Consider the following 230686-nt stretch of genomic DNA (forward strand, 5'->3'; position numbering starts at 1 on the left):
ACTCAGCGTGATGAATGGGATTCTTCTCATTTCAGTAGCCGAACCACAGTTTGGATGGTTTAAAAACCAGATTCTTTTTCTTCAATTCGCTTTTGGTGGCAGTTGCATGGTGTTCGGGGTCCCCATCTGCCGCACGCTTTGATTAAAAGAGTGCAACGCAGGATTGGCGGGGGATTTCGGCCATCGGCTGTCCAAATCCCGCAGCAGCTCACGGTCTTTGTGAGCTGCCAGGTTGAGTTTCGATGGCTGCCCGGCAAGCCGAGCAACGCAGGGAACAAGCGGAAGCTGGGGTGCACTTTCTTTTGGTTACTTGTTCTTTGTGCAAGCAAAGAAAAGTAACTCTCTGAAAAAGCGAAAAGAAACATCACCACCAACCAAAACCGCGTGGGCGACCATGCCAACCCTACAACAACCAATCTAAAGAATAACCTTTTATGGCAATCTCACAATGCATCGATGCCGACCAACGCAGGAATACGGTTCAAATTAATGAAAAAAATAGCTGCCCAAACCGATCCCCACAAAAAACAAACCCGGACATTGCTATCCGGGTTGATTGTGTGATCAACAAGAAAACCAAAACTTAAAGCGTCGGTGTTTTAATCCGCTCCGTTAAATGCGGGGCAATCACTTGCAGCATTTGCCCAAACACTTTGGGGTTGGCGGCGACAATATTACCGGTACGCAACCAGCTTTCGTTGCCTTCAAAGTCACCGACAATACCGCCAGCCTCTTGCACCAGCAAGGCACCCGCAGCGATATCCCATGGTGAGAGATTGATTTCGAAGAAGCCGTCGCTAAACCCTGCTGCGACATAGGCGAGGTCGAGCGCGGCAGAACCAGGACGACGCAAGCCTGAAGTTTTTTTCGCCATATCACGGAAAATGTTGATATAGGTTTCGAGGTAGCTGAAATCTTTGAACGGGAAGCCGGTAGAAAGCAAGGCGTCTTGTAACTTGGCGCGTTGGGTAACGCGAATACGGCGGTTATTTAAAAACGCGCCGCTGCCTCTGGTGGCGGTAAACAAGTCGTTACGCACGGGGTCGTAAATCACGGCTTGCGTTAATACGCCTTTTTCTTGCAAGGCGATTGAAATGCAGTAAGCCGGAAAGCCATGCAGGAAGTTGGTGGTGCCATCGAGCGGGTCAATAATCCAGATACTATCGGCTTCGCTGTTAGATTTGCCGCTTTCTTCGCCATAAAAACCGTGGTTAGGATAAGCATCTTTCAGCACATTGATAATGGCTTGCTCGGCGCCACGATCCACTTCACTGACAAAGTCGTTGGTATCTTTTTGTTCAATCTTTAAAGCGCCAATATCGAGTGCCGCGCGGTTGATGATTTTGCCCGCTTCACGCGCGGCTTTAATGGCAACATTTAAGGTAGGATGCATGCTGTGTAATCGAGGCTCAACTGATAAAATAGCATTTTAACGTTTTATCAAGCGTTCACAAAATGAATTACTTGTTTTGTGATGTGCTGCAGACCTCTCATGACCTCACTTTTCGATAATATCCGCGTTGTCCTCTGCCAAACCAGCCATCCTGGCAATATTGGATCGACCGCACGCGCCATGAAAACCATGGGCTTAAACCGCCTGTATCTGGTGCGACCCAAACACTTTCCAGACGCCGAGGCAACCTCGCTGGCGGTGAATGCCGCGGGCGTGCTGGAAACCGCGGTGGTGACAGACACGCTGGAAGAAGCGCTGGCAGACTGTCAGTTTGTGATTGGCGTCACCGGCAAAGAGCGCTCGCTATCGCAACAAGTCATGACAGTGCGCGAAGCGGCGCAAGAGGTGAAATCGGTCGCCAGCCACAGTGAGGTGGCGCTGGTATTTGGCACCGAGATGAGCGGTCTCAGCAATGCCGAGGCTGACCGCTGCCATGTGTTGGCAACGATTCCGGCTAATCCGGAATATACGTCGCTTAATTTGGCGCAAGCGGTGCAAATCATGAGCTATGAAACACGCATGGCGATCACCACCGGCGAACTGCATTACCAGGAAAAACCCTCAGAACTGGCCACTCAAGAAGACCTGGAGCGTTTTTATGAACACATGCGCGAGGTGCTGGAGCACATTGGTTATATCAATCCACGCGCACCGAAAAAACTGTTCGAGCGTTTGCGCCGCTTGTATGGCCGCACCCGCTTAGAGAAAGAAGAAGTCAATTTGCTGCGTGGGATTTTGACGCTGACCGTTAACCCAAAAAAACATAGCAAATATTAAGCACGCGCATGCCGGCTTTTAGACGCGCGCCAGACTTAATGGCATAATGCGCCCATGTTTAAGCACCTCATAGAAGATATTTCGATTGTGTTTGACCGCGACCCGGCGGCACGAACCCATTTCGAGATTTTGACCACTTACCCTGGAGTGCATGCCCTGATTGTGCACCGCTTTAGCCATTGGTTATGGAGTCATCGCCTGTATTGGCTGGGCCGCGCCCTCTCCCACTTTGGGCGCTGGATCACCGGCATCGAAATTCACCCTGGCGCAACCATTGGCCGCCGCGTATTTATTGATCATGGCATGGGTGTTGTCGTCGGTGAAACTGCGATTATTGGCGACGATTGCACGCTGTATCATGGGGTGACTTTGGGTGGCACCAGCTGGAACAAAGGAAAACGCCATCCGACACTGGAGTCTGGCGTCGTGATTGGCGCAGGGGCTAAAGTGCTAGGCCCGATCACCATCGGTAAAAACGCCAAAATAGGCTCCAACGCCGTGGTGGTCAAAGACGTGCCTGAAGGCGCCACTGCTGTCGGCATTCCGGCCCGCATTCTGGAGGAAGAAAAAGCCAAGCAACGGCAAGATGCCGCACAAAAAATGGGCTTTAACGCGTATGCCGTCGGCAATGATGAGAACGACCCCATGATCAAGGCGATTAATAGTCTGTTGGACCATGCCCATAAACAAGAGATCGAGATTGCAGAACTCAAACTGCAATTAGCCAAACTGAGCGACACTGAAACCGACAGCAATGTTGGCGAAGCTTTTGCCAAAAAACCCGAATAATCATCTATTCTGCAGGTGCACTTCAAGCCGCAACACTTCTTTTTACGTAGACAGAACTTTTCAAGCACAATAATTGACTAAAACAGTAGGTTATTATATGATTCACCTCTGTTTTAAAAGGTCAGTTCAAGATGCGATTAACTACTAAAGGACGTTTTGCAGTCACCGCAATGCTAGACATTGCGCTGTACGAAGCGGACAAGCCCGTGACATTGGCGGGCATTAGCGAACGCCAAAGTATTTCGTTGTCCTATCTTGAACAATTATTCAGTCGCTTGCGCAAGCAAGGCTTGGTTTCCAGCGTACGCGGACCAGGCGGTGGCTACCGTATTGCCAAAGCGCACAATGAAATCTCAGTCTCCGACATCATTACCGCGGTGGATGAGCAAATTGATGCCACCCAATGCGGTGGCAACGAGAACTGCCATGATGAAGGCCGCTGCATGACCCATGAATTGTGGGCCTCATTAAATAATAAAATTCTTGATTACTTATCCGGTGTCAGCTTGGCAGACATGGTGGATATGCAGCGTAAAAAAGGCGCAGGCACCGTTGTGTTCTCGCCAAGGAAATGTGGTTCTGAAGCAACCATTGCCGCTTAACATTTGGCCATGACAGAAAAAACAGTTTTTTTTGATCATAACAGCACCACCGCGCTAAAACCGCAGGTATTGGAAGCGATGTTGCCTTGGCTGACCCAGGCAACAGGCAACCCGACCAGTCGCCATGTTTATGGACGGAATGCGCGTGATGCGATGGAACTAGCCAGAAAGCAGATTGCAGAATGTGTGGGCGTGCAGGCGTCACAAGTGGTGTTTACGTCTGGCGGCACCGAAGCCAATAACTTCGCGGTCAAAGGCATCACCAACAACCTGAGCCCAACACAGTTGCTGATCAGCAGCATTGAGCATCCATGCGTGACACGCCCGGCACAAGTTTTGGCCTGGCAAGATTGGAAAGTAGCGCAAATTGGCGTCAACAGCCAGGGCGTGATTGACCTGGCGCAAGCAGCACAAGCGCTGAGCACGCGCACCGGCCTCGTCTCTGCCATGCTGGCAAACAACGAAACTGGTGCCATACAGCCGGTGGCTGAGCTAGCCAAACTGACCAAAGCACATGGTGCGCTACTGCATACGGATGCAGTACAGGCATTTGGTAAAATCGACGTCGATATGAGCGCGCTAGGTGTGCAGGCGATGACGATTTCCAGCCATAAAATTGGCGGCCCGATTGGCGTCGGCGCATTGATTGTAGACAAGCGTGTGGATATTGCGCCCTTGTTACATGGTGGCGGTCAAGAGCGCGGGTTGCGCAGTGGCACGGAAAATGTGGCAGGCATTATTGGTTTTGCCAAAGCTTGCCAACTCGCCATGCAATCAATGGCTAGCCGTCATACCACCGTTAAACAGTTGCGTGACCAATTAGAAAGCGGTTTAAACACGTTGGGCGCCGTGATTTTTGCACAGCAGACGGAACGTTTGCCCAATACCAGTTTTTTTGCCATGCCTCACATTGAGGGCGAAACGTTAGTCACCGCGCTGGACAAAGCAGGGTTTGCAGTGGCCAGCGGTTCTGCCTGTTCCAGTGATAGCACAGAGCCTAGCCATGTATTGCTAGCCATGGGGATCACGCCAGATTTAGCGCGTGGCGCTGTGCGTGTGAGCTTGAGCGATAGTAATAGCAGTGAACAAATCACCCAGTTTTTAGCAGCGTTGCAGCAGCAAGTGCAGCGTCTGAAAGGATTTAGTGCCGTTGCGGCATAAGACTTTAATTGAAAGAGCATGAGACATGTCTGAAAGAAAGCCGATTTATCTGGATTACTCTGCGACCACACCGGTAGACCCACGCGTGGCGCAAAAAATGATTCCTTACCTGACCGAAGACTTTGGTAACCCGGCTTCGCGTAGCCACCCTTATGGCTGGACAGCAGAGCACGCGGTAGAAAATGCGCGTGAAGAAGTCGCCAAACTGGTGAACGCCGACCCGCGCGAAATCGTCTGGACCTCAGGCGCCACGGAGTCTAATAACCTCGCCATTAAAGGTGCCGCGCACTTTTACGCTGGCAGCAAAGGCAAACACATCATTACCGCGGCGACCGAGCATAAAGCGGTGCTGGACACTGTGCGCGAGTTGGAGCGTGAGGGCTACGAAGCCACTTATCTGCAACCAGAAGCTGATGGCCTGATAGATCTGGAAAAATTCAAAGCCGCGATTCGCCCGGATACCGTGCTGGCCTCCATTATGATGGTCAATAACGAAATCGGCGTAATTCAGGATATTGAAGCGCTGGGCAACGTTTGCCGCGCAAACAATATTATTTTCCACGTCGATGCTGCACAAGCCACGGGTAAGGTCGTGATTGATCTGGAGCAACTGCCAGTCGACTTGATGAGTTTCTCCGCGCACAAAACCTATGGTCCTAAAGGCATCGGTGCTTTGTATGTGCGTCGTAAACCACGTATTCGTATTGAAGCGCAAATGCACGGCGGCGGTCATGAGCGCGGCATGCGTTCCGGCACGCTGGCCACCCACCAGATTGCAGGCATGGGCGAAGCTTTCCGCATCGCACGCGAAGAAATGGCCAGCGAAAACGAGCGTATCCGCATGCTGCGTGACCGTTTGTTGAACGGCCTGCTGCAGATTGAAGAAACCTATGTGAATGGCGACCTTGATCAGCGCGTGCCGCACAACCTCAACGTCAGTTTTAACTATGTTGAAGGCGAGTCACTGATCATGGCGATTAAAGATATTGCGGTCTCTTCTGGTTCTGCCTGTACCTCTGCCAGCCTGGAACCAAGCTATGTCTTGCGCGCACTGGGCCGCTCAGACGAATTGGCACATAGCTCAATCCGCTTCAGCATTGGCCGCTTCACCACTGAGGCCGATGTCGATTACACGATTGACCTGTTAAAGAGCAAAATTGGAAAATTGCGTGAACTGTCCCCATTATGGGAGATGTTCAAGGATGGGATTGATCTGTCCAAAGTCGAATGGGCGGAGCATTAAAGTGATCTTTCATCGCCTGGCGGCGTTGTCCGAGTGCTTGTTTAGATGAACTAAACGGCGCAATCCTTCGCCTTGCCAGACAATGAAATCTGCAATTTTTACGAATTAAGTAATATTTTTTTAGAATTAAAAAGCGGCACAATCCTGTTGGTCGCGATTTAATTGATAGGAGCAACAACATGGCTTACTCAGATAAAGTATTAGATCACTACGAAAATCCACGTAACGTGGGTTCTCTGGACAAAAGCGACCCGAATGTAGGTACCGGCATGGTCGGCGCGCCTGCTTGCGGTGACGTGATGAAACTGCAAATCAAGGTGAATGATGCTGGCGTGATTGAAGATGCCAAATTCAAAACCTATGGCTGCGGCTCTGCGATTGCATCGAGCTCACTGGTGACTGAATGGTTAAAAGGTAAAACACTGGACCAGGCGCAAGAAATCAAGAACTCGGCCATTGCTGAAGAGTTGGCGTTGCCACCGGTCAAAATTCACTGCTCAGTATTGGCAGAAGATGCGATTAAATCTGCGATTGCTGACTTGAAATCTAAACAAGGTCACTAAGATGGCGATTACCCTGACTGAAACAGCCGCCAGCCGTGTAGAGAAATTTCTGGCCAACCGTGGCAAAGGCCTCGGTTTACGCCTGGGCGTGAAAACGACCGGCTGTTCAGGCATGGCCTACACGCTGGAATTTGTAGACGAATTGCATGCGGAAGATGTCGCGTTTGAAAGCCATGGCATCAAGGTCATTGTTGACCCGAAAAGCCTGGTCTATATCGATGGCACCGAACTGGACTTTACCAAAGAAGGCTTGAACGAGGGCTTTAAGTTCAACAACCCGAATGTGAAGGACGAGTGCGGCTGCGGCGAGTCGTTTACCGTTTAATGGTTGGCGCCCCTGTACGCTAAATATTGGCGTGCAGTAGCCGCCCTGACACTATGCAAAACTATTTCGCTCTCTTTCAGCTGCCGCAACAGTTCGCGCTAGACATGACCCTGCTGGATACCCAGTACCGTAAGTTACAAGCCGAAGTACACCCGGACAAATTTGTGAATGCGTCGCCAGCCGAGCGTCTGCAATCCATGCAAATGGCCACACAAGTGAACGAGGCTTACCAAGTACTCAAGCAACCAACATCACGCGCACGCTACCTGTTGCAACTGCAAGGCATTCACACCGATGAAGAAAATAACACGGCCATGCCCGGTGATTTTTTAATGGCGCAAATGGAATGGCGTGAAGCCATGGATGACGCCAGAGTTACCAAGGATATTCCTGCGCTGGATGCCTTGCTCACAGAGATGCGAGCTCAAGCCAAAGTATTACAGCAGCAAGTCGCCAATGAGATTGTGGCCGCCCCGACGCAAGCAGCCCTCACGGTCCGCAAATTGCGGTTTATTGATAAAGTGAGTGAAGATGTGAATCAACTGATCGCTCAGTTGGAAGAGTAGAGTTTCATGGCGCTATTACAAATCTCAGAACCCGGACAATCGCCTGCCCCGCATCAGCACAAGCTGGCAGTGGGCATAGACTTAGGCACCACCAACTCGCTGGTGGCCACAGTACGCAGCGGCATGAGTACCGTATTGCATGACGAGCATGGTCACGCTCTGCTGCCTTCTGTCGTGCGTTACCTGCAAGACGCCGTCATTGTCGGTCACGAAGCACAAGCGGCACAAAGCCTGGATCCGGTAAACACCATCGTCTCGGTCAAACGCTTTATGGGCCGGGCCTTGCACGACATTACCGATAGAGCGCATATCCCCTATCATTTTGTTGAAAATGAGAGCTCGCAAGGCATCCTCGAAATCAAAACACGGGCTGGGTTAAAAAGCCCGGTCGAGATTTCTGCCGAGATTTTAAAAACCCTGAAAACACGTGCTGAAAAAGCCTTGGGGGGCGAACTCACCGGCGCCGTGATCACCGTGCCCGCCTACTTTGACGACGCACAACGCCAGGCCACCAAAGACGCAGCACGTCTGGCTGGTTTGCATGTGTTGCGCCTGCTTAACGAACCCACAGCGGCCGCCGTCGCCTATGGCCTCGATAATGCGGCCGAAGGCGTGTATGTGATCTATGACCTAGGCGGCGGCACCTTTGATATTTCTATTTTGCGTCTGAGCAAAGGTGTATTTGAAGTGTTGGCCACCAATGGCGACTCTGCCTTGGGTGGCGATGACTTTGACCATCGCATTTTTTGCTGGGTGCTCGATCAGGTGCGCAGTAAAACCACAGAGTTCAAGCCACTCAGCGAAGAAGATACGCGCTTGCTGCTGACCAAAGCACGCCAAGCTAAAGAATGGCTGACCGACAATCATGAAGCCAATATCGTCTGCAAATTAAGCAATGGCGCCCTGGTCGATGAAACCCTGTCGGTGGCACAGTTTGTCAGCTTGACTGAGCACCTGGTGATTAAAACCTTGAGCCCAACACGTAAAGCCATGCGCGATGCCGGCTTAAGCATAGACGAGATTAAAGGCGTGGTACTGGTTGGTGGCGCCACGCGCATGCCGCATATCCGCCACGCCGTGCAGGCATTCTTCGAGCAAGAGCCGCTGACTAACCTAGACCCTGACAAAGTGGTTGCCCTTGGTGCCGCTATCCAGGCCAACGTGCTGGCAGGCAACCGCAGCGACGATGAATTACTGTTACTCGACATCACCCCGCTCTCGCTCGGCCTGGAAACCATGGGCGGATTGGTAGAAAAAGTCATTCCGCGCAATTCGACTTTACCGATTGCACGCGCGCAGGACTTTACCACCTACAAAGACGGCCAAACTGCCATGGCGATTCATGTTGTGCAAGGTGAGCGCGAGCTGGTCAGCGACTGTCGCTCATTGGCGCGGTTTGAACTGCGTGGCATTCCGCCGATGGCAGCGGGTGCCGCCCGTATTCGTGTGACGTTTCAAGTCGATGCTGATGGCCTGTTATCGGTCAGTGCACGTGAGCAGACCAATGGCGTAGAAGCCAACATCACGGTGAAACCGTCTTATGGCTTAAACGAAGACCAGATCACCAACATGCTCAAAGACTCGTTTGGCGCGGCCGAAAGCGATAAAGCGGCGCGCATGCTGCGCGAAGCGGTGGTCGATGCACAACGCCTGATGGAAGCCATTCAAGCCGCATTGGCTGAAGATGGCGACACCTTACTGAATGCGGACGAGCGCCAACAGATCGAAAGCCATATCGATGCCCTCCTGGCTTTATGCCAAGGCACAGATAGCCATGCGGTCAAACAGGCAAGCGATGCACTCAACCATGCCACAGAAGACTTTGCCGCCAAGCGCATGGATGCCTCGGTACAAAAAGCCCTTGCCGGCAAAAACCTGGATTCACTGGAACTATAAACATGCCAAAAATTACTGTACTGCCACACACTGAACTCTGCCCGCAAGGCGCAGTCATTGAGGCTGAAGCAGGCACTACAATCTGTGATGCCTTGCTCAAGCACGATATTGATATTGATAATGCCTGTGGCGGTGTTTGCGCCTGCACCACTTGCCATGTGGTTGTGCGTGAAGGCTTTAAAACTCTGAATGAGATTGACGAGGATGAAGACGATATGCTGGATCGCGCCTGGGGCTTAACGCCGCAGTCTCGCTTGTCTTGCCAGGCGATCTTGCAAGCGACTGACGTCACAGTGGAGATTCCCAAATACAGCATTAATCTGGCCAAAGAAGGCCATCATTAAGCCAATCAGCCCAATAAAAAAGCCGATGCATGCATCGGCTTTTTTATTGGCGCAACACTTAGCCGATAAACGTGTTTTCCATGAAATTCACTTTACCGGTTGAAATATCGTAGATGGCGCCCACGATACCAATCTGCTTGGTGTGTAACATATCATCAATAATGTCGCTGCAACGAATAATGGTTTCAATCTGATACTTCACATTTAAGGCGCAAATTTTCTCCACAAAATCACTGTTTTTAGAGTTACGCTGCGCTGGGTCATTGATGGTTTTTTCATGCCGGATAGACGGTTTGATTAAGTTGATAATCTCGCCAATATGGCCATCTTTAAAGTCGTCACAAGCCGCTTTAACCGCGCCGCAAGAACTATGCCCCATTACCACAATCAGTTTGCTGCCTAAATACTTGCTGCCAAACTCCAGGCTACCAATCGCTTTGTCAGAGGCAATATTGCCAGCCAAGCGCACACTGAAGACATCGCCTAAGGCCTGATCAAACAACAATTCAACCGGCGCGCGCGAGTCACTACAACTTAAAAATGACGAGAATGGATGCTGCTTATCTTTGGTAATTTGAATCAGGCTCTTGAAGTCTTTATCCTGTTCGAGATCGCTCATGAAACGGTGATTGCCTTCAATCAAAATATCCAGAGCTTCACGCGCCGTCATTTTGTCGCGGTCCAATAATGGGTGCTTGTACATAGTATGTATCCTCTACTCGATGATTGTTATGTCTGGCTTGTAGCCAGACTTTTTACTTAATGCCCAAGCATATGCTTGGGTGGGTTGAAATCAATGGTTTCTACATCAATATTTTTCAATTTGGCGTGTTGCTGATAACCGTGAATAAATTCGACGACATCATAAGCGATTGATTTACTATGGGTGCAGTCAATCACCACTTTACTATTGGGGGGAATCGCTTCCAATACTTCCAGGATGCTGGCCTTGTTAAAAAAGGAGACTTCTTCCGCCAGCACCAGTTCATACACCTCTTTGCCTTCTTTGGTAGAACGTGTTTGCTTGATGTAGTGCGAATTGCGGTAGCTGTGATGCAAGGTGAAAAAGATCGCCACCACCAGCCCCAGGCCGATGCCCGTTAACAAATCAGTCAATACGATCGCAATAATCGTCACCATAAACGGCACAAACTGCTCCCAGCCTAACTGATACATCTGTTTGAACAGTTTAGGTTTTGCCAGCTTGTAACCCACCATAATCAGGATAGTCGCCAGGCTGGCCAAAGGAATCAGATTGAGGAAGCTGGCGATGGTAATGGCACTGAGCAGCAACCAGAAGCCATGCAAAATGGCTGACAATTTGGTTTGTGCACCAAAAGTGACGTTAGCACTACTGCGCACAATCACCTGTGTAATCGGCAGCCCCCCAATCAGGCCAGAGACAATATTACCCAAGCCTTGTGCCTTGAGTTCTTTATTGGTTGGCGTCACGCGCTTGTGTGTATCAAGCTTGTCTGTCGCCTCCACGCAGAGTAGGGTTTCCAGGCTGGCGACTATCGCCATCACCAAGGCGGTTTTAATCACGATGGGCTGCGTCACTTGGCTAAAATCAGGATGGGTAAAGAAGCTGGCAAATTCTCCCAGGCTACTCGCTACTGGCAAACGCACAATTTGATCCGCGCTTAATGAAAAATTTAACCAGCCGCGCATAAAGGCCACATTAAACAAAATACCGACCAACACCACCACAATCGGCCCTTGCAGTAACTGGAAAATCCGGTGTTTCTTGGTCAGCACGGTATCCCACAAAATCAGAAGCGCAAAAGACACCGCAGCAATCAAGACTGCGCCGGGCGTTAACAAGTCCCAGGCCTGCAGAATATCGCTAAAAGTATCGTGCCCGGCAAACGCATCAAACGACTCATCGCCCTCGTAGTCGGCATCATAACCAAAGGCATGGGGAATCTGTTTGAGGATAATCAGCAACCCTATCCCTGTCAGCATGCCGGTAATGACTGAAGAAGGCACAAAATAAGCAATAAAGCCTGCTTTGAACTGTCCCAGCAAAAACTGGAATACACCCGCCAGCACTACCGCCGCTAAAAAGACTTCATAAGAACCTAAGTTGGCAATCGCGGCCATCACAATCACAGCCAAACCAGCAGCCGGGCCACTTACGCCGAGTTGAGAACCACTCGCCAGGCCAACGACAATCCCGCCAACAATGCCGGCAATCACGCCAGAAAATAGCGGCGCACCAGACGCCAGCGCGATGCCCAAACAAAGGGGTAATGCGACAAAGAACACGACAATAGAGGCTGGCAAGTCTCGGTTGACGTGTTTAAACAGGTCTGTTGTAGCAGACCCCTGCACAGAGGTTGACATGGTGTATATCCTTCACAAACATAATTTTTATATTGTTAATTTTTTATTGATTTACAACACACAAAACCCCGCAACAATGCGGGGTTTTGGTTCAAAGCAAAGTCAGCCAAGACTAGTCAGCAACACTTCCGGTGTAAGGACGCTTGCCAATAAAATTCAAGCGCATTTGCTGATGTTTATCGAAGCCTTTTTCAGGCTTGTCAGTCACAATCCCCGCACCCACCCATTTTTCATCAGGGTTTTGCTTAGCGACTGGCGCTTTGGCATAAGGACGCTTACCTAAAAAATTGTGTTCATGCATCTGCTTCACTGTCGCAGCTTCTTGATCAATAGACTCGTCGGCCTGCGCTTGAGCCATTAAACCAAATGCGATCAATACTGCCAATAATAATTTGCTCATTTTTCGCTCCTACATAATTTGTTTGTGTATACACCTGTCAATGGTGTGAAGTGATTATGTCGCAACAAGCTTACGCAACACTGACTAGAACGCGCGCTTGCCCAGTGAATGCAGCTTCAAAGTTTGCTGTGGAGTTGTTTGGTCCACTCGCAGTGTCGCACCCACCCAAGCTTGCTCAGAATCCGCTTTAGCAACCACTGGCTGCTGGTATGCACGCTGACCCAAAAATTGCACATGATGTGTATTCTTAACCGTTTCGCCTGTCACTGTTTCAGTGGCTTGCGCTGGCAAACTCAGGCTCAAACCCAAAATTATGGCAGTAGTGATAGTGATATTACGCATGGTATTTCTCCTTTAAATCGTCATTCAGACGGGTTGTTTGGTGGTGTGAATCTGATTGCATTCACGATGGATTGCATTTTGCCCGTGTATTGTCATCAATAAATCTACCGATATAGGTAGTTCGGTATATACTTAACGGCATATGCCGAACGACAGCCCCACCCCCACAGAAAGCGCCTTTGCCTTACGCAGCGCGCTTAAACAAACCCAAGTGCAAATCGCACATGACAGGCTATTTGAGCGTTTTGGACAGAAATTGTTCAGCCACGGCTGGTCAGAAGACCTCATGCAATGGCTGCTGGATGAAGTGTGCATGCAATTTGGTGCGCCTCACGGATTGATTAGCCAACAACATGCCGGGGCACTAAAAATACTAGCCCAGCGCGGCAAAACCTTTCCGATTGGTGCGCGCGTGCCTATGCTGGGTGCACTGGCACAATGGCTCAAAGAGCCCATACATTTTGAGGTGCATACGCAATTTGTGCCTAGCCTGTGGACGTTACCAGCCAATACAGATCACACCACATGGCATTGTTATCACCTGCCGATTGCCTGCCAGCAGCGTGCTGTTGGTTTATTGGGGTTAATCACTGGCAACCCCTTAAGCGCCGCCAGTTTACAAGTACTACACAGTGTGTGCGGCGTGCTGGGGTTTGCCTTGCAAGGCCAGGCGCAAGCCAATAGCGTGATTGACGACAGCTATCTGCAAAAACTCACACCACGTGAGCGTGAAGTATTTGCCCTGCTGCCTTCCGGGCCCAGTAACGCTGCACTGGCGCAAAAGCTGGGCATTTCACCCGGCACGGTTAAAATCCATATTGAACGCATTTTAAGCAAACTGGACTTAAACGACCGCACCCAAGCGGCGGTCAAGGCCGTTGAGGCCGGTTTTAAGAGTGACGGACTATGAGCCTAAGCATGCTTAAACCCATGGTACAGCTCACCAGCCGCCTGAATCATTTGTGGCAGGATTTATCACTGACTACCAAAGGCATCGTCCTCAATGCCTTGCCACTCACCGTATTGCTCGCGTCATTGGCACTGATTTTTGAGAGTGAGCAACAAGCGGCCTTGCTCGAAAGACGCGTGCAAAACGCGCTGCAAATCCAGCAGGATATTCAAACCCTGCAAACCCTGCTGCTAGAAGCCTCTACAGGTGTGCGCGACTTTTTACTCACAGGCAACCGCCAGTTTCTGGCCGGTTATGAAAGCGCCAAGCAAAGCATGCCGCAACTGTTGCGCTCGCTGGAGCACAACCTCGATGACCGCTCACAGCAACACTTATTACAAGTCATTCATCCACTGGTGAACAAAAACCTCGATGACCTGGCGATACTCGCGAGCCATAGTGAAGACGAAGCAGATGAGGCGCTGATTGGTAAATTCAGCTCGCAGGGCGATGCCTTAAACCGTTTGCGAGCGCATCTTAACCAGATGAGCCAGCGCGAATCCGCCATTGTGGACCAGGATAAAAAAGAAGTGATTTACGAGCGCAAACGCAATTTGCGTATCACCCTGATGGCGGTGATTGCAGGCGTCGTCGGTTCCTTAATCGGTGTCTGGCTGTTTACCCAAACCATTGTCGCCCGCGTTAAAACCATCCGGGATAGCGCTATACATCTGGTGAAAGGGGAGCCGCTGGCGCTACCCAGCATTAGCCGCGATGAACTGGGCGAACTCACCAGCGAACTGGAGCATGCCTCGCAATTGCTGACCCAAAGCGCACAAGAAGCCCATTTGGCCAGGGTAGATGCCGAAGAAGCCAGTGCGGCCAAAAGTAACTTTCTATCACGCACCAGCCACGAGTTGCGAACCCCGCTCAATGCGATTTTAGGCTTTGCGCAGATCCTCGAAAATGACTTGCCAGAGGGTCGGCAAAAAGACAGTGCCACGCTGATTCATAACGCGGGCCAACACTTACTCAAGCTAATTAATGAAGTGCTAGATATTTCACGCATTGAAAGCGGCGATATCAGCATGTCTATGGAGGTGATTGCCCTAAACCACTTGCTCGAAGAGGCTTATCACTACTTGAAGCCGCTGGAAAAAGTGCGCGACATCAGCATAGAAACGCATTTTGAACCTGATCTGAAGGTGCGTGCAGACCGTCAGCGCCTGCTACAAGTAATTTTAAACCTCTTGGCCAATGCACTGAAATACGGCCCGGAAAATACCACGGTCACCGTGAGCGCTTATCGCCAGCATGGGCAAATCCGCGTCGATGTACGTGACCAAGGGCAAGGGATTCCAGCCGCATTACGCTCACGTTTATTCACCCCATTTGACCGCCTGGGGGCAGAGCGCACGGTGACAGAAGGCACTGGTTTAGGCCTGGTGCTCAGCAAACAACTGATGGACGCCATGGGTGGCCAGATTGGCGTGGCTGAAGATCAAAGCCTGTTCTGGATCAGCCTGCCGGAAACCGAACAGCCAACTCAGCAGGTGCCGCCGCCAGTCGACACCCATCCTGCGCCTAATGCACTCCCCGCCGCGACCGCGCACCGCTCAGCCAAACGGCATATTTTGTATGTGGAAGACAACCACAGCAATCAGGCATTGATAGAAGCGATTATGAGCAAGCACCGTCATCTCAAGTTGCATCTGGCCGCCAGCCTGCAAGAGAGCATGGTTTGGCTACGTGATATGCAACCAGACTTGCTGCTACTGGACCTCAACCTGCCCGATGGCTCTGGGGAGTCACTGATTCAGCATATCCAGTCCAGCCGCCAGGATTTACAGGCAGTTCCTATTGTGATCTTAAGTGCAGACGCCCTGCCGGACACCATGCAGCGCCTCAATGCGCTCGGCATCACGCATTACTTTACCAAGCCGCTTAATGTGGCGGCTTTTAACCAGTTATTATTAAAACTCCTGCCCGAGACGCCATGAATATTGAACAATTACGTGCCTCTAAAATCCTCATTATTGACGATGCCGAAGCCAATTTACGCCTGCTTGAAGAGCTATTGACCAAAGAGGGATTTGAGCAGGTGATTAGCACGACAGACTCGACCAAGACCATGGACCTGGTGAATGCTTTTCAGCCTGACCTGATTTTGCTCGATTTAATGATGCCAGTGCTGGATGGTTTTGCCGTGCTTGATCAACTCTCGCACCATGTCGGGCCGCATGACTTTTTGCCGGTGCTGGTGCTCACCGCTGACGCCACCATTGCCACGCGGCGCAAAGCGCTGGCGTTGGGTGCCAAAGACTTCTTAACCAAACCGTTTGACCACATGGAAGCCATGCTCAGGGTATGGAACCTGCTCGAAACGCGCTGGTTGTTTAATCAACTCAAAACGCATCAGCCCAACCTGCACTTGCCCAGCATGCATGAAAGTTAAAGTCATGATCAGGTAAAATTAAGCATGAATTAAGCCGCGCCGGGTATCGTGAATACTCAACACCAAAGGAGAACACGATGCTTAAAGCCTCAAACCAACCCGTTAAGCTGCTGATGATTGCCATGTTTTTAGGCGCAATGGCCAGTCAAACGGCACTGGCAGACGATGACGATGATGACGTACAAAAGATGTCTGAAAAAGCCAAAGCGTTTGGCCTGATTTCGCATGCAGAAGCACAGGCCAAAGCGCTGTCAGCCAAACCCGGCGTAGTGAAAGAAGTTGAACTGGAACGCAGAAAGTTCAAATCTGGCTGGGACTACGAGGTTGAAATTGTCGATAGCAATGGCGCCGAATGGGAAGTATATATTGATGCGAAAACCGGCAAGGTAAATAGCATCAACCGCGACTGGTTTTAAACACCTGACTCTGGTGCTGGCTCAAGCTGGCACCAGAGTGATTTGCACCTGCAAACCACCCAAACGCGCAGAAGGCGTGAGCGTAATCTGACCGTGGTAATGCTGCACAATATCCTGCACAATCGCCAGGCCCAGGCCACTGCCGGGTTTGGATTCATCCATACGCATGCCGCGCTGCAGCAGCGTTTCTAATGCTGGCACGTCACTGCCAGGGCCGTCATCTTCAATCACCAGCTGAATGGTGTCTTGCACAGAGAGATGCAGTTGCACCTGGCCGTGGCACCATTTAAAAGCGTTATCCAGCACATTGCCCAATAACTCCAGCAGGTCTTCACGGTCTATCATGACGCGTGGCTGTCCATCGTGCTGCCAGGCAAAGGCGACTGTTTTTTCACTGTAAATCTTTTGCAACACAGCCACCAGTTTGGGGAGCTCCAACGCCAGGTCGGTCTGCTGGCTGGTATACACATCACCCATCAGCCGCGCCCGTTTTAATTCACGCTCTACGTCCTGATAAATCTCCTGGCTACAGCTTTGCACCATGCGCCTTAATTCGCTATCGTCTGTGGTTGACTCGCTGCCAGACAATAACTGCAACTGCGCCAAGCGGGTTTTGAGCCCATGTGCCAGATTGCCGATGGCCAGCCGTGAGCGACGGGTTTTCTGGCTGGCACTTTTCAGGATACGGTTAAATTCATTTATGAGCGGCATCACCTCTGCCGGGCCGTTGGCATTGATCTGCTGTAACTCGCCACTGCCGACTTTTGCCAGGTTTTCCTTGATCTGCTGCAAAGGCAATAATGTATTCACCACAATCCAGCGCTGTAAGGCCAGCAACGCCAACAGCCCGAGCAAGGAAAACACGCCATACAACCAGTGAAACAGGCGCAGGCTTTGCTGTAACTCAACCAGGCTTTCTGCAATGTAAATGGTAATGGTGCGCTGCTGTTTACGGTAAGCATGCCCCAATTGCAGCAAAGGTTGCGATTCGGGGCCGGTGATATGGCTGACCCGCTCCTCACCGACCTTGAGCGCACTGACTGGGATGTCGACATCCCACCATGAGCGCGACTGTATTTTTTGCGCACCGCCCTTGCCTGCATTGTCGAGCAGCACAATAAAATAACTGCCTGAAAATGGCCGCTGGTAATTCGTCGTGATCAGTCGCGGCTCCAGCGTTAATTCCCCGCGCGCATTCACCGACACGCCCGCCAGCAGGCCCTCGGCCTCTTGTTGCATGCGCGCCGTCATTTGCGACTGGATTAAATGGTCGATCGTAAACGTGACTACAGCCCATTGCAGGGTCAGCAAACCCACCAGGCTCAGTGTCAGGCCCAGTGATAACTGTCTGCGTAGCGATTTCATTGATTCTCAGCCACGAACAAATAGCCCTGGCCACGCTTGGTCTGGATACGGTTGGCACCCACTTTTTGCCGCAGGCGATTGATATACACTTCAATCACATTGCTGTCTTTGTCTGCATCGTAGGCATAGACATGGTCTGTGAGCTCGGTTTTAGAAAAAATTCGTCCCGGGTGTAACATCAGATAGCGCAACAACCTGAACTCGGTGCCGGTCAACACATAGGCAGTGTCGCCCTGCCAGACGGTTTGCGTTTGCTCGTCCAGGCGTAAATCTGCCACCACCAGCGCATGATTCACCACCGCCACGCTACGTTTGTGCACGGCACTGATGCGTGCTAACAACTCCGGCAGATGAAAAGGCTTGGTCACATAATCATCCGCGCCTTGGTTAAATGCCTCCACCTTTTCTTGCCAGCTACTGCGCGCGGTTAACACAATTACCGGCATGCTAATTGGCTGTATACGCCACTCAGCCAGCACCTCCAGACCAGGCTTGCCCGGCAACCCTAAATCTAAAATCGCCAGGTCATAAGGCTCCAGTGTGCCCTGGATACTGGCCTCAACGCCCTCTTGCAGCCAGTCACAGGCATACCCTGCCGCTTTAAGTGCTTGCTGCGTCTGCGCACCCAGCACCACGTCATCTTCTACCAGCAGCAAGCGCATTTTAATATCCTATCGCCCAGCATCATTAGTCGTCTTGCTCCATTTTGAGCAACTGCCCGCTCTTGGCATCCAGCTTCAACTCCCACACCTGGCTGGCGGCATCCAGAATATCCACTTCATAAACATAACGCCCATGCTTCTTCTCGAGCTCAACCTCGAGGATTTCGCCGGGTTTATAACTTTTGGCTTTTTGAGAGATTTTTTCCAGACTCAAAATATCGCCTTTGGCCGATAAGCGGCTGGCGCTGCTAGCGCTCTCACCTGAGTCTGCGCGTGGCAGGTAAACCAGCACCAGCAATACCGCAAGCAGCGCTAACAGCACTACCCACATGCGACGTTGCGTCCAAAACATCACGTCAACTCTCCCGAAAACCACTCAAATAGCACAAAGTTTAACAGTATTCATCTTAAACCAAGCTGAATTACAGTCAGCCAAAGGCTAAGATTAATTGCTCAGGGATACTTTAAAAAACGCACAACCGCTACAATATAAGATTGAGCTTTTATAACCAGCGTTTGCCGACATGCTTTTCTTATCCCATACCTCTACTGCCAGACTACCGACTCAGTTTGGTGCGTTTGATGTCCACGTATTTACTGACAGCCGCAATGGCCTGGAGCATGTCGCCTTGACCTGCGGTGAAGTACAAGGCAAGCAAGACCCGCTGGTGAGAGTGCACTCAGAATGTTTAACTGGCGATGTGTTTGGCTCTACGCGTTGCGATTGCGGTGAGCAACTGCATCACGCACAACGCCTGATCCAGCAAAGCGGCCAGGGCTTGATTCTGTATCTCAAAAACCATGAAGGCCGCGGCATCGGCCTCACTAATAAAATGCGCGCTTATGCCCTGCAAGACCAGGGTATGGATACGGTTGAAGCCAACGTCGCGCTGGGCTTGCCGGTGGATGCACGCACTTATGAAGCGGCGGCTGATATGCTGGGGTATTTTGACATTAGCAGCATCCGCTTGCTGTCAAACAACCAGGACAAGCGCACCGCCCTGCAAGCCTTGGGCATCAGCGTGCATCAACAAGTGCCACTGCTCACCACGCCTACTGCAGACAATCTCAAATACCTGCAAACCAAGTCGGTCAAGCTTGGGCACTTAATTCCGGACTTGTGATTTTCTGCCTATCGCCTCATAAATAAAGGTTATAAGCCATTCACCAAATGTTATAACCCCATTCTTGCGTCAGGTTTATACTGCTTTTTCCAATAATCATAAGCAGGAGAGCGACGAGATGAAGCAAGAAACCCTATCCATTCATGGCGGCTATAGCCCTGACCCTACGACCAAGGCGGTCGCGGTGCCTGTGTATCAAACCACTTCTTACGCGTTTGATAACACCCAGCATGGCGCAGACCTGTTTGACCTCAAGGTACAGGGCAATATTTACACCCGCATCATGAACCCGACCACCGCCGTGCTTGAAGAGCGACTGGCGCAACTCGAAGGTGGCATCGGCGCATTGGCGCTGGCCTCTGGCATGGCGGCAATTACCTATGCCATTCAAACCATTGCCGAAGCAGGCGACAATATTGTGTCGGTTTCGACGCTGTATGGCGGCACCTATAATTTATTTGCCCACACCTTGCCTAAGCAAGGCATAGAAGTGCGGTTTTTTGATTATCGCGACCCGGCCTCGCTGGAAAAGCTTATCGATAGCCGTACCAAACTGGTGTTTGCTGAAACCATAGGCAACCCGCTGGGCAATGTGGTGGATCTGGCCACCATCAGCGCTGCTGCGCACAAACATGGCGTGCCGGTGATTGTGGACAACACGGTCGCCACGCCGATTTTGGCCAAGCCATTTGAGCATGGCGTGGATATTGTGGTGCACTCGCTCACCAAATACATCGGTGGCCATGGCAACTCCATTGGCGGCATCATCGTCGATAGCGGAAAATTCCCATGGGGCGAACATGCAGACAGGTTCCCTAGCCTGAATACCCCTGACCCGAGTTATCACGGCGTGAATTATGTAGAAGCGCTGGGCGCTGCGGCCTATATTGCACGTGCACGCGTGGTACCGTTGCGCAACACAGGCGCCGCTCTCAGTCCATTTAACAGCTTTTTGATCCTACAAGGGCTGGAAACGCTGGCGTTACGTATCGAGCGGCATAGCGCCAACGCGCTGGCGGTGGCGAGTTACCTCGCACAGCACCCTAAAGTCAAATGGGTCAAATATGCCGGGCTGGCAGATCATCCTGATCATGCCCTGGTGAAAAAATACCTTAAAGGCCAAGCCTCAGGCATCTTGTCCTTTGGCGTGCAGGATGGGCTGCAAGGCGGCACACGCTTTATTGATGCATTGCAGCTATTCACGCGACTGGTGAATATTGGAGATGCCAAAAGCCTGGCCTGCCACCCGGCCACCACCACGCATAGGCAACTCAACGCCGAAGAACTGGCGCGTGCGGGCGTGAGCGAAGACATGGTGCGGCTGTCTGTCGGCATCGAGCATATTGATGATCTGATTGCAGACCTCGAACAGGCGCTGGCCAAAGTCTAACTCATCGCTGGCATATGTGTGGCAATGCAGGCCGCTTGTGCTGGCCTGCATGCATCGCCAAACTAGCGAATGATGTCACCAAATGACGCTGTCGCGTCTAAAATCATCCCCTTTAGCACTGATGGGAACACATAGATGAAATCTTTGCCCTTACGCATCACAGGCCTGCTGTTCTCAGGCCTGGTCTCTAATGCACAGGCAGGCGAAGCTTACCTCGGCCAGTTTCGTTATCAATATGATGGCGGCAGCGTTTACCGGGTAACAGTCAAGGACGCTCAGTCAATGTCTTGGTTATGTATTGAGGGCGATGAAAAAGGTGCACATGGCATCGAAACGCCTCAGCACTTTACGGTCGCCGACAAAGTTTACTTTGCCAGTTGGGTAGAAAAAACCGGCATCAACGTGACGCAAGTCATCAACCTCCATACCATGAAGGTCTATTCCACCATCACAGATGGCAAACAACGCTTTGTGATTTCAGGCAATATCGTGCGCGAACAATAATCAGGCACGCATCATCACGCGGTTACGGCCTGCATGTTTGGCCTGATACAGCGCTTTGTCTGCCTCCGCGATCACGGACTCATAGTCAATGTTGCCTTTGGCCAGTGCGCCACCAATGCTGACGGTAAGCGCGAGACGCTCACCGTTAGGCGCCAGAATCTGCGCTTGTGCCACTTTGTGGCGAATCTCTTCTGCCACCTTGGTGGCGGTGGCCGCATCTGCCTCGACCAGAATCAATAACATTTCCTCGCCACCATAGCGAAACACAAAGTCAGACGGTCTGACCGACTCTGTCATCAAGGCAGCCACTTTCTGCAAGGCCATATCACCCGCAGCATGACCATGGCGGTCATTGACGCTTTTAAAATGATCCAGGTCGAGAATCAGCACCGCAAAGCCGATGGCGCCTGCACGCTTTTGCAAGGCGATTTCGCGCGAAAGCACGGTATGGATAAAACGCCGGTTCAACAAGCGGGTCAGGCTGTCACGCGCATTATCCAGTTCAATATGTGCATCAAAAATTTCATTGATAACAAACTTGATTTTCACCAGGTCCTGCTGAATCAACTGAAACTGGCTACCTATCGCGGCGCGGTCGTCGTATTGCGTGGTTTCGAGCTTGGGTAAAATTTGCTGGTCTATTTTGGCGATGCACTCGGCAATGTTTTGCAACTTGGGCGTGCGCTCAAACATCAGGCTGGCTTTGTGCAAAAACCACATGCCAAACTCAGACTTGGCCAACCTTGGCAGGCCAATATCAGACGGGCTGTAAAACCAGGCCAGAATATTGCGCTCCCACTCGGTTAAAAATGCCCGCTGCCGCTCTCTTTCCATGGCGATATTGCTGCCGATCACCGCCAGGCGATACGACTCGTCCAGCCGGGTCTGGTCAGAAATAGACTGCATGTAGCCTTGGTTGCGAATCTCATACGATAAGCCAATGAGCTGATTCACATACATCACTGATTGCAGTTTTTGCTCATCGGTCCATGGCTGCATCAGGATATGTCGCAAAATACAGGCATTGATCATGCGCAGACTTTTAGACACAGAATGCGCCGGGTAGCCGACTCTAGACAATTTCATGCCCAGCGCATGCTGCGCTTGCACAAAGTGGCTGACATCCGAAAACTGCATGCTAAACAGTTGATACGCCCACTCTTCAAACACCGCCGTCCATTGGGTGCGCATCTCTTCGGTATTGAGCACCTTGCTTAATACCGGGTCTGTGCTTAAATAGTGGCGGTAGCCAGTGAGTAACTCCTGCATATGGTCGCCGATCAAGGCATACACTTGCTGAATCACCGCCGGCGGCGTGCTGGTTATGATGGCTTGCCATTCATCGGTGACTAGTATGTGTGCATATTCTGGAGGATTATCAGTTTCAGGGGTGTGTTCGTCGTACGTCATCGCTATACCATTGTTTTTTCATAGACACCCCAAGCGCTCGCTTTTATTAGCAAGTATCATGGAGTGACAAGACATGATAACGTTATTCTGTTTATGTCATTAAATATTGATTTAATTTAATAGTTGATAACAAAAAAGGCGAGCACATGAGCTCGCCTTTGTCTAAAACCAGTGTGCTAATGACTGAGTCGTTGTTTAAAACACACGCAGTTGCGTCGGCTTTAAATACACCGTTTCGCCTTGTTTAAAATTCAACTGGTTAAACTGTTCACGCCCCAGCTCCACATCCACATATTGCGCATTGTCTGTGCGCTTGATCTCAAGGCGGACCAGCGAACCGACAGAATGCACATAGGTTAGCGCCCCTGCGATGCTATTGGCTGCAGCCTCACGGCTGACGGCGATTTCATAAGGGCGCACAAAGCCTTTGCCTTGCGGTGTTTCAAACGCGTTCACATTACCCAAAAACTCATACACAAAGGGCGTCGCGGGCTGATCATACACCGCCTGAGGTGAACCCACCTGCTCCACCTGGCCGTGGTTCATGACCACAATGGTGTCTGCCACTTCCAGCGCTTCTTCCTGGTCATGCGTCACAAACACACTGGTCACATGCAACTCATCGTGCAAGCGACGCAGCCAGCGGCGCAGGTCTTTACGCACCTTGGCATCCAGGGCGCCAAAGGGCTCATCCAGCAATAATACTTTAGGCTCTACCGCCAGCGCACGCGCCAAGGCGATACGCTGACGCTGGCCACCAGATAATTGCGGTGGATAACGGTCTGCCAGCCAGTCTAACTGCACCAGTTTGAGCAAATCATGCACGCGTTTTTTAATCTCAGCATCTGACGGCCGGGTTTCTTTTGGGCGCACGCGCAGGCCAAACGCCACGTTTTCAAACACGGTCATATGGCGGAACAACGCATAGTGCTGAAACACAAAGCCGACCTGGCGCTCACGCACATCGCGGTGCGTGGTGTCTACGCCATCAAACAATACCTGGCCGCTATCGGGCGACTCTAAGCCAGCAATAATGCGCAACAAAGTAGTCTTGCCGCAACCTGAGGGCCCGAGCAAAGCCACCAACTCGCCAGACGGCACTTGCAGGTTAATATCACGCAACGCGCTAAATTGGCCAAAGCCTTTGTTAATCTGTTGAATGGTAATACTCATATTAAGCCGTCACTTCCTTTTCAATATTGGCGGCATCACGCGAGGCCTGCCATTCGACATATGTTTTTAAGACCAGGGTTACCAGCGCCAGCAGCGTTAGCAATGAAGCAACGGCAAACGCAGCGGCATAGTTATATTCGTTATACAAAATCTCGACATGCAGCGGCATAGTATTGGTCAGCCCGCGGATATGGCCAGACACCACAGACACCGCACCAAACTCGCCCATGGCGCGTGCATTGGTCAAAATCACGCCATAAATCAGGCCCCACTTCACATTAGGCAAAGTCACGTGCCACAGCATCTTCCAACCAGACGCGCCTAATACCAACGCGGCCTCTTCCTCTTCTTTGCCTTGCGCCTGCATGAGCGGAATCAGCTCGCGCGCCACAAACGGAAAGGTCACAAAAATGGTCGCCAGCACAATGCCAGGCACAGCAAACACCACTTTAAAATCATGATCAATCAACCACTCGCCAAACCAGCCTTGCAGGCCAAAAATCAGCACAAAAATTAAACCGGCAATCACTGGTGACACGGCAAACGGCAAGTCAATCAAGGTGATTAAAAAGCTTTTGCCCTTGAAATCGAACCTGGTAATCGCCCAGGCGGCCGCCACGCCAAACACCAGGTTAAGTGGCACTGAAATGAATGAAGCAATCAGCGTCAGCTTCATCGCCGACAAAGCATCTGCTTCGGTAATCGCAGCCAGATAGACGCCCCAGCCTTTGCGCAAGGCTTCAGTAAACACCGCGGCCAGCGGAATCAGTAAAAACAGCCCCAAAAAAGCGAGTGCCAGGCCGATCAGGCCCCAACGCACCCAAGCCGGTTCAGACGTCGCGCGTTTGAAAGCGACCTTACCCTGATATTGTTGAAATTGTGTGGGTTGCATAAATTTTCTATTCGATTAAATATTGAGCGAGCGCAGCCAATTTATTTATTGCCATGGCGGTGATTGCTCCACCACTGCAACAGGTTAATCAGCAACAACAAGACAAACGAAATCACCAGCATCACCACCGCAATCGCAGTCGCTCCGGCATAATCGTATTGTTCCAGCTTGGTAATAATCATTAGCGGGGTGATCTCGGAAATCATCGGCATATTGCCCGCAATAAAAATGACCGAGCCGTACTCACCGACAGCGCGGGCAAAAGCCAGCGAAAAACCAGTGAGCAAGGCAGGCCAGATGGCGGGCAAAATAATTTTGTAAAAGGTTTGCCAGCGGTTAGCCCCGAGGCTGGCGGCGGCCTCTTCAGCCTCTGCACTGAAGTCCTCCAGCACTGGCTGCACCGTGCGCACCACAAATGGCAGGCCAATAAACGTCAGCGCGACCACTACGCCCAGCGGCGTAAAGGCGACTTTAATGCCATACGGCTCCAGCCATTGCCCTAACCAGCCATTGGGTGCATAAATCGCGGTCAACGCAATACCCGCCACCGCGGTCGGCAATGCAAAGGGTAAATCCACCAGGGCATCGAGGACTTTTTTACCAAAAAACTGGTAGCGCACCAGCACCCAGGCGGTAAGCAAACCAAACACCAGGTTAATCACCGCGGCGAGAAATGAGGCGCCAAAAGTCAGTTTATAGGTGGCGACGACCCGCGGGGTCGTCACCACGGCCCAAAACTCATGCCAACTGAGTTCAGTCGTGCGTAAAAAAACAGCGGCGAGTGGGATGAGGACAATCAGGCTTAAATAAACCAGCGTCACCCCTAATGACAACCCGAAGCCGGGCAGTAAATGTTTCTTTTTTTGTGATGCCATGTTGTGTGGTAACCAGTGTAAACAGGCGCTAATGTAGCTGGATTCTTTTAAATTTTAAAAGAATAAATAATCATTAATTTATAAGCGCCTGTTATATTAAAAAAATGATTAGGCTACTTTGGGTGCGCGATGCGGATATTGGGCGTTAATGACTTTGGCCACCACCGGTGCCGCCAGCAAGTTACCCTGCAAAATAGTGGCCCCTGAGGCAATCGCAATATCCAGTTGCTGCTGTGTTTCTATGCCCAGAATCACCGGCGTACTGCCGAGGTCTTGCACCATGGCTACCAGCCCTTTCAGGGCTTTAGCCAACATAGGCTGTTGCGCTGCCTGGTGAATCACCGACACATCAAACTTGATGTAATCATGATGCGCACTCCACAAGCGGTACAACTTGCTCTGATGGCCGCCGACGTGGTCAAACGCAATCTGGTAGCCCAGTGCACGGTAGTTTTCAATGGCGGAAATCAGGTGCTTGTCCTGCTCAATCAGGGACTCATTAATCTCCAGCACCACGCGATGCGTAGGCACCGAGTATTTATGCAAAATCTGCTCAAATACCTTGCCGTGTGCACTGACTTCCAGCAGCAATTTAGGATGCACATTTAAAAACAGCAAGCCGTTTTCCTGGTGAATCGCACGGTAGTTCAATACATGCTGCGAGCGGCATACGCGGTCAAACTGCACCAGCTTGCCGGATTGTTCAGCATAGGTGAAGGCAAACTCTGGCGTGCTGCCCAGCGTGCCGAATAAAGACGGACGAATCAGCGCTTCGTAGCCGTAGATATCGCCTTGTTTGGCATCATAAATGGGCTGAAAAGCGGTTTTGAGGTGCACACCAATAAAGGTGCTCTCATACTCGCCCGAACTGGCTTCCAGCAGCCCTAACTCCTCGAGGTCCAGCGACAGTGCCTGCTTTAACTCGGCACGCAGCTGTATCACGTGTTCTGGCTCCTGATTTGGTTGACGTTGCGTCATGGTGACTCTCCTGCAAAACTGCTTTTTAATGCGACGAAATCTGCTTACTTCTGGTAAATCTGGTCAAAAATGCCGCCATCACTAAAGTGCGTATTTTCGGCCTCGTTCCAGCTGCCAAACACCTGTTTGACAGTAAACGTGTGTAACTTTTTAAAGCTCGGTTGCGCCACCTCACTCACTTGCGGACGCAAATAATGCTTGGCCGCCAAGGCTTGTCCTTGTGGAGAAAAGTGAAACTCAAGATAAGCCTGCGCCACTTTACGGGTGCCTTTTTTATCCACCACTTTATCCACCAGTGATACAGGGTTTTCGGCCAGTACCGTCACAGACGGATACACCACCTCATATTTGTCTTCACCCAGCTCTTTTTGCAGCAGATAAACCTCATTTTCAAACGTGACCAGCACATCGCCAATCTCACGTTGCGCAAAGGTGGTGGTGGCGCCACGTCCGCCAGTATCCAGCACTGGCACATGTTTAAACAACTCCGTCACAAACTGGCGCGCTTTGGTGGCATCACCACCCTTTTGCGTCACATAGCCCCAGGCTGCCAGATAACTATATTTACCGTTACCCGAGGTTTTAGGGTTAGGGATCACCGAGGTCACGCCTGGGCGCACCAAGTCATCCCAGTCTTTGACTTGCTTGGGGTTGCCTTTACGCACCAGAAAAACGGTTGGGGACGCGCTAGGCACGCTGTTGTTGGGCAAACGCGTTTGCCAGTTGGCCGGAATCAGTTTGCCTTTTTGCGCCAGGATATCAATGTCTGTACTGCGGTTCATGGTAATCACGTCCGCGGGCAAGCCATCGACCACTGAGCGCGCCTGCTTGGTCGAGCCGCCGTGTGACTGATTAATCGTCACCGTTTCGCCGGTTTTTTCTTTCCAGTACTGCACAAAAGCCGGGTTAAAGTCTTTGTAAAACTCGCGGGTGACATCATAAGAGGCATTTAATAACTCGGCAGCGTGCAGTGACACACTGCTCATTAAGATGGCCAGCAGGGTGCTACGCAAAACAAACGGCATATACAATATCCTTATGATGATCAAACTGGTGTGCACTATAACGATAAACTTATATTTTTAAAAAGAATAAAAAATAATATATTTATAATATATGAATATATAAAATCCACAGTGATCATCAGCCGTGATCGGCCTGCAGTCAACGCCGTTTTAAGAAGCAAAACATATAAACAAATAATTAACGATTCTAGTGTTAGGCCTATTCAAGGCAGGCGGATTCTTTTATAGTTTAAAAAGATTAACGCTGACCAGACATCTGGAAGCCAGTCACCCTCATTGGGCGACTGGCTTTTTTTTCGTGTGTACACAGCATAGATGCCATATAAACAGGATTGGATAGCCGATGGAAGAGATCGCGATTGAACACATCGTGCAGCAACTGGCGAGCATACGCGAAAGCGCGCTACAGCAGCGGCAGCGCTTGGCGCAACCGCCAAAACTGCCTGCCCGCAAGGCGTTGGGCAAGCTGGTGGACTGGCTAGCCGCATCGCTGTTTCCTAACCGCCTGGGCGACCCGGATATTCAGGCACATGCGATCAACTTTTATGTCGGCACCACGCTGGATAAAGCCTTGCGTGAGTTGCAGCAGCAAATTCGCCTGGAGCTGGCCTTTAAGGCGCCTGGCACCCCGGCCAGCCAATTTAATAGCCAAGCGCATATCCTTACCCACACTTTTGCCGAGCAGTTGCCACATATCCGCCTGCAACTGGATACCGATTTAGACGCCGCCTACCAGGGCGACCCAGCCGCAGACAGTGTCGATGAAATCCTGGTCAGCTACCCCGGTATCCTGGCGTTGATTCATTACCGCATCGCCCATGTGTTGCATGGCCTGGGCTTGACCATTATTGCGCGTTTGATCACTGAGATTGCCCATTCACAGACTGGCATCGACATTCATCCGGGCGCGCAGATCGGCGATTACTTTTTTATCGACCATGGCACGGGGGTTGTGATTGGCGAAACTGCCATCATTGGCAACCATGTGCGTCTTTACCAGGCGGTGACGCTCGGGGCTAAAAACTTTCCTAAAGATGCCAATGGTCACATGGTGAAGAAGTTTGAACGCCATCCAATTTTAGAAGATGGCGTGGTGGTGTACGCTGGGGCAACTATTCTGGGCCGTATCACCATCGGCAAGCATTCCATTATTGGCGGTAATGTCTGGGTCACGCGTAGCGTGCCCGCCAATAGTCACGTCACACAAGCGCACTCGGACGCGAAACCGATTCCAGTCGCGGCTTGATTTTTAATCACCCTACTTTCAGTCACTACCGATTCGTTAGTTTAATAAGGAGAATAATAGTATGTCAGAACAACCAACCCAGAGCGCCTTGGGCGACGTCGCCGCACGAACGCTTGCCAATGCCACCAAATCGGTGCCCATGCTCAGCACCATCAGCCCACGCTGGCTGGTGCATTTGCTCAATTGGGTGCCAGTCGAAGCTGGTATTTATCGTGTCAACAAAGCCAAAGACCCGAATGCGATTACCGTCGATTGCTCAAACAAAGACGAAAAAGAACTGCCAGCCACCTTTGTTGACTACGAAGAATGGGGCCGTGAGTATGTGTTGAATGCCGTCAACACTGTGGTCGATGTACACACGCGTGTGTCTGACCTCTACAGCAGCCCGCATAATCAGATTAAAGAGCAACTGCGCCTGACCATTGAAGTGGTGAAAGAGCGTCAGGAAAGCGAACTGATCAATAACAAAGAATATGGGCTGCTGAATAATGTCGCCAAGTCACAAACCGTGAAAACGCGTAACGGCTTCCCGACCCCAGATGACCTGGATGAATTGCTGACCAAAGTGTGGAAAGAGCCTGCGTTCTTTTTAGCGCACCCAAAAGCGATTGCGGCTTTTGGCCGTGAGTGCACCCGTCGTGGTGTGCCACCACCGACCGTGTCATTGTTCGGTTCACAGTTCCTCACTTGGCGCGGCATTCCACTGATTCCTAGTGACAAATTGCCTATCGTCAACGGCAAATCCAAAATCCTGTTGTTACGCGTGGGCGAAAGCAAACAAGGCGTGATTGGCTTGTATCAACCGAACTTGCCTGGTCAACAAACCATGGGCCTATCCGTACGTTTTATGGGCATCAACCATAAAGCGATTGCGTCTTACCTGGTCTCGCTGTATTGCTCACTGGCGGTACTGACCGAAGATGCGATTGCCGTACTGGAAGATGTCGGAGTTGACCATTACTATGACTACAAGTAATTCAATCGACCTGACTTTCACTGATGGCGGAAGCTTTGAGCCTGAGGCCATTTTGGCCTCGTTGCCGGGCGAGCATCCGAAGATGACGGCTGCGCTAGGCGTGGGACGCGAACTGGAGAATACGGGCGTGCTGGATACGGCGACCCTGACGCAAATAGTGAACGACCTTTACGCCGAGGGCTTTCCGGCCACCGCGCCGTTTGCGGCGGCAGACTTTGCGCAATCACTTTCCAGCGCGCGCACACCACAACCGTCGTTGCCCGCCACAGACTCATTGACCACCAAACTGGGCAATGTGGGCGGCAACTCGATCGGCGCAGCTTCGCCAAGCTATGTGCAATCGCAAGGTCAACCTGTCACGCAAGAAGCACAGGCGCAACAGCTTACCTATGCGCCAGGCGTCGAAGCGCTGGGTAGCGATCCACTGCATAACCACCCTGCACACCTGAATGTCTTGCAGCCAGAAGCCGCTTTTTTGGCACCTGCAGCCTTTGCTGGGCTTGGCATAGAGATTCCTTACCAGCAGGAACTGGATCGCTGGCTGGGCACAGGCGTAAGCCAACCGCCGTCATCAGCCGCAGCAACGCCAGCGGCCAATACTTCATCCGCAGGCAGTGCGCAATCGTTTTATTTTTTGCAAGCTGAGCCAGCCGTCATCGGCAGCCTACCTGCTTCTGCGCACCCGGCGTTTGATGTGCACGCCGTGCGCCGCGACTTTCCGATTCTCAACGAGCGCGTCAATGGCCGTCAGTTGGTATGGTTTGATAATGCAGCCACCACGCATAAACCGCAGGTGGTGATTGATCGCATCAGTTACTTCTACCAGCACGAAAACTCCAATATTCACCGCGCCGCCCATGCGCTGGCAGCACGGGCGACCGATGCTTATGAAGATGCGCGTGAAACCGTGCGCCGCTTTATCAATGCACCGTCGGTGAATAACGTGATTTTTGTGCGTGGCACCACAGAAGCGATTAACCTGGTGGCCAAAACCTGGGGCAAAAAACACCTGGGCGCTGGTGACGAGATTGTGGTGTCTCACCTCGAACATCACGCGAACATCGTGCCCTGGCAGCAGCTTTGCCAGGAAACAGGCGCGGTGATCAAGGTGATTCCGGTCGACGACAGCGGGCAGATTTTGCTGGAGGAATACCAAAAACTGCTCACAGCCAAAACCAAGCTGGTGTCTTTCACGCAAGTCTCTAACGCCTTGGGCACGGTCACACCGGCGCAGGAAATGATTGCCATGGCACACCGTGCTGGCGCCAAGGTCTTGCTGGACGGCGCGCAATCGGTCTCGCACCTGCGTACCGATGTACAAACGCTGGATGCAGACTTTTTTGTCTTCTCAGGCCATAAAATCTTTGGTCCGACTGGCATAGGCGCGCTGTATGGCAAAGCCGACGTGTTGCAAGACATGCCTGCCTGGCAAGGTGGCGGCAATATGATCCAGGATGTGACGTTTGAAAAAACGGTCTATCACGCCGCGCCCGCCAAGTTTGAAGCAGGCACGGGCAATATTGCTGATGCGGTGGGATTGGGCGCAGCACTGAAATACGTTGAACGCTTGGGCATTGAGAACATCGCCGCCTACGAGCATGCCTTGCTTGAATATGCTACCGCCGCCATGTGCCAGATCCCTAACTTGCGCCTGATAGGCACGGCCAAGCACAAGGCCAGCGTGCTGTCGTTTGCCCTCAAGGGCTATCAGAGTGAAGAAGTCGGCGCTGCGCTCAATGAAGAAGGCATTGCGGTGCGCTCTGGCCACCATTGCGCGCAACCAATTTTGCGCCGCTTTGGAGTAGAAACCACCGTGCGTCCTTCATTGGCGTTTTATAACACCTATGAAGAAATTGACCGCATGATTGCGGTGTTGCAGCGGCTGGCGTCTTACCACGCTTAACGCGGTTCATCCTCGCAGCCATTCACCAAGGTGGTGAATGGCTGTTTTTTTGCCGCAGCCCGCCAAACTTTTTCTGTTGTGACATTCTGTCCAACCCTCTGTAAAATCCCCTGTACCAACCCAGCGGTTGCGACCCTTTACCCACAGAATATTGACCGATGAAATTTGATCCGCGCAATAATAAATTCACCGCTATTTTTACCAGAGAGATGCTCGAGGCCACGCTGCCTTCGGTGCTGCTGATCTGCCTGGCACTCTTTTTTGCCTACAAATTTATAGACCCGGCGCCGCCGCGTAACATTGTGATTGCCACCGGTGAAGCCGATTTAAATTACAACGCGTTTGCTGCCATCTACGGCGTCTATCTGCAAAAAGAAGGCATCACCCTCGAGAGGCGTAAAACCTCTGGTGACAATGAAAATCTGCGTTTATTAAAAGACCCGGAATCCGATGTCGATATTGCGTTTATCCAGGATGGCGTCGCTCACAGTGAAGGCGCAGGTTCACTACTATCGCTGGGCAGCTTGTATTACCAGCCGGTGTGGATTTTTTGCCGCTGCAAAGACAGCACCACGCATTTATCTGCGCTCAAAGGCAAGCGCATTGCTATTGGCTATGCGGGCGATGGCACGCACAGCCTGGTCAGCACGCTGCTCAATGAAAGCGGCATTGGTGCCAGCAATACCAAACTTGTCGAGATTGGCGGTGAAGAAGCGGCCACGGCCTTACGGCAAGGCAAACTGGATGCCGCCCTGTTTGTCGATGTCGCCAATTCGGGCATGATTCATGAGATGGTGACTGACAAACGCCTGCATTTGCTGAGCCTGGACACCGCAGAGGCTTTTTCACGCAAATTTGCTTTTATGCATCATCTGGTGCTACCCGAAGGGGCAATGGACCTCGCCAGAAACATCCCTGGCCATGATGTGCACCTGGTGGCACCAACGGCCACGCTGGTGGTGAAAGAAAGCATGCATCCAGCACTCGCCTACCTGATGATGAAAGTGATTGCCGAGGTACATGGCGGTCCTAGCCTGTTTAATACCAAGGGCGAGTTTCCATCGGCCAAGGATACCGACTTCCCGCTGAGTACGCAGGCGCTTAATTTTTATAAATCCGGCTTGCCGATTATTGATAAATACCTGCCGTTTTGGGCGGCAACATTTGTCAACCGCACCTTGATCGTGATTTTGCCATTGCTGGCATTACTGATCCCGCTGACCAAGATTATTCCGATGGTGTATGTATGGCTGGTGAAACGCAAACTGTTCCGTTATTACGGCGAGTTGCGCTTTCTCGATACGCAGTTACAGGAAATCAAGAGCGCAGAAGACGTGCAGCAATGCCTGGATACACTGAATGACATTGAAGCCAAGGTGGTGAATGTGAAACTGCCGGTGCCGTTTTCACAATATGCTTATGAACTGCGCGCACATATTGAGCTGGTCAGGTCCAAACTTAATCATCACAAGTTTCAAACCACTTAAGCATGCATGCCAGGCGGCCTAATTATGCTGGCCTGGCGTTCACCCACTGTTGCAAGGCATGCTCTGGCATCGGCTTGGCATACAAATAGCCTTGTACCAGATCACAACCCAGGCTTTTGAGGTATTCGGCTTGCGCCTCGGTTTCTACGCCTTCGGCGACGATTTGGTAATGCAGGTTTTTGCCGAGCACCACAATGGCACTGGTCACCGCCTCTGAGCGCTCTTTGCCTGGCACATCATTGACAAAAGAACGGTCTACTTTTAAATAATCGCCGGGAATATCGCGCAAATAAGCCAGGCAGGAATAGCCGGTGCCAAAATCATCAATGGCCAGCTTCACACCCAATTGTTTGAGTGCCTGTAAGCTATCGGTGCCTTTACAGTCAGAGTGGATCAATGCGCTCTCTGTCAGCTCGATCACCAGGCGATCAGCGGACAAGCCGGTGTCACGCAGCACTTGCAACACATAATCGGTAAAACCTGGCGAGCGTAACTGCATGGGCGATACGTTGACCGAGACTTTCACCTTACTCAGTGCACCTGTTTGCCAGGATGCCACTTGCTGACAAGCTGCTTTTAACACCCAGGCGCCCATCGGCACAATCAGGCCGGTCAACTCGGCCACGCCAATAAACTTGGCCGGCGACACCACCCCTTGTTGCGGATGCTGCCAACGGATCAATGCCTCAACGCCGACCAGTTCACCCGTCATAAAGTTCAGTTGTGGTTGGTAAACCAGGTAAAACTCCTGATGCGCAATCGCCGCCTCTAACTCGCTGGCAAAGGCCAAGTCTTCAGGTGGTAATACCTGCTCATGCGTCACCCCTTTACGGTAATAGGTAAACGTCATAATGCTGACCACACAAATCAGCGACAGCGTGATAATCAAGGGCGTCAAACGGTAGTCGTGTTTAAAATAAACACCGAAGCCACCCAAGAAAATGGCACACAAAAACAGCAAGCTGACAATCCAGCGCAGGTGCTTGCCGGACTCGTCCATCAATAACAAATAGCTGATGGAGGTTTGAGAGACCTGCTTGGCGAGCAAGGCAGAAGCGCTCAACAACCCAGCCAAGCAAGACAGCATGGAAAGCTGGCCATAGGCGTCTGGGATGCCGTAAGCGCGGGCCAATAAACCAGTGACAGGCATGAGCAAGGCCACAATGAGCACGGCCTGGCTGGCGCGGTTACATTGAAAGTGGCAGAGCAAAAAACCGGCGACCACCAGCAAGGACATGCTGACATCAGTCGCAATCTGGCCAGCGCTGACGACTTGTGAAAAGCTGTTGAGGGAGACGATATGCGTAAAAGACGCGTGACTGCTTAGCAGCCAATACGCTTGTAACAGATAGCCGACTAACACGCCACCAATCAGCCAGCCGACCAGGGGATGCGCACGCTTGGCGTCATGGATGACAGATAAACTCACGCCGACAAACATAAGATAGCTCAAGCTTTGCAAGACACTGAGTTCGAAAGTGTGATGCAAGTCGGTCAACGGAAAACCAAGCAGCACGCTGGCAATGCTGGCCACTGCCAGCCAAGGAGAGTACTTCTGTAACGTTCTGAGGAACCGATGCCGCATGTACTGGCATTGCGTTGTACATTCCTGACCAGTTACAACTGACCAGTCAATGCTGGATACTGACATGTTGCCCCCTGTCTCAATCTCATATTATTGCCCGCGTTAGCAGGCAGTTTGGTTTTACTATAGGTGCAAATAGATTGAAACCAACATAAAATAAAGCAGGCTTTTATCTTCCTTTCAATGAAATTAAATTGATACTCATGGATGATTCGCTATGAAATAGCGGGATTGAATCAATGAGTGAACAGGTCAGCAACGTGTGCAACCCTTGACCCTTGATTAACTGTTTGGAGACTCGGCGCTAGCCAGTGTGCTGGCGACCCACTGCTCAAGTGCTTGCGCGGCCAGTGGTCTGGCAAACAAGAAGCCTTGCGCGATATCACAACCAATGCCTTTAAGAAAATGGGCCTGGGCTTCGGTTTCAATGCCTTCGGCAATAATGCGGTAGTCCAGGCTCTTGCCCAGGCTGACAATGGCTTGAATCACCGCCTCGGCCTTGTTATGGCCTGGCAGTTCCATCACAAATGAACGATCGACTTTCAAGTAGTCGCCAGGAATATCGCGCAGGTAAGACAAGCAAGAATAGCCAGTGCCAAAATCGTCAATCGCCAGTTTGATGCCCGCCTGCTTCAAGCGATGCATGATGCGGGCATTTTCGCCATCGTCCTGCACAAAAGCGCTTTCAGTGAGCTCGACCACCAGCCGCTGCGGTGGCAAGCCGCTTTCCGCCAGTATCTGCAAAATATCCTCCACTAGCGTGCCCGATTTCAATTGCAGCGCCGAGACATTCACGGCGACTTCCATCTGCCCTAGCACGGGGTGATGATTCCACTGCGCGGCCTGCGTGCAAGCGGTGCGCATGACCCATTTACCTAAGGGCACAATCAGGCCAGTGAGTTCGGCCACGCGAATAAATTTTTCAGGCGAAATCACGCCTTTTTCTGGATGCTGCCAACGCACCAAGGCCTCGACGCCTTTTAATTTGCTAGTATTAAAATCAACTTGTGGTTGATACACCATAAAAAACTGGTGACTATCCAACGCTGCTTCAAGTTGGCTGGCAAAGTCCATATCCGTAGCGGGGAGCACTTGGTCATTACTTTGGCCTTTACGGTAATAAGTCACCGTCATCGTATAGACAATCGCCAGAATCGCCACCACCACCAACGCTGGCAATGCACGTATATTGTCTTCAAACTCAACGCCAGCCCTGGCTATCATAATGGCAAAAAAACTCAAAAATACAATACTGAAACGTATCTGCTTGCCGTTATCGTCCATCAATAATAAATAACTCATGGGCGGATGCGAGGCATGCCTAGCCAATAGGCCAAAAGCGCATAACAAACCACTCAAGGTCGCCAAGGGTGGCATCAGGCCATAAGGGCGCGCAATGCCACATAAAAAACCCAGCAGTGGAATCAATGGAATCATCACCGCGACACACAAGATCGCCTGACTAGTGGCTAGCCAGCCAGATCGCTGCAAGAGATAGGAAATGGCAATCAAGCAAGCCAATAAAGCGCCTGAGGCATATTCCACCAGTCTGGAATCTTGTTGCACCTGTATGTCATTTGCAATGCGCAGCAAATGTGCGGTGTCGTTAAAATCGGCAGCATATGGCGAGAGTTGCACCATAAACAAACTGATGGTGACCAGCGACATCGTTAGCATCGCCAGATTGGTGCGGCCGTTTTCGAGCAGCAGGTTGTAGCTGACCAGAATAAAGGTGAGGTACGTCAGTAATTGTGCCAGCCAGACATTGTTATCGACATCGAGCAGATAATGCGGAAAACCCAGCAAACCGCACACCATGCTGGCCATGGCCAAAAAATGGGTATTGTCTTGTACCTTACGCACAAGACGATGCCGCATAAACTGCCGTTGCGTTATATTTTCACTGAGTGGCGCTGCCAGCTCGCCAATCCCGGTTTGACTCATCATTTACCCTTTAACCGCTATCACTACATTATTCTGAGCCGTCGGCACAAAAACATATTCGAGTCAGGGTATTAAACCTTAACTCTCAAAAGTGTTATCGGTTAAATAAATGGATAAATTTAGAGCTATTTTAAAATAATTTAATAATTTGTCTGCAGCGGGTCAGGCCGCTTCCAGCACACGCTGCATGCCATCGGCGCTATTACGTGTATACACGACTTTTAGGCCACGCTTGTGCGCCACATGCTTGATACGGTACATCATGGAATGATTGAGCCAGCCGGTGACTAACACAATCACATTGACGTTTGCCGGTAGCTCCCGCTTGACATCACCGGGCTTTCTGCCTGTCCAGTGATCAATTTTATCGATCCCCTGCGCTTGCAGTACCTGCTTGATGCCTTCAATACGGTCACCACCAATCACTAATGCTTTTGACATGAAACACTCTCCTTTTGTAGAGAAAGAAAAAGGCATTGGGTAAATGCCTTTTTCTGTTGATCAAATCTTACTTCTGGTAAATCTCGTCAAACACACCACCATCGGCAAAATGCGTTTTTTGTGCTTTTTGCCAACCACCAAACGTGTCGTCAATTTTGATCAAATTGACCTTTGGAAACTGTTTCTCGTACTTTTTAGCCACAGATTCCAAGGTTGGACGATAGTAATTCTTCGCTGCGATTTCCTGGCCTTCTTCGCTATACAAATACTCCAGGTAAGCTTTTGCAACCGCTTCAGTGCCATGTCGCTTGGCATTTTTATCAACGACTGTCACCGGCGGCTCAGCCAAAATCGACAACGAAGGCACCACGATATCAAACTTGTCCGGGCCCAACTCTTTCTGCGCCAGAAAAGCCTCGTTTTCCCAGGCCAGCAACACATCGCCAATACCGCGCTCGACAAACGTCGTGGTTGAGCCACGCGCACCGCTATCCAGCACCGGCACGTTTTTAAACAGCTTTTTCAAGAAGTCTTTGGCTTTGGCATCATCATTATTGTTCTGCTTGAGTGCATAAGCATAAGCCGCCAGGTAGTTCCAGCGTGCACCACCCGAGGTTTTCGGGTTAGGTGTGATCACCGACGTGCCCGGTTTGACCAGATCGTTCCAGTCCTTGATGTTTTTCGGGTTGCCTTTGCGCACCAGAAACACAATGGTAGACGTATAAGGTGAGCTGTTATGCGGCAGGCGCTTTTGCCAGTCTGGCCCGAACAAACGCCCTTTGCTACCCACTTCGTCAATGTCGTAAGACAACGCCAGCGTCACCACATCAGCCTGCAAACCATCAATGACCGAACGCGCCTGTTTGCCAGAACCACCGTGTGATTGTTTAATCACCACATTGTCACCCGTTTTGCCTTTCCAGTATTTGGCAAATGCGTCGTTGTAGTCTTGATACAACTCACGCGTTGGGTCGTAAGACACGTTGAGCAGGTTGACATCAGCCGCCCCTGACAACAACGGAAAGGCCAAAGTGAGTGCCAGTAAAGCATGTTTCAAACTATGATTGAATGTCATCATATTTCCTTGTCGTTAGAAGCCGTATAAAGTCAGCTCGGTATAAAAGAAGTTGGATGTATCGGAGCGATTCGCTTGCCCAGCAACCAAACGTGATGTTGTTTTCACGAAGTCGCCTGCCCAGAAATGTGCATAACCCAGATTCAAAGCAGCATATTGGTTTATTGGAAAACGCACTCTTAAATCAAACTCTTTACCTAAATCCCTGCCAGCATTACCCGTGACATCCTGCAAATTGTTACCTGCGGCCCAACGGTCTGTTGAGCTATCCAGGCGATACCAGCTAAAGCCCGTATCTACTTTCACGTTATCCAAAAATGGCACTTTAGGATCAAACTCTGCGCGTATTTTGGCGGCACGAATATTGTTCATTTGAATATAGTCGTTGTTAGACCAAGGGCGTGCAAAGCCAAACAAACGATCAAAACCCTGATTATCAGAAGTATCTGTGGCAGTGGTGCCGGAGACTTTGTCGCCACTGGCTACGCCATAAGACCCACTGAAACGAGGCTTCCATGAATGCTTGTTAAAGGTATAACCAAGCTCTGCGGTATAGGCATAAGCATCGTGATCAACATTGATATAGCGGCCTGTGGCCAAGTTTCCGAGGTAGCGTTGAACCTCGCCCCATTGCTTGCTGTAGCTGGCGTCATAGTCCCATTGTGTCCCTGGAACCACACCATAGACACGCACACCACCGGTATTAATTTCGCGATCAACCTGTGCTTGTGTCTGTCGCAATGCACTATAAACACTGCGGTCACTATAGGCTGTGCCGTTACCGTCATACTCAACCCGATTACCATTCTGCTTCAGGTAAAAATAGTATGGTTGAATCGTCACGTATTCAGACCAGCCGCGCCAGTCACCCACCAGGCCATAAAACTTCTGGGCATGATCCACTTGGTCCAACTGGTTAGCGAAACGCTGCACCGGCTGTACCGCAAAGGCTTCCAACTGCCAGTCGTTTTTCTTTTCACCAATATTGGCGCGAATCCCCTGGAAGGTGTTGGTCGTGTTGCGCCATTCGTTACGGGCAATCAAGCGACGATCCAGATCTTCCCAAGCCAGGCGACCACCACGTACCCAGAATGGACGGTTATTGCCCAAGTCATCTTTACCAAAAATGCTTTCTTTGAAATACAGCTCCAGATAGGCCTGCAAAAAGTCAGCATGGTCGATATCTTTTGGGTCATTAGATAAACGGCGATCCGTGCTATCGTTGTAATCACTATGGTTACGACGAGAATCCTGCACTTCAACCGCAAAACGGAATGGGTCCAGAATATTCTTCAAACCCAGGTAAGCGCGTGAACGCAATAAGAGTGGATCATCAATGTTTTCTTGTGCACGGCGAAAATCGTTTTGACGGCTCTCATAACGTGCGCGATATTCAAAACCGATATCCAGCCAGTCAATATCCGCAAAACTGTCGTAGTCTTTTAACCACGTTTTGTTCAATTGTTTTACATAGCGTGGTGGCTCGGTTTCTTTTTGTGTACCGTAGCTGCGACGCTCAACGTAGTAACCATTGGCTGCTTTTGCAGCCGCTTTTTCTTCAGCTTTGATTTCTTCAAGGCGCGCTTTGACTTTCTTCTGTTGTTCAGCATCCTCTACTTGCGTCTCTGCCAGCTGCACCTCTTCTGCTGCCGATGCAACGCCATTACCCAGCCACCACACACTTGCGGTTGCCAGTGCAAGACTTATTTTCTTTAACTGCATGTAATTCTCCCGTAATTTAATGACTTCCAGCAGTCTGGTAAGCGCTCAGTAAAATATTCACTACTTTTTAGGTTTTACTTGATGATCAAAGCGGACTTTTTCGCGCCGCTCAATTTGCGTCACCCGCCCATCATGTACCGTAATTTCAATCGAACCATAACCGGTATCCTGTTGCACTGCCGCAATGGCTGCTGCCACGATCGCCAGCACAGCTTCGTCGGTTTGTATTTCTGGTTTGTTTAAGACTGTAGACATGATGCCCCTCACTGCATTGAATGAACGGCATTATTTCAGACTATTTATATTTTAAAAAATAATTATTCGTTATTTTTATATTACTTTTAACTATATAAAGACTAAAAAAAATCCCGCAAGACTGCGGGACTTTAATTTGGGTTTTAATACGTTTGTTGTTAGAAGTTGTACTGCACTTGTACACGCAAAGCGTCTGCTGTAAAGCTTTGGTAATCAAGGGTACCAGCACGGTTACCCGTCACCAGGTTATTACGCTTCATGTGATGGTATTCCGCCATGATTTCGACCTCAGGCGCAAGTTGCCATTCCAGGCCCAATTCCCAATCATTCACATGGTTCTCAGGCGCATTGGTTTCTGCCTTATTGTAACCATCAAAGTATTGCCATTTGATAAATGGAATCAACGTACCATTGGTCTCTAAGAATTGGAAATTGTCGATTTTGTACATTGCTTGTACATAACCACCCTGCAGACTTTTCTCTTCAATTCTGTTTTGCGCGGCATCCATACCAGGTGTAGTACCCCAGTTCCACTCAGCTTGCAAACCAAATGGTTGTGGATACATCACAAAACTCACACCAACGCGTTGGTCTTTAAAGCCTTTAGCATCTGCGGTTGCGATGGTAGGCGTACGTGTTGCGCCAGTGTTTGCAGATGAACTCACGTTAGCATTACCGTTGAAATTGTAACGACCTGTCGTTGGCGCATAGTCACCATGGTAACCTTGGATGCTGGCTTCATAAATCTGACCAGATTGCGTTTTCCAAGGATAAGTAGCACGTGCCACCACATGGTAATTATCGTTTACATCGCTGCGGTTAGCGCCTTGGCCGTTATACAAACCAGCACCAAACATACCGTAGTTACCAGAGTGTTTCAGGCCTTTATCGTTGATTTCTTTAAAGAGTGCCTGAATATTTTCTGGGGTGTAGTAGTAAAACGCACCAGTGTCACGCTCGTCACGCACAGCGCTGTTGAGCGCATCTACACGATCCATCGCCAAACGGTTAGAGGAGGATTGCAGGTTTTCAAAACCATAAGGCACTTTAGATTGACCCACACGCACGCGGTGTACTTTTGCCTTATCAATATTGATATCACCGTAAGCGTCACGAAGCTGTGCAATGTTGTTCGTACCGCTAGCAGAGGATGCAAAATCAGGCTGAATGTAGTAGCTCAGATGGTCACCAAAGTCACCAAAAATAATGATACGTGCGCGACGAATCAAAAAGTTTTTGTCTGGGTTAATGGAGTCATCCGTGCCGACTGAACGGTCAGACCATAAATCAACCGGGTTGGCTCTATTATCCCCATCATTACCAATCATGGCAGTCACGCGATTCTGCACATAACCACGCATATTCACACGGCTAGTCCAGCTTTTGCTTTCTTTCTTTTTCTGCACTTCGACTTCATTGGTGCGGCCCTTCATCAGCAAAGCGCCCTCTTCTTCGGTCAAAACACCTTTACTGATCAATGCCTGCACCAGGTCGGTGGTTGAATCAGCATAGGCCGCAGACGTCAAACCTGTTAACAAGCCACCGGCCAAGGTTGCCATCAACAAACGACGAAACTTCAAATTCATTTTTATCCCCTGTTATAAGATTACAAGTGTGTATCCGGGGCGTATTTTGAATTTTCAATATGACAGTTTGATGACAAACCTTACATATTTCTTACAAGCAGACTACTAGTCATAAAAAAGCCACCTGACTCAGGTGGCTACATGTTAAATTTGAATGATTTAACTTTCTGCGCGCATGTGCGGGAACAGAATCACGTCGCGGATGCTCGGACTATCGGTAATCAGCATGACCAGACGGTCGATACCAATGCCACATCCGCCGGTTGGCGGCATACCGTACTCCAGAGCACGGATAAAGTCTGCATCGTAGTACATGGCTTCCTGGTCACCCGCTTCTTTGGCTTTCATTTGTGCCTGGAAGCGTGCAGCCTGATCCTCTGCATCGTTTAACTCACTAAAACCGTTGGCGATTTCACGGCCGGTGATAAACAATTCAAAACGTTCTGTGATTTCTGGCTGTTGATCAGAGGCACGTGCCAACGGCGATACTTCTACTGGGTAGTCGATAATATACGTTGGCTGCCAGAGCTGGCTTTCCGCGGTTTCTTCAAACAAGGATAACTGCAAGGCACCCAATCCGGCATGGTCAAAAGCTTTGACGCCAAACTTTAATAACTCTGTACGCAAAAAGTCGGCGTCATTAAGTTGTGCCAGCGTATAGTGCGGCGCATATTTCTGAATCGCGCCAACAATCGTCAAGCGCTCAAACGGCTTGCTCAAATCAACCTCTTTACCTGCGTAGCTGAGTACGGCCGTACCGTTGGCAGCAATGGCTGCGGCGCGAATACATTGTTCGGTAAAATCCATCAGCCATTGATAGTCGGTGTAAGCCGCGTAAAACTCCATCATGGTGAACTCAGGGTTATGACGCACGCTGAGGCCTTCATTACGGAAGTTACGGTTGATTTCAAACACGCGCTCAAAACCACCCACAATCAGGCGTTTCAGGTAGAGCTCTGGCGCAATGCGCATAAACATCTGCATATCCAGCGCGTTGTGATGCGTCACAAACGGCTTGGCTGAGGCGCCCCCCGGAATCGGGTGCAGCATAGGGGTTTCAACCTCAAGAAACTCGTTGTCGTTCATGAACTGGCGAATCGCCGCCACGACTTTTGAGCGGGATTTAAACGTCGCGCGGGTTTCTTCTGAGGTGATCAAATCGACATAACGCTGGCGGTATTTGATTTCCTGGTCTTGCAGGCCATGAAATTTTTCGGGTAATGGGCGCAGCGATTTGGTGAGTAAACGCAGTTCGGTCACATGCACAGACAGTTCGCCGGTGCGGGTTTTAAACAAGCGGCCGCGGGCGCCCAAAATATCACCCATATCCCAGTGTTTAAAACGCTCGTAGAGCTCTTCACCGATTTCATCACGTGCGACATAGAGTTGAATACGCGCAGTGCTATCTTGAATGGTCGCAAAACTGGCTTTACCCATCACGCGCTTAAGCATCATGCGACCAGCCACGACGACGACAATCTCTTGCGGGTCCAGTGTTTCTTTGTCACTGGTGGCATAAGCCTCTTGCAACGCGGCGGCTTTGTGCTCGGGCTTAAAATCGTTAGGAAAAGCAGCTGTTTGGCTAGCCTGGGCTTGTTCGCGCAATACGCGCAACTTTTCGCGACGCTCCGCAATCACGTGATTCTCATCAACGACTGACTCTGTCGCGTTGTCTGGGGTGGAGTGTTGTGCTGTCATAAATATCCGGCAATCGTCTACGTTATTCGTAAACCGACTATTTTAGCATTGTTACATCCAATTTTTGGACTCTTGATCAGCGGGAGCCTCATGCTTTTCAGGCAAATGGATGCGCATCATAAAACCATGTGGGCTAAGATTAGTTGCCCTGACGAACCCACCATGTGCCTCAACGATGTGCTTAGTCATGGCCAGGCCAATGCCATGGCCTTCTACTTGCGACGCACGACGGCCACGCACAAACGGTCTGAAAATCTGCTCCAGCTCTTGCGGCTCTACCCCCTGGCCCTGATCTTCCACCTCCAAGATCACTTCACTAGTACGGGCACTGTGTTGCAGCGTGATGGTGACCACGCCATTTTCCGGGCCATATTTCACGGCATTTCGAATCACATTATCTATCGCCCGTTGCAGTAGCTCCAACTGGCCATCGACCACCACCACATCTTCAGGCATATCGAGATGCAGCTTGGCATCCTGTTTTTCAAATAACACATCGCCAACAATGCCTGTCAGCAGCCCTTTTAAATCCACTTCGGTTTTTTGTAGTTTTTGCATGCCAGATTCAAAGCGAAAAATTTCCAGCAACTCAGAGATCATCCGCTCCATGCGCACCGCTTCCAGCTCAACACGCTGCAACGAACTTTGCATTTTTTTGGGATTTTGCATCACCAGACCCACCGACATTTGGATCCGGGCCAAGGGCGAACGCAGTTCATGCGACACATGATGCAGCATTTTAGATTGGCTTTTGATCATATTGTTCAAGCGTAACGCCATCAGATCAAACGCCTGACCTAACTCAGAAAACTCATCGTGACTGGCCGTAATTTTAGGGGTGACTCTGACCAGCAGATCGCCTTCTGCAGCGCTTTTAAGATGTTCAAGCAATAGCTTGATGGGATGCGAAATTGACCAGGCTAGCACACCGGAAAAAATCACACTGGAGACGATACTGAAAAAAAAGACTGTCAGGGGCAAGCCTAAAAATCGTCTCTCAACGGTTTGGGCACTGACCTGAGGCACAGAGGTGACGGTTGTTGAATTAGTCGCGCAGCCAGCCTGAGCAACACACGCTGGCGAGACACCGTGATGTACGGGAATTTGTTGATGCGACTGCCACTCGACCAGGCTGCCGACGATGATGCCGGTGGAGATGAGCGCCAGAAAAAATGCTACAAATAACTTCCAGAACAGGCGCCCCATAACCCTCGCATTATTTTACTTACTCTCTAACTAATTGATACCCGACGCGATAAATGGTTTGGATCACATTCACACCACCAGATACTTCTGATATTTTTTGACGAATACTGCTCAAATGCACGTCAATACTACGGTCATACTTCACCAATGGACGACCCAGCGCTTGAATAGACAAATCTTCTTTGCTGACGATGGTGCCTGCATGCTTCGCCAGGATTTCAATCAGGCTGAACTCGGTGCTGGTAAACACAATCGGCTTATCTACCCAGAACACTTTTCTGCGCTCGCTGGAAACGACCAGTTGGCCAACCACAATATCATTGCCTTTTGGTGTGTCACTTGTGTGACGGCGCAAAATTGCACGAATTCTCGCTACCAGCTCTCTAGGCAGACAGGGTTTCTGGACGTAATCATCAGCGCCGCCTTCTAGCCCTTCAATACGGCCCTCGTTGTCATCTTTGGCTGTCAGCATCAGCACCGGAATATCAGAGTGTTGTCTGATATTGCGCAACGTTTGCAAACCATCCTGGCCCGGCATCATCACATCAAGAATCACCAGATCGAACTTGCCGGCCAGCACATATTGCTCTCCAGTCAGTCCATCGTGCGCAGTTGTTACGGTAAAGCCTTCTTGCGTCAGAAACTCCTTCAGCATATTGGCCAATTCAACATCATCGTCAATCAACAGCAGCTTGCTCATTTATGTCCTTTTTTGAAAGATAACACAAGGCTTATCCAAATATTTAGCCCCGGAATATTATGAACAATTAAATTGATTAACAAGCGTAAATCGCCCAACTTTACCCAAGTTTTCAAACTGTATCAAAAATGTTAAGCATTTTTAAATTATACATGAATGTTTTCTGATGCAAAATCTCAGTCGGCAGTAAAGGCTTCACACAATTGACTCAAGAGTTGCCCAAACAGCGGCAACACTTCATCTGCGCTGTGTGGGCTGTCATCGTCAGTGGTAGCAATCATGTAACTAATGGTCACTTTGTCCAGATTTTCACGGTACTCTTGCCAGTGCTCAGACTCGGCCTCTGCAATCAATCTAAACTTATGAAAACCTGACTCGATGATCTCGGCCAACATCTCCGGCGCCAGGCCGTCAAATAAGGTTTTACCGATGGTGATCTGCGCCCGGTCGTAATCCGGCTGATGCCCTTCCTGCGTCAGCGGCATGAACAGAAAAGCATACACCATCAAGCCGAAACATTGATAGACGCCCAGCATGTCAAAATCATTTTGCAATTCATCTGCCGGGTGACGATCTGCAGTCTGAATGGCTTTAAAGGTTAAAAAGCTGGCCAGATAATGCACGGACTCTTCGACATCGCCATGCGCAAAAGCGGCAACCGCTTGCGCTTCAGAAGGCGCATCTGCCCGCGTTTGGGCCTGACACAGTTGATGCATAAACCGCAAGCGTTCTTCGTAAGTCATTTCCATGTTGATCCCCTTATTAATCCTGATTCATTCAATATGATCGCGTTATTCAATCTCTGGCAGCGCTTCCAGCTTTTCCTGCACATCCAGCCACTGCTCCTCGATGGCATCGAGTTGTTTTTGATTTTCGCCTTGTGCAATCAAGAGCGATTGCAGTGTTTCGCGCTGTTCGACCTCATAAATCGCGCTATCTGCCAGGCGACTTTCAATCCCCTGCTTTTCTTGCGTGAACTTGGTCAGCTGAGTTTCCAGTGTCGCCAGTGTTTTGAGCAACGGCCTACGCTCTACCAAGCGCGCCTGCCTGTCTGCTTTTTGCTGATGATAGCTGTTTTGCTTGACGACCGCAGGCCGACTGGCCGTGGCTTCTGTTTGCGCCGTTTTGATTAACGACACTTTGTAATCTTCCAGGTCGCCATCAAACACATTGGCTTGGCCATCAGCTACGAGCACAAACTTTTCGCAACAAGTGGCCAGCAGCGTGCGATCGTGTGACACCATGACCATGCCACCTTCATAGGCTTGCAAAGCCATGGACAAGGCATGCCGCATTTCAATATCCAGGTGGTTGGTCGGCTCATCCAGCAAAATCAGGTTAGGCCGTTGCCAAATCAGCATGGCTAATGCCAGGCGTGACTTTTCGCCGCCAGAAAATGGTCCGCAGGCTGTTTTGGCCATCTCGCCCCTGAAATCAAAACCACCTAAAAAATCCAGCAACTCCTGCTCTCGGGTTTGCGTATCCAGCCGCTGCAAATGTTGCAAAGGCGAATCAGTGGCAACCAGTTGTTCTAGCTGGTGCTGGGCAAAATAACCAATCCGTAAATCTTTGCCTTCTACCCGCTCACCTGACAACAGGGTTTCTGACTGCGCCAGGGCTTTGATCAAGGTAGATTTACCGGCACCGTTTTTGCCCAACAACCCAATGCGTTCCCCTGGGCGAATCGCCAAATGGGCCAGCTTGACCAGCGTTTGCCCGGCATAGCCAAGCGCCGCCTGATTCATCACCAATAAAGGGTCGGGGGCGGAGCCTAAGTCACGAAAACTAAAACTGAAAGGTGAATCGACATGCGCGGCACTGATACGCTCCATGCGCTCAAGGGCCTTGATACGGCTTTGTGCCTGCCGCGCTTTGGTCGCCTGCGCCCGAAAACGATCAATATATTTCTGCAAATGCGCCATTTGCTGCTGCTGCTTTTGATAACTGGCCTGTTGCAAAGTCAACTTCTCGGCACGCTGGCGCTCAAAATCACTGTAGCCACCACGATACAAAGTCAGTTGCTGCTGCTCGATGTGCAGAATATGGTTCACGGTGTTATCGAGAAACTCGCGATCATGCGAAATGAGCAGCAAAGTGCCACGATACGCACTCAGCCAGCCTTCTAGCCAGATCACCGCCTCAATATCCAGGTGATTGGTCGGTTCATCTAGCAATAACAAATCCGAGCGGCACATCAAGGCGCGCGCCAGATTAAGGCGCATGCGCCAACCACCCGAAAAATCACTGACTGCACGACTTAACTGCGCTTGAGAAAAGCCCAACCCGGCTAATAAGGCGCTGGCTCTGGCTTCTGCACTGTAGCCATCGATATCCGCCAGGCGCTGATGCCACTCGGCAACATGCAACGGGTCATGGCTATCACCTGCCTCCGCTTGCGCAAGCTTGGCTTGCAGGGTGCGCAACTCTTCATCGCCATCTAGGGTGTATTCGAGGGCAGACTGCGCCAACGCGGGGGTTTCCTGCGCCACATGGGCGATTACCCATTGTGGCGGCATCAGTAACTCGCCAACATCTGCCGTGAGCTCGCCACGCAGCAAGGCAAACAAGGTCGATTTACCTGCGCCATTGGCGCCCGTCAGGCCAACGCGATGCCCGGGGTGCAACTGAAAACTAGCGGCCTCAACCAGTGTTTTACCTGCTCTGGAAAAAGTCAGTTGTTTAAACTGAATCACTGACAATCACTTTCATTTAAAAACAACGTTGCAAAAAGAGTGGCATTTTAAACGAATCACCCCTATTCTGGCTGAATAATTCCGCCCTTAGCAGGGAGTTCTACTGCGGTTGCGCAACTGTTTTCGAGTAAAATAGTCAGTTATCTTTAAACCTCTTCAATCCTTGTTAAACGTCTTTATGCCTTTGCAAAAAATCAAACGCTGGCTGGTTACACTCATGATGGTGATTTTCATCATGCTGGCAGGCATTATTGGCGTCATCCAGTTTTATGTTTTTCCACATATTGACGACTACAGAGGTCGCATTGAGCAAGCACTGAGCCAGTCGCTCAAACAGCAAGTGACTATTGCGCATATCGGTATTCGCTGGCGCGGCCTGGCACCACAAATCACCCTGGGCAAGGTCACAGTGTTTGATACCGAGCACCGCCCTGCGCTGGAATTATCGCAGGTGACGACACGCCTGTCGTGGAGTAGCCTGGTGCTGCTTTCACCTTCATTAGTCAGCCTGAGCATAGACGCGCCCAATTTAGTCATCAGGCGCACCGCTGATGGCGAACTATTTTTAGCGGGCATTTCCATGTCCGGACAAGGCAATCCGGCGTTTGCAAACTGGCTGCTGGCACAGCGGCGCATCAAGGTCTCTCACGCCACCATCACCTGGCTGGATGAGCAGCGTCAAGCGCCCCCTCTCTTGCTTGAAGACCTGAACATTGAAATATTGACACCCGTCTGGCAACGCCTGTTGCACCGGCATAGCATCCACATCGACAGCCTGGTGTCTACCGGCACAAAGCAGCGCATTACCCTCGAGTCTGTCGTGGTCGGGAACGATGTAGCCAAACCCGAAGCCTGGCATGGCGAAATTTCGCTACGCTTGCCAGAAACCGATTTAGCCACCTGGAGCCCCTGGTTAGATTTGCCAGTTAAAGTGCAATCAGGCCAGGGCAATCTGACCACCACGTTGGCATTTGAAGCGCTGCAATTACAACGTTTGGCTGCACAGGTAGCGCTGACCAATGTCGCCGTTAAACCGGCCAACGAGCCACAAACCTTTGTGGCTAAAAGCGTGACTGGCGAGCTACGTTGGCAACGGGTAGAACAACGGTTTATGGTCACCCTCAAGCATTTCTCGGCGAATGTTCAGCCCGGCTTGGTGCTGGAGGATACCAATGGCGAACTGCAATGGGATAACAAAGGCCATGAAGGCACAGTCACGGTTAAAAAATTCAGCCTCGCACAGGGTGATTTATTTGCGCAATGGTTACCGCCAGACTCTCCAATAGCCACTTATCTTGAACACATGGCGCCTGCGGGCAATGCCTCTAAAATCAAAGCGCGCTGGCTTGCGCAAGGCAACCAGTGGCGCGATTACGCCATCACTGCCAACTTTAGCGGCTTGCATACACAAGCCTATGCCAACCTGCCAGGCCTGGATAACTGGTCCGGTCAATTGTCAGTGCAACCAAATGCTGGCAGCGTTGAGTTAGATACCAGCAAGGCCACGATTGAGCTTGCAGGTCTGCTGCGCTGGGCACTACCCATTGACAGCCTGCAAGGCGAGATTGAGTGGCGCAATAACGGGCAGAAAACCTTGATCAGCACCCGCAACCTGCACTTTAGCAATCCACACCTGGCCTTGCGTACCAATATGGAATATCAACTGGGCGCGGCAGGTGGCGACACCATACAACTACAAAGCCAGATTGAGCGTGGCGATGCCAAGTTTGCCCCGTTTTATTACCCGCTCATATTGGGTGAGTCGACCTTGCACTGGCTCGATACGTCTATTCTGGGTGGCCAAATCAGGCATGGTGAAGTGATTGTTAAAGGCCGCGTCAGTGATTTCCCTTATGTCAATCAGGCACACCAGCCGGACCCATCGCTGGGCTTGTTCCGCGTCACCGCGCAAGTGGATCGCGCCAGCCTGGAATATGGCACCGACTGGCCGGTGGTGCAAAATATTGATGCTTTCATGAAATTTGAAGGAAAACGCATGGATATCGCCGTGAAAAACGGCACGACTGTCGGCCAGCACATTACACAAGCACAGGTCGAAATTCCGCAATTGGATGCCGACTGGCCCATGCTCAATATTAAAGCGGCGGCCACCGGCACGGTTGAACAAGGCGTTAAATTCGTTAACACCAGCCCGGTTCGACAAGTCACCATGGGCTTTACCGATTTTTTGAAAACGTCAGGCAATGCCGAACTCAAACTCGGTCTGCAAGTGCCGCTCAATGATGTCGATGCCAGCCAGTTTCAGGGCGATTACAACATTAAAAACGGCCATATTGCCGCCAACCCACAAATTGCCATGCCGGAAATGAGCAATATCAATGGCCATTTAAAATTCAACGAAAAAGGCTTGCAAGCGCAAGGTGTGCAATTATCCATGTTTGATAATCCTGCCAGCGTCAGCCTGAGCACGCGGCCAGACAAGTCGGTGATTATCCAGGGCAGCGGCCGCATCACCGATGCTGCGCTAAAAAAACTGGATAACAACCCGATCACGCGCGCCTTGCATGGCACCACAGACTGGAAAAGCAATCTGTTGATTCAAGCGCCGAATATCCGTCTGGACATCCGCTCGCAGTTGATTGGCATGGCGATTGACCTGCCAGAGCCGGCCAAAAAAAGCGTTGAAACCCCGGCGAATCTGAGTATTCGTTTCCGCCAGGAAAGCAATCAGCCCGACAAGATCGCCATTCATTACAACGATTGGATTCATGCTAACTTTTTGCGCAATGCAAATAATCCAGCCGCCGTCAGCGCCGGTGAAATTGCCATTAACACGCCACCACGTTTGCCAACAGGCGATGGCATTAATTTGCGCGCAGACTTTCAAAAGCTCAATGTCGATGAGTGGCTGGCTTACCTCAATCAGGGCAGTGGCAATCAGGCGACAGAATCCTCTTCAATCGCATTGAATCAAATAGAGCTGACCGCAGGCACTTTGCATGTCTTTGACCGCAACCTGCATCAGATCAAGTTAAACATCTCGCCAGAAAACGAGCGGCTCAAACTCGCCGTACAAAGCCAGGAGCTGGCGGGTGAGGCGGACTGGATTGCAGGCAAACCCAGCAAACTGGTGGCTAAACTGAATTATCTGCGTATCCCCCGCAGCATGGATACCGATAGTACGGTCAATCCGGCTGAAGTACGTCGTTTAGACCTGACTTACCCTGAGCTGGACATCACGGCGCAAGACTTCCAGTTTGGCGATAAACAACTGGGCAGCCTGGATTTAAAAGCCTACAACAGCGGTGAAAGCTGGGTGATACAGCGCATGAATATCAGCAACAGCGACAGCCAGCTCACCGCAGACGGCACCTGGCGCAACTCGGTGCGCAGCCCGCAAACCATGCTCAAATTTAACCTGACCTCAAGTAACCTAGGCAAAACCCTGCAGCGCTTTCAGCCTGGCGGCGAGATGGTGAAAGGCGGCACGGGCAATATGAACGGTCAGCTTGGCTGGCCAGGCAGCCCACACGAGTTTGCCGTAGAACGTCTGGATGGGAATTTCACTATGCAGCTTGAAAAAGGCCAGATTTTAAAAGTGCAGCCAGGCGTCGGTCGTTTATTGGGATTATTGAGCTTGCAAAGCCTGCCACGTCGATTAACCCTCGATTTCCGCGACCTGTTTAGCGAAGGCTTTGCGTTTGACAAAATCACCTCTACCGCCAATATTAAAGATGGTATTTTGCGTAGTAACGACCTGTTTATGACTGGCCCTGCCGCCGAGGCTAGCATTAAAGGCGAAGCCAATTTAAAAGCAGAAACGCAGCGCTTGCGGGTAAAAGTAGTGCCACATATTAGCGACTCGGTGTCGCTGGCCGCACTGGCTGGCGGCCCGATTGTGGGTGTGGCTGCGTTTGTGGCGCAAAAATTACTCAAAGACCCGCTTAACAAAATCAGTGCCAGTGAGTATATGATTACAGGCACATGGGATAATCCGCAGGAAGCGGAGGTGGATAAAAAAGCACCCGCCCCGGCTGCACAGCCCTTGAAAGGCCTGCATTAATGCCAATATTATTATTTCAATGGAAAATTTGCCATGGCAGACAAAAAAACTAAAAAACTCAAATCAGCCGCCAGTGATGACATCGTCAAAGTCGCCGCGGTTCAAATGGCTTCTAGCCCCAATGTGGCTGCGAATTTGGTCGAAGCTAAGCGCCTGATCGAAATGGCGGCCAAAGCCGGTGCCAAACTGGTGGTGCTGCCAGAATACTTTTGCATCATGGGACTGAAAGAATTTGATAAAGTCACCATACGTGAAAAACAAAATGATGGCCCGATTCAGCAGTTTTTGAGCAAAACCGCCAAGGCTTTTAAAATCTGGATCGTCGCTGGTAGCGTGCCGCTCGAAAGCCATTACGCGAACAAAGTGCGCAATAGCTGCCTGGTCTATAACGACAAGGGTGAGCAAGTGGCGCGCTATGACAAAATCCACCTGTTTGGTCTCGATATGGGCACCGAGCATTACCACGAAGAAAACACCATAGAGCCTGGTGACACGGTGGTGACGGTAGAGACGCCATTTGGCCGTATCGGCCTGTCGATCTGCTACGACTTGCGCTTTCCCGAGCTGTTCCGCGCCATGGGTGAGGTCGACATGATCGTGGTGCCCTCGGCATTTACCGAAACCACCGGTAAAGCGCACTGGGAAACGCTGGTGCGGGCACGCGCGGTAGAAAACCTCAGTTATGTCATTGCCTCAGCCCAAGGCGGCTACCATTTATCTGGCCGCGAAACCCACGGCAACAGCATGATTGTAGACCCTTGGGGCGTGGTACTAGATCGCCTGCCACGTGGCTCAGGCATTGTGGTTGCCAATGTGAACCGCAACTATATTAAAAACCTGCGCCAAAGCTTGCCAGCGCTCAAACACAAAACGATTAAGGCGATTTAATGAAAACACTGAGTGCCAAGCTGGCACTCTTTGCTACAAATCGACTCCAAATTTCACGATTACAACAAGTGACTTAATATGCAAACGCTACTCACCACCGCCAACGACTTGCTACTACGCCCCGCCGGGCTGGATCACAGCGCTTTAACCAATGTATTGTCTGGCATGATGACGCACAATATTGACTATGCTGACCTGTATTTTCAATATAGCCGTAGCGAATCGTGGGGGCTGGAAGAGGGCCAGGTAAAGTCTGGTAGCTTTAATATCGACCAGGGGGTAGGCGTGCGCGCCGTAAGTGGCGAAAAAACGGCGTTTGCCTACTCTGATGACATCCACCTCGATGCCTTGCAACAAGCGGCAAGTGCCACGCGCGCCATTGCCAACCTGGGCCAGGAAAAAACTGGCCACAGCATTATCACACGCAGCCATACCCCGCTCTATTTGCCGCAAGACCCAATTGCCAGCCTGAGTGCAGATGCAAAAGTGAAGCTGCTGGAAAAACTGGAGCGCTACGCCAAGGCGCAAGACCCGCGCATCACACAGGTCATGGCCTCGATTGCCGCAGAATATGAAGTCGTGTTAGTTGCACGCAGCGATGGCGTCATGGCGGGCGACGTGCGCCCATTGGTGCGCTTATCGCTGCAAGTGATTGCCGAACATAATGGCCGCCGCGAACAAGGGTCTAGTGGTGGCGGTGGTCGCTTTGATTACAGCTACTTCACCGATGAAGTCTTGCAAGACTACGCCCAGAAAGCAGTACATCAGGCGCTGGTGAACCTCGACGCACGCCCTGCCCCGGCTGGCAGCATGACTGTTGTGCTAGGCAATGGCTGGCCAGGCATCTTACTGCACGAAGCCATCGGCCACGGCCTCGAAGGTGACTTTAACCGCAAAGGCAGCAGTGCCTTCAGCAATATGATCGGCCAGCAAGTCGCGGCCAAAGGCATCACCATTGTTGACGACGGCACCATACAAGACCGTCGCGGCTCGCTGACCATGGACGACGAAGGCAATGCGCCACAGAACACCGTACTGATTGAAGACGGCATCCTGCGCGGCTATATACAAGACACGCTCAACGCACGCCTGATGAATATGGGCCTCACTGGCAACGCGCGCCGCGAAAGCTACGCACACATCCCCATGCCGCGCATGACCAACACCTATATGCTCAATGGTGACAAAGACCCGCAAGAGATTATCAAGTCGGTTAAAAAAGGCCTCTACGCAGCCAACTTTGGCGGCGGCCAGGTCGACATCACCAGCGGCAAATTCGTGTTCAGCGCAGCAGAAGCCTACATGATTGAAGACGGAAAAATCACCTACCCGGTCAAAGGTGCTACCCTGATTGGTAACGGCCCGGATGTGCTGACCAAAGTCAGTATGATAGGCAATGACATGACGCTGGATAGCGGCGTTGGCACCTGTGGCAAAGAAGGCCAAAGCGTGCCGGTAGGTGTTGGACAACCGACGCTGAAGATTGACGGGCTAACGGTGGGTGGAACGTCAGCGTAATACCGAGAAGTGCATTCATCATTAAATAAAAAAGCTGCCTATCGGCAGCTTTTTTATGACTGAATATTATCGCGCTTTAAGATGGTTGATCCCCAACCACGCAATATAGGTATAACAGATCACCGGCAATACAAAAGCATGATGCAAGCCAATACGGTCAGCGAGCATGCCTGTCAACAATGGCACTACTGCGCCGCCTAAAATAGCTGTTGCCAGCAAACCGGAGCCTTTTTTCTCCTGGCCTGCTTTCAAGCCCTTAATACTCAGAGTGAAAATCGTTGGGAACATAATCGAGTTGCACAAGCCTACCAGTACCATGCTGCCAATGGCGATGACACCCACCGTCTGCATTGAAACCAGGAGCAATAATACAGACAGCAGTGCATGTACCATGAGCACCTTGGCAGGCGCAAATGCTTTCAAGGTAAAAATACCGATAAAACGGCCTATCATGGCACCGCCCCAATAAAGCGCAATCAAAGGGGCCGCTTCAGTTTCTGGCACATGCAGGATTTCCATCACATAGTTCACCAGGAAACTACCGATCGCAACTTCAGCGCCTACATAAGCAAAAATACCAATCACGCCGAATAACAGGCTCTTTTCTTTTAAGACCTCCTGCCAGGTACTTTCATCTGGCGCATTGGTCTCCATGCCAGCCAGGTTCAGGCGCGAAAGCACCAGCGCAATCACGATTAATACCATCGCAATCAAGAAGTAAGGATAAACCACGCCCTCGGCATACACTGAGTTGGTTAAGCCTGAAAGAATAAAATAAGCGCCAAAGAATGGGGCGATAAAAGTCCCCAGGGAATTGAATGCTTGTGCCATGGTCAGTCGTGAAGACGCTGTCTCTTTAGGCCCAATAATAGAGACACATGGGTTCGCAGCCACTTGCAGTAGCACAATGCCAGAAGCCAGTACAAACAATGCGCCTAAAAATAACGCATAAGTATGTAAAAGGACGGCCGGGTAAAACAGCAGGCAACCAAGTGCCGCCAGCGCAAAGCCAACCACCATGCCTTTTTGATAGCCGATGTTTTCAATCAGCTTGCTAAACGGGATAGAAGTCAGGCCGTAGGCAGCAAAAAAACAGAACTGAATAAGCGCTGCCTGGCTATAGGTCAGGGCAAATATAGCTTTGAGATATGGCACCAAAATATCGTTTAAACAGGTGATAAACCCCATCATAAAAAACAATACGGTCAGTGAGGTGAGTGCTTTTTTATACATACGGTCTTTCAATAGCAATAAGCGGGTAACTACACCATAAATAGGCAGGCTTTGGAAGCTGCTTTTATCGCAACCAGGCGTTTTGGCGATGAATACCAGACGCCATTCAACCCCAAACACAAAAATGAAGGCTCAAAATTTAACGCAGATCAAATGGATTGCCGATTAAGGCTTGACGCTGGACGTCGCTCGCTCTTAATATCACTTTACAGCGACCACAAGTCGACGCTTTCACTCACCTCTACACCAAGGAGACATAGTATGGCATCTAGTAAAACTTCCGACGCATCCCCTAAAAAAGTGACCACAGCAAAGAAAGCCGCCGCGCCCAAAATTGCCCCAAAAAAAACTGCGTCAGAAAAAGCTGCCAAGCCAGCCACTTCACGTAAAAAAACAGCCAAAACAGCCATTGTGACCAGTGAAGAGCGCTACAAAATGATTGAAGTAGCGGCCTATTACATTGCGGAGAAAAAAGGCTTTGGTCACAACCATCTAGACTACTGGCTAGAAGCTGAACAAGAGATTAATGCCAAATTGAATGCCTGAAGACTATTCCGGCTGACTCAGACGTGGAATGCGCGGTGCCGACGTGAACTGAATATCGGCACCGCTATGTTGCGCGTATTGTAAAAATCCCAGCACCTCAGGATGGCTTAAACGTAACCCATAGGCAACATAGGGGTACTCCGACAGCGGCACCTGTTTCTGAAAAAACGGCCAGTTGGCGCTTGGGTTATAAAAACGCTCGACCAGGCTGGTGATCGCCAGTAACTCATACTGCCCCAAGTCATTCAGCACCAGCCAGGGGCCGCCTGAATCGCCGACGGTAGGCATGGGCATGGTGTGGTCATATTGATCCATGTCGTTCAAACGGTTCACCGCCAGCAATGCTTTTTCAGCGTGCACCAACTCCTGCGTATAGGCAAACTGGGTTTGCGCTTGCAGGTGTAACATTTCATCCATGTCACGATAGGCTTTAGGCAAAACCTGATAAAAGTCTGATAAATCACGCACGGGTTTTCGTTCACCACAACGCGGGTGCCGAGTATCCGCTTCACCATAGCCGCGCCCATAGCCGCAAATCATGATGAGCTCGGGTAAATAATCGCCCAGGCGGATGCGTAAAGGCTGTATCAGACTATGCACTTTGGCGTCAAACACCAGTACCGCAATATCTTGCGTCAGGTCTTCGGCAACCACGTTAAATGGCCGATAAAACGCCTGTTTGAGCTCAACCTGCTCCATGCCCAACAGCTCGGGCTGAGCAATACCAAGCATGGGCAATCCCAGCGGGCCCGTCAACCGTACCTCTTTCAGGCAATGCGCCGCGGTAATTAAAGTAAGTGGCTTGAGGCCAACAATCGCCGCGCTGCAAATCGAGTCGTAATACTCCCACTTTTCAACCGACTGCAAAAAATGTGCGTGCTGCACATTTAACTTCACGGTAGAAATCGCCATGCCCGGAAATGTTAGGCCGTGAATAATAGCCTGGCTGGAATGCCCCAAGATAAGCCCAAGCGCAAGCCCCAGAGAAGCCAACAGTACAGGCAACACGCGCCTGAATAAAGCCAACCTCAACCGCCGCATAGGCACTACCTGTTAAGGCAAGCCTCTGCTGGCGTTGTTTTTCAACTCAACGGGGCCGAAACAGCTTTCTAGCGAAGGATCATCATTATCACAAACAATAAAACTGCTGCCATCTGGTTTAAACAGCAAAAAACTGGTCTGTTCGCTACCGATTTCAGCGCGTTGCTGGGTACAGTCTGCCGCCTTGTTACTCAGGGTGACTCGGTGATTCAGTTTGAAAAAGCCTTGTGCATCAGGCTGCGGCGTGACGTCATAGTGCTCCTCCAGTTGCTCATCACCACTGGTCAATACCGCGGAGCCATCTTCTTTAAACCAATAGGTTTCCAGGCAACCGCTTTCCGGCACACGAGACTCCCAATACCCAATGACGGGATGCTTGAGTGAGCGTGGATCAGCTTCGGCGACCACCTGCATGCTCGCCAGCAAGCTATAACAGGCAAACAATAATGTCAAAAAGGTACATGTTTGATGCTTGTGCTGATAACGCATTGCAACCCCCATATTGGCATGATGAAAAGCAGTCACTTTATTGTTAGGCAAAACGCAAGCGCTACCCAGTGAATGATTCCTGATAAACCACACCAGATTTCCCTGCCGTGTTGCTCACAGCAATAGCACCCTAATCAACAGGCAATAAAAAACCCCGGACAGGTCCGGGGTTTTGAGCGAATCAGCGCGATTACTTCATCACACGGTTACGGTATTCACCAGTACGTGTGTCGATCTCGATCTTGTCGCCCTGGCTCACAAAGAGTGGCACTGGGATCTCAAAACCGGTCGCGATTTTGGCTGGTTTCATCACTTTACCGGAAGTATCACCCTTAACAGCAGGCTCGGTGTAAGTGATTTCACGCACCACGGTAGTTGGCAATTCGATAGAAATCGCTTTGCCTTCATAAAAACGCACTTCACATGGCATACCATCTTCCAGGTATGGCAGCGCGTCTTCCATAAACTCGGCATCCACGTCATATTGGTTGTACTCAGCATCCATAAATACGTAGGTAGGATCAGCAAAGTAAGAGTAAGTCACTTCTTTCTTTTCCAATACGATCACATCAAACTTGTCTTGCGCAGCATAAACGTTCTCGCTTGGTGCTTCTGTCAGCAAGTTTTTCATTTTCATTTTAACCACTGCAGAGTTACGGCCAGATTTGTTGTATTCGGTTTTTACAATAACCATCGGGTCATTGCCAATCATCACTACGTTGCCAACGCGGAGGTCTTGAGCGATTTTCATAAATTAAGCCTTAATGTGTATGCGGGATTTGAAAGCGCAGAATTATACCCGATGTGTACGACATTTCTCAATGAAAATCACCAAGTTAGTCGCCAAATCATGCTGCTGTGACTGGCTGACTTTAAAGGCGCTGGCGTGCAAGGCGAACTGCGGCAAAGCGGTTAATAACGCCTGCCAGTGCTGTGCCTGCCACGCCCCTTGTGCCCACGCCAGCATGGCGTTGTGGATGACATCAGACAATCCAGCATCGGCCGCCAACAGGTAATGCGCCATAAAGGCGTTGAGTTTCAGCAAGTGGGCGTCTTCGCTCTGCTGATAAGGCAGCCAAATCATGGGCTTGCCCGCCCATAAAGCGCGTATCCAGCTATCTTCGCCACGTACAAAATTCAAGTCACATAAACACAGCAAGCGGTCGTAATCGGTTTGCGATAAAAACGGGATCACCAAAAACTCGCATTGTTGGCGCTGCAGACGGTCACCAACCTGCAACACAGGCGTATCAAGTGCCTTGGCCAATAATGGCGCAACCGTGTGCGGCACGAATACTCGCACCGGCACCGCCGAGGCTTGCAGGCTATCCACCAAAGCCGCCAATGGTGCATGGGCATAGCAAAATAAGGATAGCGTGAGCCTGCCAGGCGCTGCTGTCAGACCTAAATCAGACCAACGTGCCTGCGCTTGCAACGCTGGCAAACTGGCTTCGCGCAGCAAACCGCCGGTGCCTGATGTAAACCCGGGGTAAAAGAAATGACGCAGCAGGCCGTTGGCTTGCGGCGAAGGCTGCGCATGAAAGCTCTCCACCCAGCGCTCTGCTGATAAATAATCGACATTGACCCAAAGAGATGCCTGCTTGCGCATCTGCTGTTGATAGGCTTCTGGCAAGCCGCAGCTAAAGGTTTCAATCACCACCGGTACCGCTTCCGAAAAATCGGTGTTTTCTGCCCAGTGTTGTAACTGAATATGCGCATGCCCTGCCCCGGCAAACTGTTGCGCCAGCGCCAGATCATCCACCCACAACCGTATATGAATGCCGTGTTCTGCAGCCAATTGGTGTGCCAAGCGCCAGCTCACACCAATATCGCCAAAATTATCGACCACCTTGCAGAATAGATCCCACGTCTGGGTGGTTTGGGGTTGAAAACTCATGTGACCAGGCAACAACAATAAGGACTAAATGGCCGATTGTAACTTAAAACCACCCTGGCTAAAGTCAGGCTGCTTCGCAGCGGCAACTTGCCAACCAAGATTGAGAAAGCGCCTGGCAAACGCAGTGCTGATGATGGGGCTGAAATATACTGTAGAGGCGAAAAAGCTGTCAGTAAGACTGACAAAAAAGCGCTTTTTGCGCGATGAAGGGGCTTGGTTTATGCGGCAACCAGATTTTTTATCAGGGTTACTCAGTCAGCGCAGTCGCCATTTCAGCAGTTTTTAACCAGGTCAGTTGTAATACTTTGGCATCGGTAGACGCTCTATGCTGTTGTAAGGCGAGGCTTTCACGCAACGCCTGCTTGGTCTCGTGCCACATCGCCTGTTGCTCTGGGCTTAAGGTCACACTTAAATCTTCCAGCTTAAAACGTGGACTCATCACTGCGGCCTCGAACAAGCTATGCAACCAGACAAAGTCTTGGTACCAGCCATCGGTATATACGGTTTGCCCGGCAAAGACCTGGTTGAGGTGGATTGCAATTTCTTTTGCCGTTTGACCGTGCGCCTCTAAAGACTGACGCGACTGCTGATGCAGCTTTTCGGCTTCTTTATCCCAATGCAGCCAGTCAGCATGCGGTTGTACCTGCGCGCTCCAGACGTCGCCTTTGCTATCGACGTAACCAATCTCGACCGGGTAACTACCCACGCCGAAACCGGATGCTTCAATATCTACTATGACTGGTGGCACCATGAACACTAACCTGTATGTATCTCTCTATTGTCTATGACAGAATATGACTGACGCTTATCTATCTATTCAACGGCATAAATATAATTTGCTTTAATCAACCATGAGATTATACGCAATTAGGCCGTGTTGAGGACTGAACTTCCATCAACCCTGGTGGACAAACAAAAGCAACACATGTTTACTTAAATTAGGGAGAAAAGAATGCATAAAATCATCACAGTCTCAGTGTTAACGGCGGCGATAGGCTTGTCCGGCTGCGCCAACATGAGCGAAACCCAGAAAGGCACGGCGAAAGGCGCCGGCATAGGTGCTGCGGCTGGCGGCGTTATTGGCGCGGTGGCTGGTGGCGGTAAAGGTGCAGTGATTGGTGCGGCCGTAGGCGCTGGTGCCGGTGCAATTGCAGGCAATATCTGGTCTAAAAAAATGGAAGCGCAGAAACAGGAAATGGAACAGGCAACTGCTGGCACCGGCGTCGCCGTGACCAAAACAGAAAACAATCAGCTCAAGTTAGAAATCCCGAGTGATATTTCGTTTGATAAAGGCAAAGCCAATATCAAATCCAATCTACGCCCTATCCTGGATAAATTTGCCACTGGCTTGCAAAATAACCCAGCGGCACGCGTCAATATCGTCGGCCACACCGATAGTAGCGGCTCAGACGCTGTCAATGATCCATTGTCCGTGAATCGTGCAGCCAGTGCGCGTAATTACCTGACCGAGCGCGGCGTGGCCTTTACCCGCATCACCATTGATGGCCGCGGCTCACATGAGCCCATCGCCGCTAATGATACAGAGGCTAACCGTGCCAAAAACCGTCGCGTAGAGATTTTTGTGGCTGAGCCTGAACCGCAGGCAGCGCCTAAATAAGCGTTAAGCCATCATAGAAAAAGCCGACGATTCAGTCGGCTTTTTTCATAACGCAATGCTAAATAAACAACGGTGCCACAAAGGCAAAAAAAGCACCTACCAGAAAAATAAGCACCGAGAACCAGTAAATCCACACACTTTGGCGCCGCGTTTTAGTGCATAACGCCGCTAACTGTGGGTCGGTCGGGCAAGGCAATAACCGCGCCCGCCATTGCATCCAGCCCGCGATGAGCAGCATCGCTGCGGCCAAGCCAAATACTAAAGGCTTATGCTCGCTGATCCAGATCAATTGCGGAAAATGGCTGATCAGGCTGGTCAACATCGCTACTGAGCCAATCGCCACCAGCGTGGCGGGTAAGGCGCAGCAAATCAGCGTCGAACCGCTGGTGAATAGCGAGAGCAAATTCAGCCGTCGGCTGGCTTGCAGAGGATTGATGTCTGCCGCCATCACTTGCTGCCTGCTTTCTCGGCCTTGGCCACCTCTGCCTGGATCGCCTCTACGGTCTGGTTCACGCGCTCCAGCTTGCCCACCGAGTAACCGGCATCTTGGATCACTTTGCTAAATGCCTCATTCGACACCTCCTGGCCGTCTTTCAACTGCAAGGCCACCACGCGGCTCTTGAGGTCAACAAAAGCCACCTGCTTTTGCGGCAAGGCATTAAGTTTTTTCTCTATGCCTTTGGCACAAAACGCACACACCATGCCGTTCACTTCGGCCTTAATCGTCGTTACGGCAAAGGCCGCAGGGGTCATGGCAGACAACATCAAAGTCACTAATAATTTTTTCATTGCAATATCCTTTAAAAGTTAATTGGTTAAAACACAAACATGGCATTCAGGCGCGGCGCAAAGCCCTCGCCTTGCCAGGGGTTGGTGACACCAAATTCCAGAAAGTAATTTTTGTTGATCAAGCGCAACGCCGGGGTGATTTGCAAGCCAGGATCGTTGTTACGCATGGTTTTGGCTTCAATCACAAACCACGGCTGCGTCTGGTTAAAACCGGTTTCATAAAACGAAAACCCGGCCTGCACCGCAGCAGTGTCGTAGTTCATATTGGGCGCACGGATCATGCGGGCTTTGGCCAAGAAATACAGCCGCGTGGATTCCATATCGAACTGCAAGCTGGGCGTATAGGCAAAGCCATCATACTGGCCACGCGCTTCGCCCACGCTACCGTTGAACCAGACATTGGCTTGCGTCGATGGCAGGTTCCAGCGCTTGATGAGGCCGGTGTAATTGATGCCGGAAATGGTCGTCGCCTGCTCGCCTTTACCCGACATACGCATCTGCTCAACGCCGATGGCATGCCCAAACGCGGGCGAGTAGTTCAACATCCATTCCTGGTTATAGCGACCGATTTCGGTCATGAGCATGGCACTATCTTCAAAGCCCATGAGTGCCGCCGCGTGGGCAGGCGTTAACTGGGAGAGAAGTACGACACCAAGCGCAACATGATGTTGCTTAAACATAAAGCCTCCATATTCAATCTAACAAAACGTGTGGACGGACTTGTCCTGAGTGTTAGCTGAATATGGGTGGTTTGATAGCAGGAGGGTAAGTTTGAGAGTGCACAGGGTCGGCCGCAAACAAGGGGGCAGCGCTAGACTGTGCAATGATAGAAACGCCTGGAAACGCGTCTAAATGGGCGACGCCAGTGGTGACCATGCAAAAACCACAGACCGTGCAGTGATGCTTGGCGGTCGTTGGATGGTCGCTAGCATGATGCATGCCTTGATGCTCATCCGCCATGTCATGACAAGGCATCTCGTCCTGCTGTGCCTGCGCGGTGATACTAACTGGGTGCTCTGCGAGTGCCATTTGCAATGACATGACGTTGGCGGCCATGACAAAACATGGCAACCAGCAAATCAAAAATAAGCAAACGCGTTTTCGCATATATGGCTAAGATAAGGCTAGCAAGTCATTAGTTCAAGTCCCGCGCGCATTTAATGTCGTGTTATACGTAGCGGATATCAATAATTTCATACTCGGTTTCTGCGCCAGGGGTCACCACGCGTATGGTATCACCGAGGTTTTTTGCCAATAACGCTTTCGCCATCGGCGACACCCATGAAATATAACCCTGTGTCGGGTCCAACTCATCCTGGCCAACAATACGGATAGTCATTTCGCTGTCATCTACCAGGTTAAATAAGGTCACCCAGGCGCCAAAATAGACCTTTTCAGTATTCGTTTGCGTATGACTGTAGACGATCTCCGCCGCATCCATGCGCTTGGTTAAAAAGCGAATGCGCGAATCAATCTGCCGCAAGCGCTTTTTACCATAAATATAATCGCCGTTTTCGCTACGGTCACCATTGCCTGCGGCCCAACTTACCACACGCACCACTTCGGGCCGATCAACCTTAATCAGATATTGAAATTCTTTTTCCAGCGCGGCATAGCCTTCTGGCGTAATGTAATTTTTCTGTTCAGCCATCTAAACCCAACTCTATTGTGTAGGCGGTCATCAATCGCGTCATCATACAACGGATTACCGCCACAGCCATCGCCTGCTGTGAAATAGCGCCACGGCTTGCTTTATGAATCTTTTGTGAAGCTTTTTTTAAAAGGCTTCATTTAGCAATTTATTTTACGTAAATGGGTTGTGCGTCGTAAAGCATGACGCCCGTGGCAACGCAATGTTGCTGACTGACCCAGTATTATCCAGAGGAATTGCATGAAGAAATCCATCGCTCATTTGAATGTAGGCACCCGCTTGTTTTTGGGCTACGCGCTGCTGATCTTGTTTACCACCTTTATTTTTGTGATTGCCTGGCGCGGCTTCAACCACATTAATCACACCTGGCAACATTTTGAAAACATCCAATTGGTGAAAAGAACCCAGATTGAAAACGCCAGTAAAGGCCTGGGCGATGCCGTGCATCATTTCAAAAACTATGTGCTGCGCGGGGGCCGAGAAGCCAGCAAGTTTCAACACAGCATGGATGATATTGAATACGCCATGAAGGCCTATGCTGCCACCGGCGAACTCAACCAGCAGGAGCAGGAAATCTTAAGCAATATCACTCTCGCCGTGAACACTTACCGCGACGCCATCAAACGTTGCGAAGCGCTTAAAGCGGATGGTATGAGCGTGACTGAAATAGACAGCACGGTAAAAGGCGCCGACAAGCCATTGAGCCACTCACTGCGCCTGCTGATGGACATGAATATTGCAGGCGTCACGGATGCCTCTAGCCAGTTTGCCTCCACCATTGCCAGGGCCAATAAACACATTGAAATTGCCTTATTGATTGCCGTGGTCATGGCAATAGCCATTGCCTGGAAAATGACGCGTTCGATTACCACGCCACTCAAGCAGGCACTGACCTTGTCACAACACATTGCCAATGGTGAGTTTATTTCACAAGACGCGCCAACGACCAATGACGAAACCGGCAAGCTGCTGCGCGAAATGCACCGCATGCAGTCGACCATTCAAAACATCGTGCAATCTCTCAATGAAATGTCCAGCCAGCACCGTGACGGCATGATTGATTACCGCATCGACAGCCAGCCGTTTTATGGCGCTTATCAGCAACTCACCACAGGCATCAACCAGATGGTAGAAGAACATATTCTGGCGCAGACAAAATCGCTGCAAGTGGAAACGGCCTTTGGCCAGGGCGACTTTAACCAGCCACTGGAAACCTTCCCCAACCAGCGCAGTTATATCAACCAGAGTATTGAACAGGTACGCCAGAACTTTAACCTGCTGATGGACGACGTCCATACCTTGTCACAAGCGGCCGAGCAGGGCCAACTGAATATCCGCGTCGATGTGTCCCGCCACCAAGGTGAGTTTCAACAGATCGTGGCAGGCTTTAACCAAACCCTAGACGCCGTGGTTGTGCCTTTGCAAACCACCGCCCGTTATCTGGACCAGATGGCGGCAGGACATATCCCTACGCAGATTGAAGAACATTTTGTCGGCGACTTTAACCTGATGCAAACCAGCCTCAAGCATTGCACGGGGGCGATTCATCAACTGATCAGCGATGTGCATCACCTGGCGTCGGCCGCACAGCAAGGCCAGTTAAATACCCGCGTCGATGTTGACGCGCACGCCGGGGATTTCCAGAAAATCATCCAGGGCATCAACCAGACGCTGGATGCGGTGGTCTCGCCGCTGCATGTGGCCGCAGACTGTGTGAAACGCATTGCCGCCGGTGATATTCCTGCGCCTATCCATAATCAATACCATGGCGACTTCAAGGTGCTGATCAACAACCTGAATACCTGTATTTTGGCAGTGAACCGTCTGGTAGAAGACACCCGCCAGATTGCAGATGAAGCACAACAAGGCCAGTTATATAGCCTGGTCGATGTGACTACCCACGCGGGTGACTTTAGAGAGGCCCTGCAAGGCTCGCAGGAGATTCTGCAGCGCATGGTGGCGCCGATACACACGGTCAAGCAAGCGGCTGAAACTATCCATGTTGCAGCGGCTGAAATTGAAAAAGGCAACAATGACCTGTCGCGCCGCACTGAAACGCAGGCCAATGCGCTACAAGAAACATCCGCCAACCTCGAAACCCTGACCAGCAATATCAAGCAAACCGCCGAACATGCCCAACAAGCCAGCTTGCAAGCCAGCCAGGCTAACCAAATGGCGTTACAGGGCGGCGAAGCGTTTAATGCTCTAACCACCACCATGCAAGGTATTAATGAAACCTCGGCGCAAATTGCGCAAATTACCAGCCTGATTGACAGCATCGCCTTCCAGACCAACATCCTGGCGCTGAATGCCGCCGTGGAAGCCGCCCGCGCAGGTGAGGAAGGCCGTGGCTTTGCCGTGGTTGCCGGTGAAGTGCGCAACCTGGCCAAGCGCTCTGCCGCCTCTGCCAAAGAGATCAAAGAGCTGATCGCCGCCTCGGTGAGGCAAACCAATGCCAGCGCCAAGCAAGTGAGCCAGGCTGGCCATACCATGCATGAGATCGTGCATGCGGTACAACAAGTGTCTCACAGCATACAGGCGATTTCTGAGGCCTCTGGCCAGCAAAGCAGTGGCCTGGAACAAATCTACACGTCCATGACCTCAATTGATGAAACCACGCAGCAGAATGCGGCGCTCGTTGAAGAGGCTGCTGCCGCTGCAGAAAGCATGCTGGAGCAAGTGCATACGCTGGTCGAGTCAGTGAATCAATTTAAAATGCATGCGGCTGAACCCGCGAGCGATGAGCAGTGGCGGCTGATGGCCTAGGGTTGCAGGGTGACAGTCTTGCTGGCTGATCATGCACTCACCATCCTACGTCGCGCAGGATGGTGAGTCTCTCAGCAAGCACTAGATGCACTCAGTTGCGCTATATGCGTCTGGTTTCCATCACCTTGCCATCTAGTGGGTTCATGATCTGTAACTCCAATGCTGGCTCGCCAGCACCCTGCTCTAAGGCCACCCAATCCACCGGGCTCAAGTTCAAAGCGATGTCAGCCGGAAACGAAACCTGCTTGCTCATCACCGCAGCGGGCTTGCCCTTCACAAAAAGTTTGAGGTCAAACGTCACCGGCTGACCAGCACTTTGCAGTCGCACACTGCGGCAGGCATTATCATGCTGCAGTTGCAGGCGTTGTTTACCTTGCAACTGCAGGTTGCTCAGCTCGTAGCGGCGCTGTTTGTCAAAGCTGGTGAGCGAAATACTCAGTTGCTTGTTGAGCGCTTGCTCGGACGCCTCAAAGACCACCGAATGCAAACGCTCGCCTGCCAATGATACGTTCACCACATCGCTGGTATTCGCGATCACATTGGCGGTGAGCATCAGTTTTGCACCGCCTGAGGCAAGGCCCAGCTGATAATCGCCCTGACCTTGATTACGCACCTTCAAGGTTAACGCGCGCTGTTGGCGCAACACCTCATTGAGTATCGGCGCGGCTTGAGAAATCTCGGTCACCTCACGCCCGACGGTCTGTGCGGCTTTGCTGGCCGCGCCATTGAGCGGTTGCGTGCTGAGGCCAGTTTTAAACTTGGTGGATAGTCTACCTGCAGGCAGTGCGACCGGGCTCTGTTCTGACTGTAAGTGCTTGACGAGATCGGGACGCACATGCAAAGTCAGGTCTGGATACATTTTGTTGCTGGCAGGCGTCTGACTGAGAAAGTAAAGATTAAACTGTTTACGCTTAAATAATTGACTCAGACTCGCGCCTGTTTTCACTTTACCCACCTGCTTGGCCACATCACTGAATTTTCTTTGCGCATGATGCTCCACCGGCAACAGATTTTTAATCCGCGTCCTCCGATCCGTATTCAGGCTACCATCGCTATTCATCAGCGTCTCGCCCTGCTCATTGCTCACTTGCTCCAACTCAGACGATTCCCCGGCAAAAATCAGATAGATACCGCCGGTGATAAAGGTTAAAAAAGCCTCCCAAAAAGGCGTTCTCGGTTGACTAGACAATGCACTAAACGGCATGGCAAACATCCGCCCGCCGTTAAACAATCCTTCACCGCCGGTCCATGTCTCATTTTTACCATGCTGATACGCAAAGGTATTGGTTTTAGGATTGATGGTAATCACACGGTCACCGCCCTCATTGGTGTTGACTTTTGGAAAAGGTGAATTAGGGTTGGCCACATAGATGACCCACTCTTCTTCACTGCGTTTTTCCCAGCGGTAAGGCAGCACCACATGCCCACCCACCGGCGAAATGCCTTCGGATAAACAAATCAAACTGTAGTTTTTTTGCTCAAAAGTCGTTTGTGAAAACTCAAAGTTTTGCACTGGGTCCCACATGCGCCCGCCTTTAATGGCATCAATCATGTAGCTCACCTGGCTACCGCCTAACTGATAGCCAAACTTGATTGAAATATCGCGCGTACGCTGTGCATCAAAATCATATTGTGAAATGAATGGCCGTGAACTCGAGACGCCTTTGAGCGCATAAATCGCCTCCAGGCACATGCCAAAACAAGTGCCGGGTTTTGCAGCGCCCTTATAGACCGTCTCATAAAAGGCACGATTGAAGGGATGAATGAACCAGGTATCGTCGGCCTCTAAGTCGCTAAAGGTCGCAGCACAGGTGTCAAAGCTTAATTCTTTAATTTTAGGGTTTTTAAAGCTCCAGAACAGGTTCTGCCTGAAATGGGCACTGTCGGTCGGATCAATCACGTTGTGATCGATAAACACGGTAAAACTCGCTCTGAACTTGCCATCAGGGCCTCTGGCAAAGGTGCCTAGATCATTGCCTTGCAAATCAGGCAGCGAGGTATCCCACAAGGTCTCTACGCCAAATGATTTGCTAAATTTTGCGATCAGGTCATCGTCAAAATTTAACCCTCCATCGACATCATAAGCCTGCATATTGACAGTGAGGATGGCATTGCCGTCATTCAGTGGAAAGTCGCAAATCAAGCCTTCATCGGCGTTATTAAAGGTTTTTGTGCCTTGATTTGAATACTCACCAAACTGTTTTTCAAAGCGTAATTGCTGACCTTGCACAGGCTCAACCACTACTTGTGTGTGCACCAGTAAATCATCATTGTCTTCATCAGTTTCAAGCCGCGTGACTACCAGTTTTAAGCGGTTAACCAGACTGACCTGCCTGGTGGCGGCCTGCCATACCAGAATGCCATGCTCAAAATTATTAAAGCGGCAGACATCATTCGGCGAATTGGTTTCATCAGAGCTTGGAAAGCCCAACTCCCCGGTCGGACCACGGTGATGCGTTTGATAAGCAGTGAGTAAATCCCCATGCACCTCATGCGCCCCGGTAGCCCCACTCCAGTAAATAGAGCCTTGCTTAAAGTGGCTCACCGCACCAATGGCCTGGCTGCCTTTAAAAACAGGCAACTCATCACTGATGGGGTAGCCTAAAAAACTGCTCTCCGCGCCCATGCTGCGGTATTTTTGCAAAATATCACCATGTACTTCAAAAGCGCCACTGGCGGGATGCCAGTAAATATCCGCCTGGTCACAAGCAATGGCATAGCCACCGTTGGCTGCAGCGCGCTGATCGCTGGCAGGCAAGCCCAGCGCGCCTTTAACGTCAGCATGGCTACGATAGGTCTGGTAACAGTAACCATACATGACCACCGCATTGCCATTGGCACGCACCACAATCATGCCGCGCTCAAAATAGCAGACCTCACCGCCTTCGCCGGTGGGCTGGGTATCGGTGAGCGGAAAGCCCATGTAATCACGAATCGCACTATCGGTGCCGATTACTTTGTCATTAGCCAGCGCTTGCGACTTCCATTTGCGCTCAACAGCTTCAGACAATACATGGGCACCATAATCGGCATGATAAAAAATCATGCCGTGCTCAAAATCCTGAAAACGGCCCTGCCCACTGGGCGTGGCTTGCTCCTCACTCACTGGCTTGCCTAAGGTCCCTTGTTCACCGCCCAGCGCTTGATACTTTTGTTGAATCTCAGTCATGGCACTTCACCCTTTATGGTATTTTTTTGGTACTTAAATGGTTCCACAAAGAGAATTTAAATGCAATAAAATAATTAATCAAAGATAAATAAAATTAACAATAAAGTAGACAAGTCGATATGAACGTCAATCTGTGAGTCGTTTTATAATGCAAGCATGATGCACGATTACGATGAATTGATTGCGCGGCTTAAAGTCAGCGAAAAAACCTCTGAGCCTTATTATCAGCAGCTCAAACGCAACATTCTGACGCTGATTGAAAGTGGTGAGATTGAGCACGGCCATGGCTTGCCTTCTGAGCGCATGCTAGCGGAGGCGCTAAACCTGAGCCGGACGACCGTGCGGCGCTGTTATGAGGATTTACGCGCCAGCGGGCAAATTGATAGCGATGGCCGCGCAGGCACGCTGGTGAAAGCCGCGCCAAAAATTTGTCCATCACTGGGCAAATTAAAAGGCTTTACCGAAGAAATGCGCGAGGTTGGCATCACTGCATCGGCCAAGATTGTGTCTCATCAGATGGTGTGCGATCGCACCATTGCCTCTATTTTTCAGCGCCCTTCGACCTCAAGCTTTTTACGGTTGGTGAGAATTCGCCTGGGCGATGAGGTGCCGATGACGCGTGAAGTGGCCTGGTATGACCTGACGCTGGCACCGGCACTGGCCAACTGGGACCTGTCCGGCTCGGCGTATCAATACCTTGAGCAGCAGTGTGGTATTCAATTAAGCTGGGCAGAGCAGTCGATTGAAGCGGTGATGAGTAATGAAGAAGAGTCGCGCGTGTTTGATTTTGAGCAAAGCAGTCCTTGCCTGCTACTCAAGCGTAAGTCTTATTCGCAACAGCAGCAACTGGTGGAATACGTCGAAGGCACTTTTCGCGGTGACGCCTACACCTATCGCATCAAGCTAGAGGTGTAGTGCCGCATTGCCGCTGAATTGCGGCGACGGCCAGCATATCGGGTAACGCTGCCAGCACACCGGGCGTTTGTACCACGCAAGCGCCACAGGCATTGGCATGAGCCAAAGCTTGCGCCAGCGGCTCGCCGTGCATCAAGGCCACGCACAAACCAGCAGAAAACGCATCGCCCGCTCCCAGTGTATCAACAGCCGTCACAGGCCACGCTGGCGCCACCACCCACTCACCAGCTTGCGTCATCGCCACACTGCCCAATGCGCCTAGCGTCACCACCAGCAAGTCGCCCGGCCACTGCTGATAAAACGCATGCATAGCTTGCCGCAAGGCAATCAGCGTGTCCTCTGGTGACACTGCCAACAACTCGGCAGACCATGCCAACAACTGCGCAGCTTCATGTTGATTGACGATCAATATAGCGGTTTGCGACAGCACGGCTTGCGGAATCGGCTGCCACGGAGAAGGATTCAGCACGGTTTGGCGCCCGGCTTGTCTGGCGAGCGCAAAGCTGTGTTGAATCGCAGCCAACGAGGTTTCAAACTGGGCATAGACCAGACTGGCAGACTGGATAGATGCCTGGGCGTGATCGACATGCGTCGCCGTGATCAATTGGTTCGGCCCCAGATAGACGCTGATCATATTGGCGCCATCAGCGGCGATTAAACCAGCGCCGTGCCCGGACTGTGATGCCAGCCGATAAGCATACACTGGCGTGATGGCGTGTTGTTGTAGCAGTTGTAATGCGGCATCTGCGGCGGCATCTTCGCCCACCCCTAACAGCGCCGAGACCTGAGCGCCCAAGCGACTGGCAGCGATCGCGACATTAAAGCCTTTGCCGCCTGGCTCGCTAGACACCGCAGAAGCCGCCACTGATTCCCCCGCCTGCGGCAGACGCGTGACTGACCAGCAGCAGGCTTGGATAAAACTGGCAACAACAAATAAAGTCACGTTTAATGCAATCTAAAAAAACGCCTGCGCTTAATCTTCTTTGACTTCATCAATATCATAGACATAGTGGCTGGTCTCACCAAAGCAACTCGAAGGCACGCCTTTATGCTCTTTGTAGAGCAGGCGCACACGTTCGCCAGCCAGTTGGTTGACCTTGGTAATCACCGCCGGATCACGCACGGTAAAATAGAACTTCTCGGCCTGTGTGCCCGGCACGGTGACCAGCACCAGCTCGCCCTCCCAGGTTTTGCACACCCAGCCTTTGTGAGACAGTTTTTGCACATAACCGATACGTTCACCGCTGGAATAGACCCAGGTCAGGCTAGCCCAGGTATACAGGCTGAGCAACAGCAAGGGCAGCAAAATAATCCAGAACATCCATTTTAAAAATTTGGCAAAGGCCGACATCACACAACTCCGCAAGTTTTTAACATTTGTTCATCGCATTATCTTATAAAATACAACGTTAAAGATAATAAATCCTGCTGATGACCTCCATGACCGCCAACCATGCGCTACCCGACTCAGGCACCGTAATTTTGTGTGCATCCGCACGCCTGGCACAAGGCATCCGCCAGTGGTTGCAACAGGCTTATCAGCAACAAGGTCTGTCGCAATGGCAAGCCCCGCAAGTACTCCCCTTGCAAGACTGGCTTAACCAGCGCATCGAGTACGCTCTCTTGTGTGGGCAGATTGATATTACTCAGGCACCACTCGGCGTGCTTTCCACCACGCAAGAAGCCCTGCTGTGGGAGCAAGCGATTCAGCATTGTTTACGCCAGCATAGCGCGATTGATTTATTCAACACCAACGGCCTGGCCAGCGCGGCGATGGAAGCCAACCGCTACCTGATTGAATGGAATATCAGCCTGGACATGGCGACAATCAGTGAGGAAACCCACCAGTTTTTGCAATGGCGCCAGCAATTTCAAACCTTGTGCAAACAAAGCGGCAGCCTAGAAAGCGTGCGCTACCAGACCTGGCAACTGGAACAACTGCGTGAGCACGCGTTGCCTTTACCAGGCAGCATACAATTGGCCGGGTTTGACCGCATTAATCCGCATGTGCAGACATTGATAGACACGCTGCAAGCCGCCGGTGTGCAGATCACGTCGTTTGATAACAGCGTGACTGCTGACAGTACTCAGCGCATGCAGTTTGCCGAAGCCATGGACGAAATGCGCGCCGCCGTGCATTGGGCGCAGCAACAATTAGCGACCAACCCTCAAGCCAAGCTGGCAATGGTAGTGCCCGACCTGGATCATCAGCGCGACACACTGGCAAACCTGCTGGACGATACCTTGCACCCCGAGGCCTTGCATCCGGCGCAGGCAGACACGCCGCGCTGCTATGAGTTTTCACTGGGCTTGCCGTTGCATCGCTGGCCACTGGTGCAGTGTGCGCTCAACCTGCTACGCCTGGCATTCCAGGCGACGCCGTTGCCGCAATCAGAGCTGTCGACGCTATTGGCGGATATCTACTGGTCGCAAGCACTGTATGAAGCCGACGCCCGCGCCGCCCTTGATGCCGAGATGCGCCGCCAGTTACCGCTGCAAGTCAGCGCCCACAGCTTTGCCCGCTTTGTCACCCGCAAGCAGCAAGATGATTACCCGATTATCTGCCCGGCCTTGCATGCTGATTTAACCGCATTGCTCAGCCAGAGCAAACAAACGCCGCGCAAACAGCTGCCTTCTGCCTGGATGGTCAGTTTTAACGAATTGCTGGCCGCCACGCATTGGCCGGGTGAACGTAGTGTGTCCAGCCATGAACATCAATGCCAGACCAAGTTTAAAAGTGTATTAACGCAACTCGCCGCGCTAGATACCTGGCTGGGGCCCATTGACGCCATGAGTGCCTGGCATCGGCTGTCACAGTTATGCCAGGCGCAGATTTTTCAGCCGCAAACGGTGCGCCAACCTAACATCACCGTCATGGGTATGCTGGAAGCCAGCGCGCAACCGCTGGATGGCGTGTGGGTGATGGGCATGAACGACCATGTGTGGCCGCCCTTGTCGCGCACCAATGCGCTGATTCCGGCCGAGTTGCAGCGGCAGGCAGGCACGCCCAATGCGAGTAGCGAAGTGCAAATGGCGTTTGCGCGCCAAATTCACCAGCGCCTGCTGCGTTCCGCCAAACAAGTGATTTTTTCATCCGCCCGCCAAGAGGGCGACCGTTTGCTGCGCACCAGCCCGTTGATTCAGGCGATCCCCGAAGCAAGTGCGACAGCAGGCACGGCCACGCTGGCCGAAACGCTGGCGCGCGACAGCACGCAAGACTGGCAATGGCTGGATGACCATCAGGCACCGCCAATACAAGATGGTGAGCATATCAGTGGCGGCACGGGGTTGCTGCGTGCGCAAGCGTTGTGCCCGGCCTGGGCGTTTTACCAATACCGGCTCAAGGCACGCAAACTGGACACGCCACACAATGGCCTGGACGCCATGCAACGCGGCGACCTCATCCACCGCGTGCTGGCAGCATTTTGGTCACAGCAAGCAACGCTGGATTGGCAAAATGTGACCGCCGACGGCTTGAAAAACCAGCTCGACCAGATCGCCACTGAGGTGATTGCTACCTTTAATACCGAGTTTGCCCAGCCCTTCTCTGCCGTGTTTTGCCAACTCGAGGCCGAGCGCTTGAGCAAACTGGTGCTGACCTGGTTATGGGAAGTGGAGCGCGAGCGCCCGCAAGCATTTGCCGTGACCGCAATCGAGCAAGTGTTCAAACCACTCATTGAGGGCATACAGGTCAAACTGGTGATTGACCGTGTCGACACGCTGGCCGATGGCCGCTTGGTGGTGATGGATTACAAAACCGGCAGCATGCCTGACTTTAAAAACTGGGCGACGGACAAAATCAGCGAACCACAATTACCGATTTACGCCGCTTTTTTGCTACAAGATGCCGACATTGCCGCCGTCTGCTTTGGCAAGTTACGGCTGACTGATGGCGGCTTTGCCGGTGTCGCCGCGGAAGACGACATCGTGCCCGGCATCAAAGCCTTTAACCACGAGAAAAACAAATTGTTTGACCCTGTGCAGTTCCCCGACTGGCCGTCGGTGCTCACGCATTGGCATACGCAAATCACCCGCACCGCGCTTGCACTCAAGGCCGGTGAGGCGGCCGTGGTGTTTGACTCTGAACAAGACCTGGGCTATTGCGATGTGCTGCCTTTGTTGCGCTTGCCCGAGCGGCAGTTGCAATTTGAGCATCTGCAGGCAGGGGGTGCAGTATGAAAATGATAGAAGCTGATTTTGAGCAAGCGCTGGCGCTGGATGCCGCCAACCGTGAACTGGCTTTGGCAATCGAATCGTTTATCGTTGAAGCCCCGGCGGGCGCTGGTAAAACCGAGTTGCTCACGCAGCGTTTTCTCAAGCTGCTGCAAACCGTGCAAGCACCAGAAGAAATTATCGCCATCACTTTTACCAATAAAGCCGCCTCGGAAATGCGTGCGCGTATTTTGGACAGCTTGCTGCTGGCCGCGACTGGCGTGCCGCCGGACGCACCGCACAAACAAATCACCTATGCCTTAGGTCAACAAGCATTGCAACGCTCGGCTGCGCTGCAATGGCATTTGCTGGAAAGCCCGGCGCGGCTGCGCATTTATACCATCGACTCGCTCTGCGCAAACCTGGCGCGGCAAATGCCTTTACTCAGCCGCTTTGGCACCCAACCGGCGGTGACTGAAGATGCCTGGGTCTATTACCGCGAAGCGGCTGGGCTGGCGCTGCAAACCATGGATGAAGACAGCCTTGGGGAACCGGTGCGCCGCGTGCTGCGCTATATGGATAACGACCAGGCCAGACTGGAAAGTCTGCTGATGTCTATGCTGGCCAAGCGCGAGCAATGGCTGCATTTAAGCCAGGGAAAAGACCATAATCAGGCGCAACATGCGCTGATTTACCTGATAGAAACTGAATTGCAGGCGGCATTGACAGCACTCCCTGCCCGCCTGCAACAATCACTGATGCCGATTGCGCGCTACGCCGCCAGCCAGTTGCCGCCCGAGCATGCTTTAAACACCCTACTGGACTGGCAAACACCGTTAACCGCCAGCATAGAAGATTTACATAGCTGGCGTGCGCTGACCGAGTTGCTGCTCACCAGTAGCGGTGGCTTGCGCAAGCGGCTGGATAAAAACATGGGCTTAGCTGCCACCGATGAGGCCAAGCCCTACAAAGAAGCGCTCACCGATATATTGAGCGGACTGGCGCAACACAGTAACAGCGAGCCTAGCCTGGCGCGTATCCGCCTGCTGCCAGATGCCGATGGGGAAGACGATGCAATTATTCAGGCATTGAGCCAATTACTGAATATTGCCGCGGCGCAATTGTGGCTATGCTTTCAGGCACAAAATGAGGTGGATTTTGTTGAAATCTCCCAACGCGCTTTTCAGGCGCTGCAAGAAGGTGACGAAGCCACCGAGCTGGCCATGCGGCTCGATTACCGCATTCAGCATTTATTAGTCGATGAGTTTCAAGACACCAGCCCGATGCAGATTGACCTGCTCAAGGCGCTCACCCGCGGCTGGCAGCCAGGCGATGGCCGCACACTGTTTGCCGTCGGCGACCCCATGCAATCAATTTACCGCTTCCGCAAAGCCAATGTCGGCCTGTTTCTCAATGCCGCCCTGCACGGCATCGGCGATATTGCGCTGACACCGCTCAAGCTATGGCGCAACAACCGCTCTTGTCCGCCGGTGGTTGCGTGGATCAACCAGACCTTTCAAGGCATGCTGCCTGCAAGCGATGCGCCACAACAAGGCGCGATTGCTTACCGGCCATTTGTCGCCACCCGGGCCGAGGCCACGGGTGCAGGCGTGTTTGTGCATCCGCTCATCACACGCGTGAGTAGCGAAGACGAAGAACCGGCCGATATCCGCCACCTCGAAGCCGAGCAGATTATCCGCATCATCCAGCAAACACGTGCCGATAAGCCAAATGCTACCATCGCCGTGCTGGTGCGCGCGCGCAAACACTTGCATGCCTTGGTGACAGAAATGCGCCGTAATCATGCCGAACTGAGTTTTCAGGCCGTTGAGATTGAAGAACTGGCGAATCGGCAGATTGTGCAAGACTTGCTCACACTCACGCATGCGCTGCATCAACGCGCTGACCGCGTGCACTGGCTGGCACTGATGCGTGCACCCTGGTGCGGTCTGACGCTGGCCGACATGCATGCACTGATCGGCCAGGATGGCCAGCGCAGTGTGCTGAGCCTGTTGAGCGACGACCATATTCTCGCCCGTTTGAGTGCCGACGGCCAGACGCGCGCGCGCCATGTGCGCGAGGTGATGCAAAGTGCCTTGCAGTGGCGTGGCCGCACCACCGTCAGCCGCTGGGTGCATAACACCTGGCTGCGGCTGGGCGGCGCCAATTGCCTGTGGAATGAAAGCGACGTGCAGGACGTGCAGGCGTTTTTTGCCCGCATTGCCGCGCTGGAACAACACGGCCAATTTAACCCGCAAGCGCTGGCCGACGATGTACAAAAACTCTACGCCGCGCCTGATGCCAAAGCGGACGCCAGCTTGCAATTTATGACCATTCATAAATCCAAAGGGCTAGAGTTTGATACCGTGATTTTGCCTGGTCTCGATGGCAGCAATCCGCCGGATGACGCCAAGCTGGTGATCTGGGAAGAAGTGCCGATGGACGATGGACATACCGAGCTGGTTGCTGCGCCATTTGTGCCCACGGTGCTTAAACGCCAGCAAGCGACGATCACTGCCTATGATTATTTAAATGACCTCGATAAAACCCGCGCCGCCTACGAAGATGCCCGCGTGCTCTATGTCGCCGCGACCCGTGCTGAACGGCAACTGCATTTACTGGGCGCCGCCAAGCCAGACAAAAACGGCGAGCCACAAGCGCGCAAAAACAGTTTTCTGCATTTGTTATGGCCAGCTATCCAGCAGTGGTTTAACAGCGAACATGATATCGTCAGCCGCTACCCAAGCGCGCAGCAAGCAGCCGATATCCGCCAATTTGTGCCCAAGCTAATTCGTTTACGCGAAGCCAGCACGCCAGCCAACTTACAGGCGACAGCGCTCGCAACGCACACTGGCTACCAGACTAGCACCGAAGACGAAAGCGCCCACCGACTGGAAGCCGATATCGGCACCCTCGCCCATCTGTACTTGCAACTCATCGCCGAGCAAGGGCTGGACGCCTGGCAGGCACACGAAAAAAGCGCATTCCTGCCACTCAACTTGCCTATGCAGCGCTGGTTTAAGCAACAAGGTTATAACGACAACGAGGCGATTCAGGGGGCAAACCAGGTAGCAGCGCTGCTAACGACCACCTTGCAATCTGCGGATGGTCGCTGGGTATTACAACCGCATACACAAGCTGCCTCAGAGCTGGCGATTGAGCAACTCAGCGAAGGCAAAAAGGTCATAGACCGCACATTTGTGGCCGATGGCGTGCGCTGGATTATTGACTATAAATCCATGCCGGTCACAGGCAACGACGACCTGCCCTTATTGGCAGCCAGTTTTAAAACGCAACTCACCCACTATGCGCAACTATTTCAGCAAGATGACCTGCCTGTGAAAACCGCCATTATGTTTTTAAGTATTGGTCAACTGGTCCTTGTTGAGGCATAGCGACTGCTGCGGATGACGCCTCAAAGCGGGCTTTGATCATGTCATCCGCTGCTGGCCTGGGTTGAGACTGATGCCGCTGGGGGTCGATTTCCACCTGGGTATTTCTATCCACCAGCATTAAATCCACCGCCTGGTTGGTTTCGGTGTCGACCAACTGGATCATCGGTTCGCCGTCTGCATAATAGGTGTTTCCCCATTGCATCAGCGTCAGTAACACCGGCCTAAAATCCAGCCCTTTTTTCGTGATCACATACTCATCTCTTGGTGGCTTTTCGCAATACTGCCGCCGCGCCAGCAAACCGGATTCAACCAATGCATTTAAACGCTTAGCTAGCGTGCTGGTGGCAATACCCAGATGGTTCTGAAAGTCATCAAACCGGGAAACACCCAGTAAAGCCTCTCTCAAAATCAGGATATTCCACCATTCGCCCACATGCTCCAGGCTTCTGGCAACGGGGCAAGGCATATTCACGAGACTTTTATTTTTCATTTGATCACCAATTAACTTTTATTATGAAAGTTACTGTAAGATAGTTACTTCTATATTGAAAGTAACCATTATAAATGGTTATGCATGAAGAGGACTTATGGAAAGAATTGTGATTACTGGCATGGGGATGGTTTCGCCTTTAGGCTGTGGTGTTGAACTGGTCTGGCAGCGCCTGTTGCGTGGGCAATCAGGCATCAAGCAGCTATCGGCCGACATCGCCGACAGCCTTAACACCAAAATTGCAGGCTGGGTGCCAGGCAAAGCTGACGATGCCAATGGCGGCTTCGCCCCCGAAGCGGTGATTCCGTTAAAAGAACTCAAGAAAATGGACCGCTTTATTCAATTTGCGATTGTGGCTGCCGAGGAAGCGATTAAACAGGCACAGTGGTTTCCGCAGACCGACAAACAGCAAGCCAGGACGGCGACGGTGATCGCCTCGGGCATTGGCGGCTTTCCTGCGATTGCACAAGCGGTGCGCACCACTGACCACAAAGGCGTTGCCAGATTATCGCCGTTTACGGTGCCATCCTTCCTAGTGAATCTGGCCGCAGGCCAAGTCTCTATCCGGCATGGCTTTAAAGGGCCGATAGGCGCGCCCGTGACCGCTTGCGCTGCCGGTGTGCAAGCCATTGGGGATGCGGCAAGGATGATACGTGCCGGCGAAGCTGACATTGCTGTCTGCGGTGGTGCAGAAGCCTGTATTGACCTGGTGAGCCTGGGTGGGTTTGCTGCGGCAAAAGCCTTGTCATCCGGATTTAATGACACGCCAGAAAAAGCCTCACGGCCTTTTGATAGCCAGCGGGATGGTTTTGTCATGGGAGAAGGCGCAGGCATATTAGTGATAGAAACCCTTAGCCATGCCGCCGCGCGCGGTGCAACGCCACTTGCTGAAATTGTCGGTTATGGCACCACAGCAGATGCCTACCATATTACAGCCGGGCCTGAAGATGGCAATGGTGCACAGCGCGCCATGCAAGCAGCCATTACCATGGCCAATATTCAGCCCAACGATATTCAGCACCTCAATGCACACGCCACGTCTACCCCGGTCGGCGATGCGGGCGAACTGCGAGCGATCAAAACGGTATTTGGCGAACATAGCCCGATAGCCATTACCTCAACGAAATCATCAACAGGCCACTTGCTGGGTGCTGCTGGCGGCATTGAAGCCATCTTTACAGCGTTAGCAGTCAGGGATCAGCAGGTGCCTTACAACTTGAATCTGGAGAATGTCGACGCTCAGGCTGCAGGCCTTTATTTTGTGAGGGAAAAAGCACAGCCCTTAGCCATTCAATACGCCATTAGCAACGGCTTTGGCTTTGGTGGTGTCAATGCCAGCATTGTGTTGAAACGCTTTGACTAAGTGAGCAGCCACGCCAGGGGATACCCTCCCCTGGTCACGTGATGACACTTTAATTCAGAAACTGATTTACTTTAGCCACAAAGTCGGCCGGGTATTGAAATAAAGAGCCGTGGGCAGCGTCCGGGTATAACACCAGCTGTGCATTTGGCAGATGCTTGTACAAAGTGATTGAGTTATCCGTGATTAACATCTCGTCGTGAGAGCCCTGCACAATGAGCACTGGCTGCTTGATTGCCTGGAGCAGGCTGAATTCGGTATCAGGGGTATTTGCCCAGGTAATCAAGGCCTTCGCATGTGCGTTCATATCGTCTTTCGAGATTTCAGGATCGCGCTCTTTGCGTACACTGGATCTTGCAAGAAACGCCTGACCTGCCTGCTGGCTGGCAGCTGTTTGCGTAAAGAACAAATACAGCCTTGGGTCCGGCAGGTTTTGTGAGAACGCCTCGCCCAGCACCTTCATCAAATGTTCGCCGCCGCCTTTGTTTGAGGTACCCACCAGTACCACTTTGCGGATTTTATCTGGATGCGCAGCGGCCAACTCTTGCGCGATGAATCCACCCATAGAGAACCCCAGTAAATCCACCTGGCGATAACCTAAGGCATCAATAAATGCATAAGCATCTGTGCTCATTTGTTCGATATTGTCTGCCACTTTGCCAGAGCTGTGCCCCATGCCGGTATTGTTAAATACAATGACTTGATGCGTTTTAGCCAAACCATCCACCACTGCTGGATCCCAGTAATCCATGGTGCCGGTGAAATGCTGCAGCAAGACGATGGGCGTGCCGCTTTGATTGCCAATACTACGGTATGAAAATTGGATGCCATTGGCTGCTATCGTCTGGTTAGGGGCTGTAGCAAGTCCTGCGTGAGCGCCGCCAGCATTGGCTTCGACCACGCCTAAGCTCAATAATGAATGCAAGATAAAGGCTTTGCCGAGAATAGATTTGAGACGGTTCATGTTGTGTTTCCCTTAAAAATTAAATTATTTACCGATTGGTATAAATAATTTAAAGCAGACCCATTGCTATTGTCAATATATTTTTGTACCATTTGGTATATATTTATTTAAGGGAAATATTCATGCGCAAACTCTCTCCCCAAAAACCACGTGGCAGACCAAGAAACTTTAATAAAGACGAAGCACTGAAGATGGCGCTAGACCTGTTTAGAAGAAAAGGCTTCGACAACACGTCACTGGATGACTTAACCACCACACTCAATGTGAAAAAACCTAGCCTGTATGCTGCCTTTGGCAATAAAGAACAACTCTTTTTAGAGGTGTTGCATGCGTATACCTCGGGGCCAATAGCGTATTTCCATGCCATTTTTGAAGAGCCGACGACGAAATCATTGGTCAGGATGCTATTGCTCAAATCCGTTGAGGTGTTGTTTTACAGCGAGTCGCCTGCGGGGTGCCTGGTGGTGATGAGCACCGCCAGCGAGGCGTTACAGAAAGCAGGCATCCAGCAAAAACTGGTAGCCGGACTACAGCAGCATCAGCAAAAACTCATCGCGCGCTTTGAGCAAGCCAAAGCAGACGGCGAGCTAAAACCTACCGTCGATAGCCAGCGCCTGGCGCTCTATGTCGTCACGCTACATAAAGCCTTATCGCTGCAAGCAATCAATGGCTCGAGCAAACAAGACATGCTGCAACTAGTCGAACAAGTCATTGAGTTATGGCCATCCACCCTATGAATAACATACACCCACTTGCACATAATCCAGCGATACGTCGCGTCAGCCCATGGCTGGTCTTTCATATCGCCAGCCTGGCGACATTTTTGGTGTCCATAGACACCACGGTGTTATATGTCGCTTTTCATAGCATCGCCAAAAGCTTTCCTGCGGCTAACCCGACCAGCATCGCCTGGGTGATGAATGCCTATACCATCGTTTACGCCACCTGCTTGATCCCCGCAGGCGGGCTGGCAGACAGATACGGTCGCAAGCGCATCTTTATGCTGGGTGTCGCACTGTTTATTCTGGCCTCTGTCTTGTGTGGGTTGTCCCCCAACATCCACACCCTGATTGCAGCCAGAGTGGTCCAGGCAATAGGGGCCTCTTTTTTAGGGCCAGCCGCACTCTCGCTGATTTTGGAGGCATTTAGTAAAGATAAACGTGCTATTGTCGTCGGCGCATGGGGCGCAACTGGCGCGTTAGCCGCCGCACTAGGGCCTGCGGTCGGCGCCTGGATTGTCGATGCCTGGGGCTGGGAGTGGGCATTTTATATCAATGCCCCACTAGGGATTTATTGCCTGTTCATGGGCATCAAAACACTCAACGAATCCAGCAATCCTGCCAGCCGCCTGCGATTTGACCTGATGGGCATGTTGCTGATTATTGCAGCGATTGCCGCCATCACCAGTAGCCTGATTGAATATAAACACTATTTAAACCAACCCCATATTCCACTGCTAATAGGCGGCTCAGGCCTGGGCTTGCTGCTGCTATTTGTGTACTGGTGCAAAAAAACAAGTAATCCGCTGGTTGATCTCAAGCTCTTCCAAAACCACACCTACCGCGCAGTGAATATTGCTGCCTTGTTCTTTTCAACGGCCTTTGCCACCATGTTCTTTTCGTTCTTTTTTCTGATGACAAAAATTTGGGGCTACAGCTTGCCGCAAGCAGGCCTGGCCATGATGGTCGGCCCTGCAACCGTCGTCCCCACTGCGCTTTGGGGTGGCAGAATTGCCTCTCGTTATGGGCACAAAATGGTACTGGTTGCAGGCTGCCTGATTTTCTCAACCAGCTCAATCTGGTATTTAAGTAAAATCACCGCGATCCCAGATTACCTGTGGGCCTGCCTGCCAGGGCAACTTATCTCAGGCATCGGCGTCGGGCTGGTGATGCCCTCACTCTCTGGCGCCGCCGTGCATGACTTACCACAAAAAGACTATGCCATTGGCAGTGCCATTAATCAGGCAATACGCCAGATTGGTACCGTATTAGGTGTTGCCATTACCGTCTCTATTCTGGTTAAATCTGCTGTGAATTTAGATGACTTTCATCTCTTGTACACGATCCAATTTTTACTAGTCATCACGTCGGCAGTATTTGTCAGCCAGGTGAATACCAGGCAATCGTAAAAGCACACATCGACAGGAATCATTCATGATAGAAAAACAAGCCATTTTAGACGCATTCAACTTCCGCCATGCCTGCAAAGAGTTTGATGCCAGCAAGCAGATTCCTGCTGAGGAATTTGAGTTTATTCTGGAAGCCGCCCGCCTCTCGCCTAGCTCGTTTGGCTTTGAGCCGTGGCACTTTATTGTCGTGCAAGACAAGGCGCTACGCGAAAGCCTCAAGCAACATGCCTGGGGCGCACCACTCAAGCTGGATACCGCCAGTCACTTTGTGCTCTGCCTAGCCATGAAATCACCATTTTTAGATCCCAAAGGCCCTTATTTGCCCCAGTTTATGCGTGAGGTACAACATCACCCGCAAGAAGTCGCCGACATGCGCCTGGGCTTTTATACCCAGTTTCATCAGTCTGATTTTGACCTCAGCGATGAACGCAAACTGTTCGACTGGGCTAGCAAGCAATGCTATATCCCACTGGCAAACATGATGACAGTGGCTGCCATGCGTGGCATCGATAGCTGCCCGATAGAAGGCTTTAAACAAAAAGAAACCGACGCCTTGCTGGCCGAGCAGTTCGGCGTCGATCTGCAAGCGTATGGCCTCGCCTATATGGTGGCGTTTGGGTATCGCAAACATGCGCCCAAAACCAAAACCCGTAGAGAGCTGCCTCAGCTGGTCACCTGGAAGTGAGTTCGCACCAGGCGCCTTTAAATGCTTAAGACAGAACACTACATTTAAACGCTTCAAGCATTAGCCTTAAAGAGCTATTTAAATCACCTGCGTAGCTTTGATACAGTCTAGTTACAAATTAAACTCAGTGGGGTGATCGATGAAATCTGTATTATCAAAAGTATACGCTTGCAGTGCACTTATGTTAGCCGGGATGGTATTGGCAAGTGTCGCCAACGCCGCTGTAGATGATGTCACCCAAATACACGTGATGGCACATGCAAACTTCAGCCATAGCCCGTTAGTGTTTGTCGCCGCTACCGATGATGATCAGGCTGACAGGTCAGAGGCAGAAACCATGCTCGCCTAACAGCGGCCAGCGCTGCCATTGTTTTGCGCGATCATTTATTAATACCTAGTAGCGCATTGCTTAAATAAAAAGGCCGTTAAAACGGCCTTTTTATGTTTCACAGGTTGTTTCTACAACACCAAGCTATTTGGCGCAACAACGCTATTATTGGTTAAAGCTGACGCATTACTCAGCCTCGTTTTTGAAATGCCTGCGCACATACCAGGCCACAAAAACCAATCCCAAGGCAGCGATCACATAATGCGACTCATGGAAGTAGACTTTCAAATCCTCCCAATGCTCGCCTGCCTTCATGCCCACATAGCCCAGTACAAAGCACCAAATCAACGACCCCACAAAAGTGTAAGCGATAAATCGCGTCATATTCATGCGCGCCACGCCCGCTGGGAACGCAATAAACGTACGTATGGCCGGTAATAAGCGGGCAATAAAAATGATAATCTCGCCATGCTGCGCAAACCAGCGGTCAGCCATATCGAGGTCTTTTTTGCTGATCAACACATATTTGCCAAACTTTTCGACCAATGGGCGGCCACCATACATGCCCAGGTAATACGCCGGAATCGACCCCACCACACAACCAATCGCCCCTGCCAGCGCAATGCCCCACAACGTCATTTCGCCTTTAGTCACCAAAAATCCTGCAAACGGCATGATGATTTCGGAAGGTAAAGGAATACAGGCAGACTCAATCGCCATCAGCAACACAATACCGCCATAACCCATGGTGGAGATCACACCAATAATCCAAGTAGCTACCGCGGCTAATAATTTTTCGAGCATTTAAATTAAGACTTTCATTTTTAATTTGAAGGAATCACTTTAATACAACTTGCTAATGTCCTAAAGGGCTATATGTGAAAACATCCTAATTTCATAAAATCATCAAACTGGACCCTTGAATTTAAATAACTTTCAATGTAGTGTCTCTTTACTTTTGATAACAATACTAACAACCATAATTATGAAATTACAATACAACAACTTAGAAGAGTTAGATTTGGGAGCAGTGGAGACAGCGATATCAGGTGCTTTTAACACACCTACTACTTTCTTGAATAATTTTGACCTCGACTCAATTACTCCGACCAGCGGCAACAACACCCGAGTAACTGGTTACGATGGTAATGGCAACCAGATTGTCATTAGAGGCAATCACTTTGTAGATGATTCGCCGATAATCACAGTAACTTCTGTTGATTTTAGCAATTCAAGTACGGCGTCTTTCAAAGTCGCCGGAAGTGTATCGTTAAATTACTACACCGGCGTTTACTCTGGATACTACTCATCTTTTACATATCAATCAAAAACAAATAATGAGTCAATTCAATATGTCGGAAGGTTAAACGTTAATAGCTTTTCAGCAGATATAACCGGCGGCACATTAACGCAGATGTCTGTCGTCAATGACGATTTCTCCTACAGTATAAAAGGCAGCATTTCAGTTAATGCTGACGTAGATATTATTGGTGGTACAGTCTCAGACTTCTCTCTATCTGATGCAAATGGAAACTCGTTATCGTTTAGTGGCATGTCTTTAAGTGCGTTAACATTTGAGCAACTTTCTGATTTCCAAGCCAATTCAGACCTCACAAACTTATTCAATTACATTAGCAACAATCTTTCTGGAAATTTCTCAATTCAAGCTGGTAGTGGCGATCAAGCACTCGTTGGCAATGAGGGTAACAACACCCTTGATGGCGGCATTGGTGACGATACGCTCAATGGAGGAGATGGCTTAGATACACTCATTGGTGGTGCTGGCAATGACTTTTTTGATGGTGGCGCTGGCGTAGACAAGCTTATCGGTGGCAATGGCGATGATACCTACATCGTTGACCTCATACTTACTGGTACTGCTCCTGCCAACTACAAAGTCGCACTGCAAGACACCATCACTGAAACTGCTGCCGCAGGTTCTGGGACTGACACGGTCATATTGCGTGGCACATTTACTGAACCAACCACTTTCACCACCCTTACTTTGGGCGCGAACCTTGAGAACCTTGATGCTTCAGACACAGGGTTAACCAAACTCAACCTCACAGGCAATGCTCTTAATAACACGCTGACTGGCAATGATGCTAACAACATCCTGGATGGCGGCGCTGGCGTAGATACCCTGCGTGGTGGCGAAGGTAATGACACCTACATTTTGGACCTCAAAGCCACAGCCGGAATTCTTTCGATTGAAGATACCCTAGTAGAACTTAATGGCACAACTGATGGCATTGATACCGTTAAACTACGTGGCACAGCGACTCTCGCGACAGCTGCAACACTGATCCTGGATAATGACTGGTCTCACGTCGAGATCCTTGATGCTTCAGCTACAGGCTCAACCAAACTGAATCTGACCGGCAACAACCTGGGTAACACCCTGATCGGCAACGCTGCTGTCAACATTCTGACTGGCGGCACAGGCGATGACACCCTTAACGGTGGTGCAGGTGCTGACTCTATGATTGGCGGCGATGGTAATGACACTTACATCGTCGATAACATCGCTGACGCCATCACTGAAGACTCAAATGAAGGTACAGATCTGGTTAAAGCAAGTGTCAGTTACACGCTAGGCGCAAACCTGGAGAGTCTGGAACTGACTGGCACTTCTGCGATCAATGGCACAGGCAATGGCTTGGACAACATCATCACAGGTAATGCTGGTAACAACATCCTCGATGGTGGTGCCGGTGCAGATACACTTATCGGTGGCAAAGGCAACGATACTTATATCGTCGATGATGAAGACGATGAAGTCATTGAGAACTTCAACGAAGGTACTGACCTCGTTAAAGCCAGTGTCGATTATGAACTCACTGACTTTGTCGAAAACCTGACGCTTACCGGCAATGATCAGATCAATGGCACTGGCAATGCGCTGGCAAACACCATCACTGGCAATGCAGGCAACAATATTCTTGACGGTGGTACAAGCGTAGACAAGCTCATCGGTGGCAATGGCGATGATACTTACATCGTTGACCTCGTACGTACAGGCACAGCTCCGGCTAACTACAAAGTCGCTCTGCAAGATACCATCACTGAAACTACTGTCGCAGGTTCAGGTACTGACACGGTCATATTGCGTACCACTTATACAGGCATGCTCAATGCATCCACAATCACATTAGGCGCTAACCTCGAAAACCTCGACGCCTCATTGACTGCTGACACTAATCTCAACCTGACAGGTAACGCACTGGCCAATACTCTGATTGGCAATGATGCTAACAACATCCTTGATGGGGGCGCTGGCGTAGATAGACTCGTCGGTGGATTGGGTGACGACACTTATATGCTTGACCTGAAGACCACAGTGATCAGTGGTGTTGTCACTGCAACATTCGATGACTCAATCACCGAAACCAATGGCATCACCAACGGTAGCGATACAATTAAACTACGTGGTACGGCTACGCTTAGCACTGCCACAACCTTGACCTTAGATGGTGAATGGGCAGACATTGAAAATATCGACGCCTCAGCCACAGGCAAAACCAAGCTGAACCTGACAGGCAACAGCCTGAACAACATTTTGACTGGTAACGCCGCAGCCAATATTCTCACTGGTGGCAACGGTAATGATACTTACGTGGTTAACAATATCGACGACACAATTATCGAAGAAGAGAACGAAGGTATAGACCTCATCCAAACCAGTATCACCTACTCGCTAGCCTTGGCTGACAATGTTGAAAATCTGGAACTGATAGGTACTGCGGCTATCAACGGCACCGGGAACGATGAAGCAAATATCATCACCGGCAATGCTGGTAATAATATCCTCGATGGTAAAGGTGGCATTGACACCTTGCGTGGTGGCAAAGGTAACGATACTTACATCGTAAACGATGAATTGGATGTGGTCACAGAGTTAGCTAATGAGGGCATCGACCTCGTTAAGGCCAGTTCCAACTTTACGCTCTCCGATAACGTTGAGAACCTGACTCTAACAGATGGCTCTGCTAACGGTGGCACTACTCCCCTTGAAGGCACCGGCAATACACTGGCAAACACGATTACAGGTAATGCAGGAAACAATACCCTCGATGGTGGCGTTGGCGTAGACAAGCTTATCGGCGGAAATGGCGATGACACCTACATCGTCGACCTCGTTCGCACAGGCACAACAGCCGCAAACTATAAAGTCGCTCTGCAAGACACCATCACCGAAACCGCTGTCGCAAGTTCAGGCATTGATACTGTGATCTTACGTGGAGGTTCTACTGATCCAACCACCTTCACTACACTTACCTTGGGTGCAAACCTCGAGAACATCAATGCCTCTGACACAGGTTCAACTAAAATCAATCTTACTGGCAACGCACTTGCCAATACTCTGATTGGCAATGATGCTAACAACATCCTTGATGGCGGCGCGGGTGTAGATACCCTGCAGGGTGGCGAAGGTGATGACACCTACATTTTGGACCTCAAAGCCACAGTCGGAATTCTTTCGATTGAAGATACAGTAGAAGAATTTAATAGCACAACTGATGGCAGTGATACCATCAAGCTACGTGGTTCAGTCACACTCACCGAGGCCACAACCCTATCACTGGATGGCTCCACCGCTATTACGTGGTCTCATGTTGAGAACATAGATGCGTCTGCTACCAAGTCAACCAAGCTAAATCTGACTGGAAATGAATTTGACAACACGCTGACTGGCAATGCTGGTGCCAACATTCTCGATGGCGGTATGGGTAATGATACCCTGAATGGCGGCGCGGGTAACGACACCCTGATTGGTGCATTGGGCAAGGACACCTTAACAGGTGGTTTGGGTGCAGATGTATTCAAGTGGACGACAAGCGACTTGGTGGCTCCTGGCGATGTATCAGGCAACACGGATACCATCACTGATTTTTCAATTGCGCAAAAGGATAAGCTAGACTTGAGAGATCTGCTGATGGGTGAAGAATTAACCGACAGTATCCTAAATTATATTGATATTGAAATACAAGGTAGTTCAACACTTATCCATATCAGCTCAACCGGCGACTTTACCGGTGGTGCTTATGACGCGGCTAAAGAGGATGCGCAGATTATTCTATCTAACATTAACCTGTTTACCGCGACGAAAACGGCAGCCGGACATGACGCTCAACTGATCGGCTATCTGACGCAAAACAATTACTTGCTGATCGACTAGCGATGAGTCAACCCGACTGAGCCTTTGCAATACGAGGGAGTACCTGAAAAACAGGCACTCCCTCGTATTTTAGTTATAAACCGACTGTTGAGCTGACATGACCGCCCCTACCCCTGATACCACCAGTGAAATCTCAATATTCGATGTTGATTTCAGTTCGTCTTATCTGAACGTTTTATTGCAGGGCAACAAATGGGGCGGGCCTTTAGGCAGTGCGGCAACGGTTTACTATAGTTTCCCGACCTCTAGAAATGATGCGTATTGGTCTCAGGACTTTATTAATGGGTATGGCATCTTCGACCCAACGACCGATGGCACACCTGACTATGTGTCGCTCACGCCACTGAGTAGCAGCCAACAAAACGGCATTACGCTGGCATTAAACGCTTGGGCCAGTGTAGCTAACCTGAACTTTATTAAGGTCAATGAAACACCTAGTGCAGTGGGTGATATCCGTTTCGGATTCACCCTGGATGGCGCGATGTCACCAGATATTTATGCTTACGCTTATAGTGTTGACCAATCCTTGTATGAGTATAGTGACCTTTTCCCTTACACCAGGGGCGGCGATATCTGGTTTAACAAAAATCAGCCCGACCAAACCGGTAATAACTTTTCAACCGGTGCAATGAGATACTTTGTTGGCTTGCATGAGATTGGGCATGCGTTAGGGCTAGACCATTCGTTTTCTGAAGAAGAAGGCGATTTGGGCTTACCAACAGATATTGAATATGTTCAATATACCGTCATGAGTTACTCAGATCTGCCTGGCTCCAATTTTGATGGATTTAATGAGTATTATCCAACAACACCGATGCTGTATGACATTTTGGCCATCCAACATTTATATGGTGCTAACAACGACTATAACGCTGGCAACACCGTATATGAATTCTCCTCCTCGCAGCGTTACTACCAAACCATTTGGGATGCGGGTGGCAATGACACGATTAAATATGCCTCCTCTATTGGAGGCATTATCAACCTTGAGGCAGGCTCTTTTAGCCAATTGGGCAAAACCTTTAAAGTAGGTGCCAATAACGCAACAACTCAGCAAGATAATATTGCGATTGCATTTAATGTTGTAATCGAGAACGCTATTGGTGGTAGCGGTAACGACAAAATTACCGGCAACAGTGTCAGCAATATTTTAGAAGGCGGTGCGGGTAACGACACGCTTGACGGTAGTACTGGCGCCGATAGCCTGATCGGTGGCAAAGGTAACGACACTTATATTGTTGATAATATCGGTGATGTGGTCACCGAGTTAGCAAATGAAGGCACTGACCTTGTTAAGACCAGCGTGACATATACCCTCTCTGCCCATGTCGAGAACCTGACGTTAATCGGAACATTTGCTATTGATGGTACAGGCAACGATCTTAACAACACCATTACCGGTAATGATTACGACAATACACTCTATGGCAATGCTGGCTTGGATACTCTCATTGGGGGCGCTGGCAATGATACTCTCGATGGTGGGGATGGTGTAGACAAGCTCATCGGTGGCAATGGCGATGATACTTACATCGTTGACCTCTTACGTACTGGTACTACTGCTGCTAACTATAAAGTCGCTCTGCAAGACACCATTACTGAAACTGCAGTTGCAGGCTCAGGTACAGATACTGTCATATTGCGTGGCGACTCTATTAATCCAACTACTTTTACCACCCTTACCCTGGATGCAAACATTGAGAACCTTGATGCTTCTAACACAGGCAGTACCAAGCTCAATCTCACAGGCAACGCTCTGGCAAACACCCTTATAGGGAATACTGCTGACAATATTCTTGATGGCGGCGCTGGTAGTGATTCATTAATTGGTGGGATGGGGAATGATACTTACCTGTTAGATCTGAAGACCACAGTCTTGAGTGGCGTTTCTACCTTAGTGTTCGATGACTCGATCACAGAACTCGATGCTAGTAACGAAGGCATAGATACCGTCAAATTGCGTGGTACCGCTACCCTCACCTCTGACACCTCACTGATTCTGGATAACCAATGGGCGAACATCGAAATCCTAGATGCTTCTGCTACAGGTTCAACCAAGTTAAACCTTACGGGTAACGACTTGGGCAACACCCTGATCGGTAACGCTGCTGCTAACATCCTGACTGGTGGCACCGGCAACGACACCCTTAATGGCGGCGCAGGTGCTGACACCATGATTGGCGGCGATGGAAATGATACTTATGTTGTCGATCATGTCGGCGACTCTATTACAGAGTTAGCTGATAACGTCAGCAGCCAAACTTACCAAACGCAGTACTCCAGCAATAACACGGGAATTTCAGCCGATGGTCGCTTTGTCATATTTGACAGTTACAGTGAGTTCAACTTTGGCAATCATGTTTTAGCCTATGATGTGTTTGTTAAAGACATGAAAACTGGCGTTTTGATTAAAGCAAATGACTATTCAGAAGCTTTTGCCCACTCAATTTCACCTGATGGTAAATTCGTGCTTTATCTATCCTATACAGATAATGCCAACCACGACAGAGGCCTTTACCTTAAAAATCTGGAAACTGGCGAAAACACTTTAATTAGTACCAGTAGTAGTGGTGAATTAGGAAATTCCGATGCCATCAACGATAACGCCAGATTCTCAGCAGACGGTAAGTTTGTCAGTTTTAGTAGTTACGCCTCCAATCTCAGCCCTGATGATACAGACCATAGGTCTGACATATTCGTTAAAAATTTGATCACCGGTACAACAACCTTAGTTTCTACTAACTCTAATGGTGTAAAAGATAATGATGGCGCGGTGGTAAGTACCATTTCTGCAAATGGACGCTACCTTACCTTTCATAGCACAGCAACCAATCTGTCTGCTGCAGATACCAACGCATCTATCGATGTTTATTGGAAAGATACTTTAACCAATGAAACAAAACTGGTGTCAAGTAGCGCAAGTGGCACTGTCGGGAATAACAGAAGCTGGTATGCATCCATTTCGACAGATGGCAATTTGGTGGCTTTTGAAAGCTCAGCAACGAATCTACTGCCTACAAACGATAACGCCTATGTCGATATTTTCCTTAAAAACATGACTACTGGGGCTATTCAGCGCGTTTCAACTAGCGCGACTGGGATAGAGGGTAATGGCAACAGTGAGAACGCATCCATTTCTGCCGATGGTCGCTATGTCTTGTTTGAAAGCCGCGCCAGCAACCTGATTGCAAACGACACGAATGGGGCTTCTGATATTTTTATAAAAGACCTGCAAACCAGTGCCATTCAAAGAGTATCTACTAGCTCAAGTAATCAACAGGTATCTAGTGAATCCTACAATGCAAGATTCTCGGCCAATGGAAAATTCGTTATTTTCGATAGCACCTCGAACAACCTCGTCAGCGGTGACAACAACCCAGCGGTGTTAGACACTTTCATCAAAAATCTTGAGACAGGAGAAGTGCGGCTTGTGTCGGTGCAAACACAGACGACCATTCTGAACTCAGGTGGTACAGACTTGGTTAATGCCAGCATTAGTTATACCTTAAGCGATCATGTCGAAAACCTGACTCTAACTGGTACAGCTGCTATTAATGGGACCGGTAATGACTTAAATAATGTCATTACAGGCAACGCTGGCAATAACATCCTCGATGGTAAAGGCGGCACTGATACCCTGATCGGTGGCAAAGGTAACGACACTTATATCTTAAATGATGAAAATGATGAAAATGATGAAGTAGTGGAAAGTCTGGATGAAGGCATAGACCTTGTTAAAGCAAGCGTCAACTACACCCTGACTAATCATGTCGAAAACCTCACATTGATTGGAGTAGATGCTATCAACGGTACAGGTAATAGTATTAACAATACGATTACTGGCAATGATGCCAATAACACACTCAATGGCGCTGATGGGAATGATAGCCTCATCGGGGGCGCTGGAGAGGATGTGCTTGATGGTGGTAACGGTATCGATAAGCTGGCTGGCGGCATTGGCAATGATACGTACGTCGTCGACCTTGTCCAAACTGGTAACTCAGCTGCTAATTTCAGGGTTGCCTTGCAAGATACGATCACTGAGGCGGCCACTCTAGGCTCTAGTAACGACTCTGTTCAACTACGTGGCCATTATGACCACCTGAATGCGGCCACGCTCACTATCGGTGCCAACCTTGAGAATCTCAACGCTTCAGACACAGGCACCACCAAGCTAAACCTCACAGGCAACATACTCGCCAATACACTTATTGGCAACGATGCAAACAACATCCTCGATGGCGGCGCGGGTATTGATACCCTGATTGGTGGGCTCGGTGATGATACTTATGTATTAGACCTAAAGACCACACTAGTGAGCGGCATTTTCACCGCAGTATTCGATGATACGATCACAGAGTTCGATGGTAGCGACGAAGGCATAGATACCGTCAAACTGCGTGGCACAGCGTCACTCAACACGGCCGTCAACATCTCACTTAACCAATGGACTAACATCGAAACGCTTGATGCTTCCGCCACAGGCGCCACCAAACTCACTCTCAAGGGTAACGATGAAGACAATACCCTGATCGGTAATAACGCAGCCAATATTCTGGAAGGCGGATTGGGGAACGACACCCTGAATGGTGGTGCTGGCGCAGACAGAATGATAGGCGGCAAGGGTTGGGATACTTATTATGTAGATAATATTGGTGATGTCATTATCGAGCAGGTGAATACCGATACTTTTTTAGCAGACGAAGGCGTCGATACTATCCTATCCTCTATTAGCCTCTCTCTCGCTAATTATGCAAATGTTGAATATCTCACGCTGCTGGGTACGGCACATTTAAATGCAACCGGCAATGCTGGCAGTAACTTGTTGATAGGAAACTCAGGCAACAATATTTTAGATGGCGGCGGCAATCGGGACGATATGCAAGGTGGTGCGGGCAATGATACTTACATTGTTGATGATAGTAACGACCAAGCAATTGAAACGCTTGCAGGTGCTGCCGGCGGCATTGATATTGTATTGTCATCAGTAAGTTTTGCGCTGAATTACAATGTCGAGAACCTCACGTTAACAGGTACTGAAAATATTGATGGCTATGGTAACGAGTTAAATAACATTATCAGAGGCAATGCAGGCAATAACCGACTAAGTGGTGGCTGGGATGGCTCAGACACACTCATAGGCGGTGCTGGTAATGACATATATGAGGTGACTTACTTATTTGCGAGTGCAGCCAAACCAGTGACGCAAGATACCGTGATAGAGAGCCTGAATGCTGGCATAGATAGAATTATTCTCTCTGCCGCAGGCAATAACGGCCTCATGAACAAATACTTAATGCCGCTCAATGTAGAGAATTTAGATGCCAATAATACCTATGGCGCATTCTCCCACTTTATCGGCAATAGCTCAGCCAATTACATTATTGGTAATGACTACTCGCATACCTTTGATGGCGGTGCAGGCGTAGACACCTTAGTGGGGGGAGACCTCAGTGATACATACATTGTGGACCTTGTCGCTAATGTAAATGCCGGAGTCACGACAGCGGCATTGCAAGATAGTATTATTGAGGATGTATCAGGTACAGGCAGCGACACCATTCAACTTAGAGGCAATATTGCGCTCACCACTGCGACCACACTGACGCTTAATAATAGTTTGACCAACATAGAGAATCTGGATGCCAGTCTGACAGCAACCAGTAAACTTAACCTCACTGGCAACGACGCTAATAATACACTCACAGGCAATGCCGCAGCCAATAGGTTAACAGGCGGCCTTGGCAATGATATTTTAGATGGCAAGGCAGGTGCCGATACACTTGATGGTGGCGATGGCGACGACACTTATTTTGTAGATAATATGGGTGACGCCATCATTGAACTGGCAAATCAAGGTGAAGACACTATTAACACCAGTATTTCGTTTGATCTGAGCATAAAAGGCGAGCATGTAGAGCAGTTAAACCTACTCGGCACCGCAGCAATCAATGCGACAGGCAACGCTCTGGACAATCTCATCACTGGCAATAGCTCAGCAAATATAATCAATGGTAATGCTGGTGAGGATATCCTTATCGGCGGTGCAGGCAAAGATACATTGAACGGTGGCGCCGATGATGACATTTTGATTGGTGGCAGCGGCAATGATATTTTAACGGGTGGAACCGGCGCAGATACTTTTACCTGGAACCTTGCAGATAAAGGTGCAAACAAAGCGCCTAGCATAGACAAAATCACAGACTTTAATTCAACTGAAGATAAGCTCGATTTAAGAGATTTACTGGTGGGTGAATCGAGTAGCAATATTCAAAACTATTTGGATATCACAACCAGCACGGTTGCTGGCGTGACAAATACCGAAATCAGAATCAATAACCACGGCGGGTTTGTGAATGGTAATTATGCTGCATCAGCAGAAAATCAACACATTACACTGGCTGGTGTGGACTTGCTTGACGGCACCAATGAGGCAAGCTTACTTAATAATTTAATCAGCCAGAATAAACTGATGATTGATGCCTAAGCCCACGTAATCCAATTTAAAACGCCAATACGATCGTATTGGCGTTTTAAATTAAGCAAACTCTTTTAATAACGTTTTCACTAACTCTACCCGATGATTAAGGTTCCCCAACTGCACGCTTACCCGTAATTTATCCGGCCCATTCATGCGGCAGCGTTTGTCGCGCTGTAACAGGCTGATCAGCTTCATCGGGTCTAGGTCGGCTTTCACATTAAACTGCAACTGAATGGCCGCATCTGAGGCGTCGATTTTAATAATGCCTAGTGGCTTGGCGGCGATGCGCAGGCGGTGGCAGGCAATCAGGGCTTCACCAGGTTCCGGCAGCAAGCCGAAGCGGTCTATGAGCTCTTCTTGCATAGCGTCGAGTGCGTCGTCGTCTTCGCAGTTAGCCAGGCGTTTGTAAATCACCAAGCGCTCGTGTACATCGGGGCAATAGTTGTTTGGCAACAAGGCAGGCGTATGCAGGTTGATTTCTGTCGTCACGCCTAACGGTGCATCCAGATCTGGCTCTTTACCGGCCTTGAGCTGTTTCACGGCGTGATTGAGCATGTCAGAATACAGATTAAAGCCGATTTCTTGCATTTCGCCGCTTTGGCTGTCACCTAGCAGCTCGCCAGCACCGCGAATTTCGAGGTCATGCATGGCCAGGTGAAAACCAGCGCCCAAATCCTCGAGCAGCTGAATCGCATCGAGGCGTTTTTGTGCTTGCGGCGTGATGTTGCGATCAGGGTCGGTGAGCAAATAGGTATAGGCCTGATGGTGGCTGCGGCCGACGCGGCCACGCAGTTGATGCAATTGCGCGAGGCCAAACATATCGGCTTTGTTGATAATCATGGTGTTGGCGGTGGGCACGTCAATGCCGGTTTCAACAATGGTGGTACATAGCAGCAAATTGGCCCGCTGCTGGTAAAAGTCGCGCATGACGTGCTCCAGCTCGCGTTCGCGTAACTGGCCGTGGCCGATCGCAATGCGGGCTTCGGGTACGATCTTCTCCAGCTTTTCTTTCATGACGTAGATGGTATCCACCTCGTTATGCAAGAAGTAAACTTGCCCGCCGCGCTTGAATTCGCGCATGACTGCTTCACGGATAATGCCGTCTGAATAGGGCGTGTGAAAGGTTTTAATCGCCAGCCGCTTTTGTGGTGGCGTCGAAATCACCGAGAACTCGCGCAAGCCTTCCATGGCCATGCTCAAGGTGCGTGGAATCGGTGTCGCCGTCAGTGTTAAGACGTCCACCTCAGCACGCAGCGCTTTCATCTGCTCTTTTTGGCGCACGCCAAAACGATGTTCTTCATCTAAAATCGCCAGGCCCAGGTTTTTAAACTGCACATCTTTCTGGATCAGCCGGTGTGTGCCGATGATGATATCAATGCTGCCATCGGCCAGACCTTTGAGCGCCTCTGCTTGTTCTTTTGCAGTTCTAAAGCGTGAAATTTCGGCAATTTTAATCGGCCATTCAGCAAAACGGTCGCAGAAGTTCTGGTAATGCTGCTCTGCCAGCAAGGTGGTTGGCACTAATACCGCCACCTGACGCCCGCCCATCACCGCCACAAAGGCGGCGCGCAACGCCACCTCCGTTTTGCCAAAGCCCACATCACCACACACCAGCCTATCCATCGGGCGGCCAGATTGCATGTCTTTAATGACGTTTTCAATGGCTTCCAGTTGGTCTGGTGTTTCCTCAAACGGGAAGCCTTCACAGAAGGCTTCATAATCATGCAAACTGAGTGTAAATGCATGCCCACGGCGCGAGGCGCGCTGCGCGTACAGATTCAATAATTCTGCTGCCGTATCGCGGATCTGCTTGAGGGCTTTTTTCTTGGCTTTGTCCCATTGACCACTGCCCAAGCGATGCAATGGCGCGCTTTCTGGCGGGCCGCCAGAGTAACGTGAAATCAGGAATAACTGTGACACCGGCACATACAGCTTGTCGTCACCAAAATACTCAATCAACAACAGCTCGGTTTCACCCTCACCAAAGTCGATATTGACCAGACCTTTGTAGCGCCCTACCCCGTGCTGCTCGTGCACCACCGGGTCGTCCAGCCGCAGCTCGGATAAGTCCTTAAGCATGCCTTCGGCATTGCGGGCTTTTTCCTGGTTACGGCGGCGTTGCTGACGCACGGTGCTGGCATAGAGTTCAGCTTCGGTAATCACCGCCAGGTCGGCATCGACCATGCCTTGATGCAGTGGCGCGACGCCCAGCATGACCGGGAAATTGGAGTGTGCAAATCCAGCCCAATCCTCAGTCAGCGAGAACGTTAAGCCGTGCTCGGCAAATAATTGGGCAATGGTTTCGCGCCGGCCCAAACTTTCAGCCGCAATCAACACTCGGCCAGCAAATTGGCTGATAAAGTCCTGCAATTTATGTAGCGGTTGCTCGGCACGGCGGTCTACATCAACCGCTGGCAATAATTTTAGAATATCCAGTTGCTGGCTCACCATGGCAAACGCATGGGTTTGCCTGAAAAAATCATCCGCTTTTTGCAGCAAGGTTTCTGGCCGCAAAATAGGTTTTTCGGCGTCATACGCCATGAGCTTGTAGCGGCTATTGGCATCAGCCCAAAAAGTTTGTGCGGCTTTATCGAGGTCCCCATGCAGACACAAGACTGTTTGCGCAGGCAGATAATCAAACAAGGTCGCCGTTTGTTCAAAAAACAAAGGCAAATACCACTCTACACCGCCACTGGGCGTGCCTTTGCTCACATCTTTGTAAATTTTGGCGCGTTGCGGATCGCCTTCAAAATACTCTCTAAATTGACTGCGAAAGCGCGTAATCGCTGCTTCATCCATAGGGAATTCACGCGCGGGCAACATGCGAATTTCTGGCACCGGATACACGCTGCGCTGGGTATCAATATCAAACGTGCGTATGGTTTCGATTTCGTCGTCAAATAAATCTATGCGATACGGAAACGCACTGCCCATGGGGTATAAATCGACCAGGCCACCGCGCACGCTGAATTCGCCCGGCCCCATCACCTGGCTGACGTGGTGGTAACCAGCTTGTGCACACTGGTTACGTAAGGCATCTACATCGAGTTTCTGGCCTTTTTTGAGCATAAAGGTATGCGCCGCCAGATAGGCCACGGGTGGCAGCCTGAGCAAGGCCGTCGCCATGGGCACAATCACTACATTGCTCTGGTTCTGGCTGAGCTGATACAGTGTGGCCAGACGCTCGGAGGTCAAGTCAGGATGCGGCGAGAACACATCGTAAGGCAGTGTTTCCCAGTCCGGCAGTAAATGCACTTGAATGGGCTCGCCTTTAACATCTCGGCCAAAAAACGGGATTTCGTCCATCAGGCGCTGTGCTTCAAACGCGCTTGCGGTGAGTACCACCAGCGGTGTATTTGTTGCTTTTAAACCACAGGCCAGCTCGGCCAACGCCCGGCTATCGAGGCCCTGACTTTGAAAAGAAAAACGCTGCGGATGCCCGATCACGGGGAGTGAAACTGCCATAAAAAGTTAGAATCTTATTGCTCAGGTTAGACGAGTATTTCTTGGCGAATCTGCCGAGTTTGCTATTATAACTGCAAGCGTCGACGGACTGTGACTGAATGACACGCAAGACGCCAGAGCGAATCAGAGAAAGCAGTACGGAGAAAAATATATGAACGACAAACAAGCCGTCGCGCTGGAAGCCGCCAGCTACGTTAAAAACGACATGATCGTAGGCCTAGGCACCGGGTCCACAGCCAATTACTTTATTGAAGCGCTGGCTGAGCGCCAGCGCACTCAAAACTTGCGCATCACCACCGTTGCCAGTTCAAATATCAGCATGATCAAGGCACAAAGCAGCGGTCTGACCGTGCTTAGCCTCTCGCAACTCAGCCAGATCGACCTCTATGTGGATGGTGCCGATGAAATCACGCCAGACAACGCACTACTTAAAGGCCGCGGCTATGACCTAGTGATGGAAAAGCTATTGGCCAAAGCCGCCAAACAATTCATTGTGGTTGCGGATAAAAGCAAGCTGGTCAACCGAATTGGTGAAAATTTTGCCATCCCGATTGAAGTGATGCCGTTTGCGTGGCAAGCTGCCAAGCGTAGCCTAGAAGCTATTGGTGGCGTGGGCGAATTGCGCCAAAATGTGGCCAAAGATGGCTTGTCTATTACCAGCCACGGTAGCCTGGTACTGGATATGCGCTTTGATGCCAGTCTGGATGCTGAGCGCTTGAATGCGTTGATTAATAATATCCCTGGCGTGGTTGAGCATGGCATTTTCACCAAACTGGCAAGCACCCTGCTGATTGCAGACCAAGGCAAGATTGAGACACGCGTTTAAGCGCTACGCTCTGGTCTTATGCGTTTTTTCTCCGGCAAGTCGACGCAAGCAAGGTGGTTTAAAGCCATCTTAGCAGCGCTGTGTGCGACCTTGCTGGCCTGTAGCGACAACAATAGCCAAAAGCATCTGGCGCAAGCTAAGGCCAAGCCAGACCCGTACACCATCCGCTTTGTCACCATCAACAGCCCCAGCACTTACTTTATAGACAGCCAGAACAATTATGCCGGGCTGGAGTACGACCTGGCCAAGCGCTTTGTCGAATTTTTGGGGCCACCCTATAAACTCGAATTTATCGTCGTCGACAGCTTTGACAAAGTGTTTCCGACGCTATTAAGAGGTGACGCTGACATCGCCGCGGCAGACATCAGCATCACGCCCGCACGTAAACGCCAGGTGTTGTTTGGCCCTGCGTTTAACCAGGTGCAAGCCATGGTGGTGTATAACCGTGACAAAAACAGCGAGCCGTATACCGGCGAAGCGCTGTTTGAAAAACGCATTGTGTTGCCAAAAAGCACCAGTTTTGTCGATCGCATGCGCGAATTGCAGTCCAAATCACCGGCGCTGACCTGGAAAGAAACCGACAAACTCAGCTCTGAGCAATTGATTGAAGCCGTCGCGCGCAACGAGATCGACTTTACCGTGGCAGACAACCACCTGGTGGCCATCATGCAATACAACTATCCGCAACTGGATGCGGGCATGATGCTGGGCCAGGCTGACAAAATTGCCTGGGCACTCAATAAGTTACATGGTGAAGAGCGGCTCGCACAAATGCAGGCCTTTTTCAAAAAAATTGAAAAAGACGGCACCTTACGTAACCTGCTGGACCGCTATCACGGCCATACCAAACGCTTAAAACCGGTGGATGTCACTGCGTTTTTAAGCAAATCACATACATTGCTGCCTAAATATGTGCGGCTGTTTAAAAGCGCGCAAGAAATCACCGACATAGACTGGCGCCTGCTGGCGGCGCTCAGTTATCAGGAATCGCACTGGGACAACTACAGCACCTCGCCAACCAACGTGCGTGGCCTGATGATGCTCACAGAGCAAACCTCCAACATGATGAACGTCACTGACCGGCTAGACCCCAAGCAAAGCGTGATGGCCGGGGCCAAATTTTTGCTGTGGATGAAAGACCGCATCCCCTCGCGCATCCCCGAACCAGACCGCACCTTTATGACCCTGGCTGCCTACAACAATGGCGTTGGCCACCTTGAAGACGCGCGCATCATCGCGCAAAAACTGGGGCTCAACCCAGACAGCTGGGCAGACGTCAAACGCGGCTACCAGCTCCTCAATGACCCTGCCTATTACGTCAATGCCAAACACGGCTACTGTAGCTGCGGTGCGCCGGTGATTTATACCGAGTTGGTGCGCAGCTACTACCAGATCATGCAGAAATACTTCCCGACCTATGACCCTGGCGTAGACCCTTACAAGATTGCAGAAACAAAAATGCCTTGGTTATTAGCCAAGGCATCTTAACTTTGCACCGTAAAAAGCAAGCAATCTTATCCCTTCTTACGCAGCGTCTAGGCACTTTATCTCACCCCACTCAATGCCTTTCCGTTGCTATCTTTAGTCACGGGGCAATTGACCACTATGTCTGTCACATCAAGCGAGACTTCTGCTTGGTCTTCTGCCGACAATAGCTCAGCTTCAGATTTCAACACTCGGATCTTATCGAGCTTTAACCATTTCACCAGCACCAGCCGCCACAGGGGACTATAATTCTTGTCTGCATTATCGCCACCAATCGGTGAAGGTGCTGACTGAAAAATACTTATCTGCTCACCAGCTGGAAATTTATACACTCGCTCCAAAATAGAGCGTCCGCCATTCTCAGCAATCGCTTCACGTAAGCGCGGAACAAAATTAATGCCTGCTGACTGTGCCATGTTTAAATCAGAGATATCCGTCGTGATGTATTCTACTTTCTTGCCATCTACCCAAGCATGATTCAAGGGTAATATGGTCTGAGTATGCCCCAAATCTACTGACTTTGTAGCACAAGCAGCCAACATACTCATCACGCCCAATACCAACAATCTACCCAGTGTCATTGTTTAACCCGCCCCTATGTTTTTGTTTTAAAAAAGCCAAGTAAAGTAAGCTTTTAATATCAATGACTCTGATTGTATATCAAGATGACTAATGGCTAAGACACGCCATGTAACAACTTGGCCCACTGGCCAAATTATTCCAGCTACAGTATTCAGCCCTCCTACAATCGTGTTGATGATTCCGATAGGCGGTGATGACGACGGCATATAACTCTCCTAAATTAAAAAAAGATTATTGCTACAGACGCTAAAAGAAAAATTGCAAAACTTGGAACTGGCCAAAAGTGAACTGAATACACAAAATAATAAAAGGCACGTTGCAGTACGCCTTGATTAAATCTATCTGTAGTGAGCCATTTTTCAGCTTCTAAAAATACAGCTTCATGTTTCTTACGAAATAATTTTTTCAATGATGTATCAAGAAAAATTAATAACCACCAAAATAGAAGAAACAAAATAATTAATTTCATATGGTTCCTTAAGTTGAACTTATGAATTGTTTTGCCCTTGCACAGGGGCTTTAGAAGCTCCCTGTGATACAACGGATTGCTGTTTTTGAGAACTTAAGCCGGCCTCGCACCCCAACGTCAGCACCTCATCCACACTCAGCGTGTTTGGTAGCTGATGCGTAATAAACACAATCGTCACTTTGCCCTTGAGCTTATTAATTGTTTGTGCAAACTGCTCAGCCGTCTGAGGGTCTAGGTTTGAAACAGCCTCATCGAAGATCAGAATGTTAGGTTGCCTGAGCAGTGCCCGTGCAATGGCTATTCGTTGCTTCTGACCGCCACTTAATCCAGTACCATGCTCCCCCAAAGGGGTTTGATAACCTTGTGGAAGCTGCTCAATCGTTTCGTGAATGCCAGCCAATTGGCAAGCCATAATGATCTGCTCGAAACTAGCATGCGGGTTTGCGAGTGTGAGGTTCTCGTACAATGTGCCTGAGAATAATGTTGTCTCTTGCGGGACTACACCGAATACATTACGCAGTTCGTTGGCATTCATGTAGCGAATGTCTTTTCCATCCAGCTTGATGCTGCCTTCTTGTGGTTGCAAGAAACCGAGCATCAATTTGGCCAAGGTGCTCTTACCGCAACCACTGGGTCCCATGATGACTGTGCACTTTTGTGGTTTGATATTGATATTCAGCTTTTGATATAACCAGGGGTGGTTTTCTGAATATCTAAAGCTGATGCTCTCAAAGTCTAGCTGGCCTTTGATGCTATTTGCTCTGGCTGGGATGAGTGAATATGGCTCGGTGGGCGCATCCATCAAATCACCTAGGCGCTTGACGGCAATGTCTGCCTGCTGGAATTCCTGATACATGCCGACCAGCCTGAGCACTGGTCCAGAAAGTCTTCCGCTAAACATCTGGAAAGCGACCAACATTCCAATGGTAAATTCGGGGGTATGCATCACAATCCATGCTCCAACGCACAGAATTGCCAAAGTTTGGAGCTGATCTAAAGTATTGGCGGTGATGTTGTAGCTATTGGAAAGTTGTTTGGCGGTGAAGGTGCTGTTGAGGTAGGTGGCTAGGTAATCACCGTATTTGTGTTCCAGCTGTGGCTCTAGTTGCAGGGCTTTAACCGTTTCCATGCCAGAAATATACTCAGTGAGGAATGCCTGGTTTCTTGCTCCTAGTAAAAACTGTTCGTTGAGTCGTTTACGCAGTAAAGGGGTGACTGCCAGGCTGACTATCGTAATCAGCGTCAAACTTGCCAGACTGATAAGAGTGAGTTGCCAGCTATACCAGAACATAATCGCCAAAAAGACGATTAAGAATGGGAAGTCGAGTAGCAGGGTAATGAGTGAACCAGCCAGGAATTCACGGATAGTCTCAACACCATGCAAACGAGCAACTAACGTGCCTGTTGGCCTATGTTCAAAATAGCGCATGGGCAAATGCAATAGATGGCCGAATACCTTATGGGCGAGAACTGCATCAATACGATTACCCGTGTGCAACACCAAGTATTGACGCACCCAACTCATGATGGCGTTAAACACCATGAAGATACCTAGGGCAATAGCCACCACAATGAGTGTACTTGTGGTGTGGTGAACAACCACTTTATCAATAATGACCTGAGTACCTAAAGGGGTGGCTAGCGCTACAATTTGAATAGCAAGAGAGGCTAAGAGAATCTCACGCCATACAGTCTTGTGTTTGAGTAACTCTGGAATAAACCACTTGAAGCCAAAGGGGCGTTGAGCAATTTCTGATTTTGCTGCTAGCGATTGCGAACTAGCTTGTGCTTCAAGTTCTGCGGTAGCTTGATTGGAATCGTGTCTTTTAGAGGCCAATAATATCTTGCCTGTGATTTGCGCAACAAACGCAGAATATTCAATGGTTTCTGCTTGTTCAGTACCAGGCTTAATCCAAAGCACTCGTTCTTTGTCGCATTTAAGAACGATAGCTAAGCTTAACTCCTCTTTCTCTGCCCCCTCAACATCTTGTTCGAGTGAAAGGTCAGTGCCGGCAGATTGTTTTAGAAAGGTTAGAACTGGGAATACAGCTGGATGGATATCATGCAAGTCTAACGTTTCAAGGCCAACTTGGAATCCATAAGACTGTAATGCTGCTTGCAGGGAGGTTAAATCATAAGGCGGTACAAAGCTGCGAATCAGCAATTGAGCATCAAATGGAACCTTGTGCAGCGCGCACAAACCACCTATGGCCCAGACAAAATGCTGGTTGCTTAGCCTCATGCATCCACCCTGAATTTATTAGTTGTTTTACATGATCATAAACGAAAAAATGTTAAATAAAAACATTGCTATTAACATTAACAATCAATTAATTACATATATTACCTTGTAAATATTTACCGTAATAACTAACCGACAAAAACATATAAAGCAGAAATAAAAATGCCCTGGTTGTTAGCCAAGGCATCTTAATGACAACTGTAAGGGATGGATTAAACAGTCAGCGCTGTTTTACCGCCCATATAAGGCTGTAAGGCTTTAGGAATCGTCACGCTGCCATCGGCATTCTGGTTGTTCTCCAGCACGGCCACCAGCGTACGGCCGACGGCCAAGCCTGAACCATTCAGGGTGTGCAGCAATTCAGGTTTACCATTGGCGTTGCGAAAACGCGCTTGCAAACGGCGCGCCTGGAATGCTTCGCAGTTCGACACAGAAGAGATTTCACGGTAGGTATTCTGCGCGGGCAACCAGACTTCGAGGTCATAGGTTTTCGCTGCGCCAAAGCCCATATCACCTGTGCACAATGACACTACGCGATAAGGGAGTTCCAGCGCCTGCAAAATCGCTTCGGCGTGGCCGACCATTTCTTCCAGCGCCTGATAGCTGGTCTCAGGATGCACAATCTGCACCATCTCGACTTTATCAAACTGGTGCTGGCGGATCATGCCTTTGGTATCACGGCCATAAGAACCTGCCTCTGAGCGGAAGCAAGGGGTATGTGCGGTGAGTTTAATCGGTAAGCTATCCGCCGCCACAATCTCGTCACGGACAGTATTGGTCAAAGTGACTTCTGAGGTAGGGATCAAATACAGTTTGCTGTCATTGTGCGGGGTGAAGAACAAGTCTTCTTCAAACTTGGGTAATTGACCGGTACCCACCAGGGTCTCACGGTTGACCATATAAGGCGTGTAGCACTCGGTATAGCCATGCTTGTCAGTTTGCGTATCCAGCATAAACTGCGCAATCGCGCGATGCAATTTGGCAATCTGGCCTTTCATCAAGGTAAAGCGTGCGCCTGACAGCTTGGCGCCGGTATCAAAATCCAAGCCTAATGGAGCACCGACGTCGGCATGGTCTTTGACTTCAAAGTCAAAGTTGCGTGGCGTGCCCCAGCGGCGTGCTTCCACGTTCTGGGTTTCATCTTGACCAACTGGCACGCTTTCGTGCGGCAAGTTAGGCACATTCAGCATCAGTGTCTGCATGCTGGCTTGAATCTCAGCCAACTGCGCTTCTGCCGCTTTCAACTCATCGCCCAAGCCAGCGACTTCGGCCAAAATGGCGCTAGCATCTTCACCTTTAGACTTCGCGATGCCAATTTGTTTGGACGCTGTATTACGCTTGGCTTGCAGGTTTTCGGTGTTGGTCTGGATGGTTTTACGTTGTGCTTCCAGCGCCTTGAACTCTTCGGCAGGGAACACGAACTTACGTGCTGCCAGACGGGCGACTACATTGTCCAGATCATTTCTAAGTTGTTGTATATCTAACATGGGTTCTTTCTTTATTTTAGCCACAGAGGCCACGGAGTTCACAGAGAAAACCGTTTTACTCCATTGACCAATTTAGGCTCCGCAAAATTAATCAACAGGCCGCGCTTCAAACCTGTTGATTTTAAATATGAAATCAATTGTGCTTGTGCAAACTCTGGCAGTCTCAATTGCGCTTTTAACTCTACAATCACTTCGCCATGCACCAGTAAATCAAGGCGCTGCCCTTGTATCACTAGACCTTTATACGATATATCTACTCCTACCTGACGCTGGTATGCAATGCCACGCAAATCAAGTTCATGACAAAGAGCAGCTTCATATACACATTCAAGTAAACCGACGCCAAGCTCACGATGTACCTCAATCGCCGCTCCGATAATCTGACCAGTCAAATCATCCATATTGGTTTTCTCTGTGAACTCTGTGCCCTCTGTGGCTACACTATTTTTTGGCTTTTCTATCTAATTCTTTGAGGTGCTGTAATTTTTCGCCTATTTTACCTTCCAATCCGCGTGGTGTGGGTTGGTAAAACGGTTGTGGTTCCAAATCATCTGGAAAGTAATGCTCGCCCGCGGCATACGCACCAGGTTCGTTGTGTGCGTAACGGTATTCTTTGCCGTAATCGAGCGCTTTCATCAGTTTAGTTGGCGCGTTTCTGAGATGCAGTGGTACCGCGCGCGACTTGTCCTGCGCCACGAAAGCCTTGGCCTGATTATAGGCCATATAGCCAGCATTACTTTTTGCGGCCACCGCCAGGTAAATCACGGCCTGCGCCAGCGCCAATTCGCCTTCTGGGCTGCCCAGGCGCTCAAACGTCAGTGCAGCGTCGTTAGCGATCTGCATGGCGCGTGGATCCGCCAGGCCGATATCTTCCCAGGCCATGCGGATAATCCGGCGTGCCAGGTATAAGGGCTCGGCACCGCCATCCAGCATGCGCATCAGCCAATAGAGTGCGGCATCCGGGTTAGAGCCGCGCACTGATTTGTGCAAAGCAGAAATCTGGTCGTAAAAAGCTTCGCCACCTTTGTCAAAACGGCGCATTTTGCTAGCCATGGTCGATTGCAAGAACGGTTCGTCGATCTTGTCAATCTTGGCGGCCAGAGCGCCATAGAACAGGCCTTCGGCAAAGTTAAGCAAGCGTCTGGCATCGCCATCAGCATAGGCCAGCACTTGCTCGGTCACGGGCTCGGTCAATTGCACGTCAGGCGCGACTTTAAGCCGCGCACGCTCAAGCAACTCAGCCAATTCTGGCTCAGTCAGGGCATTAAGCACAAATACCTGCGCGCGGCTGAGCAAAGCGCTATTCACTTCAAAAGAAGGGTTTTCAGTCGTGGCGCCGATAAAGGTAATTAAACCGCTTTCAACAAACGGCAAAAAAGCATCTTGCTGGCCTTTGTTAAAACGATGCACTTCATCGACAAACAAAATAGTGTTGCGTCCGGTTTGCTGCAAAGTCATTTCCGCGCGCTCGACCGCTTCGCGAATATCTTTGATACCCGACAAAACGGCAGATAAGGGCACGAACTCGGCTTCTGCTGTTTGCGCAATCAGGCGCGCGAGGGTAGTTTTGCCCACGCCCGGCGGCCCCCACAAAATCATGGAAGGCAGTTTGCCGGACTCAAAGGCGCGACGCAGCGGCTTGCCTTCGCCCAGCAAATGGGTTTGGCCGACCACTTCATCCAGCGTTTTCGGCCTTAACTGCTCAGCGAGCGGGACGGAAGAAGGTGTTTGTGGGTTCAAACAGGGAGGACATAGCTGGTTTTGATGCGCAAGCGACTACTCGCCGACGACATCCACCCCTTTAGGCACCGAGAATAAAAACTGGTTACTGTTCAAGCCAGGATTGACTTCAACATTGCTAAACACAATATGCGTGCTTTGGCCAAAGGCATCTACCAGGCGCATTTCGGCCAGTTTGCTGTGGTCAAACGAAATAATCACCACCTGAAAGCCGCTGTCTTTTTGCTTGGGCTTGGCTTGCACGCGCTGCATGCCTTCAAAATCCAGCAACCGGGTCAGGCGAAAACTCTCTTCGACATTGGGCCCACCGGCCAGTAAAGCAGCCGGGCTGGTCCCTAACACTTTATCCACTGTGCGCACAGTCACTTGCTGCAAATCGATATCAAACAGAAATACCTGGCGGCCATCACTGATGATCTGCTGCTCATAGGGTTTTTGATAATCCCAGCGAAACTTGTTCGGGCGCTGCAACAACATAGTGCCATTGACCTCTTGCAGCTTGCGCCCTTTTTGGTCAAACACGGTTTGCTTGAAGTTGGCACGCATGGCCTGCGTGCTTTGATAAAACTGCTTCAAATCGTCCACACCATCGGCCATGGCAGCGGTCATGACACTCCAGCTGCATAATGCCAACAATGTTTTGGTGAATACTTTACTCATGGTCTCCTCCGGCCTTCACTAATACCTCGCGGTTGCCATTGCTTTGCATGGCAGAGACCAGTCCGGCACGTTCCATATCCTCAATTAATCTGGCTGCGCGGTTGTAACCGATGCGCAGTTGACGTTGCACCGATGAAATAGACGCGCGACGTGTTTTTAACACAATCGCCACGGCTTCATCATACAACGGGTCTTTTTCACCGCCAGCATCACTACCGCCAGGCAAAGCGTCCAGATCGCCACCTTCAGTCTCATTGGTGAGAATGCCCTCAATGTAATTTGGTTCGCCCTGCGCCTTGAGGAAATTCACCACATTATGCACTTCCCCATCGCTGACGAACGCGCCGTGAATCCGCTGCGGGTAACCGCTGCCCGGCGGCAGGTAGAGCATATCGCCCTGCCCGAGCAAAGTTTCGGCGCCCATCTGGTCTAAAATTGTGCGCGAGTCAATTTTGCTGGATACCTGAAAAGCGACGCGTGTCGGCACGTTGGCTTTAATCAGACCGGTAATCACATCCACCGAAGGACGTTGCGTGGCGAGCACCAGGTGGATACCGGACGCGCGCGCTTTTTGTGCCAGGCGTGCAATCAGTTCTTCTACCTTTTTGCCGACCACCATCATCAAGTCAGCCAACTCATCAATCATCACCACGATCAATGGCATTTCTTCCAAGGGCTCCGGCTCGTCCGGGGTCAAGCTGAACGGATGCGGAATCGACACGCCCTGCTTTTTCGCTTCCTGTATCTTCTGGTTATAGCCGGCCAGGTTGCGTACGCCCAGGGTAGACATCAGTTTATAACGACGCTCCATCTCGGCCACACACCAGTTCAAGGCATTCGCCGCCTGGCGCATATCCGTCACCACCGGCGCCAGCAGATGCGGGATGCCTTCATACACAGACAGTTCCAGCATTTTCGGGTCGATCAAAATCATGCGCACGCGGCTGGCTTCTGACTTATACAGCAAGCTTAAAATCAGCGCGTTAATCGCCACCGATTTACCGGAACCAGTGGTACCCGCCACCAGCACATGCGGCATTTTGGCCAAATCAGCCACAACCGGCTTGCCGGCAATATCTTTACCCATGGCAATGGCCAACGGAGAATTCAAATCGGCATAGGCCTGGCTACCCATGATTTCAGATAAAGACACAATCTGGCGTTTGGGGTTAGGAATCTCTAGGCCCATATAGCTTTTGCCGGGGATGGTTTCGACCACGCGCACGCTGATCACAGACAAGGCACGCGCCAAGTCTTTGGCCAGATTGGTGATCTGGCTACCTTTGACACCTGGTGCCGGGTCCAGCTCATAACGCGTAATCACCGGGCCTGGTTGGGCAGTGACCACTTTGATCTCAATGCCAAAATCCATCAACTTGCGTTCAATTAAACGCGAGGTGAAATCCAGCGTTTCGGCAGATTGCAACTCAACGGATTGGTTAGGCGCATCCAGCAAATGTAGCGGCGGCAACCCTTCTTGCTCAATGGCTGCGAACAACACTGCCTGTTTTTCTTTGACGACACGCTCGCTGGGCTCTATCACCACCTCTGGCACAGTAATCTCTACCGGCTTGCGATCTTCAATGCGTTTACGCTCGGCCTCGACAAATTCTTCGCGCGCCTGCAATACTTGCTTACCGACTTTTCGGTCTTGCCAGTCCTGGTACTTGAGTTGGCTCCATTGATAAAACTGGATCACCCACTCGCCTAGTTGCTCGCTCATGGTAATCAGTGACCAGCCGGTAAACAGGCTAAATGCTGTCGCAAATAACACCAGCAGCAGCATGGTGGAGCCAGCAAAGCCAAACATATTGCGCAATAGATGATCAATGCCACTGCCGATCACACCACCTTGTTTGAGCGGAAAATCCGCCGGAAAACTCACTAAATGACCAGACTCCAGCGCTGCTGACGCCAGCAGCATCAAGGCGAAACCGACGCCGTTGAGCCACCAGTCATGTTTTTCAACCGGCTCCAGGTGCAGGCGCTGATACATCAGCCAGACCATGTAAAAAGCCAGCACCACAAACCACCAGGCAGAAAAACCGAACAAAGAGAGAAAAATATCCGACACCCAGGCACCGACGGCTCCGCCCGCATTATGGATGGTGTCATGCTCGCCAATCGCGTGCGTCCAGCCCGGATCTTCATGTGAATAAGTCGCCAGAATCACGGCCAGGAAAATACCCAATGCCGCCAGCGCAATCCACGACACTTCACGCAGTAATTTGGCATCGCGCTGCTGTTTCTCCGTCGAAACTTTTTCGAGGCGGACGTTAGCAACTTTTTTCTTATTAAAAAACAATATGTTGTCTCTTTCTTTGCAAGAGTGAACTTAAATGATTATAACAAAATCAAATTGCAGACAGTCATTCTTGCTTTTAAAATAGATTCGACGACAATAAGGAGACACCCATGGACATTGGTATCAACAACGAAGACCGCCAGCAGATTGCAGACGGTTTATCAAAATTACTGGCAGATACATACACCCTGTATCTCAAAACCCATTACTTTCACTGGAATGTCACCGGGCCGATGTTCAACACCTTGCACCTGATGTTTGAAACCCAATACACCGAGCTCGCACTGGCGGTGGACCTGGTGGCAGAGCGTATCCGCTCACTCGGCGTCTATGCGCCTGGCACCTATGCCCAGTTTTCTAAGCTGACCTCGATTGATGAAACCGTGGATGTACCCAAAGCCAATGACATGATTCGTGAACTGGTCGCTGGCCACGAAGCCGTCTGCCGCACCGCACGCAGCGTGTTCCCGGCGGCAGAGAAAGCCTCTGACGAAGCCACTTCAGACTTGCTGACCCAACGTTTGCAACTGCACGAGAAAACAGCGTGGATGCTGCGCAGCTTGCTAGAGTAATCCCTGCAGCGTTTTTCTACCGGATGGGCATTTAAAACAGCGTGCCCATCCCCATCTATATAAAAATAACTCACCAAATACTGGAAATCTCATCATGGCAACAAAACATGCCCGTTTAATGATTCTTGGCTCAGGCCCTGCTGGTTACACTGCAGCGGTCTATGCTGCCCGTGCCAACCTCAATCCGGTGCTGATTACCGGCCTGGCGCAAGGGGGGCAATTAATGACCACGACTGAGGTCGACAACTGGCCAGCAGACGCCAACGGTGTCATGGGTCCAGAATTGATGGCGCGTTTTCAACAGCATGCCGAGCGTTTTAATACCGAGATGATTTTTGACCACATCCACACCACGCATCTGAAAGAAAAACCGATTCGTTTAGTGGGTGATAACGGCGAATACACCTGTGACGCCCTGATTATTGCCACAGGTGCTTCTGCCAAATATTTAGGTCTGCCGAGTGAAGAAGCCTTTGCTGGTAAAGGCGTGTCAGCTTGTGCTACGTGTGATGGTTTTTTCTATCGCAACCAAGAAGTTGCTGTGATCGGTGGCGGCAATACCGCCGTGGAAGAAGCACTGTACCTTGCCAACATTGCCAGCAAGGTCACACTGGTTCATCGCCGCGACAAATTCAAGGCCGAAGCGATTCTGGTCGACAAATTGATGGACCGCGTCAAGGAAGGCAAAATTGTCCTCGAAACTTTCCATACACTGGATGAAGTCTTAGGTGACAACACCGGTGTGACCGGTATGCGCCTCAAAGACGTCAACGCTGGCACCACTAAAGATATTGCGCTCAAGGGCGTGTTTATTGCGATTGGTCACCAGCCGAATACGCAGATTTTTGAAGGCCAACTGGAGATGGAAGGGGGTTATATCGTGACGCACACCGGCCGTCAGGGTAATTTTACTGCAACCAATATCCCAGGTGTATTTGCCGCCGGTGATGTGCAAGACCATATCTACCGCCAGGCGGTGACCAGCGCTGGCACCGGTTGTATGGCTGCCTTGGACGCTGAGCGTTATTTGACCAGTCTGGAGTAAATCCAAGTTCGGGCATGAAGAAGCGCACCCCGGTGCGCTTTTTTATTTTAAAATCACACGATGTCGCAAGAGCTACCGGACAAAGACGAAGATGATGTGTCACTGTTTTATGAAGCAGTGAAAGGCGCGCGCCCGGTGAAAACCACGCGCATTTCTCACGCGCCGAAAAAGCCCAAGCCGATTCCACGACAGTTGATTAAGGACGAACAGCAGGCGCTGGTTGACTCACTCAGTGACCATTACATTCCAGCGCACGAACTCGAAAGCGGCGAAGAATTACTGTATTTACGTGAAGGCCAATCGCCTATGGTGTTAAGTAAATTGCGTCGCGGGCATTGGGTGGTGCAAGCGCATATCGATTTGCACGGCCTGATTAGTGACGAAGCCAGATTATATGTCTCAGAATTTATTGCCGATTGCAAAAAACGCGGCTTGCGCTGCGTACGCATTGTGCATGGCAAAGGCTTGGGCTCACGCAATAAAGAGCCAGTGCTCAAACACAAACTGCGCAACTGGCTGATGCAGAAAGATGAAGTGATTGCTTATGCGCAAGCGCGTGCCACCGATGGCGGCAGCGGCGCGGTGATTGTGCTGCTTAAAGCATAAAAAACGCGATGCCTATTTGAGCATCGCTTTTTTTATAAAGCACTATCCATTACCAATCTAGCAATTACTAATCTAGCCATTACCAATATTGACGATGCTGGTGTGGACCACGACCTCGCATCGCGGCCGGGCGATATCCAGGTGCTGGCATCGGTTGAATCTGTACCACATTCGGTCTGACTGACACGGCCACATCTAACACCGGGCCTGGGTCGCGGTCCATCATGGTTGAATATTGGCGACCCTGATATTCGTAATTCACCACATAGCCGGTGGTCACGGTTTGCCATTGGTCTACCATCACACACTGCTCAACCGGGCGCGTCACCACGCGTTCATTGCCATAGGCATTCTGGTTACCGACGCGGTCGCCCACAATCGCACCAACACCCGCACCCACCGCAGCGGCGGCGATACGGCCGTTACCGCGACCAATGGTGCTGCCTAGTAAACCACCGGCGACGCCACCGACAATCGCACCCGTATTGGATCGATTAGATTCATACACGCTTTCACGCACATATTCGGTATTGCACTCCTGGCGTGGCTGGTTGATTTGCTGCACTTGCGGTGCGACCGACAGCACTCTGGCCCGGTCAATATATTCTGCATCGGCAAATGCTGCCTGGCTCGCCACCATCATCACCATACTGGATAAGATTAATTTACGCATGCTCGTTTTCCTCTCTTGAAGCACACTGCTTGCTGCAGTTACGTCGTTAACGTGCATTCAATCATGAGAGATGACGCGCCGATGTATCCAATCCGGCAAAATTTTGTATCTGGGCGGATACAAGGCTACTGGCCGCTGTTGGCCAGCTTGAGCAATTCACCACGCTGCTGAATTTCGATGACGCCACGGCCCATGGTCAACCAGCCTTTTTGTTCCAGGCGCTTTAACTGGCGACTGATGACTTCACGCGCCGTGCCTAATTCATCGGCAATTTGCTGATGCGTGCGTTGAATGGTGTTATTGCCCATATCGAGCAACCATTTGGCTAAACGCGCATCCAGCGTTTGAAAAGCCACCTCGTCCAGCAACACAATGAGGTCGCTGATCAAGGCACCATAGTTTTGCATCACGTATTGCCTGAACACGGGCGAATCTATCATCAGTTTATGAAAGGTGGCCTCCGGCACAATCACATCCTGGATTTCTTCCTCGACAATGGTCGAGGCCGGATATTGGCTATTGCCTAGCAGGCAAGTGGTAGTAATCACACAGGTTTCGCCAGCGCCAACGCGGTAAAGCACGATTTCACGGCCACTGGCAGACATTTTATAGACGCGTGACTGGCCTTTGAGCCTTAACACGTAGCCGCCACAATGATCGCCTTCGCGATAGCCCATGGTGCCAACAGGCGCTTCGACAATGCGCGCGTGTTGCGTCAGTAGTTTTTTTGCAGCGTCTTCCAATGCTTCAAGCTCTGGAAACACACTGATCCACGATAGTGATTGCATCATCCCGATCATCCCCAATGTTTTTTTATTGTGATTGTGCTGGTCGTCGCAAGACAGGCCAACACTTTTAATTAATGCGACAAACTTTACCATAGATTGATTTCAATTCATGATCTATCCATCAACACATGTGAAAGCATACACATTCTGTGACAACAGGTTTATGATGGAATTTCAACGTATCAATCAAGTATAAAAATAAATGATGATTTCAGGGGTATTATGCAAACGTCGGATATTGCGGTGGATCTTTTTGAGCAGTTAAGAGCCTCGGCTGATCAGGCCAGCCAGTTGTTGAAAGCAATGGCTAACACAGATCGCTTGATGCTGTTATGTCAATTATCACAGGGTGAAAAATCAGTCAGCGAGTTAGAAAACAACCTCAATTTAAGGCAACCCAGCCTGTCGCAACAATTAACGGTATTACGCGAGGCACAGCTGGTCAGCACGCGGCGTGAAGGCAAAAATGTTTATTACAGCATCGGCAGCCCGGCCGCGCTAGCAGTGATTCAGGTGCTGCATCGTGAATTTTGCTAAACACAGGGACATTAAAACGCATGGATATTAAAACAGTAGATCAACGCTACAGTATTAGCGACCAGTTAACCGAAGCGGATTTGGACACATTGGCCGCCCAAGGCATCACGCTGGTGGTCAATTTCAGGCCCGATGGCGAAGGTGGTGAGTCGCAACCCACTAATGCAGCCCTCGCCGCTAAAGCAGCGGCGCTGGGCATGGCTTACGCGCATATCCCGGTGCTGCCTAACCAGATCCAACCTGCGCATGTGCAACAATTGCAGGCATTGCTGAGTGCGCATCCCGGGCCCGCACTCGGATTTTGCCGCACTGGCAACCGCGCCAATCAAGCCTATCAAATGGCCTTACAGGCGCCAGCCGGTGCCAAACCGGCCTGTTGCAGCCAACCTGCCGCACAAGAGGGCTTAATTAATAAAGTTAAAAGCTGGTTTAACGATTAAACAACAACCAAACAAATAAAAACTTAGAAATTAATCAACAGCATGTATAAAAACAACTTCGATGTGGTGATTGTCGGCGGCGGTGCCGCTGGTTGTGCCATTGCGGCCAGTTTAAAAAAACGCGCACCTGCACTTAATATTGCCATCATAGAGCCATCCGACCAGCATTTTTACCAGCCTGCCTGGACCCTGGTCGGTGCCGGTGAATTTGAGGCACAGAAAACAATGCGTGCCATGGCTAATTGCATCCCGGCTGGCATCACCTGGTTGCAAGCCGCAGCGACCTCGTTCGAGCCGCAACAGAAACAGGTCATTACCGATACACTGGGCACGATTCAATATGAGCAACTAGTGGTTGCAGCTGGCCTGACACTCAACTGGGCAGGTATCAAGGGCTTGCCAGAGACACTGGGCAAACACGGCGTGACCTCCAACTACCGCTTCGACCTGGCGCCCTATACCTGGCAACTGGTACAACAATTGCAGTCAGGCAAAGCTTTGTTTACCCAACCACCGATGCCGATCAAATGCGCGGGCGCCCCACAAAAAGCCTTGTACTTATCATGCGCCGAATGGCTGGGAAAAGGTCGTTTGGGCAATATTAAAGTGTCGTTTTACAGCGCGACGCCCACCTTATTTGGTGTCAAAGAGTACGTAGAACCCTTGATGCAATATATCCGTCGCTATCAGGTGGATTTAAATTTGAACAGCACCCTGGTCGAGGTCGATGGCCCAGGGAAAACCGCTTGGTTTAATGTCAAAGATGCCGACGGCAATGTCAACCGCTTTAGCGAAACCTTTGACCTGCTGCATGTGGTGCCACCACAAATGGCGCCGGACTTTATCAAGCAAAGCTCATTAGCCAATGCAGATGGCTGGGTGGAAGTTGACCAGCACAGCTTGCAGCATGTGCGCTACCCGGATGTTTTCGGCGTTGGCGATTGCACCAATACGCCTAATGCCAAAACAGCAGCAGCCGCACGCAAACAAGTGGTGATTGCCGCCGAAAATCTGCTGGCAGCGCGGGCCGGGCAAGCATTGCCCTCACGCTATGATGGCTACGGTTCCTGCCCACTCACGGTAGAAAAAGGCAAAATCATTTTGGCCGAATTTGGCTATGGCGGCAAAATCGTGCCGACCTTCCCGTGGGACTCCACCAAGCCGCGCCGCACTGCCTGGTGGCTTAAGAAATACCTTCTGCCAAGCGTTTACTGGCACCTGATGCTCAAGGGCCGTGAGTGGTTGGCGCGTTGCGGTGCCTGCGGTTAACGCGATTTACCTGCCATAAAAGCCTGTAGCCATTTCAAGGTGAGCGCAACACCAAACCCGTTCACCTCGCTGGCCACGGCACCTAAGCCCTCTTTATGGCTGTAAGACGACAGATCAACATGGCACCAATCCACATCGCCCTCAATAAATTTGCCTAAAAAACGCGCTGCCAGTATATGGTCAGCATCGCTGTCCATGGTGCATTGCTTGATATCGGCAATGTCACTGTCCAGTTCGCTGTCGTAATCCTCGGCATACGGAAAAGCCACCACGCGCTCACCACTGGCTGCGCCTGCCTCCACCATTTGCTGCGCCAACATAGGCTGATTCGCCACAATGCCGCTCATCCTTGAGCCCAACGCGGTTTGCATGCTGCCTGTTAATGTTGCGTAATCAATCATCACATCCGGGTTGTCACGGCTGGCGAGCGTTAAGGTATCCGCCAGCACCATACGACCTTCGGCGTCGGTGTGCACGATTTCAATCGTCATGCCATTGAGCGCCGTAATCACATCATTTTGTTTGTAAGCATTGGGGCCAATGTGGTTTTGCGCCAGTGCCAGCCAGCAATCCACATTGATCGGTAATTGTTGTGCACTGATGGCTTGCAATACGCCCACCGCCACGGCGCTGCCGTTCATATCCTGGTGCATGCCCTGCATATATTTGGCGGACTTTAAATTATGGCCGCCGGTATCAAAACAAATGCCTTTGCCCACCAAGGCCAGTGTTTTTTTGGCTTGCGGATGATGGTAAGACAATTTAACGATGGCAGCATCTTGTGGCTCAGAGCCTTGTGCAACCGCGACAAAGGCACCCGCGCCCAATTGCCTGAGCGCTTCGGTGTCCCACTCGGCATATTGCCAGCCTTTTTCACTGGCCATGGTTTGCAAGCATTGTCGATAAAGCGCCGGCGTCAGCATATTAGGGGGCGTCATGGTCAATGCGCGGCAGACCGTATTGCCCGTCACCAGCGCCGTGACCTCCTCTGCCCAGGCAATATCAGCGACCCCAAACACGCCTATTTCACGCAGCTTTTGGCTCGCAGGCTTTTGTTTCAGTACTGGCAAGGCTTGCGCATTGACCAGCGTGACGTAAGCGGCCAGCCGGGCAAACTGGGCGGCCTGTTTATTGGCATACACTGCCAGTGCGATACGTTCCGGATGCTCGGCCAAGAGTGGTTTGACTGCCGTACGCAGTGCCGTGGCCAAGGCAAATGTAGATGCGGTTGCGTCTAGCTGGCAAAGGCTCACCAGCGTGCCTTCAGCCAATTCCAGCGTGACAGATTTCTCTTTTAAATCGGCCACTGTCAGGCCTGCGCGCTGTAACTTTGCCGCGAGCACATCCGCAAAAGGCAAATCAGCAGAAAATCTTTCTTCAAATACAACCAATATATGCCGGGCATAAGCTGATAATAAGGTTGAATTGACTTCTAAAGTTTGGGACCACTCAATGCGCATATTGTTACACAACACTCTTATATAAAATATTAAATAAACGTAGCAAATACCTGTAGTTAGACAGGATTCGTTCATACAAAACTTGACCAAAAGCGCCAAAAAAGAGACACTTACAGTTAATAACTTAGGTTACTGAGATTCATCACCTGAACTCAGCAACGTGATACCATAAAAGTAGTCTCCAATTTCGGAATCCCTTCTTGGTCATCAACACTTTCTAAGCGCTCGGCATGGCTCAGTGCTAGATGCTCGGTGCTAGATTATACGCATAGCGACTTAAAACTCGGAGAATCCTCACGCATGGCAACGCATTCGCAAGCACACCTCAATGAAACAGACGCGCAAGAAACGCAAGAGTGGCTAGAAGCCCTCAGTGCCGTCATTGAGAACGAAGGGCCAGAACGCGCCCACTTCCTGCTGGAAGCAATGATTGATCAGGCCCGCCGTTCCGGCGGCCATTTGCCTTATAAGGCAACCACCGCTTACGTGAACACCATCCCTACGCACTTGCAGGGCAAACTGCAAGGTGACCCGGAGATGGAACGCCGTGTGCGTGCCCTGATCCGCTGGAACGCGATCATGACCGTCTTGCGTGCCAACGAAAAATCACCAGGCATTGGCGGCCACATCGCTAGCTTCCAGTCAGCGGCCACGTTGTACGACGTAGGTTTTAACCACTTTTTCCGCGCGGCCAATGAAAGCTTTGGCGGCGACTGTATTTACTTCCAGGGTCACTCCTCGCCAGGCGTGTACGCCCGTGCTTTCCTCGAAGGCCGTATCTCTGAAGAGCAAATGGACAACTTCCGCCAGGAAACCGGCGGCAATGGCTTATCTAGCTATCCTCACCCATGGTTGATGCCGGATTTCTGGCAGTTCCCAACCGTGTCTATGGGTTTGGGCCCATTGGCTGGTATCTACCAGGCACGCTTCCTCAAGTACTTGCATAACCGTGGCATTGCCGATACGGCTGACCGCAAGGTATGGGTATTCTGCGGTGACGGCGAGATGGACGAGCCAGAATCACAAGGCGCGATCTCACTGGCGGCGCGTGAAGGCCTGGACAACCTGATTTTCGTTATCAACTGTAACTTGCAGCGCCTGGATGGCCCGGTACGTGGCAACGGCAAAATCATCCAAGAGCTCGAATCAAACTTCCGCGGTGCAGGCTGGAACGCGATCAAGGTGATCTGGGGTTCTTACTGGGATCCACTGCTCGCCATGGACAAAGACGGCATTCTGCGCAAGCGCATGGAAGAGTGCGTGGACGGCGAATACCAGAACTTCAAGCAAAAAGGGGGCGCGTACACACGCGAGCACTTCTTTGGCAAATATCCTGAGCTGCGTGAAATGGTGGCGGCGATGTCTGATGCAGACATCTGGCGCCTGAACCGTGGCGGCCACGATCCGCACAAAGTGTTTGCGGCTTATAACGCAGCCGTTAACCACAAAGGCCAGCCAACCGTCATTTTGGCTAAAACCGTCAAAGGTTACGGCATGGGCGAAGCGGGTGAAGGCCAGAACACCACCCACCAGCAAAAGAGCATGGATATCGCGTCACTCAAGGCTTTCCGTGACCGCTTTGACCTGCCATTGACTGACGAGCAAGTAGAAAACCTGTCTTACTACCGTCCGGCGGAAGACAGCCCGGAAATCAAGTACATGATGGAGCGTCGTGCCGCGTTGGGTGGTTTTGTGCCTAGCCGCCGCCGTAAAGGCAACGAGCTGACCGTACCTGAGTTGTCAGCATTTGAAAACATGCTGGGTGCGACGGGTGAGCGTGAAATCTCTACCACCATGGCATTTGTGCGTATCTTGTCTACCTTGGTGCGTGACAAGCAAGTCGGTAAATACGTGGTGCCTATCGTGCCAGACGAAGCGCGTACCTTCGGCATGGAAGGCATGTTCCGCCAATTGGGCATTTACTCTTCTGTTGGCCAGTTGTATGAGCCACAAGACTCTGACCAGGTGATGTTCTACAAAGAATCACAAAGCGGCCAGATTCTGGAAGAAGGCATTAACGAAGCCGGTTCATTCGCCAGCTGGCTGGCGGCGGCGACGTCATACAGCGTGACTGGCACGCAAATGATTCCGTTCTACATTTACTATTCCATGTTCGGCTTCCAGCGGATTGGTGACTTTGCCTGGGCTGCCGGCGACAGCCGTGCACGTGGCTTCTTGCTGGGCGCGACCGCAGGCCGAACCACCTTGAACGGTGAAGGTTTGCAGCATGAAGATGGTCATAGCCACCTGATGTCGGCGACGATTCCAAACTGCGTGTCTTACGACCCGACCTTTGCTTACGAGCTGGCCGTGATCATCCAGGAAGGCATGCGCCGCATGGTACAAAACCAGGAAGATGTGTATTACTACATCACCCTGATGAACGAAAACTACACGCACCCTGCGATGCCGGAAGGCAGTGCTGAAGGCATCCTCAAAGGCATGTACAGCTTCAGCAAGTCCAAAGCCAAAGGCCCTAAAGTACAACTGATGGGTTCCGGCGTGATTCTGCGCGAAGTGATTGCCGCCGCTGAGTTGCTGGAAAAAGACTGGGGCGTCTCTGCTGATGTATGGAGCGTAACCAGCTTTACCGAACTGCGCCGCGATGGCATTGATGCCGAGCGTCATAACCTGCTGAACCCAGAAGCCAAGCCGAGACTGAGCTATGTCGCTCAAGCGCTGGCCAAAGCCGAAGGTCCGGTCATTGCCTCCACTGACTACATGCGTTCGTTTGCTGACCAGATTCACAACTATGTGCCTAATCGCTTTGTCGCCCTGGGCACCGATGGTTATGGTCGTTCAGACTCACGCGAAGCCTTGCGTAGCTTCTTCGAAGTCGACCGCTACTACGTGGTTCTGGCTGCCTTAAAAGCACTGGCTGACGACGGCAAATTACCAGCGGCCAAAGCGACGGAAGCGATTAAAAAATATAATATCGACATTACTCGTGCCAACCCGGCCACGATCTAAGGTCGCGACATAAGGAACATACAAAATATGTCTATCAAAGAAGTACTGGTGCCGGATATCGGCAACTTTGACAGCGTCGACGTCATTGAAGTCTTGGTCAGTGTTGGTGACACCGTCGCCAAAGAAGACTCACTGATCACCGTGGAGTCTGACAAAGCCTCTATGGACATCCCCTCCTCACTGGCCGGGGTGGTCAAAGAAATCCACATTAAAGTGGGCGATAAAACCAAGCAAGGCGCGCTGGTATTGACACTGGATACCGCCGGTGAAGCTGCGCCAGCAGAAAAAGTAGCCCCGCAGCCAACCGCCACGCCTGTGGTCGCAACTGTCAAAGTGGACGAAAAAACAGTGGCGATTCCTGAGCCGACACGCCCGGTCGCAGAGGTGCCACAAGTAGTACAACCGCAAGCCACGCCTAACCCTGTGGCTGCTAGCAGTGTAGCCAGCAGCGGCAAACTGGCGCACGCCAGCCCGTCTGTACGCAAGTTTGCGCGTGAATTGGGCGTGAATTTGTCACTGGTGAAAGCCAGCGGACCGAAAAACCGTATCGTACAAAGCGACGTGCAAGCCTATGTGAAGGGCGAGCTGTCCAAGCCACGTTCTGAAAACATGGGCGTGGGTGGTGGCTTAAGCACCTTGCCGATGCCAGTGATTGATTTCAGCCAGTTTGGCAGTATCGAAACCAAACCGCTGTCACGCATCAAAAAGCTGTCTGGCGCCAACCTGCATCGCAACTGGGTCACCGCACCGCATGTGACGCAGTTTGATGAGGCCGATATTACCGACCTCGAAGACTTCCGTAAGTCCATGTTGGCCGAAGCCGAGAAGCGTGGCGTGAAATTGACCTTGCTGGCTTTCCTGATGAAAGCAGTAGTCAACGCCCTGCGCACCTACCCTAACTTTAATGCCTCACTGTCACCAGAAGGCGATAGCCTGATCCTCAAGCAGTATTACAACATCGGCTTCGCCTGCGATACGCCAGATGGCTTGGTGGTGCCTGTGGTGCGTGATGTGAACCAGAAAGACGTGATGGACATTGCACGCGATCTGGCTGACCTGTCTGCCAAAGCCCGCGAGCGCAAGTTGAAGGTAGAAGAAATGCAAGGCGGCTGCTTTACCATTTCCAGCCTGGGTGGCATCGGCGGCACCATGTTCACGCCTATCATCAACTGTCCTGAAGTGGCGATTTTAGGTGTCTCGCGCGCGGCCATGCAGCCAGTCTATAACAAAGACACCGGCGGCTTTGACCCACGCCTGATCATGCCGTTGTCACTGTCATACGATCACCGCGTGATCGACGGTGCGGATGGCGCACGCTTCACCAGCCACCTGCGCGTAATGCTGAGTGATGTGAGAAGATTATTGCTCTAATCTGGGCGATTCAACACAAAGGGCGCTTCAAGCGCCCTTTGTGTTTTTAGATCATCTGGCAGTTTTAGGTCATGAGTGCCTGCTGCATAAAATCTCCCGTGGCGATTCTTGCCTTACCCACTAACGGCCATTGATACAAGTAAATCCACACCGGCCCTAATACACGCCCATCCATGGCAAGAATGTGTGTTTTAACGCGGTGATATTCGGCAGGTTGCGTATGCTGAATACTGCACTCCTCATAATCATCCAGCACGGCCAGTACGGCTTGCGCATCATTGAGACGGTAGACTTCACCATACACACGATCACCTGGCTGAGCAGAGGCAATCACGCCAGGATAATCGCTGATCTGATACATCTGCCCTTGAAACCAGCCACCGGTGACAAACTCGGCATGCGCAGCAAGATAAGCAGCCATCGCGTTTGCATTACCGTGACGCAAGGTGCCATAAACAAATAACAAATCAGGCATAGCCATCAAAACAATGTGAGTTGCGGACCATTAGAAGACTGCCGCCAGGCATCCGGCACCTTGAATAAATCGGTGCGAAAACCCAGCCGCTCGCCTGACATACCCAATTTTTGGCAACTGAGTTTAAAGCGATGCGCCAATAAGTCTGCAAACACGCCTTCCCCACGCATACGCTGACCAAAGCCGCTTTGGTAGGCTTTACCACCTCGACTTTGTTTGACAATACTCATCACGTGGCTGGCTTTCAGCGGAAAGTATTGCTGCAACCATTGTTCAAACAAGTCGCCCAACTCATGCGGCAAGCGCAAGAACACATAGCCAGCTTTACTGGCACCCGCTTGATGCGCGCGCGTCAGAATCTGCTCCATATCGCCATCAGTCAACGCAGGGATCACCGGTGCGACCATCACACCGGTCGGAATGCCCGCTTCGCTCAGACGACGCAAGGTTTCAAAGCGGCGCTCAGGGGCCGCCGCACGTGGCTCAAGCCTACGTGCAATCTGTCTGTCCAGCGTTGTAATACTCAGGTAAATACTCGCCAGCCCTTTGGCTGCCATCGGCGCAATCAAGTCTATATCGCGCTCTACCAGCGATGACTTGGTGACCAGGCTGAATGGATGATTGGCTTCGGCCAATACTTGAATAATTTGCCGTGTGAGTTGATATTCACGCTCGATCGGTTGATAGCTATCCGTATTCATGCCCAACGCAATCGGCGCACATTGATACTTGGCATGTGCCAGCTCTTTTTTGAGCAGCTCAGCCGCATCAGGCTTCATTAATAAGCGTGACTCAAAATCCAGTCCGGGCGACAGGCCTAAATAGGCATGCGTAGGACGTGCGTAGCAGTAAATACAACCATGTTCACAACCTCGGTAATGGTTGAGAGTGCGGTCAAATGGCAGGTCGGGCGACTCGATGTAATTGATGATGGTTTTCGCCGCATCCTGCATCACTTCGGTGCGTAATGCAGGGGCCTCTTCATCCAGGCTGCCCCAACCGTCGTCTATGGCTTGCCGCGTGTGTGGATCAAAGCGGCTGACCTGATTACTGTGCGCCGCCCGCCCCTTGTAAAGCAGCGGCCTTTCAATGACCGAAGGGGATGACTCCCCTTGTACATCTACTTGCGTTCTGAGATCCATTGACATGCCAACGCACTCCAGTATGGCAGCGATTGCAGGGCCAGCATGGATACCCATAATTGCGCATCCAGATTGCTAAAGCCACGTGCATACAGCATGGCGGCGGCGGACAGAATCAGCGACACCAGAATCAGCAATTCTTCCTTAATCGGGTCTATCAATTGCCAGTTGCTCAGTTTGGCTTTGGTTTTGTTGGTCACCACAAATACACCTGCCTTATGCGTCAGGCCATTGATAATACCTCTGGCAATGGCGTGCGATAAACCTAGGCTGGCCAAAGACGCGCCAAAAATATCCGTCCAACTGCAATGCATGGTTTTGCGGTACAACACCGGCCCCAGAATCGCCTTGATGGCCAGGAAGCATAAGATAGGCACAATCATCACCACCACTGGCAAGCTGAAATACTTGGGGAACGCCAACATGGCGATGGTCCAGCCAATAGAACCAATAGTGAATACCAGTTGCAGGGCTTCCCCAAACCAGCCGAACCAGCCAGTCAAGAAGTGATAGCGCTGGCTAAAGTTGAGCGACGATTTGCCCAGCAATTTAGGCATATGGTGCTTGAGAATCTGCATGGCGCCAAATGCCCAGCGGTTACGCTGCGACTTGAGCGCCTTGAAGTTGGCGGGCGTCAGGCCACGACCAAAGGTTTCATCAATGTAACGTAGCTCCATATTGTTCTCGAGCAAGCGCAAGCCTAACTCCGTGTCTTCGCAGATACACCATTCTGACCAGCCACCCAGTGTTTGCAATGACACACGACGAATCAAGGTCATGGTGCCGTGCTGAATCAAGGCATTACGTTCATGTCTATGGTGCATGCCAATGCGGAAAAAGCCTTCAAACTCCCAGTTACACATGCGGTGGAAGAAATGATTCTCCCATTCGCGGTGCGCTTGCGGCGCCTGCACCACCGCCACTTGTGACTCCTGAAAGTGCGGTACCAGATCAGACAGCCAGTCCGGGGTCACCACGTAATCGGCATCCACCACACCCACCACTTGCGCATCCGGATGTGTTTTTTCCAGCGCAAAGTTCAATGCACCGGCTTTAAAGCCCGGCCAGGAAGGCAAATGGTAGAAATGAAAGTGATCCGGCATGGTCGCCATATAGGTTTCCAGCGGTTTCCACTTGGCTTCATCCTTGGTGTTGTTATCGACCACAATCACTTCATAACGCGAGTAATTGAGTTTGCGCAGGCTATCAATGGTGGCGATCACCATTTCCGGCGGCTCGTTATAGCACGCCAGGTGGATAGACACGAACAGCTCCTGGTCGGCTGGCAATGGCTGCGCACGTTTGAACAAACGGCGCCAGGCAGGTTTAAACATCACCTCACTAAACTCGGCGGCATAAATCATTAAGACCATAGACGTCAGCGCAATGCCTAAAATCAGGCCAATCAGCACCACAAAGTCACGCAGCGTGTAGTAATAATCCCCTGGCAGATTCCAGGCGATGGTCAGCGTGGTGATACAGGCCTGGAACAACACCGCCATCGACAGCACCCCGCCGATGCCCCAATGCTTGAAACGCCAGGCAATTAACATCAGTGGAATAAAGGCCAACAAACTAGACCAGGTCGCTTTGGCAATCCAGCGCGTATTCGGCGGCACCGCGCCTTGCAGCGAATACTTCTGGTGACGGTCAGCGTTATACATGCCCCAATAAGCACCAGCCCACCCTTCCAGCGCCACTTTCCAGGGCTGGTCAAAGGCTTCCATCAGGTAAAAATCGAGGTCTTCAATCGAGTTACGGGCTAAAAACTCGCGAATAAAGCGCGCCTGATTGACTTCACTGGCCACAGAGGCACCAATGGCCGGGCCACGGCTAGGCCAGCCCACCTCGGTAATGACGATTTTTTTGCGCGGATAGGCCTGCATCAGCTGGTTGTAGCGCTCGATGGTGTATTGCACGGCTTTTTCAACCGGCACACCTTCGTGGTATGGCAGCAAATGTACGGCAATATAGTCTACATGTTTGACCAGTTCAGGATGTTTAAGCCACACATGCCATGGCTCAGCTGTGGATACCGGCACATTGCTATGTTCGCGCACAAAATCCAGGTAACCAATCAGCGACTGCACTGGCAAATCATTGCGCAGCAAGGCCTCGTTACCAACAATCACGCGGTCGATATTGCTATAGTTTTCCAGCTTTTCCAGCAGCGCAGAGACTTCACGCGTATTTTTCTGGTTGTCGGTATCAATCCAGGCACCGGCAATCACGTTCATATTGCGTCTGGCAGCCAGCGGCACGACTTCATTCAAATCCAGCGATGAATACATGCGGATATGGCGCGTATGCTTGTGCATCAGGTCCAGGTCTTGCGCCAGCTCGGCGGTGCTTGGGTGTTGCCCCTCCAGCGGACTTTGGTTGCCACGGTAGCCAGAATAGGCAAACCCGTTCACTGCCGGCTTCACGCTAATCAGCGGCAAGGCACGGTTAGCCAAGGCCCACAATCCAAAATGCAGCGCCGAAAACAGAATGGCAAACGCCAAACCAGGCACCAGTTTTCTAAACCAGGAAACGATCACTTCTCACTCTTTCCATCATTTAATGATGTCATTATTTAAATTTTTATTGGCTTAACTGCAGGCTTTTGGCTGGCAACACCAAAAGTGCCAAGCCGCTGGCTGCACACCACCACCAGGCCATCACATTGCCCGGCTCCGTCATGGCCACCGCAATCGCCATATTGGTGCCAATCAACACCAACACCGCCGTCAACCAAAGCCCTATCGCAGGCATGGTTGCCTGGCGCGACGCACCTGCTGGCGCGGTGATGATCGCAATCGTGATCATGACTAAAGGCAGGCACACCAGTATCAGCGGAAAATCCAGGTAACGACCTTGAATAGCCAAGCCTGCACTGGTGAGCAAAAAGGCCAACGCCAGTAAGCGCAGTAGTGATTGCTCAAGACCAGGCTTAGCTACTAAGCTCAGCCATTGCCTGAGTTGCAGCAACACCAAGGCCCAACCCAGCAATACCAGGCCACCTAACATGGCATACTCAGCACTGTTGCGTGCGGCCAGTTGCACATAGCCCAGCTGCAAATAGGCATGCAAGCCGACCACTGCGCCAGTTAACGCCAGCAACAGCATTTGGTTTACAGGCACGCGTTGGTATTTTCCCCAGCCTAATGCCGCCACGGCAAGTGCCAACGCCAGCAGATAGGGTTTAAAACCATCATGGCGCTCTGCCACCGGTCCTTGTAAATTAAATTTAGGCTGCAAATCGGTATCCAGCACACCCCAGTAACCGCCAACTGTGCCCTCCAGCTCGCGCTTCCATGGCTGGTCTACTGCTTCAATCACGTTATATTGCCAATGATTCACCTGCGCCGCTTGTAAAAATTCGCGCATGTAACGCGCCTGGTTGATGGCGCTTGGTTGAGACCAGAACCGCTGACGCCCTTGTGACGGCCAGCCGGTTTCGCCAATCAGAATCGGCTTTTTAAACACGGTGCCCAAATGCCCCATCACAGACGCGGTGTGCGCAACTGCCTGGGTTATTGCAACTGGCTTGTCTTCCCAGTAAGGCAAAATATGCACGGTCACAAAGTCGACATCCTGCTCCAGCGTCGGATGCTTGAGCCAGAACTCCCACACATCAGCGTAGGTCACTGGCGCTTTGGTATTGGCTTTTGCCCATTGCAGGTATTCATGCATTTTTGGCTCAGATTGCTCACCGCGCAACAACACCTCGTTGCCGACAACCAGGCCGCGCACAGTATCTGGGTATTGATTTGCCTGCTGCACGGCCAATTGCAATTCAGATTGGTTCAGTGCATCGACCCAGCCTATCCACACGCCAAGAATCACCTTCATGCCCAGCTTTTGCGCTGCCTTGGGCACATAATCCAGACCTTGGCCCACAGAATAAGTACGCACACAACGGGTGACTTTAGACAGCGCCTGCAAGTCTTGCTCAATCTGCAACGGATCGACAAAACTGTCTTTAATCGTAGGGTTCATACCGGGCTTGTAATACGGTGCATACGACACGCATTGCAAGGGCAGCGCCTCCGCGGCCACTTCTACCAGCGCCTGCGGTTGTTGCAAGCGCCACAGGTAAAAGATAGACCCGATCAGGAACAGGGTTAGCCAGACGATGGGTGAAATTCGAGATAACAAACGCTGCAACATGATCCCCTGAAACGGAATGACTTAAAAAACAGCTTGCATTCTCTCACAAATAGTACCGAGATGCGTCCTACAAGCCCTGTTAAAACCGCAGAAATAGTCCAAAAGAGACTTGGTAAATTGGGCGATTGGACTTATGATGAAAAGTATTCAAAAGTCTCGCAAAAAATACAGACTTTTAAACAATTTCACGCCAAAATAAATCATCTCAGAAGTCATATGAACGTTAAATCCTGCTTGACCACACTCGTGTTACTTTCCTCTTTTTCACTGCCAGGGTTGGCTGCGCCAGTTGCTAGCCTGGACTACAGTGGCGAATATCTTTGCAAAGGCAACAACATCACCGTTGGTGATTATGAAGTCACCATTTATTTAAAAAAGAATCGCCGCAACAGCACCTCCCAAGTGTCCGTCTATGACCTGGCGACACACACTGAAAACAAGCAAAGCTATACCGGCCAAGCGATTACTCGCGGTAAACAGCTGGCAATGACCTTTAAACTCTCTGATGCCAAATATGCCGAATTTTCTACGGGCATGGGCCAATTCAGCAAGGTGGGTAAAACTGGCTGGACATTTAAAAATGACTACTACGAACCAGACGATACTGGCGGCAACTACGGCCACGAAGTCTGTACCATGAAACCAGCGACGACATCCCCTGTGAGCGCGCCTGCCAGCAAACGTTAGTGCGAGGTTCGACAAGCCAAAAGTGAACTTGTTCTTTTGGTGATAAAATAGCAAAACTAATTGGAATATAAGGTTTTCATGAGTCAAATAGTTGAAATTATGGTGCCGGATATCGGCAATTTTGACAGTGTCGATGTGATCGAAGTGCTGGTGGCAGTGGGCGATACCATTGCTAAAGAAGACTCCCTGATCACGGTGGAGTCCGACAAAGCCTCCATGGACATTCCTTCTTCACACGCTGGTGTGGTTAAAGAACTAAAAGTGGCCGTAGGTGACAAAGTCGCCAAGGGCAGCCTGATTTTAGTGATAGAAAGCGCCCAGGCCGCGACCGCTGAAGCCAAACCTGCGGCTGCCGTTGAAGCTGCTCCTGCAGCCCAAACAACTGCACCGGCACCTGCAGCACCCGCACCAGCGGCTGCGACAGGCAATAATGACCTGACTTGCCAGGTGATGGTCCTCGGCTCAGGCCCTGGCGGTTACACTGCCGCCTTCCGTGCCGCCGATCTTGGCCTGAAAGTCGTGCTGGTGGAACGTTATTCAACACTGGGCGGGGTGTGCCTCAACGTCGGTTGTATTCCTTCCAAGGCACTATTGCATACGGCCAAAGTCATTACCGAAGCCGAAGAAACTGAACATCACGGCCTGAGTTTCGGCAAACCAAACATTGACCTCGACAAACTGCGCAACTGGAAAGCCAACGACGTCGTCGGCAAGTTGACCGGCGGCCTGGGGCAAATGGCCAAGGCACGTGGCGTGACAGTAGTAAGCGGTGTCGGTAAATTTACCAGCCCGAATCAGATCGCCGTGACTGCAGCCGACGGTAAAGTCACCCTGGTTGGTTTTGAAAACGCCATTATTGCAGCCGGTTCACAAGCGACAAAATTCCCAGGCGCACCAGAAGATGAGCGTATTATGGACTCCACCGGCGCGTTGGCGCTGGCCGACATCCCCAAACGCATGCTGGTCATTGGTGGCGGCATTATCGGTCTGGAAATGGGCACCGTGTATGACGCACTGGGCACCAAAGTCAGTGTGGTCGAGTTTATGGATGGACTGATTACCGGCTGCGACCGTGACTTGGTCCGTCCTTTGCAAAAACGCATGGAAAAACGCTTTGAAAGCATCATGCTGTCGACCAAAGTCTCAAAAATTGAAGCCAAAGCCGATGGTATTTATGTGGACTTTGAAGGCGCGAATGCACCGAAAGAAACACAGAAATACGACCGTGTGCTGGTCTCAATTGGCCGTCGCCCCAATGGTAAAAACATCGGCGCAGAAAACGCAGGCGTCATCGTCGATGACCGCGGCTTTATTGCGGTCGACAAACAAATGCGTACCAATGTACCTAACATTTTTGCCATTGGTGACATTGTTGGCCAACCCATGCTGGCGCATAAAGCGACGCATGAAGCCAAAGTGGCGGCCGAAGTCATTGCCGGCCATAAAGTTGAATTCGTCGCTAGCGTGATTCCTTCTGTCGCCTACACCGACCCTGAAATTGCCTGGGTAGGCGTTACCGAAACAGAAGCCAAGGCCAAAGGCATTGAGATCGACAAAGCCAGCTTCCCTTGGGCCGCCAGTGGCCGCGCGATCTCCATTGCCCGTACCGAAGGTGCGACCAAACTGATTTTTGATAAAGATACCCATCGCGTCATCGGCGCGGGCATTGTCGGTATCAATGCCGGTGAGTTGTTGGCAGAGGCTGTATTGGCAATTGAAATGGGCGCAGATGCACACGACCTGGGCCTCACCATACACGCTCACCCGACATTATCAGAAACTGTCTGCTTTGCAGCTGAGCTTAAAGAAGGCACCATTACTGATATGTTACCGCCTAAAAAACGTTAACATTCAAGGTGTTGCACAATAAAAAGCCCGCAATTGCGGGCTTTTTATTTAAGGGCTCTCAGCTACTGACAAGGAATTTCTTTTAATACCGAGTCAGGAAAATGTGAACGTGACTTTTGCAGACTGGCAAACTGCTGTGGGGTCACCTGCTGTAGTTTAATGACCGCCTGGCCACCGTTACGCGTCGCTTTAATCAGCAATTTCACGCCTTTATTTTTGAGGTCGGCCATCAGTTTATCGGCAAGTTTTTCATCGCGGAACACGCCAAATGAAATCGCGTTACGCCATTTAGGGTCATCCTGCACAATAAAGAAATCTTCAACGCCCAGCTTGCGCAATTCATCTGCCTTGGTCTGTGCGGCTTCTGCGCTGGCCAAGGGTGGCTTGTAAATCCAGTAGCGCACACTCTCCTGGCCGGTGCTGGTCATATTGGTTTGCGTTTTAATATTCATCTGTTGCGCCACACTCGCGGCTTCAGTCACCCGCGCCATATTAAAGCCGCTCCACTCGTAACACGCCGTTTGCACGGCTGCATGCGTTTCTGCTGGCTTGGCCACCGGCGCTTTCTCTGCCACTGTTTTTTCGGCAGGCTTGCTTTCAAGCGGTTTTGCGTCCCCCGCTTTCACTTCTGACACTTTAATGTCTGCTTTAGACAAATTAGGGGTGATGACAGGTGAGCTGCTTACCGCCACCTCTGGCGCTGAAACAGGCTCAGGCGCAGGCGCAACGGCTACCGTGCGCTTAGGGTAAGTCGCCAGCGCTTGCGCACTCAGTAATTTGATTTGTTCAGGATGTAGCTCAGGCTTGAGGTTGCTGATGGCTGACAACGATGCGTCATGCTTAAAATAAGCAAACACCGCCACGTTGGCTAACAGCAATATCCAGAATAGTCTTTTCATTGTTGTGTACTTTTCATTTGTCTGTATGTTCAGCCAAGCAGGCCAACCCCTTTAACACCAGATTATCCACAATAATCGCTTGTGCTGACAATCTATCCGGCAAATATCTGTGCAATAAAGCCGCATCGCCGCCATTCAATATTAACAAAGGCGGCGACTCGGCTCTGTGCAACAGGCGCTCAAATTGTGCCGCAACAGAAGCCGCCAGGGCATGCACACACCCCTGCCATATGGCTTGCTGGCTGTCTTGCGCAAAGTCTTGCACTTCAGTATTTTCAGGCGGATACGCATAATCCAGTTGTGCAGCGCCCTGTTGCAAACTTTGCCACATCAAGCGTAATCCAGGCTGAATGCTGCCGCCAGCAAAAACCGCCCCGGTGCCTGATGCCAGCAAGGCATCCATGGTCATCGCCGTGCCTGCGGTCACTACCAGCGCTGACTGGCCAAACAGCTGCCACACGGCGAGTACACTGCACCAACGGTCACTACCCAGCTGTGCTGGCTGGTGATAGCTATTTTTCACACCTAGCGCAGAAGCGCTGGACTGAATCAAGTACAGGGGCTGTGCCAACGCAGGCAATAGCTGCAACCAATGCGCACCGGCCACATTGCTTAGCCAAACTTGTTTAGCCTGCGCGATCGCCTGCAACAAACGTTGCGCATCCGCATCGCCTTGCAGCCATTGCTGATGCGTTAAAGCATGCACTTGCCATGCAGCATCCTGCTGCAACTGATCTGGGCACCAGGCCCATTTGGTACGTGTATTGCCCGCATCAATTAACAGCTTCATGCCGCACTCCGCACACTGATTTCACCAGCATTAAACCGTTGCTGACCAGTAGCGGTTTCGACTAACAAACTGCCCTCTTCGGCCACGCCCAGCACTTGACCAGGAATGGTCTGGCCATTGGCCAACAACAAATTGACTGGCTGCTGATGAAACGCATGCGCCGCCGTCCACTCATCTTGAAAATAAGCAAACCCTTGTTCGGCAAACTGGTTTAAGTGAATGGCAAGCTGGCTCAGGCATCGCCCAAGCAATACGTTCGGGTCCAAGGCCTGCGCGGACAAGGCATTGAGGCCTAATACCGGCTGGTCGATGCTGGCACGCATCTCTGGCGCTACCTCCAGATTGAGACCAATGCCAATCACAGCTGCGCTTGGCCCTTCCATATCGCCTTGCAACTCAATCAAAATACCGCCGAGTTTGTGCCACTGCCCTTGATGCTGTACCAGTAAATCGTTAGGCCACTTTAATTGCACCTCGGTCAAGCCCAGGCTATGCAAGGCCCGCACCAACGCCAACCCCACGACCAAACTCAGGCCAGACAAGCCGGCCGCACCACACTGAAAGCGCCACAAAACTGAAAAGGTCACACTGCCGCCCAATTGTGAGACCCACTGGCGGCCACGTCGACCACGCCCGGCGGTTTGAATATGTGCAGCAACGCAAGTGCCATGCGCCACACCGCGCGCACTCTCTTGCATCAAATAACGGTTGGTAGAATCGACCTGCGCCAATACCTGCACATGAAACCACGGCGCATATTCGCCACAGGCCTGCACCATGGCATCGGCATCCAGCAAAGTCACCGCTTTGGGGAGCCGATAGCCACGTCCACGCACTGAAAATACGGTAATGCCTAAGGTCGACACCGATTGAATCGCGTTATATACCGTGGCCCGCGTCACGCCAAAGCGCTGCGCCAGCGCTTCACCGGAGTGAAACTTGCCATCGGCCAATACCGCCAATATCGGAAATGCCAGTTTGTTCATCGAATTACTTTTTAACCGTGTCGCAGACCATAATCATAGCCCGCAGTGTAGCATATCCACCTTGCGCTACCGGTCGATCAAGGCTTCAAATACCGTGCATTAAGGGTTTTGGGGCACAGCACGAAGCGTGTAAAATACATATACTTTAGAAACCTCAAGAACCGCCATGTCGACAGAAAAAGAAACGATTCCAGCCGCCTCCAACTTTATCCGTGCCGTGATTGATAAAGACCTCGCAGAAAACAAATACGCGAGCAAAAAATGGGCGGGCTCGCCCGGCGATGCCAAGCATCAAGCCGGTGGCCAGGTAGATTTTGCCAAAATCCGCACGCGCTTTCCGCCCGAGCCTAATGGTTACCTACACATTGGCCATGCCAAATCGATCTTTTTAAACTTTGGCCTGGCGCGTGACTATAACGGCGTCTGCCATTTGCGCTTTGACGATACCAACCCGGAAAAAGAAAGCCAGGAATACGTAGACAGCATCTCAGACATGGTGCAGTGGCTAGGCTTTGGCTGGGACAACACCACACCATCAGGCAACAAAGAAACGAATTTGTACTTTGCCTCAGACTATTTTGATGTGATGTACCAGGCAGCAGAAGCATTGATTACCCATGGTCATGCCTATGTCGATGAGCAAACCGCCGAAGAAGTGCGTATCAACCGTGGCACCCTCACTGAGCCAGGCAAGGATTCGCCTTTCCGCAACCGTAGCGTGGAAGACAACCTGCGCATTTTCCGTGAAATGCGGGATGGTAAGCACCCGGATGGCAGCATGTTATTGCGTGCAAAAATCGACATGGCGTCGCCTAATATCAATCTGCGCGACCCGGCCATTTACCGTATCCGCCGCGCGCATCACCACAATACTGGCGACCAATGGTGTATTTACCCCATGTACACGTTTGCCCACCCAATTGAAGATGCGCTGGAGCAAATCACCCACTCCATCTGTACACTCGAATTTGAAGACCAGCGCCCGTTCTACGACTGGCTGATGGCGCGCCTGGTAGAAGCTGGTTTACTGGCCAACCCAGTGCCTTACCAATACGAGTTTGCACGCCTGAATCTGACTTACGTTGTGCTTTCCAAACGCAAACTGATCCAACTGGTGGAAGAAAAGCATGTGTCAGGTTGGGATGACCCACGCTTGCCTACCCTGGCAGGTGCGCGCCGTCGCGGCTATACGCCAGAAGGCTTCAAGCTGTTTACCGATCGTATCGGCGTGTCCAAGGCAGACTCCTGGATTGACTACAGCATCCTCGAAGACTGCATGCGCGAAGTGCTCAACGAATCCGCGCCACGCAAAATCGGCGTGCTGGATCCGATCAAACTCATCATTGATAACTATCCAGAAGGCCAAGACGAGGATTGCTACGCACCTAACCATCCGCAAAAACCAGACCTAGGCAAACGCGTGGTCAAACTTTCCAAAGAGCTGTGGATAGAGCGCGAAGACTTTATGGAAGAGCCAAGCAAAGGCTACTTCCGTTTGTTCCCCGGCAACATGGTGCGCCTGCGCTATGGCTACGTGGTCAAATGCATCAGTTGCGAAAAAGACGCCGCGGCCAATGTCACCACCGTGCATTGTGAATACCTGCCAGATACTAAATCCGGCACGCCGGGCTCAGATAGCGTCAAAGTCAAAGGCAACATCCACTGGGTCAGCGCTGCACATGCCTACACCGCAGAAATCCGCCTCTATGACCGCCTGTTTAAAGACGCGCACCCAGGTAGCGGCGACCGTGACTTCCTGGAAGACATTAACCCGAATTCAGTCACCACCATCACTGCTCAACTCGAACAAAGCGCACAAGAGGCGCAAGCAGGCGATATTTACCAGTTTGAACGCCACGGCTATTTTGTCGCTGATCGTAAAGACAGCGTGGCTTGCAAACCTGTATTTAACAGAACAGTGACGTTGAAAGATAATTGGCAGAAGTAAGCGTTGTCATGCACTCAGTAGACCTCTCAAAAGCTTTCCGTCTCCTCAATCACGGCCCCACCACCCTGATTACGTCTGCGCATACTAGCCAGCGCAATATCATGGCGGCGGCCTGGGTCTGTGCACTCGACTTTAACCCCGCCAAAGTCACGGTCGTGATCGACAGCAAAACCTACACTCGCGAGCTTATGGAAGCGGAAGGCACATTTGCGATTAACTTGCCTTGCGTGCAACAGATTGAGATTGTGAAACAGGTTGGTAGCATCAGTGGCCGCGATTTGCCTGGTACGGACAAGTTTGTCGACTATGGCATTGATACGTTTGCGGCACAGGCAATCAGCGCACCGCTGGTAAAAGGGTGTGTTGGCTGGCTGGAGTGCAAAATCATCCCAGAACCACACAATCAGAACACGTACGATTTATTTATTGCCGAAGTCGTGGCGGCGCACGCCGATGAGCGCGTGTTTTCTGAGGGCCGCTGGCATTTTGAGGGGCAGGACGATTTGCGCACGATTCATCATATTGCCGGCGGCGTGTTCTTTGCCACCGGCCAACCCTGTTGAGTGACATTCGCCTGCATCTAACAACCCTGTGCGCAACACAGGGTTTTTTATTGCCTGTGTGTATTCAAAAAGATTGAAACTTTCTGTTTTAAATTGATGTCAATATAATGCACACAAATTAAAAACAGTATCGTAGGCTTGATTTCCTGCCTATTTCTGCTTCAAAAAATCGTTGATGCAATAGCATCTTTCTTTCAGCTGAGAACAGAGTCTGTTCTCTATGCATGTCAATTCATGGCTTGTGGTGGCAATACTGGCCGACGCTTTTTTGCGATTGTATTACCGCGCCGATGATTGAGTGGAGGCGTCATGCGTTTAAAAACAAATCAACCATCTGAACAATTATATGTCTTGTTAATCAGCGTTCACGGCCTGATCCGCGGTGAAGACCTTGAACTCGGAATCGATGCAGATACCGGCGGTCAATGTACTTATGTGCTTGAACTGACGCGCGCACTTGCCAACCATGCGCAGGTAGGTCGGGTCGATTTATTGACGCGTTTAATCGAGGATAGTCATGTCTCGGCCGAGTATGGGCAGAGCGAAGAGCGCTTGAGTGATCAAGCCCGCATTATCCGTTTACCGTGCGGCCCCAGACGCTACTTGCGTAAAGAGAGCTTGTGGCCGCATTTAGACCAAATGGTGGATAAATGCCTGCATTATTTGCGTCAGCAGCGTCGATTGCCTGATGTGATTCATTCGCACTATGCCGATGCGGGCTATGTCGGTCGACAGTTATCCATGTTGCTGGGGATTCCACTGATCCACACCGGCCATTCGCTGGGCTTGCCCAAACGCGAACGGCTGCTTTCCAGCGGTAGAAAGCCGTCTGCCATTGAAAAGCAATTTAACTTTGACCGCCGCGTGGCAGAAGAAGAAGCCTTGCTGCGCGATGCGGCGCTGATTGTGACGAGCACCAGGCAAGAGGTTGAGTTGCAATATGGGATGTACGCGCATGTGGATGGCACTCGCTTTCGTGTGATTCCGCCTGGCACCAATACCAAGCGCTTCTCGCCTGCCGGTAGACGGCCGATTGCCCCCAGCGTTGAACAACGCATCTCACGCTTTTTGGCGCAGCCGAAAAAGCCGATGATTTTATGTATCTGCAGACCTGAGGTACGCAAGAATATTAAAGGGCTGCTTGAGGCCTATGGCAGTCATGCCGAGTTGCAAAAGCGCGCCAATTTAGTGCTGGTTGCCGGTAGCCGCGAAGATATTCGTCAACTCGACAAAGCCCAGCAAACGGTATTAAACGAATTATTGCTGGATATTGATCGCTATGATTTATGGGGCAAAGTCGCGATTCCCAAACACTTTCCGCAAGAAGATATTCCGGAGCTTTATCGTCTGGCGGCCAAAAGCCACGGCATCTTTATCAATGCCGCCTTTACAGAACCATTCGGCCTAACACTGCTTGAAGCGGCGGCCAGTGGCCTGCCTATCATCGCCCCGGACGATGGTGGTCCACGTGACATTCTGTCGAACTGTCACAATGGCCTGCTAACCGATACGCTGGATAGTGAAGCGATTGCAGAAAGCTTGCTCAGTGCGTTGAGTGATAAAAAACGCTGGCAACAATGGGCACGCAACGGATTACTGAATATCAAGCGTCACTATACCTGGGCGGGGCATGTCACTAAATACCTCAAAGAAGTCAGACACTTGCAGCGTAAACATCGCAAAAATCTGCGCAAGCAACGGATTGCGCTGCACCGCGGCGTCTCTACCATGCCGATAGCAGATTATGCGTTTATCACTGACATTGATAACACCTTGCTGGGACATCGCGAAGGCCAACTGCGCTTGGTGGATTGGTTAAAAGACAATGCTGGCGGGGCTGTTTTTGGCGTGGCGACGGGCAGGCCCTTGGAAAGTGCAATGGATATTTTACGCAAAAACCGTATTCCGATTCCAGATGTACTCATTACTTCGGTCGGCTCAGAAATTCATTATGGTGCGCGTCAAACCCCTGATATTGGCTGGGCCAACCATATTCGCCATCTATGGCGGCGCGATGATGTGCTGCGTGCGCTTGAGACTATTCCAGGGCTGGTCTTGCAGTCTGCCGAAAATCAGCGGGAGTTTAAAATCTCTTACCTGGCGACGCCAGACGTCATGCCGGGGGTAGAGGCCATCAAACAGCACCTGCACCGTGCGCATTTACACGCACAAGTGATTTATTCACATGATGAGTTTCTGGATATTCTGCCTATCCGCGCCTCTAAAGGACATGCGATCCGTTACCTGGCCTATAAATGGGGGCTGCCGTTAAACCGCTTTTTAGTGGCGGGCGATTCAGGCAATGACAGCGAAATGCTTTCAGGCGACACCATGGCCGTGGTGGTTGGCAATCACAGCCATGAGCTTGCTGAGTTGAAAGGCCAGCATAACATCTATTTTGCCCAGGCTGGCTATGCACTTGGCATTCTCGAGGGCATGGCGCACTATCAATTTGGAAAAGCGGTACCCAGCCCTGCCGAAACCGCAATGGCCTAATCTCATATTGACTGGAATGAAGTATGTACGAACAAATATCGCACGCCATCCTGAATGACACATTACGACAGCTGTCGACCAGCAAACAGGACAAACAATGGCAATTTTTTTATACCCGTCTGGGGGCTAACTTTTACGCGATTTACTCCCTCTTTCACCATCTTTATGGTCACCGGCCAGACTTCAAACCACAGCTTGCGCATCTGGTCGCCGTTCTGGCCGAACGCTATGGGCAACGTTCAGCCGCACTCAAGGCACAGGACTTGGCGCGTGAGCAGGATCATGCATGGTTTATGCACCAGAAATGGGTAGGCATGGCGCTGTATTGTGATGGCTTTGCCGGAACACTGTCTCACATGCAAACAAAGCTGGCTTACTTGCAAGAGCTTGGCGTCAATATGGTGCATATCATGCCGATCTGCGATTGCCCGGAAACCAATAACGATGGCGGCTACGCCGTGCGCGATTATAAAAAAATTGATCCGCGCTATGGCAGTGAGCAAGACCTGGATCAATTGATTCATCTGATGCAGCAACGCGAGATGTTGCTGGCACTGGATGTCGTGGTTAACCATACCTCTGATGAGCATGCCTGGGCAATCAAAGCCAAACAGGGCGATGCGACTTATCAGGACTACTACTATATGTTCGATGATCGAACATTGCCAGACATCTATGAAAGCACCATGCCAGAAGTGTTCCCTGAACAGGCGCCAGGGAGTTTTACCTTCAATGCAGAAACGCAGAAATGGGTGATGACGGTATTCAACCATTATCAGTGGGATCTCAATTACAGCAATCCAGCGGTATTAATCGAAATACTCGATGTGATTCTGTTTTGGGCAAATAAGGGCGTGGATATCCTGCGACTGGATGCCGTCGCCTTTCTGTGGAAAAAGATGGGCAGCAGCTGCCAAAACGAACGTGAAGCGCATCTGATTCTGCAATTACTCAAAGACTGTTGCCAGGTGGTCGCGCCCAGTGTGTTATTCATCGCGGAAGCGATTGTTTCGCCTACCGAAATTATCAAATATTTCGGCGAGGATGCCGTGAACGCTAAAGAGTGTGAAATTGCCTACAACGCGACGCTGATGGCTTTGCTTTGGGATGCCGTGGCCACCAAACAAACCCAATTACTGTATAAAGGCATTGAAGGCCTGCCTGAAAAACTAGACCGGGCGACCTGGCTCAACTATGTTCGCTGTCATGATGACATCGGGCTCGGATTCAGTGATGAATCTATCATAGCCGCCGGTTTTGACCCGGTGTCGCACCGACGCTTTCTGGTTGATTATTACACCGGCCACTATGAAGACTCAAACGCCAAAGGATTCGCTTTTGGCGTCAATAAAAAAACCGGTGACGCCAGAATTTCTGGTGCGCTGGCGTCGCTGGCCGGGTTGGAAACCGCGCTGGCCAAGCAGGACGCGTCAGCCATTGACGATGCCATCGCCACCATCAGCTTGCTGCATAACTTTATCATGGCCTTTGGCGGCATGCCTTTGCTGTATTACGGCGACGCAGTAGGCACACTCAATGATGATGCTTATCTGATCGACTCCTCGAAAATGAATGACAATCGCTGGGTGCACCGGCCAACACTTGACTGGGCGCAGATGGATAAACGGCAACAAAAAGGCACGGTGGAGCAGCGCATATTCAGCGCGATTAAACAGTTAATTGCTGTGCGTAAAGAGATTTCGGCCTTTGCCGATTTGAACAACCGCGCGTTGATTGCTTTGGATAATCCTCACGTCATCGCCTTTAGCCGCGAAGTTGCCACCGGCATGCATGCCAGGGTACTCGTGATTGCGAATTTTGACGTACAAGCCCATTGCATTCCCACGCAGGCGTTTCAACAAAAAGGCTGGCTTAAACAAACCACGGTCACCGACCTGTGCAGTGGCCAGTCGATCCCGCTCACCCCAGCGGGCATCGTTATCCCCAAACTCACTGCATATTGGTTATCAATTTAAATAAGAAAGGATACTTAATCTTATGTCTTGGCTCTCATACATTGGCATGGAAAATACCAGCGAAGCGTTTGTGCTGGTTAAAACCTTACTCAGAATTTTTCTAATTGTCGGGGTCGCCTATTTTTTGAATAGATTGACCAAAAAACTCATCACGCGTTTGCGAGACCACCTTATCGGCCATGCGGATTCAAATATAGAAGAAATCAAGCGCATGAATACCTTGAGCATGGTGCTGCGCTACATCGTCACCACGGTCATTATGGCAATCACGGTGGTAGAAATTCTGCACGAATTGGGCATATCCATCGCGCCAGTCTTAGCCGCTGCGGGGGTTGTCGGTGTGGCGGTTGGTTTTGGCGCGCAAAGTCTGGTCAAGGATTACTTTAATGGTTTCTTTTTGCTGCTTGAGAACCAGATCCGCAAGGATGATGTGGTCGAGATTGCCGATAAGGCTGGGTTGGTGGAGGAAATTACGCTGCGTTATATCAAGATGCGCGATTATGAAGGCAATGTGCATTATGTGCCCAACGGCCAGATCACCACCGTCACCAACCGCTCACGCGATTTTGCCTATGCGGTAATGGATATCCGCGTCGCTTATGACGAAAATATCGCCAAAGTCATGCAAATCATGCACGAGGTCGGCGCCAGCATTCTGCAAGACGCACAGCTGCGAGACAAAGTGCTGGATACACTGGAGATTGCCGGTGTGGATAACCTGGCAGAATCTGCGGTGATTATTCGTTGCCGCATGAAAGTACGGCCATTAGAACAATGGACCATCAAGCGCGAATATCTCAAACGGATTAAAAACGCATTCGATGCGCAGCAGATTGAAATTCCGTTCCCACACCTCACGGTGTATCAAGGCCCAACAGCCGAGCCGCTGGCGGCTTAATAAAAAAGCGGGCACTATTGATCTTCCGTTACAGGGCCCGCTTTTTTATTGCTAAGAAGCCTGCCGTTTCTGCCTGTAACGATAAGCCAGCAGAATAATGATACCTGCCACATTCGGCCACCAGATATACCAATGTGACCAGGGGATACCGTCAACTTTAAAGTCTGAAATCGGCCAGAACATCGGCGTGGCAAAATATTGCAGGCTATGGAAAGGAAAATCCAGCGTGATATGAAACGGCCAGGCCAGCATGGCAAAAGCGAGATCTTTACGCCACACGGCCACCAGGCCAATCACGGCAAACGCAATCACAAAACTGTGGCCAACGGTGTAAGCCGGATAAATCCAAGCCGGCAAGGTCACCAGCGCTGGTTTGCCGACACTGTAATTACCTTCAATCACGCGCAGCAATAGCAACGCGCCGAAAGAAATCAGATCAGGCATGGCCCCCATGAGCGCAGCAAATTTAGGGTATTTGCGAAAGCCAAACAGGCCATAACCCCATAACGCGTGACTAAAGGTGTCCATGCCTGTCTCCTTTAAATTAAGCGGCTAATTGGCGGATGACCTCGGCGAGTTGCTCGGCCTGCGCTTGCACCAAGCTCGGATTCAAGCCTTCGACCATGACACGGATTTTGGGCTCAGTGCCAGACGCACGTAACAGCACGCGGCCTTCGCCATTGAGCGCTACTTCAGCCTGTTTAACGGCGGTTTGTACTGCCTCTTGGTTGAGATCCAGCTTCTGTTTGGTAGTAACGTTAATCAGCACTTGTGGATAGAGGGTTAAATCTGCGCCCAGTTGCTGTAGCGTTTTACCACTCTCGCGTACCGATTGCAGCACTTGTAACGCCGCAATTATGGCATCGCCACTGGTGTGTTTATCCAGGGTGAGAATATGGCCAGAATTTTCACCACCCAGTTTCCAGTTTTTGTCCTGTAACAACTCCAGCACATAGCGATCGCCCACTTTGGCACGGCCAAATGGAATCTGGTGTTTTTGCAGCGCATGCTCCAGTGCCAGATTGGTCATCAGCGTGCCTGCCACCCCGCCCTTGAGCTTACCTTTAGCATACAAGCCCATGGCGATGATATACAGCAATTGGTCACCATCAAGTAGATTGCCTGCACCATCCACCATCATCACACGGTCGCCATCACCATCAAAGGCAATACCAAGGTCAGCCTGATGCTCAACCACCGCTTTTTGCAGCGCCTGCGGATGTGTGGATCCTACGCCTTCATTAATATTGAGGCCATCCGGCTGGTTGCCAATAGCAATCACATCGGCACCCAACTCATGAAACACGGGGGGCGCCACATGGTAAGTCGCTCCATGTGCACAATCGAGCACGATTTTTAGGCCACGCAAGTCGAGATGGTTAGGAAAGGTACTTTTACAGAATTCCACATAGCGGCCAGCGGCATCATCGACACGTTTGGCTTTGCCTAGTTGCGCGGACTCCATCACCTGCATGGGTTGCGCCAGCGCGGCTTCTATTGCATGCTCAATGTCATCTGGCAACTTGGTGCCTTGCGCAGAGAAGAATTTAATACCGTTATCGTAATACGGATTATGGGAAGCCGAGATCACAATGCCCGCCTGCGCACGCAAGGCACGCGTTAGATAGGCAACGGCAGGCGTGGGCATCGGGCCGGTGAGTAACACATCGACACCGGCGGCTGACAAACCGGCCTCCAGCGAAGCTTCCAGCATATAGCCAGAAATACGCGTATCTTTACCAATGAGCACTGTCGGGCGCTTGCCGGCAGGCAAATGCTCGTGGCTAGCCAACACCCGCCCGGCGGCATAGCCCAGCTTCATGACAAACTCAGGCGTAATCACTGACTCACCGACACGGCCTCGAATACCATCGGTGCCAAAATACTGTTTACTCATCGCTCTTATCCTTCTCTTGCTTATTTTTTATCTGTTTATTTTAATGCTGCCACAACTTTAAGTGCTTCTACAGTGGCTTTGACGTCATGTACGCGTAACAAATGTGCGCCTTGCATGGCGCTGATAACCGCTGCGGCTACGCTGGCATGCAGGCGGGCATCGACATCATTCCCGGTCATTTGCCCCAAGACGGATTTACGTGAGAGTCCAACCAGCAACGGACATCCGAGATCCAGCAGTTGCGGCAAGGCTTTGGCTAATGCAATATTGTGCGCGCGTGTTTTACCAAAACCAAAACCGGGGTCTAGCATGATGCGATCCTGGGCAATGCCGGCAGCCAGGCAGGCATTGCGCTGCATGTGCAAAAACTGTTTTACTTCTGCCACCACATCCTCATAATGCGGTTCCAGCTGCATGGTTTGTGGCGTGCCCTGCATATGCATAATGCAGACACCAGCATCACTATTGGCCACTGCCTCCAGGGCACCAGCCTCCTGCAAACCGCGCACATCGTTCACAATGGAAGCCCCGGCGGCAATCGCTGCGCGCATGACTTCTGGTTTGTAAGTATCGATCGAAATCGGCACTGGAATATCACGCGCAACCAATGCCTCAATCACAGGGATCACGCGTTGCAGTTCTTCTGCCACGGGTACTGGCGTCGCATTTGGTCGTGTGGATTCACCACCAATATCCAGTACGGCTGCGCCCTGTTCTATCAGATCCAAAGCGTGGGCGACAGCAAGATCGTCTTGATTAAATTGACCGCCATCAGAGAATGAGTCTGGGGTGACATTGACAATCCCCATCACTTTTGGGGTATCTAAATCGAGGCAAAAACGGCCACAATAAAATTGCATGTGTGATTGATTTTCCAAAAAATAAAGGCTGGCAAATGCCAGCCTTGTTATTTTAACTGAAAGCCCGGTTGCAAAATACCCGGTTAATCAATGCTAGGCATTACTTTCAGTGTCATCGCCTTTTGCCGTTGGTTGTGGCGTTGGGTTAACCATGGTGCCTGAGCCGCTGCCACCAGAGCTGATTGTCGGGCCATTTTTTGGCTTAGGTGCACGCACTGGCAAACCGGCCATAATGTCATTTACCTGGTCTGCATCAATGGTTTCAAACTCCATCAGCGCTTTGGTCATGGCTTCTACCTTGTCGCGGTTATCTTCCAGCAATTTGCGGGCAATACCGTATTGTTCATCCAGAATACGACGAATCTCGGCATCAACCTTCTGCTGCGTAGCTTCTGACACCGTACGTGAAGACATGCTGCCCATCCATGAATCTTGCTCGCTACCGGCATACACCATAGTACCCAAAGTATCAGACATACCGAACTTGGTCACCATATCGCGGGCCAATTTAGTGGCACGTTCAAAATCGTTTGAGGCACCGGTAGACATTTGATTCATGAAAATCTCTTCGGCAATCCGGCCACCAAACAGAATAGAAATATCTTCCAGCATCTTGTCTTTGTAGTTGCTGATACGGTCGTGCTCAGGCAACTGCCAAGTCAAACCCAAGGCCCAGCCACGCGGCATAATCGTCACTTTGTGCACCGGATCTGCTTTTGGCAACAACTTGGCCACCACTGCATGTCCAGATTCGTGATATGCCGTATTCAAACGCTCTTCTTCACGCATGACCATAGATTTACGCTCAGGCCCCATGAAGATTTTGTCTTTAGCGTCTTCAAAATCCTGCATATCAACCGTGCGCTTGTTGCGGCGTGCCGCAAACAATGCCGCTTCGTTGACCAGGTTAGCCAGATCCGCACCGCTAAAGCCCGGTGTCCCGCGCGCCAGAATATCGGCTCTGACATCGGGATCAATCGGCACTTTACGCATATGTACGTTTAAAATCTGCTCGCGACCTTTGATGTCTGGCAAGCCAACCATCACTTGGCGGTCAAAACGGCCTGGGCGCAACAAGGCTTTGTCGAGTACATCGGCACGGTTGGTCGCAGCAATCACAATCACGCCAGAGTTCGCTTCAAAACCATCCATTTCCACCAGCATCTGGTTGAGCGTTTGTTCGCGTTCGTCGTTACCACCGCCAGTACCGGCACCACGATGACGGCCAACGGCATCAATCTCGTCAATAAACACGATACAAGGAGAATTTTTCTTGGCTGTTTCAAACATGTCACGCACACGCGCAGCACCCACACCAACAAACATCTCTACGAAATCAGAGCCGGAAATACTAAAAAACGGTACTTTAGCCTCACCCGCAATGGCACGTGCCAGCAAGGTTTTACCTGTCCCTGGCGGGCCTACCATTAATACGCCACGTGGGATACGGCCACCCAATTTTTGGAATTTGCTTGGATCTTTGAGAAACTCAACCAGCTCTGCCACTTCTTCTTTAGCTTCATCGCAACCGGCCACATCGGCAAACGTCGTGCTGTTGTTGGATTCATCCAGTTGACGCGCCTTGCTCTTGCCGAACGAAAACGGGCCACCGCCCTTGCCACCGCCCTGCATCTGGCGCATGAAGAAAATCCAGACGCCAATCAGCAAAATCATCGGGAACCAGGAGACAAAAATACTCATGAGCATGGACTCATGCTCTTCTGGTTTGGCTTCAACAATCACATTGTTTTTGAGCAGGTCAGACACCATCCATGGATCTGAAGGGGTGAAGGTATCGTAATTTTTACCTTCATTGGTCGTCACGTGTAATGAGCGGCCATCAATCTGCACTTTCGCAACGCGGCCATCTCTGACCTCTTGCATAAATTGTGAGTAAACCACTTGACCACTGCTTCTGCCGGTGCCGTTAAATTGATTAAATACCGTCATCAGCAACAAAGCGATCGCTACCCAAATCGCGATATTTTTCAATAGATTATTCAAGGTGGTTCCTTAATTTAAAATCGAAAGGCAGGGAAGTCCCTATCTGGAACTATGGAGGCAAAACCAAACTTTTCAAGCCTTTAATGGCATTGTATACCCAATTTTTTGCTAGTGCGACGAAAACTAAACGCAAAAAAGCATTGCAATTCAAGGTTTACGTTGCAGGCCGAGCAGATAGACTTCACTACTGCGATCACGCGAAGCTTTAGGTTTACGTGTCACCACTTTTTCAAATTGGCCACGCATTTGCTTCACAATTTCGTCAAATCCGCTGCCAATAAACACTTTGACCAAGAAATTGCCGCCCGGTTTCAACCATTGCTGACAAAAATCCAGTGCCAGTTCGGTGAGGTAGGTCGCACCCGCCTGATCAACATCCTTTAAACCACTCATATTCGGTGCCATATCGGCAATCACGACATCCACCAGCTTGCCATTGAGTGAGGCTTCCAGCTGCTTGAGTACACTGTCTTCACGAAAGTCGCCACAAATAAACTCAACGCCAGGAATCGGGTGCATTTCCAGCATATCCAGCGCAATCACTCGCCCCTGCCCTTTGATGCGCTGCACCGCCACTTGCGACCAGCTACCAGGCGTGGAGCCTAAGTCGACCACCGTCATGCCAGGTTTGATCAACTTATCTTTATCATCAATTTCTAGCAATTTGTACGCAGCGCGGGCACGATAGCCGTCTTTTTGCGCGCGCTTCACAAACTCGTCGTTGAGGTGTTCCTGCATCCACGCTTTGCTGGTTTTGGAGGGTTTCATAGGGGGAATTCCTGCTTCATGCTAAAATACTGATTGTTTTCAAGGAAATTTTTGCATGCAATTAAACAGCAAACAAATCGCTTATTTACGTGGCCTGGCGCACACTTTAAATCCGGTGGTCATGATAGGCAACAATGGCCTTACCGACGCCGTGTTAAAAGAAATTGATGTCAGCCTCAATGCCCACGAACTAATTAAAGTACAAGTGGCTGGTGATGATCGCGAGTTACGCAAAGCATTACTGACTGACATCGCGGATAAAACCAACGCGATTATCGTGCACCACATCGGCAAACAACTGGTGTTTTATCGCGCCAGTGAAACGGTTAAAGCCTCGGCCAAGATCGTGATTCCAAAACTGTAAAATATTGATATTCAATAAAAAACGCGCTGTGAATAGCGCGTTTTTTATTTGTGCCTAACTGGACTTAACCACCAGCCAAACACCCAGTAAACACTCCACCAGATAGGCAATACTGGCAATACCGTGCCAGGTTTTAAAGCGGCTGGCGAACACGCTTTGCATCACATCATTGGGTAATGCACTGGCTTTTAATTGTGCCAGTAAGGGCTGGATGCCAAACTCACCAATCAGTACCAGCACCCACATCAATAACACTACCCAGAACAATCCTTGCTTGAAGGCTGAGAAGCCATCATTGGCCAGACGCTGAATCAGCAACCACAATCCACTGACCAGACCAATATAACTGACAATGGTAAACAGTTTGCCAGCGACCAGGCCTGCCAGTTGGCGGTCTGCGATGATTTGGAACAAGACACTGGCTGTGATGGCCGTCATCCATAATGCGCCTACCCACGCTGTGAGTAACAGCGGGCTAATCCAACCGGTCAGTCCTGCTTGTTTGGCCATGGCCACGTACTCCTAAATCCCTGTACTCTTAAATATAGAGCACTTCAATAATTTCGTACTCTTTCACGCCACCCGGTGATAACACTTCAACCACCTCGCCTTCAGACTTGCCAATCAAACCTCGCGCAATGGGTGAGCTCACAGAAATTTTGCCATTCTTAATGTCAGCTTCGTCTTCGCCAACGATCTGATACGTTTTTGCATCGCCTGAGTCCAGGTCTTCAAAGCGCACCGTTGCACCAAATACCACGCGGCCTTCTGCATTCAACGTGGTGGGATCAATGATTTGCAAGTTGGACAGCTTTGCTTCGAGCTCAGCGATACGGCCCTCAATAAAGCTCTGACGCTCTTTGGCAGACTCATACTCAGCATTTTCAGACAAATCACCTTGCGCACGCGCTTCAGCAATCGCCTGAATAATATTAGGACGATCCACTGCGCGCAAACGTTGTAATTCTTCTTTGAGCAATTCTGCACCAATCACGGTCACAGGAATTTGATGTACTGCCATGTTGAAATACCTTCAAAAAATGAGTATAAAAAAAATAAACCACACCCGAATGAGCGTGGCTTATTTCAAATATCAATTAAGCCAAGTTTAAGTTATGCAAGGCGTTTGTGCAAGTCTTGCACGGAGTAGACATCCATGTCCTTGCTTTGTGCCATCCCGATACAAGCCGCTCTTGCGCCAGCCAGGGTCGTGTAATAAGTCACCTTGTTCTGCAGGGCGCTGCGACGAATCTCGTAAGAATCGGTGATGGCTTTTTTGTCCTCAGTCACATTGACAATCAAACTGATCTCGTTGTTCTTGATCATGTCAACAATATGCGGTCTGCCTTCGGCTACTTTGTTCACCGGTGACACGTCCAGGCCTTGTTCAGCCAGCGCCCGTGCCGTGCCCTTGGTTGCCACCAGCGTAAAGCCCAGCTTGACCAAGTCGTTGGCAATATCAATCACCTTGGCATGATCTTCATTACGCACACTGATAAACGCTCTGCCGCCGGTTGGCATTTTGACAGAAGCACCCAATTGCGATTTCACAAACGCCTCTGCAAAGGTGTTGCCTACGCCCATGACTTCACCGGTTGACTTCATCTCTGGCCCGAGGATGGTATCTACCCCTGGGAATTTAATGAACGGAAACACGGCTTCTTTGACTGAGTAGTAAGGCGGCACGACTTCTTTAGTCACGCCTTGTGACTTCAGTGACTGGCCTGCCATACAACGCGCAGCAATCTTCGCCAGTTGTAAACCACACGCTTTAGAGACGAACGGCACCGTGCGTGAGGCGCGCGGGTTCACTTCCAGCACATACACCACTTCGCCCTGCTCGGTATTCTGCACCGCAAACTGCACGTTCATCAGACCTTTTACACCCAGGGCTTTGGCCATTTGCACGGTTTGCTTACGCAACTCGTCTTGCAGGCTATCGCTCAGGCTGTAAGGCGGCAATGAACAGGCGGAGTCACCAGAATGCACACCGGCTTGTTCCACGTGCTGCATGATACCGCCGATCAATACATCTTCGCCGTCACTTAACGCATCGACGTCAACTTCAATCGCGTCATTCAAGAAGCGATCCAGCAACACTGGGGATTCGTTAGAAACTTTTACTGCCTCGCGCATATAGCGTTCGAGCTGACTTTGCTCATGCACGATTTCCATCGCACGGCCGCCCAATACGTAAGAAGGACGCACTACCAGCGGATAGCCAATCTCAGTTGCCAGACGAATCGCTTCTTCTGGCGCACGCGCAGTGCGGTTTGGTGGCTGCTTCAGATTAAGGGCATGCAACATTTGCTGGAACCGCTCACGGTCTTCGGCACGGTCAATCGCATCTGGCGTGGTGCCAATAATAGGCACGCCAGCTTTTTCCAGATCGCGCGCCAATTTCAATGGCGTTTGACCACCGTATTGCACAATCACGCCGACTGGTTTTTCGATATTGACGATTTCTAGTACATCCTCCAGCGTCACTGGCTCGAAGTACAAACGGTCAGACGTATCGTAATCGGTCGAAACGGTCTCCGGGTTACAGTTCACCATAATGGTTTCGTAACCATCTTCGCGCATGGCGAAGGCCGCATGTACGCAGCAATAGTCAAACTCAATGCCCTGGCCAATCCGGTTAGGACCGCCGCCCAACACCATAATCTTTTTGTTATTGGTTGGCTGTGATTCGCACTCTTCTTCATACGTAGAATACATATACGCCGTGTTAGTCGCGAACTCAGCGGCACAGGTATCCACACGTTTGTAGACCGGACGCACATTCAGCGCCTGGCGGAACGCACGCACTGCATGTTGGTCGGTGTTCAGCAATTTAGCCAAACGGCGGTCAGAGAAGCCTTTACGCTTCAGTCTAAACAAGGTGTCCTTGTTTAAATCGGCCAGCGATTTGACTGACAAAGACAGTTCCAGCTTGATAATCTCTTCAATCTGCACCAGGAACCAGCGATCAATCTTGGTAATGTCGAACACCTCGTCCAGGCTCATGCCCAAACGGAACGCGTCTGCCACATACCAGATACGCTCAGGACCTGGTTCACCCATTTCCTTGACGATACGGTCTTTGTCATCAGTAATAGAATCCAGACCATCCACGCCGACTTCCAGGCCACGCAAGGCTTTCTGGAAGGACTCCTGGAAGCTACGACCCATGGCCATCACTTCACCCACAGACTTCATTTGCGTGGTTAGGCGGCTATCGGCCTGCGGGAATTTTTCGAACGCGAACCGTGGCACTTTGGTCACCACATAGTCAATCGATGGCTCAAATGACGCCGGGGTTTGACCACCGGTAATTTCGTTGCGCAACTCGTCCAATGTGAAACCCACCGCCAATTTGGCAGCGACTTTGGCAATCGGGAAACCAGTGGCTTTGGAAGCCAATGCCGAGGAACGCGATACACGCGGGTTCATCTCAATCACGATCATGCGGCCATCGTCAGGATTGATCGCGAACTGCACGTTAGAGCCGCCGGTATCCACACCGATTTCACGCAGCACTGCTAACGAGGCGTTACGCATGATCTGGTATTCTTTGTCGCTCAGCGTTTGCGCTGGCGCGACGGTGATACTGTCGCCAGTATGCACGCCCATCGGGTCCAGGTTTTCAATCGAACAGATGATAATACAGTTGTCCGCTTTGTCGCGCACCACTTCCATCTCGTATTCTTTCCAACCCAGCAGTGACTCTTCAATCAGCAGCTCATTGGTGGGTGAGGCATCCAGGCCACGCTCGCAAATCGCGATAAACTCTTCGCGGTTATACGCAATACCGCCACCGCTACCACCCATGGTGAATGAAGGGCGGATAATGGCCGGATAACCAATCGTTGCCTGCACTTGCAAGGCTTCTTCCAGGCTATGCGCAATGGCAGAACGTGCAGAACCCAGACCAATTTTGGTCATGGCTTCTTTAAATTTCTGGCGGTCTTCGGCTTTATCAATCGCTTCTTTAGAAGCACCAATCAGTTCAACATTCAATTTTTGCAAGACACCGTGCTTGTCCAGGTCCAGCGCACAGTTCAGTGCGGTTTGGCCACCCATGGTCGGCAACAAGGCGTCTGGACGCTCTTTTTCAATGATTTTCTCAACAATTTGCCAGGTAATGGGCTCGATGTAGGTCGCATCCGCCATTTCCGGGTCGGTCATGATAGTGGCCGGGTTAGAGTTCACCAAAATGACGCGATAGCCCTCTTCACGCAGCGCCTTACAGGCTTGCGCACCAGAATAATCGAACTCACAGGCTTGCCCAATAACAATAGGACCGGCACCGATAATCAGAATACTTTTAATGTCAGTTCTTTTTGCCATTAGATGGACTTTCTTTCTTGCATTAACTGGATAAAGCGGTCGAATAACACGCTCATTTCTTGCGGTCCTGGGCTCGCTTCCGGGTGACCCTGGAAGCTGAAAGCTGGCTTGTCTGTGCGTGCGATCCCTTGCAAGCTACCATCAAACAAGGACACATGCGTCACCTTGATATTGGCTGGCAAGGTCGCTGGATCTGCAGCGAAGCCATGGTTCTGGCTGGTGATATACACGCGCTTGCTTTCAACGTCTTGTACCGGATGGTTAGCGCCGTGATGACCAAATTTCATTTTTAATGTTTTGGCACCGCTCGCGAGGGCTAGCAACTGGTGACCCAGGCAGATACCAAAAGTAGGGATGCCAGTGTCTACCAAGGTCTTGATCGCACTGATTGCATAATCGCATGGCTCTGGGTCGCCAGGGCCGTTAGACAGGAAAATACCGTCAGGCTTGTAGGTCAGCGCCTGTTCAGCAGTGGCTTGCGCAGGCAACACGGTGACTTTACAGCCGCGGGAAACCAGCATACGCAAAATATTACGTTTGACGCCGTAGTCAAAAGCGACCACATGGAACTGCGCATCAGCCGCTTTACTGAAGCCAGAGCCCAATTGCCACTCGGCTTCTGTAAACTCGTAAGGCTGAGTACAGCTGACCACTTTGGCCAGGTCCATGCCAGCCAGGCCTGGGAAACCATTCGCCAGGGCCAGAGCTTGCGCTTCATCGACAGATTCGCCAGCCATGATACAGCCAGCCTGCGCACCTTTTTCGCGCAGAATGCGGGTCAGTTTGCGGGTATCGATATCAGCAATGGCCACCACATTGTTGGCGTTGAGATAATCGGAGAGATTTTGTTCACTGCGGAAATTGCTTTCCAATAAGGGCAAGTCACGAATAATCAGACCCGCAGCATAGACTTTGCCTGACTCGACATCTTCACTATTAGTGCCATAGTTACCAATGTGCGGATAAGTCAGTGTCACAATTTGTTCGGTGTAGGATGGATCAGTGAGAATTTCCTGATATCCGGTGATAGATGTATTGAACACCACTTCACCGACCGTATGACCGGAAGCGCCAATGCTAATGCCCTTAAAAACAGTTCCATCTGCTAACACTAAAATCGCTGGAATTGTTTTTGACACCTTTAGCTCCTTAAGTTTGATACGAAACACATCGTTTAGAGGGTTCATCGCATCGCCAGAAAGGGGATTCAAGCTGCGGTGAATAGATGTGCAAAACGGGAAAAGCTTGTTGGACTCTTCCCGTTCAGAATTAAAGCATTATAGCGCAAATCGACTGCCCACTCAAGGGTAAGTCAGGGGCAAATGTTGCTTTTGTAACTCAAACCAAGCAGACGCTCGGCAGCCATTAAAAATCAGCTTTTATCAAACCCCAGCACATCACGCATATCAAACAAGCCTTGTGGCTTATCGGCCAGAAACTTGGCCGCACGCAATGCACCCTGTGCAAACGTGGCACGACTTGAGGCCTTGTGTGTCAACTCGACGCGCTCACCTACCCCCGCCAGCACCACAGTGTGATCACCAACCACATCGCCACCACGCAAGGTCGCAAAACCAATCGTGCCTGCTTCGCGCTCACCAGTGACGCCTTCACGTGCATATACCGCACAATCTTTAAGTGCTTTATCAATGCCTTTAGCAGCAGCTTCACCCAAACGCAGTGCCGTGCCAGAAGGCGCATCTACTTTATGGCGATGGTGCATCTCCACCACTTCAATATCGTAACCTTCATTGAGCACGCGCGCGGCTTGTTCAACCAGGTTAATCAGCAAGGTCACTCCCACACTCATGTTAGGCGCGAACACCACACCCACTTTTTGGGCGGCTGCTTCAATGCTGACTTTTTCAGCTTCACTAAACCCAGTGGTACCAATCACCAATTTCACATTGGCCTGCTGACAAGCTTGCAGGTACTGCATGCTAGCTTCAGGACGGGTGAAATCTACCAGCACATCTGCGCCCTTCAGGGCCGCAGTAATATCCGAGGTAATTTTGACACCGGTCTGCATGCCAAACTGCTCGCCTGCATCGCGCCCTATCATCGCGCTCTCTGCGCGATCTAATGCAGCATGCAGTTGCAAACCACTGTCAGAAAAAACACCCTCTAATAAAGCATGCCCCATCCGGCCAGACACACCTGCAATCACAACTTTCAACATCACTCACTCAATCATTCTTTAATATTTAGGATTAAAACCCGATTTGTTCCAGTACACCATCCAAGTGCTCAGCACTGCCTTCAGGCGCAGTCACTTGCTGGCTGCCAGAAGCTGCTTCAGCACCAGAAGCAGCCGTTTCACGCACAATCAACCAACGCTGAGTCGAAACATCCAACTGCAACTCCAAACGCTTAGACATCTCATCACGGTAGGATTTTGCAGCGTATTTTTGCGTGAATGTCACCACCGCCGCGTCTCCTGTACGAGAAACATTGAGGTTGCTGATATCCAGGCTGATTTTACCCTGCTGTGGCGACAGGCGTTTTTTACGCTGTGCTTCCCAGGCGGCACGGTTAGGCAAGCCCTCGGGTACAAAAGCAGGAGAATAGGCTGCAAAATAGGCATTCACATTCTTGCTACGCCAAGCTTGTGCCCACGCCTGCACCGCTGATTCAACGCCGCTGTCAGCAGCGACGGCGGTTGACGCTACGGACGATTCCGTTGTCACCACAGGCTCAGAGACGCTCACTTTCGGCAGATCCGCCACAGACGCGGCAGCAGCAGCCAATGGCGTGACACGCTCGCGCGTGATTAACCAGCGTTTCTGTGAGGAGTCATAGCGCATTTCCAAGGTTTTCGTCAGCGCATCCTTGTAAGATTTAGCTGCGTACTTCTGTTCAAAATGCACAGTGGCTATCGCAGCCGTGCCTTCACGCTGTACTTGAATATTATTCAACTCCAGCGTAATCGCCCCCTGACCCGCGGATAAGCGCTGCTTACGCTGTGCTTCCCAGGCTTTTTTGGATGGCAAGCCTTCTGGCACAAAATCAGGCGCGTAGGCGGCCAGATAGTTTTTAATATCCTTGCTACGCCAGGCTTGCGCCCAGGCAGCTACTGCCTGATTAATTTCGCCATCACCAGCCGGCACTTCTTGTGCAACCACGGCGGCTGGCTCAACGGCTTGAGCCGCTGCTTGCGGGGCTTTAGGCGCCAGCGTAGCCGCAGGCGGAACAACCGGCGCTACTTCCTTCACAATAGATTTCACTGGCGGCGGCGGCAGTTCCGGCTCAGGTTCAGGCTCTGGCAGTTGCTCGGCCACAAAGGTCGGTGATGACTCAGCCGCATGCTCTGCTTTAGGGGCAACGCCCTTCTCAGTCACTTGATGCGCTTCAGCATCTGTCACCGGCGCGTTGGCTTCAGCCATATTACCTTTGACCATCTCCTGTTCGCTTGGCACCACTGGCGCCACATACTCCCCTTCAGGGATATAGGGAATGACCTCATCATCCTCAACCGCAGCCAAGGTTGCGGCTTTGGGCTTTGGCGGGGGTGGCGATGCTGGTTTGGCGGTTGGCGCCGCCGATTTTTTGGTTTGGGCTGGCTTCACCGCCGCCGCTGTCACGGCGGCTGCCGCAACCACAGGGGCCGTGATCTTACTCGCAGCAGGCGCCGCTTTGGCGACTGGCGGCAACACAGGCTCTGGCGCAGCAACCTCAGCTGGTGAAGCTGCGGGCGCTGGTTGAAACACCGGTGGCGGCTCTACCGTATCGGCAATTTGCGCAGCCATTTCTTTGTCATTGACGGCATGCGCCTTGGCTTCAGTGACCTGATGAGCGGCCGCATCGGTGTTACCCTTGGCCATCTCTTGTGGCGTAGGTGCTGCAACATACTCGCCTTCAGGGATATAGGGCACGACTTCTTCAGCCGCGACTGGTGTGCTCTTTGCCGCAGCCGCTTGCGCGTTTGCTGGCTCAGTTGTATTAGATTGAGCGGTATTAGATGGCGTTACTTTAGCTTCTGTCGCCGCCACTGCAGCCGCAGCAGGCGCGACATCGCTTGCTTTGTCGCTAGCAACACCGCCATCGCCTCTCCAGAATTTCAGCTTATCGGTCCACGGCTGCTCATTGTCAGCGTCTATTTTTTTCTGTGGCGCTTCTGCAATGGTTTTAATGTCAGGATTTTCCGCAGACGGAATCACATCACCACGCACGGACACCAGGCTATCCTTGTCAAAATCAAGAATCACTCGGCGTTTTTCAATCACGGCGCCTTGTTTGCGCAACTCGTAAAAATAATCCCAGCGATTGTCGCGGAAGCTATCTACAATCAGCGGAGTGCCCATAATGTAGCGCACTTGCGAACGAGTCATGCCAGGACGCAGCTGCAACAACATTTTAGAAGTGACTACATTCCCTTGCTGCACTTCCATCTTGAACGGCTTGAGCGAAGGAAGTTTGGCACCACATCCACTCTCCAGAGATGCGACAGCCAACACAAATAAGATAGAATTACGCATTGGATTCACTTTATAATCGGTATTATTGAGAATAATCATTAATATACCACGTAGTTTCGCCAATTAAGAACGGCTGGCGACCTAAGCAGTGACAAAACTTAACGACAGACAACCCAATGGACAAAACCTATGCATGATCCCAAAGAACTTAAAAATGCAGGCCTCAAAGCGACGTTACCGCGTCTGAAAATTCTGGAGCTGTTTGAAAACAGTGAGCAGCGCCACTTGTCTGCCGAAGATATTTATAAAGTCATGATCACCAATGGTGAAGATGTGGGCCTGGCAACGGTGTATCGTGTTTTAACCCAATTTGAACAAGCTGGATTACTGGTGCGTCACCATTTTGAAAGCGGCAAAGCCGTGTTCGAGATGAACGAAGGCAGCCACCATGACCATATTGTGTGCGTTAAATGCGGTCGCGTTGAAGAGTTTTATGATGAAGAAATTGAAAATAGACAGAAAGCCGCCGCAGAAAAATACGGCTTTAGCATGCAAGATCATTCGCTGACTATTTACGGTTTGTGCAAAAAACAACCTTGCACTGAATAACATCAAACATGACAGACTAATGCGCGCGCATTGGTCTGTCCACACTGGTTTGTCCGAACTGCCACCCATATCTCAACATAACACGACCGGATTTGCGCCAGTCGCCAGCTCCGACGCGCGTATCCTGATTTTGGGCACATTGCCTGGGGTCGCATCCATCAAACAGCAGCAGTACTATGCACATCCGCAAAATGCCTTTTGGCGACTGTTGGAACAGCTATTCAACATCCCGGCCCAAGCTAGTTATGAACGGCACTGCCAATCAGCGCAGGCGCATGGCCTGGCTATCTGGGATGTCTGTCATACAGCGCAACGCATCGGCAGCCTGGATAGCAGCATTCAAGGACACAGTATTATTGCTAACGATATTAATCATTTATTGACCAGTTGCCCACACATCACGTTGATTGCCTTTAATGGACAAGCGGCCGCGCAGCTATTCAAAAAACATATTCACCTCACGCCTACAATACCGACGGTGACGCTACCGTCCACCAGCCCGGCCAATGCAAGACTTTCGTTTGAACAAAAACTGCTGCAGTGGGCAGTGCTCAAACAGCACAAAAACAATCATTGATCGCAACAAAAAAGGCCTGATATTTCAGGCCTTTTTATTACACAATTACTTGACTCAATCTATTTGAGAGCAAACTTATGTGTAAAGATAGACACAGCCCCCAGCACAATCGAAGTCACCCCCATGAACAAATTACCTATCTCGCCACAAGCGATACAGTGCACCCCATTTGGTGTGATCATCAAAGCACCGATGATAATGACCCAGGCCCAAGCTATAAACCCGACTCTACTTTTCATGCGACTCTCCTAAGCGTTTAATCTAACAACATGACGAATGTGACCATACCCGATGACAATTAAAATTAACATAAACTAACAACAGGCAAGCCGATTAAAGCATGTTTTTTCGTCACAATCAACGCAAAAAATCCACATCACAGAATGGAGAAAATAGAGTAAAAGATTTGACCGCACGGACGGCGGCCATGGGCTGACAAATCAGGAGCGACTCGCCTGTAACATTTCCCGGGCGTGGTTGCGGGTTGCTTCGGTGATTTGCAAACCACCGAGCATACGGGCCACTTCTTCTATACGCTCAGCGCTACTCAGCGCGCGAATACGGCTTAAAGTAGTGCCGTGTTGCTCAGACTTGCTGACCTGCCAATGTTGTTGCGCCTGCGCCGCCACTTGCGCCAAATGCGTAATCACCAACACTTGCCTGTGCTGGCCCAACTGACTCAGCAACTTGCCAACCACCTCGGCCACACCGCCGCCGATGCCAACATCCACCTCGTCAAAAATCATGCATGGCACGGTACCTAATGACGCGGTGGTGACTTGCAAAGCCAGACTGATCCTAGACAACTCACCACCTGAAGCAACTTTATTGAGTGGCCGCGGCTCGACGCCAGCATGGCCCGCGACCAGAAACTCGACTTGCTCGAGGCCGTAAACTGCCGCCTCACCTGGCGTTAAAGCGACAGCAAACTGGCCGCTCTTTAATGACAAGGCCTGCATTTGTTCGGTAATGGTTGTTGCCAATTTTTTTGCTGCTTGCTGCCTCGCCGCAGATAACTGTGTGGCCTGTGCCTGATACTGCTGCCAGGCGGCTTGCGCCTGCTTAGCCAAAGCCCCATCATCGGCAAACGCCTCCAACTCAGCCATGCGACTCAATTGTGTCGCCAACAAATCTGGCAGCTCATCCGGCTTGACTCTAAACTTGCGCGCAACGCCATGAATCGCCTGTATCCGCGCCTCAACCTCTGCCAGACGCGCCGGGTCCAGTTCACTTTTTTGCAGGTAGCGATTCAGTGCACGACTGGCTTCCTCCAGTTGCACCACGGCAGAGTCCAGCGTTTCCAGCATCGGTTGCAAGCCAATATCAATAGTCTGCAACTCGGCCAACTTGGCTTGTGCTTGCGATAACAAATCCAGCGCATTCACTTCATCGCCTTCGCTCATCATCTGCAAACTGGTTTCCATGCCACTAAGTAAACTGGCACCATTACTCAAGCGCACGTGTTCCTGTTGCAAGGTGGCCCACTCTTCAGCCACAAAGCCCAATTGTTTTAACTCACGCGTGCTATCACGCAACAGGGCTAACTCATCCGCAAACTGGCTGGCATTCTGCTCATAGGCCAATTGCTGCTGATGCAGTTGCGACCAGTCTTTGTAAAATCTGCCCACTTGCTTTGCCAATGGCGTGGCTTGTGCATAAGCATCCAGAATCTCGCGCTGGGTGGCGACTTTGAGCAAAGAGTGATGTGCGTTTTGGCTGTAAATATCAATCAGCGCTTCGCCGATCTCGCGCAATTGACCAACGGTGGCCGAAGCACCATTGATAAATGCGCGACTGCGGCCATCGGCATAAATCACCCGACGCAAAATCAAGGCGTCATCCACATCCATCTCTTGCGCCTGCAACCACTCGCGCGCCGCAATATTATGTCTAATATCAAAGGTGGTAGAAATCTCGGCCTTTTCGCAGCCTTTGCGCGTCACATCGCCTTCATTACGCGCGCCCAGGCTTAACGACAAGGCATCGATCAAAATGGATTTTCCGGCGCCGGTTTCGCCAGTGAGTGCGGTATAGCCTGCTGAGAACTCAAGTTCCAGCGTATCAACAATCACAAAGTCTCGGATAGAAAGGGCTTGTAGCATGGGTGATTAGCGCGGGCCTGTTTAGCCCCAGTTTAATTTGTTACGCAACATATCAAAATAGCAATAATCTTGTGGATGCACCAGTTGAATTTGCTGTGGCGCACGCTCAATGCGCACATGGTCGCCGACAGCCAGCGGATATTGCCCCTGGCCATCGTAACTGATCTGGGCATCGGCTGCATTCACGATAATGACCTCAATCACGCTGCAAGCAGGCACCGTAATCGGCCGGTAGCTCAAGGTATGCGGACTAATTGGCACAATGGAAATCGCTTCCAGATCCGGGTGCATAATCGGGCCACCGGCAGATAAGCCATAAGCAGTCGTGCCGGTGGGCGTGGCGAGAATCAAGCCGTCAGAGCGCTGTCGCGAGACAAACTGCCCATCCACATGCACCTCCAACTCAATCAGGCGAAAGGCGCTTTTAATCACCACATCGTTCAAAGCCACCGTCTGCTCAATGACCTGCCCTGCCCGCGTCACCGCCGATTGCAGCAACATGCGCGATTCGAGTTGGTGTTCACCCTGCAAGATCTTATCAATCTCAACCAGCATCTGGTCGGTTTGCAAATCGGTTAAAAAGCCCAGGCGGCCACGGTTAATACCCACCAGCGGCACGCCGGTATCCCGTAAGGCACGGCCCACACTCAGCATGGTGCCATCGCCGCCCATGACAATCACCAGGTCAGCCTTGGTGCCGATATCATCCAGGCTCGCCAGTTCAAAGCCTTCGTCATCTACAAACTGTGCCGTGCGTTCTTCAACGCACACATGCAAACCATGTGACAACAAATGATGTGCCAAACGGGTCAAATCACTTTGCATGTGCTGCAACGCGGTGGCGTCCATGTATTTTCCAACAATGGCGACGGAACGGAATGTAGATTGCATGGCCGCATTAAAGCATAGAAGCCTACAACTGAAAAGCACAAGGGACTGTTATCCTGAGCGTAAATGGTGCAAAATTTAATAGTCGGCAACAAGGTGGTTAAAAGTGGATAAACGCGCGCAAATTTTGCTTAAAACACTGGTGGAACATTACATCAGCGAAGGTCAGCCCATAGGCTCACGTACCCTGCTCCAGCATTCGGGCCTGGATGTCAGTCCGGCAACGATCCGCAACGTCATGAGCGACCTCGAGCAATTAGGCTTTATCACCAGCCCGCACACCTCATCCGGCCGCGTGCCAACCAAAAAAGGCTATCGCTTGTTTGTAGACTCGCTGATGACCGTACAGCCACTGGATCAGCGCGCAGTGACGCAACTAAAAACCGGCCTGACGTCGCCCAACCCGCAAGCGTTAATCAACAGTGCGGCAGACATGCTGTCGCAACTGACGCAGTTTGCTGGATTGGTGATGATTCCCAAACGCACGCGAAATATCTTGAAACACCTGGAGTTTCTGCATTTAAATGACAAAAAAATCCTGGTCATTTTAGTCACAGAAGACGGCCAGGTGCAAAACCGCATTTTACTCACCGACAAAGCCTTTAGCGCCAGCGAACTCACCGCCGCCAGCAATTACTTTAATAGCCATTGCCAGGGTTTATCCCTAGAAGAAGTGCAGGCCAAGCTCAAACAAGAACTACAGCAGATGCAGGTCGATATTAACCGTCTGATGTCTGCCGCCCTCGAAGCCGCCAGCCAGCCAGAATCCTCTGAGCAGGAAACGGTGGTGATTGCTGGCGAACGCAATCTACTGCAAGTCGATGAACTCTCGACCAACGTCGGCAGCCTGCGCAAACTGTTTGAGATTTTTGAACGCCGCACGGCCCTGATGCAATTACTGGACCATAGCCAGCGCGCGGATGGCGTACAGATTTTTATCGGTGGCGAGAGTGGCTACCTGCCGCTGGATGAATGCAGCCTGGTCACCTCGCCCTATGAAGTGGACGGCCAGGTGGTCGGCACCTTAGGCGTGATTGGCCCGACACGCATGGCGTATGAGCGGATTATCCCGATTGTCGACGTCACGGCCAAACTGCTGTCGAATGCATTATCCAATCAGTAAATCACACCTTTATCTCTGTCAGAGGGTTCTGACAGCACTATCAGCTTAACGCTGCTACAGCACAACTCGCCGCCTGCTTACAATAAACCTACAATTTATTCAATGTGGAGAGATCAATATGAACCGCGTTAATCAAACAACTTTGCAAAAATCTTTTATCTGGTCTGCGCTCTTGGTATTGTGCCTGAGCACTACTGCCTGCGGCTCCATGAGCACACGTGGTAAAAGCACTGCCTTAGGTGCGGGTATTGGTGCCGTTGGTGGTGCCGTGTTAACGGGTGGTAGCGCGATTGGTACGGTCGGCGGTGCAGCGATCGGTGGTGTCATTGGTAACCAGATCAACAAAAAATAATGCTTAGCGTGCGCCTATGAGTAGGCGCACGGCACTTTTTTAACCGGCAAACGTCATATGGGCTTTTATTCGCTTAAAATGCCTGTATGAGCTATTACAAACCAGAGCCTGCTTACACCCACGGCAGCCAAGCAAAAGTGGGGATTCTGTTAGCCAACCTGGGGACGCCTGAAGCCCCAACGGCAAAGGCCCTCAGGCCTTATCTGCAACAGTTTCTGATGGACAGGCGTGTCGTTGAAATTCCGCGCTTTATCTGGTGCTGGATCTTGCACTGCATCATTCTGGTATTTCGCCCGAAAAAATCAGCCGAAAAATACGCCAGTGTCTGGACAGACCAAGGCTCGCCATTGATGGTCTATGCTCAGCAACAGAAGAAGTTGCTGCAAGGCTATCTGTCACAAAAAATCAACTCGCCCTTTGCCGTCGAGCTAGGCATGACCTACGGCAACCCCAGCATGCAAAGTGCCATAGAGTTACTCAAAGCACAAGGCTGTGACCGCATTCTGGTGTTCCCGCTGTATCCGCAATATGCCGCCAGCAGCACCGCCGCCGCGCTAGACGCGGTGTGGCGCGCGTTACTTAAAATGCGCAACGTGCCCGCCATTCGCACTATCAAGCATTATCACGACCACCCACTCTATATTCAAGCACTTGCCAGCCATATTCAGGCCTACTGGAAACTGAACGGCAAACCCGAAAAACTGGTCATGAGCTTTCATGGCGTCCCTAAATTTCATCTGCTCAAAGGCGACCCTTACCACTGCGAATGCCATAAAACCGGTCGCCTGTTGGCCGAGGCCTTAGGCCTAACTAAAGAACAATACCAGATAGCCTTCCAATCCCGCTTTGGCCGCCAGGAATGGCTACAGCCTTACCTCGCCAATACGTTGGACGCCTTAGGCAAACAACGACTCAATCGCATAGACGTGGTCTGCCCAGGTTTTAGCAGCGACTGCCTGGAAACCCTGGAAGAAATCGCCATGGAAGGCAAACACTTATTCCAGTCTGTGGGCGGCGGGGATTATCGCTATATCCCAGCGCTGAATAGCGAGGCAGTTTGGATTGAAGCGATGCGCGATATTGCGCTGGAGCATTTGCAGGGGTGGGTGAGTGATAACTTTGATGCAGTGAAGGCTGAAGCTGAGGCGCAAAGAAGCAAGCAGCGCGCACTGGAGATGGGTTCTGAAAAGTAACGCTGGGCTCATCTTGATTCCAGTGCCAGCCCGCGCCGATTACGCGTTATAATCGCCTTTTAACGTTTTTATCGTTTCCTTATGATCGTTATCACCGGTGGCGCAGGCATGATTGGTTCTATCATGGCCTGGCATTTGAACAACAAACTGGGTCGGCAGGACCTGGTGATTGTTGACCGCATCACGCATGAAAGCCAGTGGCAGAATCTGGTACACAGGCACTATGCTGAGTACCTGGACAAAGATCAGCTGTTCGATTTTCTGGAAGACAACGACGATATCACCGCGGTGATTCATATGGGGGCCATCAGCGCGACCACTGAGCGCGATTTTAACAAGCTGGTGGCGGATAATATGCATTATTCGCAGGACTTGTGGTCGTGGTGTGCCGAGTATGAGGTGCCGTTTTTTTACGCCAGCTCTGCCGCGACTTATGGCGGTGGTGAGCAAGGCTATGACGATGCTAGCATTGAGAACCTGCGCCCATTGAATGGCTATGGCTACTCAAAACACTTTTTTGACCAGTGGGTGTTACAGCAAGTCACGCAAAAACAGGCCACGCCACCGGCGTGGGCTGGCTTCAAGTTTTTTAATGTCTACGGGCCAAATGAATATCACAAAGAGCGCATGGCCAGCGTGGCTTATCACACGTTTAACCAATTTAAAGAAACCGGCACCATGCGCCTGTTTAAAGGCACCAAGACTGGTGTCGAAGACGGCATGCAACTGCGTGACTTTGTCTATGTGAAAGACGTGGCGGATGTGATGGGCTTTTTTTTAGAGGCAGCGCTTAAAAACAAACCAGTTGCCAGCGCCATTTACAATATTGGTACTGGCCAGGCACGTAGTTTTAAAGACCTGGCGACCAATGTGATGACCAGCATGACGCGCGAGCCGAATATTACTTATATCGACATGCCGCAAGACTTGCAGGGTAAGTATCAGTATTTCACCCAAGCTGAAATGCAAAAGCTGCGCCAGGCCGGTTATAAAAAACCATTTACCACACTGGAAGAAGGCGTAAAGGACTACGTGCAGAACTACTTGCTGCAGGATGACCCTTACGCATAAGAGGCTTCAGGAATTGTGAGCGATATGAACCATATTGAATACCTCAAAGGCGAGCACGCCGCGCATGTGGCGATGTTCCAAGCGCTGGAGCCGTTGTTCCCGATGATTAGCGACGTTGGCAACCTGCTTCGTGATTGCATTCAGCGCGGTGGCAAGGTGTTGCTGTGCGGCAACGGCGGCAGCGCGGCCGATAGCCAGCATATTGCGGCTGAAATCGTCGGCCGTTTTAAAAAAGAGCGCAAAGGCTTGCCGTCAATCGCACTGACTACGGACACGTCTATCCTCACCTCGGTGGGCAATGATTATGGCTATGACTATATTTTTGCCCGCCAGGTAGAAGCCTTGTGCCGCCCGGAAGACGTCTTGATTGGCCTCACCACCAGCGGCAACAGTGCCAACGTGGTGCGTGCGATTGAAACGGCCAATGAAATCGGCGCAACGACCATTGGTTTAACCGGCGGTAGCGGCGGCAAAATGAATACGCTTTGCACACACAATATCGTGGTGCCTTCCAGCGTCACGGCGCGCATCCAGGAAGCGCATATCTTTATCGGCCATTGCCTGTGTGAAATTCTGGAATCCTGATGAATCCTAGCATTGCAAACCTGGTTGCCCATTTTGGCGAGCACCCACAACACGCGCTGGTGATCGGCGATGTGATGCTGGACCGCTACCTGATGGGCGAAGTGAACCGCATTTCGCCTGAAGCGCCGGTGCCTGTGGTGCTGATTAAATCAGAACAACAGCGTGCAGGCGGTGCAGCCAATGTGGCAGCCAACCTCGCATTACTAGGCATACACACGCGCATGATCGGTTTGATTGGCAACGATCATGAAGGCCAGCGTTTAATGGCGGCAATATCAGACTATGGCATTGATACACAAGCCATGCTGACCACCGCGACGCGCCCAACCATCGCCAAAACCCGCATTCTCGGCGGGCACCAGCAAATGCTGCGGCTGGATCAGGAAATCACAGCCGCGTTATCCGCCAGTGAAGCAGAACAAGTCACGCAAGCCATCGGCTCTGCGCTGCAACAGCAACCTGCGCTGATTATCTTGTCTGACTATGCCAAAGGCCTGCTCACAGAACAAGTATGCCAACAAGTGATTAGCTATGGACGCCAACACGGGATTCCGGTGCTCGTTGACCCTAAAGGACGCAACTACGACAAATACCGTGGCGCAACGGCTCTGACACCTAATAAAAAAGAGACCGCGGAAGCTTGCGATACGCACACCAATGATCCGGCATTAATCGACAAGGCACGTACACTCAAAGCCAGCCTGGCGCTGGATTTTCTTGCGGTCACCCGTGGTGAAGAAGGCATTACGCTGATCACAGAACAGACGGAGCACTTAAGTGCCACCGCCAAGCAGGTGTTTGATGTGTCAGGCGCAGGCGACACCGTGATTGCGACCCTCGCTGCAGGTCTCATGCATGGTTTGAGCGCGCTAGATAGCCTGTCACTGGCCAATATCGCGGCTGGTGTGGTCGTGGGCAAAGTGGGCACAGTGCCTATTACCAAAGCCGACCTGATCGATGCGATTGCCACCGCCCAGGGCAGTGAGCAAGCACATAAAGTGAGTGAGTTGCCAGAGTTGTTGCACAAAGTCGCCAACTGGAAACAACAGGGCCAAAGAATTGTGTTTACCAATGGCTGCTTTGACCTGCTGCATGCCGGGCATGTGACCTATCTCGAAGGCGCAAAAAAACGCGGCGACAAGCTGATTTTAGGCTTGAATACCGATCGTTCAGTCTCAGCACTCAAAGGCCCGACGCGCCCGGTGGTGAATGAAAAAGACCGTGCTCGAGTGTTGGCTGCGCTGGAGTCCGTCGATGCGGTTATTTTGTTCGATGAGGACACGCCTCTGAGCCTGATCAATGCCATTCAACCAAATGTCATTGCCAAAGGCAGCGACTATACCGCTGACCAGGTGGTTGGCGGCAATGAAGTCTTGTCATGGGGCGGTGAAATTGCCCTGATTGACCTGGTTGAAGGCCGCAGCACCACTAACCTGATTAAAAAATTGCACGCATGAACAAGATTCTGGTGATGGGCCCGTCGTGGGTGGGCGACATGGTGTTGGCGCAGAGCCTGTTTAAGCAACTCAAAATCGAGCAGCCTGATTGCCAGATCACAGTCGCAGCACCAGCCTGGACCTTGCCCTTACTAGAAAGAATGCCAGAAGTCTCACACGCAATTGCCCTGCCGTTTAAACATGGTGACCTTGCATTAGGTGAGCGTTTTAAACTGGGACGTGAACTGGCCAAACAAGGCTTTAGCCAGGCAATTTTACTCACCAACAGTCTAAAATCTGCGATTTTGCCATGGGCGGCTAAGATTCCTGTGCGTACCGGTTTTAAAGGCGAAATGCGTTATGGCCTAGTCAATGATATGCGCACGCTAGATAAAAGCGTGCTCAAAAAAACAGTCGAGCGCTTTGTTGCGCTTGGCTTACCCAAGAATACCGTGCTACCTGACTCATTACCGCAACCGGCCTTGCTGGCGGACCCCACGCATGCAAACACCCTGTTAGCCAAACTCAACATCCCCGATACAAAACAGCCAGTACTCGGCCTGTGCCCAGGCGCAGAATATGGCGAAGCCAAACGCTGGCCCGCTGAATACTATGCAGAGGTGGCTAATCACGCCTTGCAGCTGGGCTGGCAAGTCTGGTTATTTGGCTCAGAAAAAGATCAGCCAGTCACCGCCAATATCCAACAACTGACGCAGCAACGCTGCGTAGACCTGGCTGGCCGCACCAAACTCGGTGAAGCGATTGATTTAATGTCACTGTGCCACGCCATCATCAGCAACGACTCCGGCCTCATGCACGTGGCCGCGGCACTCGACAAAAAACTCATTGCCATTTACGGCTCATCTGATCCCAAACATACCCCACCCATGCATCCGCAAGCGGTGGTGGAATATCTGGGACTGGAATGTAGCCCATGCTTTGAACGTGTCTGCCCGCTGGGGCATTTGAACTGCTTACGACAAATGCACGCGGAAAAAATCATTATGCAGCTGTTCCCCAACCACAGCGGAAGTCACTAGCCATGTTTGCCAGACTGCCCTTTTTTGCGCATCGCCAGTCGATCAGCCTCAGTACCTGGCGCTGGTTATATTTGTTGCTAGCGCTGCTGATCGCGATAAAAGTGATGGCTAACCAGCACGGTTGGGTGAACAATGACTCCTTGTTATATTTCGAGCAAGCCAGACTGCTGGCAGCTAAAGAATGGTCAGCCGCTTTTCAATTATTTTCATGGCCATTGTATGCAGGGTTATTGGCGATTATTCATACGCTCAGTGGGCTAGAAATCCAAACAGCGGCCCAGTGCCTTAACGCAGCCTGTTTTGTGGTGTTTGTCGCAGGTTTCCAGCAGTTATTGCTGGTCGCCGGGGCCAAGCAGCGCACCCTGCATTGGGGTGTATGGTTGTTGTTCTCCACCACCTATCTCGTCGGTGATATTCTGGGCATGCTACTGCGGGATGAAGGATTCTGGGCGGCTTACACCTGGGGATTAGTGTATTGGTGCCGATACGCGGAGTCACATCAACTCAAACAGGCACTTGCATTTCAAGCCTGCATGGTCGTAGCTACGCTGTTTAGAATTGAAGTTGTCGCTTATCTCGTCGCGATTCCACTCTTAAGCTTGATTGCCCCGGCAACCGGCTGGCGCAAAAAAATCAGCCGATGGCTGATGGCTAACGTGCTGGCAATTGCTGTGATCATTATTCTGATCATGGCCATCGTATCAGGCGTGGTCAAGCCTCAACAATTGGGCAGGCTACAAGAGGTCAGCTCTCAACTGACGCAGTTGTTTACTCACCGCTTAGATTTTATTGATCAAAAAGCAGACATCCTTGGTCAACAAGTCTTGGGTAACTTACTGGATGACTATGCAAGGATTAGCTTGTGGAGCGCGTTACTATTGATCATTCTGCTCAAGACAGTCAAAGTTGCGGGCTACCCAACATTGATATTACTCGCCTGGCCCAAACGCGCATGGTGGGGCAGCATCAACATTCACATGCAAAGACTGATGGCGCTCACACTCACCACTGGCTTGGTGGTTAGCACGGTCATTATTCTGAACACTTTTGTCTTATCCAGCCGCTACGTGATTGCCAGCGGAATTGTCATGCTATGCATGGCCGCCTTTGCCATCAGCCATTTTGAGCGGTGCTGGCCACGTTGGGTGATCCGCTTATGGATGCTGATCATGGCACTGATGGTACTTAGCAATGTGTGGGACCATCGGGCAATTGATTTGGACCGCGATGCGGTGAATGCGGTTAAAAAGATCAGTGCAGCTGACTCGCGCGTGTTTTATGACACCGAAAACGCTAGGTTTTATGCCAAAAAGCCATTTCTCAATCGCATAGATGGCTATAAACGGCTTAAACAAACGGAAGCGAACGGTCAAATCGATGCCTATGATATTTATGTCATCAGCCCTCACCATGACAGTCCTGACTATGAGACGTATGCGACACAATTGCTGAACAGCCACCACTTTGTGTTAACGAAAACACTCTACGGCTGGCGCAAAAAATCCAAAGCCTATATCTTTATCAAGTCTGATAAGAAAAATGCTGCCAGTGCTGTGGCTCCGGCCATCACTGAAAAATAATATAAAAACACTGATAAAAACTAAGCGTATCTATTTGGGGTGCAGGCACTCATGTCTCTGATCGGCAAACTTTCTAAAAAGTGGCGTGCGGGGTTGCGCCGCATGCGTTTAGGGTCACAGTTCAAACACCAGTACAACTGTCACCCGGACTTTGACCTGATCCGCGGTGAGACGCACTGCACGGTCTTATGGCAACAGCAAGTGCTAGCTAGCATTCCATTTGCGCATACCCTGAGTAAAACCATGGACGGCCCTTGCTGGATCGTGGCTTCTGGCCCTTCCCTTGCCGAGGCTGATCTGCACAAAATCGCGACATTCCCCACCATCAGCCTCAATTGTGCCATCAAGAAATTTGTCGATCACAGACTGACGCCGACACACACGATTATTGTCGACCATCGCGTATTTGAGCGGCAATGGGAATGTGTCACTGCCGCCATCCAGTCAGGTGCAAACTGTTTTTTCAGTTTTGAGGGTTTAAGTATTATTGCTGAGCGCGCGCCCACATTATTGCAGCAAGGCAATATTTACTTGATTGAATCCGCCACTAGAAAATATGGCGTTGCGCGATGGAGTATTAAGCAATGCCTGCAGCAGTTTCAGCAGGATCCAGAAATCACATTGGCCGCTGACCTACTGCCATATTGCCGGGCGATTGGTTTTAGCCACAACTTGCAAAAAGGTGTTTTCGCAGGCAAAACGGTTGCCACCTGGGCGGTACAACTGGCTTTCGGCTTGGGCTATCGCGCGATTTATATCGTAGGCATGGACTTAGGCGGCACTGGCAAAGCGCATTTTTATGCGGATAAAAACAACCCTGCCCCTGATTTTTTACGCTATTACGAGCCTCATATCCGAGGTTGTTTTGAATTGGCCAGAGAAGCCAGTGATAAAAAAGGTGTTAAGTTATATAATCTGTCTTTAAAAAGCGCCTTACCAGCACAGATTATTCCAAAAATCACTTTTGCCGAGGCTTTGCAACAAATAGAAGATCAAACGTCCTCTTTGAAATGACCCACTATGAAAATTATCATCCCACTGCAAACCTGCTCAACCCGCATCCCGCACAAAAACATCCGTCCGTTTTATCAGGATGATTCATTGTTTGACATTAAAGCCAAACAAATTCTCACCTTTGAATCACCGGAAAATGTCTATGTGTCGTCTGAAAGTGTCGAACTGGTGAAACCCTTGTGTGATAAATATGGTTTTCATTTCATGCAACGCGATAATGCACTGACTGGCAACAAAATCTATCAGCCTGATTTGGTCAAAGCCTTGACGGATCCCTTGCCTGGTGATGATGACATTATGTGGATACAGGTTACCTCGCCGCTATTTAATCAGTTTAAAGAGGCGCTTGAGGCTTGGAAGACGGTGCGTGATGAGCATGACTCACTGGTTGCAGTGAAACCATTTAAAGGCCATTTGCTGGACGCCAAAGGCAACCCGGTCAATTACGGGTTTGGTTATTGGCACAAAGTATCGCAAGACCTGCCAAAACTGTATTCTGTGCTGTGGAGCCTGTTCATTCTCAAACGTGAAACCGTCAACCGCTTTCACTACCATATTGGCGTGAATCCATACCTGTTTGAAACCAACCATATGGTGGTCGATATTGATTACCACGAAGACTTTGAACTGGCGGGGATGATTTACACCAAGCTGCACGGCACGATTTAAACGCTAGCCAGCAGTGGCTAGCGTTTACATGACGACGCCATTGCTTATTTTGCGCTGATATTTGATATATAACTTATCTGCTCTGGCAAATACCTGCTGCCACACTGAACTATTACGCTCCACACGCCAATCGCAGTGCGGCCAAGCCGAATAGTAATATTTTAAAAACGTCAACCAGTCGCCTCGACTCAGTCCGACATCCATCGCCGAAAAATATAAAGCTGCCATGTCTTTGATTTGCATGCGCGCTGAAGGGGGCGTGTGTATTTCAACCCGATGCAGATCAAGCACATATAACGCAGGTGGGACCTGCGCCATTTCCTCACGTTTGAAGCAAAAATGGCAAATATAAAAATCGCGGTGATAAATGCCGTGTGCATGTAGCCTGCCGGCGACCTCAGCGACCTGTCGGATCAGCGCACGTTTGTACTGCAGCCTCGGCGGCTGTGTCTGCCAGAGCAACGCCAGGTCCTCCAGCGTGACGATATCTCCGAGATCTTCAGTCATGACAAAAGAACGCAGGTTCGCTGGTACACAGCCTTGTACGCCGTCTGCAACATAAGGCGTGGTCGGAATATTTAAATCTGTCAGTGCTTGAATAGCAACAACCTCATTGCGCGCACTGACAACTGGACGTTTAAAAGACATCCAGTTTTTAAAGATCTCCAGCCAGCCAACACCGTTATGCCGCTTGATAAAATAGTAGCGCTGTCCGAACTTCACTTTGAGCGTCTGTCGAGTCGCAACGGCACGAAATACCTGCCCATCAATATGCATCAGGTACTCAAACAAATCATCCCGCGCCAGAATATCCGGAGGCAGTTCATGATCCGTTGCAAAATTAAGCGTTTTTTTCACGGCAATCAATTTTTAAGGTTGGCCAAGAAGCGTGAGCAATTTTTAATTGCCTGTAGCAGTTGCGGCTGATGCTTCGCTGTCAGGGCAGCCTGCTGCTCGGCGTCTAAAGCCTCATCGTTGCGCCCGGTAGGCACATAATGCTTCATCCCGTTTTGCTGATAGGCAATGCGATATTTCATGTCGTTGGTCAACACCCCAATGGTGCGCCAATCGCTGACGACAATAAAGTCTCGCGGTTGCGTATCATAAAGGTTGCGCCCTAATGAGTAGCCATTGGCATCAGCAGGGGCGCCCAGCGCCTGCAACAGGGTCGGTGAGATATCCAGGTGACTGCTGACATGATCAATCTCAGAAGGTATGCGACCAGGCATCCACATCACCATAGGCACATGCGTTTGCTCTTCAACAAACGTGGAGTTATGCCCCCAGTTACCTTTTTCAAGAAACTCTTCGCCATGGTCGCCAGTGATAATGACAATGGTGTTTTCCAGCAAACCCTGGCTACGCAACTCGTCCAGTACACGTCCAATTTGCATGTCTATCCAGTGTGCAGCATTCGAGTAGCGATTTTTGAACTCGCCTATTCTTGGCTGCAGAGAGGCACGAGACATTCCCCAATAATTGACATCACCCAGATACGGTGAAGCGACGACGGCCTGCTCCGGGAAATCATATCGAGCATGCGTAGATTCAAAAAAGAAGAAACTCATAAAGGGTTTGCGACGGTCTCGCTGTTTGAGAAAAGCGATCTGCTGGCTTGCATTCCACTCATCCCGACGCCACGGATTCATGCTTTCATCCGCTTCATGCAAGTCTGCCAACGAAAACTTGGCAAATAACGTTTTATTAAATTCAGGATAAGAGAATTTTGCACTGGTGCGTAAATCAAACTGATAGCCAAGAGACTGTAATCTATCCATCAGCAAAGGCGACTGTTGCGCGTGCAGAAAGCTCGCCCAATAAGAGCCATACAAGCCATAAAACATGCCAAACAGCCCTTCGCGGGTGCCATTGCCACTGGAGTAATGTTGTGTGAATAAGCTGCCCTGCTGACCAAGCTGCCAACTGTGAGGCATAATTTGTGGCGTTAACCGGTCCCAGCGCAGCGATTCCGCAGCAAAGATGACAATATTGGGCGGATGATCTACCGTTTTGTAGTTGATGGCTTGCACCGGGTAATGCAGCCTCGCGGTATCCACGGACAAGCGATGATTATGGCGTCTTTCAATATCCATGCCATAGCGTGCTGCCAATGAGCGCATCAGTACCTGCTGATAAAACGGATACACCTCGGCAGTATCTAACACTGCACCAATATTTTTTACATCACTAATGCCATAAATCAGCGCTTGAACCACAAATAATATCGGGGCCAGTATCCAGATAGCCTGCGCAGATAATTTGGCAAGCCTGAATTGCGCATGGCGCAGGCTGATTAACCAGAATACTGTTTGAATGAAAGTCACGAACAACACTGAGCCAGCAATCGACAGGTAAGTGCCGCCGCTGGTGCCTAGCGAAGCCAGGCCACCTTTGGTCGTCATCAGGTTCCAGATGAAGCCATTAAAGTGGAAACGATACAAATCATAAATCATCAGATCCGATTTGATAAACATGAGCCCAGCGGTGCTCAGCACAATGGCCAGCGCAGCCAGCAATCGCGGATAAGCCCTGAGCAATATGCTCGCCAGCCACGCAGGCAATATGGCGATCAGGCTGTAGAGAAATGCATAAAATCCCCAGGCAGACAGGTGAAAAAACCACGACAGACTGGTAGCAGCCGCAACCCCTTCAGACAGAAATCCCCAGGTCACCCATAACATATGCAAGGTGGTGAGTAACAAAAAAAGCCGAAAAACGGCATGATTGGATGGTTTCATTGCCTAAACTCTCATTGCGTCAACAGGACAACATTAAACAAACGCCTCGTGTGGGCGCAATTCGAGATGATGACATACTGTGACTTGATGTGCCTGACAGTAAGCTTTCCAATCCGGCATATCTGTCCAGTCGGCGACAAAAATAAAGTCTAATCCGGCCCCGGTCGAAGCCTGATGGTCAAAGCGGCTATCGCCAATAAACAAGGCTGGGAACTGGATGCTGCCGTCGGCAATCAGGCTGGCCAGGTGTTCGTTCTTTTTGGTCGGGCCGCCATAGATACCGAGTTCAAACAAATGATCGAGATGACGGCGAGGAAAAATCTGCCGCAGCTCTTCCTGATCGCCACCCGACATCAGCATCCACTTGGCTTGTGACGTCTTTTGCTTTAAATCCATTAACGCCGGGGCAACCTCGCACTGCATTAAGGTTTCGTCCAGAATCTCGGTAAACGTCTCCATAAAAGCCTGAAATAATTCTGGCGTCAGTGGCTGCTTAATGATCTCGGTGATGTAATAACGGATTTTGTCATTACGCGGAATGCTGCCTAGTTTAATGTGGTAATCGACAAAGGCTTGCGCTTGCGCATCGCTACCGCCCATGCGTTTGGCGGTATTGTAATAAGCATCGACTTTGGTCTGGTTACTGTTGAGGACGACACCATCGCAATCCAAAACGATGGTTTTATAAATGGAAAGGTCTGGAAGCTGGGACATAGGCTGGCTAATAAAAAAGGCTTGTATTGCTACAAGCCTTCATTATAGTCGATTTGTGTCAGCGGTTTGCTTATTTAGCCGCCACAATCGCTGAAGCTTCTTTTGCCAGCTTGGTGATGTGTGCCCAGTCTTTACGTTCAACGGCATCAGATGGCGTTAACCAGGTACCACCACACACAACCACGTTAGGCAACGCCAGGAAGTTAGGTGCGCTTTCTACACTCACGCCACCTGTCGGACAGAATTTCACGTCTGCAAACGGGCCAGCAAAGCCTTTGAGCAGATTAATGCCACCCACAGCCACGGCCGGGAACAGCTTGAGGAAATAGTAGTCATCGGCATTCGCCATCATGATTTCAGAACCGGTAGACACGCCTGGCAGCAATGGCAAACCAATTTTACGCGCAAACTGACCTAACTCAGTGGTATAGCCTGGGCTTACCGCAAACTGGCAACCGACATCTTTAGACGCTTGCGCATCTTTGAGGTTACGCACAGTGCCTGAACCCAAAATCGCATCAGGTACGTGCTTGGCAATTTGTTCCATGGCTTGCAAGGCAACTGGTGAGCGCAATGTCACCTCCAGCACCTTAACGCCACCTTCAAGCAAGGCTTCTGCCATTGGCACGGCATCTTCCACTTTGTTGATGACAATCACCGGAATGACCGGGCCATGATTAGCTAACTCTAATGTGCTCATGTTATGAATATTGACCTAAAAAATAAAAAATTGTTTTCTAATCGCTTGGCTTCACTGTGAATTAAAAGTGCTAAGCAAGACTAGGCGCAGGAGCGCAGACAGTACGAATAGTACGGCAAGCGATCTGCAACAACGTCTTGCGACGCACTTTTAATTTACAACCAGGTAACCGCGCCTTCTTCGGCCGACAGCACATTCCTGCGCATGCCACCAAACAGCTCGCGGCCCATGCCATGTGCATTGTGATGACGCTTGGCATCGCTCAGCTCTTCAGCTTCACGCTCAGCCCAGGTGTCTTCATCTACCAATACGTTCAACTGGCCTACTGTGCCGTTGAGGCGAATAATGTCGCCATTGCGGATTTTGGAAATGGCACCGCCGGCACTGGCTTCAGGGCTCAGGTGAATCGCCGCTGGAATCTTGCCAGAAGCGCCACTCATGCGGCCATCAGTCACAATCGCGACACGGAAACCTTTGTTTTGCAGCACAGCCAGTGGCGGTGTCAGTTTATGCAACTCCGGCATGCCATTGGCTTTTGGACCCTGGAAGCGCACCACAGCAATAAAGTCTCTTTCGAGCTCGCCACGGTCAAAAGCTGCCAGCAACTCTTCTTGCGCATCAAACACAATCGCAGGGGCTTCAATGATGTGACGGTCTTCTGGCACCGCAGAAATCTTGATCACGCTGCGACCTAAATTACCTTTAAGCAAACGCAAACCGCCAGACTCGTTAAACGGATGTGCCGCAGTACGCACGATGGTTTCATCGCCACTCTCCGCCGGGTAATCCGTCCATACCAGTTTGTCTGCTGTTTTTTCTGGTTTTTTACCGTAGTCACGCATGCCACCACCGCTCACGGTGAACACATCCGGATACATATAACCGCCTTCGATCAGCTCGCGAATCACGAAACCAGGGCCGCCAGCGGTCTGAAATTCGTTGACATCGGCTTTACCATTCGGGTAAACGCTAGCCAGCAAAGGCGTTGCCTTAGCCAGATAGTGGAAGTCGGTCCAGTCAATGATAATGCCCGCGGCACGCGCCACCGCTACCCAGTGAATCAGGTGGTTGGTTGAACCGCCGGTCGCCAGCAACGCCACCATGGCATTCACAATGACATGCTCGTCAACCAGACGGCCAATCGGCACAAATTTTTCTTTTTTAGCGTTTTGCACTACCAGGCGCACCGCTTCACGCGTTAAATCTTCACGCATGCCATCATGGGGATGGATAAACGCCGCACCAGGCACATGCAAGCCCATGGCTTCCAGCAACATCTGGTTACTGTTGGCCGTACCATAGAAGGTACAGGTGCCTGCACCGTGATAAGCCGCAGACTCACTCGCCAGCAATTCTTCACGGTCACACAGGCCTTGCGCATATTTTTCGCGCACTTTGGATTTTGAAGTGTTATCAATACCAGTGCTCATCGGGCCTGCTGGCACGAACACGCAAGGCAAGTGGCCAAAATGCAAGGCACCGATCAACAAGCCCGGCACAATTTTGTCACAGACGCCTAACAACAAAGCAGCATCAAATACATCATGAGACAAGGCGACTGCCGTACTCATGGCAATGGTGTCGCGGCTAAACAGGCTGAGTTCCATGCCTGGCTCGCCTTGCGTGATGCCATCACACATGGCTGGCACACCGCCAGCAACCTGCACGGTCGCACCTAATTTACGCGCCTCATCACGAATAATATCCGGATAGTTAACGTAAGGCTGATGCGCTGACAGCATCTCGTTATACGCCGTGACAATACCCACATGGGTTGGCTTTTCGGCATAAATCTTGAACTTGTCGTTTGCTGGCATGGCCGCAAATGCGTGCGCCACGTTGGCACAGCCCAGACGATCCGGGCCTTTTTCGCGGTTCAGGTAATCATCAATACGCTGCAAATATGCCTTACGTGTCGGGCGGCTGCGCTCGATGATGCGTTCTGTTACTTCAATGTGAGATTGTTTCATTGACTATCGCTCAACTGTGTTTTAACTACCTGATGAACTATCCTGGTGAACTGCTTTGAACTTGCTATTTAGTCACAGTTTAGGGTCGTAATATATATGAATCCAAACAGGTTCCCTAGCTACGATTATCGCCAAACTGGTGCATCACGTCAAACTGAATTACCAAGTTTGATGGTTTTTTTAGACGATTCAATGACTTAAAACAATATAAACCGTTTGCTAGCACTCGCTTGAGGCCCTTGCCTCAAGCCAGCGTTCAGGCGGATTTGGTCACCAGAATATCTTCCAGCATCAAATACTCGAGATCACAACCATAAAACATATTCAAGGCATCGGTTGGACTGCAAATCATGGGCTCGCCACGACGATTCAGCGAAGTATTCAACACCACGCCATTGCCGCGTAACTGCTCCAGATGCTCAATCAGCGCGTAATAGCGTGGATTGGTCTCTTTGGTCACCACTTGCGCGCGCGCCGTGCCGTCTTCGTGCACCACTTCCGGAATACGCGCCTTCCAGGCCGGATTCACGTCAAAGGTAAACGTCATATAAGGGGCCGGATGCTCGGTTTGCAGAATATCCACCGCCACGCGATCCAGCATGCTGGGACAAAACGGCCGCCAGCGCTCACGGTATTTAATCTGCGCATTGATGCGGTCAGCCACGCCAGGGAAACTCGGATCACCCAGAATGCTGCGGCAACCCAGAGAGCGTGGACCAAACTCCATGCGGCCCTGAAACCAGGCCAAGGGATTGCCCGCTGCCAGCAACTCTGCCGCTTTGCGTGGGCCATCTTCAACACGGGTGAAAATCGGCTTGGCCGGATGTGCTTCACAAGCCGCGATACACTCCTCGTTGGTATATGCAGGGCCGAGGTAAGCGTGCTCCATTTTATGGATGGTTTCACCTGCCAGATGCGCGGCATAGGTCGCGGCGCCCAAGCTGGTCCCGTTATCGCCGGAGGCAGGCTGCACAAATAATTCTTTCACGTGCGGCAAGGCAATAATGCGCTGGTTAAGCTTCACATTGAGCGCCACCCCACCCGCCATCACAATCTTGCCGGTCTCGCGAAGAATATCGCCCAGGTAATATTCAATCATTTGCAGCGCAATGTCTTCCAGTAGCTGCTGTATGCTGGCGGCGTAATGAATATAAGGGTCGTCAATTTCGTCACCTTCACGCTTGGGGCCCAACCATTCAATCAGTTTAGGCGTAAAGTAATAGCCTTTACCGTTTTCTTTATAACGACGCAAACCGACCACATTCACATAGTCAGTGTTAATGATGAGTTCGCCGTTTTCAAACTTGGCCAGGCGACTTAAATCATATTTTTTCGGGTCGCCATATGGTGCCATGCCCATGACTTTAAATTCGCCATCCAGCATCTCGAACCCCAGGTATTCAGTGATGGCGCCATACAGGCCACCCAATGAATCCGGGTCATAGAATTCTTTTATTTTGTGAATCTTGCCGTTTTCACCATAACCAAAAAAGGTGGTGGCATACTCGCCTTTACCATCAATACCGACAATGGCTGTTTTTTCTTTAAACCCACTAAGGTGATAAGCGCTGGAAGCATGGGCCAGATGGTGCTCTACCGGCACATACTTGGCGTTGGTCAAGCCAAGGTCTGCCATCAGTTTGAGTGATTTATCGCGATTGCGACGAAAGCGGCGGTTACCGTTAAAAATCGCATCTAACGCGCGATCAGGGGCGTACCAGTAACGCTTGGCATAATGCCAGCGCGCAGCCGAGGTGAGTGGGATTTCGCCATAAGGGAACGCTACCACTTCGACCTGGTCCGGCGTAATGCCTGCCTGTTTCATACAGAATTTGGCAGCTTCGTAAGGCCAGTGATTTTTGGCGTGCTTGTCGCGAATGAAACGCTCTTCTTCTGCCGCAGCAATAATCTTGCCGTCCACCAGAATGGCAGCAGAAGCGTCATGCCCCAAGGCACCGGATAAACCTAAAACAATCATGCAGAAACTCGCGTAATGATCAAATGGAAATAATTAAAAGAGAGATGCACGCCAGTCATAGGGCAATGCCCGCAAGTCTGAGTGGCGTATGGTCCTGATAAATCAGGCTAAACGACTTTATCAGCGCATTATACAGGGAAGTATCGGCTTGCCAATTTTGCAGCAGGCGGCGGATATCTTTCGCATGCGCGCGCAGCGCGATTTGCGTGCGGCGATGTTGCTGCATGCTATCTAAATCAATCACCACAATTTTGCCCTGATCTGTGACTTGCAGATTGCTGGCTTTCATATCGCCATGGGACACCTTGAGCAAATACCATTGGTAGCAAAGCGTTACCAACTGGTGGATCACCTGCTCACGCTGAGTGTTATCTGTGCACTGCTGAAAAAAAGTCAGCGCATCTGGCCATGGGCTATAAGCAGAGACGAAATAAGCACGCCCGCGCATGCCACAATAGCGCTGCTCATACATCAACAACGGCTGCGGCGTCAGCATGCCGTAATACTGCAAGCGATGCGCATTGCGCCACGAGGCGGCAGCCCGGCTAGGGCGCCAGGCACGGCTTACGCCATGCAACCAGTCTTTGATGTTATAACGCTTGATGACCACAGACTGGTCTTGCAAATGCGTATGCACCACCGTGCAAGTATTGCCGGGCTTGAGCACCACACCAACATGCATGGCCACTTCCAGCGCGGGCAAGTCGGTCATGTGCAATCCGCCTGCGCTACTCACGGCCTGCGCGCTTTGCCCGGTCTGTTGCCAGGTCACATCACTACAAGTGCGGAAAATCTTACGCGTGACATAGCGCTCAACCTCTTGCGCTTTCATTTGCTTGGCCCAGGCCAATAATGTCGCAGGCAGCAAAGTAGCTTGCCAGCCGCGTGCCGCATCATACGCAGCTAGTAATGACGCCACCCAGGCATGCTGGTCCAGCACCTGTATTTTTGAAATCAACTCAGCCAGTTGCCGATACGCCTGACGCTTGCTCAAGCGCGCTTGCTGAATACCATCGCCATCCAGCGACCACACCTGACCATCCGCCACCAAAAAATTCTTCAGATGCAAATCGGTTTGTATCAGCCCGGCAGCATGTTGTGCCGCCAACGTTTGCACCAGCTGCTTGAGCAACGCCAACCCTTGCGCAGATGGCAACGATTGATACAACACATCCGCATTATCGGCAGGCGCAATCGCCACGTAGATCAATACCCTGGCACGTCGGTCTGCAGACGCGCCTTGCCATAACAAGGTTGGCGTTGCCAAACCGGCCTGCGTCAGCCAATGCACGCCTTGCGCATCACGCGCGGCATATTTTTCTGCCTGCGCACCGAGAAACACCTTGGCGAACACGGCCTGGCCAGACCATTGCGCACGAAATACCCAACGTCGCTGCGGCAATACTCGCGCCGCAGCCAAGCCGGTCAACGCTGTCTGGTCAGACAGGACAATCGCGCCTGTCGCGCGATCTACAACCTCACACTGGGCTGGCGCGATAGTCGCGTCATGCATTGCCACCATTAGCGGGACTTCCACCACTGCGTCAGCTGTTGCAGCCAGTTGTCTTGGCCTGAAAATAACTTTTTCGCCCGTTTATCGCGTTTTTTCATCATTTTTTTCACTTGCGATTTGGTCGCTGCATCGTCATGCGGCCTCGCCACATACAAAGTATGCCGCGAATCACCCTGCTCGTTAGGGATGGGTAAGGCTTGATAGTAATACAGCGCAATCGAGCGGCGTGTCACGCCTTCTGGCGTGGTTAATGGGTCAGGATGACCATGGAAGCTGTCGGCATCGGTATTAAAAATCACGCAGCGGTTAAATAGCGGCGCCACCGTTTGCTGCTTGGCCTGCATTTGCCTGTCCCATAGCTCGAGATTGCCGCCATACTCCGGCAACCAGTCATGGTTTAAATACACCAGCATATTCACCCGGCGGTAGAGCTGTAAGCCTTCATTCACCTGAAAGTCGGCATGAATGCCGAGCAAGCCACCGGCCGAGGTTTCATGCAAGCCGCCGCCAGCAAAATACGGGTCTGGTAACAGCCCTTTCATGCCTGTTAACGCCTCAATAAACTGCAACATCGGTGCCGAGTTAAACAAGGCAAACGCCGCACGCAGGGTTTCGTCACAGTCATACGGTGAAATCTGCCGCTTGTGCGTGCCGCCATAGCCCTTTTCATACACTTTGTCATGCGCTTTGGGGTCTTGCGGAAAATGATCCAGCAACAACTGCGTAAACGCCGTCGGGAAAATATTGTCGATCACCGCGTGCGGAAAAGGCTGTGCCTGCGCATAATCCTCTGCCAGCAAACTGCCTATATCCTTAGCCTGGCGCGCATCCAACGCAAAGCCATGCGCCATTTCAATTGGTAATACCCCATCAGACATCGTCATTTCGTCGTTTCCTGCTGTGACTGTAATTGTTTAAGCATGGCCTGTTTGCGCTGCAAACGGCGGTTTTGTGCTGTGTAGCCACTGACCAGGCCAACAGTGCCGGCCTCCACATGGTCAAGATAGCGGAACAACCTGGCAGGAGACATGCGCTCAATCACATAGCCTTGAGCCGCCAGCTTGTCTTGCAACACATAACCGGGAATTTGCTGCTCCATATAAAAACGATAGCCCAGCTTTTTCATCAGGCCAACGTTCCACAAGGCAAAAAAGCTCTTGATATAGGGCTCGATATAAGGCCGCGCCTGGCGTGCAGGCAGGCCGAGTTGCTGCTTGAGACGGCGGCTGTGGTATTTAAAAAAGCCGGTAAACGCACGCCAGAACAAACGCACATGCCCGCGGTTGAGCTGATGCAAACAGCCAATCGCCGCAATATTGGGCTGGCGCTGCATACGTTGCAAACACTCAATAAAAATCTGTGGCTCGTAAATAAAGGTGTCTGTGTGCATCAAAAACAGGTAATCGGTCTTGATCGCCGCCAGGATCAAATCCAGGCCTTCTCCATGCGCGGCAAAGCCCTGCTCTTTCCCAGGCGACGGGCGTTCGATTAAATGTATCCAGTCTAGGCTACGCAAATACTCAGTGCTGTCATCAGCAGAATCATTATCGACCACCCAGACCTCCACCGCGTTGGCATCCAACGCCCCGCTCTCCAAGTGGCTTTTGATAAAATTCAAGCAGGTACGGGTCAAATCCAGCGTTTTGTAATTCACCAGCCCGATACTAAATCTTGGTAAGGTATGTGTCATAAACAGGGTTATCCGTTAACGCTTGCTACGTGTGGTAATGCGTTTGAGTAACTGGCGCTCACACCAGTTTAAAGGCCGGGCAAATGCCTCAGTATGCAAATACTGTTTAAAAAAATACAGGCGATCGCGGTCAGTTAAGCCCTCGGTATGCCGATGCAGTGCCGCCAGGTCAAACCGGGCACGGCGCCAGGCGCCCAGGCTTTGCCTGGCTTTTTCCAGGTCAATCAGCGCCACTTGTGGCACTGCATCCGTCTGGCGGACAAAAATATGTTTGGGATACAAGGCACGGTGCACCCAGCCCAGATTATGAAAACGCCGGATTTGCTGGGCAACGGCACGCAGCAGACGTCTGCGCTCTACAGCAGGCTGGCTCAGTATGGTCGGTAGCAAGTACTTCAGATCGACAAAGCCATGCAAATTCTCAGTCACCAGAATCGCGCGCTGATTTCCCTGGTGTAAGGACTCGGCATACATCAACACTTTAGGTGCCGGAATCCCCGCCTTGGCCAAAGCCTGCAAACGCTCAAACTCACGCCGGAATGTTGGCTCGCCTGACAGCGGATGGCGCAAGGTACGGCGGCCATGATTCTGCTGTTTTTTCACAAACAACGCCAGTGCAGACTGATTTTCAACAGCCAGCACCAGCTTGCCGACGCCGCTCCAGCCGCCTCGACGCTCATTCGGCGGCTCAAACCAGGCGATGTCACGTGACCACCAGGCTTCAAAAGCATCGAGCCCGTGCTGCTGCAAGGCGGTCTGCCAGGCTGGATCTTGATAATGCGTCAAGGAATGTTCCAAAATATATTATGCTGAAATAATTGAGGCCAATGCAGGTTTTTAAACCGCAGTTTGTTAACATAAGGGCTAATCCTAAATTTTAACAGAATGCGTTTATAAATTAGTCTCATGCTGCTGTTTTTCTGTAAAGCCATCGCCTGCCTGCCATTGTCCTGGGTACATAGATTGGGCATTTTTTTCGGCTATCTGTCTTATTGTTTCGACCCCAAAAGCAATCGGATTGCGCTGGCGAATATACAACAAAGCGGGTTAGCTGCTGACGACATTGAGGCGCAACGTTTGGTCAAAACCAGCCGCCTGGAAGCAGGTAAAGCCATTCTGGAAACGCTGTTTATCTGGGGAAAACCATCACCCAAGCTGTTGCCGTTGATACAGCAAGTGCATGGCTGGCAACATATTGTTGAGGCGCAGGCACAAGGCAAAGGCCTGATTTTTCTCACCCCGCACCTGGGCTGTTTTGAAATCACGTCGGTTTATTATGGTGCGCGTGCGCCGATCACCGTGCTTTACCGACCACCCAAACTGCAGTGGTTAAGTCAATTGGTGGTTGAAGGCAGGCAAAAAGGCCAGGTGCAGATGGCGCCAGCCAATGCCAATGGGGTGAAAAAGTTGCTACAAGCATTGAAATCAGGCCAGGCTATCGGCATTTTGCCGGATCAGATTCCTAGACAAGGCGAAGGCGAATGGGCCGATTTTTTTGGTAAACCAGCCTATACCATGGGTTTAGCTAGCAAGCTGGCCAGCAAAGCAGATGCGGTGATTATCATGGCGTTTGGCGAGCGACTGCCCGCTGGCAAAGGGTTTGACATCCACCTGACGCGGGTAGAGGACATCAGCACACCAGCACAATTGAACCAGGCGATTGAGCGCCAGGTCGCCGCATGCCCCAGCCAATATTTATGGCAATACAACCGCTACAAGCAGCGACGCTACGCCCTGCACAAACTGGAAAAAAGCCAACCCGACCAGGTTGAGCGCTAAGCGCCAAGCCAGCAATTGGCTAAGCTAGGCCCTGGATCCAGCGGCTGTAGACTTTATCGGCCACGCGGTGCAACACTTCGCAATCGGCCTCAACCGCTGCCAGCATGGTATCCGCGGACTGCACCGCCGGGCTACTGGCTGAGCTGGCAATATCACTCTGCCATTGCTCGGTCCAGATTTTCACCATGGTTGGCGTCATTTCAATATGGCATTGCAAGCCGATATGCTTACCCATGACATAAGCCTGGTTCGCGCAATAGGGGCTGGATAAAACATGCGTGGCACCCGCTGGCACGGTAAACGTCTCACCATGCCAATGAAAACTGTTAAAGCCTTGCAAGTCTCCAAACCAGTCACGCGCCAGCGCATGATCTGCGACCTTGACCTCACCCCAACCAATTTCTTTGACCGGGTTTTTGCTGACGACACCACCCAGCGCTTTGCTGATCAGTTGGCCGCCCAGGCAGTGGCCAAGCAAGGGCACATCCTTGTCCACTGACTGCCGAATCAATTGCAGCAAAGGCGGAATCCACGGCAGATCATCGTTCACACTCATGGGCCCACCCATCAGCACAATGCCACTGTAATCATCCACAGACGTGGGTACTGTCTCGCCTTTATCAATGCGCACTTCGCACCACGGAATAGCATGTTGCGCCAAAAAAGTGCCCAAATAACCAGCACCCTCGCAGCAAGCGTGCCTGAATATCACTACCGGTTTCATGATTTACCTTACCAAACTGACTTCCTGATATTGTCCTAGCAAGATTCCGTCCAACGTATACGGCCCAATCGCATAACGAATCAGGCGCAAGGTCGGAAACCCCACGTGGGCGGTCATGCGCCGCACCTGGCGGTTCTTGCCTTCGCTAATCTTCAGCTCCAGCCAGGTAGTTGGGATATGTTTGCGCTCACGAATCGGTGGCACGCGCTGCCACAATTGGTCAGGTTCAGTGATGATGCTGACCTGCGCAGGTTGCGTGACAAAGTCACCCAGATCCACGCCCTGCTCTAGTGGCATCAAATCTGCTTGTGTAGGCACACCTTCAACTTGGGCCCAATAGGTTTTGATCTGTTTATGCTTGGGATGACTCAAACGATGTTGCAATGCACCATCATCGGTTAAAATAAGCAATCCTTCGGAGTCAGTATCTAACCGCCCGGCTGCATAGACGTTGGGAATCGGAATATAGTCTTTGAGCGTTGCGTGTTTTTCATGTGCAGTGAATTGGCACACGACGTTAAAAGGTTTGTTAAACAGTAATAACATGGAAAGCGCTATGTCTAAAATCAAGGTGCCAGCCACTGGCAGCAAAATTATTGTCAATGCTGATAATACCCTAAATGTTCCAGACCACCCTATTATCCCGTTTATCGAGGGTGACGGGATTGGTATCGACATCACCCCCCCTATGATTAAAGTGGTGGATACTGCGGTTGAGAAAGCCTATGGCGGCAAGCGTAAAATTTCCTGGATGGAAGTCTATGCCGGTGAAAAATCCACTACCGTCTACGAAAAAGACACTTGGCTGTCCGACGAAACCATGGCTGCCTTGAAAGAGTACGTCATTTCGATCAAAGGCCCATTGACAACACCAGTCGGTGGCGGCATCCGTTCACTCAACGTGACACTGCGTCAGGAGCTGGACTTATACGTTTGCTTGCGCCCTATCCAGTATTTCACTGGCGTACCTAGCCCGGTCAAGCACCCAGAAAAAACCGATATGGTCATTTTCCGCGAAAACACGGAAGACATCTATGCCGGGATTGAATGGGCTGCAGGCACCGAAGAAGTGAAAAAAGTCATCAACTTTTTGAGCGATATGGGCGTACGCAAAAAAATCCGTTTCCCGGAAGCCTCTGCGATTGGCATCAAGCCAGTCTCCATTGACGGCAGCAAACGCTTGATTCGTAAGGCGATTCAGTACGCGATTGATAACAACCGCAAATCAGTGACCATCACCCACAAAGGCAACATCATGAAGTTCACCGAGGGTGGCTTCCGTGACTGGGGGTATCAACTGGCCAAAGAAGAATTTGGCGCCGAGCTGATTGACGGCGGCCCATGGTGCAAGCTGCCTAATGGCATCATCATTAAAGACTGTATCGCAGACGCATTCTTGCAAGAGATTCTGCTGCACCCGGAAGATTACGATGTCGTGGCCGCATTGAACCTCAATGGCGACTATATGAGTGATGCGCTGGCAGCCCAAGTTGGTGGTATCGGGATTGCGCCCGGAGCGAACTTGAGCGATACCATCGCCATGTTTGAAGCCACCCACGGCACCGCGCCGAAAATCGCCGGTAAAAACCTGGCCAACCCAAGCTCCCTGATCTTGTCCGCCGAAATGATGTTACGTCATATGGGTTGGGTAGAAGCGGCTGACCTCGTACTCAATGGCGTCGCCAAGGCGATTGCCAGCAAGCGGGTGACTGGCGATTTTAGTAGCCAAATGGAAGGTGCCACGCAAGTCGGCACGGCAGAGTTTGGTGATGAAATCATCAAACAAATGGCCTAAGTTTTAGCCACTGCACCAAACGATAAAAAAACGGCTCGCAAATGCGAGCCGTTTTGTATTTTTTACCCCTAAAAGAACAAATTATGCTTTTTGTATGTTTGAAGCCTGTTTCCCTTTTGGACCCTCAGTCACATCAAAGGATACACGTTGGCCTTCTTTCAAGCTTTTATAACCAGATTCAACGATTGCGGAGAAGTGCGCGAACAAATCGTCACCGCCGTCATCGGGAGTAATGAATCCAAAGCCCTTAGAGTCGTTAAACCACTTTACGGTACCTGTTGCCATTTTACTTCCTTACTTTTTTACTTAACAGGGAGGCGCCCCAAAAGTTTGTCTCAAGTACTCCAGTCGCAATAAACAAGCTTTGCTTTACTTAAAGACGGCTACAAAAAACCTGAACCCAAACGCCTTAAGGATTTATAATTTAGCATTATTTAAATGTCAAGGCTAATTTTGTATCTTTTAACGAAAGCTAAAAAATCTCCTTAAAATTTGCATAAATGCTGCATGAGAGCCCGTCTTTTCTACGATTTGAATCTTTGAGCCTCCACGTATACTCCAGTAAAAAGGTGAGTTGTATCAGTATATTAACGGATCTGTTTCACTGTTTGGACGACGTATTTAAAGACATCTATGGCAACACTGGAAAGTTCAAAAAAACTGGGCGGTATGGCGCGCATGCTGGTGCAGTCTTCGCTCATGGGCGAAGACGACGCAGCGGCGTTGCAGGAGAAATGCCACGCACAGAAAATCAGCTTTTTGGCCGCCACGCTGGCGCAAAAAAAGATTTCTGCCAAAGATATTGCGCAAACGGCTTCGCAAGCTTTCGGCTTTCCTTTTTTTGACCTCAATGCCTTAGATCAGGACTCTCTGCCAGACAAAACCATAGACATCAAACTGATGCAATCGCATCGCGTCTTGCTGCTGCAACAAAAAAGCAACGTGGCTTATATTGCCATCTCCGACCCGACGAATCTGCATGCGTTGGACACCATACAGTTTCAAATGGGCGCGACCTTGTTTCCGGTGGTGGTGGAGGATGACAAACTCGGTAAATGGATAGATAAAATTGTCGAATCCAAAGATACCAGCATGTCTAACCTCAATGCTGGCGGTGATGAGTTTGACCTTGGCCTGGAAGACGCGGGCGAAGAGCAGGAAGCAGAAATCCTGCAAGAAGTGGATGATGCGCCGGTGGTCAAGTTCTTGCAAAAAATATTGCTGGATGCCATCAATATGGGCGCATCCGACTTGCACTTTGAGCCTTACGAGAAGTTTTACCGTATTCGCTTCCGGGTAGACGGCGTCTTAAGAGATATGTCACAACCGCCCTTAGCCATCAAAGAAAAACTGGCCTCGCGTATCAAGGTGATTTCAAACCTGGATATTTCCGAGAAAAGAATTCCGCAAGATGGCCGCATGAAATTAATTATTTCAAAAACGCGCGCTATCGACTTCCGTGTCAGTACCCTGCCCTTGATCCATGGCGAAAAAATCGTGATGCGGATTCTGGATCCGACCAGCGCAACACTGGGCATTGAAGCCTTAGGCTATGAGCCAGAGCAGCAAGCTTCGTTGCTGAAAGCCATCCATCGCCCCTATGGCCTGGTATTGGTGACCGGGCCAACGGGCTCGGGTAAAACGGTGTCACTGTATACCTGCTTAAATCTGCTCAATGACCCTGGCGTGAATATTTCTACCGCTGAAGACCCGGCAGAAATCCCCTTGCCTGGCATTAATCAGGTCAATGTGAATGATAAACAAGGTCTCACCTTTGCCGCCGCTTTAAAATCGTTTTTACGCCAGGATCCTGACATCATCATGATTGGTGAGATTCGCGACCTGGAAACGGCAGACATGGCCATCAAGGCCGCGTCTACCGGCCATATGGTGCTGTCCACGCTGCATACCAATGACGCACCGACCACGCTGTCACGTTTGCTGAATATGGGCGTGGCACCATTTAATATTGCCTCGGCCGTGACCTTAATCACCGCACAACGTTTGGCCAGGCGCTTATGCAAACATTGCAAAGTGCCACTTACCATCCCGCAAGAAGCTTTGCTAAAAGTCGGCTTTACCCATGCCATGTTAGAAGGTGAGTGGCAATTGTATGGTCCTAAAGAGGGGGGTTGCGAACACTGCAATAACGGCTATAAAGGCCGTGTCGGTATTTATCAGGTCATGCCGATCACTGAAGCCATCGCGCAAATCATCATGCAAAACGGCAATGCGCTGGATATAGCGGCACAGGCCAAAAAAGAAGGCGTCAAAGACTTGCGCGAGTCTGGCCTGCTCAAGGTAAAACAAGGCTTAACCTCGATTGAGGAAGTCGAAGCCGTCACCAATGAATAAGGTCTGTGACTCACTCTATTTATTTTTAAGAAAACACTATGGCGACTGCAAATAGCAAACAATCCGTGTATCAGTGGGAAGGCAAAGACCGCAAAGGTAAGCTGGTCAAAGGCGAAATGCGCGCCAATGGCGAAGCCGTGGTCAATGCCACCCTGCGCCGCCAGGGTATAACGATACTCAAGGTCAAAAAACAAAGCGCGCTGGCGACCAAAGGCAAAGTCACCGAAAAAGACATCACCCTGTTTACACGCCAACTCGCCACCATGATGAAAGCAGGTGTGCCTTTATTACAAGCCTTTGATATTGTCGGCAAGGGCCACCATAACCCGGCGGTGGCCAAGCTGCTGTCTGATATTAAATCGGATGTCGAAACCGGCAGCAGCCTGAGCGCGGCGTTCCGCAAATATCCCTTGTACTTTGATCAGTTATTTTGCAACCTGGTTGGTGCCGGGGAACAAGCCGGTATTCTGGATAGCTTACTGGAGCGCCTGGCCACTTATAAAGAAAAGATTCTTGCCATTAAAAGCAAGATCAAATCGGCGCTGGTGTATCCGGTCTCCATTATTGTTGTGGCGTTTGTGATTACCGCCGTGATTATGATTTTTGTTGTGCCCGCCTTTAAGGATTTGTTCAGCAGCTTTGGGGCTGACCTGCCCGGGCCGACCGTGGTTGTGATTAACCTGTCCAACTTTTTTGTCGCTTGGTGGTGGGCCATTTTTGGCACCATGGGGTTTGGTTTCTGGTTCTTTTTTTACACCTGGAAACGCTCCGAAAAAATGCAGGCCACCATGGATCGTCTCATGCTGCGGCTGCCGATTTTTGGCGAGCTGATTCGCAAAGCCACCATCGCCCGCTTTGCGCGCACGTTGTCTACCATGTTTGCGGCAGGGGTGCCATTGGTCGAAGCGCTGGACTCTGTGGCAGGCGCTTCTGGTAATAAAGTCTATTTTGATGCGACCAAGAAAATCCAAAGCGAAGTCAGCACCGGCACCAGCCTGACAGTGTCTATGCAAAATGCCAATGTGTTTCCTAATATGGTCATCCAGATGACCGCGATTGGGGAAGAATCAGGCTCTTTAGACGGCATGCTGACCAAAGTGGCCGACTTTTACGAGGGCGAAGTCGATGATGCTGTCGCGGCGATTTCCAGTCTGATGGAGCCAGTGATTATGGTCGTACTCGGCGTCCTCATCGGTGGCCTGGTGGTCGCCATGTATATGCCTATCTTCAAAATGGGGAAAGTGGTCAGTGGTGGTGGCTAAGCCTCACAGCAAACGCAGACAATAAAAAAGGCCGGGGATCCCGGCCTTTTTTATGATCGAATACACTAATCGATTATTTTTTGGCAGCTTGCAATGACTTTTCAATTTCGTCATAAGGCTGCGCGCCCAGCATGCGTTTGCCATTTTCAAAAAACAATGTCGGCGTGCTGTTCACACCCACCTTGTGCGCCAACTCACCGACTTTTTCCAGCGGTACTTCACATTTGGCGGTCGTTGTCGGCAGTTTGTTATTGAAAATCCAGTCCTGCCAGGCTTTCACGCGATTGCTGGCACACCAGATGCTACGTGATTTGTTAGCGGCATCCGGGTGTAACTGCTCAATCGGGTACAAGAATGTGTAAATAGTCACATCGTTGATATTCGTGAGTTCTTTTTGTTCCAGACGCTTGCAGAATGGGCAATCCACATCGGAAAACACCACCAATTTGCGGCTGCCATTACCTTTGACCACTTTAATCGCTTGATCCAGCGGCAGGCTGTTAAAGTCGATTTTACTCAACTCATCCATGCGTTCGCCGGTAATGTCTTTTTTGGTTTTTGGATCGACCAAACGACCCTCGGCAATCAGAAAGCTGAACTTGTCATCGGTGTAAATAATTTGCCCACCCATAAACACTTCATACAAGCCTGAGTATGGCGTTTTGGTCACACTGTCGACCTTGAATTTTGGGTAAGCGCTTTCCACCAGTTTTTTCAGACTGGCTTCGTCGGCAACACTGCTAAAAGACCATAGCGCGGCCAAGGCAATCATGCCGCCCATCACACACTGGCCGATAGATTTTTTCATGACATACTCTTTCTCAAACATGCGCAGTAGGCAACGCTACACATTATTGTTGCGTTGCTGCGCGAATTAAAAAACGTTTAAGCATAGCACTGTTCTCTACACCGCGTAAGCCTAACAAAGCGGCGTGCGTCCATATGGCTTGTGGGCGGGCAAACAAAGCATCCAGGCCACGGGTCAGTGCATGCATCTTCACTATATCTGGCTGCCGAGTGCGCATCACATGCCGTAAAAAACCGGCATCGCCCAATGGCTTCATCGCAGGCAATTGGGCAATCTGCGCACAAAGTGCCTGCACATCCTGAAAACCGAGGTTAACCCCCTGCCCGGCCATCGGGTGCACCTGATGCGCGGCATCGCCCAACAGCATCACTTGCGGCAAGGCCATGGTTTCAGCGGTATTCTGCATCAGCTGAAAAGCCAGCACGGGACCACTCGGCGTTAACTGCCCAAGCAGTTGTCCACTGCGCTCAGCCACTTCTAAGGCCAAGGCCTGTGCGGACAAGGCCTGTTTTTGCGCAGCTAGCGCATGTGGCAACGCCCACACCAGGGACACCTGCTGTTGCGGCATGGGCAGCAAAGCCAGGGTTTCATGCTCGCCAAACCACTGCCGGGCAATATTGCTATGCGGCCGTTCAGCTTTAAAATTAGCGACCAACGCCGTTTGTGCAAAATCTACCTGTTGCAGCCCCACACCGCATTGCGACCGCACCCAGGAGCGCGCACCATCAGCGCCTAACAACAAAGAAGCTTCAACCTCATGCTGTGGCAAGGATAACCGTGCAAGATGACCGCCATGTTGCAATGACTGTGCCGGTGCGTCGGTGATCACCGTCACCTCCGTGTCAGCCAAGACCTGCCAGCAGGCATGCATCAAGGCCTGGCTTTCAACGATATAGCCCATTTCAGGCAAGTGCGCTTCATCTGCGGTCAGGCGCAAGCTAGGCGTGGCATGCTGATGTGTCGGCGACCATAAATGCATGGCCGCAATCGGGTTGATGCGACTGGTAGGCAGGCGTGACCACACGCCCAGCGCGCGTAACCAGTCCACGGTTTGATTGGTCAGCGCATAAATACGGCTATCCCAATGCGCCATATCGGTCATCCAGTCAGTCGGCAAGGCTAGTGCTGGCTTGGCATCGGTCAACACCACCTTTTTACCCAGGCGCGACAAGGCAATCGCGGCCGTGAGCCCCACCAGGCCTGCACCCACAATCACCACATCGGTGTTAATCAGAGAACGTTCAGCTGCCATAACTCATTTTATTGACCAAATAACGGCGCGCCATTGGCAACAGGCTGAGCGCGCCCAACCCCGCGCCACGCAGCAAGCCCACCCCGACCAGGTCATTAGAAAATACATTAACTAAGAAATCCGTAAACTGCAGGCCACGCCCGGTATCGCGCTGACGCGACTGATGATACTCAGCCAGGCGGTGTGCTGCACCCCACTCGCTGTCCTGCGTGGCCGCAACATTAGCCGCCAGCGCAACTGCATCGCGGATGCCAACGTTAAAACCTTGTCCGGCAACCGGGTGCATGGTTTGTGCCGCATTACCAATTACCACGCAGTGGGCGGCAAAGGTCTGGCCTAATTTACTGAGTTTGAGCGGGAATCTGAAGCGTTTGCCCGCATGCAAGAATTTACCCACGCGGTCACCAAAGGCAGCATGCAAGGCTTGCAGAAAGGCATCATCATCCAGCCCAGCGATCTCATCGAGATAAACCTGTTCACCGGTCCATACCAGTGAAAATTGTTGGCCGTTGGGTAGCAATGCCATCGGCCCAAATGGCGTAAACCGCTCGTAGGCAATATTGCGGTGCGGTTGCTCGGTCTGCACCAGGCCGACCAGCGCATCATGGCCATAATGCTTGGTCTCACGCACCAGGCCAGGAATAGACTCCAGGCTACGGCCGCCATCGGCAATCACGGCCAAAGGCGTCGATAATTTTTGTACAGCGCCATCGGCAGACTGATATTCAACCTCAGCCGCAGTCGCATGTACATCCAGCGCCGTCACCGGCACCTGGTCATGCAATGTAATGCCCGCAGGAGATTGCGCAATGCGTGCATCGAGCGCCTGCATCAGCGCGCCATATGAGACTACATAACCCAGAGCGGGCAAGTCGTGCTCCTGGGCTTTGAGCACGGTGCGGCCAAAGCCTTTTTGCTGAGAAACGTGAATGGTTTCAATCGCCGTGACGCTGTTTTCGAGCAACGTCCACACCCCGAGCTGCTCAAGCACCTGACGTGTGCCATAAGACAGCGCCAGCGCGCGGCCATCGCCGTACATGGCGCCGTGCGACTGCGCCTCAAGCACCGTCACTGGCACAGCCGACTGTTGCAGCGACAACGCCAGTACGAGCCCGACCGGGCCGCCGCCGATGACTACAGGATGGTTGATAGTTTGCATCACACTGACTGCCTTTGACTCAATCTCAATCTATACTCAAATTGCTGATGCGCGTTGACGCATCAGCGCTTCAATCTCGGTCACCGTTTTTACGGCCGCCGAGGTCATCACCTCATGCCCATTGGCGGTCACCAGCACATCATCTTCAATGCGGATGCCAATATTCCAGAAATGCTCAGGCACATTGTCTGCCGGGCGCACATAACAGCCAGGCTCAACCGTCAGCACGTTGCCGGGTTGCAGCATGACCCAGTCACCGCCCGCCGTTTTATATTCACCGGCATCATGCACATCCAGCCCCAGCCAGTGACCGGTGCGATGCATGTAAAACTGGCGATAGCTGCCGGTTTCGAGCACGGCCTCACGGCTGCCCTGGCATAAACCATAGTGGATAAAGCCATCCATCAATACGTTTAAGGCAGCCTCATGCGGCGCGTTCCAGTGATGTTGCGGACTGACGTGTTCAATGGCCGCCGCCTGTGCGGCTAACACCAGTTCATATAAATCTTTTTGCGGGCCACTAAAACGACCACTTACCGGAAAAGTCCGCGTAATGTCAGAGGCATAGCCATCCAACTCACAACCGGCATCAATCAGCAGTAAATCACCGACATTTAACTGCGCGTTATTAGCGTTGTAGTGCAAGGTACACGCATTGGCGCCACCGGCCACAATGCTGGTATACGCCGGTGCCTGCGCACCCTGGCTATAAAACGCATGCAAAAACTCCGCCTCGATTTCATACTCCCACTTACCTGGCACTGCTGCCTGCATGGCACGGTTGTGCGCGCTGGCGGCGATATTGGCCGAGCGGCGCATCAGGTCAATCTCATAAGGGGATTTAAGCAGACGCATTGCATCCAGTGGTTGACGCACATCAACCAGCTTGGCAGGGGCCTGCACGCCGGTGCGCGCTTGCGCCTTGACCGCATTCAGCCATTGGCTCACTTTGGCATCCCAGGCAGCATCACTGCCCAGGCTAAAAAACAACTCAGGCTGATTCGCCATCAGCGTTGGTAATTGTTCGTCCAGTTGTGTGATGGAATACGCCTCATCGAAACCGAATTCTGTTTTAGCGGCCTCCGGCCCATAACGAAAACCATCCCAGATTTCGCGATCCAGGTCTTTATCACGGCAAAACAGAATGGTTTTTGGCGATGCCCCGGCAATCAGCACCAACACAGCTTCAGGCTCTTTAAATCCGGTGAGGTAATAAAAATAGCTGTCAAAACGGTAAGGATAATGGCTGTCGCGATTGCGCGTCACTTCGGGCGCGGTCGGAATCACCGCAATACCCGCTTGCATGCTCTGCATCAGTTGCTGGCGACGACGGGAAAATTCTTGCATGGAGAGACTCAAAGTACGTTCTGGATAGTTAGGAATTGTAGCGTATTTGGTTGGCAATTGCTGGAATGGTTCCTGCCAACAGCGCGTCAGAAGCCCATCATTTCATACAGCGCAGACTGTCTGACATTTTTTTCGGCGTTTTGAATCGTGCCATCGCTTTGCCACTGTTGCAGTTGGCGCGCCAGAATAGGCTGCACCTGCGCCGCGTGCATGCCAGGCTTGATAGCGGGTAGATACAGCATTTTTAACAATAAGGCATCGAGGCCGGTCAATAAGGACTCTGGCGTTTTGTCATTAAATACTGAGGGATATACCTTGTCTGAATCGTTGGGTAACCCCATGGCTTGGGTGATTTCTTCAACAATGCAAGACACCAGCGCGCCATGTTCCTGTGCGTGATCGACAGGAATCACCACCCAGGCGCGCTTGATGGCTTTTTGTGCATCCAGGGTCACACCGAACATGCAGATGGCGTCGGCAGGTGGCGGCTGGCTTTTATTGTCACTGACACGTGCCACTTCTTGTCGCCATTGCGCAGACTGGCTAAACACCACGGTCATATTGGCTTCAGCGGCGCTGGCGGCCAGGCTAATTGAGTGACCCGTAATCTGGGACAGATGTCGTAAATGCGCCGTCGTCAGCGAGGTATGTTGTTCTGCCCCATCGGCATGGTGCGCCAGCCATACTTTGACTGGTTGCTGCCATTTGCGTACGGCTTGCTCGCCTGCGACATATTCACTATGCAGTGCTACCTCATTGAATGCCTGCTGCAAATATTCAGGGGACTGCCAGGCCTCCTCTGCCAGCACGGCAGAGGTATTCAACAGCAAAATTAGCCACCAATACCTGATATTAATCATGCTGTTTCGCCGCGGCTGCACGTAACGGCGTCAGCAAATGGGATAAGCCATTATGGTCAATTTCACGCATCAGGTGTAGCAAGCGGCCTAGCTCGCCCGGCGGAAACCCCTCGCGCGCGAACCAGTGCAAGTAATTGCCGGGCAAATCAGCAATCAGCCTGCCCTGATATTTACCATAGGGCATTTTGAGGGTGACCAGTTGCATCAAGTCTTCTTGTTTCATGGCGGTGAGGATGGTGAACGATGCATTATTTTAAGCAAAATCGGCGGTTTTCAAGATTTATTTAGCCTGCACCCTTAAAAAAATCGGCTGCCTGCCGATATTCCCCTTGAGTCTGGTTAGAAAACTCAACAACAAGAAGATGCGTTGTATTGAACCCAACATCGCGAAAGACCATGATGCAATACGAAATCACTAAAGAAAAAAGTGCAGAATACCTGCGACAAGCCATCCACCACATGTCGATGCAGGATGCGGCGTTTCATCCCGTCAGCTACGCTGTCTGGTATGAATATTCATCGGGCGAGCACGCGCGCCTGATTGAAGAAGTCAACGACTTGATTGAAAAAGAAAAAAAGCTCAACGAAAAGAGCACGGCGCACTTATTTAACAAACACATTGCCAGCACAGACACTGATAGCGCCAAGGTATTGGTTGAGCGCTTTAGCCAGGTGGTGACGAATATCACCTCCAGTACTGAAAAAGCCGGGCAGGACACTTCACAATTTAGAAAGTCATTGGACGCCTGGTCGGACGAAATTCAACAGCTAGACCCTAAACTCGGCGCCCAACTCGGAGCGCTGCTCTCTGATACCGCCCAAATGCAAACCTCTATGCATGGCTTGCAGCATCAACTGGAGGCGAGCCTGGAAGAAATTGCTGACCTGAAAAACGAGATTGTGAAAGCCAAGCAAGAGGCGATTTCGGATGGCCTGACCGGGCTGATGAACCGCAAAGGCTTTGATACAGCCTTGCATCAATGCCTGGACACCCCGGCCAATGAAGATACGTGCCTGCTGATTGCGGATATCGACTTTTTCAAAAAGGTGAATGACAGCTATGGCCATTTATTTGGTGATAAAGTCATTCAGGCCGTGGCACGGATTTTAAAAACGGTGTCAGGTAACTTGTATACCGCAGCCCGTTACGGCGGCGAAGAGTTCGTGTTGTTATTGCCACATACCAGCGTCGATATTGCCAAAGAAATCGCTGAAAACATTCGTCGCCAGGTGGCTGCCATCACCATTAAAAACAATGTCACGCAGCGGCTGATTTCTAATATTACGATTTCTATGGGGGTTACAGCCTACCTGCCGGGGGAGTCTGCAGACAGTTTTATTACACGGGCGGACCAGGCGTTATATACCTCGAAAGCACAAGGCCGTAACCAGGTCACCCTGATTAACGAAGAACTGGCAGCCGCCTGAGTTGACCATGTGCGCCATCATGCGGCGCACATGCTGTTATAACAAGTCTCTTTTTTGCTCGGGAATATCTTCGTAAGGGTAACGTGAATGCCCGAAGCGCATCACCAGCACTGAAATCGCCAAAATCAAGATGGCCGCAGACACCGCCAGCATATGTGTCTCGGTCATTTCCTTCATGTCCAGTAATAAATAACGCGCCAACGCCACCATGGCAATGTAAATCGGATAACGCATGGGTAATTTGCCAGTGCCAAAATAGCTGTTGATCATGGAAAACACTTCCAGATATAAAAACAGCTGCAACAAATCGCCCAGCCCGACCATGCCAGCATCCCACATGCGCGCCAGTTCATGTGCCAGTGAAAAGAAGGTCGCGATCGTGACCAGCCCCAAGCCCAGCCGCTCTATCCACATTAATGCCTGGTGCGCGATTTTATCGGTGCGATGCTCGTATGGTGGCTTCATGTTCCCCCCTGATTAACTCTTTGCTTTTAGTTCTTTTTACTTAGCCAATGATCCAGCTGCTCTAACCGCTCTGGCGTGCCGATATCATGCCACAATCCGTGGTGATGTTGTCCAGTCACGCGCTGCTGTTGCATGGCGGCTTTTAACAGCGGGGCTAATTTGGCTGCGTGCCCGTGCTGTACGCTGTCGAATAGCGATGGATGATAAACACCGACGCCCGAAAACGTCAATCGGTCAGTGGCAGATTCCAACACCAAGCCATTTGCCAGACCAAAGTCGCCCGCGGCATGCTGCGGTGGATTATCGACCATGACCAAGTGCGCCAGCTTGCCGGTTGGCAAGGCCAGGCTGGCATAATCAATATCGGTAAATACATCACCATTCAGCACCACAAACGGCTGCTCGCCCAATAAAGGCAAGGCATAGGCAATGCCGCCTGCGGTTTCGAGTGCCGTGACTTCTGCGCTATATTGAATGTGCACCTGCCATTGTCGGCCATCGCCCAGCGCATCCTCAATCTGCTGCCCCAGGTGCGCATGATTAATAACCAGTTGGGTGATGCCCGCAGTTGCCAGGCGCTCGATATGCCACACAATCAAAGGTTTACCGCCTGCCATCAATAATGGCTTGGGGGTATGGTCAGTCAGCGGCCGCATACGCTCACCACGCCCAGCAGCCAGGATCATCGCACGCATGGCTTAGGCTGCCTTTTCCAAGGCGAGCAACAGTCTGAGAAACGGACGCAACTCGACATAACGCTCACAGGCCGCCTGTAAATATTGCATCACCAAGGGCATATCCTTGAGGTAGCCCTCTTTGCCATCGCGGTGATACAAGCGGGCAAAAATACCCAACACCTTGATATGGCGCTGTACGCCCATCCATTCAAAGTCTTTATAAAACTCACCAAAATCAGCGCTGACGGGTAAACCGGCTTTTTTAGCCGATTGCCAGTAACGGACAACCCAGTCCATTAAATCTTCTTCGTCCCAGCGTATATAAGCATCCTTAAATAAGGATACCAGGTCGTAAGTGATGGCGCCAATCACGGCATCCTGAAAGTCCAGCACGCCTGGATTATTGTCGGGCGTGACCATCAAATTACGTGAGTGATAGTCTCTATGCACCGTCACTTGCGGTTGCTGCAAAATATTGTCGATCAGCAAGCCAAACGTCTTATCCATCACGGCCTGCTGCTCTGCAGTCAGCGTTTGACCTAAATGCTTGTTCACATACCACTCAGGGAATAATTGCAATTCGCGCATCAGTAAAGCTGCATCATATGCTGGCAATGCTTCTGGCTGTGTTGCCAGTTGCATCTTGATCAGGGCCTGACAAGCATCGCCATATAAAGCTTTGGCGTTGTCACGATTTAGTTGCGACAGATAGGTATCGTTACCGAGATCACTTAGCAACAAAAAGCCTTGCGTAACGTCTTGCGCCACGATCTTGGGCACATTGAGCCCGGCTGTCAGGAATTGCTCCGCCACGCGCACAAACGGGCGACAATCTTCCTGCGGCGGTGGCGCATCCATGGCAATCAGGGTTTGCGTCGGCAAATGCACGCGGAAATAACGCCTGAAACTGGCGTCTGCCGAAGCCGTCGTGAGTGTAAAAGGCTGATCGAGCACCTGCTGTAGCCATTGTTGTAGTTGCTGTGTTCTATCCACAAATGTTCCCAAATAATGAATCGGCCCATACTACCGGGCATTACTGTTAAAATGCGGCTGTCATTTTAAGTGAAAAATGACTTTTTAAGCATTTTCATGAATAATATAGCCCAATTGAAATGAGACATCTGACCGCAGGGTCTGGGATGCGTGCGTACAACCGTCGGCCATTAGCAGGCCTTACCGAAACGATCACTCTTTGAATAATTTGCAAGCTCACTCATCCACCTTTCAGGACCGCGGCATCCGGCTGATTTTGGCGCTCATCGCCATCAGCACCTTGTCGCCTGTGCCTGTGCGCGCGGATGAGCAGGCAGCCACAGAAAGCATTGTCGTCGCAGAAAACACCACCTTGCCTGGAGCCATTGAAATTGAAGGCGACACCCTGCAACTGCGCATGGACAGACAAATGCGGGCAATTGGCAACGCAGTGATTCGCAAAGAAGGCCAGCAAGTCACCGGCGATGATATTCGCTATGATATTCAGAATGACGAACTGCAAGTAGACGGTAATGCGGTCATTACTGCGGGCCAAACCAAAATTACCGGCCCGATGCTGCGCATGCGCATGAGTGAAAATATTGGGGAGATGCGCGACGTCAATATCGAATTTAAAAGCAGCCCGCCACCGCCCAGCAACCAGGATAGCAGCGCGCTACTCAATGATGAAGCTATTTTGCTCAGCGATCCAAAACGCTACCTGGAAGATGATCAGTCATACAGCTCGCAAGGCAATAATGCCTCATTTGAGAATATTCGCGCCACTGCCAAGCAAGTACTGTTTGAAGGCCAGAATATCAAGCGGTTAAAAAAAGCCAGTTACACATCCTGTGCTGCCGATGTTGACGACTGGTATATCAAAACCAACAATCTGGAACTCAACGACTACACCCGCACGGGCGAAGCAACCAATGCATTCGTTGAGTTTAAAGGCGTACCGATTCTTTACACACCGTGGATGAGCTTTTCTTACAACAACCAGCGTAAAAGTGGTTTGCTGGCGCCGTTATGGGGAACGACCTCTAGAAGCGGCTTTGAATTGCTGACACCGTATTACATCAACATCCGCCCGGATATGGACGCCACCATTGCTACCCGCTTTCTGAGCAAACGCGGTACGCAACTGCAAGGCGAATTCCGCTACCTGGGTGAAGACTATTCAGGGATTAACAACTTTGAATATCTCGACAATGACAGCATGACTGGCCAAACTCGATTTTATGCAAAACTGTCGCACGCGCAACGATTTAGTGAACACTGGTCAGGCGGCTACAATCTGGAAAAAGTGTCAGACGATAAGTACTTTTCGGAAATGGCCACTAGAATTCAGGTGACATCACGCGTCAACCTGCAACAAACCGCGTTTGTTGATTATCAAGATGATCATTGGACGTTTAACGGCTCCGTACAACGCTATCAAAACCTTGATAACAAATCGTTTGTCTACCAGCGCCTGCCTCAGCTGACTGTCAATTACGACAATAGCTGGAACGGCATTACGACGCAAACCGTGGCGCAATATGTCTATTTTGATAGCTTGCAAGAAATGGGCACTGTGCCTACCGGCTCACGGTTAAATTTCTACCCGTCACTGTCCTACCCGATGAAAAATTCATATGGGTTTGTCACACCGAAATTTGGTGTGAACACCACGCAATACAGCTTGAATAATAATGTGCCTAACGGCTACTCGGAAGAGTATAACCAGTTGAGCCGAACGCTGCCCATTTTCAGCCTAGACTCAGGACTCTATTTCGACCGTGAGTCCAGCTTGTTTGGCACAAACTATACGCACACGCTGGAGCCAAGAGCGTACTATGTCTATATTCCCTATCGTGATCAAAGTAAAATCCCGATTTTTGATACGGCGCTAGCGACACTTAATCAGGACTCTATTTTTACCGAAAACCAGTTTATTGGCGGTGACCGCGTAAACAATGCTAACCAGACAACGCTGGCAATCACCAGCCGCCTGATTGATGCAGAAACTGGCATTGAGCGAATAAGTGCCACCTTGGGGCAGCGTTTCTACTTTGAAGATCAGAAAGTATCGCTACCAAGTACTTCAGCCAGTACTCGTAAGTCATCAGATATTTTGGCAGGCTTTACCGCACGCCTCTCCAGCCGCCTGAATCTAGACACGTTTTGGCAGTATGACCCTGACCGCGGCAACATGGAGCGTAACAACTATTTGCTGCGTTACAACCCAGAACCGGGCAAGTCATTCAGCTTTGGCTACCGCTATACCGCCAACACCCTCGAACAATTCGATACCTCTGTGCAATGGCCATTTGGCGCTGGCTGGTATGGTATCAGCCGCCTCAACTACTCTATCCGCGATGGCAACGCCGTGCAATTCTTGGGTGGGCTGGAATATGATGCCGGGTGCTGGCAGGCGCGCGCAGTCATGCAACGCGTGCAAACAGCCACCGCCAACGCGAACTATGCTATGTTTTTCCAACTCGAACTCGGAGGCTTGACGTCTATTGGCGCCAATCCTTTAAATGTGATCAAGCGTAATATTCCAAGCTATATGCGCACCTACGACATCCCGGCAATTTACAGAGACCAGAACTCGCAATGATGAACCGTTTATCCACCCTGTTGTTATCCACGATGGTGTTTGCCTTTTGCGCAGCATCTTCAACCGTAATACTCGCCGCAGAAAAACGTCCCATCGAAAAAATGGATAGGATCATTGCCGTGGTCGACCAATCGGTCATCACAGAACGGGAAATGCTTAACCGGATGGAATCTGTTAAAACGCAAATGATTAAAAAAGGCGTCGAAGTCCCGCCTGACGAGGTACTGCAAAAACAGATTCTGGAGCGGCTGATTGTTGACAGCCTGCAACTGCAACTGGCCGCCCAAACCGGCATTAAGGTAGAAGATGCGCAACTGGATAAAACCATAGAACGGATTGCTGAACAAAACAACCTGACCTTGCCTGCCTTCAAAAAAGCCCTCGAAGAAGACGGTACACAGTTTTATAAATTTCGCGAAGACATCCGCAATGACATTATTATTGCCCGTTTGCGCGAACGCGATGTCGATAATAAGGTAAATATTTCTGAAGCCGAAATTGATAACTATCTGACTACACAGGAAAAAGAAGGCGACCTGGACGAGTTTAACATCTCGCAAATTCTGATTCGCTTGCCAGAAGATAGCTCGCCGGAAGATATTCAAAAAGCCCGCGCCCGCACCGAGCAAATCACCAAAGCTTTGTCTGAAGGCATGAGCTTTGAAAAAGTCTCCGCCAACTTTTCAGATGCGCCTAACGCACTCGATGGCGGCAGCTTAGGCTGGCGCAGTGGCCAGCAGATGCCTGCCCAGTTTCTGGAGCTGGTAAAAACGTTGCAACCAGGGGGCGTTTCACGCCCAATCCGCAGCGGCACCGGGGTGCATATCCTCAAACTGAATGACAGACGCGCCGGCGCCAGCACCTTGATTGTTGAACAAACCCACGTGCGCCATATTTTACTCAAACCGAATGAAGTCTTGTCTGACAAAGAAGCCAAGCAAAAAATTGAAGGTATTAAAGAGCGTATCGACCATGGCACCCCATTCCAGGACATGGCCCGGCAATATTCTGACGATGGCAGTGCGTCCAGTGGTGGTGATCTGGGCTGGATCAGTCCGGGTGACACAGTGCCTGTGTTTGAAAAAACCATGGCCGAACTGGCCGTCAATGAAGTCAGTGCACCTATCCGCAGCCAGTTTGGCTGGCATATCATCCAGGTATTAGAGCGCCGTAAACAGGATATGTCCAAAGAGTCCAAGCGCCTCAAAGCACGCCAGGAAATTCGTGCCCGTAAAGCAGAAGAATCTTATAACGACTGGATCCACGAGCTACGTGACAAAGCCTTTGTTGAAATGCGTTTAGAAGACAAATTCTAAACGCATGAATACCTTGCCTCGCATTGCGATTACCGCTGGCGAACCTGCTGGTATCGGGCTGGATATTTGTGTCAAACTCGCTCATACCGCCATGCCTGCGGCACTGGTGGTGCTGGCTGATCCAGCAGCGTTGCAAGCCAGAGCCGCTCAGTTAGGCATGCCGTTAGCGTTGCACACCTATACCAACACGCTGCCAGCGCATGCAGGTGACGGTAGCCTTTATGTGTTGCCGGTAGAAACTGCCGCACCGGTGGTCACCGGCACACTCAACCCGGCCAACAGCGCTGCCGTGTTAACCATGCTGGATCGCGCGCTAGCAGGCTGCCAAGCTGGCGAATTTGATGCCATGGTCACCGCCCCGGTACACAAAGGCGTGATTAACGATGCGGGCATCACATTTACTGGTCATACCGAATATCTGGCAGAAAAAACGCACACAGAACAAGTGGTGATGATGCTGGTCGGTGGCGGCATGCGCGTCGCGCTGGCCACTACCCACTTGCCACTGACGCAAGTCAGTGCCGCCATTACGGCTGACAGTGTCAGCACAACTATCCGCATTCTGCACCATGACCTGGTACACAAATTCGGTATTGCCCAACCGCGCATCTTTGTCGCCGGACTCAATCCGCATGCGGGTGAAAACGGCTACCTGGGCATGGAAGAAATCGACACCATCAACCCGGTGCTTGAGAATTTGCGCGCCGAAGGCATGCAACTCATCGGCGCCTTGCCCGCCGACACCATGTTTTCGCAAAAAAACCTGTCACAGGCAGATGCTTTCCTGGCCATGTATCATGACCAGGGCCTAGCGGTACTCAAACACGCCAGCTTTGGCGAAGGCGTCAATGTCACCTTGGGCTTGCCGATTATTCGTACTTCAGTCGATCACGGCACTGCGCTGGATATCGCCGGTAGTGGTAAAGCCGATCTCGGCAGCATGCTGAGTGCCATACAACTGGCCATCACGCTGTCCAAAACACGCAACTATTCAAAGATATGAAACACATCGCCAAGAAAAAATTTGGTCAAAACTTTTTGATTGACCAAGCCATCATCCAAAGCCTGATCAACGCCATCCATCCACAAGTGGATGACTTGATGGTCGAAATCGGCCCCGGCCTGGGCGCGATGACGCAGCCGCTGATCAAGCATCTGGATCACTTGCATGTGGTCGAAATCGACCGCGACATTATTCAATGGATGCAAGGCTTCTACCCGCCGAAGAAAATCACCATCCATAATTCAGACGTCTTGAAATTTGACTTTTCGACCATAGGCGAGCGCATCCGCGTGGTTGGCAACCTGCCGTATAACATCTCCAGCCCCATTCTGTTCAAGCTGCTGGAAAACACCGCGCAGATTATAGACATGCACTTTATGCTGCAAAAAGAAGTGGTCGAGCGCATGGTCGCCGACCCTTCAAACTCAGAATATGGCCGCTTGTCTGTCATGCTGCAATACCGCCTGCAGATGGAATACATGGTCACCGTGCCGCCAGAGGCCTTTGACCCGGCACCTAAAGTCGAGTCTGCTTTTGTGCGCTGCGTGCCTTATGCCACCTTACCTTACCCGGCCACCGATGAAGCCTTGTTTGCCAAAGTCGTCACGGCAGCCTTTGGCCAGCGCCGTAAAACTTTGCGCAACACCCTCAAAGGCCTGCTCAATGATGATGGTTTTACCGCATTGAATATTGATTCGCAGCTGCGCGCCGAAAACCTGAGCGTGGCCGAGTTTGTCGCCATCAGTAACTACCTGGCAGACCAGTCACTCACCAATCAGGCCTAAGCCGAACTTGCGCAAAGCCTTGCTGGCTTAACCTGATTTAAAGCTTAGCCTGATATAATCCTGTTTTTACTAAAACCCACACTTTTGGAGCATGTTATGCGTTTGATTCTGCTGGGCGCCCCCGGTGCCGGTAAAGGGACACAAGCCACCTTTATTAAAGAAAAATTCAATATCCCGCAAATTTCCACTGGCGATATGTTGCGCGCAGCAGTCAAAGCAGGCACTCAATTGGGCTTAGAAGCCAAAAAGTTTATGGATGCAGGCGGCCTGGTGCCGGATGAAGTGATTATCGGCCTGGTGAAAGAACGCATTAAAGATGCAGATTGCGCCAATGGCTTTTTGTTTGACGGTTTTCCACGCACCATTCCACAAGCCGAAGCCATGAAAAACGCGGGCGTCGCCATTGATTACGTGGTTGAAATCGACGTGCCGGATGCCGCGATTGTCGAGCGTATGAGCGGTCGCCGTAGCCACCCGGCTTCTGGCCGTACTTACCATGTGAAATTTAACCCGCCAAAAGTCACAGGCAAAGATGATGTGACCGGTGAAGAGCTAGTGCAACGTGACGACGACAAAGAAGAAGTCGTACTCAAGCGTTTGCAGGTGTATCACGATCAAACCGAGCAACTGATTGGTTACTATTCCGACTGGGCGAAATCCGGCGTCAGCGGCGCGCCGCAATACGTCAAGGTCAACGGCCTAGGCGAACTCAATACCATTAAAGAAGAAATTTTTAGCGCATTGAAATAACGGCGTTAAAACAAAAAAGCCCGCATGCTGCGGGCTTTTTTATTGGCTGCAGATCACAGATTAGAAATCGTAACGGATGCCGCCAAATACCTGCCGTTGGCGACCCACCACCATACCATCGACGCGGCTGGTGAGATACTCTTTGTCTGCCAGGTTATAGGCACTCATAAAGTACGACACACGACTGCCAACAGGCCGGTAATTCACGGTGGCATTGAGCAGTGCATAGGACGGAATGCGACCAGTACGGCCAGATAATACGTCTTCCTCTGAGCGACCAACGCGGTAAGAGACGTCTTCTTGCTGCTCACTGACGTAATCGACACCAATACGAGCATCAAAGCCAACCGGATGCTGGTAACCCAAACTCAAGGATGCCATGTGTTTGGGCGCGTAAGGCAAACGGTCACCACTAAACACATCTGCTGCCGCGTTGGTTTTTTTAAACTTGGCCGTGAACAGGTTGGTATAAGACCCGGCGAGGTAGATATTATGTGCAGAGTCATAGATCTGGCCAAAGTTAATGCGACCAGCCAACTCCACCCCGCTTTGCTGCGATTGCCCGCCATTGATAAACGAGCCAGAAGTCGGGCCAGCCACCACAATATCGTCAAAAATGGTGTGGAACAACGTGGTTTCAAAGGTGACGCCTTTGATGTAATTAGAGCGTGCACCCAACTCCCAATTGGTACTTTCTTCCGGCTTGGTATTCACCACCACGGCTGTATTGGCACCCCCTGGCGCATTAATATCACGGTCAGGGCGCGGTGGCGCAAAACCTTTGTGTACCCCGGCAAACAAAGTGGTTTTTTCAATGCCGTTCCAGGTTAAACCAAAACCCGGTAATACTTTGCTTTGATGATTGGTGTCTTTTGACTGGGGATTATTTTGCACCGCGCCTTCGGCACGCAGAATATCAGTCCTGATACGCAAGTCCTCTATGCGCAAACCGGGCGTGAACGTCCAGTTGCCCACATAAAAGGTGTTTTGTGCATAGTATGACTTGGCTTCGACATTGCTGTGAATCTGCTCGCGGTGATCGCCAAAAGCTTCTGCATAGCCCTGATTTTGGATGCGAGGGTCACTACCACGAAACTGATTACGCTGAATATCTTCGCGGTGATAGCGGAAGCCAAGCACGGCATTGCTTTCTATGCCAAACAAACTGTGCTGCAAATCCAGACGCGGCTCTATGCCCCAGTATTCATACTCACGCGGGCGCCAGCGTCCACCACATTGCTCGGCATTCGCTTCGGTGGCTACGCCCAAGCCAGTACATCGGTCCATCACCGAGCGCCCACCCAGGCCACCCGGGTCGTTAATCTGCCGGAAAGAGGCCCGCTCAGACTTGGCATAATAGGCTTGTGTGCTGAGTTTTGCCCGTGCATTAATCTGAAACAGATGCTGTAATTGAAACGTCGTGCGCTCGTGCTCGAATACATCATTTTTACCAGTCGGTGCCTGGTATTTATCTTCATTGTATTCGACCAGGCCCAAGCCGGTTTCAGACACATGAGAGCTCTCACGGAAATAACTCGCCTTGGCAATCAAGGTGTGGCGGTCAGATAAATTCAACTGCCCTTTGGCGGTGTATTCCTGAATCTCAAAATCATGGTTATCACGAATGCCGTCGCCTTTTTTATGCAAGGCATCAATCATCAAACCACCACGCTCATCACCTGCACCAATATTGCCATAGAGGCTGCTATAGTCGTTGTTGCCCAGCGTCGCAGACACATTACCATGCACCTGGCCGTCACTAGGCACAGGCCTGGTAACGAAGTTAATCATGCCGCCCACGGTTTGTGGACCATATAAAATCTGGCCAGAACCTTTCACTACTTCAATACGCTGCACACGCTCCAGCGGCGTGGTGTAATGCGCAGCCGGGTCACCATAGGGCGCCAAAAACAAAGGCATGCCATCTTCCATCAGTAAAGTACGCGCTGTTCTGCGCGGGTCCAGGCCACGCACGCCAATATTCACGCCTAGGCCAAAACTGTTTTCACCCACCACATGCACACCTGGCACATTATTCAAGGCTTCTTGAATTGAAAACGGGCGTCTTTCCTCCAGGGCTTGTTCATCCACCAGGTAATAAGATCCAGGCACCGACTCCAGGCGATCAGGCAAAATCCCCTTCACCACCACCGGTGAAATATTGAGTGTTTTATCCTGCTGCTCTTTTTCTTCCGCCAAGATTTCCATGGCTGGGTTAAACGCTAGCACGGTGGCCATCAACAAGCTTTTTTTCTTCATGTATTACACCCTCTTCTGTTCATATTGTTATAAAAACAAATGAGCAGGCTGCAATATTAATACCAATGTTATTGCGATAAAGGTTATCCCCATGTTTTTATTAAATAAATTATATTTATACAAATATGTATAGCGCTTTTTGAAAGACCGACACAGCATACAAGCGGTTTATATCAACCGACTTGCAACATACATGGCTAATATCAACCAAATTGGGTGAAGCGCTGCCGTCAAGCAGGTGCCAACGAAAAACATGCCTATCAGTTCTCGGGTATAATTAGTGCTTCGTTTAGTCACTTTCAAGCCACGCACATGCAACAGCAGTATCCATTCAAAGAAGTCGAACAACAGGCACAACAACATTGGGAGTCCAACCTGAGCTTTCAGGCCAAGGCAGAGAGCAATAAACCCAAATACTACTGCTTGTCTATGTTCCCCTACCCCAGTGGCAAATTGCATATGGGGCATGTGCGCAACTACACCATTGGTGACGTGTTAAGCCGTTATCACCACATGAAAGGCTTTAACGTATTGCAGCCTATGGGTTGGGATGCGTTTGGTCTGCCTGCTGAAAATGCGGCGATTCAAAATAATGTGCCGCCTGCGCAATGGACCTACGACAACATTGCCTATATGCGCAAGCAGTTGAAGTCACTGGGCTTTGCCATTGACTGGAGCCGTGAACTGGCGACCTGCCAACCCGACTACTACAAGTGGAACCAGTGGCTGTTTTTACGCATGCTGGAAAAAGGCATTGCCTACAAAAAAACCCAGGTGGTGAACTGGGATCCGGTCGACCAGACCGTGCTGGCTAACGAACAGGTGATTGATGGCCGCGGCTGGCGGACTGGCGCAGTGGTTGAAAAACGCGAAATTCCTGGCTACTACCTGCACATCACTGGCTACGCCCAGCAACTGCTGGACGACCTGGACAAACTGCCAGGCTGGCCTGAGCGTGTGAAAACCATGCAAGCCAACTGGATAGGCAAGAGTGTGGGCGTGCGTTTTGCGTTTCCGCATGAGATTAAAAATAACGATGGCCAGCTGATTGATGACGGCAAACTGTGGGTATTTACCACCCGTGCTGACACTATTATGGGCGTGACTTTCTGTGCCGTCGCCGCTGAGCATCCACTCGCCACACATGCCGCACAAAACAACCCGGCCCTGCAAGCGTTCATTGAGAAATGTAAGCAAGGCTCAGTGATGGAAGCCGATATGGCGACCATGGAAAAAGAAGGCATGGACACCGGCCTGACCGTGGCGCACCCGATCACCGGCGAACAAGTGCCAGTCTGGGTCGGTAACTACGTGCTCATGACCTACGGTGAGGGCGCCGTGATGGCCGTACCTGCGCACGACGAGCGTGATTTTGGCTTTGCTAAAAAATACAACCTGCCGATCAAACAAGTGATTAGCGTGGTCGACCAAAGTTTTGACCTGGATGGCTGGCAAGAATGGTATGGCGATAAAGCCAAAGGCGTCTGTATACACTCTGGCAAATATAACGACCTGAGCTATACACAAGCCATTGATGCCGTGGCGGCCGACCTGGCTGACAAAAATCTCGGTGGCAAACAAACCAACTGGCGCCTGCGCGACTGGGGCGTTTCACGCCAGCGCTACTGGGGCTGCCCGATTCCTATCGTCCACTGTGATAGCTGTGGCGATGTGCCAGTGCCAGACGACCAGTTACCAGTCAAACTGCCAGAGGACTGCGTGCCCGATGGCTCAGGCAATCCGCTCAACAAACGCGAAGACTTCTTGAACTGCGCCTGCCCAAAATGTGGCCAGCCAGCCAAGCGCGAAACCGATACCATGGACACCTTTGTGGACTCCAGCTGGTATTACGCGCGCTATGCTTCCGGCTTTAGCCCTGACGCCATGGTCGATGCCCAAACTAATCACTGGATGCCAGTAGACCAATATATTGGCGGCATTGAGCACGCCATTTTGCACCTGCTGTACTCACGCTTCTGGAGCAAAGTGATGCGCGACCTCGGCCTCGTCAACTATGACGAGCCGTTTGCCAACCTGCTGACGCAAGGCATGGTGCTTAACCATATTTTCTCTCGTCGCACCGCCAAAGGCGGCATTGAGTACTTTGCACCAGAAGAAGTCGAACTGGTACAAGATGCCAACGGTAAAGTGACTGGCGCCAAATTGCTGAAAGATGGCTCAGCCATCGATTATCAAGGCATAGGCACCATGTCCAAGTCCAAGCGTAACGGCGTCGATCCGCAATCGCTGATCGAGCAATACGGTGCTGACACCGCGCGCTTCTTTATGATGTTTGCCGCACCGCCAGAACAAACGCTGGAGTGGTCAGACAGCGGCGTAGAAGGTTCGCATCGTTTCCTAAAGCGCGTGTGGAACTTTGGCTATGCTTTATCGCAAATTCAGCCTGCTGACTTACCAAACAAACTCACCGGCGAACTTGCCAATCACAGGCGCGAAATCCACACGGTGCTGAAACAAGCCAATGTGGACCTGGCCAAACTGCAATTTAACACCGTGGCCTCAGCCTGCATGAAAATGCTCAACACGCTGGAAAAAGTGCAAAAAGAAGCCGACAAAGACTGGCAAGCCGTGGCCTTTGAAGGCTACAGCATCCTGTTGCGCGTGCTGTCACCGATTGCACCACACGTGACGCAAGTCATGTGGCAAAGCCTTAAGCTGGGCGCAGATATTCTCATCGCCAAATGGCCTGAGCCAGCTAACGCAGCCCTGGTGCAAGACGAAGTCGAATACGTCGTGCAAGTGAACGGCAAATTGCGCGGCAGCATCAGCATCCCTAAAAGCATGGTCAAAGAACAGATTGAAGCGACCGCCGTGAATCAGGACTTCGTACAGAAGTTTCTCAACGAAGGCAGCGTGAAAAAGATTATTGTGGTGCCTAACAAACTGATTAATATTGTGGTTGCTTAAAGAAAGGATGACTATGCTGCTTTCACACCTGACACCATTTCTGCCAAAGCGCTTTTGGCAAAATAGTGGCTGGCTATTGTTGATCGTGGCGTTATCCTCCTGTGGCTTCCAGCTCAGGCAGCCCAACCCGGTGTCATTTAAATCAATTCAACTCACAGGCAAAACCAAAATCACCACAGCACTCAAAAAGAGTTTGAAAGAACAAAATATTCAGTTGGTGGAAACAGCAGAAGAAGCTGAGCTGCAGGTGGAGCTGATTCATGAAGAAAATGAAAAACGCATTTTGTCCCTGAGTGGTACCGGTGTGGTGCGAGAGTACGAGCTTTATTATCGTGTGCAATACCGCACCAAGGCCAGTAACGAACCTACATGGGGCTTACCTCTGGTGATGGAAAGCCGTCGCGACTATACCTACAATGACTCTAACTTGCTGGCCAAACTGGCAGAAGAAAAACGCTTGACTGAAACCATGCAGACGGACGTGCTCAACGGCATCATGCGCCGCCTGTCTGCCTTGAAAAAAGCGCAATAACCATGCGCATTCAGGCAGCGCAACTGGCTCAACACCTGCCGCCAAAACAGCATTTGTTTGTGTTGGCAGGGGATGAGCCGCTTTCAATCACAGAAGCCATCGACCAGATACGTGCCGCGGCCCGCCAGCATGGTGCGCAAGAGCGTGCCAGTTTTAGCGTAGAGCGTTATTTTAACTGGGGGCAGGTCAGCCAGTTTTTGCAAAGCTTTTCGCTATTTGCCGAGCAACGTATCCTCGAAATCAATATCCCGACCGGCAAACCCGGCGTTGAAGGCGCTAAAGCCTTGCAACAGCTGGCCGAGCTACCCGTTGCCGATACCACTATTATCATCACCCTGCCCGCCCCAGACCGCGACATGACGAGCAGTGCCTGGTACGAAGCCTTGTCACAACATGGCGTGCTGCTGGTGCTTAACCAGGTGCCGCTGGCGCAACTGCCAGAGTGGATTGCACAACGCCTGGCCATGCAGCAACAAAGTGCCGATGAAGCCTCACGACGCTTTATTGCAGAGCAGGTTGAAGGTAATTTATTGGCGGCGCACCAGGAAATCCAGAAGTTAGGGTTGCTTTACCCGCCCGGCCCTCTTTCTGAAGACGCCATCCGCCAATGCGTGCTTAACGTGGCACGGTTTGACGTGTCGCAGCTCGGTGAAGCTATGCTGCAAGGTGACCAAAGCCGCGTGTTACGTATTATTGAAGGCCTGCGTGAAGAAGGTGAAACTGCCGTCGCCGTGATGAACCCGCTGGTGTGGTTGTTCCGCCCCTTATTGCAAGTACGGCTCGCCATGCAAAACGGCCAAGCCGTGCAGGCTGCCTTAAGCCAGGCCAGGTTATTCGGTGACCGCCAGACACTGGTTAAACGCGCATTGGAATTTTTACCGCAAAAACATATCGAAGCTGCTTTGCAGAAATTGTCAGACATAGACCGCATGGCAAAAGGCGTTGGTGATGGCGATGCCTGGCTGGAGCTTTCCCGCTTATGTAGTGGTATTGCGCGTATGGCGGCGAATAAATCCGCCAGATCAGCCGCCGCAAGGCCTCGTTAAGATTTTAAGATAGAATGATGGTTATGGACATTCAACACTACATGAAACAACTGGGTGAGCAGGCTCGTGCTGCTTCTCGCTTGATGGCAAAAGCTGACACCAATACCAAAAATCAGGCCTTGCGCAATATTGCCGCCCTGATTCGTCAGCATGAAAAAGCGCTTTTGGCCGCCAACCAGCAAGACCTGGACGCTGCCAAAGCCAACGGCATGGAAGCCGCCATGCTAGACCGCCTCACCTTAAGCGAAAAGTCAGTCGCGACCATGGCCGAAGGCTTAGAGCAAATCGCCAGCCTGCCAGACCCGATTGGCGAGATGAGCAACTTCAAATACCGCCCTTCCGGCATCCAGATCGGCCAGATGCGCGTGCCACTTGGCGTGATTGGCATTATTTACGAAGCGCGTCCAAATGTGACTGTCGATGCCGCTGGCTTGTGCATTAAATCCGGTAACGCTTGTATTTTGCGTGGTGGCTCTGAGGCCATTCATTGCAACCAGGCGCTGGCCAAGCTCGTGCACCAAGGCCTGCAACAAGCGGGCTTGCCACAAGCCGCCGTGCTAGTGGTCGAGACGACAGACCGCGCTGCCGTGGGCGAACTCATCACCATGAAACAATATGTAGACGTGATTGTGCCACGCGGTGGCAAAGGCCTGATTGAGCGCATCAGCAACGACGCGCGCATTCCAGTCATCAAACACCTGGATGGCAACTGCCACGTGTATGTGGATGACGAAGCCGATTTTGACAAAGCCCTGCGTATTCTGGAGAACTCCAAGACGCAGCGCCTGGGCACCTGCAACACTGCAGAATCATTACTGGTCGCGCGCAGCATTGCCAACACCGCCCTGCCAACACTGGCTGCGATGCTAACCAGCAAAGGCATCGAAATCCGCGGCTGCGAAGAAACGCGCGCCCTGGTGCCACAAGCCATTGCCGCGACTGAAGAAGACTACTACACCGAATACCTTGCAGCGATTATCTCCTGCAAGGTGGTGAGTGGCGTGGACGAAGCGATTGAGCATATCAACAAGCACTCCAGCCAGCACACCGAAGCCATCGTCACCGAGAACTACACCAAAGCGCGCCAGTTCCTGCGCGAGGTCGACTCCAGCAGCGTCATGGTCAACGCCTCTACCCGCTTTGCGGATGGCTTTGAATACGGCTTTGGTGCCGAAATCGGCATTTCTACCGACAAGCTGCATGCACGCGGCCCAGTCGGTTTGGAGGGATTAACATCGTTGAAATATGTGGTGCTAGGTGACGGCCACGTCAGGGCCTAACGCATGAATTGGGCGCATCACGCATAGTGGTGATGCCCGATTGATACAGTCTGACCGCGATGCTTTGAAAGAATCACTACGATGGAAATCATAGGCATTTTTGGCGGGACTTTCAATCCTATCCACAACGGGCATTTAGCGCTGGCGCAAACCGTGCTCGACACCCTGCACTGCACGCAAATCCGCTTTATTCCAGCAGCTGTTCCACCGCATAAAGCAACACCCGCCGTCACCGCACAACACCGCGCCGCGATGGTGCAATTGGCGATACAAGACCGCCCGCAATTCGTACTCGATACCTGCGAGCTAGACCGCCAGGGCACTTCGTACACCATAGAAACCCTACACCTATTGCGCCACCGCTTTCCAAGCCAGGCCCTCTGCCTGATCATGGGCCAAGACAGTTACCAAAAACTACCCACCTGGCGCCGCTGGTTAGCGTTATTAGACTATTGCCATATATTAGTCGTACACCGTGCAGATCGTGAAAAAACCTTATTCTTGCATCCAGAACATGAGGGTAAGTTGATAGATATCGCAACAGCGCCAGAAGCGTTTGCCGCACAAGCGAACGGCCTGATCAGTTTTCTGCCAATCACGCCGCCAGATATTTCCTCTACGCGCATTCGTGAGCGGTTAAGTCAGAATGACGACACTGTGATCACTGAAATACCACCACAGGTATTTAGCTATATACAGCAGAATCGTTTATATAAAACTGTCGATTAATTGCAGCAGATTTGCGCATACCAATCAAATAGGTAGATACTTATTTAAGTTGCCAGCCTAAGGATAGAATGTAGTTTTAAAAGACCTGATCCCATTGATGCTGCAAACATGACTAACCCACTGATTGTTAGAAATCACTATGTTCCACAATCCTATCTAAGGAGATGGCAGAACTCAGATAGGAAAGTCATGGTTTATAGAACTTTGGTTAGTCATGTAAATTTACCAATCTGGAAGCCTTACTCCACCTCAGCTATCGCCTATCACAGCCATCTATATACACAAATTATAAATGGCAAGGAAAATGATGAACTAGAAAGATGGTTCGCTAGAGAAATTGAGGCCCCAGCTAGCAGGGTCATTGATAAAGCAATCTCTGATCAAAGGCTATCCAAAGATGATTGGCATATTTTAATCAAACTTTTAGCTGCACAAGATGTTAGAACTCCATCTAGGATGCGCCAACATATTGAATGGGGAATAAAGTCAGCTTCGGATGTTTTAAATGAAGTTTTAGAAGACGTTAAGGAAAAATTGGAAAAAGGTGAATTGACTTCGATAGATCAAGAAGCAGAAGGCTATGAAAAAAAACCAAACTACTTTCCTCTAAAAGTGATTACTGAATCTTGTCCAGATAGTGACATCGCTACATTAAGAGCAGAGACCTTCATTGGTAGAAGCTCATGGATTCATTCAATTAAACATCTATTAGAAAACACATCTCAAATTTTATATAAACATAAATGGTCTATTGTGAGACCAGCTAAAGGCTATTATTGGTTTACCAGTGACAATCCTGTAGTGAAACTCAACTACACTGACCATCTAAATTATGATTTATTAGGTGGCTGGGGCAGAGAAAAAGGCAACATTATTTTTCCAATTGGGCCAGAACATGCGTTGTTTGCAGAAATCGGTGGAAGACCTTTTCCAAAAGGCGCTCGGCTAAATCTAAACCTAACATTACAGTTTAGAAAATTCATAGCTGAAAACTCACATAGAATGATTTTTAGTTTTTATGAAGATACTGATGTACCTCGCCTTAAAAGCAGAATTGTCGATAACGAACAAGTGAAAAATGAACGTGAGGAAATACTAAATTGGCATTTAGCGAATGCTCATTTGGAGCGCGAATACTTTCACTCCAAATGAGTTAAAGATAATACAAGTGTAGAGTTAAGCAGCCACTGGAAGTAGTGGAGTTTCTAAGGCTTGAATAAACTTATCACAATGCTTTTTAATATATGACTAGATAGATATCTGCTAAATAACGCCTCTTAGCCACATTAATATATTTTCTTTAGAAATAATTTTGAATTATAATTTCTAAAGAAAGATTAATGCGTTATGACAACTGCAATTAAAGAAACAGCGATTAAACCCGATGCCGCGCATGTATTAAGCAAAGCGGTAGGCCGAGCTGCCCAGCGTTTACAGCTTTCACGTGCAATGCTGGCGACGATTCTGGGCTTGAGTCCGGCAACGATTACGCGGTTGTATGATGGCAAATACATTCTTGACCAGAAGCGTAAAGAGTGGGATTTTGCGTTGTTGTTTGTGCGCGTATTCCGCTCACTGGATTCAATAGTGAGCAATGATGAAACGGCGCGGGTGTGGTTGAACAACCATAACTTGGCCTTGAATGCACGCCCGATTGATCTGATTTCTCAAACGGAAGGCTTGGTGCGTGTCGTACACCACCTGGACACCTCACGCGGTCTCGTCTGAGGCGTTTGCCTGGCGGGGTTTGGCTTGGCGTATGGTGGAGGCACAGCATGTGGCTTCGACCATGAAGGTGGTCGATACTGCTGCTGAGCAGAATATTCTTGAAGCATTGCTCGATCACAGCAAGCCTGCTTACCCTGACACGACGGCAAAGCTGGACTATCTGCTGGCGACCCCGTTTCGTTACCCAACGCGCAAAGGCGGCTCACGATTTAGAGGGGCGAATGACCCTGGTGTGTTTTATGGCGCGGAATCGGTCGCCACTGCAGCGGCTGAACTCGGTTACTGGCGCTGGCGGTTTTTAATGGATGCGCCTGCTCTGACGCATATTGAACCTGTAGCACACACTGCGTTTCAAGTCGCACTCAAAGCGCAAGCGGTGGACTTACGCAAACATCCTTTTAATGCAGATGCAAGTTGGGTGCATAAATCCGATTACGGTCCGACCCAGGCCTTTGCACAATTAGCGCGAGAGGTCGCGCTGGGTTGTATTGTGTATCAATCTGTCCGCAATCCAGACGCGGCATGGTGTGTGGCGGTATTAACGCCAGAGAGCTTTGCCGAGCCTAAACCCAGGCCAGACACCCAAACCTGGTGGTTAGCGGTGGGCCAATACGAGGTAATTTGGCGCAGAGATCGGCAATCATTGACCTTTCAAACTGACCGCTGGAAGTGAAGTTAGCACGTTAATGATAGGTGTTTTATGCAAAAAACCCCTTAAATTGTTGAATTAACGATATAAATACTATCTTTACAATGTATACAACCCTAAAAAACTTTGATATGTTACCGATATATCACAATAAATATGATGCGTATGCATCAAATAAACATCGGGGTGACATTGAAAATGATGGATATGTCTGGAAAATATTTGTATAGCATTCGCAGTGCGAATGGCGTGTTGGTTGAAAATTTGCAGATTTTTGGCAAGTCGCGCAAAGAGGCTGATGCTAAGATTAGGCAGATGTATTGGCGCTGCGAGATTTTGAGTTGCAGCCTGGTAGGCGATGCGAGTGGGCGCACACCGAACCTGAAAATGCAATGGTTACGGCCTAAGGCTGCGTGAATAACATGCTTAAAAAAAGGCGCTTGGTTTCAAGCGCCTTTTTTTTGTCTGCGAGTTTATCTAAAACAACGACAGGTTACTCGCACGCACATTATTCCTGACGACTTTTCTCTGCAGCAATTTTTTCACTGGGCTAGCACTTGCAGCAAACGAGGCTTCATCAAACAGCGATTGTTGCGCCGGGAACATATCGTCTTGCATCTGCGCGGTTTGCAGGTCAAACCGGAGTTCGCATTCTAACCACAGGTCAGATTTCGGCACGCAACAGCATGGCAAAATTTCATCGGCGGCGGTAAACGCCAATGGCAGCTCAACGTAATCGACTTCACCATCTAGCATGCGTACGCGGCAGGCACCACAATAGCCGCTGCGGCATTGATACTCTACTTCGTGGCCGGTGCGTTCGAGGCCTTCGAGGAGGGTTTCTTGCGGGAGCAGGCTAAAGCGGCTGTGCTGGCTGCGGATGCTAATCACTGGTTTAGATGACCACTACTGTTTATAACTCAAAGCCGTTCAAATCGTCGGCGGATACTTCAGAATCAATCTGACCAATCAGGTATGAGCTGAGTTCGACTTCTTGCGGAGCGACTTGTACCGTGTCTGACGCGAGCCAGGTGTTGATCCATGGAATCGGGTTATTTTTGGCGCCAGGGAATGCGGGCGGCAAACCCACAGACGCCATGCGGCTATTGGTGATGTATTCGACATACTGGCACAAAATATCTTTATTGAGGCCAATCATGGAGCCATCTTTAAACAGGTATTCTGCCCATTCCTTTTCTTGCTCGGCGGCTGTTTTAAACATCTCAAAACACTCGCTGTGCAATTCAGTAGCAATTTCGGCGAACTCGGGGTCGTCCTGGCCAGAGCGCATGATATTGAGCATGTGCTGGGTGCCGGTGAGGTGCAAGGCTTCGTCACGCGCAATCAGGCGGATGATTTTGGCGTTACCCTCCATCACCTTGCGCTCGGCAAAGGCAAACGAGCAGGCAAAGCTCACATAAAAACGAATCGCTTCGAGAATATTCACGCTCATCAGGCAGCGATATAGCAGTTTTTTCAGTTCACGCTTGTTGACTGAAATGGTTTCGCCATTAATGACGTGATCGCCCTCACCCAGTTGCGAATACAACATGGTCTGATGGATCAGCTCATCGTAATAATGGGCGATGTCAGAGGCGCGTGCAGTAATGTTGTCGTTACGCACGATGTCGTCAAAAATAATAGATGGATCATTGACGATGTTGCGGATGATGTGAGTGTAAGAGCGCGAGTGGATGGTCTCGGAAAACGCCCAAGTTTCAATCCAGGTCTCAATTTCAGGCAGTGACACCAAAGGCAACAGCGCTACGTTTGGGCTGCGGCCCTGAATCGAGTCCAGCAGCGTTTGGTATTTGAGGTTGCTGATAAAAATATGCTTTTCGTGCTCAGGCAAGCCTTGGTAGTCGGCACGGTCTTGCGACACATCGACCTCTTCCGGACGCCAGAAAAAAGACAATTGTTTTTCGATCAGCTTCTCGAACACCGGATATTTCTGCTGGTCATAACGTGCCACGTTGACGGGCTGACCAAAGAACATCGGTTCTTTGAGCTGTTCGTTGTCGATTTTGGTAAAGATACTGTAGGCCATGGCCGTGTTCCTAATGTTTAAGTGTTATTCTCAAACTGTTTTTAAAATCTACTCATAACCCCACTGCAATAAGCATTTCATCAGTGAGCGAGCGGGATAAAGTGCAAGGCGCCCGGCGCACAGAAACCGCAATGTACAAGGAGTACATCAGGATTTCGAGCACCGCACAACATTGCAATTTGCCCGCGCAGCCACTGAGTCAGCGCTTATTTAAATCTTGCAGGCACCGCTGGCACAACCATCGTCCTCTGCCTCAGTGCCACCTTCGGTCGCCCCATCGCGGGTGTTGTGGTAATACAGCGTTTTAATGCCCAGCTTGTAAACCTGCAACAGGTCTTTCAGCAGTTGCTTCATTGGCACACGGCCACCTTCAAAGCGGGTTGGGTCGTAGTTGGTGTTGGCAGAAATAGACTGGTCAACAAACTTCTGCATGATGCCCACCAGCTTGAGGTAACCCTCGTTGTTAGGCATTTTCCACAACAGCTGATACTGGTCACGCAGGCGGTCAATCTCTGGCACCACCTGGCGCAAGATACCGTCTTTAGACTGCTTGACCGAGACCAGGCCACGCGGTGGCTCAATGCCATTGGTGGCGTTAGCAATCTGGCTGGAGGTTTCTGATGGCATCAGCGCAGTCAAGGTTGAGTTACGCAAGCCATCTTTTTGAATCTCTGTACGCAGGCCTTCCCAATCGAGCAGCAACGGCTCATTGCAGACGGCATCAAGGTCTTTTTTGTAGCTATCAATCGGCAAAATGCCTTTGGCGTAGGTGGTTTCGTTAAACGCACCACAGGGGCCAAATTCGCGCGCTAACTGCACAGAGGCTTTGAGCAGGTAAAACTGAATCGCCTCGAAAGTACGGTGGGTCAGGCCTAATGCGTTATCGCTGGTGTAGTTGGTGCCATTTTTAGCCAGATAGTAGGCGTAGTTGATGACGCCCACACCCAATGAACGGCGTTTATTGGTGGCGTTCAATGCCGCTTTGACCGGGTAATCCTGGTATTCAAGCAGCGCGTCGAGTGCACGCACCACTAAGTCGGCCAGGCCTTCCAGCTCATCTAATGACTCTAGCGCGCCCAGATTAAAGGCAGACAAGGTACACAAGGCGATTTCGCCTTCGGTGTCATTAATGTCGTTCAATGGATTGGTCGGCAGCGCGATTTCCATGCACAGGTTAGATTGACGCACCGGCGCCACAGCCGGGTCAAACGGGCTATGTGTATTGCAGTGGTCTACGTTCTGGATGTAGATACGGCCTGTGCCGGCGCGCTCTTGCATCATCAGTGAGAACAAGTCTACCGCAGGCATGGTGCGCTTGCGGATGCTGTCATCGGCTTCATATTGGGTGTACAAACGCTCGAACTCATCCTGGTCGGCAAAAAACGCGTCATACAAGCCAGGCGTGTCATGCGGTGAGAACAAGGTGATGTTCTGGCCCTTGATCAGGCGCTGATACATCAGGCGGTTGATCTGTACACCATAATCGAGGTGACGTACGCGGTTTTCTTCTACCCCGCGGTTATTTTTAAGCACCAGCAGAGACTCGACTTCCAGATGCCACAACGGATAGAACAAGGTGGCTGCCCCGCCACGCACACCGCCCTGTGAACAAGACTTCACGGCAGACTGAAACAGTTTGTAGAACGGCAAGCAGCCCGTATGTTGCGCTTCGCCGCCACGGATTTCACTGCCCAGGGCGCGGATACGGCCGGCATTGACGCCGATGCCGGCACGTTGCGACACATATTTCACAATCGCGCTGGTGGTCGCGTTAATGCTATCGAGGCTATCACCACACTCAATCAGCACGCAAGAGCTGAACTGTCTGGTGGGCGTACGTACGCCGGACATAATTGGCGTCGGCAGTGAGATTTTGAAGGTAGACACCGCATCATAAAAACGCTTGATGAAGTCCAGACGCGCCTGACCTTTGTAGTTAGCAAACAGGCACATGGCGACCAAAATATACAAAAACTGTGGGCTTTCGTAGATTTTTTTAGTCACCCGGTTTTGCACCAGGTATTTGCCCTCCAGCTGCTTGACCGCAGCATAAGAGAAGTTCATGTCACGCCAGTGGTCAATATAACCATTCAACACGTCAAACTCTTCGCGGCTGTAATCCTGCAACAGGTGCTGGTCGTATTTGCCCAGCGCAGTCAGGTTGGTCACATGGTCAAACAGATGCGGCGGCTCAAACTGGCCGTAAGCAATCTTGCGCAGGTGAAAAATAGACAGGCGTGCCGCCAGATATTGATAGTCTGGTGTTTCTTCAGAAATCAGGTCAGCCGCGGATTTAATAATGGTTTCATGAATGTCATCGGTACGAATGCCGTCATAAAACTGGATATGGGAGCGCAACTCCACCTGGGAGACCGACACATTGTTCAGGCCTTGTGATGCCCAATCAATCACGCGATGAATTTTATCGAGATTGATCGGTTCCTTGCGGCCATCTCTTTTTGTGGCCTGCATGGATTCGTATTTTGACATTAATGGCTCCCAGTCCAGGAAGCGAGGGGTCGCACAGCAAAGCGCATTCAAGCCGGGCAACACCCGGGCCACCGTGCATGGTAAACATGCACGCGCTGAAAGGCTAGTATGACAATCAGTTTTAACAATAGACCAATTGCATCTGCCGAGGACACCCCGCCTCAAACGTTAACAATAAAAATTTCACGGCAGGTCTCCTGGCTCTCAGGTCGTCATTATTTGCTTTCGCCTTCCCGAATTTCTTCAGTGGCATGCATGGCAGCAAACAACTCGCTGATTACAGTTGCGGGGGCAGCCCTGGCTTGATGACTCCTGTGCGGCTTCACGCACCAGGTTCCCTATTAAATACAGAAGAGGACGCTCTTCTGCATACCGTATGGATGCGACTATAAAACAATATCTATGGTTTTTCAATTATCAAAAACACAATATATTGATTTATTTCCCTTGACAGTGAGCAACTGATTGTTTTTATTAAAGAATATTTTTTCGTGACAGAGACAGATACTTTAGCAACGATCAGCAGGCCATTCGCAACGCGCAAAAGACAGCGCAAGTGATCACTTTGATGGGCAGCGCCTAGCAGTTTTTAGGCCTGATAAAGTCACTGTTGCTTTTAAGTCAACCCTAGAAAAACCCTGTCATTACCTCGCTATTTACGCTACACCGAGGAGGCGAATTATGCGACATTATCTACCATCAATAAAAATTTAAACACGCTATGGCTGCTATCCATCATGACACCCTGCGCATGGTCACCCTGCTCACCCTGGTTGTGACTTGCACTAGCGCACACGCCACCAATGGCATCAACCTGATTGGCTTTGGCGCCGAATCGACCCTGATGGGCGGCGCCGACGTGGCCGTGGCGCGCGACACCAGCGCACTCAACACCAACCCGGCCGGACTGACGCAGATCAAGGCGCCTCTGCTGGATATGTTTGGCTCCGTGCTGCGCACCACCGACCTGGTGCACAAAGACCCGCGCAACGAAGAACACGCATCTAATCGCTATACCTTTTTGGGCGGCGGCGGCTATGCCAGGCCCCTGGAGAATTCGGATTGTACGGTGGGCATCGGCTTATTCGCACAAGGTGGTGCCGGTGGCGTGTTCGACAATTTGCGCACGCCGTTTGGCAACCGCGATGATTTGTCGTCACTGTTTGGCATCGCCAAAATCATTCCCGGCATCGGCTGCCAGGTGAATGAAAAGCTGTCATTGGGCGCCAGCCTGAATCTGGTCTATGGCAGCATAGAACAAGACTTTTTCTCCAACACCTCTTTCAGTGCCGGCAGCACGAATTTTGCGGGCTATAAATTAGAGGGCGCCTCTGCCATCCGCACTGGCTTTAAGTTAGGCATGCAATATAAGTTGACCCCGACGCTGACACTGGCAGCGGCTTATACAGAAAAGACCGAGCTGCCGATGACTGGCGGTACGCTGGTCGCTGATTACGCCACCTTGGGAAAAGTGAAATATGCGGATGCCTCAGTCAAAGGCTTCGCCTTGCCGCGCGAAGTGGCTGTCGGGCTGGCATTCAAACCAACGGACGAATGGTTGCTATCATTTAAATTGAACTGGCTCAATTGGGACGATGCGATCAACGACATCACGCTGCGCGCCACTAAACCTAACAATGCCGCCGCACCTGCTGTATACCCTTTCCCAATAGCTGCTGCCGACTGGAAAGATCAGTGGGTAGTCGCTTCCGGTGTGGCCTACAAGTGGGATGACAGAACGACACTGTATGCAGGCCATAACTATGGCAAAAATCCGATTCCACGGCAGAACTCCAGTCCATTATTGGCAGGCATTCTGGAGCATCACCTCACCTTTGGTGCGGCACGCAAAATTGACCAGCACTGGCTGATGACAGGCGGCGTGGAGTGGATGCTGCCAGTCAGCGTCAAATACAATAGCCCCTTGCTTGGCGACTCAGAAATTCGCAACGAGGCAATCTTCTTGCACTTTATGCTCAGCCGTCGCTGGTAGAGGATTGCAGGTCAAATGGCCATGCGCTTGTTAAGAAGCATGGCCATTTAAACCCTTGGCTAAGCCGCGCGCAAAGTGTGTGCAGCCGCCACCATATTGGTCAACGCCGGCAGTACCTCCGCCCACTGCCTGGTTTTCAAGCCGCAATCCGGGTTCACCCACAAACGCTCGGCAGGGATGCGTTCAGCCGCTTTTTGCATCAATTGCATGATATGTTGCTGCGTCGGAATATTGGGCGAGTGAATGTCATACACGCCAGGCCCGATCTCGTTGGGGTAGTTAAAGTTATCAAACGCATCCAGCAGCTCCATATCCGAGCGTGAAGTCTCTATCGTAATCACATCAGCATCCATGTCGGCAATCGCGGCAATAATGTCATTAAACTCGGAATAACACATGTGGGTATGAATCTGCGTTTCGTCCTGCACACCGTTAGCCGTGATGCGGAAAGATTCCACTGCCCATTGCAGATACTCCTTCCATTGCGATTTGCGCAAAGGCAAGCCCTCACGCAAGGCGGCTTCATCAATCTGGATCACGTGAATGCCTGCTTTTTCCAAATCGAGCACTTCTTCACGAATCGCTAATGCCAACTGGTAGCAACTCACCGCACGTGGCTGATCATCGCGGACAAATGACCAGTTGAGGATGGTCACCGGGCCCGTCAACATGCCTTTCATCGGCTTGCGGGTGAGGGATTGCGCATACTTGATCCACCCCACCGTCATCGCTTGCGGGCGGCTGATATCGCCAAACAGGATAGGCGGTTTGACGCAACGCGAGCCATAAGACTGCACCCAGCCAAACTGGCTAAACGCATAGCCATCCAGTTGCTCGCCAAAGTATTCCACCATGTCGTTACGCTCGGCTTCACCATGGACCAAGACATCCAGGCCCAGTGACTCCTGCTCACGCACGCTACGTTCAATTTCAGTTTTCATCGCCTGCTCATAACCCGCCAGATTTAATGACCCGGCCTTGAACTGGCTGCGCGCCTGGCGAATCTCCGCCGTTTGCGGGAAAGAACCGATCGTCGTCGTTGGATACTTGGGCAACTTGAGCAATGCCGCCTGTTTCTCTGCACGTTGTGCATACGTACTCTGGCGTTGCCCCAGTTGCGGCGTCAGGGTTTCCAGCGCGGCTTTCACCTGCGGGTTATGCACACGTTTGGAGGCGCGGCGGGCGTCAATCGCTACCTGATTCACCGCTAAAGCCACTTTCACCGCTGCGCGACCGAGACTCAATGCCGTGGCCAATACCTGTAACTCTTCCAGCTTTTGTTTGGCAAAGGCCAACCATGACTTGACCTCGGCATCCAGTTTGACTTCGCTGTCGAGATCCACCGGCACATGCAGCAACGAGCACGAAGGCGCCAGCCACAAACGCTCACCCAAACGTTCGGCAATCGGCTCCAGCCAATCCAGCGTGGCATTCAAATCTGTTTTCCAGATATTGCGGCCGTTAATCACGCCCACAGACAGCACTTTGTGTGCAGGCAGCATGCTGATCAAAGGCACGACTTCACTGCGCGCATGAATCGCATCCACATGCAATCCGGCGACGGGCAGATTCGCCGCCAGGTATTGGTTATCCGCCAACGGCCCAAAATAAGTCGCCAACAGCAGTTTGATGCGGCAGCTCTTCAACTGGTGATAAGCCAGGTTAAACGCATGCTGCCATTCAGCCGTCAGTTCAGTCACCAAAATCGGCTCGTCCATCTGCACCCACTCCACGCCCTGCGCAACCAGCGTTTCCAGCAATTCGGTATACACTTGCAACAACTGCGGCAGCAGCGCCAGGCGATCCGAATCATCCTTGCTTTTGCCTATCGCCAGATAGGTCACCGGGCCGATAATCACCGGCTTGGCTTTCACCTGCTGCGCTTTTGCCTCAGCCAGTTGCGCCAGCAAACGCGTCGCATCCAGTTTAAATTGCGTCTCCGCAGTAAACTCCGGCACGATATAGTGATAATTGGTATCAAACCATTTGGTCATTTCCCCTGCCGCCACGCCGCCACAACACTGCGCATGGTCTTCGGCAGACTGGGCAGAGCGGCCACGCGCCACACGGAAATAGTTATCCAGCGCATCACCATGAAAATCTTGCACGCGCGCTGGCAGGTTACCCAGGGTAAAACTCATGTCCAGCACCTGGTCATAAAACGCAAAGTCACCCACAGGTGCCAAGTCCAGGTTAGCTTGCAACGCCCAATTGTCACGACGCAAATCTTGCCCGACCTGCTTTAATACATCCAGTGAAGACTGTCCTTTCCAATAAGCCTCTAAAGCAAATTTCAATTCGCGTTTTGCGCCTATGCGCGGAAATCCCAGGTTGTGTATCGTCGCCATGCCAGCCTCGTGTGTGATCGTTAAAGAACACACATTCTAGAAAACACAAATCATGAAGTAAAATGGTATTATTTCAACAATCAATTACTTTTATTCATGGATTAAATCATGATAGAGCGTATCCATTTGGCAATCATCCGTGAAGTTGAACGACAAGGCTCGTTGACCGCTGCGGCAGAAAAACTATTTCTCACCCAATCAGCCCTCAGCCATTCGATCAAAAAACTGGAGCAGCAACTCGGCACTGATATTTGGCTACGTGAAGGCCGTAGTTTGCGACTGACACAAGCCGGGCAATATTTACTGGCAGTCGCCAACCGATTATTACCGCAACTGTCACTCGCCGAAGAACGCTTGCGCCAGTTTGCCCAAGGCGAGCGCGGCACCTTGCGCATCGGCATGGAATGCCACCCGTGTTACCAGTGGCTGCTCAAGGTCGTCTCGCCTTATTTAGCCGACTGGCCGGATGTGGATGTAGATGTCAAACAGAAGTTCCAGTTTGGTGGCATAGGCGCCCTGTTTGGCTACGAGATCGATATGCTGGTCACGCCGGACCCGCTGTATAAACCCGGCCTGAAATTTGTGCCGGTGTTTGACTACGAACAGGTGTTGGTCGTGCATCGCCAGCACGCACTCGCCCGGGCAGAATATGTCAGGCCAGACCAACTGAGCAGCGAAACGCTGATTACCTATCCGGTTGATATAGATAGACTGGATATCTACAACCAGTTTTTACAACCCGCAGGCATCAGCCCACAGGTACACAAACCGATTGAAACCACTGACATCATGCTGCAAATGGTCGCCAGCGGCCGCGGTGTCGCCGCCTTACCGCGCTGGCTGGTGGAGGAATATCAAAGCCGTTTTGAGGTGGTGCCGGTGAAGCTAGGCAAACAAGGGATCCCCAAGCAGATTTACTTGGGGATTCGTGAAACAGAAGTGCAGATTGATTATGTGCAGGCGTTTATTGCACTAGCCCAAGGCAAGAAGTGCTGAGGCACCCTAGAGAGCCTCAGCGAGGCCTTACTCTAGCGAGTTCAATTGCTCACGCAAGCTTTCAATGTCATTAGGCTCGCCGCGCACACTAAAGAAAGTGCCTTCATCGACCGAGCGCTCGCCCAACACCTGACAAGTGCTATAAATTTTGCCGCGGAGCTGTTGTGCTGACCAGGGCAGAAAAAGCTCGGCCTCAACCAGGTCTTGCTGAAAAAAGTCGATGATGTGCTGGCGCAACCTGGCGACTTCATCAGGCCGACGCGCACTCATGACGATGCAATCCGGGTACTTGAGTCGCAATGCTGCTTCACACTCAGCTTGTGCCACGGCATCACCCACGTAGTCAATTTTATTAAATACGCGAATACGCGGCACCACGTCGGCGTCAATTTCTGCAAGCACTTGATCAGTCACTGCGAGCTGGCGCTCAAAACCAGGGTCACTGGCGTCAATCACGTGCAGCAGTAAAGCCGCATCCAGCGCTTCATCCAGCGTAGACTTAAAACTGGCCACCAGATCGTGTGGCAAGTTTTTAATAAACCCGACAGTATCGCTGACCAATACCCGTGGCACACTCTCTGGATACAGTGCGCGCACGGTGGTATCGAGCGTGGCAAACAATTTATTCGCCACCAGCACCTCACTGCCTGTGAGCGCGCGCATCAAGGTAGACTTACCAGCATTGGTGTAGCCCACCAGCGCCACATTCGCCAGCGTCTGCCGTTCTTGACGGCGTGCACGCTGCGTCCTGCGCTCGCCATCCATCACGATGATTTCCTGTTGCAACTCGGCAATGCGGTCTCGAATCTTGCGCCTATCCAGCTCAGTATGCGACTCGCCTGCCCCGCGACCACCGGCGCCACTACGTTGCCGACCTTGTGGCCCAGCCAGCTTGGCCGCTTCACGCAAACGCGGCGCCATATAGCCCAACCGAGCGATCTCCACCTGCGCACGCGCCGCACGTGAGCGGGCATTGCGGTGGAAAATTTCCAAGATCACCATAGTGCGATCCATCACCTCGCAGCCAACCTCTAACTCCAAATTACGCGCCTGCGAAGGCGAAATTTCGTGGTCTACCAATACCGCTTCAATAGGAGGCACCGCGCTATTGAATGCCTGCGACTCGCTCTGATCAGCCACACTGCGTACATACTCACGAATCTCTTCGCGCTTGCCCACCCCAAGATAGCCAGTAATATCAAAGCCCTGACGCTTTTGCACAAACGTGTGCACCACCTTGTAGCCCAGAGTTTTAGCCAGTTCGCGCAACTCGTTGAGCGAGGCTTCAAACTCAATATCGCTGACAGTTGGCAGTTGAACGGCAGCCACAACGGCGTGCATCTCAGGCGCTTTTATTTCACTTTGCATTAGGGGATAAGGTCTTTATGAATGTGTGAGGGCAGATAGTACCTGCAAAAGCGAAAAGCACCACTATGTGCGGTGACATAAAGTGTTAATCAATGAGTTCGCCAACGTGACTTAGGCAGACGCATAGGGCGGACTCGTTTACAGTCCGCCGTATGCCCAATGCTTACGCGGTCTAAATCTGGGAACAATTACTTTTGATTGTCGGCGAGTTTTGCACAACGCAGATTAGCTTCTACTCGGTCAAAACGAAAGCTCTCTGGCAATCGCCCCCCGAAACACGCGCAACTGCATAAGCATTTCTTTCGCATGCTTTGGTTTAATCACATCTGAGCAACGCTCACCAGCTACATACAAGCTAATATTGTCGCCCTCTTTAATCTCAAAAGCTTGTACAAAACTGTGAGGCAGTTTGACAGCTAATGAATTACCCCGTTTTTGTACACGCATAAAACTAACCTCGCTCATTGATAACATGTACTAAGTATGGAGCGAAATGGAATGCCACAGGCAAGTAACTCACATAGACTTTAGGCAGACTTTTCAAGACGCTCTGCAAGCCACACTTTAATGATTGATTGCCTGGTCACACCCAACCGCACAGCTTCCCGGTCAAGAGACTCAATCATCCATGCAGGAAAATCGACATTCACCCGTTTTTGCGCTTGCATAGTGCGTGTTGCTTTTGATAAATCCAGCGCAGCAGTGATATCAACGCCTTCATCAAACTGCTGCTCAAAATCTTTAGCTTTCATAGAGTGCTACCTCCTCGGTACGTGAGCGACGAACAGAAATAAGCCTGATATTGAATCCTCGGTAAGTAATCACGGCAGACCAATGCTTGCCGTTGATCAGTCCGATTATCAGATATCGCGGTTCATCTTCAGTTTTTGCGGGGATTTCCAGTAATCGGGAATCATCCCATAGCGCCTGAGCATCTATAAAATTAATGCCATGCTTCTGAAGATTGGCCTGACTCTTTGCCTCGTCAAACTCAAAAGTGATCATAGTATAAAAAATATACCTTTATTACACCAAATGCAAGTCCCGTAGGGTGGGCAACTCGTTGCCCACGCGTAAACTAATTATCCGTCACCAAACGTTCCCTCCACAAAGTCTAGCCCAACACCCCAACGCTCATCATAAACGCCCGCTTTAACATATCGGTGAAATGTTGAATAAGGCCAGTCTTTCACATTATTCACCAAGCCATGCTTAAGCGGGTTGAAATGCAAGTAATCCATATGCTTTGCATAATCGTTATCATCGCGAATTTGATGCTCCCAATAACGGCGTTGCCAAATGGTCAATTCACGATGTTTTGTTTTGGATGCTGACATCCATTCAGTATGGTTTAAACGCGCACGGCAAGCACGGCTCACATAACGTTTGATGAGTTGCCAACGAAGCGCAAAGTTTGCATCATTGGGTGGTAGCGTCCATATGGAATGAATGTGGTCAGGCAACAAAACCCATGCGTCGATTGTAAAAGGATGGTCAGTGCGGACTTTTTGGATGGCATGTTTTAACGCATCACGCACATCCTCATCACAAAGAAATCTTTGTCTACGGTAAGTCACAACCGTGAAAAAGTAAGTTGCTCCAGCAGTATTCGCGCAACGATAACGTGACATGGTGGAATTGTGCGTGAGTTTTAACGCGTGGGCAACGAGTTGCCCACCCTACTTGGCTAACGTTTGACATAAGGGGCTTGCTTTTGCAAGTCCAACTTGATGGAGTGGTTTGGAGTTTTAACTAAGGAAATAGACATGATAAAAAATATTAGTGCGCGCCTTGCGGTGGTATTTTTACCGATAGCGTTTCCTGAATGGTTTTGCACTGATTCAGACAATTGCGTAATGTTTTTACTTCGTTCGAAGGAACGACAATATATGTAGGTATGCCCGATAGATAAAACCCAATATTTAAGTCCCCTTGCGGTGAAATTCCAAAATTAAACGGGAGTTGAACGTCTAAAGTCATGCCTTTATTTTCATTGTCTTTCATGAATACCCCTAATATGAAAGCGGGCATCCTAGATGGCGCTTTATTTTGCGTCATGGATGCATGATGATTGAAAACGAATAAATTTTACTTAACATTTTCAAATGATTATTAAATTTTAGTGCATCCTAAAATACAAACCCAAACCCGTCAATGACGTTTTTGTGAAGCTTTAGCTCCCGCCTAGCGCCTTATACAGTCCCACCTGATTCTGCAACGCCTGTTGTCGTATCTGCACAAGTTGAGACTGCGCATCCAGCACACTGCGTTGTGCATCGAGCAACTCCAGATAAGTCACCAAGCCTTGATCTAGCTTACGTTGCACAAGTTGCAAACGGCTACTTTCCAGTTCACGCAAGCGATTTCTAGCAGCGGTTTCTTCACTAATCACGGTGCGTGTGCTCAGAACATCCATCACGTCTTTAAACGCGGTTTGGATGGTTTTTTCGTAATTGGCCACTTCTATACGTTGGCGTGTTTCGGCCAGGTTGAGGTTGGCTTTATTGCGGCCGTAGTTAAAAATCGGGATCACCAGTTGCGGACTAAAGGCCCAGTAGTTGCTGCCGGTGTCGGAAAACAGTTTGGAGAAGTCTGAATTGACCAGGCCGATATTGGTGGTGAGTTGCAGGCGTGGGTAAAACGCGGCCCTGGCGGCACCGATATTGGCATTAGCGGCTTTGAGCTGATGCTCGGCGGCGCGGATATCGGCGCGTCTGGTCAGCAAGCTTGAG

198 protein-coding genes and 1 riboswitch (1 of these 199 cut by a window edge) are annotated in these 230686 nt (G+C 50.9%); of the genes, 88 read left to right on the forward strand and 110 right to left on the reverse strand.

Features of this window, described 5'->3' with window-relative positions; translation table 11 throughout:
* Positions 1–583 precede the first annotated feature (583 nt).
* Entirely contained in the window at positions 584–1393 is an 810-nt protein-coding gene (locus E6Q52_RS07445) for an inositol monophosphatase family protein (protein WP_292820572.1), read from the reverse strand.
* Positions 1394–1492: 99 nt separating this feature from the next.
* Between E6Q52_RS07445 and E6Q52_RS07450 the strand changes: the two genes are divergently transcribed.
* The 10 genes from E6Q52_RS07450 (at position 1493) to fdx (ending at position 9719) form a co-directional block, all read left to right on the forward strand.
* Entirely contained in the window at positions 1493–2230 is a 738-nt protein-coding gene (locus E6Q52_RS07450) for an RNA methyltransferase (RefSeq protein WP_292820575.1), read from the forward strand.
* A 54-nt stretch (positions 2231–2284) separates the two neighbouring features.
* Positions 2285–3019 (forward strand): serine O-acetyltransferase, encoded by a 735-nt coding sequence (gene cysE, locus E6Q52_RS07455; RefSeq protein WP_292820578.1) that lies wholly within the window; start codon positions 2285–2287, stop codon positions 3017–3019.
* Positions 3020–3150: 131 nt separating this feature from the next.
* Positions 3151–3621 (forward strand): Fe-S cluster assembly transcriptional regulator IscR, encoded by a 471-nt coding sequence (iscR, locus tag E6Q52_RS07460; RefSeq protein WP_292820581.1) that lies wholly within the window; start codon positions 3151–3153, stop codon positions 3619–3621.
* A gap of 9 nt (positions 3622–3630) precedes the next feature.
* Complete coding sequence (locus E6Q52_RS07465; RefSeq protein ID WP_292820584.1) at positions 3631–4782, forward strand: cysteine desulfurase family protein; 1152 nt, start codon at positions 3631–3633, stop codon at positions 4780–4782.
* A gap of 25 nt (positions 4783–4807) precedes the next feature.
* On the forward strand, positions 4808–6025 hold the full coding sequence (locus E6Q52_RS07470; protein WP_292820587.1) for an IscS subfamily cysteine desulfurase: 1218 nt from the start codon (positions 4808–4810) through the stop codon (positions 6023–6025).
* 179 nt (positions 6026–6204) lie between these two features.
* A complete protein-coding gene (gene iscU, locus E6Q52_RS07475; protein ID WP_029146581.1) occupies positions 6205–6588 on the forward strand; it encodes a Fe-S cluster assembly scaffold IscU in 384 nt (127 codons plus the stop codon).
* 1 nt (position 6589) lies between these two features.
* The gene (gene iscA / locus E6Q52_RS07480) at positions 6590–6913 is read left to right on the forward strand and encodes an iron-sulfur cluster assembly protein IscA (protein WP_292820592.1); all 324 of its coding nucleotides are present in this window, start codon (positions 6590–6592) and stop codon (positions 6911–6913) included.
* A 53-nt stretch (positions 6914–6966) separates the two neighbouring features.
* Entirely contained in the window at positions 6967–7479 is a 513-nt protein-coding gene (gene hscB, locus E6Q52_RS07485) for a Fe-S protein assembly co-chaperone HscB (protein WP_292820595.1), read from the forward strand.
* Between the two features lie 6 nt (positions 7480–7485).
* Entirely contained in the window at positions 7486–9375 is a 1890-nt protein-coding gene (gene hscA / locus E6Q52_RS07490; protein ID WP_292820598.1) for a Fe-S protein assembly chaperone HscA, read from the forward strand.
* A 2-nt stretch (positions 9376–9377) separates the two neighbouring features.
* Positions 9378–9719 (forward strand): ISC system 2Fe-2S type ferredoxin, encoded by a 342-nt coding sequence (gene fdx, locus E6Q52_RS07495; RefSeq protein WP_292820601.1) that lies wholly within the window; start codon positions 9378–9380, stop codon positions 9717–9719.
* Positions 9720–9777: 58 nt separating this feature from the next.
* Here fdx and E6Q52_RS07500 read toward each other — a convergent pair whose 3' ends face one another.
* The 4 genes from E6Q52_RS07500 to E6Q52_RS07515 form a co-directional block, all read right to left on the reverse strand.
* Positions 9778–10422, reverse strand: a complete 645-nt coding sequence (locus E6Q52_RS07500; RefSeq protein WP_292820603.1) for a carbonic anhydrase — start codon at positions 10420–10422, stop codon at positions 9778–9780.
* A gap of 56 nt (positions 10423–10478) precedes the next feature.
* Positions 10479–12065, reverse strand: a complete 1587-nt coding sequence (locus tag E6Q52_RS07505) for a SulP family inorganic anion transporter (protein WP_292820606.1) — start codon at positions 12063–12065, stop codon at positions 10479–10481.
* A 112-nt stretch (positions 12066–12177) separates the two neighbouring features.
* Positions 12178–12465, reverse strand: coding sequence for a hypothetical protein (locus tag E6Q52_RS07510; RefSeq protein WP_292820609.1), 288 nt, complete (start codon positions 12463–12465; stop codon positions 12178–12180).
* Between the two features lie 84 nt (positions 12466–12549).
* A complete protein-coding gene (locus E6Q52_RS07515; RefSeq protein ID WP_292820612.1) occupies positions 12550–12807 on the reverse strand; it encodes a hypothetical protein in 258 nt (85 codons plus the stop codon).
* Positions 12808–12949: 142 nt separating this feature from the next.
* Between E6Q52_RS07515 and E6Q52_RS07520 the strand changes: the two genes are divergently transcribed.
* The 4 genes from E6Q52_RS07520 to E6Q52_RS07535 all read left to right on the forward strand — a co-directional run bounded on the left by E6Q52_RS07520 (position 12950) and on the right by E6Q52_RS07535 (position 16567).
* Complete coding sequence (locus E6Q52_RS07520) at positions 12950–13717, forward strand: LuxR C-terminal-related transcriptional regulator (RefSeq protein ID WP_292820615.1); 768 nt, start codon at positions 12950–12952, stop codon at positions 13715–13717.
* 8 nt (positions 13718–13725) lie between these two features.
* The gene (locus tag E6Q52_RS07525; protein WP_292820618.1) at positions 13726–15696 is read left to right on the forward strand and encodes an ATP-binding protein; all 1971 of its coding nucleotides are present in this window, start codon (positions 13726–13728) and stop codon (positions 15694–15696) included.
* Entirely contained in the window at positions 15693–16151 is a 459-nt protein-coding gene (locus E6Q52_RS07530; protein WP_024931017.1) for a response regulator, read from the forward strand. The genes E6Q52_RS07525 and E6Q52_RS07530 overlap by 4 nt, the downstream gene beginning before the upstream one ends.
* A gap of 77 nt (positions 16152–16228) precedes the next feature.
* On the forward strand, positions 16229–16567 hold the full coding sequence (locus E6Q52_RS07535; protein ID WP_292820621.1) for a PepSY domain-containing protein: 339 nt from the start codon (positions 16229–16231) through the stop codon (positions 16565–16567).
* Positions 16568–16588: 21 nt separating this feature from the next.
* Here E6Q52_RS07535 and E6Q52_RS07540 read toward each other — a convergent pair whose 3' ends face one another.
* Genes E6Q52_RS07540 through E6Q52_RS07550 form a run of 3 tightly spaced genes read right to left on the reverse strand, consistent with a single transcriptional unit; the run spans position 16589 to position 18946 of the window.
* Positions 16589–17932, reverse strand: coding sequence for an ATP-binding protein (locus E6Q52_RS07540; RefSeq protein WP_292820624.1), 1344 nt, complete (start codon positions 17930–17932; stop codon positions 16589–16591).
* A complete protein-coding gene (locus E6Q52_RS07545; RefSeq protein ID WP_292820626.1) occupies positions 17929–18594 on the reverse strand; it encodes a response regulator transcription factor in 666 nt (221 codons plus the stop codon). The genes E6Q52_RS07540 and E6Q52_RS07545 overlap by 4 nt, the downstream gene beginning before the upstream one ends.
* 25 nt (positions 18595–18619) lie before the next feature.
* Positions 18620–18946, reverse strand: a complete 327-nt coding sequence (locus E6Q52_RS07550; protein ID WP_292820629.1) for a PepSY domain-containing protein — start codon at positions 18944–18946, stop codon at positions 18620–18622.
* 172 nt (positions 18947–19118) lie between these two features.
* Between E6Q52_RS07550 and ribA the strand changes: the two genes are divergently transcribed.
* The 3 genes from ribA to E6Q52_RS07565 all read left to right on the forward strand — a co-directional run bounded on the left by ribA (position 19119) and on the right by E6Q52_RS07565 (position 21612).
* Positions 19119–19718, forward strand: a complete 600-nt coding sequence (ribA, locus tag E6Q52_RS07555; RefSeq protein ID WP_292820632.1) for a GTP cyclohydrolase II — start codon at positions 19119–19121, stop codon at positions 19716–19718.
* A 118-nt stretch (positions 19719–19836) separates the two neighbouring features.
* A complete protein-coding gene (locus tag E6Q52_RS07560; RefSeq protein WP_292820635.1) occupies positions 19837–21108 on the forward strand; it encodes an aminotransferase class I/II-fold pyridoxal phosphate-dependent enzyme in 1272 nt (423 codons plus the stop codon).
* 135 nt (positions 21109–21243) lie between these two features.
* Positions 21244–21612 (forward strand): MoaF C-terminal domain-containing protein, encoded by a 369-nt coding sequence (locus E6Q52_RS07565; protein WP_292820638.1) that lies wholly within the window; start codon positions 21244–21246, stop codon positions 21610–21612.
* Here the strand turns inward: E6Q52_RS07565 and E6Q52_RS07570 are convergent, their stop codons facing one another.
* The 6 genes from E6Q52_RS07570 to E6Q52_RS07595 form a co-directional block, all read right to left on the reverse strand.
* The gene (locus E6Q52_RS07570; RefSeq protein WP_292820641.1) at positions 21613–23022 is read right to left on the reverse strand and encodes a GGDEF domain-containing protein; all 1410 of its coding nucleotides are present in this window, start codon (positions 23020–23022) and stop codon (positions 21613–21615) included. It lies immediately after the preceding gene.
* 195 nt (positions 23023–23217) lie between these two features.
* Entirely contained in the window at positions 23218–24195 is a 978-nt protein-coding gene (locus E6Q52_RS07575; protein WP_292820644.1) for a sulfate/molybdate ABC transporter ATP-binding protein, read from the reverse strand.
* Position 24196: 1 nt separating this feature from the next.
* Entirely contained in the window at positions 24197–25087 is an 891-nt protein-coding gene (cysW, locus tag E6Q52_RS07580; protein ID WP_292820647.1) for a sulfate ABC transporter permease subunit CysW, read from the reverse strand.
* A gap of 41 nt (positions 25088–25128) precedes the next feature.
* Entirely contained in the window at positions 25129–25962 is an 834-nt protein-coding gene (gene cysT / locus E6Q52_RS07585; protein ID WP_292820650.1) for a sulfate ABC transporter permease subunit CysT, read from the reverse strand.
* 108 nt (positions 25963–26070) lie between these two features.
* A complete protein-coding gene (locus E6Q52_RS07590; protein WP_292820653.1) occupies positions 26071–26940 on the reverse strand; it encodes an EAL domain-containing protein in 870 nt (289 codons plus the stop codon).
* A 44-nt stretch (positions 26941–26984) separates the two neighbouring features.
* The gene (locus E6Q52_RS07595; RefSeq protein ID WP_292820655.1) at positions 26985–27965 is read right to left on the reverse strand and encodes a sulfate ABC transporter substrate-binding protein; all 981 of its coding nucleotides are present in this window, start codon (positions 27963–27965) and stop codon (positions 26985–26987) included.
* Between the two features lie 343 nt (positions 27966–28308).
* Between E6Q52_RS07595 and epsC the strand changes: the two genes are divergently transcribed.
* The 4 genes from epsC to E6Q52_RS07615 all read left to right on the forward strand — a co-directional run bounded on the left by epsC (position 28309) and on the right by E6Q52_RS07615 (position 33577).
* Positions 28309–29211, forward strand: a complete 903-nt coding sequence (gene epsC / locus E6Q52_RS07600) for a serine O-acetyltransferase EpsC (RefSeq protein ID WP_292820658.1) — start codon at positions 28309–28311, stop codon at positions 29209–29211.
* 61 nt (positions 29212–29272) lie between these two features.
* Complete coding sequence (locus tag E6Q52_RS07605) at positions 29273–30187, forward strand: family 2A encapsulin nanocompartment shell protein (RefSeq protein ID WP_194742594.1); 915 nt, start codon at positions 29273–29275, stop codon at positions 30185–30187.
* On the forward strand, positions 30174–32090 hold the full coding sequence (locus tag E6Q52_RS07610; RefSeq protein ID WP_292820667.1) for a family 2A encapsulin nanocompartment cargo protein cysteine desulfurase: 1917 nt from the start codon (positions 30174–30176) through the stop codon (positions 32088–32090). The genes E6Q52_RS07605 and E6Q52_RS07610 overlap by 14 nt, the downstream gene beginning before the upstream one ends.
* 158 nt (positions 32091–32248) lie before the next feature.
* Positions 32249–33577 carry a TAXI family TRAP transporter solute-binding subunit gene (locus tag E6Q52_RS07615; protein WP_292820670.1) on the forward strand — a complete coding sequence of 443 codons (1329 nt, stop codon included), beginning with the start codon at positions 32249–32251 and terminating at the stop codon, positions 33575–33577.
* A 22-nt stretch (positions 33578–33599) separates the two neighbouring features.
* Here the strand turns inward: E6Q52_RS07615 and E6Q52_RS07620 are convergent, their stop codons facing one another.
* From E6Q52_RS07620 to E6Q52_RS07675, 12 genes are all read right to left on the reverse strand, one after another.
* The gene (locus E6Q52_RS07620) at positions 33600–35228 is read right to left on the reverse strand and encodes a bifunctional diguanylate cyclase/phosphodiesterase (protein WP_292820672.1); all 1629 of its coding nucleotides are present in this window, start codon (positions 35226–35228) and stop codon (positions 33600–33602) included.
* Positions 35229–35444: 216 nt separating this feature from the next.
* A complete protein-coding gene (locus tag E6Q52_RS07625; RefSeq protein WP_292820674.1) occupies positions 35445–37106 on the reverse strand; it encodes an EAL domain-containing protein in 1662 nt (553 codons plus the stop codon).
* A gap of 162 nt (positions 37107–37268) precedes the next feature.
* On the reverse strand, positions 37269–37547 hold the full coding sequence (locus E6Q52_RS07630) for a DUF2325 domain-containing protein (protein WP_019882674.1): 279 nt from the start codon (positions 37545–37547) through the stop codon (positions 37269–37271).
* Positions 37548–37614: 67 nt separating this feature from the next.
* Positions 37615–38622, reverse strand: coding sequence for a sulfate ABC transporter substrate-binding protein (locus tag E6Q52_RS07635; protein WP_292820676.1), 1008 nt, complete (start codon positions 38620–38622; stop codon positions 37615–37617).
* Positions 38623–38637: 15 nt separating this feature from the next.
* Positions 38638–40344: an alginate export family protein gene (locus E6Q52_RS07640; protein ID WP_292820679.1), complete on the reverse strand. Its 1707-nt coding sequence runs from the start codon at positions 40342–40344 to the stop codon at positions 38638–38640.
* 60 nt (positions 40345–40404) lie between these two features.
* Positions 40405–40599: a YezD family protein gene (locus tag E6Q52_RS07645; RefSeq protein WP_292820682.1), complete on the reverse strand. Its 195-nt coding sequence runs from the start codon at positions 40597–40599 to the stop codon at positions 40405–40407.
* Between the two features lie 158 nt (positions 40600–40757).
* Positions 40758–42185, reverse strand: a complete 1428-nt coding sequence (locus tag E6Q52_RS07650) for a porin (RefSeq protein ID WP_292820685.1) — start codon at positions 42183–42185, stop codon at positions 40758–40760.
* A 159-nt stretch (positions 42186–42344) separates the two neighbouring features.
* On the reverse strand, positions 42345–43883 hold the full coding sequence (gene lysS / locus E6Q52_RS07655; protein ID WP_292820688.1) for a lysine--tRNA ligase: 1539 nt from the start codon (positions 43881–43883) through the stop codon (positions 42345–42347).
* A 51-nt stretch (positions 43884–43934) separates the two neighbouring features.
* A complete protein-coding gene (locus tag E6Q52_RS07660) occupies positions 43935–45089 on the reverse strand; it encodes an ATP-binding protein (protein ID WP_292820691.1) in 1155 nt (384 codons plus the stop codon).
* A gap of 19 nt (positions 45090–45108) precedes the next feature.
* Positions 45109–45789, reverse strand: a complete 681-nt coding sequence (locus E6Q52_RS07665) for a response regulator transcription factor (RefSeq protein WP_292820695.1) — start codon at positions 45787–45789, stop codon at positions 45109–45111.
* Positions 45790–45965: 176 nt separating this feature from the next.
* Positions 45966–46538, reverse strand: a complete 573-nt coding sequence (locus E6Q52_RS07670; protein WP_292820698.1) for a hypothetical protein — start codon at positions 46536–46538, stop codon at positions 45966–45968.
* A gap of 42 nt (positions 46539–46580) precedes the next feature.
* On the reverse strand, positions 46581–48482 hold the full coding sequence (locus tag E6Q52_RS07675; RefSeq protein WP_292820701.1) for an ATP-binding cassette domain-containing protein: 1902 nt from the start codon (positions 48480–48482) through the stop codon (positions 46581–46583).
* A 178-nt stretch (positions 48483–48660) separates the two neighbouring features.
* Between E6Q52_RS07675 and E6Q52_RS07680 the strand changes: the two genes are divergently transcribed.
* The 3 genes from E6Q52_RS07680 (at position 48661) to tldD (ending at position 54912) form a co-directional block, all read left to right on the forward strand.
* Positions 48661–52506 (forward strand): YhdP family protein, encoded by a 3846-nt coding sequence (locus E6Q52_RS07680; protein WP_292820704.1) that lies wholly within the window; start codon positions 48661–48663, stop codon positions 52504–52506.
* Positions 52507–52539: 33 nt separating this feature from the next.
* The gene (locus E6Q52_RS07685) at positions 52540–53394 is read left to right on the forward strand and encodes a carbon-nitrogen hydrolase family protein (protein WP_292820707.1); all 855 of its coding nucleotides are present in this window, start codon (positions 52540–52542) and stop codon (positions 53392–53394) included.
* Between the two features lie 78 nt (positions 53395–53472).
* The gene (tldD, locus tag E6Q52_RS07690; RefSeq protein WP_292820710.1) at positions 53473–54912 is read left to right on the forward strand and encodes a metalloprotease TldD; all 1440 of its coding nucleotides are present in this window, start codon (positions 53473–53475) and stop codon (positions 54910–54912) included.
* Between the two features lie 66 nt (positions 54913–54978).
* Here the strand turns inward: tldD and E6Q52_RS07695 are convergent, their stop codons facing one another.
* Entirely contained in the window at positions 54979–56265 is a 1287-nt protein-coding gene (locus E6Q52_RS07695; protein WP_292820713.1) for a sugar MFS transporter, read from the reverse strand.
* 141 nt (positions 56266–56406) lie between these two features.
* On the opposite strand from E6Q52_RS07695, the gene E6Q52_RS07700 reads away from it, so the two are divergent.
* On the forward strand, positions 56407–56691 hold the full coding sequence (locus tag E6Q52_RS07700; RefSeq protein WP_292820716.1) for a DUF2934 domain-containing protein: 285 nt from the start codon (positions 56407–56409) through the stop codon (positions 56689–56691).
* A gap of 3 nt (positions 56692–56694) precedes the next feature.
* On the opposite strand, the gene E6Q52_RS07705 is transcribed toward E6Q52_RS07700, so the two are convergent.
* From E6Q52_RS07705 to E6Q52_RS07725, 5 genes are all read right to left on the reverse strand, one after another.
* Entirely contained in the window at positions 56695–57603 is a 909-nt protein-coding gene (locus tag E6Q52_RS07705) for a hypothetical protein (RefSeq protein ID WP_292820719.1), read from the reverse strand.
* A 141-nt stretch (positions 57604–57744) separates the two neighbouring features.
* A complete protein-coding gene (locus tag E6Q52_RS07710; RefSeq protein ID WP_292820722.1) occupies positions 57745–58221 on the reverse strand; it encodes a hypothetical protein in 477 nt (158 codons plus the stop codon).
* A 190-nt stretch (positions 58222–58411) separates the two neighbouring features.
* Positions 58412–58972 (reverse strand): elongation factor P, encoded by a 561-nt coding sequence (gene efp, locus E6Q52_RS07715; RefSeq protein ID WP_292820725.1) that lies wholly within the window; start codon positions 58970–58972, stop codon positions 58412–58414.
* A gap of 42 nt (positions 58973–59014) precedes the next feature.
* Positions 59015–60118, reverse strand: coding sequence for an elongation factor P maturation arginine rhamnosyltransferase EarP (earP, locus tag E6Q52_RS07720; RefSeq protein WP_292820728.1), 1104 nt, complete (start codon positions 60116–60118; stop codon positions 59015–59017).
* A 247-nt stretch (positions 60119–60365) separates the two neighbouring features.
* Positions 60366–60869 carry a hypothetical protein gene (locus E6Q52_RS07725; protein WP_292820731.1) on the reverse strand — a complete coding sequence of 168 codons (504 nt, stop codon included), beginning with the start codon at positions 60867–60869 and terminating at the stop codon, positions 60366–60368.
* 201 nt (positions 60870–61070) lie between these two features.
* Between E6Q52_RS07725 and E6Q52_RS07730 the strand changes: the two genes are divergently transcribed.
* Entirely contained in the window at positions 61071–61736 is a 666-nt protein-coding gene (locus tag E6Q52_RS07730; RefSeq protein ID WP_292820733.1) for an OmpA family protein, read from the forward strand.
* 58 nt (positions 61737–61794) lie between these two features.
* On the opposite strand, the gene E6Q52_RS07735 is transcribed toward E6Q52_RS07730, so the two are convergent.
* The 5 genes from E6Q52_RS07735 to greB form a co-directional block, all read right to left on the reverse strand.
* Positions 61795–62184: a hypothetical protein gene (locus tag E6Q52_RS07735; protein ID WP_292820736.1), complete on the reverse strand. Its 390-nt coding sequence runs from the start codon at positions 62182–62184 to the stop codon at positions 61795–61797.
* Positions 62184–62525 carry a heavy-metal-associated domain-containing protein gene (locus E6Q52_RS07740; protein ID WP_292820739.1) on the reverse strand — a complete coding sequence of 114 codons (342 nt, stop codon included), beginning with the start codon at positions 62523–62525 and terminating at the stop codon, positions 62184–62186. The genes E6Q52_RS07735 and E6Q52_RS07740 overlap by 1 nt, the downstream gene beginning before the upstream one ends.
* Positions 62526–62551: 26 nt before the next feature.
* The gene (locus E6Q52_RS07745) at positions 62552–63205 is read right to left on the reverse strand and encodes a hypothetical protein (protein ID WP_292820742.1); all 654 of its coding nucleotides are present in this window, start codon (positions 63203–63205) and stop codon (positions 62552–62554) included.
* 52 nt (positions 63206–63257) lie between these two features.
* On the reverse strand, positions 63258–63581 hold the full coding sequence (locus E6Q52_RS07750) for a hypothetical protein (RefSeq protein WP_292820745.1): 324 nt from the start codon (positions 63579–63581) through the stop codon (positions 63258–63260).
* A 112-nt stretch (positions 63582–63693) separates the two neighbouring features.
* Positions 63694–64176: a transcription elongation factor GreB gene (greB, locus tag E6Q52_RS07755; RefSeq protein WP_292820748.1), complete on the reverse strand. Its 483-nt coding sequence runs from the start codon at positions 64174–64176 to the stop codon at positions 63694–63696.
* A gap of 240 nt (positions 64177–64416) precedes the next feature.
* On the opposite strand from greB, the gene E6Q52_RS07760 reads away from it, so the two are divergent.
* On the forward strand, positions 64417–66942 hold the full coding sequence (locus tag E6Q52_RS07760) for a methyl-accepting chemotaxis protein (protein ID WP_292820751.1): 2526 nt from the start codon (positions 64417–64419) through the stop codon (positions 66940–66942).
* A 100-nt stretch (positions 66943–67042) separates the two neighbouring features.
* Here E6Q52_RS07760 and E6Q52_RS07765 read toward each other — a convergent pair whose 3' ends face one another.
* Positions 67043–70111: a hypothetical protein gene (locus tag E6Q52_RS07765; RefSeq protein WP_292820754.1), complete on the reverse strand. Its 3069-nt coding sequence runs from the start codon at positions 70109–70111 to the stop codon at positions 67043–67045.
* A gap of 156 nt (positions 70112–70267) precedes the next feature.
* On the opposite strand from E6Q52_RS07765, the gene E6Q52_RS07770 reads away from it, so the two are divergent.
* The gene (locus E6Q52_RS07770; protein WP_292820757.1) at positions 70268–71026 is read left to right on the forward strand and encodes a GntR family transcriptional regulator; all 759 of its coding nucleotides are present in this window, start codon (positions 70268–70270) and stop codon (positions 71024–71026) included.
* Here the strand turns inward: E6Q52_RS07770 and E6Q52_RS07775 are convergent.
* Both E6Q52_RS07775 and E6Q52_RS07780 read right to left on the reverse strand, forming a co-directional pair.
* The gene (locus tag E6Q52_RS07775) at positions 71010–71969 is read right to left on the reverse strand and encodes a PfkB family carbohydrate kinase (RefSeq protein ID WP_292820760.1); all 960 of its coding nucleotides are present in this window, start codon (positions 71967–71969) and stop codon (positions 71010–71012) included. The two genes, E6Q52_RS07770 and E6Q52_RS07775, sit on opposite strands and share 17 nt — an antisense overlap.
* Before the next feature lie 30 nt (positions 71970–71999).
* Positions 72000–72377: a hypothetical protein gene (locus E6Q52_RS07780; RefSeq protein ID WP_292820763.1), complete on the reverse strand. Its 378-nt coding sequence runs from the start codon at positions 72375–72377 to the stop codon at positions 72000–72002.
* A gap of 80 nt (positions 72378–72457) precedes the next feature.
* Here E6Q52_RS07780 and E6Q52_RS07785 point away from each other — a divergent pair, with 80 nt between their 5' ends.
* Positions 72458–75205 carry a PD-(D/E)XK nuclease family protein gene (locus tag E6Q52_RS07785; protein ID WP_292820766.1) on the forward strand — a complete coding sequence of 916 codons (2748 nt, stop codon included), beginning with the start codon at positions 72458–72460 and terminating at the stop codon, positions 75203–75205.
* Positions 75202–78573, forward strand: coding sequence for an exodeoxyribonuclease V subunit beta (locus tag E6Q52_RS07790; protein WP_292820769.1), 3372 nt, complete (start codon positions 75202–75204; stop codon positions 78571–78573). Before E6Q52_RS07785 ends, E6Q52_RS07790 begins: the two co-directional genes overlap by 4 nt.
* Here the strand turns inward: E6Q52_RS07790 and E6Q52_RS07795 are convergent.
* Positions 78530–79063 carry a helix-turn-helix domain-containing protein gene (locus E6Q52_RS07795; RefSeq protein ID WP_292820772.1) on the reverse strand — a complete coding sequence of 178 codons (534 nt, stop codon included), beginning with the start codon at positions 79061–79063 and terminating at the stop codon, positions 78530–78532. The genes E6Q52_RS07790 and E6Q52_RS07795 overlap by 44 nt on opposite strands.
* 97 nt (positions 79064–79160) lie before the next feature.
* Here E6Q52_RS07795 and fabF point away from each other — a divergent pair, with 97 nt between their 5' ends.
* Positions 79161–80426 (forward strand): beta-ketoacyl-ACP synthase II, encoded by a 1266-nt coding sequence (gene fabF, locus E6Q52_RS07800; RefSeq protein WP_292820775.1) that lies wholly within the window; start codon positions 79161–79163, stop codon positions 80424–80426.
* Positions 80427–80475: 49 nt separating this feature from the next.
* On the opposite strand, the gene E6Q52_RS07805 is transcribed toward fabF, so the two are convergent.
* Positions 80476–81387: an alpha/beta hydrolase gene (locus E6Q52_RS07805; protein ID WP_292820778.1), complete on the reverse strand. Its 912-nt coding sequence runs from the start codon at positions 81385–81387 to the stop codon at positions 80476–80478.
* Between the two features lie 122 nt (positions 81388–81509).
* Between E6Q52_RS07805 and E6Q52_RS07810 the strand changes: the two genes are divergently transcribed.
* The 4 genes from E6Q52_RS07810 (at position 81510) to E6Q52_RS07825 (ending at position 84549) form a co-directional block, all read left to right on the forward strand.
* Positions 81510–82124 carry a TetR/AcrR family transcriptional regulator gene (locus E6Q52_RS07810; RefSeq protein WP_292820781.1) on the forward strand — a complete coding sequence of 205 codons (615 nt, stop codon included), beginning with the start codon at positions 81510–81512 and terminating at the stop codon, positions 82122–82124.
* Positions 82121–83515 carry an MFS transporter gene (locus tag E6Q52_RS07815; RefSeq protein WP_292820784.1) on the forward strand — a complete coding sequence of 465 codons (1395 nt, stop codon included), beginning with the start codon at positions 82121–82123 and terminating at the stop codon, positions 83513–83515. The genes E6Q52_RS07810 and E6Q52_RS07815 overlap by 4 nt, the downstream gene beginning before the upstream one ends.
* 25 nt (positions 83516–83540) lie before the next feature.
* Positions 83541–84200: an NAD(P)H-dependent oxidoreductase gene (locus E6Q52_RS07820; protein WP_292820787.1), complete on the forward strand. Its 660-nt coding sequence runs from the start codon at positions 83541–83543 to the stop codon at positions 84198–84200.
* Positions 84201–84339: 139 nt separating this feature from the next.
* Positions 84340–84549, forward strand: coding sequence for a hypothetical protein (locus E6Q52_RS07825; protein ID WP_292820790.1), 210 nt, complete (start codon positions 84340–84342; stop codon positions 84547–84549).
* Positions 84550–84714: 165 nt separating this feature from the next.
* On the opposite strand, the gene E6Q52_RS07830 is transcribed toward E6Q52_RS07825, so the two are convergent.
* Complete coding sequence (locus E6Q52_RS07830; RefSeq protein ID WP_292820793.1) at positions 84715–85332, reverse strand: DedA family protein; 618 nt, start codon at positions 85330–85332, stop codon at positions 84715–84717.
* Positions 85333–85513: 181 nt separating this feature from the next.
* Between E6Q52_RS07830 and E6Q52_RS07835 the strand changes: the two genes are divergently transcribed.
* The gene (locus E6Q52_RS07835) at positions 85514–89707 is read left to right on the forward strand and encodes a calcium-binding protein (RefSeq protein WP_292820796.1); all 4194 of its coding nucleotides are present in this window, start codon (positions 85514–85516) and stop codon (positions 89705–89707) included.
* A 97-nt stretch (positions 89708–89804) separates the two neighbouring features.
* Entirely contained in the window at positions 89805–96194 is a 6390-nt protein-coding gene (locus E6Q52_RS07840) for a matrixin family metalloprotease (protein ID WP_292820799.1), read from the forward strand.
* Between the two features lie 51 nt (positions 96195–96245).
* Here E6Q52_RS07840 and mfd read toward each other — a convergent pair whose 3' ends face one another.
* A complete protein-coding gene (mfd, locus tag E6Q52_RS07845; protein ID WP_292820802.1) occupies positions 96246–99653 on the reverse strand; it encodes a transcription-repair coupling factor in 3408 nt (1135 codons plus the stop codon).
* A 151-nt stretch (positions 99654–99804) separates the two neighbouring features.
* Here mfd and rpiA point away from each other — a divergent pair, with 151 nt between their 5' ends.
* Complete coding sequence (gene rpiA, locus E6Q52_RS07850) at positions 99805–100479, forward strand: ribose-5-phosphate isomerase RpiA (protein ID WP_292820805.1); 675 nt, start codon at positions 99805–99807, stop codon at positions 100477–100479.
* 18 nt (positions 100480–100497) lie between these two features.
* A complete protein-coding gene (gene mltF / locus E6Q52_RS07855) occupies positions 100498–101967 on the forward strand; it encodes a membrane-bound lytic murein transglycosylase MltF (RefSeq protein WP_292820808.1) in 1470 nt (489 codons plus the stop codon).
* A gap of 56 nt (positions 101968–102023) precedes the next feature.
* On the opposite strand, the gene E6Q52_RS07860 is transcribed toward mltF, so the two are convergent.
* The 8 genes from E6Q52_RS07860 to E6Q52_RS07895 form a co-directional block, all read right to left on the reverse strand.
* Positions 102024–102545, reverse strand: coding sequence for a hypothetical protein (locus tag E6Q52_RS07860; protein ID WP_292820810.1), 522 nt, complete (start codon positions 102543–102545; stop codon positions 102024–102026).
* 221 nt (positions 102546–102766) lie between these two features.
* Positions 102767–103015, reverse strand: a complete 249-nt coding sequence (locus E6Q52_RS07865) for a hypothetical protein (protein WP_292820813.1) — start codon at positions 103013–103015, stop codon at positions 102767–102769.
* Between the two features lie 19 nt (positions 103016–103034).
* Positions 103035–105257, reverse strand: coding sequence for a peptidase domain-containing ABC transporter (locus E6Q52_RS07870; protein WP_292820816.1), 2223 nt, complete (start codon positions 105255–105257; stop codon positions 103035–103037).
* A gap of 212 nt (positions 105258–105469) precedes the next feature.
* Positions 105470–106744, reverse strand: coding sequence for a serine--tRNA ligase (serS, locus tag E6Q52_RS07875; protein WP_292820819.1), 1275 nt, complete (start codon positions 106742–106744; stop codon positions 105470–105472).
* Between the two features lie 38 nt (positions 106745–106782).
* On the reverse strand, positions 106783–107145 hold the full coding sequence (locus E6Q52_RS07880) for a GxxExxY protein (protein WP_292820822.1): 363 nt from the start codon (positions 107143–107145) through the stop codon (positions 106783–106785).
* A 40-nt stretch (positions 107146–107185) separates the two neighbouring features.
* Positions 107186–108484, reverse strand: a complete 1299-nt coding sequence (locus tag E6Q52_RS07885; RefSeq protein WP_292820825.1) for a replication-associated recombination protein A — start codon at positions 108482–108484, stop codon at positions 107186–107188.
* Between the two features lie 36 nt (positions 108485–108520).
* The gene (lolA, locus tag E6Q52_RS07890) at positions 108521–109144 is read right to left on the reverse strand and encodes an outer membrane lipoprotein chaperone LolA (protein ID WP_292820829.1); all 624 of its coding nucleotides are present in this window, start codon (positions 109142–109144) and stop codon (positions 108521–108523) included.
* Entirely contained in the window at positions 109137–111449 is a 2313-nt protein-coding gene (locus E6Q52_RS07895) for a DNA translocase FtsK (protein ID WP_292820832.1), read from the reverse strand. Before E6Q52_RS07895 ends, lolA begins: the two co-directional genes overlap by 8 nt.
* Before the next feature lie 110 nt (positions 111450–111559).
* Here E6Q52_RS07895 and E6Q52_RS07900 point away from each other — a divergent pair, with 110 nt between their 5' ends.
* The 3 genes from E6Q52_RS07900 (at position 111560) to E6Q52_RS07910 (ending at position 113672) form a co-directional block, all read left to right on the forward strand.
* Positions 111560–112021 carry a Dps family protein gene (locus E6Q52_RS07900; protein WP_194742547.1) on the forward strand — a complete coding sequence of 154 codons (462 nt, stop codon included), beginning with the start codon at positions 111560–111562 and terminating at the stop codon, positions 112019–112021.
* Between the two features lie 94 nt (positions 112022–112115).
* The gene (gene trxB / locus E6Q52_RS07905) at positions 112116–113066 is read left to right on the forward strand and encodes a thioredoxin-disulfide reductase (RefSeq protein WP_292820837.1); all 951 of its coding nucleotides are present in this window, start codon (positions 112116–112118) and stop codon (positions 113064–113066) included.
* 60 nt (positions 113067–113126) lie between these two features.
* Positions 113127–113672, forward strand: a complete 546-nt coding sequence (locus tag E6Q52_RS07910; protein ID WP_292820840.1) for a Smr/MutS family protein — start codon at positions 113127–113129, stop codon at positions 113670–113672.
* A gap of 79 nt (positions 113673–113751) precedes the next feature.
* On the opposite strand, the gene E6Q52_RS07915 is transcribed toward E6Q52_RS07910, so the two are convergent.
* Positions 113752–114345 carry a glycine zipper 2TM domain-containing protein gene (locus E6Q52_RS07915; RefSeq protein ID WP_292820843.1) on the reverse strand — a complete coding sequence of 198 codons (594 nt, stop codon included), beginning with the start codon at positions 114343–114345 and terminating at the stop codon, positions 113752–113754.
* Between the two features lie 125 nt (positions 114346–114470).
* Positions 114471–115136, reverse strand: a complete 666-nt coding sequence (locus E6Q52_RS07920) for a Crp/Fnr family transcriptional regulator (RefSeq protein WP_292820846.1) — start codon at positions 115134–115136, stop codon at positions 114471–114473.
* A 219-nt stretch (positions 115137–115355) separates the two neighbouring features.
* Between E6Q52_RS07920 and E6Q52_RS07925 the strand changes: the two genes are divergently transcribed.
* Genes E6Q52_RS07925 through E6Q52_RS07935 form a run of 3 tightly spaced genes read left to right on the forward strand, consistent with a single transcriptional unit; the run spans position 115356 to position 117379 of the window.
* Complete coding sequence (locus E6Q52_RS07925) at positions 115356–115670, forward strand: helix-turn-helix transcriptional regulator (RefSeq protein ID WP_292820849.1); 315 nt, start codon at positions 115356–115358, stop codon at positions 115668–115670.
* A gap of 20 nt (positions 115671–115690) precedes the next feature.
* Positions 115691–116110: a TIGR01244 family sulfur transferase gene (locus tag E6Q52_RS07930; RefSeq protein ID WP_292820851.1), complete on the forward strand. Its 420-nt coding sequence runs from the start codon at positions 115691–115693 to the stop codon at positions 116108–116110.
* Positions 116111–116152: 42 nt separating this feature from the next.
* Positions 116153–117379 carry an FAD/NAD(P)-binding oxidoreductase gene (locus tag E6Q52_RS07935; RefSeq protein ID WP_292820853.1) on the forward strand — a complete coding sequence of 409 codons (1227 nt, stop codon included), beginning with the start codon at positions 116153–116155 and terminating at the stop codon, positions 117377–117379.
* On the opposite strand, the gene E6Q52_RS07940 is transcribed toward E6Q52_RS07935, so the two are convergent.
* Positions 117376–118839, reverse strand: coding sequence for a leucyl aminopeptidase family protein (locus tag E6Q52_RS07940; RefSeq protein WP_292820855.1), 1464 nt, complete (start codon positions 118837–118839; stop codon positions 117376–117378). The genes E6Q52_RS07935 and E6Q52_RS07940 overlap by 4 nt on opposite strands.
* A 300-nt stretch (positions 118840–119139) precedes the next feature.
* Here E6Q52_RS07940 and aceE point away from each other — a divergent pair, with 300 nt between their 5' ends.
* Positions 119140–121809 (forward strand): pyruvate dehydrogenase (acetyl-transferring), homodimeric type, encoded by a 2670-nt coding sequence (gene aceE, locus E6Q52_RS07945; protein WP_292820857.1) that lies wholly within the window; start codon positions 119140–119142, stop codon positions 121807–121809.
* A gap of 27 nt (positions 121810–121836) precedes the next feature.
* Positions 121837–123180, forward strand: a complete 1344-nt coding sequence (gene aceF, locus E6Q52_RS07950) for a dihydrolipoyllysine-residue acetyltransferase (RefSeq protein ID WP_292820859.1) — start codon at positions 121837–121839, stop codon at positions 123178–123180.
* 64 nt (positions 123181–123244) lie between these two features.
* On the opposite strand, the gene E6Q52_RS07955 is transcribed toward aceF, so the two are convergent.
* From E6Q52_RS07955 to E6Q52_RS07970, 4 genes are read right to left on the reverse strand one after another with little or no spacing between them, the layout of a single operon-like run.
* The gene (locus E6Q52_RS07955; RefSeq protein WP_292820861.1) at positions 123245–123655 is read right to left on the reverse strand and encodes a gamma-glutamylcyclotransferase; all 411 of its coding nucleotides are present in this window, start codon (positions 123653–123655) and stop codon (positions 123245–123247) included.
* Positions 123656–123660: 5 nt separating this feature from the next.
* A complete protein-coding gene (locus tag E6Q52_RS07960) occupies positions 123661–124803 on the reverse strand; it encodes a PA0069 family radical SAM protein (RefSeq protein WP_292820862.1) in 1143 nt (380 codons plus the stop codon).
* A complete protein-coding gene (locus E6Q52_RS07965) occupies positions 124776–127337 on the reverse strand; it encodes a glycosyltransferase (protein WP_292820864.1) in 2562 nt (853 codons plus the stop codon). Before E6Q52_RS07965 ends, E6Q52_RS07960 begins: the two co-directional genes overlap by 28 nt.
* A gap of 43 nt (positions 127338–127380) precedes the next feature.
* Entirely contained in the window at positions 127381–128949 is a 1569-nt protein-coding gene (locus E6Q52_RS07970; protein WP_292820866.1) for a hypothetical protein, read from the reverse strand.
* 216 nt (positions 128950–129165) lie between these two features.
* Between E6Q52_RS07970 and E6Q52_RS07975 the strand changes: the two genes are divergently transcribed.
* Together E6Q52_RS07975 and lpdA are read left to right on the forward strand one after the other, a co-directional pair.
* On the forward strand, positions 129166–129636 hold the full coding sequence (locus tag E6Q52_RS07975) for a hypothetical protein (protein WP_292820868.1): 471 nt from the start codon (positions 129166–129168) through the stop codon (positions 129634–129636).
* Positions 129637–129714: 78 nt separating this feature from the next.
* A complete protein-coding gene (gene lpdA / locus E6Q52_RS07980) occupies positions 129715–131484 on the forward strand; it encodes a dihydrolipoyl dehydrogenase (RefSeq protein WP_292820870.1) in 1770 nt (589 codons plus the stop codon).
* 62 nt (positions 131485–131546) lie between these two features.
* Here lpdA and E6Q52_RS07985 read toward each other — a convergent pair whose 3' ends face one another.
* From E6Q52_RS07985 to E6Q52_RS07995, 3 genes are read right to left on the reverse strand one after another with little or no spacing between them, the layout of a single operon-like run.
* Positions 131547–132383, reverse strand: a complete 837-nt coding sequence (locus E6Q52_RS07985; RefSeq protein ID WP_292820872.1) for an SPOR domain-containing protein — start codon at positions 132381–132383, stop codon at positions 131547–131549.
* A 13-nt stretch (positions 132384–132396) separates the two neighbouring features.
* Positions 132397–133173 (reverse strand): type III pantothenate kinase, encoded by a 777-nt coding sequence (locus E6Q52_RS07990; protein WP_292820874.1) that lies wholly within the window; start codon positions 133171–133173, stop codon positions 132397–132399.
* Positions 133170–134159, reverse strand: coding sequence for a biotin--[acetyl-CoA-carboxylase] ligase (locus E6Q52_RS07995; RefSeq protein WP_292820876.1), 990 nt, complete (start codon positions 134157–134159; stop codon positions 133170–133172). The genes E6Q52_RS07990 and E6Q52_RS07995 overlap by 4 nt, the downstream gene beginning before the upstream one ends.
* Before the next feature lie 166 nt (positions 134160–134325).
* On the opposite strand from E6Q52_RS07995, the gene E6Q52_RS08000 reads away from it, so the two are divergent.
* The 5 genes from E6Q52_RS08000 to E6Q52_RS08020 all read left to right on the forward strand — a co-directional run bounded on the left by E6Q52_RS08000 (position 134326) and on the right by E6Q52_RS08020 (position 142040).
* On the forward strand, positions 134326–136107 hold the full coding sequence (locus E6Q52_RS08000) for a glutamine--tRNA ligase/YqeY domain fusion protein (RefSeq protein WP_292820878.1): 1782 nt from the start codon (positions 134326–134328) through the stop codon (positions 136105–136107).
* An 8-nt stretch (positions 136108–136115) separates the two neighbouring features.
* Complete coding sequence (locus E6Q52_RS08005) at positions 136116–136670, forward strand: flavin reductase family protein (protein ID WP_292820880.1); 555 nt, start codon at positions 136116–136118, stop codon at positions 136668–136670.
* Positions 136671–136979: 309 nt separating this feature from the next.
* Positions 136980–139166, forward strand: a complete 2187-nt coding sequence (locus E6Q52_RS08010; RefSeq protein ID WP_292820882.1) for an HAD-IIB family hydrolase — start codon at positions 136980–136982, stop codon at positions 139164–139166.
* Between the two features lie 23 nt (positions 139167–139189).
* Entirely contained in the window at positions 139190–141142 is a 1953-nt protein-coding gene (locus E6Q52_RS08015; RefSeq protein WP_292820884.1) for an alpha-amylase family protein, read from the forward strand.
* A 22-nt stretch (positions 141143–141164) separates the two neighbouring features.
* Positions 141165–142040 (forward strand): mechanosensitive ion channel family protein, encoded by an 876-nt coding sequence (locus E6Q52_RS08020; RefSeq protein ID WP_292820886.1) that lies wholly within the window; start codon positions 141165–141167, stop codon positions 142038–142040.
* Between the two features lie 51 nt (positions 142041–142091).
* Here E6Q52_RS08020 and E6Q52_RS08025 read toward each other — a convergent pair whose 3' ends face one another.
* From E6Q52_RS08025 to rlmE, 5 genes are all read right to left on the reverse strand, one after another.
* Positions 142092–142568 carry a hypothetical protein gene (locus tag E6Q52_RS08025; RefSeq protein ID WP_292820888.1) on the reverse strand — a complete coding sequence of 159 codons (477 nt, stop codon included), beginning with the start codon at positions 142566–142568 and terminating at the stop codon, positions 142092–142094.
* 16 nt (positions 142569–142584) lie between these two features.
* Positions 142585–143937, reverse strand: a complete 1353-nt coding sequence (gene glmM, locus E6Q52_RS08030; RefSeq protein WP_292820890.1) for a phosphoglucosamine mutase — start codon at positions 143935–143937, stop codon at positions 142585–142587.
* Positions 143938–143972: 35 nt separating this feature from the next.
* Positions 143973–144797, reverse strand: coding sequence for a dihydropteroate synthase (gene folP / locus E6Q52_RS08035; RefSeq protein WP_292820892.1), 825 nt, complete (start codon positions 144795–144797; stop codon positions 143973–143975).
* A 93-nt stretch (positions 144798–144890) separates the two neighbouring features.
* Positions 144891–146801, reverse strand: a complete 1911-nt coding sequence (gene ftsH, locus E6Q52_RS08040; protein WP_292820894.1) for an ATP-dependent zinc metalloprotease FtsH — start codon at positions 146799–146801, stop codon at positions 144891–144893.
* A gap of 147 nt (positions 146802–146948) precedes the next feature.
* Positions 146949–147569 carry a 23S rRNA (uridine(2552)-2'-O)-methyltransferase RlmE gene (rlmE, locus tag E6Q52_RS08045; RefSeq protein WP_292820896.1) on the reverse strand — a complete coding sequence of 207 codons (621 nt, stop codon included), beginning with the start codon at positions 147567–147569 and terminating at the stop codon, positions 146949–146951.
* A 55-nt stretch (positions 147570–147624) separates the two neighbouring features.
* On the opposite strand from rlmE, the gene yhbY reads away from it, so the two are divergent.
* Positions 147625–147933, forward strand: a complete 309-nt coding sequence (yhbY, locus tag E6Q52_RS08050) for a ribosome assembly RNA-binding protein YhbY (RefSeq protein ID WP_292820898.1) — start codon at positions 147625–147627, stop codon at positions 147931–147933.
* A gap of 54 nt (positions 147934–147987) precedes the next feature.
* Here yhbY and E6Q52_RS08055 read toward each other — a convergent pair whose 3' ends face one another.
* The 6 genes from E6Q52_RS08055 to bamE form a co-directional block, all read right to left on the reverse strand.
* Positions 147988–148443 carry a DUF4149 domain-containing protein gene (locus E6Q52_RS08055; protein WP_292820900.1) on the reverse strand — a complete coding sequence of 152 codons (456 nt, stop codon included), beginning with the start codon at positions 148441–148443 and terminating at the stop codon, positions 147988–147990.
* Positions 148444–148471: 28 nt separating this feature from the next.
* On the reverse strand, positions 148472–148954 hold the full coding sequence (greA, locus tag E6Q52_RS08060; protein WP_292820902.1) for a transcription elongation factor GreA: 483 nt from the start codon (positions 148952–148954) through the stop codon (positions 148472–148474).
* 92 nt (positions 148955–149046) lie between these two features.
* Positions 149047–152262 (reverse strand): carbamoyl-phosphate synthase large subunit, encoded by a 3216-nt coding sequence (carB, locus tag E6Q52_RS08065; protein ID WP_292820904.1) that lies wholly within the window; start codon positions 152260–152262, stop codon positions 149047–149049.
* Complete coding sequence (gene carA, locus E6Q52_RS08070; protein WP_292820906.1) at positions 152262–153401, reverse strand: glutamine-hydrolyzing carbamoyl-phosphate synthase small subunit; 1140 nt, start codon at positions 153399–153401, stop codon at positions 152262–152264. The genes carB and carA overlap by 1 nt, the downstream gene beginning before the upstream one ends.
* Positions 153402–153634: 233 nt before the next feature.
* Positions 153635–154441, reverse strand: coding sequence for a 4-hydroxy-tetrahydrodipicolinate reductase (gene dapB / locus E6Q52_RS08075; RefSeq protein WP_292820908.1), 807 nt, complete (start codon positions 154439–154441; stop codon positions 153635–153637).
* 31 nt (positions 154442–154472) lie between these two features.
* Positions 154473–156737 (reverse strand): outer membrane protein assembly factor BamE, encoded by a 2265-nt coding sequence (gene bamE / locus E6Q52_RS08080; RefSeq protein WP_292820909.1) that lies wholly within the window; start codon positions 156735–156737, stop codon positions 154473–154475.
* A 129-nt stretch (positions 156738–156866) separates the two neighbouring features.
* Here bamE and fur point away from each other — a divergent pair, with 129 nt between their 5' ends.
* On the forward strand, positions 156867–157286 hold the full coding sequence (fur, locus tag E6Q52_RS08085; RefSeq protein WP_292820911.1) for a ferric iron uptake transcriptional regulator: 420 nt from the start codon (positions 156867–156869) through the stop codon (positions 157284–157286).
* A gap of 19 nt (positions 157287–157305) precedes the next feature.
* The gene (locus E6Q52_RS08090; RefSeq protein ID WP_292820913.1) at positions 157306–157863 is read left to right on the forward strand and encodes a DNA-deoxyinosine glycosylase; all 558 of its coding nucleotides are present in this window, start codon (positions 157306–157308) and stop codon (positions 157861–157863) included.
* A gap of 59 nt (positions 157864–157922) precedes the next feature.
* On the opposite strand, the gene E6Q52_RS08095 is transcribed toward E6Q52_RS08090, so the two are convergent.
* The 3 genes from E6Q52_RS08095 to E6Q52_RS08105 all read right to left on the reverse strand — a co-directional run bounded on the left by E6Q52_RS08095 (position 157923) and on the right by E6Q52_RS08105 (position 160856).
* The gene (locus tag E6Q52_RS08095) at positions 157923–158102 is read right to left on the reverse strand and encodes a hypothetical protein (RefSeq protein WP_292820915.1); all 180 of its coding nucleotides are present in this window, start codon (positions 158100–158102) and stop codon (positions 157923–157925) included.
* 201 nt (positions 158103–158303) lie between these two features.
* On the reverse strand, positions 158304–159965 hold the full coding sequence (gene recN, locus E6Q52_RS08100) for a DNA repair protein RecN (RefSeq protein ID WP_292820917.1): 1662 nt from the start codon (positions 159963–159965) through the stop codon (positions 158304–158306).
* Positions 159966–159986: 21 nt separating this feature from the next.
* Positions 159987–160856 carry an NAD(+) kinase gene (locus tag E6Q52_RS08105; RefSeq protein WP_292820919.1) on the reverse strand — a complete coding sequence of 290 codons (870 nt, stop codon included), beginning with the start codon at positions 160854–160856 and terminating at the stop codon, positions 159987–159989.
* A 103-nt stretch (positions 160857–160959) separates the two neighbouring features.
* Between E6Q52_RS08105 and hrcA the strand changes: the two genes are divergently transcribed.
* The 10 genes from hrcA to E6Q52_RS08155 all read left to right on the forward strand — a co-directional run bounded on the left by hrcA (position 160960) and on the right by E6Q52_RS08155 (position 170916).
* On the forward strand, positions 160960–161976 hold the full coding sequence (gene hrcA / locus E6Q52_RS08110; RefSeq protein WP_292820921.1) for a heat-inducible transcriptional repressor HrcA: 1017 nt from the start codon (positions 160960–160962) through the stop codon (positions 161974–161976).
* A 118-nt stretch (positions 161977–162094) separates the two neighbouring features.
* Entirely contained in the window at positions 162095–162328 is a 234-nt protein-coding gene (locus E6Q52_RS08115; RefSeq protein ID WP_292820923.1) for a glycine zipper 2TM domain-containing protein, read from the forward strand.
* An 86-nt stretch (positions 162329–162414) separates the two neighbouring features.
* Complete coding sequence (hemH, locus tag E6Q52_RS08120) at positions 162415–163521, forward strand: ferrochelatase (protein WP_292820925.1); 1107 nt, start codon at positions 162415–162417, stop codon at positions 163519–163521.
* A gap of 81 nt (positions 163522–163602) precedes the next feature.
* Complete coding sequence (gene rfaD / locus E6Q52_RS08125; protein WP_292820927.1) at positions 163603–164592, forward strand: ADP-glyceromanno-heptose 6-epimerase; 990 nt, start codon at positions 163603–163605, stop codon at positions 164590–164592.
* Between the two features lie 24 nt (positions 164593–164616).
* Positions 164617–165177: an SIS domain-containing protein gene (locus E6Q52_RS08130; protein ID WP_292820929.1), complete on the forward strand. Its 561-nt coding sequence runs from the start codon at positions 164617–164619 to the stop codon at positions 165175–165177.
* Positions 165177–166634: a bifunctional D-glycero-beta-D-manno-heptose-7-phosphate kinase/D-glycero-beta-D-manno-heptose 1-phosphate adenylyltransferase HldE gene (gene hldE / locus E6Q52_RS08135; protein WP_292820931.1), complete on the forward strand. Its 1458-nt coding sequence runs from the start codon at positions 165177–165179 to the stop codon at positions 166632–166634. The genes E6Q52_RS08130 and hldE overlap by 1 nt, the downstream gene beginning before the upstream one ends.
* Positions 166631–167653: a lipopolysaccharide heptosyltransferase II gene (gene waaF, locus E6Q52_RS08140; RefSeq protein WP_292820933.1), complete on the forward strand. Its 1023-nt coding sequence runs from the start codon at positions 166631–166633 to the stop codon at positions 167651–167653. The genes hldE and waaF overlap by 4 nt, the downstream gene beginning before the upstream one ends.
* Positions 167654–167655: 2 nt before the next feature.
* Positions 167656–169233, forward strand: a complete 1578-nt coding sequence (locus tag E6Q52_RS08145) for a hypothetical protein (RefSeq protein WP_292820935.1) — start codon at positions 167656–167658, stop codon at positions 169231–169233.
* Between the two features lie 102 nt (positions 169234–169335).
* Positions 169336–170247, forward strand: a complete 912-nt coding sequence (locus tag E6Q52_RS08150; RefSeq protein WP_292820938.1) for a 6-hydroxymethylpterin diphosphokinase MptE-like protein — start codon at positions 169336–169338, stop codon at positions 170245–170247.
* 6 nt (positions 170248–170253) lie between these two features.
* Positions 170254–170916, forward strand: a complete 663-nt coding sequence (locus tag E6Q52_RS08155) for a CMP-N-acetylneuraminic acid synthetase (protein WP_292820940.1) — start codon at positions 170254–170256, stop codon at positions 170914–170916.
* A 24-nt stretch (positions 170917–170940) separates the two neighbouring features.
* Here E6Q52_RS08155 and rfaP read toward each other — a convergent pair whose 3' ends face one another.
* The 10 genes from rfaP to E6Q52_RS08205 all read right to left on the reverse strand — a co-directional run bounded on the left by rfaP (position 170941) and on the right by E6Q52_RS08205 (position 183005).
* Positions 170941–171774 (reverse strand): lipopolysaccharide core heptose(I) kinase RfaP, encoded by an 834-nt coding sequence (gene rfaP, locus E6Q52_RS08160; protein ID WP_292820941.1) that lies wholly within the window; start codon positions 171772–171774, stop codon positions 170941–170943.
* 5 nt (positions 171775–171779) lie between these two features.
* On the reverse strand, positions 171780–173654 hold the full coding sequence (locus E6Q52_RS08165) for a sulfatase-like hydrolase/transferase (protein ID WP_292820943.1): 1875 nt from the start codon (positions 173652–173654) through the stop codon (positions 171780–171782).
* Between the two features lie 33 nt (positions 173655–173687).
* Positions 173688–174368 (reverse strand): HAD family hydrolase, encoded by a 681-nt coding sequence (locus tag E6Q52_RS08170; protein WP_292820945.1) that lies wholly within the window; start codon positions 174366–174368, stop codon positions 173688–173690.
* Between the two features lie 70 nt (positions 174369–174438).
* Positions 174439–175068 carry a bifunctional 4-hydroxy-2-oxoglutarate aldolase/2-dehydro-3-deoxy-phosphogluconate aldolase gene (gene eda, locus E6Q52_RS08175; RefSeq protein WP_292820946.1) on the reverse strand — a complete coding sequence of 210 codons (630 nt, stop codon included), beginning with the start codon at positions 175066–175068 and terminating at the stop codon, positions 174439–174441.
* Positions 175069–175223: 155 nt separating this feature from the next.
* Positions 175224–177038, reverse strand: coding sequence for a phosphogluconate dehydratase (gene edd / locus E6Q52_RS08180; protein ID WP_292820947.1), 1815 nt, complete (start codon positions 177036–177038; stop codon positions 175224–175226).
* 256 nt (positions 177039–177294) lie between these two features.
* Positions 177295–179016 carry a carbamoyltransferase gene (locus tag E6Q52_RS08185; protein ID WP_292820948.1) on the reverse strand — a complete coding sequence of 574 codons (1722 nt, stop codon included), beginning with the start codon at positions 179014–179016 and terminating at the stop codon, positions 177295–177297.
* Between the two features lie 55 nt (positions 179017–179071).
* On the reverse strand, positions 179072–180538 hold the full coding sequence (locus E6Q52_RS08190; protein WP_292820949.1) for a lipopolysaccharide kinase InaA family protein: 1467 nt from the start codon (positions 180536–180538) through the stop codon (positions 179072–179074).
* Positions 180538–181413, reverse strand: a complete 876-nt coding sequence (locus E6Q52_RS08195) for a 2OG-Fe(II) oxygenase (RefSeq protein WP_292820950.1) — start codon at positions 181411–181413, stop codon at positions 180538–180540. The genes E6Q52_RS08190 and E6Q52_RS08195 overlap by 1 nt, the downstream gene beginning before the upstream one ends.
* Positions 181410–182219 (reverse strand): glycosyltransferase, encoded by an 810-nt coding sequence (locus tag E6Q52_RS08200; RefSeq protein WP_292820951.1) that lies wholly within the window; start codon positions 182217–182219, stop codon positions 181410–181412. The genes E6Q52_RS08195 and E6Q52_RS08200 overlap by 4 nt, the downstream gene beginning before the upstream one ends.
* Before the next feature lie 15 nt (positions 182220–182234).
* Positions 182235–183005, reverse strand: coding sequence for a lipopolysaccharide kinase InaA family protein (locus E6Q52_RS08205; protein ID WP_292820952.1), 771 nt, complete (start codon positions 183003–183005; stop codon positions 182235–182237).
* Between the two features lie 120 nt (positions 183006–183125).
* Here E6Q52_RS08205 and E6Q52_RS08210 point away from each other — a divergent pair, with 120 nt between their 5' ends.
* Complete coding sequence (locus E6Q52_RS08210) at positions 183126–183998, forward strand: lysophospholipid acyltransferase family protein (RefSeq protein ID WP_292820953.1); 873 nt, start codon at positions 183126–183128, stop codon at positions 183996–183998.
* A 19-nt stretch (positions 183999–184017) separates the two neighbouring features.
* Here the strand turns inward: E6Q52_RS08210 and E6Q52_RS08215 are convergent, their stop codons facing one another.
* Both E6Q52_RS08215 and E6Q52_RS08220 read right to left on the reverse strand, forming a co-directional pair.
* A complete protein-coding gene (locus tag E6Q52_RS08215; RefSeq protein ID WP_292820954.1) occupies positions 184018–184722 on the reverse strand; it encodes a type 1 glutamine amidotransferase in 705 nt (234 codons plus the stop codon).
* A 3-nt stretch (positions 184723–184725) separates the two neighbouring features.
* Positions 184726–185268, reverse strand: coding sequence for an rRNA large subunit pseudouridine synthase E (locus tag E6Q52_RS08220; RefSeq protein ID WP_292820955.1), 543 nt, complete (start codon positions 185266–185268; stop codon positions 184726–184728).
* Between E6Q52_RS08220 and icd the strand changes: the two genes are divergently transcribed.
* A complete protein-coding gene (icd, locus tag E6Q52_RS08225; protein WP_292820956.1) occupies positions 185267–186517 on the forward strand; it encodes an NADP-dependent isocitrate dehydrogenase in 1251 nt (416 codons plus the stop codon). The genes E6Q52_RS08220 and icd overlap by 2 nt on opposite strands.
* A gap of 81 nt (positions 186518–186598) precedes the next feature.
* On the opposite strand, the gene E6Q52_RS08230 is transcribed toward icd, so the two are convergent.
* A complete protein-coding gene (locus E6Q52_RS08230; RefSeq protein ID WP_013441419.1) occupies positions 186599–186802 on the reverse strand; it encodes a cold-shock protein in 204 nt (67 codons plus the stop codon).
* Between the two features lie 348 nt (positions 186803–187150).
* Here E6Q52_RS08230 and pilB point away from each other — a divergent pair, with 348 nt between their 5' ends.
* Positions 187151–188872 (forward strand): type IV-A pilus assembly ATPase PilB, encoded by a 1722-nt coding sequence (pilB, locus tag E6Q52_RS08235; protein ID WP_292820957.1) that lies wholly within the window; start codon positions 187151–187153, stop codon positions 188870–188872.
* 38 nt (positions 188873–188910) lie between these two features.
* The gene (locus tag E6Q52_RS08240; protein ID WP_292820958.1) at positions 188911–190134 is read left to right on the forward strand and encodes a type II secretion system F family protein; all 1224 of its coding nucleotides are present in this window, start codon (positions 188911–188913) and stop codon (positions 190132–190134) included.
* A gap of 73 nt (positions 190135–190207) precedes the next feature.
* Here the strand turns inward: E6Q52_RS08240 and E6Q52_RS08245 are convergent, their stop codons facing one another.
* From E6Q52_RS08245 to E6Q52_RS08270, 6 genes are all read right to left on the reverse strand, one after another.
* On the reverse strand, positions 190208–190942 hold the full coding sequence (locus E6Q52_RS08245) for a DsbC family protein (protein ID WP_292820959.1): 735 nt from the start codon (positions 190940–190942) through the stop codon (positions 190208–190210).
* 43 nt (positions 190943–190985) lie between these two features.
* Positions 190986–192194: an FAD-dependent monooxygenase gene (locus E6Q52_RS08250; RefSeq protein ID WP_292820960.1), complete on the reverse strand. Its 1209-nt coding sequence runs from the start codon at positions 192192–192194 to the stop codon at positions 190986–190988.
* Positions 192184–193353, reverse strand: a complete 1170-nt coding sequence (locus tag E6Q52_RS08255) for an FAD-dependent monooxygenase (protein WP_292820961.1) — start codon at positions 193351–193353, stop codon at positions 192184–192186. The genes E6Q52_RS08250 and E6Q52_RS08255 overlap by 11 nt, the downstream gene beginning before the upstream one ends.
* Before the next feature lie 36 nt (positions 193354–193389).
* Positions 193390–194700, reverse strand: a complete 1311-nt coding sequence (locus tag E6Q52_RS08260) for an aminopeptidase P N-terminal domain-containing protein (protein ID WP_292820962.1) — start codon at positions 194698–194700, stop codon at positions 193390–193392.
* Positions 194701–194786: 86 nt separating this feature from the next.
* Entirely contained in the window at positions 194787–195560 is a 774-nt protein-coding gene (locus E6Q52_RS08265; RefSeq protein ID WP_292820963.1) for a DUF2927 domain-containing protein, read from the reverse strand.
* A complete protein-coding gene (locus E6Q52_RS08270) occupies positions 195553–195783 on the reverse strand; it encodes a DUF3820 family protein (protein ID WP_292820964.1) in 231 nt (76 codons plus the stop codon). Before E6Q52_RS08270 ends, E6Q52_RS08265 begins: the two co-directional genes overlap by 8 nt.
* A 173-nt stretch (positions 195784–195956) precedes the next feature.
* On the opposite strand from E6Q52_RS08270, the gene E6Q52_RS08275 reads away from it, so the two are divergent.
* Positions 195957–196988, forward strand: coding sequence for a GGDEF domain-containing protein (locus tag E6Q52_RS08275; protein WP_292820965.1), 1032 nt, complete (start codon positions 195957–195959; stop codon positions 196986–196988).
* A 36-nt stretch (positions 196989–197024) separates the two neighbouring features.
* Here the strand turns inward: E6Q52_RS08275 and E6Q52_RS08280 are convergent, their stop codons facing one another.
* Genes E6Q52_RS08280 through E6Q52_RS08290 form a run of 3 tightly spaced genes read right to left on the reverse strand, consistent with a single transcriptional unit; the run spans position 197025 to position 199123 of the window.
* Positions 197025–197453, reverse strand: a complete 429-nt coding sequence (locus E6Q52_RS08280) for a phosphate-starvation-inducible PsiE family protein (protein WP_019882820.1) — start codon at positions 197451–197453, stop codon at positions 197025–197027.
* A 26-nt stretch (positions 197454–197479) separates the two neighbouring features.
* Positions 197480–198148: an N-acetylmuramate alpha-1-phosphate uridylyltransferase MurU gene (murU, locus tag E6Q52_RS08285; protein WP_292820966.1), complete on the reverse strand. Its 669-nt coding sequence runs from the start codon at positions 198146–198148 to the stop codon at positions 197480–197482.
* A gap of 3 nt (positions 198149–198151) precedes the next feature.
* Complete coding sequence (locus E6Q52_RS08290) at positions 198152–199123, reverse strand: phosphotransferase (protein WP_292820968.1); 972 nt, start codon at positions 199121–199123, stop codon at positions 198152–198154.
* A gap of 199 nt (positions 199124–199322) precedes the next feature.
* On the opposite strand from E6Q52_RS08290, the gene E6Q52_RS08295 reads away from it, so the two are divergent.
* From E6Q52_RS08295 to adk, 5 genes are all read left to right on the forward strand, one after another.
* Positions 199323–201707 (forward strand): LPS-assembly protein LptD, encoded by a 2385-nt coding sequence (locus E6Q52_RS08295; protein WP_292820970.1) that lies wholly within the window; start codon positions 199323–199325, stop codon positions 201705–201707.
* 32 nt (positions 201708–201739) lie between these two features.
* A complete protein-coding gene (locus tag E6Q52_RS08300) occupies positions 201740–203023 on the forward strand; it encodes a peptidylprolyl isomerase (RefSeq protein ID WP_292821061.1) in 1284 nt (427 codons plus the stop codon).
* A gap of 4 nt (positions 203024–203027) precedes the next feature.
* A complete protein-coding gene (gene pdxA / locus E6Q52_RS08305; protein WP_292820972.1) occupies positions 203028–204026 on the forward strand; it encodes a 4-hydroxythreonine-4-phosphate dehydrogenase PdxA in 999 nt (332 codons plus the stop codon).
* On the forward strand, positions 204023–204811 hold the full coding sequence (gene rsmA, locus E6Q52_RS08310) for a 16S rRNA (adenine(1518)-N(6)/adenine(1519)-N(6))-dimethyltransferase RsmA (protein WP_292820974.1): 789 nt from the start codon (positions 204023–204025) through the stop codon (positions 204809–204811). The genes pdxA and rsmA overlap by 4 nt, the downstream gene beginning before the upstream one ends.
* A gap of 96 nt (positions 204812–204907) precedes the next feature.
* Positions 204908–205561 carry an adenylate kinase gene (gene adk, locus E6Q52_RS08315; protein WP_292820975.1) on the forward strand — a complete coding sequence of 218 codons (654 nt, stop codon included), beginning with the start codon at positions 204908–204910 and terminating at the stop codon, positions 205559–205561.
* Positions 205562–205621: 60 nt separating this feature from the next.
* Here the strand turns inward: adk and E6Q52_RS08320 are convergent, their stop codons facing one another.
* Entirely contained in the window at positions 205622–207820 is a 2199-nt protein-coding gene (locus tag E6Q52_RS08320; RefSeq protein ID WP_292820977.1) for a TonB-dependent receptor, read from the reverse strand.
* A 312-nt stretch (positions 207821–208132) separates the two neighbouring features.
* Between E6Q52_RS08320 and leuS the strand changes: the two genes are divergently transcribed.
* From leuS to E6Q52_RS08365, 9 genes are all read left to right on the forward strand, one after another.
* Complete coding sequence (gene leuS, locus E6Q52_RS08325; protein WP_292820979.1) at positions 208133–210748, forward strand: leucine--tRNA ligase; 2616 nt, start codon at positions 208133–208135, stop codon at positions 210746–210748.
* 13 nt (positions 210749–210761) lie between these two features.
* Entirely contained in the window at positions 210762–211280 is a 519-nt protein-coding gene (gene lptE, locus E6Q52_RS08330; RefSeq protein ID WP_292820981.1) for an LPS assembly lipoprotein LptE, read from the forward strand.
* Positions 211281–211282: 2 nt separating this feature from the next.
* The gene (gene holA, locus E6Q52_RS08335; protein WP_292820983.1) at positions 211283–212326 is read left to right on the forward strand and encodes a DNA polymerase III subunit delta; all 1044 of its coding nucleotides are present in this window, start codon (positions 211283–211285) and stop codon (positions 212324–212326) included.
* Between the two features lie 23 nt (positions 212327–212349).
* Positions 212350–213606, forward strand: coding sequence for a glutamate-5-semialdehyde dehydrogenase (locus E6Q52_RS08340; protein ID WP_292820985.1), 1257 nt, complete (start codon positions 212350–212352; stop codon positions 213604–213606).
* Positions 213607–213687: 81 nt separating this feature from the next.
* Positions 213688–214335 carry a nicotinate-nucleotide adenylyltransferase gene (gene nadD, locus E6Q52_RS08345; RefSeq protein WP_292820987.1) on the forward strand — a complete coding sequence of 216 codons (648 nt, stop codon included), beginning with the start codon at positions 213688–213690 and terminating at the stop codon, positions 214333–214335.
* 108 nt (positions 214336–214443) lie between these two features.
* Positions 214444–215487, forward strand: a complete 1044-nt coding sequence (locus E6Q52_RS08350; RefSeq protein ID WP_292820989.1) for a DUF4238 domain-containing protein — start codon at positions 214444–214446, stop codon at positions 215485–215487.
* A 195-nt stretch (positions 215488–215682) separates the two neighbouring features.
* Entirely contained in the window at positions 215683–216063 is a 381-nt protein-coding gene (locus E6Q52_RS08355) for an antitoxin Xre-like helix-turn-helix domain-containing protein (protein ID WP_292820991.1), read from the forward strand.
* The gene (locus tag E6Q52_RS08360; RefSeq protein ID WP_292820993.1) at positions 216023–216736 is read left to right on the forward strand and encodes an RES family NAD+ phosphorylase; all 714 of its coding nucleotides are present in this window, start codon (positions 216023–216025) and stop codon (positions 216734–216736) included. Before E6Q52_RS08355 ends, E6Q52_RS08360 begins: the two co-directional genes overlap by 41 nt.
* A gap of 141 nt (positions 216737–216877) precedes the next feature.
* Positions 216878–217129: a hypothetical protein gene (locus E6Q52_RS08365; RefSeq protein ID WP_292820995.1), complete on the forward strand. Its 252-nt coding sequence runs from the start codon at positions 216878–216880 to the stop codon at positions 217127–217129.
* 60 nt (positions 217130–217189) lie between these two features.
* Here E6Q52_RS08365 and yfaE read toward each other — a convergent pair whose 3' ends face one another.
* The 3 genes from yfaE to nrdA form a co-directional block, all read right to left on the reverse strand.
* The gene (yfaE, locus tag E6Q52_RS08370; protein WP_292820997.1) at positions 217190–217603 is read right to left on the reverse strand and encodes a class I ribonucleotide reductase maintenance protein YfaE; all 414 of its coding nucleotides are present in this window, start codon (positions 217601–217603) and stop codon (positions 217190–217192) included.
* Between the two features lie 22 nt (positions 217604–217625).
* Complete coding sequence (nrdB, locus tag E6Q52_RS08375; protein ID WP_292820999.1) at positions 217626–218759, reverse strand: class Ia ribonucleoside-diphosphate reductase subunit beta; 1134 nt, start codon at positions 218757–218759, stop codon at positions 217626–217628.
* Positions 218760–218969: 210 nt separating this feature from the next.
* Positions 218970–221249 (reverse strand): class 1a ribonucleoside-diphosphate reductase subunit alpha, encoded by a 2280-nt coding sequence (gene nrdA, locus E6Q52_RS08380; RefSeq protein ID WP_292821001.1) that lies wholly within the window; start codon positions 221247–221249, stop codon positions 218970–218972.
* A 169-nt stretch (positions 221250–221418) separates the two neighbouring features.
* Positions 221419–221641: riboswitch (cobalamin riboswitch) on the reverse strand.
* 329 nt (positions 221642–221970) lie between these two features.
* Between nrdA and E6Q52_RS08385 the strand changes: the two genes are divergently transcribed.
* Positions 221971–223242, forward strand: a complete 1272-nt coding sequence (locus E6Q52_RS08385) for an OmpP1/FadL family transporter (RefSeq protein WP_292821003.1) — start codon at positions 221971–221973, stop codon at positions 223240–223242.
* 59 nt (positions 223243–223301) lie between these two features.
* On the opposite strand, the gene metE is transcribed toward E6Q52_RS08385, so the two are convergent.
* On the reverse strand, positions 223302–225590 hold the full coding sequence (gene metE, locus E6Q52_RS08390; RefSeq protein WP_292821005.1) for a 5-methyltetrahydropteroyltriglutamate--homocysteine S-methyltransferase: 2289 nt from the start codon (positions 225588–225590) through the stop codon (positions 223302–223304).
* A gap of 108 nt (positions 225591–225698) precedes the next feature.
* Here metE and E6Q52_RS08395 point away from each other — a divergent pair, with 108 nt between their 5' ends.
* Positions 225699–226586: a LysR family transcriptional regulator gene (locus tag E6Q52_RS08395; RefSeq protein ID WP_292821007.1), complete on the forward strand. Its 888-nt coding sequence runs from the start codon at positions 225699–225701 to the stop codon at positions 226584–226586.
* Between the two features lie 27 nt (positions 226587–226613).
* Here the strand turns inward: E6Q52_RS08395 and hflX are convergent, their stop codons facing one another.
* From hflX to E6Q52_RS08430, 7 genes are all read right to left on the reverse strand, one after another.
* The gene (hflX, locus tag E6Q52_RS08400; protein ID WP_292821008.1) at positions 226614–227954 is read right to left on the reverse strand and encodes a GTPase HflX; all 1341 of its coding nucleotides are present in this window, start codon (positions 227952–227954) and stop codon (positions 226614–226616) included.
* 240 nt (positions 227955–228194) lie between these two features.
* On the reverse strand, positions 228195–228401 hold the full coding sequence (locus tag E6Q52_RS08405; RefSeq protein WP_292821010.1) for an AbrB/MazE/SpoVT family DNA-binding domain-containing protein: 207 nt from the start codon (positions 228399–228401) through the stop codon (positions 228195–228197).
* Between the two features lie 80 nt (positions 228402–228481).
* Positions 228482–228706 carry a CopG family transcriptional regulator gene (locus E6Q52_RS08410; RefSeq protein ID WP_292821012.1) on the reverse strand — a complete coding sequence of 75 codons (225 nt, stop codon included), beginning with the start codon at positions 228704–228706 and terminating at the stop codon, positions 228482–228484.
* On the reverse strand, positions 228696–228959 hold the full coding sequence (locus E6Q52_RS08415; RefSeq protein ID WP_292821014.1) for a BrnT family toxin: 264 nt from the start codon (positions 228957–228959) through the stop codon (positions 228696–228698). Before E6Q52_RS08415 ends, E6Q52_RS08410 begins: the two co-directional genes overlap by 11 nt.
* Positions 228960–229036: 77 nt before the next feature.
* Positions 229037–229585 (reverse strand): transposase, encoded by a 549-nt coding sequence (locus E6Q52_RS08420; RefSeq protein WP_292821016.1) that lies wholly within the window; start codon positions 229583–229585, stop codon positions 229037–229039.
* A 148-nt stretch (positions 229586–229733) separates the two neighbouring features.
* Positions 229734–229958 carry a hypothetical protein gene (locus E6Q52_RS08425; RefSeq protein ID WP_292821018.1) on the reverse strand — a complete coding sequence of 75 codons (225 nt, stop codon included), beginning with the start codon at positions 229956–229958 and terminating at the stop codon, positions 229734–229736.
* 169 nt (positions 229959–230127) lie between these two features.
* Positions 230128–230686, reverse strand: partial view of an efflux transporter outer membrane subunit gene (locus tag E6Q52_RS08430; RefSeq protein ID WP_292821020.1) — the 3' end only. It continues 824 nt past the right edge of the window; the window shows 559 of its 1383 coding nt (coding positions 825–1383); its start codon lies off the right edge, out of view — the gene reads right to left on this strand; its stop codon occupies positions 230128–230130.

The sequence above is a fragment of the Methylophilus sp. genome (assembly GCF_008015755.1).
Lineage (GTDB): Bacteria > Pseudomonadota > Gammaproteobacteria > Burkholderiales > Methylophilaceae > Methylophilus.

Coding starts and splice junctions, on each gene's coding strand:
- hldE (WP_292820931.1), top strand. CDS start 165,177: ATGAATCCTAGCATTGCAAACCTGGTTGCCCATTTTGGCGAGCACCCA.
- E6Q52_RS07805 (WP_292820778.1), bottom strand. CDS start 81,387: ATGAACCGTCTCAAATCTATTCTCGGCAAAGCCTTTATCTTGCATTCA.
- lpdA (WP_292820870.1), top strand. CDS start 129,715: ATGAGTCAAATAGTTGAAATTATGGTGCCGGATATCGGCAATTTTGAC.
- E6Q52_RS07550 (WP_292820629.1), bottom strand. CDS start 18,946: ATGTTTTGGACGCAACGTCGCATGTGGGTAGTGCTGTTAGCGCTGCTT.
- bamE (WP_292820909.1), bottom strand. CDS start 156,737: ATGCGTAATTCTATCTTATTTGTGTTGGCTGTCGCATCTCTGGAGAGT.
- lysS (WP_292820688.1), bottom strand. CDS start 43,883: ATGACAGCACAACACTCCACCCCAGACAACGCGACAGAGTCAGTCGTT.
- E6Q52_RS07765 (WP_292820754.1), bottom strand. CDS start 70,111: ATGACTGAGATTCAACAAAAGTATCAAGCGCTGGGCGGTGAACAAGGG.
- E6Q52_RS07900 (WP_194742547.1), top strand. CDS start 111,560: ATGGACATTGGTATCAACAACGAAGACCGCCAGCAGATTGCAGACGGT.
- E6Q52_RS08200 (WP_292820951.1), bottom strand. CDS start 182,219: ATGACACATACCTTACCAAGATTTAGTATCGGGCTGGTGAATTACAAA.
- rsmA (WP_292820974.1), top strand. CDS start 204,023: ATGAAACACATCGCCAAGAAAAAATTTGGTCAAAACTTTTTGATTGAC.
- E6Q52_RS07835 (WP_292820796.1), top strand. CDS start 85,514: ATGAAATTACAATACAACAACTTAGAAGAGTTAGATTTGGGAGCAGTG.
- lolA (WP_292820829.1), bottom strand. CDS start 109,144: ATGAGTAAAGTATTCACCAAAACATTGTTGGCATTATGCAGCTGGAGT.
- cysE (WP_292820578.1), top strand. CDS start 2,285: ATGTTTAAGCACCTCATAGAAGATATTTCGATTGTGTTTGACCGCGAC.
- hemH (WP_292820925.1), top strand. CDS start 162,415: ATGAGCTATTACAAACCAGAGCCTGCTTACACCCACGGCAGCCAAGCA.
- iscA (WP_292820592.1), top strand. CDS start 6,590: ATGGCGATTACCCTGACTGAAACAGCCGCCAGCCGTGTAGAGAAATTT.
- E6Q52_RS08195 (WP_292820950.1), bottom strand. CDS start 181,413: ATGACGATGTCTGATGGGGTATTACCAATTGAAATGGCGCATGGCTTT.
- E6Q52_RS07540 (WP_292820624.1), bottom strand. CDS start 17,932: ATGAAATCGCTACGCAGACAGTTATCACTGGGCCTGACACTGAGCCTG.
- aceE (WP_292820857.1), top strand. CDS start 119,140: ATGGCAACGCATTCGCAAGCACACCTCAATGAAACAGACGCGCAAGAA.
- E6Q52_RS07615 (WP_292820670.1), top strand. CDS start 32,249: ATGAAATTTGATCCGCGCAATAATAAATTCACCGCTATTTTTACCAGA.
- E6Q52_RS07635 (WP_292820676.1), bottom strand. CDS start 38,622: ATGACATTCAATCATAGTTTGAAACATGCTTTACTGGCACTCACTTTG.
- E6Q52_RS08350 (WP_292820989.1), top strand. CDS start 214,444: ATGACTAACCCACTGATTGTTAGAAATCACTATGTTCCACAATCCTAT.
- nrdB (WP_292820999.1), bottom strand. CDS start 218,759: ATGGCCTACAGTATCTTTACCAAAATCGACAACGAACAGCTCAAAGAA.
- E6Q52_RS07645 (WP_292820682.1), bottom strand. CDS start 40,599: ATGTCTACAGTCTTAAACAAACCAGAAATACAAACCGACGAAGCTGTG.
- iscR (WP_292820581.1), top strand. CDS start 3,151: ATGCGATTAACTACTAAAGGACGTTTTGCAGTCACCGCAATGCTAGAC.
- greB (WP_292820748.1), bottom strand. CDS start 64,176: ATGGCTGAACAGAAAAATTACATTACGCCAGAAGGCTATGCCGCGCTG.
- ribA (WP_292820632.1), top strand. CDS start 19,119: ATGCTTTTCTTATCCCATACCTCTACTGCCAGACTACCGACTCAGTTT.
- rpiA (WP_292820805.1), top strand. CDS start 99,805: ATGAACGACAAACAAGCCGTCGCGCTGGAAGCCGCCAGCTACGTTAAA.
- holA (WP_292820983.1), top strand. CDS start 211,283: ATGCGCATTCAGGCAGCGCAACTGGCTCAACACCTGCCGCCAAAACAG.
- E6Q52_RS08185 (WP_292820948.1), bottom strand. CDS start 179,016: ATGATTGTTTTAGGTTTATCCGGTGCCTTGGGGCATGACGCTTCTGCT.
- E6Q52_RS07745 (WP_292820742.1), bottom strand. CDS start 63,205: ATGTTTAAGCAACATCATGTTGCGCTTGGTGTCGTACTTCTCTCCCAG.
- E6Q52_RS08090 (WP_292820913.1), top strand. CDS start 157,306: ATGCGCGCGCATTGGTCTGTCCACACTGGTTTGTCCGAACTGCCACCC.
- nrdA (WP_292821001.1), bottom strand. CDS start 221,249: ATGTCAAAATACGAATCCATGCAGGCCACAAAAAGAGATGGCCGCAAG.
- E6Q52_RS08365 (WP_292820995.1), top strand. CDS start 216,878: ATGCATCAAATAAACATCGGGGTGACATTGAAAATGATGGATATGTCT.
- E6Q52_RS07560 (WP_292820635.1), top strand. CDS start 19,837: ATGAAGCAAGAAACCCTATCCATTCATGGCGGCTATAGCCCTGACCCT.
- E6Q52_RS08025 (WP_292820888.1), bottom strand. CDS start 142,568: ATGGACACCTTTAGTCACGCGTTATGGGGTTATGGCCTGTTTGGCTTT.
- E6Q52_RS07570 (WP_292820641.1), bottom strand. CDS start 23,022: ATGACGTACGACGAACACACCCCTGAAACTGATAATCCTCCAGAATAT.
- hflX (WP_292821008.1), bottom strand. CDS start 227,954: ATGCAAAGTGAAATAAAAGCGCCTGAGATGCACGCCGTTGTGGCTGCC.
- E6Q52_RS08240 (WP_292820958.1), top strand. CDS start 188,911: ATGGCGACTGCAAATAGCAAACAATCCGTGTATCAGTGGGAAGGCAAA.
- E6Q52_RS07630 (WP_019882674.1), bottom strand. CDS start 37,547: ATGTCAAAAGCATTAGTGATTGGTGGTGACCGTATTGAAGGCATCAAG.
- E6Q52_RS07910 (WP_292820840.1), top strand. CDS start 113,127: ATGTCGCAAGAGCTACCGGACAAAGACGAAGATGATGTGTCACTGTTT.
- E6Q52_RS07870 (WP_292820816.1), bottom strand. CDS start 105,257: ATGAGGCTAAGCAACCAGCATTTTGTCTGGGCCATAGGTGGTTTGTGC.
- E6Q52_RS08145 (WP_292820935.1), top strand. CDS start 167,656: ATGTTTGCCAGACTGCCCTTTTTTGCGCATCGCCAGTCGATCAGCCTC.
- E6Q52_RS08355 (WP_292820991.1), top strand. CDS start 215,683: ATGACAACTGCAATTAAAGAAACAGCGATTAAACCCGATGCCGCGCAT.
- E6Q52_RS07515 (WP_292820612.1), bottom strand. CDS start 12,807: ATGCGTAATATCACTATCACTACTGCCATAATTTTGGGTTTGAGCCTG.
- E6Q52_RS08270 (WP_292820964.1), bottom strand. CDS start 195,783: ATGAAACAAGAAGACTTGATGCAACTGGTCACCCTCAAAATGCCCTAT.
- E6Q52_RS08095 (WP_292820915.1), bottom strand. CDS start 158,102: ATGAAAAGTAGAGTCGGGTTTATAGCTTGGGCCTGGGTCATTATCATC.
- E6Q52_RS07770 (WP_292820757.1), top strand. CDS start 70,268: ATGATGCACGATTACGATGAATTGATTGCGCGGCTTAAAGTCAGCGAA.
- E6Q52_RS07625 (WP_292820674.1), bottom strand. CDS start 37,106: ATGAGTCAAACCGGGATTGGCGAGCTGGCAGCGCCACTCAGTGAAAAT.
- E6Q52_RS07605 (WP_194742594.1), top strand. CDS start 29,273: ATGTCAGAACAACCAACCCAGAGCGCCTTGGGCGACGTCGCCGCACGA.
- E6Q52_RS07545 (WP_292820626.1), bottom strand. CDS start 18,594: ATGCGCTTGCTGCTGGTAGAAGATGACGTGGTGCTGGGTGCGCAGACG.
- rlmE (WP_292820896.1), bottom strand. CDS start 147,569: ATGAAACCCTCCAAAACCAGCAAAGCGTGGATGCAGGAACACCTCAAC.
- E6Q52_RS08265 (WP_292820963.1), bottom strand. CDS start 195,560: ATGATTAATATCAGGTATTGGTGGCTAATTTTGCTGTTGAATACCTCT.
- E6Q52_RS07510 (WP_292820609.1), bottom strand. CDS start 12,465: ATGAGCAAATTATTATTGGCAGTATTGATCGCATTTGGTTTAATGGCT.
- E6Q52_RS07925 (WP_292820849.1), top strand. CDS start 115,356: ATGCAAACGTCGGATATTGCGGTGGATCTTTTTGAGCAGTTAAGAGCC.
- E6Q52_RS07810 (WP_292820781.1), top strand. CDS start 81,510: ATGCGCAAACTCTCTCCCCAAAAACCACGTGGCAGACCAAGAAACTTT.
- E6Q52_RS08425 (WP_292821018.1), bottom strand. CDS start 229,958: ATGAAAGACAATGAAAATAAAGGCATGACTTTAGACGTTCAACTCCCG.
- cysT (WP_292820650.1), bottom strand. CDS start 25,962: ATGGCATCACAAAAAAAGAAACATTTACTGCCCGGCTTCGGGTTGTCA.
- E6Q52_RS07680 (WP_292820704.1), top strand. CDS start 48,661: ATGCCTTTGCAAAAAATCAAACGCTGGCTGGTTACACTCATGATGGTG.
- E6Q52_RS08115 (WP_292820923.1), top strand. CDS start 162,095: ATGAACCGCGTTAATCAAACAACTTTGCAAAAATCTTTTATCTGGTCT.
- E6Q52_RS07595 (WP_292820655.1), bottom strand. CDS start 27,965: ATGCCGTTTGTTTTGCGTAGCACCCTGCTGGCCATCTTAATGAGCAGT.
- E6Q52_RS08340 (WP_292820985.1), top strand. CDS start 212,350: ATGGACATTCAACACTACATGAAACAACTGGGTGAGCAGGCTCGTGCT.
- E6Q52_RS07465 (WP_292820584.1), top strand. CDS start 3,631: ATGACAGAAAAAACAGTTTTTTTTGATCATAACAGCACCACCGCGCTA.
- leuS (WP_292820979.1), top strand. CDS start 208,133: ATGCAACAGCAGTATCCATTCAAAGAAGTCGAACAACAGGCACAACAA.
- E6Q52_RS08170 (WP_292820945.1), bottom strand. CDS start 174,368: ATGTCCCAGCTTCCAGACCTTTCCATTTATAAAACCATCGTTTTGGAT.
- E6Q52_RS07665 (WP_292820695.1), bottom strand. CDS start 45,789: ATGAGCAAGCTGCTGTTGATTGACGATGATGTTGAATTGGCCAATATG.
- E6Q52_RS07915 (WP_292820843.1), bottom strand. CDS start 114,345: ATGCGTAAATTAATCTTATCCAGTATGGTGATGATGGTGGCGAGCCAG.
- mfd (WP_292820802.1), bottom strand. CDS start 99,653: ATGGCAGTTTCACTCCCCGTGATCGGGCATCCGCAGCGTTTTTCTTTT.
- rfaD (WP_292820927.1), top strand. CDS start 163,603: ATGATCGTTATCACCGGTGGCGCAGGCATGATTGGTTCTATCATGGCC.
- E6Q52_RS08300 (WP_292821061.1), top strand. CDS start 201,740: ATGGTGTTTGCCTTTTGCGCAGCATCTTCAACCGTAATACTCGCCGCA.
- E6Q52_RS07700 (WP_292820716.1), top strand. CDS start 56,407: ATGGCATCTAGTAAAACTTCCGACGCATCCCCTAAAAAAGTGACCACA.
- E6Q52_RS08210 (WP_292820953.1), top strand. CDS start 183,126: ATGCTGCTGTTTTTCTGTAAAGCCATCGCCTGCCTGCCATTGTCCTGG.
- E6Q52_RS07975 (WP_292820868.1), top strand. CDS start 129,166: ATGAACGTTAAATCCTGCTTGACCACACTCGTGTTACTTTCCTCTTTT.
- E6Q52_RS07825 (WP_292820790.1), top strand. CDS start 84,340: ATGAAATCTGTATTATCAAAAGTATACGCTTGCAGTGCACTTATGTTA.
- E6Q52_RS07795 (WP_292820772.1), bottom strand. CDS start 79,063: ATGAAAAATAAAAGTCTCGTGAATATGCCTTGCCCCGTTGCCAGAAGC.
- mltF (WP_292820808.1), top strand. CDS start 100,498: ATGCGTTTTTTCTCCGGCAAGTCGACGCAAGCAAGGTGGTTTAAAGCC.
- E6Q52_RS07660 (WP_292820691.1), bottom strand. CDS start 45,089: ATGGGGCGCCTGTTCTGGAAGTTATTTGTAGCATTTTTTCTGGCGCTC.
- E6Q52_RS08010 (WP_292820882.1), top strand. CDS start 136,980: ATGCGTTTAAAAACAAATCAACCATCTGAACAATTATATGTCTTGTTA.
- E6Q52_RS07940 (WP_292820855.1), bottom strand. CDS start 118,839: ATGCGCATTGAGTGGTCCCAAACTTTAGAAGTCAATTCAACCTTATTA.
- E6Q52_RS08220 (WP_292820955.1), bottom strand. CDS start 185,268: ATGTTATTACTGTTTAACAAACCTTTTAACGTCGTGTGCCAATTCACT.
- E6Q52_RS08420 (WP_292821016.1), bottom strand. CDS start 229,585: ATGTCACGTTATCGTTGCGCGAATACTGCTGGAGCAACTTACTTTTTC.
- E6Q52_RS07590 (WP_292820653.1), bottom strand. CDS start 26,940: ATGACGCAACGTCAACCAAATCAGGAGCCAGAACACGTGATACAGCTG.
- E6Q52_RS08320 (WP_292820977.1), bottom strand. CDS start 207,820: ATGAAGAAAAAAAGCTTGTTGATGGCCACCGTGCTAGCGTTTAACCCA.
- E6Q52_RS07445 (WP_292820572.1), bottom strand. CDS start 1,393: ATGCATCCTACCTTAAATGTTGCCATTAAAGCCGCGCGTGAAGCGGGC.
- pdxA (WP_292820972.1), top strand. CDS start 203,028: ATGAATACCTTGCCTCGCATTGCGATTACCGCTGGCGAACCTGCTGGT.
- E6Q52_RS08260 (WP_292820962.1), bottom strand. CDS start 194,700: ATGCAAGAATTTTCCCGTCGTCGCCAGCAACTGATGCAGAGCATGCAA.
- E6Q52_RS07815 (WP_292820784.1), top strand. CDS start 82,121: ATGAATAACATACACCCACTTGCACATAATCCAGCGATACGTCGCGTC.
- E6Q52_RS08280 (WP_019882820.1), bottom strand. CDS start 197,453: ATGAAGCCACCATACGAGCATCGCACCGATAAAATCGCGCACCAGGCA.
- E6Q52_RS08385 (WP_292821003.1), top strand. CDS start 221,971: ATGGCTGCTATCCATCATGACACCCTGCGCATGGTCACCCTGCTCACC.
- E6Q52_RS07955 (WP_292820861.1), bottom strand. CDS start 123,655: ATGCCTGATTTGTTATTTGTTTATGGCACCTTGCGTCACGGTAATGCA.
- E6Q52_RS07725 (WP_292820731.1), bottom strand. CDS start 60,869: ATGGTGCCACCAGTCATAGTAGATATTGAAGCATCCGGTTTCGGCGTG.
- E6Q52_RS07535 (WP_292820621.1), top strand. CDS start 16,229: ATGCTTAAAGCCTCAAACCAACCCGTTAAGCTGCTGATGATTGCCATG.
- E6Q52_RS07565 (WP_292820638.1), top strand. CDS start 21,244: ATGAAATCTTTGCCCTTACGCATCACAGGCCTGCTGTTCTCAGGCCTG.
- E6Q52_RS08020 (WP_292820886.1), top strand. CDS start 141,165: ATGTCTTGGCTCTCATACATTGGCATGGAAAATACCAGCGAAGCGTTT.
- iscU (WP_029146581.1), top strand. CDS start 6,205: ATGGCTTACTCAGATAAAGTATTAGATCACTACGAAAATCCACGTAAC.
- carB (WP_292820904.1), bottom strand. CDS start 152,262: ATGGCAAAAAGAACTGACATTAAAAGTATTCTGATTATCGGTGCCGGT.
- E6Q52_RS08130 (WP_292820929.1), top strand. CDS start 164,617: ATGAACCATATTGAATACCTCAAAGGCGAGCACGCCGCGCATGTGGCG.
- E6Q52_RS07610 (WP_292820667.1), top strand. CDS start 30,174: ATGACTACAAGTAATTCAATCGACCTGACTTTCACTGATGGCGGAAGC.
- E6Q52_RS07865 (WP_292820813.1), bottom strand. CDS start 103,015: ATGAAATTAATTATTTTGTTTCTTCTATTTTGGTGGTTATTAATTTTT.
- E6Q52_RS07710 (WP_292820722.1), bottom strand. CDS start 58,221: ATGCGTTATCAGCACAAGCATCAAACATGTACCTTTTTGACATTATTG.
- serS (WP_292820819.1), bottom strand. CDS start 106,744: ATGTTAGATATACAACAACTTAGAAATGATCTGGACAATGTAGTCGCC.
- E6Q52_RS07525 (WP_292820618.1), top strand. CDS start 13,726: ATGCTTAAACCCATGGTACAGCTCACCAGCCGCCTGAATCATTTGTGG.
- nadD (WP_292820987.1), top strand. CDS start 213,688: ATGGAAATCATAGGCATTTTTGGCGGGACTTTCAATCCTATCCACAAC.
- E6Q52_RS08250 (WP_292820960.1), bottom strand. CDS start 192,194: ATGGCAGCTGAACGTTCTCTGATTAACACCGATGTGGTGATTGTGGGT.
- murU (WP_292820966.1), bottom strand. CDS start 198,148: ATGCGTGCGATGATCCTGGCTGCTGGGCGTGGTGAGCGTATGCGGCCG.
- fdx (WP_292820601.1), top strand. CDS start 9,378: ATGCCAAAAATTACTGTACTGCCACACACTGAACTCTGCCCGCAAGGC.
- E6Q52_RS07750 (WP_292820745.1), bottom strand. CDS start 63,581: ATGGCCGCCAACGTCATGTCATTGCAAATGGCACTCGCAGAGCACCCA.
- E6Q52_RS07650 (WP_292820685.1), bottom strand. CDS start 42,185: ATGAATTTGAAGTTTCGTCGTTTGTTGATGGCAACCTTGGCCGGTGGC.
- E6Q52_RS08230 (WP_013441419.1), bottom strand. CDS start 186,802: ATGGCAACAGGTACCGTAAAGTGGTTTAACGACTCTAAGGGCTTTGGA.
- E6Q52_RS07730 (WP_292820733.1), top strand. CDS start 61,071: ATGCATAAAATCATCACAGTCTCAGTGTTAACGGCGGCGATAGGCTTG.
- E6Q52_RS07670 (WP_292820698.1), bottom strand. CDS start 46,538: ATGGAAATGACTTACGAAGAACGCTTGCGGTTTATGCATCAACTGTGT.
- E6Q52_RS08405 (WP_292821010.1), bottom strand. CDS start 228,401: ATGCGTGTACAAAAACGGGGTAATTCATTAGCTGTCAAACTGCCTCAC.
- E6Q52_RS07470 (WP_292820587.1), top strand. CDS start 4,808: ATGTCTGAAAGAAAGCCGATTTATCTGGATTACTCTGCGACCACACCG.
- fur (WP_292820911.1), top strand. CDS start 156,867: ATGCATGATCCCAAAGAACTTAAAAATGCAGGCCTCAAAGCGACGTTA.
- efp (WP_292820725.1), bottom strand. CDS start 58,972: ATGAAAATCGCTCAAGACCTCCGCGTTGGCAACGTAGTGATGATTGGC.
- E6Q52_RS08275 (WP_292820965.1), top strand. CDS start 195,957: ATGATGCAATACGAAATCACTAAAGAAAAAAGTGCAGAATACCTGCGA.
- trxB (WP_292820837.1), top strand. CDS start 112,116: ATGGCAACAAAACATGCCCGTTTAATGATTCTTGGCTCAGGCCCTGCT.
- E6Q52_RS07790 (WP_292820769.1), top strand. CDS start 75,202: ATGAAAATGATAGAAGCTGATTTTGAGCAAGCGCTGGCGCTGGATGCC.
- E6Q52_RS07970 (WP_292820866.1), bottom strand. CDS start 128,949: ATGTTGCAGCGTTTGTTATCTCGAATTTCACCCATCGTCTGGCTAACC.
- hscB (WP_292820595.1), top strand. CDS start 6,967: ATGCAAAACTATTTCGCTCTCTTTCAGCTGCCGCAACAGTTCGCGCTA.
- dapB (WP_292820908.1), bottom strand. CDS start 154,441: ATGTTGAAAGTTGTGATTGCAGGTGTGTCTGGCCGGATGGGGCATGCT.
- pilB (WP_292820957.1), top strand. CDS start 187,151: ATGGCAACACTGGAAAGTTCAAAAAAACTGGGCGGTATGGCGCGCATG.
- cysW (WP_292820647.1), bottom strand. CDS start 25,087: ATGCAACCCACACAATTTCAACAATATCAGGGTAAGGTCGCTTTCAAA.
- E6Q52_RS07620 (WP_292820672.1), bottom strand. CDS start 35,228: ATGTCAGTATCCAGCATTGACTGGTCAGTTGTAACTGGTCAGGAATGT.
- E6Q52_RS08395 (WP_292821007.1), top strand. CDS start 225,699: ATGATAGAGCGTATCCATTTGGCAATCATCCGTGAAGTTGAACGACAA.
- glmM (WP_292820890.1), bottom strand. CDS start 143,937: ATGAGTAAACAGTATTTTGGCACCGATGGTATTCGAGGCCGTGTCGGT.
- E6Q52_RS07820 (WP_292820787.1), top strand. CDS start 83,541: ATGATAGAAAAACAAGCCATTTTAGACGCATTCAACTTCCGCCATGCC.
- E6Q52_RS08105 (WP_292820919.1), bottom strand. CDS start 160,856: ATGCAATCTACATTCCGTTCCGTCGCCATTGTTGGAAAATACATGGAC.
- earP (WP_292820728.1), bottom strand. CDS start 60,118: ATGAGTTTTCAACCCCAAACCACCCAGACGTGGGATCTATTCTGCAAG.
- recN (WP_292820917.1), bottom strand. CDS start 159,965: ATGCTACAAGCCCTTTCTATCCGAGACTTTGTGATTGTTGATACGCTG.
- E6Q52_RS07935 (WP_292820853.1), top strand. CDS start 116,153: ATGTATAAAAACAACTTCGATGTGGTGATTGTCGGCGGCGGTGCCGCT.
- E6Q52_RS07705 (WP_292820719.1), bottom strand. CDS start 57,603: ATGGCGATTTCTACCGTGAAGTTAAATGTGCAGCACGCACATTTTTTG.
- E6Q52_RS08150 (WP_292820938.1), top strand. CDS start 169,336: ATGCGTTTAGGGTCACAGTTCAAACACCAGTACAACTGTCACCCGGAC.
- E6Q52_RS07740 (WP_292820739.1), bottom strand. CDS start 62,525: ATGAAAAAATTATTAGTGACTTTGATGTTGTCTGCCATGACCCCTGCG.
- E6Q52_RS07880 (WP_292820822.1), bottom strand. CDS start 107,145: ATGGATGATTTGACTGGTCAGATTATCGGAGCGGCGATTGAGGTACAT.
- E6Q52_RS07760 (WP_292820751.1), top strand. CDS start 64,417: ATGAAGAAATCCATCGCTCATTTGAATGTAGGCACCCGCTTGTTTTTG.
- E6Q52_RS08005 (WP_292820880.1), top strand. CDS start 136,116: ATGCACTCAGTAGACCTCTCAAAAGCTTTCCGTCTCCTCAATCACGGC.
- hscA (WP_292820598.1), top strand. CDS start 7,486: ATGGCGCTATTACAAATCTCAGAACCCGGACAATCGCCTGCCCCGCAT.
- metE (WP_292821005.1), bottom strand. CDS start 225,590: ATGGCGACGATACACAACCTGGGATTTCCGCGCATAGGCGCAAAACGC.
- E6Q52_RS07640 (WP_292820679.1), bottom strand. CDS start 40,344: ATGCAGTTAAAGAAAATAAGTCTTGCACTGGCAACCGCAAGTGTGTGG.
- waaF (WP_292820933.1), top strand. CDS start 166,631: ATGAACAAGATTCTGGTGATGGGCCCGTCGTGGGTGGGCGACATGGTG.
- E6Q52_RS07530 (WP_024931017.1), top strand. CDS start 15,693: ATGAATATTGAACAATTACGTGCCTCTAAAATCCTCATTATTGACGAT.
- E6Q52_RS07920 (WP_292820846.1), bottom strand. CDS start 115,136: ATGATGCAATCACTATCGTGGATCAGTGTGTTTCCAGAGCTTGAAGCA.
- E6Q52_RS07505 (WP_292820606.1), bottom strand. CDS start 12,065: ATGTCAACCTCTGTGCAGGGGTCTGCTACAACAGACCTGTTTAAACAC.
- E6Q52_RS08215 (WP_292820954.1), bottom strand. CDS start 184,722: ATGAAACCGGTAGTGATATTCAGGCACGCTTGCTGCGAGGGTGCTGGT.
- folP (WP_292820892.1), bottom strand. CDS start 144,797: ATGCAATTTTATTGTGGCCGTTTTTGCCTCGATTTAGATACCCCAAAA.
- E6Q52_RS07575 (WP_292820644.1), bottom strand. CDS start 24,195: ATGAGTATTACCATTCAACAGATTAACAAAGGCTTTGGCCAATTTAGC.
- E6Q52_RS08055 (WP_292820900.1), bottom strand. CDS start 148,443: ATGGCCAAACAAGCAGGACTGACCGGTTGGATTAGCCCGCTGTTACTC.
- E6Q52_RS08255 (WP_292820961.1), bottom strand. CDS start 193,353: ATGCAAACTATCAACCATCCTGTAGTCATCGGCGGCGGCCCGGTCGGG.
- E6Q52_RS08245 (WP_292820959.1), bottom strand. CDS start 190,942: ATGAAAAAATCTATCGGCCAGTGTGTGATGGGCGGCATGATTGCCTTG.
- fabF (WP_292820775.1), top strand. CDS start 79,161: ATGGAAAGAATTGTGATTACTGGCATGGGGATGGTTTCGCCTTTAGGC.
- adk (WP_292820975.1), top strand. CDS start 204,908: ATGCGTTTGATTCTGCTGGGCGCCCCCGGTGCCGGTAAAGGGACACAA.
- tldD (WP_292820710.1), top strand. CDS start 53,473: ATGCAAACGCTACTCACCACCGCCAACGACTTGCTACTACGCCCCGCC.
- E6Q52_RS07930 (WP_292820851.1), top strand. CDS start 115,691: ATGGATATTAAAACAGTAGATCAACGCTACAGTATTAGCGACCAGTTA.
- E6Q52_RS07450 (WP_292820575.1), top strand. CDS start 1,493: ATGACCTCACTTTTCGATAATATCCGCGTTGTCCTCTGCCAAACCAGC.
- aceF (WP_292820859.1), top strand. CDS start 121,837: ATGTCTATCAAAGAAGTACTGGTGCCGGATATCGGCAACTTTGACAGC.
- E6Q52_RS08165 (WP_292820943.1), bottom strand. CDS start 173,654: ATGAAACCATCCAATCATGCCGTTTTTCGGCTTTTTTTGTTACTCACC.
- E6Q52_RS07960 (WP_292820862.1), bottom strand. CDS start 124,803: ATGTCAATGGATCTCAGAACGCAAGTAGATGTACAAGGGGAGTCATCC.
- E6Q52_RS07785 (WP_292820766.1), top strand. CDS start 72,458: ATGACCTCCATGACCGCCAACCATGCGCTACCCGACTCAGGCACCGTA.
- E6Q52_RS07685 (WP_292820707.1), top strand. CDS start 52,540: ATGGCAGACAAAAAAACTAAAAAACTCAAATCAGCCGCCAGTGATGAC.
- E6Q52_RS07500 (WP_292820603.1), bottom strand. CDS start 10,422: ATGTACAAGCACCCATTATTGGACCGCGACAAAATGACGGCGCGTGAA.
- edd (WP_292820947.1), bottom strand. CDS start 177,038: ATGAAACAATCTCACATTGAAGTAACAGAACGCATCATCGAGCGCAGC.
- E6Q52_RS08155 (WP_292820940.1), top strand. CDS start 170,254: ATGAAAATTATCATCCCACTGCAAACCTGCTCAACCCGCATCCCGCAC.
- E6Q52_RS07735 (WP_292820736.1), bottom strand. CDS start 62,184: ATGGCGGCAGACATCAATCCTCTGCAAGCCAGCCGACGGCTGAATTTG.
- yhbY (WP_292820898.1), top strand. CDS start 147,625: ATGCAATTAAACAGCAAACAAATCGCTTATTTACGTGGCCTGGCGCAC.
- E6Q52_RS08000 (WP_292820878.1), top strand. CDS start 134,326: ATGTCGACAGAAAAAGAAACGATTCCAGCCGCCTCCAACTTTATCCGT.
- epsC (WP_292820658.1), top strand. CDS start 28,309: ATGGAAGAGATCGCGATTGAACACATCGTGCAGCAACTGGCGAGCATA.
- E6Q52_RS07830 (WP_292820793.1), bottom strand. CDS start 85,332: ATGCTCGAAAAATTATTAGCCGCGGTAGCTACTTGGATTATTGGTGTG.
- E6Q52_RS07985 (WP_292820872.1), bottom strand. CDS start 132,383: ATGAAAAGACTATTCTGGATATTGCTGTTAGCCAACGTGGCGGTGTTT.
- greA (WP_292820902.1), bottom strand. CDS start 148,954: ATGGCAGTACATCAAATTCCTGTGACCGTGATTGGTGCAGAATTGCTC.
- E6Q52_RS07780 (WP_292820763.1), bottom strand. CDS start 72,377: ATGTCGGCCTTTGCCAAATTTTTAAAATGGATGTTCTGGATTATTTTG.
- E6Q52_RS07840 (WP_292820799.1), top strand. CDS start 89,805: ATGACCGCCCCTACCCCTGATACCACCAGTGAAATCTCAATATTCGAT.
- E6Q52_RS07990 (WP_292820874.1), bottom strand. CDS start 133,173: ATGAAGCTGTTAATTGATGCGGGCAATACACGTACCAAATGGGCCTGG.
- E6Q52_RS08410 (WP_292821012.1), bottom strand. CDS start 228,706: ATGAAAGCTAAAGATTTTGAGCAGCAGTTTGATGAAGGCGTTGATATC.
- lptE (WP_292820981.1), top strand. CDS start 210,762: ATGCTGCTTTCACACCTGACACCATTTCTGCCAAAGCGCTTTTGGCAA.
- E6Q52_RS08015 (WP_292820884.1), top strand. CDS start 139,190: ATGTACGAACAAATATCGCACGCCATCCTGAATGACACATTACGACAG.
- E6Q52_RS07860 (WP_292820810.1), bottom strand. CDS start 102,545: ATGACACTGGGTAGATTGTTGGTATTGGGCGTGATGAGTATGTTGGCT.
- E6Q52_RS08190 (WP_292820949.1), bottom strand. CDS start 180,538: ATGGTGGCAATGCATGACGCGACTATCGCGCCAGCCCAGTGTGAGGTT.
- eda (WP_292820946.1), bottom strand. CDS start 175,068: ATGAGCACATTAGAGTTAGCTAATCATGGCCCGGTCATTCCGGTGATT.
- icd (WP_292820956.1), top strand. CDS start 185,267: ATGGAAAGCGCTATGTCTAAAATCAAGGTGCCAGCCACTGGCAGCAAA.
- E6Q52_RS07995 (WP_292820876.1), bottom strand. CDS start 134,159: ATGAACAAACTGGCATTTCCGATATTGGCGGTATTGGCCGATGGCAAG.
- E6Q52_RS08415 (WP_292821014.1), bottom strand. CDS start 228,959: ATGATCACTTTTGAGTTTGACGAGGCAAAGAGTCAGGCCAATCTTCAG.
- E6Q52_RS07520 (WP_292820615.1), top strand. CDS start 12,950: ATGCCGAACGACAGCCCCACCCCCACAGAAAGCGCCTTTGCCTTACGC.